The organism is Paenibacillus sp. FSL R5-0928 (assembly GCF_037970385.1).
Taxonomy (GTDB): Bacteria; Bacillota; Bacilli; order Paenibacillales; family Paenibacillaceae; genus Paenibacillus_AQ; species Paenibacillus_AQ odorifer.
In genome coordinates, this window is sequence record NZ_CP150225.1 from 865,069 (window position 1) to 1,095,754 (window position 230,686).

Annotated in this window: 166 protein-coding genes, 15 tRNA genes, 3 rRNA genes and 2 riboswitches (2 of these 186 running past the window's edge); of the genes, 134 read left to right on the forward strand and 50 right to left on the reverse strand. The window is 45.7% G+C overall.

Annotated elements, in window-relative coordinates:
* The 4 genes from MKZ16_RS03775 to MKZ16_RS03790 all read left to right on the forward strand — a co-directional run.
* On the forward strand, nt 1–196 hold the 3' end of the coding sequence (locus MKZ16_RS03775; protein ID WP_076104107.1) for a glycosyltransferase family 39 protein. Its footprint begins 1,361 nt before the window's first position; the window shows 196 of its 1,557 coding nt (coding positions 1,362–1,557); its start codon lies off the left edge, out of view; the stop codon is at nt 194–196.
* Nucleotides 197–227: 31 nt separating this feature from the next.
* Nucleotides 228–476 (forward strand): hypothetical protein, encoded by a 249-nt coding sequence (locus MKZ16_RS03780; protein ID WP_036684840.1) that lies wholly within the window; start codon nt 228–230, stop codon nt 474–476.
* 96 nt (nt 477–572) lie between these two features.
* Nucleotides 573–1,325 carry a peroxide stress protein YaaA gene (yaaA, locus tag MKZ16_RS03785; RefSeq protein ID WP_036684841.1) on the forward strand — a complete coding sequence of 251 codons (753 nt, stop codon included), beginning with the start codon at nt 573–575 and terminating at the stop codon, nt 1,323–1,325.
* 174 nt (nt 1,326–1,499) lie between these two features.
* The gene (locus MKZ16_RS03790) at nt 1,500–4,865 is read left to right on the forward strand and encodes a HEAT repeat domain-containing protein (protein WP_339815364.1); all 3,366 of its coding nucleotides are present in this window, start codon (nt 1,500–1,502) and stop codon (nt 4,863–4,865) included.
* An 82-nt stretch (nt 4,866–4,947) separates the two neighbouring features.
* Here the strand turns inward: MKZ16_RS03790 and MKZ16_RS03795 are convergent, their stop codons facing one another.
* Nucleotides 4,948–6,723: an ABC transporter ATP-binding protein gene (locus MKZ16_RS03795; RefSeq protein ID WP_076104105.1), complete on the reverse strand. Its 1,776-nt coding sequence runs from the start codon at nt 6,721–6,723 to the stop codon at nt 4,948–4,950.
* Complete coding sequence (locus tag MKZ16_RS03800; protein WP_076098706.1) at nt 6,710–8,485, reverse strand: ABC transporter ATP-binding protein; 1,776 nt, start codon at nt 8,483–8,485, stop codon at nt 6,710–6,712. The genes MKZ16_RS03795 and MKZ16_RS03800 overlap by 14 nt, the downstream gene beginning before the upstream one ends.
* A gap of 274 nt (nt 8,486–8,759) precedes the next feature.
* Here MKZ16_RS03800 and MKZ16_RS03805 point away from each other — a divergent pair, with 274 nt between their 5' ends.
* The 3 genes from MKZ16_RS03805 (at nt 8,760) to MKZ16_RS03815 (ending at nt 13,049) form a co-directional block, all read left to right on the forward strand.
* Nucleotides 8,760–9,461, forward strand: a complete 702-nt coding sequence (locus MKZ16_RS03805) for an ABC transporter ATP-binding protein (RefSeq protein ID WP_036684849.1) — start codon at nt 8,760–8,762, stop codon at nt 9,459–9,461.
* A gap of 13 nt (nt 9,462–9,474) precedes the next feature.
* Nucleotides 9,475–12,120 (forward strand): ABC transporter permease, encoded by a 2,646-nt coding sequence (locus MKZ16_RS03810; RefSeq protein WP_076104104.1) that lies wholly within the window; start codon nt 9,475–9,477, stop codon nt 12,118–12,120.
* 701 nt (nt 12,121–12,821) lie between these two features.
* The gene (locus MKZ16_RS03815) at nt 12,822–13,049 is read left to right on the forward strand and encodes a hypothetical protein (RefSeq protein ID WP_339815366.1); all 228 of its coding nucleotides are present in this window, start codon (nt 12,822–12,824) and stop codon (nt 13,047–13,049) included.
* A gap of 182 nt (nt 13,050–13,231) precedes the next feature.
* Here MKZ16_RS03815 and MKZ16_RS03820 read toward each other — a convergent pair whose 3' ends face one another.
* Together MKZ16_RS03820 and MKZ16_RS03825 are read right to left on the reverse strand one after the other, a co-directional pair.
* Nucleotides 13,232–13,678 carry a GNAT family N-acetyltransferase gene (locus MKZ16_RS03820; protein WP_038568741.1) on the reverse strand — a complete coding sequence of 149 codons (447 nt, stop codon included), beginning with the start codon at nt 13,676–13,678 and terminating at the stop codon, nt 13,232–13,234.
* A 21-nt stretch (nt 13,679–13,699) separates the two neighbouring features.
* Nucleotides 13,700–14,689 carry a DUF4003 family protein gene (locus MKZ16_RS03825; RefSeq protein WP_038568743.1) on the reverse strand — a complete coding sequence of 330 codons (990 nt, stop codon included), beginning with the start codon at nt 14,687–14,689 and terminating at the stop codon, nt 13,700–13,702.
* A 223-nt stretch (nt 14,690–14,912) separates the two neighbouring features.
* Between MKZ16_RS03825 and MKZ16_RS03830 the strand changes: the two genes are divergently transcribed.
* On the forward strand, nt 14,913–15,755 hold the full coding sequence (locus MKZ16_RS03830; protein WP_036684855.1) for an aldo/keto reductase: 843 nt from the start codon (nt 14,913–14,915) through the stop codon (nt 15,753–15,755).
* Nucleotides 15,756–15,851: 96 nt separating this feature from the next.
* Here the strand turns inward: MKZ16_RS03830 and MKZ16_RS03835 are convergent, their stop codons facing one another.
* The 3 genes from MKZ16_RS03835 to MKZ16_RS03845 all read right to left on the reverse strand — a co-directional run bounded on the left by MKZ16_RS03835 (nt 15,852) and on the right by MKZ16_RS03845 (nt 18,149).
* Nucleotides 15,852–16,049 (reverse strand): hypothetical protein, encoded by a 198-nt coding sequence (locus MKZ16_RS03835; RefSeq protein WP_179089986.1) that lies wholly within the window; start codon nt 16,047–16,049, stop codon nt 15,852–15,854.
* 47 nt (nt 16,050–16,096) lie between these two features.
* Nucleotides 16,097–17,655, reverse strand: a protein-coding gene (locus MKZ16_RS03840) for an IS3 family transposase (RefSeq protein ID WP_339815369.1) whose coding sequence is annotated in 2 segments (ribosomal slippage) — nt 16,097–17,022 and nt 17,022–17,655 — 1,560 coding nt in all. Because the reading frame shifts where the segments join, the coding sequence is not laid out codon by codon here.
* A 32-nt stretch (nt 17,656–17,687) separates the two neighbouring features.
* Complete coding sequence (locus tag MKZ16_RS03845; RefSeq protein WP_081393413.1) at nt 17,688–18,149, reverse strand: NAD(P)H-dependent oxidoreductase; 462 nt, start codon at nt 18,147–18,149, stop codon at nt 17,688–17,690.
* A gap of 168 nt (nt 18,150–18,317) precedes the next feature.
* On the opposite strand from MKZ16_RS03845, the gene MKZ16_RS03850 reads away from it, so the two are divergent.
* Nucleotides 18,318–18,992, forward strand: coding sequence for a winged helix DNA-binding protein (locus MKZ16_RS03850; RefSeq protein ID WP_254924622.1), 675 nt, complete (start codon nt 18,318–18,320; stop codon nt 18,990–18,992).
* Between the two features lie 2 nt (nt 18,993–18,994).
* On the opposite strand, the gene MKZ16_RS03855 is transcribed toward MKZ16_RS03850, so the two are convergent.
* Nucleotides 18,995–19,933, reverse strand: a complete 939-nt coding sequence (locus tag MKZ16_RS03855; RefSeq protein ID WP_076105332.1) for a YafY family protein — start codon at nt 19,931–19,933, stop codon at nt 18,995–18,997.
* 96 nt (nt 19,934–20,029) lie between these two features.
* Here MKZ16_RS03855 and MKZ16_RS03860 point away from each other — a divergent pair, with 96 nt between their 5' ends.
* The 13 genes from MKZ16_RS03860 to MKZ16_RS03920 all read left to right on the forward strand — a co-directional run bounded on the left by MKZ16_RS03860 (nt 20,030) and on the right by MKZ16_RS03920 (nt 35,682).
* Nucleotides 20,030–20,479 (forward strand): VOC family protein, encoded by a 450-nt coding sequence (locus tag MKZ16_RS03860; RefSeq protein WP_076105333.1) that lies wholly within the window; start codon nt 20,030–20,032, stop codon nt 20,477–20,479.
* Nucleotides 20,480–20,672: 193 nt separating this feature from the next.
* Nucleotides 20,673–21,254 (forward strand): TetR/AcrR family transcriptional regulator, encoded by a 582-nt coding sequence (locus MKZ16_RS03865; RefSeq protein WP_076105334.1) that lies wholly within the window; start codon nt 20,673–20,675, stop codon nt 21,252–21,254.
* 37 nt (nt 21,255–21,291) lie between these two features.
* Nucleotides 21,292–22,602 carry a cytosine permease gene (locus MKZ16_RS03870; RefSeq protein WP_042184919.1) on the forward strand — a complete coding sequence of 437 codons (1,311 nt, stop codon included), beginning with the start codon at nt 21,292–21,294 and terminating at the stop codon, nt 22,600–22,602.
* A gap of 4 nt (nt 22,603–22,606) precedes the next feature.
* Nucleotides 22,607–23,719: a DUF917 domain-containing protein gene (locus tag MKZ16_RS03875; RefSeq protein ID WP_038568756.1), complete on the forward strand. Its 1,113-nt coding sequence runs from the start codon at nt 22,607–22,609 to the stop codon at nt 23,717–23,719.
* Nucleotides 23,719–25,299 carry a hydantoinase/oxoprolinase family protein gene (locus MKZ16_RS03880; RefSeq protein ID WP_076105335.1) on the forward strand — a complete coding sequence of 527 codons (1,581 nt, stop codon included), beginning with the start codon at nt 23,719–23,721 and terminating at the stop codon, nt 25,297–25,299. Before MKZ16_RS03875 ends, MKZ16_RS03880 begins: the two co-directional genes overlap by 1 nt.
* Before the next feature lie 143 nt (nt 25,300–25,442).
* Nucleotides 25,443–26,294 (forward strand): transporter, encoded by an 852-nt coding sequence (locus MKZ16_RS03885; protein ID WP_256715502.1) that lies wholly within the window; start codon nt 25,443–25,445, stop codon nt 26,292–26,294.
* A gap of 54 nt (nt 26,295–26,348) precedes the next feature.
* The gene (locus MKZ16_RS03890) at nt 26,349–28,046 is read left to right on the forward strand and encodes a hypothetical protein (protein ID WP_076105336.1); all 1,698 of its coding nucleotides are present in this window, start codon (nt 26,349–26,351) and stop codon (nt 28,044–28,046) included.
* A 112-nt stretch (nt 28,047–28,158) separates the two neighbouring features.
* Entirely contained in the window at nt 28,159–30,039 is a 1,881-nt protein-coding gene (locus tag MKZ16_RS03895) for a PAS domain S-box protein (RefSeq protein ID WP_339815373.1), read from the forward strand.
* A gap of 234 nt (nt 30,040–30,273) precedes the next feature.
* The gene (locus MKZ16_RS03900) at nt 30,274–30,618 is read left to right on the forward strand and encodes a YojF family protein (protein WP_076105338.1); all 345 of its coding nucleotides are present in this window, start codon (nt 30,274–30,276) and stop codon (nt 30,616–30,618) included.
* Between the two features lie 23 nt (nt 30,619–30,641).
* A complete protein-coding gene (bshB2, locus tag MKZ16_RS03905) occupies nt 30,642–31,295 on the forward strand; it encodes a bacillithiol biosynthesis deacetylase BshB2 (RefSeq protein ID WP_038574105.1) in 654 nt (217 codons plus the stop codon).
* Between the two features lie 203 nt (nt 31,296–31,498).
* A complete protein-coding gene (locus tag MKZ16_RS03910; RefSeq protein WP_076105339.1) occupies nt 31,499–33,406 on the forward strand; it encodes a flagellin in 1,908 nt (635 codons plus the stop codon).
* 165 nt (nt 33,407–33,571) lie between these two features.
* Nucleotides 33,572–34,945 carry a hypothetical protein gene (locus MKZ16_RS03915; protein ID WP_076105340.1) on the forward strand — a complete coding sequence of 458 codons (1,374 nt, stop codon included), beginning with the start codon at nt 33,572–33,574 and terminating at the stop codon, nt 34,943–34,945.
* A gap of 80 nt (nt 34,946–35,025) precedes the next feature.
* Entirely contained in the window at nt 35,026–35,682 is a 657-nt protein-coding gene (locus tag MKZ16_RS03920; RefSeq protein ID WP_076105365.1) for a SprT family zinc-dependent metalloprotease, read from the forward strand.
* Between the two features lie 58 nt (nt 35,683–35,740).
* Here MKZ16_RS03920 and MKZ16_RS03925 read toward each other — a convergent pair whose 3' ends face one another.
* Entirely contained in the window at nt 35,741–37,438 is a 1,698-nt protein-coding gene (locus MKZ16_RS03925; RefSeq protein WP_038568767.1) for a PucR family transcriptional regulator, read from the reverse strand.
* Nucleotides 37,439–37,979: 541 nt separating this feature from the next.
* Here MKZ16_RS03925 and MKZ16_RS03930 point away from each other — a divergent pair.
* The 8 genes from MKZ16_RS03930 to MKZ16_RS03965 all read left to right on the forward strand — a co-directional run bounded on the left by MKZ16_RS03930 (nt 37,980) and on the right by MKZ16_RS03965 (nt 46,675).
* The gene (locus MKZ16_RS03930; protein ID WP_081393414.1) at nt 37,980–38,690 is read left to right on the forward strand and encodes a DUF2877 domain-containing protein; all 711 of its coding nucleotides are present in this window, start codon (nt 37,980–37,982) and stop codon (nt 38,688–38,690) included.
* 3 nt (nt 38,691–38,693) lie between these two features.
* Nucleotides 38,694–40,238, forward strand: coding sequence for an acyl-CoA synthetase FdrA (gene fdrA, locus MKZ16_RS03935; RefSeq protein WP_076105341.1), 1,545 nt, complete (start codon nt 38,694–38,696; stop codon nt 40,236–40,238).
* Nucleotide 40,239: 1 nt separating this feature from the next.
* On the forward strand, nt 40,240–41,670 hold the full coding sequence (locus MKZ16_RS03940) for a DUF1116 domain-containing protein (protein WP_076098692.1): 1,431 nt from the start codon (nt 40,240–40,242) through the stop codon (nt 41,668–41,670).
* Nucleotides 41,671–41,759: 89 nt separating this feature from the next.
* Entirely contained in the window at nt 41,760–43,301 is a 1,542-nt protein-coding gene (locus MKZ16_RS03945; protein ID WP_036684876.1) for a hypothetical protein, read from the forward strand.
* Between the two features lie 33 nt (nt 43,302–43,334).
* Nucleotides 43,335–44,600: a tetratricopeptide repeat protein gene (locus MKZ16_RS03950; RefSeq protein ID WP_076105342.1), complete on the forward strand. Its 1,266-nt coding sequence runs from the start codon at nt 43,335–43,337 to the stop codon at nt 44,598–44,600.
* A gap of 36 nt (nt 44,601–44,636) precedes the next feature.
* Complete coding sequence (gene arcC / locus MKZ16_RS03955; RefSeq protein WP_076105343.1) at nt 44,637–45,587, forward strand: carbamate kinase; 951 nt, start codon at nt 44,637–44,639, stop codon at nt 45,585–45,587.
* Nucleotides 45,588–45,779: 192 nt separating this feature from the next.
* Nucleotides 45,780–46,361, forward strand: a complete 582-nt coding sequence (locus MKZ16_RS03960; protein ID WP_038568773.1) for a hypothetical protein — start codon at nt 45,780–45,782, stop codon at nt 46,359–46,361.
* A gap of 65 nt (nt 46,362–46,426) precedes the next feature.
* The gene (locus tag MKZ16_RS03965; RefSeq protein ID WP_339815378.1) at nt 46,427–46,675 is read left to right on the forward strand and encodes a transposase; all 249 of its coding nucleotides are present in this window, start codon (nt 46,427–46,429) and stop codon (nt 46,673–46,675) included.
* Nucleotides 46,676–46,745: 70 nt separating this feature from the next.
* Here the strand turns inward: MKZ16_RS03965 and MKZ16_RS03970 are convergent, their stop codons facing one another.
* The gene (locus MKZ16_RS03970) at nt 46,746–48,467 is read right to left on the reverse strand and encodes a cellulase family glycosylhydrolase (protein ID WP_038568775.1); all 1,722 of its coding nucleotides are present in this window, start codon (nt 48,465–48,467) and stop codon (nt 46,746–46,748) included.
* Between the two features lie 342 nt (nt 48,468–48,809).
* Nucleotides 48,810–49,011, forward strand: a riboswitch (cobalamin riboswitch).
* Nucleotides 49,012–49,174: 163 nt separating this feature from the next.
* On the opposite strand from MKZ16_RS03970, the gene MKZ16_RS03975 reads away from it, so the two are divergent.
* The 5 genes from MKZ16_RS03975 to MKZ16_RS03995 all read left to right on the forward strand — a co-directional run bounded on the left by MKZ16_RS03975 (nt 49,175) and on the right by MKZ16_RS03995 (nt 58,152).
* Nucleotides 49,175–53,848 carry an S-layer homology domain-containing protein gene (locus MKZ16_RS03975; protein ID WP_076105344.1) on the forward strand — a complete coding sequence of 1,558 codons (4,674 nt, stop codon included), beginning with the start codon at nt 49,175–49,177 and terminating at the stop codon, nt 53,846–53,848.
* Between the two features lie 71 nt (nt 53,849–53,919).
* Nucleotides 53,920–54,909 carry a DUF4430 domain-containing protein gene (locus tag MKZ16_RS03980; protein WP_038568777.1) on the forward strand — a complete coding sequence of 330 codons (990 nt, stop codon included), beginning with the start codon at nt 53,920–53,922 and terminating at the stop codon, nt 54,907–54,909.
* Nucleotides 54,909–55,799, forward strand: a complete 891-nt coding sequence (locus MKZ16_RS03985) for an energy-coupling factor transporter transmembrane component T (RefSeq protein ID WP_081393415.1) — start codon at nt 54,909–54,911, stop codon at nt 55,797–55,799. The genes MKZ16_RS03980 and MKZ16_RS03985 overlap by 1 nt, the downstream gene beginning before the upstream one ends.
* Nucleotides 55,772–57,442, forward strand: a complete 1,671-nt coding sequence (locus tag MKZ16_RS03990) for an ATP-binding cassette domain-containing protein (protein WP_076105346.1) — start codon at nt 55,772–55,774, stop codon at nt 57,440–57,442. The genes MKZ16_RS03985 and MKZ16_RS03990 overlap by 28 nt, the downstream gene beginning before the upstream one ends.
* The gene (locus tag MKZ16_RS03995; RefSeq protein ID WP_076105347.1) at nt 57,424–58,152 is read left to right on the forward strand and encodes an ECF transporter S component; all 729 of its coding nucleotides are present in this window, start codon (nt 57,424–57,426) and stop codon (nt 58,150–58,152) included. Before MKZ16_RS03990 ends, MKZ16_RS03995 begins: the two co-directional genes overlap by 19 nt.
* A 334-nt stretch (nt 58,153–58,486) precedes the next feature.
* Here the strand turns inward: MKZ16_RS03995 and MKZ16_RS04000 are convergent, their stop codons facing one another.
* From MKZ16_RS04000 to MKZ16_RS04010, 3 genes are all read right to left on the reverse strand, one after another.
* Nucleotides 58,487–59,761, reverse strand: coding sequence for an MFS transporter (locus MKZ16_RS04000; protein WP_076105348.1), 1,275 nt, complete (start codon nt 59,759–59,761; stop codon nt 58,487–58,489).
* Nucleotides 59,762–59,836: 75 nt separating this feature from the next.
* Nucleotides 59,837–60,742 (reverse strand): winged helix-turn-helix domain-containing protein, encoded by a 906-nt coding sequence (locus MKZ16_RS04005; protein ID WP_038568783.1) that lies wholly within the window; start codon nt 60,740–60,742, stop codon nt 59,837–59,839.
* Nucleotides 60,743–61,002: 260 nt separating this feature from the next.
* Nucleotides 61,003–61,311, reverse strand: a complete 309-nt coding sequence (locus tag MKZ16_RS04010; protein ID WP_036684896.1) for a hypothetical protein — start codon at nt 61,309–61,311, stop codon at nt 61,003–61,005.
* A 64-nt stretch (nt 61,312–61,375) separates the two neighbouring features.
* Between MKZ16_RS04010 and MKZ16_RS04015 the strand changes: the two genes are divergently transcribed.
* Genes MKZ16_RS04015 through gshAB form a run of 3 tightly spaced genes read left to right on the forward strand, consistent with a single transcriptional unit; the run spans nt 61,376 to nt 65,519 of the window.
* Nucleotides 61,376–61,747, forward strand: a complete 372-nt coding sequence (locus MKZ16_RS04015) for a MerR family transcriptional regulator (protein ID WP_339815380.1) — start codon at nt 61,376–61,378, stop codon at nt 61,745–61,747.
* A 48-nt stretch (nt 61,748–61,795) separates the two neighbouring features.
* Nucleotides 61,796–63,169 carry an MATE family efflux transporter gene (locus tag MKZ16_RS04020; RefSeq protein WP_339815382.1) on the forward strand — a complete coding sequence of 458 codons (1,374 nt, stop codon included), beginning with the start codon at nt 61,796–61,798 and terminating at the stop codon, nt 63,167–63,169.
* Between the two features lie 19 nt (nt 63,170–63,188).
* Complete coding sequence (gshAB, locus tag MKZ16_RS04025; RefSeq protein ID WP_076105350.1) at nt 63,189–65,519, forward strand: bifunctional glutamate--cysteine ligase GshA/glutathione synthetase GshB; 2,331 nt, start codon at nt 63,189–63,191, stop codon at nt 65,517–65,519.
* Nucleotides 65,520–65,598: 79 nt separating this feature from the next.
* On the opposite strand, the gene MKZ16_RS04030 is transcribed toward gshAB, so the two are convergent.
* The gene (locus tag MKZ16_RS04030; protein ID WP_036684901.1) at nt 65,599–66,042 is read right to left on the reverse strand and encodes a hypothetical protein; all 444 of its coding nucleotides are present in this window, start codon (nt 66,040–66,042) and stop codon (nt 65,599–65,601) included.
* Nucleotides 66,043–66,226: 184 nt separating this feature from the next.
* Between MKZ16_RS04030 and MKZ16_RS04035 the strand changes: the two genes are divergently transcribed.
* The 7 genes from MKZ16_RS04035 (at nt 66,227) to MKZ16_RS04065 (ending at nt 73,418) form a co-directional block, all read left to right on the forward strand.
* Complete coding sequence (locus MKZ16_RS04035; RefSeq protein WP_076105351.1) at nt 66,227–66,781, forward strand: hypothetical protein; 555 nt, start codon at nt 66,227–66,229, stop codon at nt 66,779–66,781.
* A gap of 240 nt (nt 66,782–67,021) precedes the next feature.
* Nucleotides 67,022–68,395 (forward strand): Dyp-type peroxidase, encoded by a 1,374-nt coding sequence (locus MKZ16_RS04040; protein ID WP_081386542.1) that lies wholly within the window; start codon nt 67,022–67,024, stop codon nt 68,393–68,395.
* Nucleotides 68,389–68,883, forward strand: coding sequence for a hypothetical protein (locus tag MKZ16_RS04045; RefSeq protein ID WP_052096778.1), 495 nt, complete (start codon nt 68,389–68,391; stop codon nt 68,881–68,883). Before MKZ16_RS04040 ends, MKZ16_RS04045 begins: the two co-directional genes overlap by 7 nt.
* A gap of 64 nt (nt 68,884–68,947) precedes the next feature.
* On the forward strand, nt 68,948–69,883 hold the full coding sequence (locus MKZ16_RS04050) for a catalase family peroxidase (protein WP_076105352.1): 936 nt from the start codon (nt 68,948–68,950) through the stop codon (nt 69,881–69,883).
* A 136-nt stretch (nt 69,884–70,019) separates the two neighbouring features.
* Nucleotides 70,020–71,291: a cellulase family glycosylhydrolase gene (locus MKZ16_RS04055; protein WP_076105353.1), complete on the forward strand. Its 1,272-nt coding sequence runs from the start codon at nt 70,020–70,022 to the stop codon at nt 71,289–71,291.
* 86 nt (nt 71,292–71,377) lie between these two features.
* Nucleotides 71,378–72,025 (forward strand): response regulator transcription factor, encoded by a 648-nt coding sequence (locus MKZ16_RS04060; RefSeq protein WP_036684906.1) that lies wholly within the window; start codon nt 71,378–71,380, stop codon nt 72,023–72,025.
* Complete coding sequence (locus MKZ16_RS04065) at nt 72,009–73,418, forward strand: HAMP domain-containing sensor histidine kinase (RefSeq protein WP_081393417.1); 1,410 nt, start codon at nt 72,009–72,011, stop codon at nt 73,416–73,418. Before MKZ16_RS04060 ends, MKZ16_RS04065 begins: the two co-directional genes overlap by 17 nt.
* A gap of 171 nt (nt 73,419–73,589) precedes the next feature.
* Here MKZ16_RS04065 and MKZ16_RS04070 read toward each other — a convergent pair whose 3' ends face one another.
* Genes MKZ16_RS04070 through MKZ16_RS04080 form a run of 3 tightly spaced genes read right to left on the reverse strand, consistent with a single transcriptional unit; the run spans nt 73,590 to nt 76,642 of the window.
* Nucleotides 73,590–74,729, reverse strand: coding sequence for a DHHW family protein (locus MKZ16_RS04070; protein ID WP_076105354.1), 1,140 nt, complete (start codon nt 74,727–74,729; stop codon nt 73,590–73,592).
* Between the two features lie 20 nt (nt 74,730–74,749).
* The gene (locus tag MKZ16_RS04075; protein ID WP_036684909.1) at nt 74,750–76,135 is read right to left on the reverse strand and encodes an MBOAT family O-acyltransferase; all 1,386 of its coding nucleotides are present in this window, start codon (nt 76,133–76,135) and stop codon (nt 74,750–74,752) included.
* A gap of 6 nt (nt 76,136–76,141) precedes the next feature.
* Nucleotides 76,142–76,642 carry a DUF4358 domain-containing protein gene (locus MKZ16_RS04080; RefSeq protein WP_036684911.1) on the reverse strand — a complete coding sequence of 167 codons (501 nt, stop codon included), beginning with the start codon at nt 76,640–76,642 and terminating at the stop codon, nt 76,142–76,144.
* A 227-nt stretch (nt 76,643–76,869) separates the two neighbouring features.
* On the opposite strand from MKZ16_RS04080, the gene MKZ16_RS04085 reads away from it, so the two are divergent.
* Both MKZ16_RS04085 and MKZ16_RS04090 read left to right on the forward strand, forming a co-directional pair.
* Nucleotides 76,870–77,307 (forward strand): HEAT repeat domain-containing protein, encoded by a 438-nt coding sequence (locus MKZ16_RS04085; RefSeq protein WP_036684913.1) that lies wholly within the window; start codon nt 76,870–76,872, stop codon nt 77,305–77,307.
* A gap of 11 nt (nt 77,308–77,318) precedes the next feature.
* Nucleotides 77,319–77,897 carry an SMI1/KNR4 family protein gene (locus MKZ16_RS04090; protein WP_038568794.1) on the forward strand — a complete coding sequence of 193 codons (579 nt, stop codon included), beginning with the start codon at nt 77,319–77,321 and terminating at the stop codon, nt 77,895–77,897.
* 88 nt (nt 77,898–77,985) lie between these two features.
* On the opposite strand, the gene MKZ16_RS04095 is transcribed toward MKZ16_RS04090, so the two are convergent.
* A complete protein-coding gene (locus MKZ16_RS04095) occupies nt 77,986–79,581 on the reverse strand; it encodes an AMP-binding protein (protein ID WP_036684916.1) in 1,596 nt (531 codons plus the stop codon).
* 169 nt (nt 79,582–79,750) lie between these two features.
* Between MKZ16_RS04095 and MKZ16_RS04100 the strand changes: the two genes are divergently transcribed.
* Both MKZ16_RS04100 and MKZ16_RS04105 read left to right on the forward strand, forming a co-directional pair.
* Nucleotides 79,751–80,272: a GNAT family N-acetyltransferase gene (locus tag MKZ16_RS04100; RefSeq protein ID WP_036684918.1), complete on the forward strand. Its 522-nt coding sequence runs from the start codon at nt 79,751–79,753 to the stop codon at nt 80,270–80,272.
* A gap of 186 nt (nt 80,273–80,458) precedes the next feature.
* Nucleotides 80,459–81,163 carry a hypothetical protein gene (locus tag MKZ16_RS04105; protein WP_076105355.1) on the forward strand — a complete coding sequence of 235 codons (705 nt, stop codon included), beginning with the start codon at nt 80,459–80,461 and terminating at the stop codon, nt 81,161–81,163.
* Nucleotides 81,164–81,261: 98 nt separating this feature from the next.
* Here the strand turns inward: MKZ16_RS04105 and MKZ16_RS04110 are convergent, their stop codons facing one another.
* Nucleotides 81,262–81,387, reverse strand: coding sequence for a DUF4023 domain-containing protein (locus MKZ16_RS04110; protein WP_051491363.1), 126 nt, complete (start codon nt 81,385–81,387; stop codon nt 81,262–81,264).
* A 168-nt stretch (nt 81,388–81,555) separates the two neighbouring features.
* Between MKZ16_RS04110 and MKZ16_RS04115 the strand changes: the two genes are divergently transcribed.
* The 12 genes from MKZ16_RS04115 (at nt 81,556) to MKZ16_RS04170 (ending at nt 111,439) form a co-directional block, all read left to right on the forward strand.
* On the forward strand, nt 81,556–85,902 hold the full coding sequence (locus MKZ16_RS04115) for an S-layer homology domain-containing protein (protein ID WP_076105356.1): 4,347 nt from the start codon (nt 81,556–81,558) through the stop codon (nt 85,900–85,902).
* A gap of 575 nt (nt 85,903–86,477) precedes the next feature.
* Nucleotides 86,478–91,532, forward strand: coding sequence for an S-layer homology domain-containing protein (locus MKZ16_RS04120; RefSeq protein WP_081393418.1), 5,055 nt, complete (start codon nt 86,478–86,480; stop codon nt 91,530–91,532).
* 179 nt (nt 91,533–91,711) lie between these two features.
* A complete protein-coding gene (locus tag MKZ16_RS04125) occupies nt 91,712–93,535 on the forward strand; it encodes a sensor histidine kinase (protein WP_036684922.1) in 1,824 nt (607 codons plus the stop codon).
* On the forward strand, nt 93,528–95,048 hold the full coding sequence (locus tag MKZ16_RS04130) for a response regulator transcription factor (RefSeq protein WP_076105357.1): 1,521 nt from the start codon (nt 93,528–93,530) through the stop codon (nt 95,046–95,048). The genes MKZ16_RS04125 and MKZ16_RS04130 overlap by 8 nt, the downstream gene beginning before the upstream one ends.
* Nucleotides 95,049–95,222: 174 nt before the next feature.
* Nucleotides 95,223–96,725, forward strand: coding sequence for an ABC transporter substrate-binding protein (locus tag MKZ16_RS04135; protein ID WP_076105358.1), 1,503 nt, complete (start codon nt 95,223–95,225; stop codon nt 96,723–96,725).
* Nucleotides 96,726–96,824: 99 nt separating this feature from the next.
* On the forward strand, nt 96,825–97,754 hold the full coding sequence (locus MKZ16_RS04140) for an ABC transporter permease subunit (RefSeq protein WP_036684959.1): 930 nt from the start codon (nt 96,825–96,827) through the stop codon (nt 97,752–97,754).
* Nucleotides 97,755–97,778: 24 nt separating this feature from the next.
* Nucleotides 97,779–98,702, forward strand: coding sequence for a carbohydrate ABC transporter permease (locus tag MKZ16_RS04145; RefSeq protein WP_036684927.1), 924 nt, complete (start codon nt 97,779–97,781; stop codon nt 98,700–98,702).
* On the forward strand, nt 98,699–100,993 hold the full coding sequence (locus MKZ16_RS04150) for a glycoside hydrolase family 3 N-terminal domain-containing protein (protein WP_076105359.1): 2,295 nt from the start codon (nt 98,699–98,701) through the stop codon (nt 100,991–100,993). The genes MKZ16_RS04145 and MKZ16_RS04150 overlap by 4 nt, the downstream gene beginning before the upstream one ends.
* A gap of 4 nt (nt 100,994–100,997) precedes the next feature.
* Nucleotides 100,998–104,156 (forward strand): alpha-mannosidase, encoded by a 3,159-nt coding sequence (locus MKZ16_RS04155; protein WP_339815388.1) that lies wholly within the window; start codon nt 100,998–101,000, stop codon nt 104,154–104,156.
* 36 nt (nt 104,157–104,192) lie between these two features.
* Nucleotides 104,193–105,512 (forward strand): glycoside hydrolase family 125 protein, encoded by a 1,320-nt coding sequence (locus tag MKZ16_RS04160; RefSeq protein ID WP_076105361.1) that lies wholly within the window; start codon nt 104,193–104,195, stop codon nt 105,510–105,512.
* A complete protein-coding gene (locus tag MKZ16_RS04165) occupies nt 105,509–108,670 on the forward strand; it encodes a beta-galactosidase (RefSeq protein ID WP_256715504.1) in 3,162 nt (1,053 codons plus the stop codon). Before MKZ16_RS04160 ends, MKZ16_RS04165 begins: the two co-directional genes overlap by 4 nt.
* A 21-nt stretch (nt 108,671–108,691) precedes the next feature.
* Nucleotides 108,692–111,439 (forward strand): alpha-mannosidase, encoded by a 2,748-nt coding sequence (locus MKZ16_RS04170; RefSeq protein WP_076105363.1) that lies wholly within the window; start codon nt 108,692–108,694, stop codon nt 111,437–111,439.
* Nucleotides 111,440–111,483: 44 nt separating this feature from the next.
* Here MKZ16_RS04170 and MKZ16_RS04175 read toward each other — a convergent pair whose 3' ends face one another.
* Nucleotides 111,484–111,771, reverse strand: coding sequence for a hypothetical protein (locus MKZ16_RS04175; protein WP_036684938.1), 288 nt, complete (start codon nt 111,769–111,771; stop codon nt 111,484–111,486).
* 472 nt (nt 111,772–112,243) lie between these two features.
* Here MKZ16_RS04175 and MKZ16_RS04180 point away from each other — a divergent pair.
* From MKZ16_RS04180 to MKZ16_RS04265, 18 genes are all read left to right on the forward strand, one after another.
* Nucleotides 112,244–113,801: ribosomal RNA gene (locus MKZ16_RS04180) — 16S ribosomal RNA — on the forward strand.
* A gap of 232 nt (nt 113,802–114,033) precedes the next feature.
* Nucleotides 114,034–116,959 (forward strand): 23S ribosomal RNA (locus tag MKZ16_RS04185).
* 74 nt (nt 116,960–117,033) lie between these two features.
* Nucleotides 117,034–117,150, forward strand: a 5S ribosomal RNA gene (rrf, locus tag MKZ16_RS04190).
* Together the 16S, 23S and 5S rRNA genes with 15 tRNA genes alongside form the textbook arrangement of a ribosomal RNA operon.
* 57 nt (nt 117,151–117,207) lie before the next feature.
* A tRNA-Ile gene (locus MKZ16_RS04195) sits at nt 117,208–117,284 on the forward strand.
* A 3-nt stretch (nt 117,285–117,287) separates the two neighbouring features.
* Nucleotides 117,288–117,363, forward strand: a tRNA-Asn gene (locus MKZ16_RS04200).
* A 5-nt stretch (nt 117,364–117,368) separates the two neighbouring features.
* Nucleotides 117,369–117,461: transfer RNA gene (locus tag MKZ16_RS04205), tRNA-Ser, on the forward strand.
* A gap of 16 nt (nt 117,462–117,477) precedes the next feature.
* Nucleotides 117,478–117,549: transfer RNA gene (locus MKZ16_RS04210), tRNA-Glu, on the forward strand.
* Nucleotides 117,550–117,555: 6 nt separating this feature from the next.
* A tRNA-Val gene (locus tag MKZ16_RS04215) sits at nt 117,556–117,631 on the forward strand.
* Nucleotides 117,632–117,646: 15 nt separating this feature from the next.
* Nucleotides 117,647–117,723: transfer RNA gene (locus tag MKZ16_RS04220), tRNA-Met, on the forward strand.
* Between the two features lie 71 nt (nt 117,724–117,794).
* Nucleotides 117,795–117,871 (forward strand) — tRNA-Met (locus tag MKZ16_RS04225).
* A 25-nt stretch (nt 117,872–117,896) separates the two neighbouring features.
* Nucleotides 117,897–117,974: transfer RNA gene (locus MKZ16_RS04230), tRNA-Asp, on the forward strand.
* A gap of 16 nt (nt 117,975–117,990) precedes the next feature.
* Nucleotides 117,991–118,065 (forward strand) — tRNA-Gln (locus tag MKZ16_RS04235).
* 7 nt (nt 118,066–118,072) lie between these two features.
* Nucleotides 118,073–118,148, forward strand: a tRNA-Lys gene (locus tag MKZ16_RS04240).
* A gap of 15 nt (nt 118,149–118,163) precedes the next feature.
* Nucleotides 118,164–118,248, forward strand: a tRNA-Leu gene (locus MKZ16_RS04245).
* 7 nt (nt 118,249–118,255) lie between these two features.
* Nucleotides 118,256–118,330 (forward strand) — tRNA-Gly (locus tag MKZ16_RS04250).
* A 10-nt stretch (nt 118,331–118,340) separates the two neighbouring features.
* Nucleotides 118,341–118,417: transfer RNA gene (locus MKZ16_RS04255), tRNA-Arg, on the forward strand.
* A gap of 32 nt (nt 118,418–118,449) precedes the next feature.
* Nucleotides 118,450–118,523: transfer RNA gene (locus MKZ16_RS04260), tRNA-Pro, on the forward strand.
* Between the two features lie 12 nt (nt 118,524–118,535).
* Nucleotides 118,536–118,606 (forward strand) — tRNA-Gly (locus MKZ16_RS04265).
* 210 nt (nt 118,607–118,816) lie between these two features.
* Here the strand turns inward: MKZ16_RS04265 and MKZ16_RS04270 are convergent.
* Nucleotides 118,817–119,272 (reverse strand): GreA/GreB family elongation factor, encoded by a 456-nt coding sequence (locus MKZ16_RS04270; protein ID WP_036686880.1) that lies wholly within the window; start codon nt 119,270–119,272, stop codon nt 118,817–118,819.
* 396 nt (nt 119,273–119,668) lie between these two features.
* Here MKZ16_RS04270 and MKZ16_RS04275 point away from each other — a divergent pair, with 396 nt between their 5' ends.
* Entirely contained in the window at nt 119,669–119,863 is a 195-nt protein-coding gene (locus MKZ16_RS04275) for a sporulation protein Cse60 (protein WP_036686883.1), read from the forward strand.
* A gap of 151 nt (nt 119,864–120,014) precedes the next feature.
* Here the strand turns inward: MKZ16_RS04275 and katA are convergent, their stop codons facing one another.
* Nucleotides 120,015–121,472 carry a catalase KatA gene (katA, locus tag MKZ16_RS04280; protein ID WP_076105435.1) on the reverse strand — a complete coding sequence of 486 codons (1,458 nt, stop codon included), beginning with the start codon at nt 121,470–121,472 and terminating at the stop codon, nt 120,015–120,017.
* 262 nt (nt 121,473–121,734) lie between these two features.
* Nucleotides 121,735–123,351 (reverse strand): alpha-glucan family phosphorylase, encoded by a 1,617-nt coding sequence (gene glgP, locus MKZ16_RS04285; protein WP_076105434.1) that lies wholly within the window; start codon nt 123,349–123,351, stop codon nt 121,735–121,737.
* Between the two features lie 255 nt (nt 123,352–123,606).
* Between glgP and rbsK the strand changes: the two genes are divergently transcribed.
* On the forward strand, nt 123,607–124,536 hold the full coding sequence (gene rbsK / locus MKZ16_RS04290) for a ribokinase (RefSeq protein ID WP_218641970.1): 930 nt from the start codon (nt 123,607–123,609) through the stop codon (nt 124,534–124,536).
* A gap of 61 nt (nt 124,537–124,597) precedes the next feature.
* Complete coding sequence (gene aroD, locus MKZ16_RS04295) at nt 124,598–125,362, forward strand: type I 3-dehydroquinate dehydratase (RefSeq protein WP_076105432.1); 765 nt, start codon at nt 124,598–124,600, stop codon at nt 125,360–125,362.
* Nucleotides 125,363–125,445: 83 nt separating this feature from the next.
* Here the strand turns inward: aroD and MKZ16_RS04300 are convergent, their stop codons facing one another.
* The 4 genes from MKZ16_RS04300 to bglX form a co-directional block, all read right to left on the reverse strand.
* Complete coding sequence (locus MKZ16_RS04300) at nt 125,446–126,198, reverse strand: MerR family transcriptional regulator (protein ID WP_235219544.1); 753 nt, start codon at nt 126,196–126,198, stop codon at nt 125,446–125,448.
* 176 nt (nt 126,199–126,374) lie between these two features.
* Nucleotides 126,375–127,127, reverse strand: a complete 753-nt coding sequence (locus MKZ16_RS04305; RefSeq protein WP_036686897.1) for a 3'-5' exonuclease — start codon at nt 127,125–127,127, stop codon at nt 126,375–126,377.
* Between the two features lie 186 nt (nt 127,128–127,313).
* Entirely contained in the window at nt 127,314–128,282 is a 969-nt protein-coding gene (locus MKZ16_RS04310) for a metallophosphoesterase family protein (protein ID WP_076105431.1), read from the reverse strand.
* 116 nt (nt 128,283–128,398) lie between these two features.
* On the reverse strand, nt 128,399–130,558 hold the full coding sequence (gene bglX / locus MKZ16_RS04315) for a beta-glucosidase BglX (protein ID WP_076105430.1): 2,160 nt from the start codon (nt 130,556–130,558) through the stop codon (nt 128,399–128,401).
* Between the two features lie 642 nt (nt 130,559–131,200).
* Between bglX and MKZ16_RS04320 the strand changes: the two genes are divergently transcribed.
* From MKZ16_RS04320 to MKZ16_RS04340, 5 genes are all read left to right on the forward strand, one after another.
* Nucleotides 131,201–132,145 carry an ABC transporter permease subunit gene (locus tag MKZ16_RS04320; RefSeq protein ID WP_305953532.1) on the forward strand — a complete coding sequence of 315 codons (945 nt, stop codon included), beginning with the start codon at nt 131,201–131,203 and terminating at the stop codon, nt 132,143–132,145.
* Nucleotides 132,146–132,173: 28 nt separating this feature from the next.
* A complete protein-coding gene (locus MKZ16_RS04325) occupies nt 132,174–133,070 on the forward strand; it encodes a carbohydrate ABC transporter permease (RefSeq protein ID WP_076105429.1) in 897 nt (298 codons plus the stop codon).
* A gap of 80 nt (nt 133,071–133,150) precedes the next feature.
* Nucleotides 133,151–134,728, forward strand: a complete 1,578-nt coding sequence (locus tag MKZ16_RS04330; RefSeq protein WP_076105428.1) for a DUF3502 domain-containing protein — start codon at nt 133,151–133,153, stop codon at nt 134,726–134,728.
* A gap of 68 nt (nt 134,729–134,796) precedes the next feature.
* Nucleotides 134,797–135,819, forward strand: coding sequence for a LacI family DNA-binding transcriptional regulator (locus MKZ16_RS04335; RefSeq protein WP_076105427.1), 1,023 nt, complete (start codon nt 134,797–134,799; stop codon nt 135,817–135,819).
* 36 nt (nt 135,820–135,855) lie between these two features.
* Nucleotides 135,856–136,743, forward strand: coding sequence for a sugar phosphate isomerase/epimerase (locus MKZ16_RS04340; RefSeq protein WP_076105426.1), 888 nt, complete (start codon nt 135,856–135,858; stop codon nt 136,741–136,743).
* A gap of 87 nt (nt 136,744–136,830) precedes the next feature.
* Here MKZ16_RS04340 and MKZ16_RS04345 read toward each other — a convergent pair whose 3' ends face one another.
* The 6 genes from MKZ16_RS04345 to MKZ16_RS04370 all read right to left on the reverse strand — a co-directional run bounded on the left by MKZ16_RS04345 (nt 136,831) and on the right by MKZ16_RS04370 (nt 144,150).
* Nucleotides 136,831–137,610 (reverse strand): fused MFS/spermidine synthase, encoded by a 780-nt coding sequence (locus tag MKZ16_RS04345; protein WP_081386788.1) that lies wholly within the window; start codon nt 137,608–137,610, stop codon nt 136,831–136,833.
* A complete protein-coding gene (locus MKZ16_RS04350) occupies nt 137,582–139,081 on the reverse strand; it encodes a response regulator (protein ID WP_076105425.1) in 1,500 nt (499 codons plus the stop codon). Before MKZ16_RS04350 ends, MKZ16_RS04345 begins: the two co-directional genes overlap by 29 nt.
* Before the next feature lie 17 nt (nt 139,082–139,098).
* Nucleotides 139,099–140,931 carry a sensor histidine kinase gene (locus MKZ16_RS04355; protein WP_076105424.1) on the reverse strand — a complete coding sequence of 611 codons (1,833 nt, stop codon included), beginning with the start codon at nt 140,929–140,931 and terminating at the stop codon, nt 139,099–139,101.
* A 35-nt stretch (nt 140,932–140,966) separates the two neighbouring features.
* Complete coding sequence (locus MKZ16_RS04360; RefSeq protein ID WP_076105423.1) at nt 140,967–141,800, reverse strand: carbohydrate ABC transporter permease; 834 nt, start codon at nt 141,798–141,800, stop codon at nt 140,967–140,969.
* A gap of 2 nt (nt 141,801–141,802) precedes the next feature.
* Complete coding sequence (locus MKZ16_RS04365; protein WP_076105422.1) at nt 141,803–142,696, reverse strand: sugar ABC transporter permease; 894 nt, start codon at nt 142,694–142,696, stop codon at nt 141,803–141,805.
* Between the two features lie 107 nt (nt 142,697–142,803).
* Nucleotides 142,804–144,150, reverse strand: a complete 1,347-nt coding sequence (locus MKZ16_RS04370) for an extracellular solute-binding protein (protein WP_076105421.1) — start codon at nt 144,148–144,150, stop codon at nt 142,804–142,806.
* Between the two features lie 246 nt (nt 144,151–144,396).
* Between MKZ16_RS04370 and MKZ16_RS04375 the strand changes: the two genes are divergently transcribed.
* From MKZ16_RS04375 to thrC, 6 genes are all read left to right on the forward strand, one after another.
* The gene (locus MKZ16_RS04375; RefSeq protein WP_076105420.1) at nt 144,397–146,949 is read left to right on the forward strand and encodes a glycoside hydrolase family 2 protein; all 2,553 of its coding nucleotides are present in this window, start codon (nt 144,397–144,399) and stop codon (nt 146,947–146,949) included.
* A 25-nt stretch (nt 146,950–146,974) separates the two neighbouring features.
* Nucleotides 146,975–149,128 (forward strand): alpha-galactosidase, encoded by a 2,154-nt coding sequence (locus tag MKZ16_RS04380; RefSeq protein WP_076105419.1) that lies wholly within the window; start codon nt 146,975–146,977, stop codon nt 149,126–149,128.
* A 143-nt stretch (nt 149,129–149,271) separates the two neighbouring features.
* Nucleotides 149,272–149,421 (forward strand): hypothetical protein, encoded by a 150-nt coding sequence (locus MKZ16_RS04385; protein ID WP_179089650.1) that lies wholly within the window; start codon nt 149,272–149,274, stop codon nt 149,419–149,421.
* 150 nt (nt 149,422–149,571) lie between these two features.
* Entirely contained in the window at nt 149,572–150,537 is a 966-nt protein-coding gene (locus tag MKZ16_RS04390; RefSeq protein WP_076105437.1) for an alpha/beta hydrolase, read from the forward strand.
* 1,105 nt (nt 150,538–151,642) lie between these two features.
* Entirely contained in the window at nt 151,643–152,146 is a 504-nt protein-coding gene (locus MKZ16_RS04395; protein ID WP_076105418.1) for a CYTH domain-containing protein, read from the forward strand.
* 248 nt (nt 152,147–152,394) lie between these two features.
* A complete protein-coding gene (gene thrC, locus MKZ16_RS04400) occupies nt 152,395–153,786 on the forward strand; it encodes a threonine synthase (RefSeq protein WP_076105417.1) in 1,392 nt (463 codons plus the stop codon).
* A gap of 87 nt (nt 153,787–153,873) precedes the next feature.
* On the opposite strand, the gene MKZ16_RS04405 is transcribed toward thrC, so the two are convergent.
* On the reverse strand, nt 153,874–155,148 hold the full coding sequence (locus MKZ16_RS04405; RefSeq protein WP_076105416.1) for a helix-turn-helix domain-containing protein: 1,275 nt from the start codon (nt 155,146–155,148) through the stop codon (nt 153,874–153,876).
* Between the two features lie 121 nt (nt 155,149–155,269).
* Here MKZ16_RS04405 and MKZ16_RS04410 point away from each other — a divergent pair, with 121 nt between their 5' ends.
* From MKZ16_RS04410 to MKZ16_RS04435, 6 genes are all read left to right on the forward strand, one after another.
* A complete protein-coding gene (locus MKZ16_RS04410; protein ID WP_076105415.1) occupies nt 155,270–157,210 on the forward strand; it encodes an NAD(P)/FAD-dependent oxidoreductase in 1,941 nt (646 codons plus the stop codon).
* 29 nt (nt 157,211–157,239) lie between these two features.
* The gene (locus MKZ16_RS04415) at nt 157,240–158,052 is read left to right on the forward strand and encodes an acetoacetate decarboxylase family protein (RefSeq protein ID WP_081393419.1); all 813 of its coding nucleotides are present in this window, start codon (nt 157,240–157,242) and stop codon (nt 158,050–158,052) included.
* 77 nt (nt 158,053–158,129) lie between these two features.
* Nucleotides 158,130–158,903 carry a glucose 1-dehydrogenase gene (locus MKZ16_RS04420; protein WP_036680744.1) on the forward strand — a complete coding sequence of 258 codons (774 nt, stop codon included), beginning with the start codon at nt 158,130–158,132 and terminating at the stop codon, nt 158,901–158,903.
* A 251-nt stretch (nt 158,904–159,154) separates the two neighbouring features.
* A complete protein-coding gene (locus MKZ16_RS04425; protein WP_038568824.1) occupies nt 159,155–160,141 on the forward strand; it encodes a Gfo/Idh/MocA family oxidoreductase in 987 nt (328 codons plus the stop codon).
* 22 nt (nt 160,142–160,163) lie between these two features.
* The gene (locus MKZ16_RS04430; RefSeq protein ID WP_076105414.1) at nt 160,164–161,039 is read left to right on the forward strand and encodes a radical SAM/SPASM domain-containing protein; all 876 of its coding nucleotides are present in this window, start codon (nt 160,164–160,166) and stop codon (nt 161,037–161,039) included.
* Between the two features lie 129 nt (nt 161,040–161,168).
* On the forward strand, nt 161,169–163,238 hold the full coding sequence (locus tag MKZ16_RS04435; protein WP_076105413.1) for a class I SAM-dependent methyltransferase: 2,070 nt from the start codon (nt 161,169–161,171) through the stop codon (nt 163,236–163,238).
* A gap of 98 nt (nt 163,239–163,336) precedes the next feature.
* Here the strand turns inward: MKZ16_RS04435 and MKZ16_RS04440 are convergent, their stop codons facing one another.
* From MKZ16_RS04440 to MKZ16_RS04450, 3 genes are all read right to left on the reverse strand, one after another.
* Nucleotides 163,337–164,152, reverse strand: a complete 816-nt coding sequence (locus MKZ16_RS04440) for a hypothetical protein (protein WP_076105412.1) — start codon at nt 164,150–164,152, stop codon at nt 163,337–163,339.
* Between the two features lie 199 nt (nt 164,153–164,351).
* Nucleotides 164,352–165,239 carry a helix-turn-helix transcriptional regulator gene (locus MKZ16_RS04445; RefSeq protein ID WP_038568830.1) on the reverse strand — a complete coding sequence of 296 codons (888 nt, stop codon included), beginning with the start codon at nt 165,237–165,239 and terminating at the stop codon, nt 164,352–164,354.
* 73 nt (nt 165,240–165,312) lie between these two features.
* Nucleotides 165,313–166,203, reverse strand: a complete 891-nt coding sequence (locus MKZ16_RS04450) for an AraC family transcriptional regulator (RefSeq protein WP_036680763.1) — start codon at nt 166,201–166,203, stop codon at nt 165,313–165,315.
* 127 nt (nt 166,204–166,330) lie between these two features.
* Here MKZ16_RS04450 and yicI point away from each other — a divergent pair, with 127 nt between their 5' ends.
* Together yicI and MKZ16_RS04460 are read left to right on the forward strand one after the other, a co-directional pair.
* Nucleotides 166,331–168,652, forward strand: a complete 2,322-nt coding sequence (gene yicI, locus MKZ16_RS04455) for an alpha-xylosidase (protein ID WP_076105411.1) — start codon at nt 166,331–166,333, stop codon at nt 168,650–168,652.
* Nucleotides 168,653–168,776: 124 nt separating this feature from the next.
* On the forward strand, nt 168,777–169,946 hold the full coding sequence (locus MKZ16_RS04460) for a GDSL-type esterase/lipase family protein (protein WP_076099536.1): 1,170 nt from the start codon (nt 168,777–168,779) through the stop codon (nt 169,944–169,946).
* Here the strand turns inward: MKZ16_RS04460 and MKZ16_RS04465 are convergent, their stop codons facing one another.
* Both MKZ16_RS04465 and MKZ16_RS04470 read right to left on the reverse strand, forming a co-directional pair.
* The gene (locus MKZ16_RS04465; protein WP_076105410.1) at nt 169,947–171,608 is read right to left on the reverse strand and encodes a helix-turn-helix domain-containing protein; all 1,662 of its coding nucleotides are present in this window, start codon (nt 171,606–171,608) and stop codon (nt 169,947–169,949) included. It abuts the gene before it with no gap.
* Nucleotides 171,605–173,425 carry a sensor histidine kinase gene (locus MKZ16_RS04470; protein ID WP_076105409.1) on the reverse strand — a complete coding sequence of 607 codons (1,821 nt, stop codon included), beginning with the start codon at nt 173,423–173,425 and terminating at the stop codon, nt 171,605–171,607. The genes MKZ16_RS04465 and MKZ16_RS04470 overlap by 4 nt, the downstream gene beginning before the upstream one ends.
* Before the next feature lie 136 nt (nt 173,426–173,561).
* Here MKZ16_RS04470 and MKZ16_RS04475 point away from each other — a divergent pair, with 136 nt between their 5' ends.
* The 4 genes from MKZ16_RS04475 (at nt 173,562) to MKZ16_RS04490 (ending at nt 178,769) form a co-directional block, all read left to right on the forward strand.
* The gene (locus MKZ16_RS04475) at nt 173,562–174,443 is read left to right on the forward strand and encodes a sugar ABC transporter permease (RefSeq protein ID WP_036680772.1); all 882 of its coding nucleotides are present in this window, start codon (nt 173,562–173,564) and stop codon (nt 174,441–174,443) included.
* On the forward strand, nt 174,443–175,276 hold the full coding sequence (locus tag MKZ16_RS04480) for a carbohydrate ABC transporter permease (protein WP_036680774.1): 834 nt from the start codon (nt 174,443–174,445) through the stop codon (nt 175,274–175,276). The genes MKZ16_RS04475 and MKZ16_RS04480 overlap by 1 nt, the downstream gene beginning before the upstream one ends.
* A gap of 61 nt (nt 175,277–175,337) precedes the next feature.
* Nucleotides 175,338–176,639: an extracellular solute-binding protein gene (locus tag MKZ16_RS04485; protein ID WP_094902687.1), complete on the forward strand. Its 1,302-nt coding sequence runs from the start codon at nt 175,338–175,340 to the stop codon at nt 176,637–176,639.
* Nucleotides 176,640–176,777: 138 nt separating this feature from the next.
* The gene (locus tag MKZ16_RS04490; RefSeq protein WP_076105408.1) at nt 176,778–178,769 is read left to right on the forward strand and encodes a beta-galactosidase; all 1,992 of its coding nucleotides are present in this window, start codon (nt 176,778–176,780) and stop codon (nt 178,767–178,769) included.
* 806 nt (nt 178,770–179,575) lie between these two features.
* Here the strand turns inward: MKZ16_RS04490 and MKZ16_RS04495 are convergent.
* Nucleotides 179,576–180,409 (reverse strand): AraC family transcriptional regulator, encoded by an 834-nt coding sequence (locus tag MKZ16_RS04495; RefSeq protein ID WP_244886422.1) that lies wholly within the window; start codon nt 180,407–180,409, stop codon nt 179,576–179,578.
* 119 nt (nt 180,410–180,528) lie between these two features.
* Between MKZ16_RS04495 and MKZ16_RS04500 the strand changes: the two genes are divergently transcribed.
* On the forward strand, nt 180,529–182,559 hold the full coding sequence (locus MKZ16_RS04500) for a beta-galactosidase (protein ID WP_076105407.1): 2,031 nt from the start codon (nt 180,529–180,531) through the stop codon (nt 182,557–182,559).
* Between the two features lie 99 nt (nt 182,560–182,658).
* Here the strand turns inward: MKZ16_RS04500 and MKZ16_RS04505 are convergent, their stop codons facing one another.
* Nucleotides 182,659–183,342 (reverse strand): hypothetical protein, encoded by a 684-nt coding sequence (locus MKZ16_RS04505; RefSeq protein WP_076105406.1) that lies wholly within the window; start codon nt 183,340–183,342, stop codon nt 182,659–182,661.
* 199 nt (nt 183,343–183,541) lie between these two features.
* On the opposite strand from MKZ16_RS04505, the gene MKZ16_RS04510 reads away from it, so the two are divergent.
* Nucleotides 183,542–184,099: a DUF1273 domain-containing protein gene (locus MKZ16_RS04510; protein ID WP_038568847.1), complete on the forward strand. Its 558-nt coding sequence runs from the start codon at nt 183,542–183,544 to the stop codon at nt 184,097–184,099.
* A gap of 102 nt (nt 184,100–184,201) precedes the next feature.
* Entirely contained in the window at nt 184,202–184,525 is a 324-nt protein-coding gene (locus MKZ16_RS04515; protein ID WP_051491142.1) for a YciI family protein, read from the forward strand.
* A gap of 6 nt (nt 184,526–184,531) precedes the next feature.
* Here the strand turns inward: MKZ16_RS04515 and MKZ16_RS04520 are convergent, their stop codons facing one another.
* Nucleotides 184,532–185,989, reverse strand: coding sequence for an amidase family protein (locus MKZ16_RS04520; protein WP_076105405.1), 1,458 nt, complete (start codon nt 185,987–185,989; stop codon nt 184,532–184,534).
* Nucleotides 185,990–186,158: 169 nt separating this feature from the next.
* Between MKZ16_RS04520 and MKZ16_RS04525 the strand changes: the two genes are divergently transcribed.
* Nucleotides 186,159–187,286, forward strand: a complete 1,128-nt coding sequence (locus MKZ16_RS04525) for a copper amine oxidase N-terminal domain-containing protein (protein WP_076105404.1) — start codon at nt 186,159–186,161, stop codon at nt 187,284–187,286.
* A 96-nt stretch (nt 187,287–187,382) separates the two neighbouring features.
* On the opposite strand, the gene MKZ16_RS04530 is transcribed toward MKZ16_RS04525, so the two are convergent.
* The 3 genes from MKZ16_RS04530 to MKZ16_RS04540 form a co-directional block, all read right to left on the reverse strand.
* The gene (locus tag MKZ16_RS04530) at nt 187,383–187,877 is read right to left on the reverse strand and encodes a hypothetical protein (protein ID WP_038568853.1); all 495 of its coding nucleotides are present in this window, start codon (nt 187,875–187,877) and stop codon (nt 187,383–187,385) included.
* A gap of 70 nt (nt 187,878–187,947) precedes the next feature.
* On the reverse strand, nt 187,948–189,363 hold the full coding sequence (locus MKZ16_RS04535) for a HAMP domain-containing sensor histidine kinase (protein ID WP_076105403.1): 1,416 nt from the start codon (nt 189,361–189,363) through the stop codon (nt 187,948–187,950).
* Nucleotides 189,351–190,034 (reverse strand): response regulator transcription factor, encoded by a 684-nt coding sequence (locus MKZ16_RS04540; RefSeq protein WP_232061150.1) that lies wholly within the window; start codon nt 190,032–190,034, stop codon nt 189,351–189,353. The genes MKZ16_RS04535 and MKZ16_RS04540 overlap by 13 nt, the downstream gene beginning before the upstream one ends.
* 147 nt (nt 190,035–190,181) lie before the next feature.
* Between MKZ16_RS04540 and MKZ16_RS04545 the strand changes: the two genes are divergently transcribed.
* The 5 genes from MKZ16_RS04545 to MKZ16_RS04565 all read left to right on the forward strand — a co-directional run bounded on the left by MKZ16_RS04545 (nt 190,182) and on the right by MKZ16_RS04565 (nt 193,256).
* A complete protein-coding gene (locus MKZ16_RS04545; protein ID WP_076105402.1) occupies nt 190,182–190,895 on the forward strand; it encodes a YceI family protein in 714 nt (237 codons plus the stop codon).
* Between the two features lie 167 nt (nt 190,896–191,062).
* The gene (locus MKZ16_RS04550) at nt 191,063–191,458 is read left to right on the forward strand and encodes a (deoxy)nucleoside triphosphate pyrophosphohydrolase (RefSeq protein ID WP_036680800.1); all 396 of its coding nucleotides are present in this window, start codon (nt 191,063–191,065) and stop codon (nt 191,456–191,458) included.
* A 40-nt stretch (nt 191,459–191,498) separates the two neighbouring features.
* Complete coding sequence (locus MKZ16_RS04555) at nt 191,499–191,825, forward strand: nucleoside triphosphate pyrophosphohydrolase (RefSeq protein WP_036680802.1); 327 nt, start codon at nt 191,499–191,501, stop codon at nt 191,823–191,825.
* Between the two features lie 37 nt (nt 191,826–191,862).
* Nucleotides 191,863–192,213 (forward strand): DUF1648 domain-containing protein, encoded by a 351-nt coding sequence (locus MKZ16_RS04560; protein WP_081387265.1) that lies wholly within the window; start codon nt 191,863–191,865, stop codon nt 192,211–192,213.
* 50 nt (nt 192,214–192,263) lie between these two features.
* A complete protein-coding gene (locus tag MKZ16_RS04565) occupies nt 192,264–193,256 on the forward strand; it encodes a Gfo/Idh/MocA family oxidoreductase (protein WP_036680866.1) in 993 nt (330 codons plus the stop codon).
* 80 nt (nt 193,257–193,336) lie between these two features.
* Here the strand turns inward: MKZ16_RS04565 and wrbA are convergent, their stop codons facing one another.
* Nucleotides 193,337–193,972, reverse strand: a complete 636-nt coding sequence (gene wrbA, locus MKZ16_RS04570) for an NAD(P)H:quinone oxidoreductase type IV (RefSeq protein WP_036680804.1) — start codon at nt 193,970–193,972, stop codon at nt 193,337–193,339.
* A 152-nt stretch (nt 193,973–194,124) separates the two neighbouring features.
* On the opposite strand from wrbA, the gene MKZ16_RS04575 reads away from it, so the two are divergent.
* The 4 genes from MKZ16_RS04575 to MKZ16_RS04590 all read left to right on the forward strand — a co-directional run bounded on the left by MKZ16_RS04575 (nt 194,125) and on the right by MKZ16_RS04590 (nt 198,711).
* Nucleotides 194,125–194,760 carry an effector binding domain-containing protein gene (locus MKZ16_RS04575; protein WP_143759071.1) on the forward strand — a complete coding sequence of 212 codons (636 nt, stop codon included), beginning with the start codon at nt 194,125–194,127 and terminating at the stop codon, nt 194,758–194,760.
* Between the two features lie 471 nt (nt 194,761–195,231).
* Entirely contained in the window at nt 195,232–195,369 is a 138-nt protein-coding gene (locus MKZ16_RS04580) for a hypothetical protein (protein WP_162636657.1), read from the forward strand.
* Nucleotides 195,370–196,255: 886 nt separating this feature from the next.
* Nucleotides 196,256–196,810, forward strand: coding sequence for a pyridoxamine 5'-phosphate oxidase family protein (locus MKZ16_RS04585; protein ID WP_076104205.1), 555 nt, complete (start codon nt 196,256–196,258; stop codon nt 196,808–196,810).
* A 500-nt stretch (nt 196,811–197,310) separates the two neighbouring features.
* The gene (locus MKZ16_RS04590) at nt 197,311–198,711 is read left to right on the forward strand and encodes an ADP-ribosylglycohydrolase family protein (protein WP_076104206.1); all 1,401 of its coding nucleotides are present in this window, start codon (nt 197,311–197,313) and stop codon (nt 198,709–198,711) included.
* A 572-nt stretch (nt 198,712–199,283) separates the two neighbouring features.
* On the opposite strand, the gene MKZ16_RS04595 is transcribed toward MKZ16_RS04590, so the two are convergent.
* From MKZ16_RS04595 to MKZ16_RS04605, 3 genes are all read right to left on the reverse strand, one after another.
* Nucleotides 199,284–201,056: a hypothetical protein gene (locus tag MKZ16_RS04595; RefSeq protein WP_076104207.1), complete on the reverse strand. Its 1,773-nt coding sequence runs from the start codon at nt 201,054–201,056 to the stop codon at nt 199,284–199,286.
* 147 nt (nt 201,057–201,203) lie between these two features.
* Nucleotides 201,204–202,130 (reverse strand): hypothetical protein, encoded by a 927-nt coding sequence (locus MKZ16_RS04600; RefSeq protein ID WP_036680808.1) that lies wholly within the window; start codon nt 202,128–202,130, stop codon nt 201,204–201,206.
* Nucleotides 202,123–202,275 carry a hypothetical protein gene (locus tag MKZ16_RS04605; RefSeq protein WP_155986556.1) on the reverse strand — a complete coding sequence of 51 codons (153 nt, stop codon included), beginning with the start codon at nt 202,273–202,275 and terminating at the stop codon, nt 202,123–202,125. The genes MKZ16_RS04600 and MKZ16_RS04605 overlap by 8 nt, the downstream gene beginning before the upstream one ends.
* A 205-nt stretch (nt 202,276–202,480) precedes the next feature.
* Here MKZ16_RS04605 and MKZ16_RS04610 point away from each other — a divergent pair, with 205 nt between their 5' ends.
* From MKZ16_RS04610 to MKZ16_RS04650, 9 genes are all read left to right on the forward strand, one after another.
* Complete coding sequence (locus MKZ16_RS04610) at nt 202,481–204,298, forward strand: vWA domain-containing protein (protein WP_076104208.1); 1,818 nt, start codon at nt 202,481–202,483, stop codon at nt 204,296–204,298.
* Nucleotides 204,299–204,387: 89 nt separating this feature from the next.
* Nucleotides 204,388–207,777, forward strand: a complete 3,390-nt coding sequence (locus tag MKZ16_RS04615; protein WP_076104209.1) for a tubulin-like doman-containing protein — start codon at nt 204,388–204,390, stop codon at nt 207,775–207,777.
* Between the two features lie 4 nt (nt 207,778–207,781).
* A complete protein-coding gene (locus MKZ16_RS04620; protein WP_081393345.1) occupies nt 207,782–210,184 on the forward strand; it encodes a transcription initiation factor TFIID in 2,403 nt (800 codons plus the stop codon).
* Nucleotides 210,185–210,472: 288 nt separating this feature from the next.
* On the forward strand, nt 210,473–211,747 hold the full coding sequence (locus tag MKZ16_RS04625) for a VWA domain-containing protein (protein WP_036680812.1): 1,275 nt from the start codon (nt 210,473–210,475) through the stop codon (nt 211,745–211,747).
* A 24-nt stretch (nt 211,748–211,771) separates the two neighbouring features.
* The gene (locus tag MKZ16_RS04630) at nt 211,772–212,413 is read left to right on the forward strand and encodes a hypothetical protein (RefSeq protein ID WP_036680814.1); all 642 of its coding nucleotides are present in this window, start codon (nt 211,772–211,774) and stop codon (nt 212,411–212,413) included.
* Nucleotides 212,414–212,495: 82 nt separating this feature from the next.
* Nucleotides 212,496–213,758 carry a hypothetical protein gene (locus tag MKZ16_RS04635; protein ID WP_038568871.1) on the forward strand — a complete coding sequence of 421 codons (1,263 nt, stop codon included), beginning with the start codon at nt 212,496–212,498 and terminating at the stop codon, nt 213,756–213,758.
* Complete coding sequence (locus MKZ16_RS04640) at nt 213,755–216,751, forward strand: hypothetical protein (RefSeq protein ID WP_076104210.1); 2,997 nt, start codon at nt 213,755–213,757, stop codon at nt 216,749–216,751. The genes MKZ16_RS04635 and MKZ16_RS04640 overlap by 4 nt, the downstream gene beginning before the upstream one ends.
* Nucleotides 216,752–216,878: 127 nt before the next feature.
* Nucleotides 216,879–217,082, forward strand: a riboswitch (cobalamin riboswitch).
* Between the two features lie 169 nt (nt 217,083–217,251).
* A complete protein-coding gene (locus tag MKZ16_RS04645) occupies nt 217,252–219,816 on the forward strand; it encodes a DUF4430 domain-containing protein (RefSeq protein ID WP_076104211.1) in 2,565 nt (854 codons plus the stop codon).
* A gap of 202 nt (nt 219,817–220,018) precedes the next feature.
* Nucleotides 220,019–221,725 carry a methyl-accepting chemotaxis protein gene (locus MKZ16_RS04650; protein WP_076104212.1) on the forward strand — a complete coding sequence of 569 codons (1,707 nt, stop codon included), beginning with the start codon at nt 220,019–220,021 and terminating at the stop codon, nt 221,723–221,725.
* 1,098 nt (nt 221,726–222,823) lie between these two features.
* On the opposite strand, the gene MKZ16_RS04655 is transcribed toward MKZ16_RS04650, so the two are convergent.
* Complete coding sequence (locus MKZ16_RS04655) at nt 222,824–223,960, reverse strand: polysaccharide deacetylase (protein WP_076104213.1); 1,137 nt, start codon at nt 223,958–223,960, stop codon at nt 222,824–222,826.
* 486 nt (nt 223,961–224,446) lie between these two features.
* On the opposite strand from MKZ16_RS04655, the gene qoxA reads away from it, so the two are divergent.
* The 7 genes from qoxA to MKZ16_RS04690 all read left to right on the forward strand — a co-directional run.
* A complete protein-coding gene (gene qoxA, locus MKZ16_RS04660; RefSeq protein ID WP_036680822.1) occupies nt 224,447–225,466 on the forward strand; it encodes a cytochrome aa3 quinol oxidase subunit II in 1,020 nt (339 codons plus the stop codon).
* A 38-nt stretch (nt 225,467–225,504) separates the two neighbouring features.
* Nucleotides 225,505–227,448 carry a cytochrome aa3 quinol oxidase subunit I gene (gene qoxB / locus MKZ16_RS04665; RefSeq protein ID WP_036680823.1) on the forward strand — a complete coding sequence of 648 codons (1,944 nt, stop codon included), beginning with the start codon at nt 225,505–225,507 and terminating at the stop codon, nt 227,446–227,448.
* On the forward strand, nt 227,445–228,041 hold the full coding sequence (gene qoxC / locus MKZ16_RS04670) for a cytochrome aa3 quinol oxidase subunit III (RefSeq protein WP_036680826.1): 597 nt from the start codon (nt 227,445–227,447) through the stop codon (nt 228,039–228,041). The genes qoxB and qoxC overlap by 4 nt, the downstream gene beginning before the upstream one ends.
* Before the next feature lie 4 nt (nt 228,042–228,045).
* Complete coding sequence (qoxD, locus tag MKZ16_RS04675) at nt 228,046–228,336, forward strand: cytochrome aa3 quinol oxidase subunit IV (protein ID WP_036680878.1); 291 nt, start codon at nt 228,046–228,048, stop codon at nt 228,334–228,336.
* 963 nt (nt 228,337–229,299) lie between these two features.
* Entirely contained in the window at nt 229,300–229,689 is a 390-nt protein-coding gene (locus MKZ16_RS04680) for a GntR family transcriptional regulator (RefSeq protein WP_036680827.1), read from the forward strand.
* Nucleotides 229,682–230,584, forward strand: a complete 903-nt coding sequence (locus tag MKZ16_RS04685; protein WP_076104214.1) for an ABC transporter ATP-binding protein — start codon at nt 229,682–229,684, stop codon at nt 230,582–230,584. Before MKZ16_RS04680 ends, MKZ16_RS04685 begins: the two co-directional genes overlap by 8 nt.
* Nucleotides 230,559–230,686 carry the start of a hypothetical protein gene (locus tag MKZ16_RS04690; RefSeq protein ID WP_076104215.1) on the forward strand. The gene runs 1,894 nt beyond the window's last position, so the window shows 128 of its 2,022 coding nt (coding positions 1–128); its start codon is at nt 230,559–230,561; its stop codon lies beyond the right edge, outside the window. Before MKZ16_RS04685 ends, MKZ16_RS04690 begins: the two co-directional genes overlap by 26 nt.

Here is a 230,686-nt window from a genome sequence, read left to right on the forward strand (position 1 = left end):
AATTGGTGGAATAAGAGCCAAAAGATTTGAAGAGACCTCTTTGATTCTTGTGGTGCTGGGCTTTATCGGATTCTATCTTTTATGGGAGATCAAGTCCCGGTATATTTACCCGGTGTATCCGCTGTTGATCGTATTATCCTACATGGGTTTTAAGGACGTATACGATTATATGTTAAAAAGATATTTTCCACGTTAACTATGTTCGCTCGGAAAGAGGGGATTCAAAGATGCGGATCAAGCGATATTTCGCTTTGCTCATAGCAGTGCTAAGTTGTTCCATGGTGCTCGTCTCCTGCGATGCTATTACCGCACAGAAGATAACGAGTACTGACTCCGGGTCAAGAGCGAACGGGGGACAGGGCTTCACCGGCGGGCGGGGGAAAGATGGGGGCGGATCTCCCGGCATGAATGGTGGGACAAGGAGAAACGGCAACCCAGGTACAGATGGCGGTGGCGCACAAGGTGGCCGGCAGTGAACAAATTTCATGAACTTGCCCCAAGCCTACGAAGATTAAGTGTGATAGGATAAGGTTACATTTAAATTCCCCGCGGGGGTAAGAAAAGGGAGCACCATGAGAATCATTATATCGCCTGCCAAGAAGATGAAGATGGATACAGATTTCTTGGATTGCCGCCAGATGCCGCAATTCATAAGCGAGTCGCAGACTCTTCTGGCCTTATTACAAAAGTTGAATTATGAAGAAGCCAAATCGTTATGGAAATGCAATGATGCCATCGCCACGCTGAATGTGGAACGGATTCGGGATATGGATGTAACACGGAATCTTACACCGGCTATCTTTTCTTATGAGGGAATCCAGTACCAGTACATGGCACCCGGGGTACTTCAAATGGAGGAGCTGGAATATCTTCAGCAGCATTTACGGATATTGTCCGGATTCTATGGAATCGTCCGGCCATTTGACGGCGTTGTTCCCTACAGGCTGGAGATGCAGGCTAAGCTTAGCGGACCTGGTTTCAAGTCTATCTACGAGTTCTGGAACAGGAAGCTGGCAGATCAGCTATTTTCGGAGACTGACATCATTCTGAATCTGGCCTCTAAGGAATACAGCAAGTGCATCTCCCCTTATATTGGCGGGAACGTTCGCATGGTTAGTTGTATATTCGGGCAGGAGATCGGTGGTAAGGTAGTGGAGAGAGCGACCCTGGTCAAGATGGCCAGAGGTGAAATGGTACGCTTCATGGCTGAGCGGCAAATCAGCTGTGTGGAGGATATCAAAGGCTTCGACGGATTTGATTTCAGCTTTGCTGATGAGCTGTCGGATGAGAGTACGTATGTGTTTATTCAGAAAAAGAATGACTAGAGCAAGCAGTACATGAAGGTAATTCTGAAGGAGGTTGAATAACCGGCTTCAGGGTTACCTTTATTTTTTGGTCAACGAAACCAGATGCTGAATTCCAGTTTTTTTAAAGGGGATAGATTAGGGTATAGAGAATAAAGTTCGGGTGGAATAAGAACAGGTTAACGAGGAGGACTTATGATTTTCAAAAGAGATCCATTGGATAAACAGAGCTTACTTAAAGAATTGGATTCGCTAGGCTATTCCGACAGAATCAAAAAAGTAGCAATCTTAGGCCGTGATCATCTCGGATCTGTCCAGTACTCGCAATTACTAGCCTCTTTGCTGGAGGATGGCGTTTATGAAGCGCGACTTGCCTTAATCGGCGCCATTGCAACACAAGATGCTGCTATTATTCTATCAGCACTGCGGCATCCCAAGGCAAGTATCAGAAATACGGCTGCGGGTCTTTTGGCAAAGGTGGCTTCGGATGCTGATATTGAACGTGAGCTCCCCCATTTATCCCATGATTGCCGCCGCAAGCTGCTGCATAGTATTTCACAGATTAACCGTCAGGAATTAGCGGAACGCTTATTGCCTGTAGTGTATGCCCGGTGGGGAGCAGAGGAAGCCGCGATTATATTGCAGGCCTGTTATTCGGCAACGGTAAGTAAATGGCTAGCTGATATCGGGTATGCCATAAAAGACTGGAAGAAATTATCCAGCCGGCATCTTGACGTAGTGGCGGAATACTTTGCAACAACACTGGAAAGCACACCACTCAGGGAAAAAGGCTATGTCTGGTGGAGATTCTCATCAGCTCTGGAGATCCTATGCAATCTGAAGGCAGATTTGGTGCTGGAGTGTGCGCTGAATCATGGACCCATGGACATCATACATCCTGCTTTAAAAGAACAGCTTGGCACGCTTGTACGCCAAAATCCTAATAAGGTATATCAGCTGTTAACACGAACGGAGTCGCGGAGCGATCTGATTTCTTATGGTGTTCCTGAAGCTGTTCTTAAAAGGAAAAAATATTTATCCATTGATCAATGGATTGAGATAGCGAAACTACTCGCAGATCACCCTATGCACATAGCAAAGCTACTTCATAATATTGCACCCTCTAACCGCAAAGTCATTTTCGATGCTGTGTATGAAGAAGATAAACGCAATGAACGCATTTTTCCGGAAAGATTACTGTATGTATTACCACATGCCTTGCGTGACAAGGAAGCCACCCGGATGCTTGGCCTTCGTGAAATCAATGATGACCGGGAGAGAACAGTCAGATTTACTGCTTGCCGTTCTATTCTTCATTCAAGAGCGGGACTTGAACAAGCAACACAGGTATCCAGTGCAGACGAACGTGCCACGGCGCTTATGCAGCTGATCAGAAGTACCGTTCTGTCGAGACAGGGCATGAATGAAACTTTGGTGTACCTGGGCCGGATTAAAAATGATCAGGATCCTGTCCGGGGCGCTGTATTTAAAGAGCTATCGGAAAGTCCTGCGTCTGTGTTCACGGATGCCCATGTACAAGAACTTACTTTGCTTGTTGATAGTGTTATAGAGGCCAGAGATACTTCATATGGTACAAAATTTTCCGTTCAACAACTGGCATTTGCTATTCTCCGGCATAACGCATTACTTCCTCACGGTGAGCTGTTTAAGTTTTCTTTAAAGACGATTCAGAAATTGGCCAAGCAGAATGGGCAGCTTTCCCTTCCATCATTGGAGAAGAATTTACCCCGGGGAGTAGAAGAGATTATCTTCGACGAAATTTATACATTAGCTGTACAGGCCAACAAAAGAGAAGACTACAATCTGGTGTTAAGTCTAGCTAGCTCATTCGGTAAAAGAGGTTACGGCATCATAAAACTTCAAAATCTGTTAAAGGAAGCAACGAGGGCAAAGGCAGATTCTACAGCCATACAAGCGGCCAGATACTGGCTTGCGCCTCATACAACGCGTGATGCCAGAGTTAAGGAATTATTAGCTTTAGATAAATCGTATATTACGATCCATGAAGTATTCCAGCATCTGCATCTGAAGCGTCAAGAATGGCTCGATCCTTTTATTTCAGGGGCTGTCATTAAGGGCAAGTTCCTATCAGGCAAAACTATCTATCTTGTGCCGGCCGCGGATGGATTCCACAGATGGCTGCCACGTCAGCAACAAGCTTTAAGTGCCTTATTAGAAAAAGTTGCATACGATGCCAAACGTAATCTTTGGGAGCGTGCAAGCGTTATTAAGATCATGGCAAGCATGCCTGATCTCGGTTCGGATAGGTTACTGGGGCTTATGCAGGATAAGGAAGTAACTGTAGTAGAAGCTGCACTTCATGCCTTTTCACTTATGGAAGAACCGGAGAAGGCACTTCCCGTTCTGCTGGAGAATCTGGATGGGGACCGGGCCCGTGTAGCCATGTACTCGATACCCAGATGCATCCGCAGGGTGAATCCGGTGTTACTGGTTACCATGCTGAAAGAGCTGCTGAATCGGGATAAGCTGAAGATCACTGTCAGAAAAGAAGCCATCCGCTTACTGGGCGCTTATAGAAGCGATGACAGTCTTCCGCTATTGATGAACGAGTTCGAGAAACCCAATGCACACAAGGATGTAATCATAGCCATAGGGCATGCTGCGAAACAGCTTTTAGATGATGAACGCGCTTGGGACATGTTAAGTACAATGGCTTCTTCATCAGAAAGTGACATCGCAGGAAGTTTATTATCTCAACAGCCTAATGCTCTTCCGCTAGACTTTAGACCACGTTATCTAGGATTAACCCTTGAAATTGCAAGGCACCAGGATGCGTATATTGGCAGATATGCTTTCATTTCTATGATGCGGTGGACAAATGGAAATGAAGGGATTGTTGCAGCTGCCACCGCTCAGTCTATTACGGATTTGGAAGACAGCACTAGATGGGAAACTGCTATGTATACGCTGGTAGAAACCTGTCGCGATGGTAAGATCAATGAGGTAGTAGTTGGTGTATGTCAGAGACTGGTTAGTGCAGCGATAAGTGATGAATGGAACGCTACTGCCAAAAGAGATTTGCCTCATCGGCAACGTCTACTGAAATTAGTCAACCAGCTGATAGCTTTGCCAAAAATCACCCGGATGCACCTTATCCCTTTGTATACGGATCTGATTGACTGTCTGGCATCTGATGAGACCTTACAGCAAGCTGTGATGAAATTGTATATAGCAGCAATAGACTGGAATAACGTGGAGGAATCCGCCAATTATCTGAATCGGATAGTTACCACTATTTCAAATCAGCCCCAGCTATTAAGCGATGTTTATAAGCAGGTCGCGTATAATTTAGAAGAGAGCACGGGATACTGGAGTCCGGAAACTTTATTGGAAATTGTAGATGTTCTAGAGTCTGAGAGCCGTTACGAATCTCAGTATATTGGACTTTCGCTGCTTGAAGTTGCCGGAAGTGCTCTATTGTGGAGTCCAGAGCCTGGAGAGCGTCTGCGGTTGTACAGAAATCACACGAACCTTGCGGTTCGCTCACTTGCGCTAAATATTTGGACGGCGATAGATTAGTTTTTGATATTTTTTTGAAAATATAAAATACCAAAAGAGCTCAGGCTGCAAATCGGCCTGAGCTCTTTTGGTATTTCTTCAATTAAGCTTCCATCTTCTGTGCTGTGTAGAGGCGGTAATAAAGGCCCCGCTGTGCGATAAGCTCATCATGTGAGCCGCTTTCCGCGATGCCTTTGTTAGATACGTACATAATACGATCGCAGTTTTTTACGGTGGAGAGGCGATGCGCGATAATGAACGAGGTGCGTCCCTTAAGCAGTTCATTCAGCCCTTTTTGCAATAAGCGCTCAGTCTTCGCATCAATGGAAGAAGTGGCTTCATCCAAGATGAGAATGCGCGGATCTGCTAAAAGTGTTCTTGCGAACGAAATGAGCTGCCGCTGTCCTTGAGACAGCTTGGAGCCACGTTCATTGACCTCTGTCATGTAGCCTTGATCGAATTCACGGATGAATTCGTCGGCGCAAACGGCCTTTGCAGCGGCGATTACTTCTTCTTCGGTCGCATCCAGTCGGCCGTACCGAATATTGTCCAGAATAGTACCGGAGAAGATGAAGCTATCCTGTAACATAATCCCCATCTGGCTGCGAAGAGATTTTAACGTCACCTGCGAGATATCCTGGCCGTCGATCAGAATCTGACCACTGGAAATGTTATAAAAGCGTGAGATCAGATTGACGACGGTTGTTTTGCCCGCACCTGTGGGTCCTACCAGCGCGATGCTTTCTCCCGCTTTGACCTTGAAGGAGATATTCTCCAGAATATTAAGCCCCGGGTCATAGGCGAAAGTTACATCGTCGAAGGTGACATGGCCCTGTACAGATGGCAGTGTTTTTGCATCCGGAATATCACTGACGGTAACCGGTTCATCCAGCGTTTCGAAGATACGCTCAAGATAGGCAACGGCGTTGATGAAGTTATTGTACAGGTTCGAAAGACTCAGAATCGGCTGCCAGAAGCGGGCAGCGTAGCTGCTCATCGCCAGAATGACACCGAGGGTCATGTCTTGAGGACTCAGAGTTAGTAGGCCTACAAGGAAAATCAATGATGTAACAATCGTAGACAAGTTGTCTACAGAGAACGGAATAAGTAAGTTGTAACGTTGAGCCTTCATCCATTCTTTACGGAAATTACCTGCGAGACGTGTGAAGATTCCTTCGTTACGTTGTTCCCGGGAGAACATTTGCGTCACACCAATACCGCTGATGCTCTCTTGCAGATAGGCATTTAGGTTGGAGCTTTTGTTGGACACTGCTTGCCATGCCCGGCGTTGCCGGGTTTTGATCAGCAGCATGATGCCAAGGAAGACTGGCAGTCCGGCAAGGATGACAAATGAGAGTCGTACATCGACAGCGAACATGAAGGCTGCGATAAAGAGCAAATTCACGATTTCTAGAATAAAGTTGATAATCCCGTTGGACAGCACATCTGAAACGGCGTTGACGTAGTTTACGACCCGGATAAGGATCTTGCCCTGTGGGCGGTCGTCATAATATTTGAAAGGCAATTCTTGCAGATGCTTAAACAAATCCGTTCGGATGTCAAAAATAATATCCTGCCCAACACTCGTCATGATGCGCGAGCGTATCGTAGCCAGATAAACACTGACCACGATGGTCACAAGCATCAGTGCAGCCCAACCCAGCAGTGCAAGCTTCTCTTTTGCCGGAATGGTCACGTCGATGACATGTTGCATGATCAGCGGAGCCGACAGTGAAATGGCTGCTGAAAGTGCACTGAGCACGAACGCAACAATCATTGGCGTTTTCTTTCGTTTGATATATACCATCGCACGCCGGAAGTGTTTTATATTAAACGGCGATTCAAGATTTTCATCGACGTCAAATTTATTCCTTGCCACTTGCGGTCACCTGCCTTCCAATACCCTCGTTCTGCAGTTTAAACACTTCGTAATAGTAACCACGTTTCGCCAGCAGTTCAGTGTGAGTCCCTTCCTCAACTAGCTTCCCGCCATCCAGAATGAGAATACGGTCCGCTTGCGAGGTAGTAGATACACGCTGCGCAATAATAATTTTCGTACAAGGATAGTCCAGTTCACGTAGACTTTTTTGGATATGCTCCTCCGTCTCAAGGTCGACCGCAGAGGTCGTATCATCGAGAATCAGGATAGGACGGTGTACCGCCAAAGCACGCGCTAAGGCAATACGCTGCTTTTGCCCTCCCGACAGTCCGACTCCGCGTTCCCCGACAACGGTATCATAACCTTCAGGCATTTTGGTAATGAAGTCGTGTGCGGCTGCGAGCTCTGCATAACCCATTGCATCTTCTTCCGGAAGATCAGGATCGCCATAGGCGATGTTTCCATCAATGGTATCAGAGAACAAAAGTACATCTTGGGTCGCCATGCCGATATTTCCACGAAGTTCATCAAGCTCCAGCTGCCGAACATCAACACCGTCTACTAGTACGCGCCCTTCAGCTACATCGTAGAAGCGAGGGATGAGGTTGATGATTGTTGTTTTGCCTGATCCTGTCGCGCCCATGATTGCTACAGTTTCACCGGGTTCAACGGTAAAGCTAATATCGTCCAGTACGATAGCGCTATCATATTTAAAGCGGACATGATCGAATTCAATACGGCCTTCATAACGGCGTTTGTCAGTGACAGTATGCTCGTTAACAATATTTGGCCGGGCATAATAGATATCTACGATTTTGGACAAGCTCGCAAAAAAGCGCTGAATGTCGTTGATAATGATACCGATGTTGCGCATAGGGTTCGATATAGCCCAAATAAGCGAAGAGAAGGCCATAAACTCACCGAAGGTGATCCGGCCGTTCATAAGGAACAAACCACCAACCAACATAAGAATTACGTTGAAGCCCTGAGCGAAGGATTCCAGATAAGGAAAATAATCAAGCCATACAAGGGCGGCCTTTTTGTTCGCCGTAGAATAGTTGACATTCTTCTCTGTGAATTTTTCGACCTCGAATTCCTCGCGGGCAAAAGCCTTGACCACACGGTTGCCTGAGATATTCTCCTGTGTAGTCGTGTTAAGCTGGGACAGCCGTTCACGCAGGTCAATATACATAGGACGGACGCGTTTAGCGAATATGTAAGCCACGATAAAAATGGGCGGTGACAGGATAAGCATCCACAGCGTCAGTTCCGCATCTATAGTGAAAAAATAGATAACGGCGGCAAGGAAGATCGTTAGCGATTCAATGATCGTCTTAAAAATCCAGGCCATAGAGTGACGGACCATGTCCAGATCGCCTGTCATCTTGGTCATGAGATCGCCGGTACGATTATGATCGTAGTATTTTCTGTCCTGTCCCTGAATTTTGTTGTACAAATAAATGCGGACATTGTACATCATATTTTGCGAGGATATCTCGTACTGCATGGTCGTGAAATATGCGAGACCTGTGCGCAGTAGAGAAAATCCAATCATGCCCAGACAGAGCATAATTAATAATTGCCGTTCTTGTGTAAGATTCTGCAGGGCGTTGTCACCGGCTATAAACGTATCGACAATGCGCTGACTGATGTACGGATTCACGATTGTAAGACTTGAGCCCACCACCGAAAGGCAGAGTGCCAGAATGTATCGCGTCCGGTTTCCCTCTAGGTTCTGCCATAGCCATTTCAGTTCGAACATCTGATCACCTGTTTCTGATTGTTCTTGTTCTTTCACTCTTGCCTGAAAAGAGTAAATAAAACAAAGTGATTATAACATTATCAAATGACTAAGTATCGTTTACGGTAAAATTTCCTTGTTACATTATTGTTACAAAAAAATGAACTTATTAATGATGTGAATTTCACCTTGTGTAATGAGGGTTTGCCATTCGGGCTTGGGCGTTCTAATTATGATAAACTGAGACAATGTAGAGTAATTAGACTTAGTTCGGATAGGGACAGGAGGAAGAGGAATGAGTTTTGTTGCTGTAAAAGGGGAGTACAAGCGTTACAAGATGGGCGAGAATGTAATTGTCGCGAATGACGGGATTGATTTTGAGATAAAAAAAGGTGAATTTGCCGTGATCGTCGGCCCAAGCGGTGCGGGTAAATCTACAGTGCTTAATATTCTGGGTGGAATGGATTCCGCCGATGAAGGTCAGGTCATTGTGGATGGCATTGATATCGCCAAGTTTAGTGCCAAGGAGCTGACAGGCTACCGCCGAAATGACGTAGGTTTTGTATTTCAGTTCTATAATCTAGTGCCTAATCTGACCACACTGGAAAATGTTGAGCTTGCTTCACAGATTTCTCCGCGTGCATTAGATGCACGTAAGGTGCTGGAGGATGTGGGTCTGGGCGCGCGGTTAGATAATTTCCCCGCTCAGTTGTCCGGTGGTGAGCAACAGCGTGTTGCCATCGCCAGAGCGTTGGCTAAACAGCCGAAGCTGCTGCTCTGCGACGAGCCGACAGGAGCGCTTGATTATAACACCGGCAAGCAGGTGCTGAAGCTGCTGCAGGATACTTGTCGTAACACCGGGACAACGGTCATCGTAATTACACATAATCTGGCGATCGCTCCGATGGCTGACAGGGTTATAGAGATTAACAACGCTAAGGTACGGAAGATGGTGATCAATCCTTCGCCGGTATCCGTTGACGATATTGAATGGTAAGGAGAAGGCATCTATGAAAAAGCGTGCATTGTGGAAAGATATTTTTCGTGAAATTGGGCATACCAAAGCCCGGTTTATTTCGATTTTTGCAATTATTATGTTAGGCGTCAGCTTTTTTGCCGGAATCAAGGCTACAGGGCCAGATATGCTGAATACAGCTGGAATCTTTTACAAAGAGCAGCGCTTGATGGATCTGAAGGTGCAGACTAACTACGGCCTGACCGAAGACAACATCGGGTTACTCAGAAATGTACAGGGGATCGATGAGATTCAGCCGAGCTATAGCGCAGATGTATTCATGGGTGATAATGCCTTAATACTTAAAGTCAATTCTTACAACACGGATAAACCACTTAATCAATACCGTATAATTGAAGGCCATCTACCGGAGCATTCCGGTGAAATCGTGCTGGACGATAAGCTAGCGGAAGAATATGCGTTGGGTGACAAGGTATCTTTCAGTGGAAACGGTACGGATACGGAGCTGTCGAACAGCTTCGAGACACTGGAGTATACCGTAGTTGGCTTTGTTAGAAGTCCACAGTTTATTGAGCAAAGTACCCGGGGCACCAGTGGGATCGGCAAAGGTACGGCGGATGCGTTCGCCGCGATCCCGGAGTCAGATTTCAAGCTTCCGGTGTATACGGAAGCTTATCTGTCCTTTAAGGATACAGCCGGGGTGAAGGCTTATTCGCCGGAGTATGAAGATCTGATCGAACAGCATACCCATGCTGTAGAGCAGGCGATGTCCGGCGTGCCGGAAGCACGGCTTGCTGAGCTGCGGGCGGAAGGCGAGAAAGAGCTTTCTAGCGGCCGCGCAAAGGTGGCTGCCGCCGAGCAGCAGCTTGCGGATTTGCAGCGCCAGCCGGAGGAAGTGCAGCAGGAACAGGCTGCAAGTATGAAGGCAATTGCTGCCGGACTTGCTTCTGCCAAGGAGGAATTGGCGGCAGGGGAGCAAAAGCTTGCAGAGCTGGAGCAGCTTAAGGTCTACGTTACTGACCGAAGCGCTAATCCGGGATATGCCGAATATAAAGATAACGCTGATCGGTTGTCGGCGATTGCCAGTGCGTTTCCTGTGTTCTTTTTCCTGATTGCTGCGCTGGTCAGCTTGACGACCATGACACGGATGGTTGAGGAGCATCGCCTGCAGATTGGGACACTGAAAGCACTCGGTTATGGCAACCGCGACATTATGGCCAAATTCCTGGTCTATGGTACACTTGCCAGTCTGGCGGCTTCAATTGCGGGCCTTGCTGTTGGTTTTACCCTGTTTCCGGGTATTATCTACGATGCGTATAGTGCAATCTATAATTTACCGGATATCACGAAGAATTTCTATCTTTCGTACTCCATCATATCCGTTATCGTAGCGTTAATATGTACTACGTTGACGGCGTGGATTGCCTCACGGGTAGAACTGCGCAGCAATGCTTCCGTATTGATGCGTCCGAAGGCACCAAAGAGTGGCCAGCGTATTTTACTGGAGCGGATCACTTTTATATGGAAGAGATTGAGCTTTGTCCAAAAGGTTACCGCACGGAATCTATTCCGCTATAAGCAGCGGATGTTCATGACTGTATTCGGCGTGGCTGGCTGTACAGCGCTGATCCTGACGGGATTTGGTCTCAAGGATTCAATTGGCAGCATCGCCGGGTCGCAGTTCGGCACGATTATGAAATATGATGCACTTGTGGCACTGCATGAAGATGTGTCTGCCGATGTGCTAAAAGCCTACGAAAAACTAATTGCTGGTGAAACTGCAGTAACTGGCACGCTGAGTGTGGCGCAAGAACGGATGACCGCACATGCTGGTGGTGTAAATGATCAAGAGGTTCATCTGTTCGTTCCTACTTCCGTTGACTCCCTATCCGATTTCGTGGAGTTGCGTGATCGAAAGAGTGGAGAAGGGCGGATGCTTACGGATGATGGGGCTATTATCTCAGAGAAGCTGGCAAAGCTGTATGGGCTGGAGTCTGGCGATAAATTGACCGTGGTGGACAAAGATAATGAGACGTTCGAAATTGAGGTCGCAGCGATTACAGAGAATTATGTAATGCACTATGTTTATATGACACCGGCGTATTATGCTTCTGTGTTCGGAGAAAAACCGCTATTCAACACAGAACTGCTGAACTACACCGCACATGATAAGACATGGGAAGATAAATTTGGTGAAAAGCTTACGGCTAATGAGGGCGTCGCTGCCATCAGCTTTTCCAGCAGTGTAGGCTCCGCCTTCGATGAGACTATGAAGAGTATGGACGTTGTAACCTTGGTGCTCATTGTTTCAGCGGCGGCATTGGCTTTTGTCGTCCTCTACAATTTGACCAATATCAATGTGTCCGAGCGGATCCGGGAGCTGTCAACCATTAAGGTACTGGGCTTCTACGACAAAGAAGTAACCATGTATATTTACCGCGAGAATATGCTGCTTAGCCTACTCGGTATTGTGGCTGGATCGGGTCTCGGCATAGTGCTGCATAGCTTCGTCCTGAAGACGGCTGAGCTGGATGCGACGATGTTCGCTCCGATCATCAAGTGGCCAAGTTATATTTATGCGGCGCTCCTAACACTGTTGTTCTCCGGTATTGTCATGGCGTTCATGCATATTAAGCTCAAACGAATCCATATGATAGAGGCTTTGAAGTCGGTGGAATAGCATCTAAAAACGCCAGAAATGCGGCTCTTTTTATGGAATAGCTTCACTGGAGTCCGAAACTATGGATCAAAGGCGATAAATGAGCAAATAGTGTCCTCTGGGTCCGTAAGGAACAGGGGATGGTTAGGACCCGACGCTATCGTTCGCTATCGGATGCCATCCGACGATTTCTGACGATATAGTTTGCTATCTGAATCTATGCCCGACGCTATCGGACCTAGATGACCTTAAACGCCGGATTATCCGCCATTTGGGATGTTATCGGACTCCATAGCAGCTATTGGCATAAAAAATGTCAGAAATGCGGCTCTTTCTATGTAATAGCGACACTGGAGTCCGAAACTATGCTTCAAAGGCGATAAATGAGCAAATAGTGTCATCTGGGTCCGTAAGTAACTGGGGATGGTTAGGAATCGCCGCTATCGTTCGCTATCGATGCCATCCGATGATTTCTGACGATATTGTTTGCTATCTGAATCTATGCCCGACGCTATCGGACCCTATCGGACCCAGGTGACCTTAAACGACGGATTATCCGTCATTTGGAATGATATCGGACTCCATAGCAGCTATTGGCATAAAAAACGCCAGAAATGATGCTCTTTCTATAGAATAGCGACACTGGAGTCCGAAACTGTGCTTCAAGGGCGATAAATGAGCAAATAGCGTCATCTGAGTCCGCAAGCAACAGAGAGCTTTGATTGGGTGATGTGCATGAGGGGATATGCGTAGATTTAGAAGTAGTTGCAGAAGTAGATGTAAAGGTAGAAGTAGAAGTAGAAGCAGAAGTAGAAGTAGAAGTAGAAGTAGAAGTAGAAGTAGAAGTAGAAGTAGAAGTAGAAGTAGAAGTAGAAGTAGAAGTAGAAGTAGAAGTAGAAGTAGAAGTAGAAGTAGTTGCAGATGCAGATGCAGATATTAGTTATAGGTGAACCGAATACTCGAAGCCGCTTCGCCTAGCTCCTCATATCTACTCCTATCCGCTCCTAGCTTCGCCAACCTAAACTGCAGACAACTAAAACACAGAGCAGCGATTCTCTCGTTTGAGAATCGCTGCTCTGTTGTTTTTTTACGATAATAAAATGCATCGAACTGTCTCCTACATAGGAAAAGGCTACTTACGCGACATGTGCAGGATAGGAAAAGGATTACCTTGTTCGTCGAGTGCTGAACGCTCAAAAACCTGAAATCCCATATGCTCATAGAAACCTAAAGCTTGGGGATTTTGCTCATTCACATCTACGAGGTGTACGTCGAGTTCCTGCATGACATAAGCTACAAGTGCTTTTCCAACCCCTTTTCCCATTACAGCAGGTTCTACGAACAGCATTTCAATCTTATTATTCTGAACCCCTATGAAGCCAATCAACTGTTCCTCATCATCTGTAAAAGCAAACAAATCGCTTATGCCCTCAAGCGCCTGCATAACCAGCGGCCGCAAAGCATCAATATCCTGCTCGGATAGAAAAAGATGAGTATGCCGCACGGATGATTCCCAAATGTTCAGTAGACGGTTTAATAATTCTTCATTTCTAGTTGTGAAGATTTTTATTGAGTCCATATCTTTCCCTCACGATTCAATCTAATTCGAAGAAGAAGCTGCAGCCGCAGCTGACGCAGCCGCTGCCCCGGCAAGAGCAGCCTGCTGAGCAATTATAATATTGGTAATGTTGGTGGAAAGCATCGTAGTTAATACGCCGTTTTGTACATCCTCCACAGATCTGAAGGCTACCAGCGCAGAAGACAAGAGCAGTAATTCCTGCTTGCCAATAGACCAGTTACCGAAGCCCTTTTTTGTACGCAAAAATTCGTAAGTCTCCGAGACATCAGTAACGATGTCCTCCTTGTTGCAAGGGAGCAGGGATAACACGCCCAGCGAGGAGAGGGTATATTCCTTGTCTAGCCGGATACCCTGTGCACGAAATGCATCTCTTAATGCCAATACACGGTCCGCTGCTTGAGGGGCTTCTTCCCCAAGAACCAATACCTGGGTCAGGGCTTGCACACTGTTGCCTGACATAAATTCGGGCTTAAGTGTTACATAGAGCTGCTCCATGCGGTCCACGCCACTCTCAACATCGATATCGGAAAGACCAAGCATAGCGGAGAAGATATAATCGTCTTGTCCGGTAAGGAAACGATGTTTTGCCTTCATACTATCATAAAATAGCTTTGCTCGTTCTACCGTACGCTGATATCGATCCGATGTTGCATTAGCAGCGATTTGATAGGCAGCAACGACGAGATAATCAGAGGCTCTGAATTTGGCTTCCTTCATTAAATCATACACGGCAAATGTGTTTGCAAGCAGAGTTTCCTTTTCGTCAGAAAGTGAAAGCAGGGCGGCAATGCTGATCACCGAAGCCCCTCTAAATTGAGAGAAAATCCCGGTACTCTCCTTAATTAGCTCGTAGCTAGCACGAATGGCTTCGTCATCTGCAACTTTGTCCTCTACAGCATACAATAGTGCCGCTAACCGATTAACCATTGCATTTTGCCATGGAAAAGCTTTTTTGATCCTCTGAGCGTTGTCTGCGAACAATTCAAGCCTAGCTGGATATTGCTCCTTCATTGGGTACACCTCTTATCTCTACTTTTACTTCATAACATTACGAAAATCCAGTGCTGTAGATTCATTTTACTATAAAAAATAAATCGGATGCCCGCGAAAGCGGCTTACCAATAAGCTAGAGGTTGTTCAGGTAACCCAATGATTGAGTTTACTATGAAGATGTTATAATAATTATAAGATGGATCGGCAGGGGCTTAAATGACAACAAAGGAGAAGTGCGACGATGACTGAGAGAATACCTGAAATCATATTGAACGATGGAGTGAAGGTGCCTGCTATTGGTTTTGGTACTTACGCGTTAAATGGTACTGAGGGAGCACAAAACATCACTAAGGCGATTGATGTTGGCTATCGTCTGATCGACACTGCGTTTAATTATGAGAACGAAGGTGCTGTAGGCCAGGCTGTTCGGCAAACTTCTGTGCCTAGGGAAGAACTGCTCATTACTTCCAAGCTGCCAGGTCGCCATCACTCTTATAAAGAAGCATTAGCCACCATACAGGAGTCTTTATTCAGAGCCGGGTTGGATTATTATGATTTCTATCTCATCCACTGGCCTAACCCTAGAGTGAATTTATATGTTGAAGCCTGGCAGGCGATGATCGAGGCACGGAAACAAGGTTTGATCCGCTCCATCGGTGTATGTAACTTTTTGCCGGAGCATATCGAGCGTTTGATACAAGAAACTGGCGTAGCGCCGAGCATGAATCAGATTGAGCTGCATCCTCATTTTAATCAGGAAGAGCAACGTGCATGGAACAAAGAGCATGGGGTAGTGATTGAATCGTGGAGTCCATTGGGACGAGCTAGCAGCGTACTGGAAAATGAGAAAATAGCGGAAATAGGCAAGGTTCATAATAAATCGATATCGCAAGTTATCTTACGTTGGCATATACAGCTTGGGGCTATTCCCATTCCAAAGGCTTCTTCTCTAGAGCATCAGCGCGATAATCTGAATATTTTTGATTTTCAATTATCGGAAGCTGAGATGACCGTTATTTCCGCATTAACCTCGCCAACAGGTCGCATAGCTGATCAAGATCCCGCATCGTATGAAGAATTTTAATGAATTTAACTAAACCACGCCAGTTATTGGCGTGGTTTTTTATATTAGGCTAGCCTCAGAATCAGTCAGCGCTTGAGTAATTTGATCTAGTCTAGTTTAGTCCAGTCGTGCAAACCGTTGTTCAGTTTTATCAAGATGCTTCACCCGCTCTTCTAAGCTGCGATCTGACATCCCGGCATAATTATACCAACGGAGGTTCTTCCGTATTCCCATTTTGCGGAAGGTGCCTCTGAATAGAATTTTGGTGATGGGGTTGCCAAAAATCCAGCGATAAAAGAAGTCGGGTGTGTTCATTATGAACTGCACCCCGTCAAGTAGACAGCACAAAAAATAAAAGTAGTTTAAGCGGCCTTAGTCCTAAATTCAATGGAACTGAGGCCGTTTAGTTTTGCCTGTAACCGTTCGTTATTATAAAAGTGAATGTAGGTATCAATATCTGTTTGGAGTTCTTCAAAGGTCTGGTAGGTATGTAAGTAGTACTTCTCACATTTCAATGTTCCCCAGAAGGATTCCATCGGCGAATTGTCAATGCAGCAGCCTACTCGGGACATGCTTTGCTTCAGTTCTGCATCGTCCAGCATCTTCTTAAAATGCAGAGAGGTATACTGGAAACCACGGTCGCTATGGAGTAAGGTTCGGCTCTCCGGTGCTGCCTGCAAAGCTAATTCCAGTGTGTTAAAAACTAGCGAATTATTATTGGAATGACCCAGAACGTAAGCAACAATGGACTTGTCATACAGATCTTTTATTGCACTTAAATACGCCTTCTTGCCGTTGCCGTATTTGAATTCCGTTACATCCGTTACCCATTTTTGGTTTGGAGCTTCAGCCTCAAAATTACGGTTCAGCACATTCTCTGCAACCTGCTGAGGCGTGGAGCCTACATACTTCTTTCTCTTTCTGCGGATGACTGACTGGATACCTTGGCATCTCATCAGCCGGTACACTCGCTTTGCGTTAATAGATTTATCCATTTGTCTGCGCAAATGCAGGGTCAATTGGCGATACCCAAAGGTTCGTTCCACCTTCTCATACAAGAGGAGCATGGCCTCTGTCAGTTTCTCGTTGTCAGCCTCTCGAAAACTGGGTTTGCGATTCAACCATTTGTAATAACTTGACCGTGAAATCCCTGCGATGTCACACAAAAGCCGAATGGAGCAAGACTGTTCCTGCTGAACAGCCTGAATGGCCAGGTAGATATTCACCTGGCGAATGGTTCTTAACGCCTCCTCTTTTCGAGTTCCTCTAACTTTTTTAGAAAAGCATTCTCCGCACGCAGGCGTGCATTCTCGTATTCCAGCTTTTGCATCGCGAGTTTGTGGCGATCTGCTTCCGTAAGTTCTTCAGGCGCTTTGGTGCGTCCTCTACCGTCTCGTAATGCCTCTTCACCACCTGCTTCGTACTTCTTTACCCAGCTATATACTTGTTGGTAAGACACGTGAAAATGGCTTGCCGCCTTCGCATAGTCTTCTCCGTTCGAAAGGCAGTACAGCACGATATTTATCCGTTCCTGCCAAGTGGTTACGCGTCCTTTGGTCATAGCTTTAGTTCCTCCTGAATGAGCTGTTAAGCTGTTGCTATGACCATTATACTTCCTAATCCAGTTGGCGAGTTGGGTTGCACTTGCAATCTTATACTTGCAGATGATTTGGTTTTGCGACAATCCTCCCTCGAGATAATCCTTAACGGCATAGAGTTTAAGTTCTGCAGAATACGTACGATTGTAGCTTCGGACTTCCAGCCCTTCGTATCCATACAATTGATAACGTTGCCGCCACTTCACTATAGAGTTTTTGGATATTCCATACTTCCGGGCCGCAGCTTTCAAACCAATGTCGCCCCGTTCAATTTCTTGGAGAATCGTTAACTTTTCCAGTGCTGTATACTTCTTTTGTTCCATAAAAATGCTCCCCATACAGCGACAGGTTTTTATTATTTCACCTGTCTACTATATGGGGAGCATATCATTACGGTCAGCAGGGACACTCCTTTAATATTCGGGAGCAAGCATTTGAAGGGCCGCCCAGGTTTAGTTTCTTCGTAGACAATGCCTTTTGCGAATACCTTATCAAGAAAACCTTTGGTAAGAGCGGGCATGGCTTCCCACCATATAGGAAAAATGAAGACGATATGATCCGCTGCTATAAGACGCTGCTGATAATTGGCGACTTGCGGGTCGGTGGTTTTCTTTTGTCGCCAAGCAGTGAGTTCTTCGCGTGACATGACTGGATCAAATCCATCGGCATGCAGGTCGATAAGATCAATCGTATGACCTTTGGTGGTAAGACCTCGCATAACGGAGGCTAATAAGGCTGCGGAATAGCTTCGCTGATGGGGGATATTCTCGGACGCTGATGCGCCGTAGGGATGATCAAAAATAATTAAGACATTCATATAAACACCTTCTTTATGATTTATTGTTTCCTCGAAATTAAATATTAACTATGGAAACAATAATACGTTTTAAGTTTCCTTGTTGTCAATATTATTTCTAGGAAACTTTATTTATGAGCTGTGTCTTGTTAAAATGAGCATAAGATGAATTTACGAGGAGACTTAACAGTGACGCATTCTTTCGAGAACTTACCTAATAAGGATATTTTGATAAAAAAATTAATAGAGATGATTCCCCAATTACAAAAGCAATTTCAATCGGAGGATGACGAAGAGAAGGAATGGTTGATTCAGAACTGCAGTAATCCCCTTATCATTGATTTCCTCCAAGACTCCACAGTCATGATGCTGCATGTAATAGATGCGATTGGACAGCTTGAGCCGGTGAATGGCACTACCATTTCGAAGCAATTCGGAATTCCAAAAGGCAGCGTGTCCAAAATCACTAGAAAATTAGTACAACAGGAAATTATTCGCACGGAGTTTCTCCCCGATAATAAAAAAGAAGTGCTTTTTCTTACAACACCTCTAGGGAAAGAAATATTCGATTTGCATTTAGCCCTACATAAGCAGATGAATAAAGGGATAACCCGGTTTCTACAGAGATATAACACAGATGAATTGTTATTTATAATCCAAGCCTTCGAGGATACTTTGCAAGCGTCATGGGTTCATTCGGAATCTGTTGCTGAAAAAGAACTATTAACTACCGGAGCATCTCTTGAGCCAGTGGAAAACGATGAAATGAGTCAAATCGTAGACATGCTTAACCTACTGGATACGCGCAACCTCAAAAAGGCTAAGGCAGTTCTCCAAGCTATGTTTTTCACCCCTTTTGATTAGTTTTATATTTTTTGATAGTGATTTACGAGTTGCTCTAACTTATCTTTGATTATTTGTTTTAAGGCTTCAGGTTTCACGGATGTAACAGCATGACCATATCGCATAAAATAATTAGCCAAGAAATCCTCTTCACCTGGATTGTAGAATCCCTTAATGACTGTTTTCGGACCAACCTCTATTTCCATAGAAGGATAATGTTCTTTATAAAAAATATCCTTTGCTTGTTCCGCAATCTCAACTTCAAAGTCAATACTTTTCGCAGACTGATAGATTTTTAATGAACGACTAAGAAGTTCTTCTATAGAATAACGAGCTTTGCTTTCCTCTTCTTCAATGAAGGTTATTCGATCACATCTAAAAACTCTATATGTATTCATCGTAAGCTCTATTCCAGTGGCATACCATTGACCAAACTTAGCGGAAATCCTAAAGAATTGAACAGGGTAGCTTTTTGTTTGGTTTTCTTTTGTATATTCAATGTTACAGGCACTCTCATTTAGAATACTTGCTAGGATTTTATCTAAAAAACGGCTGACATGCTTATGCTGATACATTTCGAATTGCAGGACCTTTTTCATTTTGTGAATCTGGTTGATTTGTGTACTCGATAGACAGTGCTCGAACTTTTCGTTTAGCTTGTTAACACTTAGATGAAAGGGTGTAGATTGATAAGATTCTAACGTCAGCATGGCAAAATACAGCGCATAGACTTCATCTATCGTGAAAATAATAGGGGATAACAATCTGTTTTTTAGAATACCATAACGTCCGTGTCTTCCATGTTCCGCGAAAATAGGCATACCCAATTGTTCTAATGAAGTAACATCACGTAGCGCTGTGCTTTTTGAAATATTGTATTTCTCCATAAGGTTACTTAGATTAAAAAACTCTCGCCCGTTTAAGTATCTCATCATGTCATTTAATCGTTCTGATTTCTTCATATAAAAAGCTCCTTATTAAGGTGTCATGTTTTGATACCTTTATATATCATAATAAGTTTAAGATCACATATCAAATATACGAAGGAGACTTACACTATGAGTACAACACTAGAAGTAGCTATTTTCTTATCGATGAAGGGAAGAGCCAAGGAAGCTATAGAATTTTACAAAAAGCATTTTGATGCAGAGGAATTGTTACGTGTTACCTATCAACAACTCGCAGAACGTGACAGCTCCATACAGCTTACGGATGAAAATAAGGATTATATTACTCACTCTGTCCTGTTAATCGGAAAAACAAAAATAATGATAGCAGAAGATACAATGAATACGAATGAGAAATATACAGTGGGCAATAACACTTCATTATGTATTCAAAGTGCTGATTTAGAGGGGATTGAAGGTTTTTATAAAAGCTTAATCACAGACGAGCGCGTGAAAATTATTTCTCCGTTATCCAGCAATGTGTTTAGTAAAGCCTACGGTATCATTGAGGATCCCTTTGGTATTCAAATTCAACTCATGTTTGATGAAAGATTACATTAACAACTTTGCTTCTAAAGTAAACCCAGCTCACCGTTCAGCTGATCATAATTCAGGGATTATCCTGATGTTGGTCGGCTTTTTTTGTATGTATTGAGGGCTATTTTTTTTATGAAAAACATTGAATTATTATGCATAAAGATGTATAGTGTTTTTTAATTAACGTTAATTAAGTAAGTAAGGGATGTGGAATGTCTTGACCAAAAACAAGTTGAAAGAAGTAGCGATGCGACTATTCGGAGAGAAGGGTTACGAGGGTACGGCTCTCTCTGAAATTGCGAAGGAAGTTGGCGTGAAGACTCCGGCGATCTATGCCTTTTTTGAGAATAAAGAAGATTTGTTTATGACGGTCTTTCGTGAGGCTATGCAGTCCTATAACACTTATATTCAAGAGCTATCGGAAGAGCAGAAAGTATGGAGTGCGCAGGAAAGTCTACGAGGCATATTGTCTAGACAGTATGAGTTCTATCAGAAGAGCCCTGAAGCAAGCAAAATTGTACTGAGGTATGTGGTATTCCCACCGGCATTCTTAAAGGAAACGATTGAGGAAGCATTTCTAGAGTCCGACGCGATGCTGACGAAGATCATTGAACAATTCATCTTGAAAGGAATGGAAGAGGGCATAATTCGCGATCAATCCGTGCAGCTTCTCGCAGATGCTTTTCTCAACTTGATGGATGGATTAAGCATGCAGTATTTCTATTACACTTCTAAGGGAATTTATGAGCGTAAGCTAAACCATGCGTTTGAAATGTATTGGAAAGGTGCGTCCTCATAGCGCTACAGAAGAAGATAACAACAAGGGGATGGGGAGAATGGCAGAAGTAAGTGAAGTAAAGGGGAACGAGCTTAGCTCGGGGGATTTTGAGAGAGAGCCGGTTCCAGCGCATTTGCGTAAAAAATGGCTATCTATGTCGCTCGTCTGGATCGCCATCGGAATTGACCTATCAGCGATGTTCTTGGGTGCTCAGCTTGGCAATGGAATGAATCTGACGGATTCACTCACAGCAACAATAATCGGTTCGTTAATCCTAGGGGTGATCGGAGCGTTATGTGCGTATGTAGGGGCTAAAACAGGGTTATCGACATCGATGATCTCTCGGTTTCTATTCGGAAATGTGGGTGCACGTGTCGTAGCAGTTATCCTCGGTATTTTCTCACTCGGTTGGTTTGGGGTGCAGGTCGGCTTCTTCGCTTCGAATATGCAGACTGCTTTTAGTCAATTATGGGATATTCATCTGTCCTTAGGGGTGCTTTCATTCATAGGTGGGCTTTTGATGATGTCGACAGCTATTTGGGGATATCAATCTATTGAACGACTAAGCACCTGGTCCGTACCATTGCTTATTTTGTTTATCGGAGTGGCTATTTATTCCGCGTTCCATACCAAAGGAGCTTCAGCCGTGTGGGAACCGATTAGCGGAGCAGCGATCCCGATGGGGACAGCGATCTCGCTTGTTATTGGTATCTTTATTGTCGGCACGGTGCTTTCACCGGATATCGCTCGTTGGGCGCGCACACCGAAGCACGCTATAACCGCGGCCTTTATCGGCTTTTTTGTGGGTAACAGCTTCATGACGATTGTAGCTATTTTCCTATCTCGAATTATGGACACAGATGATCTGACGAATATTTTCATTGCGCTAGGACTTGGGCTTCCAGCCATTATCGTCTTAACCCTTGCCCAATGGACGACAAACACGAACAATTTATATTCTGCTTCGCTAGGGTTCTCTGTCGTGTTCCAAAAGGTTCCGAAAAAGCTAATTACTATTGTGGCAGGTATCTTTGCTACGTTGCTTGCCGTATTTGGCATCTATGATAAGTTTTTATCTTTCCTAAATATTATTACGGTGTTTGTCTCTCCAATCGGGGGGATCTACACGTCCGAATTTTTGCTTGTAGATCGAAAGAAATTCACTTTTGAAGGTCTGGATCGCAATAAGAACTGGGTGATTCGCTCCTTAGCGGTGTGGGTTGCAGCTACGTTGTTCGCTTTTATGACAACCGCAGCGCCAGATGGATTTGGATGGTTCCAAATCACGAGCGTACCGGCATTAGATGCGTTTATGTTCGCCTTTATCGTGCAGTGGATTGTCGGCAAAATCATGACAAAGAAGGGATAACAACATGAGAAATCACAAACTAACAGAATTAAATGAACAAGCGGTGCAATACATTGCTGTTGGTGCAGCCGTTCTTGGAACAGGCGGGGGCGGTGACCCGCATATTGGTAAATTGATGGCGATGGAAGCCATTCGCAAATATGGTCCTGTTCGTTTAGTAAGTCCTGAGGATCTGGAGGACGATGCATTGGTTGTTCCTATATCCATGATTGGCGCACCTACGGTTATGAATGAGAAGATTCCTTCGATTCAGCAAATGATCAAGCCTTTGGATATGATTGAGAAAGAGCTGGGCCGTAAGGTGAGCGCCATTATGCCGATTGAGGTCGGTGGCGGTAACTCTCTGGTTCCCGTAATTACGGCTGCGGAACGCAATATTCCTATCGTAGATGCGGATGCCATGGGACGGGCTTTTCCAGAATCGCAAATGGTGACATTCTACTTGGACGGTATTGACTGCAGTCCGATTACGATGGCAGATGAACGCGGCAATGGTGTGCTTATGCATGCGATCGACGGTGTTTGGGAAGAGCGGATGGCGCGTGCGGTTACGATTCAAATGGGCGGATCAGCTTCGATTTGTGATTATCCGGTAACTGGAGCGCAGGTAAAGCAAAGTGCAATTCCACATACCTTGACGCTTGCGTATGAAATCGGAAAAACATTGTTTGAGTCCAAGGAATTGAAGCAGAATCCAATTGAAATGCTGCTGAAGCAGCTGAATGGATATGCGTTGTTCCAGGGTAAGGCAGTAGACATTCGCCGTCGTACAGAAGGTGGATTTACACGCGGTGAAGCGATCTTCGAAGGTACAGATGCTAAAAAGGGACGTACGATGACTTTGTTCTTCCAGAATGAGTTCCTTCTTGCCACAGAAGATGGACATTCAATTGCTATTACTCCTGACCTGATCTCTGTGCTTGACCAGGATACCGGTATGCCAATCACGACTGAGAATTTGAAATACGGTGCTCGGGTTAGTGTGGTTGGTTTCCCTTGTGATCCGAAATGGCGTTCACCAAAGGGCCTCGAGACGGTAGGTCCACAATATTTTGGCTATGATGCACCTTATGTTCCAATTGAACAATTGGCAGCAGAGAAAGGGGGAGCAGAGTAATGTCTCATACGAATGTAGACAACATGGAAGAAATATACCGCATTGGGATTGATGTCGGCGGGACAAATACAGATGCAGCCTTGCTCGACTCCAAGCTAAACACCATTCATACGATAAAAGTGCATACCACAAGTGATGTGAATGAAGGCATTACTGAATCCATCCGTCGTTTGTTAGCAGAGAGTAGTGTGAATCCGGTGCAGATTCGTTATGCAATGCTCGGAACTACGCACTGTACGAATGCTATTGTAGAGCGCAAGCACTTGGGGAAAGTCGGCTTGATTCGAATCGGGGCACCGGCAACAACTGCGGTTCCTCCACTTGCGGATTGGGACGATACACTTAAGGCAACGGTTTGCCCACATGCTTATGTTGTTCATGGTGGATATGAATATGATGGCCGCACGATTGTTGAAATGGATGAAGAAGAGATTCTAGACTGCTTTTTGAAAATGAAGGGTGAAGTCGAAGCGGTTGCGATCTGTGGTGTGTTCTCCCCAGTGAATACCTCGCAGGAGAAACGTGTCGAAGAACTAGCGAAGCAAGTACTTGGCGCAGATATGCCTGTGACGTTGTCTCATGAGATTGGAAGTATTGGATTGCTCGAGCGTGAGAACGCGTCGTTGCTGAACGGCGCATTACTTAACGTCATTGCTGGAGTCGTAAAGGGCTTCGAAGAGGCGCTTCACACTTATGGAATTGACGCGAGCCTATACATCTGTCAGAACGATGGAACACTGATGTACAGTGAATATGCGCTTCGTTACCCGATTCTGACGATTGCTTGCGGTCCGACGAATTCCATTCGGGGCGCGGCACACTTGTCAGGTCTGAATGATGCACTTGTTGTTGATATCGGTGGCACCACGACAGATATCGGCGTCCTGATGCAAGGCTTCCCGCGTCAATCCTCCGCTGCGGTTGAGATTGGCGGGATTCGCACGAACTTCCGCATGCCGGATATCTTATCGATCGGGATCGGCGGCGGTACAATCGTTCGCTTGGATGAAACGCAGGATCAGGTAACAGTGGGTCCGGATAGCGTGGGGTACGAGCTATTGAAGCGCGGTCTCATCTTTGGTGGTGATACGCTCACAGCAACCGATGTGGCGGTGAAGCTTAATCGATACGAGTGGAAAGATGCGCAGACTGAGGCACTTGATGAATCGATCTGCAAGAGAGCAGATGAGATCATTACGCGGGATATCGAGGAAGCGATTGATCGGATGAAGACAAGCTCAGATCCTGTTGACGTCATTTTGGTCGGTGGCGGAAGTATTCTTGTGGCAGACAAGCTTGAAGGTGTATCACGGATTGTAAGACCGGATCACTATGATGCTGCAAATGCGATTGGCGCTGCGTTAGGTGAGGTGAGCGGGGAGACAGAGCGGATTTATTCCCTGGACGAAATGTCTTATGATGAAGCTAAGGAAGATGCCCGCAGCCATGCAATAGAGCAAGCTGTTCTAGCCGGTGCAGATCGCGATACCGTTCAGATCGTATTGTCTGAGGATATTCCGATTGCATACTTGCCGGGTAATGCCTTGCTGGTAAAAGTAAAAGCGGCTGGACGTTTATAAGATGATTATGGATCTGCCTTGAGGAGTGAACTCTTCGAGGCGGATCTTTTTGTCTTTATAATTGTATTACCAAGAAAGAAAGGGGATTTAGAATAGCTGTCGAAGTGGGTTATGTACATATTTTAACGATGGGAGAGAGGACAATGAAAGTGATTAGCACATTAGAAATCGTAGATGTACAGACTAGGGAGCGTACTGCCCTCCGCTCATTTGATTATTTAATCGAGGCACCCAATTGGACTAGCGATGGTAAGCGTCTTATTTATAATAGTCGAGGTTGTCTCTATTCGTTCGACATCGCAACCTGTGAGCTTGTTCAAATTGACTCGGGGTTTGCTGCGGAATGTAATAACGATCATGTTCTGTCTTTTGACAACACTAAGATCGCAATTAGTCACCATACGAAAGAAGATGGTAAATCTCGTATATATATTCTTCCCATGGAGGGTGGCGAACCGGTTCTAGTTACACCGAATGCTCCAAGTTATTTACATGGTTGGTCTCCAAACGGTGCTGAGTTAGCTTACTGTGCAGAGCGCAATGGTCAATATGATATTTATACCATTCCAGTAGACGGGGGAGTAGAGGTACAACTGACGGATTCGCCTGGGCTGGATGATGGGCCTGAATATTCACCAGATGGGGGACATATATGGTTCAACTCGGTGCGTACAGGGCTGATGCAGATATGGCGAATGAATGCCGATGGCACTGAGCAAACACAGATGACTTTTGATGAGAGTAATAACTGGTTCCCGCATGTATCGCCAGATGGGCAGACGATTGCCTACTTGAGTTACCGCAAAGGAGATGTAGATCCTGGCGATCACCCTGCGAATAAGGATGTTGAGATTCGATTGATGGCAAGCACGGGAGGAGATTATCGCACACTAGTACAATTGTTTGGAGGACAAGGTACGATTAACGTGAATTCGTGGTCTCCGGATAGTAAGCGCTTGGCGTTTGTAAGTTATGTGGTGGAGGAATACGAATAAAATACCGATAAAAATTATAGTATTGTTATTTATATATAAATGGGGGGAAGTTGGATGAAGAGGATTTTTAGTGTTTTGCTAATTGTATTACTGGTTATACCAGCGCTCGGCACTACAACCTTTGCGGGCAATATGGTGAAGGCTAAGGTAACAGAGAGCAGTACATATTTTGATGGAGAACAGCGGAACCTGAATGGGTTCAACATATCGAATAACAATTATTTCAGACTACGCGATTTGGCAGAGTATTTCTCGGGAACGAGCAGCCAGTTTGATATCACTTGGAATAAAGCGAACAATGCGATTGAGATCATAACTGGACAAGCATATACGCCCGAAAAGAAAACTACGAGTAACTATTATAGCCGCAATAGAAATTATGCAGCTACGCTTTCCAACTCTAAGGTGCTGGTCAATGGACAGTTGCAGTCTATTACGGCGTACAATATTGATGATAACAATTATTTTCAGTTGAGAGATTTGGCGGGCAAAATCCCGTTTGATATCGAATTTGACGTTCAGTCTGATCGCATATCGTTATTCTCCAAAATCCCAGATCATGCTTACCGGGTAAAGACGGCGGCTGTAGTTGAGAGTAACGGGGAATCTTCTTATTTTCCTAGATGGAAAAGTACGGCCTCTTCTTATCTTGTGAATAATAAGGATGGGACTGTAAGTGTCATTGAGGCGAACAAAGAGTTTACGATTGAAACGTACAATGAGAAGTACGAACTAACAGGCAATAAGAGCATTCCTTTTGAGCTTCCGGTGTTTGGTGGTTTCTATAGTGGGGAGAAGTATAACTATATTGCTTTTGGCCAAGAGAACCGCGAAGAGAATGATAGCAAAGAAGTCATTCGTATTGTCCGTTATGATAAAAGCTTCAATAGAGTAGACAGTGTCTCCATAAAGGGTGGGGAGAGCTATACCGTTAGCCCGTTTGATTCAGGCTCCGGTAGTATGGCTGAGGCTGGAGATACGCTTGTATTTCACACCTCACGTACAAGATACACGACAGAAGATAAATTAAATCATCAATCCCAGCTTACCATTATCGTAAATACTAAATCCATGACCGTGACCAATGATCTGGGAAGATTCCAGAAGAATCATGTCAGTCACTCTTTTGACCAATATGTATTGTTTGATGGTGCTACGCATGTTCTAGTCGATCATGGTGACGCTTATCCTCGTTCGATTGTTCTGAATAAAGGAGACGGAGCCAGTTATAACGAAGTAGACTTATTTAATATTCCCGGCAAAATCGGAGCGAACGCGACGGGTGTTTCTATAGGCGGATTTGAGCTGTCCTCGGCGAACTATATAGTCGCTATGAATTCGGTAGATCATTCACTAGTCAAAGAGTATACATCTTATGAGATGGTGGGTTTAGAAACGGACCAAAGGGATGTCATGCTTAGTGTGTTGCCCAAGTCCAACCTGAGCAGTACTTCGGTGAATCACATCACCTTGGCTAAATATGTAGGCACGAACCTGATCGCGTCCATCCCTAAACTAGTAAAAATCACAGACGACAAAATGATGGTGCTGTGGCAGGAGTTTGATAAAGAGAATCATCCGGTTGACCTGAAATATGTTCTTATAGATGGAGCGGGAAAAGCTACTAGCGACATCCAAACGATCAAGTATTTTGCCTTATCAGAGTGCAGTCCTATTATTAGTGGGGACAAAATCATTTGGTATACGAACAATAAGGGGTCCAGAGTGTTCTATTCGATCCCGTTAAATTAACGGATTCAATTAACAACAAAGTGGGTAAATTAGACTATAAGCTATAAATAGGACCTTCTAATTAGAAGGTCTATTTTTTCACGCAAAAATCACATCATCCATGGAGGTCGCTATGCATCGCGTAAATCTAAACCAGGAACAGTTCAACCAACAGGTGATTAATCACGCCTCCTTTGGGATCGCCCTTTTAGCGCCAAATGGTTTGATTCTGACCGTAAACCCAGCCTTTGAACAGACTTTTGGTTATTCCACTGAAGAGTTTGAGGGTATGCGGTTAGAAGACCTTTCTCACCCCGAAGATTTCGGCAACCTTCATGATTTAAAGGCACTCTTGGGTGAGAAAACAAGATTGCAGCTGGAAAAGCAGTTTATCACAAAAAATGGAGATTATATTTGGGGACAGCTTACTCTCCACTTATTCAGCGACGAGTCGAATCAGCCAGCATATTTCATTTGCCAAATCGTTAACATTACAAAGCAAAAGGAATCCGAGCAACGCCTTCAGGAGTCTGTTGAACGGTATACGTCGCTTAAAAAATACAACCATGACGCCGTCATTTCCTTTGACCTTGATGGTCGAATCATTAACACCAATAGTATGGCTGAAAAGATAACGGGCTACGCCATCGAGTCCGAGTTGATCGGGATGAAGCTTGCAAGTCTGATTGGAGAAGAGAATGTCCAGCGCATTCTGGAAAGAGCCCTTTACGATAATACGGTTGAGCAGTATATCAATAAGCTTGTCACTAAGGAAAGCGAAGTAGTTGAAGTGCTCACCAGTATTGCACCCATTTATGTGAACAATCATAATATCGGATTTTACCTTATATGCAAGGACATTTCCGAGCAAAGGCAATTGTCGCTAGCTAAGGAAGCCGCAGAGTCCACGAATAGAGCTAAAAGTGAGTTCCTGGCTATGATGAGTCATGAAATTCGCACTCCCATGAACGGGGTGATCGGCATGACTGATATTCTGCTTGAAACAGAGCTTAATGAAGAACAACGTGAATATGTAGAAATCATTCGCAAAAGCGGAGGAATCCTGCTCAATATAATCAATGATATCCTTGATCTTTCAAAAATTGAGGCAGGCCGTAGCGAGCTGCAAGAGGATACATTCGATCTGCGGACTTGCCTCAAGGACAGCTTTTCTGTTATCGCAATAAAAGCTGAACAAAAAAATCTGGAGCTCACCAGCATCATAAATCATGACGTTCCGGAATTTATTTACGGTGACGAGGAACGCTTGAAGCAGGTGTTCTTGAACCTGCTAGGCAATGCTGTGAAATTCACACCGGCGGGCAGCATATCGGTAAAAGTTAGGCTTGTAAAGGAAGATCCCTCCCTGCTTGCCTTTACGGTAACCGATACTGGCATTGGAATTGATCCTGATCGACTTACTGATATTTTTGAACCGTTTGAGCAGGTGGATAGCTTTATGATGCGGAGACATGAAGGTACGGGGCTTGGCCTTGCCATCAGCCGCAGAATTGTCGAAATGATGGGTGGTGAGATCTATGCGGAGAGTGACGGCAAGAGCGGTACGTCGGTTACCTTCACAATCAAGCCCAAGAAATCAGTGGTAATCCCTCGCCAAGAGGCTAACATTAACAAGCTTCATACCGCACGTGAAGCAAGAATTTTACTTGCTGAAGACAACACTATCAATGCGCTAGTACTGACCAAAATACTCGAAAAAATGGGTCACAGCGTTATCGCCGTAACAAACGGCATAGATGCGGTTGAAGCAGCACGGAAAGAACCCTTTGATCTTATTTTATTGGATCTTCACATGCCCATTATGAACGGCATAGAGGCTATGAAGATGTTAAGAGATGAGCATCAAGAGAAATGTCCGCCCATCATCGCGGTCACGGCTAATGCTTTGAAGGGTGACCGCGAAAATTGTCTAGCTGCCGGGATGGACGAGTATATCAGCAAGCCTGTAAAGCGTGAAGTCATCGTAAAGATGTTAGATCAGTTTGTGATCTAATATAAACAGCATAACCTCTCAGTGATATTATCCCCTTCAGGTGAACAGTAAAAAGCCAGTCCATTAACTGTTACACTTGGAGGGGATCGCTCTATCCATTGAATTACATAGCATTGCACGTTATACTTTGAAAAGAAATACGGACCCGCTTATCATATAACAGATCCGTCCTTCTATAAGGTATGGATCTTATTTTTTGTATGTATATATTCAGTCAGAGATGGAGGCGCAACATTGCAGCTAATCAATCAATCGGAAGTACAAGATAGGATCGACCTGCTTAAAGATCAGGATCTATATATCCATCTTGAGATGACAACGGGAGCCTACGCTGCCCATTTAGATAGTTCGAAGCATCCAGCCGCTACTTTTATTACCAATGCTATTATTCGATATTCCCATGGTTCGATTTCCGGCAACGGTCCTTATCGGGTCGGCTTAAAAATGTCGCAGGGCTGGGTTTACTCAGAAGGGCTAACTCACTATGAAGAGAGTGGGACAGGCAGATTGATTATGGCTGGACATGATGCTCAAGGCAAACTGATCGTATCGTTACAATTAAGCCGAGAGCCGTTCTAATGGAAGAGGAGATGAAGAGTTCTGTGGAAAAACATATTCTTGTTATTTTGCCACATCCGGATGATGAGGCCTTCGGTATATCAGGGACCCTTGCCAAACATATACAAAATGGGACCCAAGTTACCTACGCATGCCTAACGCTTGGAGAAATGGGCCGAAATATGGGCATCCCGCCCTTTGCGAATCGGGTAACCCTCCCAGAAATACGTAAGAAGGAGCTGGAGGAATCCTGCGAGGCTATTGGCATACAGGATTTAAGAATGCTTGGTTTTCACGACAAGACGATAGAATTCGAAGATCAAGTCTTGCTCGATGGGCAGATTGATGCGCTCTTGAAAGAGCTTAAACCTTCGCTAATCATCACTTTCTATCCAGGGTACAGCGTTCATCCTGATCACGATGCTACTGGAGCTGCAGTGATCCGAACCGTTGCAAGATTGCCGAAGGAAGAAAGACCTCCTGTTCACTGTATAGCTTTTGCTAATAATATTGTAGAGATTGGGGAGCCAAAGGTTATCAATGATGTGAGAGATTTCCTCAAGCACAAGATGGCGTCCATTCAGGCGCATCGTTCCCAATTCCAAGCTGCTGAGCTGTTGGGCAGCAAACCTTTAAATGATAAAGAGATCCAAGCTCGTTTTGGAACAGAGCATTTCTGGATTTATCCGTTTGAATGATAATGATCTAGTCAGAATTTTAGCGGTGATCTGTTGTCGGTGCTTAACCGGTGATAGATCGCCGTTTTAGTATGTGAATATTCAACTTTTCAGCGGGGGACGGTGGGAATTTAAGGCGAGGCCTTAAGACACGGGTAATTTGACCTAAAAAATTACTAAGGACTATCCGATATAGAAGATACTAACAATTGAAAGGTGATTAAATGCGAATCGGTCACAACATCACGTCTTTAAATAGTTTGAACAGATTAAATAAAAATAATAAATCTATTACAAGTTCACAAGAGAGGTTATCTTCTGGACTTCGGATAAATATAGCGGCAGATGATGCTGCAGGATTGGCAATTTCTGAGAAAATGAGAGCACAGATTCGTGGATTGTCTCAGGCAGCAAGGAATACACAGGATGGTATTTCACTAATTCAGACTGCTGAGAGTGGACTTGGAACTATACAAGATCCTAATCTGCTAAGACTACGGGAGCTTGCAATACAGGCTTCAAGTGATACCTTAACAAATTTTGATCGAACATTGATTCAAAAAGAAGTTGAGCAGATAAAGCTTGGGATAAATGATATTGCTAATAACACTCAATTTAATGGGATTCATTTATTGAATAATGACCTTGAAGTAAACACGAATATTACGCCAGTACAGGGCAATATAAGTACGAATTGGACAGCTAACATACCTGCCAGAGATTTATCTAAGACTTCGGATGGAGGTTATGTCGGAATAAGAATTCCCGGTAATAATCCTTTCAAATTAGATAGTATGGGTAATCTGGTTTGGTCACAAGCAATTCCTAATATGGATGTGTATAGTATTAAGGAATCTAGTGATGGTGGTTATATTTTATTAGGAAATGATTTCTCAGCAGGGGCAGTTTCCGATCAAAGAATAAATATAATCAAATGGGATGGGAATTTGAATGAGCAGTGGAGTACAGGGGTATCTGGCGTCTACTCCATTATGGGGAATGAAGTAATTGAGACTAGTGACGGTTCCTTTATTGTGGCAGGGACGGGTTCCGGTATTCAAAATTGGGATGGCCTTATGGCTAAATTTAATAGTAGTGGTGTGCAACAATCCACCTCGATAGCGGGTTCTTCACAATCCAATCCTGTTGGCTATGGAAGCGAAGAATTTAATTCTATTATTGAAACTGCTGACGGCGGTTATTTGGCTATTGGTTCATCAAGTCTCAAACTAAACAGTTCTTATACCGATAAGTCAAGCTGGGTTGTGAAATATGATAGTAACTTAAATCCGTTATGGGACACACGAGTCGGTGCTGCTGGGGATGATGAAGGTTACCGCGCCGTCGCAACCAGTGATGGAGGGGCCATAATTGTTGGTTCTTATAACGACTCTACTAAAACTAGTGGATTAATCTATAAACTAGACAGTAGTGGAAACGTATTGTGGGAGAAGAATATATCAAATGAAACTTCCAACTCCAGTCAACTTACTAGCATTACAGAAATGAAAGATGGGAATTACATCGTTGGAGGAATAGTAGATAATAATTATCGTCTTTCCATTTTTGATCCACAGGGAAATGAATTGGCTAATGTTAATCTAAATGGTGGGGGCTCTACGGATAGATTAAATAACATTATTAGTAATGATGACGGAAGTTACACTTTTTCAACTACAACTGGAATAACCAATTTCAATGTATCTTACGGATCAAACCCTGGTACCACATATGATTACAAAACAGTAAATCTTCAGGTGGGAGCAAACTCTGGGGATAACTTCGCTGTTAAATTAACAGATGCTAGAACTACTGCTCTGGGAATTGCGGATATAGATCTTTCAACTAGACAAGGTGCCGAATTAGCGATTTCGAAAATAGACAAAGCTATAAATACCGTTTCATCCAAGCGTTCAATGTACGGCGCGTATCAAAATGCATTAGAACATATCCATAATAACCTAACCAATTACGAAGTGAACTTAACAGCAGCTGAATCACGAATAAGAGATGCGGATATGGCAAAGGAAATGATGAAGCTTACCAAATACAATGTCTTATCTCAAGCATCACAAGCGATGTTGGCTCAAGCTAATCAACAGCCTCAAGGCGTGTTAGAGTTGTTAAAATAGTGCTATACATACAGTCTATGCATTTCAGTGCATAGGCTTTTTTTAGAATCTATGATGATCTAAGAAATGATTTACAAAAAAATTTCCAGAGACTATTATATTTCTATGCGTAATATTTTCCTTTTTTAACTAGATTATTGTAAGAATTTATCTCTGGAGGTTCAAATGAAAAAGCACGACAAAATCATTTCCTTCATCTTCATGTTCATTATGATGGTGACGGCTATTTTCTGGGTAAACTCAACCACTAGTTGGACTATGATGGGTACCCTTGCTTCCGTGGCCTGTTTCGTACTTTTTATATTATTGGGACTCCGCACTATACCTGTTTTGACAGATTTTGTTCTGACAAATCCAGCACCTGAAGTAACTCTGGAAAATAAAACACGGGACAGAAAGCAGGCTTGGCTATATATTATCGGCTGGGTAGTGGCTAGTCGGGTCTTGCTTATGTTTATCGGTTATATATTTTTGATCATACAGAATGGCTATTCCGGTGGTTTGTTTAACAAAATAGCTGAGACCTGGCATATATCGGGGATCGACGCTTCACATTATTTGGGCATCGCGGAGAATTGGTATGTGACGGAGGGAGATCCGAAATACCATATTGTGTTTTTTCCTTTTTTTCCAAATCTAATTAAAGTAGTTCAGGTATTCGTAGGGAATTATCTCGTCGCTGGATTTATCGTTTCTAATATTTGCTCGCTTGTTGCTGCCTTGGTCGCCTATGAGCTTGCCTCACTAGACATGCATCGAAAGAGTGCTATGCGAGTAGTGAAGTATATTTTTATATTTCCGGCTGCGTTCTTTTTCTTCATCCCTATGACCGAATCTCTATTTCTGGCCTTATCGCTGTTGTGTTTATATTTTGTGAGAAAAAAAGAATGGCTCATCGGATGTTTATGCGGTGCACTCGCAGCGTATACGCGTTCTCCAGGGGTGCTGTTGATTGTACCGGTTGCGATTGAATTAGCACGGGATCTTATAGGGAATTATAAATTACTAGATAAAAAAGCGTTTATACATAAGCTGACCACCGCCATTGGTTGTCTTGCTATCATATCGATGGGTTTGCTGGCTTATCTTTACATCAACTACTATGTTACGGGAAATGCTTTTCAGTTCAGTATTTACCAGAGGGAGCATTGGTCACAGAAGTTCTATCTCTTTTTCGATACCGTAAGATATCAGATGGAATATGCGGTGGGCACCTTTAAAAGTGGAGATAGCCGTTCTTTTCTCGGCATGTGGCTGCCCAATTTAATCGCTATATTCTCAGCACTAATTATCATGTTTATGGGAGCGAGAAAACTACGGCCATCCTACACTGCTTATTTTATCGTGTATTTTGCTTTCGTAGTGGGAGCTACCTGGCTGCTGTCAGCCCCGCGTTATTTGCTTGTTGCCTTTCCGCTAGCTTTTGCAGCCGTTGCGCTTACTAATGAAAAGCCGAAGGATGTTGCACTTACTGTTATATCTGTTGTGGGTAGTATACTTTACTTGGCAATGTTTGTAGCGGGATATCCGGTGTATTGAGGAATCGTGTTAAAATAGGAGAACGCCTAGGTGCGTTCTTCTTTTTTATTGCGAATAATCTTATAGAAACGATGGTGGGTATGAAGATTGATTACGACAATCAGGTGATCGAGTTTAATGTTCAATATGGAAACGGGAAAAAAATCTCCATTCATATAGATTCGTCAGGGCGCATAACACTCAAGGTACCTAAGAAAACATCTGAAGAGATGATTAAAAGTGTGGTAGAGCGTAATGGCAAAATGATTGTGGAGAAGCTGCAAAGTCTCGAAGCGGCTCGTGAAACGCCAAAGATGATCAGAGCGTACGAAGATGAAGGAAAGTTCCTGTATCTAGGCAAATATTATTCTCTGCATGAGCTTATAGAGACAGCGGAGCTAAGTGAAGAACAACTTCAGTTAAAGCTGAAAAAGTTCTATTTCTCTAGCTGCAAGAAGCTTATAGGAGAGCGGATCACTAGGTACCAGACGCAGCTTAGAGTAAAACCTAAGAGTATCGAAATTGTAGAGTCCAGGACCAAATGGGGAAGCTGCAGTTCCGATAAAAAGCTAACCTTTAACTATCGTCTGGCCATGGCTCCCGTGGAGGTTATCGATTATGTGATCATCCATGAGTTATGTCATTTGCTGCATATGAACCATGATCGCTCCTTTTGGCGACGGGTTGGAAGCCTAATGCCGGATTATAAGGAGAAGGAAGAATATTTAGCAAGATATGGACGGGCTATGACGTTATGAAAAAAAGGGTATTCCAGTGCAACTAGAGTAATGGTTGCTGGGAATACCCTTCGTTATTTTAACCCCTTTGCAGCAATCGATAGAGGTTAAGTGCCAGTTGAATCTCGAATAACTCATCAGAGTTTTTCAGATCTATATTTAGCAAATCTTTGATTTTATCAATCCGGTAAATAAAGGTGTTGCGGTGAATAAACATCGCTTTGGCGGCTTCGGTTACATTCTGATTGTACATAAAATAATACTCCAAGGTAGACATGAATCTCGTGTTCATCGTCTGGTCATGTTCATGAATGCCTCCCAGAACTTTGTTAAAGAATGTCTCCATTTCCGTAGGCTTAATGTTGGAATCCAGAAAATGATAGACAGAATAATCCTCGAAGTGAGCAATGCTCCGGCTGTCTTTATTAAACCGCTGCATGAGCCGCATAGCTTCCTGGGCCTCGAAGAAGCTTCGATGGAGCGAAGCAAGTGTCTTATACTGACTGCCAATGCCGATGAGAAAATGATTTTTAGTCATTTCCTGAGCCAGCAACTGCAGCACCTCTTGAGCAAAGGCTTTCGTATCGCTTACGGAAATTGGCGGTTTATTTTCATTTTTGCCGATCAAGATGATGATTTGCTGATTGCGATAGTAACAGATTAGCTCTCCACCTGCATTACTGGACAAGCCATAGATCAAATTGACACATTTTTTGACCATATGCTCCATTTCATATTTTCTATAAACCATGTCCGTGTAGTTTTCCAGCTGTGTAGCTTCAACATGGATAACTGTACAGTAATACGCATAGTTAACTTTAAGCCCATGCATAGCAGATAGGGAATGCAGTGTTTCTGTTGAAGTAATATTGCCAGCTAATAAGTCGTCGAAGAAGTCCTGCCTAATTTTATGCTTTACCTCTTCGATTTCCTTGGCTTTGATCCGGTCCAGTGCAAGCATCGTGGATACATGCTCTAACGCGGTGTAGTCAAATTCAACCAGCTTGCGTACCGTTTGCAGAACGACGATATACGCGTAAGCATTACTGGATACAGAAACCGGCATAATGCAGCACTTGTACGGCTGTCCCTGAGAATAGTAGGTGCGTTTGATGGATTTTTTGATTTCAGTAATATACTTTGGGAAAGCTACCGTGAACTCTGTTGGAAAAACAGGCCTGTTCTTCACCAGTGGCAGGAATTCCTGAAGTGGAGATGGGTTATCCTTATGATCTGTATAGCAGAGTAGGTTCCAGTCTCTATCTAATATAAGAACAGGGTTATGGATCGTGTCGGACAATTCCGCCGATATTTGCTCAATACCGCCGCCTTCGAGCGCGATTTTGAACAGCGCATTATGAAGGTCGAGCGAACGTCGGTTCACTGCATCGTAATCCGCGTTGGTCTTTTCGTTAATGATCGCAATGACTCTGGACAAGGTGTATTCAAAAGGGAGCTCCAGTAGCGGAAGTCCATGCTTATCAGCAAGCTCGATCATGTTCTGCGGGATAGCATCGAAATATCGCTTCATTTTGATGCAGAGTCCTGCACAGTTATTCTCCACAAGCTCATGAATGAATTTGTTCTGCAGCTCCGTGCTGTCTTTGAAGATATATCCGGTGGATAAAAGCAGCTCGTTCGAGGTCAGCCAGTCAAATACGTCCGGATTCTCGATGATATTAACTACAGAGATTTGATTGTTTAGGCCAGAATGCCCCGCAACGATCTTTATGCCTTCGATGGATTTGATTTGTAAGATATCTTTTATCGTTAACATCAATTCACACCTCTCATCTTCACCCATTGTGCAATGTGCATAGTGATTACTTGTTGTTTTTAGTGTTCTTGTATGATGACCCCCAGTGTACGGAGGACTACAATAAGGGTGTCAGGTAACGTTTATCCGTTAAACTGTGATATATTTCACAAAAATATCCTTTTTCACACAGAAAGCAGCTCAATCTTCATCATTCTTGGAATTTTATGAACTGAGTGTAACATCTTCTATCATTCATCATCAACCGTTACGGTTTTTTTATGATAACGCTTTCTATATAGGATAACCTGACAATAAGTGACCAAACCATTATCTACTTCCTTCTCAAGGGGGCGATCAAACGGAGTATTCTCAGAGCAAGTGTACCTCTTATTTAAAAGCTGGGATATCCAGTGATAGCGCGTTCTTTCATCGGATTCGAGAATCAAGATTTTCCGGAAATATACACAGCATATTTGAGCGGACGATAAATGTAAGGTGCAAGGCAACTGATGAATTATATACCATTGCGAGCAGTAGGGTAGATAATGCGCCTAATACTTTGATTACAGAGGTTAGTAGTTTTTCGGTTCTTGGACTGGTTGTGGGAGAAGAAGTTTTTGCGGAGAATGATCAATTATATATTGGCACTAAGCTTTCAATATCGATCAAGGAACTGACAGTTTGGCAGAGCTCTCTATCTATTTTTCCAAAAGAAGTAAAGACGCTAAGAGATAATTTGGCTGTGGCAAAAGCTTATATCAATAGCTATGGAAAACCAGGCGGTATGAAGCAGTTTGCGGGTTCTAGCTGCTTTGAGAGAGAAACGATGCGGCTGCTGGAAGAGCGATCTTCAGGTCTTCTGAATGCCTTGGCGAATGACAGCATGGAAGATGCTGCTCATTATGCAATTCGACTAATGGGATTAGGCCCAGGTCTGACTCCGTCGGGAGATGATTTTTTAGTTGGATTGTTTGCTGTGATCCATCTGCCTCAGAGTCCTATTAGTAAATACCAGCCGTGGTGCAGGGAAGTCGTGAACGAAGCAGCTGAATTAACGAATGAAATAAGCTATATGGCTCTGAAAAAAGCGGCTTGGGGTCAGGTGAGAGAGTCAATGGGTCAGATGCTGCATTCGCTCATGTATGAGAGTAAGGAAAATATGCTTCTTGGCTTATCGGCAGTGCTGGATATAGGTTCTTCTTCCGGAACAGATATTGCCTTGGGGATCATTAGCGGTTTGGATCTTAATCTAGAACAACGTTGGAGGTAAGATATGTCGACTAAAATAGTAATTAAAAGAAACACATACTTTGATTCCGTCTCGCTCATGTCGTTGTCGACCAAAGCGAATCAAATAGAGGGTGTCGAACAAGCTTTTATCGCAATGGCTACTCAAATGAATAAAGAGGTATTAGCGAATGTAGGGCTGATAACCCCTGAGCTAGAGGAAGCTAAGAATAGTGACCTGATGATCGTAATCAAAGCAGCATCCCCTGAGCTGGCTGAAGTTGCCTTTGGAGCAATCGAAGAGATGTTTATTAAAAAAGACAGTGCAGTTGGCGGTACAGAGCTTAAATATCCAACAATTGAGTCGGCAGTGAAGAATATGACAGCAGCTAATCTTGCAGTGATTTCAGTCAACGGAGCGTTTGCAGCCAGAGAAGCAAGAAAAGCGCTGGAGAATAATCTCCATGTCATGATGTTCAGTGACAACGTAAGCGTAGAAGACGAAATTGAATTAAAAAAAATAGCACATGAGCGTGGATTGCTGATGATGGGGCCGGATTGCGGAACCGCGATCATTGGAAATATGGCCTTATGTTTTGCCAATAAAGTTCGTAAAGGCAATATCGGCATCGTGGGTGCATCCGGCACAGGAAGTCAGGAAATCAGCGTGCGGATTCACGATTTTGGCGGAGGCATCTCACAGTTGATTGGCACAGGCGGCAGAGACCTAAGTGAACGTGTCGGCGGAGTAATGATGCTTGATGCTATGAAAGCGCTTAACGAAGACGAAGCCACTAAGGTCATTGTGTTGATTTCCAAGCCCCCAGCTAAAAGTGTGGAACAAAAAGTGCTGAATGAAATCAAAAATATGCATAAGCCTGTCGTAGTCTGCTTTATCGGAGGAACGGAGGAAGCTGTTCTGGAGGCAGGTGGGCATTTTGCCAAAACAACCAAAGAGGCCGCGCTGAAGGCGGTAATTCTATCCGGCATCGATGAGAGTCAAATTGACAAGCATCCGCTAAACCTTCCGCTGATTGAGGAGATTAAGGTCAAGCTGAAGCCAGAACAGAAGTATATTCGTGGGTTATTCTGCGGCGGTACTTTATGTGATGAAGCAATGTATCTAGCGATGGAGAAATACGACGATGTCTATAGCAACATTCCAAAAGATCCGGAATATCAGCTGGGTGATATCCATATCAGCCAAGCGCATACGTTTATTGACTTTGGGGATGATGGGTTCACTAACGGCAAACCACATCCGATGATTGATCCTTCTTCACGGATTGCCAGATTCAAGCAGGAAGCGAAGGACCCGGCGGTGGGCGTGATCATTATGGATTTTGTATTAGGCTATGGATCACATGAGGATCCAGTAGGTGTTATGGTGCCTGCAATTATTGAGGCTAAGCAAGCAGCGGAACAAGAAGGCAGACATTTGGAGATCGTCGGCTATGTACTTGGAACCGATCTGGATACACCTTCCGTCCAAGAACAGCTTGATAAGCTGGTATCCGTGGGTGTTACCTATGCAAGCAGTAATACGAATGCAGGACTTCTTGCCAGAGGTTTTGTAGAGAAGGGAGTATAACATGAGCAGAATCAATGAGTTATTTAAGAGTGAACTTCACGTTATCAATGTCGGCCTAGAAATGTTCAAGGATGATATCCTGAAGCAAAAAGGCAACGTAACCCATCTGGAATGGAAGCCACCTGGTGGAGGTAAGCCCGAATTAATTGCTGCACTGGATGCGTTAGAGCAAGAGGGGATTGCTGCAAAAATTGAGGCTGCCAACAAGCTGGCTGTAGAGCGAATCGTGAATTCACAACCGGTATTGGTTGGTTTTGATCAAGCGATCAACGTCGTACCCGGGATGACTAAGACTACGATATTACATGCAGGGCCTCCGATTACTTGGGATAAGATGAGTGGTCCCATGAAAGGTGCAGTTACCGGCGCTTTGGTCTTTGAGGGCTTGGCGAAGGATCTCGATGAAGCTGCCGAACTAGCGGCATCAGGTGAGATTACGTTCTCCCCTTGTCACGAGCATAATTGTGTGGGTTCCATGGCAGGGGTAACCTCAGCCTCTATGTTCATGCACATTGTAGAGAATAAAACGTATGGCAACATCGCTTATACGAACCTTAGTGAGCAACTGTCGAAAATCTTGCGGATGGGTGCAAACGATGAAACGGTCGTTGCCCGTTTGATCTGGATGAGAGATGTGCTTGGACCGATGCTGCGTGAGGCGATGAAGTTCTCTGAGAACGGCATCGATCTGCGGCTCATGTTATCACAGGCGCTCCATATGGGAGATGAATGCCATAACCGCAACAACGCTGGAACTACTCTTTTGATTCAGGCATTAACGCCGCTTATCCTGAGAACGGATTTTACTAATGAGCAGAAAATCGAAGTGTTCGATTTTGTGGCAATGAGTGATTATTTCTCCGGACCAACCTGGATGGCTCTTTGTAAATGTGCACTTGATGCTGCCCATGGCATCGAGCATAGCACCATCGTAACAACAATGGCCCGCAATGGCGTGGAATTCGGTATTCGTGTCAGTGGAATGCCAGGCAATACCTGGTTTACCGGTCCTGCGCAAAAGGTTGTCGGACCGATGTTTGCAGGGTATAAGCCGGAAGACTCGGGACTCGATATCGGAGACAGTGCGATTACCGAAACGTATGGTATAGGTGGCTTCGCCATGGCAACCGCGCCGGCGATTGTAGCATTAGTTGGGGGAACCGTAGATGATGCCATGAACTATTCTGTGAAAATGAAGGAAATCACTACGACGGAGAATCCAAATGTGACGATTCCTTTGTTGAACTTCCGCGGAATTCCTACTGGAATCGATATTCGTAAAGTGGGTCAAACCAGCATTATGCCAGTGATCAACACGGCTATTGCCCATAAGGATCCGGGCATCGGAATGATTGGAGCCGGAATCACTCATCCTCCAATCGAGTGTTTCGAGCAAGCCATTCTCGCTTTTAGCCAGAGCATGCATTCATAGAACCACCCGCCCTTCAGGCCTATTCAAGGGTCTGAGGGCTTCATAAGTCATTGGTATGTAAGCGCTAACGATCTAGGGGGAGATTTATTATGGATCAAGTATTTATGAAGATGTTCTGGAAAAAGGGAGATTGGGCCGCGTTTTTCGGGCTGCTTGCTAACAATTTAACCAATCTGCTTACGATGATTTCATTGTTAATTTTTGTAGTAGGATTTCCGGAAGGTATGGTTTACGGCAGAGTCGTTCCTGCGTTTGGACTCGCGATTTTTATCGCAAGTATTGCTTATGGCTGGTTTGGATATCAGCTAGCCAAAAAAACAGGCCGAACGGATATAACCGCATTACCTTCAGGACCTAGTGCTCCATCGATTTTTACGGTAACTTTTCTAGTGTTAATTCCCGTATTTAGAGAAACCAATGATGCATCATTTGCGCTGCAAATTGGTCTCGTATGGTGTCTGTTCGAAGCCTTGATCCTTATTGTCGGCTCATTTCTGGGAGATGTGCTGCGTAAGGTTATTCCAAGAACCGTACTTTTATCTTGTTTATCTGGACTTGGATTGTTATTGCTGGCCATGAACCCGATGCTGCAATCCTTCGAAACACCAGTGGTTGCTTTTGTTGTACTTGTGATCATCTTTATTAACTGGTTTGGCAAATCGCCGATATTCAAAAAAATTCCTACAGGATTTCTGCTGCTGATTGCTGGAACCGCGCTGGCTTGGATATTCGGCTTGCAGAATCCAGAAGCGATCACAACGGCTCTTTCAACACTTGGGTTTAATCCACCAGAGGTGCATATTACCAGCTTAATTCAAGGGATTCCGCATGCCTTGCCATACCTGGCTTCTGCAATTCCATTGGGACTGGCCAATTATATTTTTGACCTTGAAAATATTGAGAGCGCACATGCTGCCGGAGACCCTTATAACACTCGTAACGTTATGCTAACGAATGGGGTTGCTTCAAGTATTGGTGCTTTCACAGGTAATCCGTTCCCAGTAACTGTGTATATTGGTCATGCAGGCTGGAAATCTATTGGGGCTGGACTTGGTTATACCATAGCTTCTGGTTTCTCCATGTTAATTATTTGTCTCTTTGGCATAGGAGCACTGCTGTTGTCTATCATACCTGTTGTGGCGATTGTTCCGATTCTGGTCTATGTCGGGGTCGTTACGGCGAATCAGGTGGTTCGAGAGACACCTAAAAATGAAGTGCCCGTTATCTTTATCACCTTGTTCCCATGGATCGCCAACTGGGCTTTAACGCTTGCGAACAACATTTTTAATGCGGCTGAAACTTCGGCTTCCAAGGTGGGGATTGATCTCTTATTAAGCAAAGGGGTTTATTACAACGGCCTGATGCATTTAGGAAATGGTGCACCGCTTAGCAGCTTGATTTGGGGCTCCATCACTATTTTCTCTATCCTGAATAAACCACTGCGGGCTGCTGTCTTTGCTGTAATCGCGTCTGGTCTATCTTTATTTGGAATCATTCACGCGCCGACTGTTGGATTTGCTCAAGCTTCACTTATGCCGTTCGTATACGCCTACTTGATGGTGGCAGGATTATTTGTTTATAAGCATTTTTCAGACCTTCGTGACCCAGCGAACAAGCTGCAATCCGAATAAATAATTGATAAAAAGAAATAGGAGAGCTAAGCCATGACTAATCAAACTCTGTCAGAAGATTTAATTCAAGCAGCGGATCGCGGGGATTTAGCTGCCGTAGAACAGCTTTTGGCTCGTGGTGCCGATGTTCATCATAAGGATGCCAGTGGTCGTACTGCGCTGATGGCGGCAACGCAAAAAAATCATATTCCTCTCGCTCAAAAGCTGATTGAAGCAGGCAGTGATGTGAATGCAAGAGATATCACTATGTTATCACCCTACCTGTGTGCCGGTGCCAATGGATTTCATGAGATTCTGTCTTTAACTCTTGCCGCAGGTGCGGATACAACCAGTGTAAATCGTTTTGGGGGAACTACACTGCTTCCCTCCAGCGAGAAGGGGTATCTAAGAACTGTTCAGAAATGCTTGGAAGCAGGTGTTGCAGTTAACCATATGAACAATCTGGGATGGTCTGCCTTGCTGGAGGCAGTAATTCTCGGGAATGGTGGCCGTTTATACTCCGATATTATTCAGTTGTTGGTGGATGCTGGAGCGGATGTTCATTTGCCGGATCGTGACGGGAAATCATCGTTGCAGCATGCAGAAGAGCTGGGTCAGGAGAGGGTCATCCGTATTCTCAATAAAGAAAAGCTAACGATTCATCCAAGTATTCAAAGCGCTCAAGAGCTAGCTCGGGCAGAGGATTTCCGGAAAGCAAGTTTGGTTATGGAACATGCAATGCAAGTGGACAGTAATAATTCAGATTTCTATTACTATAAAGGATACTTCTTAGGGGAACTCGGGAGATATGACGAAGCTCTGGCAGCCTATCAACAGGCACTTACTATTGATCCGGATGACCTTGATTTCTATTTCTATACCGCAAATGCCTACCGAATGATGAAGCGATCCGAGCAAGCATTAGCAGAGTATGACAAAGCGATAGAACGCGATCCTGGCGAAAGCTTCTTCCGCTATCATAAATCCAATTATTTAAGAGAGTTGGGCAGGCATGAGGAAGCGGTCAAAGTTATGGATCAGCTTCTGGAACAGCAGCCTGGACGGTATGATTTCTCGTTCCATAAGGCGAACAGCTTGAGATCACTTGGCCGGCATCAAGAGGCAGTTGAGGCGATTGAGAACGCAATTGCTAACGATCCGAGCAATCCTTTATATCATCATCATAAGGCTCAGTCACTTGGTTTACTTGGTAATCATGAAACGGCCATTCAAGAAATAGATATTGCTATCAGCTATAATCCTGCCAATCCGGATTTTCACTCCGCAAAGGAACAATTTCAGCTGGCCCTTAAACGATAATAAATGAGGATCAACTGATCCGTCAGGAGGAATGGAATGAGTAAATTTATAGTTGTAGCCATTGGCGGTAATTCATTGGTGAAAGACAATGGCCGCGATTCTATAGAGGATCAATCTGAGGCAGTACGTGAAATTGCTGTCAATATCGCTGATCTGGTGCAAGCAGGCAACGATGTGGTGGTTACTCACGGTAACGGTCCACAGGTTGGATTCGAGCTGAGACGAAGCGAGGTGGCTTCGGAAGTCACTGGAATGGATGTTACTCCGCTGGTCAATTGCGTGGCGGGCACGCAAGGGGGCATAGGCTATTTAATTCAGCAGGCCTTAACAAATGAATTCATTCACCGCAGATTAGACAAAAAGGTTGCCACAGTCATTACTCAGGTCGAGGTTAGCAAAAATGATCCGAATTTTCAGTCTCCCTCGAAACCAGTGGGCTCCTTCTTCACGCTTGAGCAAGCAGAGGAGATGAAGCGTGCCAAGCCAGATTGGGTCATCATTGAGGATTCAGGTCGTGGTTACCGCCGTGTTGTTCCATCGCCTAAGCCGATTGATATCGTTGAAAAGGACGTCATTAAATCACTCATTGAGACGGGTTATGTGGTGATCGCTGTTGGCGGAGGCGGGATTCCTGTGATCAAAACCGAAAATAATACCTACGAAGGTATCGATGCGGTCATTGACAAAGACTTTGCTACAAGTCTGCTGGCCGAACAGATCGACGCAGAATCGCTGATCATTACAACAGGAGTTCCTCAGGTATGTGTGAATTTCGGTACGCCTGAGCAGAAGGCTCTTGAAGAAGTTACAGCGGCAGAAATGTTGGTATATGCGGAGCAGGGTCATTTTCCTGCTGGCAGTATGCAGCCTAAAATTGAAGCAAGTCTTAGCTTTTTGAAAAAAGAGGGACGTAGAGTTATCATTACTAATCCGGAAAATATGAAAGCTGCGATGAGCCAACAGGCTGGCACACATATTGTAAATTAATAAGATCTAATTTATCTCATCATTTCATGGAGACCGCCACTGATCTAAATCAGGGCGGTTTTTTGACATATTCATGAATTGTTATCTAACTGTTGCTTTCAGATGGCCATATTCTGGTGAATAAAAGGAAGATAAGAGGTAAAACTATGTCCACTATAGAGAAAAAAATACATTAAAATGCGGGGGTAAAAGATGAGATCGAATAAAGGAACAACACAACGTTTTACCAGGGCTACAATTCTTTGTTGTATTTGTGCATGTACGGTATTGTTAAGTGGATGCACTAAAGCAGCGGATGAGACTCAAGTGGCTACTCCAACGGCTCAAGTAGAAACCACAGCACCTTCTGCAGAAGCTACTACACCTGCGCCTACGAATAACGCAACAGAACAACCCATGACATCTGCGTCACCCGGTTCAAATACTGGGGAACTTCCAGAGGGAGTGAGCATTCAGAGAGTTATCAAGGATGTTTCGTTAAAAGATAGCTATCATAAAAAGGTTGAACTGTTAAGCGACGGTGGCAAGCGGGTTACCATTACAGATCAGAATCAAAAGATTGTTTTGCAGCAGATTGAATATGACGGAAGGATCACTGCGGTTAAGGATAAACAGATTACCGTTCAAGTGGAGGGCGGTAAAGAGCAAACCTTAACGATTCCTGATCATATAGTCATTGAAGATGAAGACAAGCTCGGATTAAATAATGGCGTTGAAATCGAGTGGACGGTAAATGCAGACGGACAAATCGAAAGCGTGGAACTGGACGATTAAAAATTTACCGAGGTGACTGGATGAAATTTCTAATCGTACTTGGTAGTATTATTGTTCCCATTGTCATGCTGATGTTACAAGGTAAATCGATAAAGTGGCGTATGGTATTCAATGTTGCTTCGGTCTTAAGTGCGATTATCTTTGGAAATATTTCCGCTTTGGCGATTTACGAAATATTAAGGGATCATGCTGTATTTATGACCTCGATCCATGCGATATTTTTAAATCCAATGTTTCTTATTACCGGAGCCTATCTTGGCGTTTATTTAATTTATCGGTTGATGATAATTTCGTATGACGAGGTTAATATGTGATGGGTACAATACAAATAGGGGTGTTCCCGCGTAGGGACACCCCTATTTGTGTTGTTAACAGGACGGATGCTTAAGAGGACTTTCCTACAACGTTTGCTCCGCTCTTCGTGATCTTGTAGGTGATGATATCCCCATTCCAGAAGTGGAATTTTAGGATAACCTCGCCGTCTTTAACATCTTTAAAGAACGCGGGAAGCAGCTTGATTTCTTTAGTGTTATAAGAAGGTGAGAAGGTATTGCCGAATTCCTTAAATGGAGTCCAGTCCTGCGGACCTGCATTGCCACCAGCGGTATATACAGCTTCCATTGTGGCAAGCTGGTTACCATTAAAGGTGGTCGGAATGGCAAAGGATTCAGTCGTGCCTTTTGCATCGCTTAATTTAGCTGTGTCATACACAATCACCTTAAGTCTCCACGCAACACCCTTGTTGAATTTCAGAGTCAGCACGGCATTTTCACCGTATTTTTGGGAAGCTGTGAGCTTTTTGAGTTGGCTGGCTTTGAGGATGAGCTCCTCACCATTTAATGTGTAATCTTTACCTTTGGTCAGATATTTTCCGTTGGCACTAATGGTGGTTAGCTTATTGCCGTTCAGGTTTAGCTTAACCTTGGTATCTTTGATTTGTGCACCTTTTTTTAGGTAGACCAAATCGCTTTCGGTGCTGGAGGAACGCTCCTTCAGACCAGACATTAATACATTGTGGAGTTCAGGATCAGACCACTTATAAGTTTTACGATTGAAATGCTGCCCGTTATCCCAGAGCATGGAAGTCATTTTCTTTTCTTTCAAATAATAAGTCAGATACTCGAAGAATTTAAGCTTCTCGCCCTGTTCAATCACACCCGTGTCTTTATCGAAACCTAATAAACCAAATTCGCCGACGATGACAGGGATGCCTTTAGCTACAAATGTATTGTAAACGTTATCAAAAGTTTGAGTGATATCGTTTTTTGTATCTTTTTCAAATGTGGTGTAGCCGGCAATGTTCACACTAAAAGGCCAGAAGCCATAGAAGTGAACGGTCGCAATAATATTCGGATCGTTTAGAGCCGTAATCGTCTTATAGAGATGATCCATTCTTGTTTGTGTAGGTGAAGACTCTAATGAAGGCAATACAAGTGGGCGGAGGTCGTTTTTCCCACCGGATTTCCGCACGATCTGATAGAAGGAGTTATTGAGTTCAGTAAGCATTTGCTCCATTTTTGCTTCGTCTGTGCTTCCACCATCGGTGAACCGAGGCTCATTTATGCTCTCGAACATCAGCTTATCGGATTTGTCCTTAAAGCGATCGGCAATTTGAGTCCAGGCTGCATTATAACGCGCCAGCGTTTCATCGTGTTTTTCTTCCATATGGCTTACCCATAGCCAGGAATCATGATGGACATTAATCATGACATAAAGCTTGGCGTCCAGTGCCCAGCCGACAACTTCTTCCACACGGTCGAGGTAGGCTTTTTCTAGGGTATAGTCTGGTGCCGCACCCATGTGAGTATCCCAGGTCACAGGAATCCGAATACTTTTATAGCCTTGAGCGGCGATCTTTTTAATAAGTTCTTGGGTCACACGAGGATTGCCCCAGGAGGTTTCGTCCTCACCTGTAGCATCTAAAGTATTACCGAGGTTCCATCCGGGCTGCATTTCGTCTACATAGGATTGGATCTTACTCTTTGGCGCTGCCTTAGCTTGTTGCTCATCCTTAGTTGCAGCTGCAGCCATGGATGAGAACAGAGAGAGCAGAAGAGCGGTGACAAGTGTCAATGATAAGAAGGATTTCTGGATTCGCGTAGTCATTGAATTCTCCTTTGTGAGATAAATTTAGGATGCTTGGACCTGGCTTTGACGCTGTACTTGGTGGTTAGATGAACACGAACACCTCCAATGTTATTTTTGTAAACGCTTTCTGAATATACCCTAACATAGAATTCACTCAGCGAGTACCTTACTAATTTGTGGCAAATTCATATAAGAATTAGTGATTTAAATTAATTTTCCCCACAGTTGGATAAAGAAATCATTTAAATATCCCTACTCGTAGAAATTGGTTATTCAATAGGATTATCTCTAGCTGCCCGTTATACAAAAAAGAAATATAACATGACAAAAGCATATATATTAGATATGATGAAGCATGAAAATTTAAAATTAGAAATAGGTGCCAACTATGAATGTTGCGGAAGTACAATCATAGATTGGTTAAATGGAAAGCGGGTGTGAATCCCGCGCGGTCCCGCCGCTGTAAAAGAGGAGTCCTTGCAAAATGCCACTGGGAAACTGGGAAGGCAGCAAGGGTGATGATACTTGAGCCAGAATATCTGCCTTTTTCTGTTACACCATCAAACTCTACGATCGATAGAGAGGTGCTTGAATAGTGTTTGCCAGCTAGTATTGTGGTTCACTATCTTAACCTCTTGACGTTTATGTTGAGTGGTTTTTTTTGTGGTTATAAGAAAGTTTATTCTGTTTTTTATCATAGGTATGAAGGGAAGGGTTATGGAAAAATGAAGAAAAATAAGTTTTTAGCGTGGTTACTCATTGTAGCTGTATTTATCACGACATTCTCTACAAGTGTTATCCCGGCTCAAGCAAATGGAGCAAGCTCTACCCTTAAAGGGTATGTATCTGTATCCGTAGAGAAATTCACCTTAGGCCAAGGGTATATTAAGGAACCTATTAAAGTTCCGATTTATGAAGGCGATAATGGCGCATCTTTAATAACACGTGCGCTAGGAGATGGGAATTATAGACATTTAGGAAATATAGATAGTGGTTTTTATTTATCAGAAGTTAAAGATAGTGGCAGAAGCGAAGTCAATATTCCACAATATATTTTAGATATGATTTCAGCCGATGGGAATACAGTCGGCACTAAAGCAGACCCAGAGTGGTTAAGTCAGTTTGACTACACCTCCATGTCGGGTTGGATGTATGCAGTAAATAATGTGTTTCCTCCGTTTGGGATGACCGATTATAAGCCTCAAGACGGTGACATCATTCGAACTCAGTTCACCACTTATGGCTATGGTTCTGATCTTGGTGGCTGGGGAGAAATCCCAGTTCAACTTGCCAATAAGGATGCTTTAACTGCGGAAATCGCCGAGATTAACAGTGACCCTAATAAAGAAACTATTTTGGACAGACCAGTAGTACAATCAGCAGTTTATCAAGCCTATTCCGTGCTCGAAAATATGGCAAGCTCTCAAATAAGTGTAGATCATGCGCTTGTAGGGCTTAACCATGCATTAGATATAGAACCCCCTGTTATTACTGTAAGTGGCATACAAGATAAACAGGAAGTATCTAATAAAGATATAAGCTTCAAAGTAGCTGTCACAGACAATGTATATAGTGACATCATTCCAGAAGTGAAGCTGAATGGTGTTACTTTATCACCTGCGAATGGGGAGTACAAAGCTTCTCTGAATTCAGGCAGTAATGCAATTACTGTAACGGCTCTTGACGGAGCTGGAAACAAAACAAATGTAACTTATCAAGTTACTTACAAACTGGAAACTACAGTTGCCGTCAAACAACAGTTAGATAAAAGCCTTGCCTATATTCTAAACACTGTAAAGAATCCGTCGTTTGGTACAGGTAGTGGAGAATGGTCGATCCTTTCTCTGGCTCGGGCGAACTATACAGTACCTAACGGCTATTATGATCTCTATTACAATAATGTAGCTACGAAAATAGCATCGATCATTAAAGAGGATGGAAAACTCGACGCCAATAAAAGCACAGAGAATTCCAGAGCAATTCTAGGGCTTACCTCTATCGGAAAAGATATCACGAATGTTGCGGGATATGATCTGAGAAAAGCACTGGCTGATTATCAATATATCCAAAAGCAAGGCAATAATGGTCCGATTTTTGCTCTGATTGCGCTAGATAGCCATAACTATGAGATTCCTGTAGTTGAAGGAATTACAGAACAGACCACAAGAGAAAAACTAGTTCAGTATATTTTAGATAAAGAGGTTAAAAAAGGTACAGCAGAAGCTGGTGGCTGGGCATTAGGCGTAACCAAAGCAGATGTCGATATGACTGCGATGGCGATGCAAGCTCTTGCACCTTATTATGCAACCCGTGATGATGTAAAAGCCGCCGTGGATCGGGCCATCCAATGGCTGTCCGATAACCAAAACAATCAAGGCGGATTTACAAGCTGGGGAAGCACTAGCAGCGAAAGTATCTCACAGGTAATTGTAGCCTTAACTGGTGTAGGTGTAGATCCGCACACGGACGCTAGATTTGTTAAAAGTGGAAATTCGCTTATTGGTGCACTGCTTAGCTTTGCTGCACCTGAGGGTGGATTTAAGCATATCCTCACAGGCAAAGTGGACAATATGGCAACGGACCAAGGTACGTATGCACTTGTGTCTTATGATCGTCTGATCAATCATAGCAGCCGTCTCTTTGATATGAATGATGTGAAAGTGGAACAACCAGAAGAACCGGGGCCTGGGCAACCAGAGGGTCCGAAAGAATTTCCGTTACCTTCTGGGGAGAACCCGAAAGTTGAAATCCCAAATGACGCTAATGATTATATCGTTCCGATCAGCACTGGAGATAGCAACAAAGAAATCACAGTAGCTATTCCGGAGGGAAATCAATCGAAGGTTAGTGTCAATTTACCAAGTAACAGCGACCTTCCTCAGATAGAGGCCATAAAAGGTAACGTATCTGTAGTCATTCCTAAGGGTGCAAAAGTTACAAGTGGGGATGCCTCTGCAATTGAACTGATTTCAGCTTTAACCGGTGCAGAATCTGCACTAAAAGATAGTGTGAATCAGATTATTCCGGGGGACAAGAAGCTTGATAACATTCTTCAAACATTTTCCATGGGTGGTAGTGCAAGAGTAGAATTCAGTCAATTTATTACGTTAACCTTTAAGGACCTTAAAGGAAAAGAAGCTGCTTATATTCAAAATGGCACCCCTCATGCCATTCAAAAATTTGCAAGTGATGACTTAGGTTTTGCAAGCGGTAAGTCTGAGTATGCCTATGATAGTGGAAATGATTTAATCGTAAAAACCAATCACTTCACTGACTACATTGCTTATGCTTCCAGTGCAGTACAAACACCTGGCGGCGACGGTGGTAACGGTAATGGCGAAGGTAATGGTAGTGGAAATGGTGAAGGAAATGGCAGCAACAATGGTGGCGGAACCACTCCATCGAAACCATATGTAATCCTGTCCGTGGATAAGCTTACGATTAATAAGGGATATGTTGTTCCATCTGTACAGGTAGAGCTACAATCTGGTGACACAGTGTGGTCTGTACTAAAAAGAGTGCTGGATAGCCGCGGTATCGACTATAGAGATTCCTGGAACAGTGACTTTGGAAGTGTATATGTTGAATCCATAGCTGGTGATGGGGAATTTGACCATGGCAGCGGCAGTGGATGGATGTATAATGTGAATGGGAAATATCCTAATTATGGTGCATCTTCATATGACCTAAGTGCCGGGGACAGAATTCAGTGGCGTTATACTACGAATTTGGGTGTGGATCTAAATGCACCGATACCAACGATGAGCCCAACCCCAACGCCTAAGCCTGGTGCTACTCCGGCTCCTGGTGGGGGAGCTAATCCGGAAGGCAGTGGTGATCCAAATGTGAGTCCATCTCCAACAGTGACTCCTAAGGATCCTACCCAGAATACGAATGATATTAAACAACTGTATACAGATGCTGATAAGATCTCTTCCTGGGCCTATTCAGCGATTGAAACAGCTACAGTAAAAGGATATATCCAAGGTAACAATGGTCAGGTGAATCCGAAGGCTTATATCACAAGAGCGGAGTTCACTAAGATTCTCGTTTCTGCATTAGAACTTGATATTAAGAGTGATAAAGGCATTACCTATAAGGATGTCGCTCTAGGCGATTGGTTCTATCCATATGTGAATGCTGCGCATAAGGCAGGTCTAATCACAGGCTTTAATAATGAATTTAAGCCAAATGACAAGATTACTCGTGAGCAGATGGCCGCAATTATCGTCAGAGCATTGGCCATCCCGGCGACGAAGCCAGGAACAGCGATTAAAGATATCAACACAGTATCGGCATGGGCCAAAGCAGATGTAGAGACCGTTGTTGCGACTGGTTTGATGTTAGGCGATGATAATCAATTTAAGCCTAAAGAGCTTGTAACCAGAGAAATGGCGGCTGTTGTAGCTACTAGAACCCATGATTATAAGAGTGGGAACAAAGTGGTTAGTCCAACTATTCAGAATTCAGCAGTTAGTTCTTATATTCAGAACACAGCTGCCTTTTTGCAAAAAACAGTAACAAACCCGGTCATCTCCTCGGTTGGCGGGGACTGGACAGTCTTCGGGCTGGCACGTTCAGGTGTGAAGGTTCCAGATAGTTATTACACTAAGTACTATGCAAATGTAGAAGCGACTCTTAAAGAAAAATCAGGGAAGCTGCATAGCGTAAAATATACGGAATATGATAGAGTTATTTTGGCATTAACTTCAATCAACAAAAATATTGATAAAGTGGCGGGTTATAACCTACTGGAACCACTCGCGGATTTTGATACTGTAATTAAGCAAGGTATTAATGGACCTGTGTTTGCTCTCATTGCACTGGACAGTAATCATTACGAAATTCCAGTGGTTAAGGATGTAAAGACGCAGACGACTAGAGAGATGCTCATTAATTATATTTTGGGCAGAGAGATCAGCGGCGGTGGATGGGCACTCGGCAGTAATGCTACAGCGGCTGATCCAGATATCACGGGGATGGTCATTCAAGGCTTAACACCTTATTACAAATCCAACGCCAAAGTAACAGCTGCTGTGGACCGGGGGATTGCTTGGTTATCCAAAACACAGACTGCAGACGGTGGTTTTGCAAGCTGGGAATCTACAAATTCCGAAAGCATCGCTCAGGTGATTGTAGCTTTAACTGGCCTTGGTATTGACCCGCATAAGGATTCCAGATTTATTAAAAATGGACATTCCGCAGTAGACGCATTGATTAGTTTTGCTGCACCTGAAGGTGGCTTTTATCACGTGAAGCAGGGTGGAGTAGGCAATGGAGGCGCGCAACCAGGAGAAGTAGATCTTATGGCTACTGATCAGGCGATGTATGCACTGGTTTCCTATGATCGGCTCGTTAATGGCCAGACACGTCTTTATGATATGACAGACGTCAAATAGAATTTTATTTAGAGAGATAAGCAAGGGTAGCGTGTATACCCTTGCTTATTATTTAAGGTGGGACTAGAGAAATGAACAAGAAGAAATGGTTAACAGCGATACTAATCATAGGTGTATTGGCTATCGCCTTCTTTTGGGGCGGGGATTACCAGAAGAGCCCAAACAAGGTCGCTAATAGTAGCGTTGAGACACAGGTTATAGAGCCAGAGAACACTGCTTCCGCAACAAATGTTGATGTTGAACCCACTGAGGCAATCGCTACTGAGACAACAGAGATAACACCGTCAGCTACGCCAAGTGAAACAGCTAAGCCCATTGAAACCCTAAAACCAAATGAATCGGCAACACCAACGGAAGCTGTAACACCAACAGGAACTGCAGCACCAACAGAAGTTGTAACACCGGTCGTAACAACAAAACCTGCTGCAACGAAGCAACCTACCGCAACGCCGAAAGCGGCTAAAACGCCCGTGCCGGAAACGAAAGCGACGGCAAAACCCGTAACAAAACCTGATTCAAAAGTAGCGACAACAGAAACCAAGCAGGAACCGAAAAAGGATAAATTTCTTACCGATCCAGTGCCGAGCGGGAAACCTAAACCAGTGGAATGGCAAGATGCAACAGTAGATAAGAAGAAGCAATTAACGGCTACCTTGTCCGTCTCAGCGGCAACAATTTTAGATAACATGGATATTTTTAATGAGGATAAGCTTGAAGTATTGCCGGCAGATGGTATCATTTATAAAGCGCAGAAGGTAACCTTTTATGAAGGTGAGTCTGTGTTTGATGTTCTACTAAGAGAAATGAAAAAGAATAAAATCCATATGGAATTTAGCATGACGCCGATCTATAACAGTAATTATATTGAAGGCATAAATAATCTGTATGAATTCGATGCTGGAGAGCTCAGTGGATGGATGTACAAAGTAAATGGCTGGTTCCCTAACTACGGCAGTAGCCGTTATGTTCTCAAAGATGGCGATGTCATTGATTGGGTATACACTTGTGATCTAGGTCGAGATGTAGGTGGGTATGTAGCCACAGGAGGAGCTCAGAAATAATGAAGGATAGCTTTTCTACCTTTCATCCGTTTGTGAATTTTCTATATTTTGTTGTTGTATTGCTGTTTAGTATGGTGTTTATGCATCCTATATTTCAGGTGATCGCCCTTAGTAGTGCTGTAGCCTACTCAATTATGTTAAAAGGAAAAAAGGGCATCCGAATTAATCTGCTTTACATGATTCCTTTTCTGCTATTTATGGCAGTGATGAATCCTGTTTTTAATCATCAAGGGGTAACGATCTTGTTCTATTTAAACAACGGGAACCCCATCACGAAGGAATCGATTCTTTATGGCGTGGCAGCGGCGTGTATGTTTGTGACGGTAATTATTTGGTTCTCCTGTTATAACGTCGTGATGACCTCGGATAAGTTTATTTATATATTCGGAAAAATACTGCCGGCACTGTCGTTGATTTTTTCGATGGTGCTTCGTTTTGTTCCTAGATATTTAGCGCAAATCAAGGTGATTTCTAATGCTCAAAAATGTATAGGCCGGGATGTCTCACAGGGAAATCTCCTCGCGCGTGCGCGGAATGGGATTACGATTCTCTCCATTATGACCACCTGGGCTTTGGAAAATGCGATTGAGACAGCGGATTCCATGAGATCGAGAGGGTATGGATTGCCGGGCCGTACAAGCTTTTCTATCTTTCGGTTAGATGCCCGAGACAAAGTAGTTCTCTTGATCATGACAGGCTTAATTGCGCTGGTAGCCGTAGGGGCAGTGTTGGGTGAGAACACCATGAGATTCTATCCGTCGATTAAAGCGAGCACAATTACACCTTTTAGTATTCTTATATATATCGCTTATTTTGCGTTATGTATGATCCCAGTGCTCATCAATATGGTGGAGGAAATGAAATGGAAATCTATCGAATCGAAGAACTAAGCTTTACTTTTCCTGAACAAGAGCAAGCGGCTCTTTCGAATATTAATCTTACGATTGAAAGTGGAGACTTCATTACCATTTGTGGAAAGTCAGGCTGTGGCAAAAGCACTCTGCTTAGACAACTGAAAACAATCCTAACCCCACATGGCAATCGCCAAGGGGCAATTTATTATAAGGGTCAACCTGTAGAGGAGATCGATCAACGCACACAGGCAGCGGAAATTGGTTATGTACTCCAAAGTCCGGACAATCAAATTGTGACAGATAAAGTATGGCATGAGCTTGCTTTTGGGCTTGAGAGCTTAGGGTACGATAATTCTACGATTCGCCTGCGTGTGGCGGAAATGGCTAGTTTTTTTGGGATCCAGACCTGGTTTCATAAAAGTGTGACCGAGCTATCAGGCGGCCAGAAGCAGCTGCTTAACTTAGCATCCATAATGGCTATGCATCCCTCGGTTCTAATCCTCGATGAGCCTACCTCCCAGCTAGATCCTATTGCGGCTTCCGATTTTCTGGAGACGGTCAAAAAAATAAATCGTGAGCTGGGAACAACCGTGATCATGACCGAGCATCGTCTAGAGGATGTTCTTCCGCTTACAGATCGGTTGATTGTGCTGAATGAGGGAGCTGTGATTGCTGATGATCCCCCGCAAAAGGTGGGCGAGGTTTTATGTAAGCTGAACCATCCGATGTTTCTGTCCATGCCCTCACCGATGCAGATTGTTGCAGGAGTAGATCATGACTTAGTGTGGCCTGTTACTGTAAAGGAAGGACGCCAATGGTTGGATGCTTTTCTAAAGGGTAAGACTCCTGCAACGATGGCAGAAACTCAGCCTAGCACGAAAGAGGCCGGCCCTGTAGTCATAAAGTTTAAGGACGTATGGTTTAAATATGATAAAAATGGGCCGGATGTCATTAAAGATTTGTCGTTTGAAGTGAAGCAAGGGCAATTTTATTGTATTGTTGGCGGGAATGGAACAGGGAAGACATCGACGCTGTCGCTGATGAGCGGGATCCTTCAGCCTTATAGAGGGAAAGTTCTTATCGGCGGGAGCAACCCTGCGAAGATGAATGCCAAAGCGTTGTTTACTAACAATCTGGGCATCCTCCCGCAAAATCCGCAAACCTTATTTGTGAAAAAAACAGTCGAGCTAGATTTATATGAAATGTTATCCCAGCTCTCTTTGACGAAGGAAGAAAAAAACGCCAGAGTTGAAGCTGTGGTTAAGTTCGCAGAACTGGAACATCTCCTCTCCATGCATCCGTATGATCTCAGCGGGGGAGAACAACAGCGTGCAGCGTTGGCGAAGGTCCTTTTGTTAGAACCAAAGATTCTGCTGTTGGATGAACCGACCAAAGGACTGGATGGGCCCTTCAAAGAGAAGCTAGCCGTATTCCTGCAAAAGCTCAATGCCGAAGGCGTTACTATTGTAATGGTCTCGCATGATGTTGAATTTTGTGCCAAGTATGCTGAGGTCTGCGCCATGTTTTTTGATGGAAGTATCATCACTACGAATGAAGCACAGAAGTTTTTTGCGGGAAACAGCTTCTATACAACGGCCGCCAACCGTATGGCGCGTCATGTATGGAATGAGGGAGTAACGATAGAGGGTGTGATTGATTTATGTCAAAGAAGCAGATAACGGATCGTCGTTTGAGTCGTCGAACTTTATTAGCGGCACTACTAATCCTCATAGTCATTCCAGCTACGATTTTATTAGGCATCTTTGTGCTAAATGATCGGAAGTATTATTTTATCAGTCTATTAATTGTTATCTATACGATGGTTCCTTTTGCGATGGTGTTCGAGAACCGGAAGCCGCAGGCGAGGGAGCTGATCGTTATAGCGGTGTTAGCAGCCATTGCCGTGGCGGGACGCGCAGCCTTTTTTATGTTGCCGCAGTTTAAGCCAGTGGTTGCTATTGTCATCATCGCAGGGGTAAGCTTGGGAGCGGAGGCAGGATTTTTGGTTGGCGCTGTTGCAGGCTTTGTCTCGAATTTCTTCTTTGGGCAGGGACCTTGGACGCCTTGGCAAATGTTTTGTTTTGGCATCATTGGCTTCCTGGCGGGCATTTTCTTCAAGAAGGGTCTGCTTAAAAAGAATAAGCTTTCGCTATGTATATTCGGAGGCTTAGCGACGTTTTTCGTATACGGAGGCATTATCAATATAGGCTCGTTGATGATGTTCACTTCAGAGTTCTCCTGGCCGGCTTTAATGACCACTTATATTTCAGGTTTTTGGTTTGATATGGTGCATGCGATCTCGACGGTGGTATTTTTGTTTTTTATTGCTAATCCTATGATTGAGAAGTTGGATCGGATAAAAACGAAATATGGGTTGATTGAGCCTTAGGTTCTTGGTGTTAGCTTTTGGACGCTGTGCGCTTTTTACGCTGGCGAACGCTCCGCTTTTCCACAATCAGTCCGTTCTCTCCGCTGCTATCAGCGCGAATTCCAAAACACCAACACACAAACACAAACACAAACACAAACACAAACACAAACTAAAGGCTCAACGCCTCCCGCTTCGGTTTTTACCGGAAGGGGGAGGGGAACTAGTGGCTACGAATCAAACCACTGTGACAAACCACTGAAAAGAGAATATACCTAGTAGCGATGCTCCTAGGTGAAAACTTATAAACAGGCGATGTTCCGGTATACCGGTATCGCCTGTTTTTTTGATTCACTTAACGTTCAGCAACAACTTTGTGCGGGGGAACCCCAGCATCGGGCTGCTTATGAGTGGCTTCAAGTGTGGAGAGGTCGCCGTCCAGTGTTTTGAGTCCGGGGAGCAGCAAGGCAGCGCTGGCACAGAGCAGTGGAAGCAATCCGGCGATGACAAAAAGCGCAGGCACGCCATAGAGTTCAGCAATCGCGGCGCCGGCAAAAGCACCAAAAGGCTGCAAGCCGCCACCGATTAAAAAACGGATGGAGTTGACTCTTCCTTGCAGATTACCCGGAACCAGCCGTCCATGGAGTGAAGAGCTTAAGGAGCCGAAGAAGGGAGCTATCGTTCCGGTGGCGAATACGGCGGCAAGGGCAAAAGAAAAACTAGGAAATAACCCCCATAATGTTGTTACTAAACCGATGGTCCCCAGACTGCTGAGCATGACAAGCCGCCTCTTTTTAATTTCCCCTATCATGGAAATGATGCTTAGCCCGACTAAGGTTCCAAGTGCGAAAACTGTACTAAGTGTGCCCATCGTCGCCGCATCACGGTGGAGCACTTCGCGTACAAAAGGAACCATCATGGTCCAGACGGCAATGGAGCTTAGATTACTAATAGAGGCCATCATCATTATCGTAAGCATGGCGGGGAATTGTTTATAGAAGGTAAAACCCTCAGCTATTTCGCGAACATAGACGGTAATGGAGAAACGGCCTGGAGCTGGAGAGGGCTTGGGTAGCTTCTGCAGGCACAGCAAGGTAGTGATGGCCGCAACGTAACATAACATGTTGATGCTAAGGGCTGGCAGTGCTCCACTGGCAGCGGTCAACGCCCCAGCCAGGGCGGGGCCTAGCAAGACTGCTGCACTTTTGCTGCCATCGATGATAGCAAAAGCCCGCACCAGCTTCCGGCTATCGGCAACGCCGGGAATAACAGCCATGGCTGTTGGCATGAACAGAGCGGCGCAGGCCCCGCTGAGACCAGCAGCGACAAACAGATGCCACAGCTGCAGTTGGCCAGCCAGACCCATGCCTAGCGGCAGTGCTATAGCTAACAGGCGAATGGCTGCCAAGCAGGCCATAAAGCGTACCCGGTGGAGTCGGTCGGACAGCGGCGAGCCCAGCAAGCGCAGCAGCAGCTCAGGTATGCCGGAGCTGAGCGCGAGTGCTCCCATCGCTAGTTTGGAACCCGTCAGCTCATAGACGAGCCATTCCATAGCCAACAAGCCAAAAGCATCCCCAAAAGCACTTAAAGTTATGGTTGAGAGTAAACCATAATAGCTGCGTTTTATCATAGCCTGTTCACTCCTTTCTTATATTTCTCGCATATACGCTTACCGTCCTTATAAGGACGCTTAAGGCGTTTATGCTTAATTCTCCAAATACGACCCAATCTGCTGCGGTAGCCCATTTAAGGCTTCCAATCGCAGGCTGTACGATGTGCTTTTAACGTTGGTATGGACAATGACCAGCCCTGCTGCGCGCAACGCGATCAGATGGTAGTGGATTGTACTTTTAGAAAGTCCGACTTCCCGCACGATTTCCGTGAAATTCAACTGCTTGCCTGTAAGCAGACGAAGGATATACAGCCGCGTCTCATCCGAGAGTGCCCGGGTAAGTCGAAGTAGTGCTGGAGCAGGCCGGCCAGCTTCGGGAGGGAGAACATCACAAGAGTAGCTAGTGAACACGAATTCATCAAACATAGAGGTGGTGACCAGTGGGCGGGCATGATATTGCGGAATGATAATGACCTTCTTCAGACGTTCGGTTGGATAGAGGCGCATTCCGTCGGTTGCTGCTTCAAAGACTTCCATATCATTGTTCCCATTCAGTGTCGTTCGTCTTGACTCGGCTTCCTGTTCAAGCCCTTTGAGGATATTAGGGTCGATTCCATTGAAGTAACCCGCGTTCCATTCGCGCAGGATGTCAGAGGCAGTGTCTCTTAGCTCGGAAAGATTAGAGGGGACCGATTGGCCGAAACGTCCAGATATTTCATACAGTTCACCCGAAGTTAACCCATCAAACCAATCCAGAAAGCTGCTAACCGAACGTTCTACTGGACAGCACCAAATATAGGGAGCCAAACTGAAATCATCAAGTTTCTTAACGACCTCTTGCATTTTACGAAGCAACATCGGGGCAAATCTTGCTTGGACTTCACGTACCCAGAGCTTACCGGAATCCATAGCAGTATGGTTCTGCTTGCTTAGAAAAGCAGTCATACTGTTCACACATTCATACATGGGGGCAAAATCGACTTCTACTTTATATTCCATGAGCTTCTCCATTCTTTGAGTAAGTTACTGAAACAATTATTTGTTCTATAATTATAGAACTTATTATTAGTTTTATTGTAAACGAACTAAAATTCGTTTTCAATAGCCATTCGACTGAAAAACAAAAGAAATTTTAATTACGAAAAAAAGACAGTTCCGGTAGGCACATTTTGTGCACTAGGAACTGGCTTTTGATGTCTACACAATTTATATACTTTTTAGGAGTTCCACTTTCTGTCTTCAGGCTCATAATGAAGAGACTAGGTTAAGAAGTAGCCCACAGCAAAGATCAGCGCAACAATAAAGTAATGAAGCCAGTTATTCCTACCGAAGACAAACTTACCGTTGAGCCATCGGGAGATAAGACAGGTGAGAAAACCGATAATAAACCAAATGAAGTTAAGCGGTTTACATAAGGCATAAAGGGTGATGACGACTAACGTAATATGAGAAAGCAAAAACAAATAAATATAACCCACAGCAGATTTAGCGGAGCCCTTAATTAGAATCCCCACTGCCCCAAGCACACTAACCATTCCATACAAGATTATAAGGCTTGAACCTATCATTTGATGCACCCCCATTAATAAAATTAAACGTTGCGGGGTTAACCCCGTGTCAATTTATATTTGTATGGAGGAGGTTGTACTTTTGCGAATCGGTGAATTTATAGCCCTAACAGGAACTACGAAAGACACCATCAGACATTATGAGGATCTGGACTTGATTATGTCCAAGGGACCAGATGGTAAACGGATGTATACAGAGCAGCATCTGGCAGATTATTTTGTCATTCAAGAGTTGAAAAGTTATGGAGTTATACTAAGGGATATCCAGTCTATTTTTAAATTGAAAAGGAGTTATGGGTGTGGCCATGCCGAGTTGATTAAGGAAGTAGGTGAATCTCTGAATCTTCAGCTGGACGGATTGAGACAAGAAGAATTGGAACTCCGTAATCGGATACGGATGCTTGAAAGGCTGGTCCAACAGATTGCTGAAATATAATCAATTGATTATATAAGCGTTTGGTTATATAATAAATCTGAAAATCAGATGAAGAAGGTGTTATTAGATTTGAAGGAATTGAAGGGCATGAATGATTTGACTCAGGGTCCTATTATGCCTACCTTAATGAAATTAACGCTTCCCATTATTGCGACGAATTTCATTTCCACAACTTATGGCCTCGTCGATATGATTTGGGTTGGAAGATTAGGAAGTGGTCCTGTTGCCGCGATTGGCACGGCGAGTTTTTTCATTAATCTAGCGATTGCATTGTCGACTATGATTACGATCGGTACAGGGATTAAGGTTGCGTTTTGTATGGGATCTGGCCAGATAGAGAAGGCTAAATCTTATATGAAAAACGGGTTTATGATGTCTATTTTATTAGGACTTCTCTATATGAGTTTAGTTCTGTTGACCAACAATCGGTTGATTGGTTTTTTTGATCTTGGAAGTGATGAAGTTGAACGGATGGCACAGCAATTTTTAATGATTTCGATCTTCGGGACGGTATTTTCCATCGTAAATACTTTGTTTGCCACACTCTTAAACTCGATGGGAAATAGTAAACAACCGTTTCAGATCTTCTCCATTGGTCTTATGGTTAATATTGTTCTTGATCCATTTTTAATTTTTGGCTGGGGCAGTTTTGAAGGTTGGGGAGTAGCGGGGGCAGCCACGGCAACATTGACAGCGAACATCTTAGTTACGGCTCTTTTTATCATAAAGACAAGAAAGTCAGAAATCATTTCGAACACATCAGCATGGGACAGTCGTCAAATGAAAGAAGTAATCCGTATGGGACTTCCGATCACAATCCAACGGGTCACCTTTACGCTCATATCGATCGTCATTGCTAAGATCATTGTACGTTTTGGGGCGGATGCGATTGCGGTGCAAAAAGTAGGGATTCAAATTGAATCTATTTCTTATATGACAATTGGAGGACTACAGGGAGCTATTGCTGCCTTTTTTGGTCAAAATTATGGAGCACGCCGATTGGACCGTATTGGGCAGGGCTATCGTAAGGCTTTGATCTTAACCACCATCTTTGGCGTGATCATATCGCTTATATTTATTGCGTTCCCGCAGCAGCTATTTTCCTTATTTTTATCAGATCAGACAAGCCTGGAATTAGGCACTGATTATATGCGCATCATTGGTTACTCACAATTATTCATGTGTATGGAATTGATGACAGTAGGTGCTTTTAACGGTATTGGCCAAACCCATATCCCGCCGATCTTTAGTATTACATTTACAGCACTGCGAATTCCACTAGCCTTGATCTTATCCGGACCTTTTGGCTTGAGTGGGGTGTGGATGTCGATTGCTCTAAGCAGTGTGTTTAAAGGAGTTATTCTTGTGTTCTGGTTTAGAAGATCTTTATTCAAAATGAACAAACAGCAGGTAAACTACTAAGCAAAGGATGATCGTTGAAATGGCTTTATTAAATCGTAAACTCATACAGCTTCTGAGGGATAACCATTTGAATAAGGAGCTTTTTCACGGCGAATTTGGACTGGAAAAAGAAAATGTCAGAGTGGATCCAGAGGGAAGACTTGCGCTGACACCACATCCTAAAGCTTTTGGCAACAAAATGGAGAACCCGTATATTCAAACCGACTTCTCAGAGAGTCAAATTGAAATGGTCACCCCTTCTTTTGATTCTATTGATGAAACTTATAACTTTCTGGAGGCGTTGCAGGATATTGTGTCGCTTGAGCTCAAGGAAGAATATCTGTGGCCAAGTAGTAATCCTCCGAGGTTACCGAATGATCAGGACATCCCCATTGCCAAGATGGGTAATCCGATTGAGGATGAATACAGACATCAGCTAGCAGACAAATACGGTCGCAAAAGACAATTGCTGAGCGGAATCCATTACAATTTCTCTTTTGATGAACAATTTCTGAGACAGCTTCATGACATAGCAGATCCGCAGGTGAGCTTTAAAGAATTCAAAGACGCTACCTACTTAAAAATAGCCCGCAACCTATTGCGGTACCGTTGGCTTCTTATCTATTTAACAGGCGCCAGCCCTGTTTTTGATAAGACTTATATGGAACAATGTGTAGCTCGCGGGGAATCAGATGACGACAAAAGCTTTTATTATCAGAATATGAATTCACTGCGAAATAGCGAATGTGGGTATCGAAATGAAAAACCTCTTTATGTATCTTTTGCTTCGTTAAAGGATTATGTTCATGATTTACAAGCTTTGATCGAATCGGAAGAATTATTAAGTGTAAAAGAGTTTTATAGTCCGGTTAGAGTGAAGACAGCAAGAGGCAAACATCCTTTAGAGGAACTGATGCAAGATGGGATAGCTTATTTGGAGCTTCGGTTTATTGATCTGAATCCACTCTACAAAATAGGAATCGGCAAAGAAACGATGATTTTCATTCATCTATTTATCTTGTATATGCTGCTGAAGGAGGACGAACCGTTCGGAGTAGAGGATCAGAAGATGGCGAATCTTAATCATGATCAATTGATCATGGAGGGGATAAAGGGATGTTTGCATGATTACGGGGATTCATGTACAACGATGGAGCAACAGGCATTAACTTGTATTCATGAGATGCAGGATCTGATCCAACTGTTGAACCCGGAGAATGAAGTGTTTTTGAACGTATTGCATGGAGCTAAGAATAAAATTGTAGAGCCAGACCGGAGTTTTGCAGCTATTGTGAAGTCGGAAGTTCAACAATCCTCTTTTGTACAATACCATCTGAATAAAGCTAAACAATATGCTAAGGAAAGTCTTGCGAATGGATACCGTTTTGTGGGATATGAGGATCTGGAGCTATCTACACAGCTTCTTTTGAAGGCAGCGGTTAAACGTGGCATTAAGTTTCAATTGATCGATCGGGAAGAGAACTTTGTAGTGCTTACGCAAGGTGATCATAAAGAATATGTTAAGCAAGCAACGAAGACCTCCCTTGATTCTTACAGTACGGTATTAATCATGGAAAATAAGATCGTTACGAAAGAAGTTCTTAAACAGCAAGGCATTCGGGTTCCCGCAGGAGAAGCTTTTCGAAATCTGGAAGAGGCAATGAATGCGCATGGCACTTACCGTAACAAGGCTATTGTGATTAAGCCCAAATCAACCAATTTTGGACTCGGCATTACTATTTTTACAGACGACTTCTCTAAAGAAGATTATCAAAAAGCTTTCGAAATCGCCTTCGAATTTGATCGAACTGTGCTACTAGAGGAGTTCATGACGGGAAAAGAATATCGTTTTCTTGTCATGGGTGATGAAGTAGTCGGAGTATTGCACCGGGTTCCTGCGAATGTGATTGGAGATGGTGTACATACGATTGAACAACTGGTGCACGAGAAGAATAAGGATCCATTAAGAGGCCGCGGGTACAAGACACCACTTGAGAAAATTCAGATCGGTGAAGCAGAAGCGATGTTCTTGAACAACCACGCTCAGGCTTGGAGTGATATTCCTCCATTAAACGAAGTCATCTATCTTCGGGAGAACTCTAATATTAGCACGGGTGGTGACAGCCTGGATTTTACGGATGAGATCCCAGATAGTTATAAGGATCTGGCGATTCAAGCGGCTAAAGCTGCGGGCGCCACTTTTTGTGGAGTGGATATGATGATTGATGACATCAAGGAAGAAGCCAATGATACCAACTATAGCGTTATTGAGATTAACTTTAATCCAGCGATTCATATTCATTGTTATCCTTATAAAGGGAAGAACCGAAAGGCGGATGAACGGATTCTGGATCTATTATTTGGGGAATAAACAGAAGCTCAACCAGTACCTTTGGTTGAGCTTCTGTTTTTAAAGGGGAAATTCGCTTCCCACCCACTACATGTTCATGTTAGGAGTTGCCCGCAGCTGCAACACCACTAAAGTTTCTGGCTTGGACATTATTAAAGGGATCTGTTGCAGCTGCATTTGTGAAGATCTCTGCTGTGTACTGAATTTGACCTGTTGCGACAGCCGCTGGTGGTGGAATATCTACTGCTGTAAAACCGAAAGCTTCATTTTCTCTGCTGATCGCAACCCCAAATGTCGTGGTGAAAATGATCGTTCCGTTTCTGCGAACATTAACGGTATTGGTATTGAAAAGAGGATTGTTTTCTACTTTTAGAAATCCGGTCAAAAGTACGCGGACATTGCCTTGATTCTCAGCCGACACGCCTGCGGTCTGAATACCAATATCCCCAAAAACAAGGGGGGTCGCTGCTAGTGGAATAACTGCTGGTGTAGCATCCGAAGCAGCTTGGTTGGATAGTCTTAAATCTACAAACTGAATGGTCATATTATATTCACCTCCTAGAAATAGAATATGATAGAAGGAGAGTTAACTCTTGGATTTGCTATGTAATTCATCAGCTACCTACTTGCATGGCTTGATGATCAAGTGTTAAATGAAAGAAGGGTTAGAAGTTTAAGGAAAGGCGGGAGCTATTATCAAACATAGGAATAAGTCTAAAAGGATATTATTGATTTCATTAATGCTGTTGGCAGTGGTTATCATTGGTGCGGTGGTGCTTGGGGAACGCGGAGGAATAATGAGTAAATCCGAGAGCTCTTTCAAAAGTCCTGCTGAACCGTCGCCCCTTATCATTACACATGAGAATAGTACAGATGCTATAGAGAACTATGTCATTCTAAAGACGAGCTGGAATGGAGCGGACTATGATCGGGCCTCCTTTTACTATACGGCTTGGCATAGTGAACCTACGCTTCTAACGGGTCTGCGTCGCTTGAAACCAGGGGAGAAAATGCAGGTCGACTTTGGAGATTACGCACCGAGTGAAGTCACAGTAAAGATGGCCTATCTAACTGAGAGCTTTGATGAATCGCAGCTTCCAATTGTAGAAGTTCCTGTAACACTCGTGGAAGGGAAATATGAATTTGTGAACCCTCCAGCATCCACCAGTGATATTCCCACTTCGGGTCGCGTCTTTAGTGTTATAGCTAGATGGGGTGAGAACATCTGCGAATATGTCTTCGCATCAGATGGCAAGTTTGATAACTATGAATATGATTTATGAGGTTAGTCGAAGATAAGAGATGTTCTAGAGCCGGTCCGGTTTTGGAATATCTCTTTTTTTGTCTCGATTTTAGACAAATCTAACGATGTGTCTATTTTTTAGACAATGCACCGTTATTGTCTAGTTGGGGAGGACTGTTAACCTGATTAACCATTTAGAGCTAAGTTTAATTAGATCGAGAGATGGATGAGAGAATACCCGTTTTTAATATTATGAAGACAACTTTAAGACGAGGGAGGAGTGAACGTCATAGGTACAGAAACGGAAGAACTGAATTATGATGACATTCAAGGAATCGTCTTACAAGAACGCCCTACCCCTTACGTTGGGACCTATATATTGCTGTCCATCGATCATCAACAGGACGGGAAAGTGATGCTGAAGCGGCTTCTCGACGAAGTGACGTCGGCCGGACAGTGGAGTAATCCTCACGAAGGTGCTTGGGTCAACGTTGGTTTTACTTATCAAGGACTCCAGAAGCTGGGGATTCCTCAGGAGTCGCTCAACAGCTTCGACCTGGAGTTCCGGGAGGGTATGGCTGCCCGGGCAGCTAAGCTAGGGGATGTAAACGAAAGCAGCCCGGAGCACTGGGAAGACCCGCTGGGTACTGACAAAGTCGATGTGGCGCTTGCTCTGTTCGCGCCCACCAAAGAAGCGCTGCTTCAAGCAGAAGAAGCAGCCCGTCGAATCCACTGTGAACTGAATGGTGTATCCGTCGTTTACCAGCTGGATGTCGGAATGAATCCTGACGGACGTACTCATCTGGGCTTCATGGATGGAATCAGCAATCCGAGAATCGAAGGAAACCATGTACTCAACGCGGTGGGGCAGGAAGCGGAGATTAAAGCCGGTGAATTCCTGTTCGGGCATTTAAATGAATCTGGCACCATAACACAGGGACCACAGCCGGCAGAACTTGGCCACAATGGAAGTTACCTCAGTTTCCGCAAATTGCATATGAGGGTCGCGGCTTTCCGTCGTTATTTGCGGGAGCATGCGGATAATCGGGAAGAGGAAGAACTTTTGGCCGCTAAAATGGTAGGAAGATGGCCGAGCGGAGCCCCTTTAAGTCTGGCTCCTGAAGCAGATGACCCGGCACTGGGCGAAGATGTCAGCCGACGGAACGCATTTACGTACGGGGATGATCATAAAGGGTTGAAATGTCCGGTAAGCTCGCATATCCGTCGTGCATTTCCCCGTGACAGCTTGCAGGGTTCGGTTGTTAATGTGAACATCCACCGGTTGCTCCGGCGGTCAACGATGTATGGCCCTATACTGCCAAAAGGTGTAATGGAGGATGATGGTCAGGATAGAGGCCTTATTTTTGCAGGTATATGCAGCTCATTGTCCCGCCAATTCGAGTTTATCAAGACCGATTGGTTAAATGGAGGCAATTTCGCGGGTATGTCAACCGAGAAAGACCCTATTACCGGTAAGAATGAGGGGGAAGGGATGTTTACCATTCCGGACAAACCTATTCGCCACCGGATGAAAGAAATTCCAAGTTTTTCAATCACCAAAGGCGGGGAGTATTTCTTTGTTCCCAGCATGACTGCATTACGGTGGATGGCAGAGTTGGATCAACATATATCTAAGGAGGAATTAACATGTTAGAAGGACAAGATCAGACTAATCCGATTACAAGCGCTGGACGTGCCGGCCTGCGGGAAGGTGAAATATCTGAGCTTACCATCATTGCGCCGCTTAAAGATGGTGGGGCGGATCGTCTCCGTGAGAAGCTGAAAAAAAGCGCATCGAGACAAGCCGAAACGATGGCGAAGATCGCGACCGTTCACGACATGCGCTTCGTAATCTTTGATAACGACACGCGGCTGTTGTTCGCGACGGCTTATGATGGCGACTGGGATAGTTATATTGATGATTTTGGAACTGAAATTCCAGAGTTGTTGAATAACATGTTTAATGAAGTGAAGGATTTTCCGGGAATTGAATCTTCGGAAGCGAAAGATTTCATCGCCAACCATCAGATCACTGCATCTGGCTGGTACAGTGCTTATCCCGATGCCACGGTCAGAGATATTTGGCGCGGACAGCGAATTACGAAGGCCTGGAACGACCTACTTGACGCATCACAAAGCTAAAAAACTAGAAAAGGGGGCCTTGTCCCCTTTTCCTTCCTGATAAATTACAAAGAGGTGAACGAAAATGAACAATAATAAATCAGTGTCGTCTGAACTCGCAGAAGAAGCAGTAAACTCCATTGAGGAGGTAGCAGGCAAATATCCGGGTTATCGACGCGCGCACGCCAAAGGTGTTGTCTACCAGGCGGTGTTCACCCCTAACGGCCAAGCGGGTCCTTTGACAACAGCGGCACATTTGCAAAATCATGAGGTGCAAGCTCTCGTACGCTTCTCCAATAGCTCGACTAATCCGTCCATCCCTGATGTTTTTTCGCCTGCAAAAGGAATGGCGGTTCAGTTTGTATTGCCTGATGGGGGCGTGACAAGTTTGGTGACAATTACATTACCGATCTTTTTTGCCAAAACACCGCAATCCTTTATTAATATCTTACGTACAATTAAAGAAAATTCGTTTGAGGGAGCGACCATTGCAGACAAATTCAAAGCGGTCATGGAGAAGTATTCGGAAAGCCGGGCTGGGCTTCAAGCCGTGAAAATGCTGCAACCGCCACTCAGTTTTGCAACCAATCGTTATCATTCCATTCATGCCTATTACTTCATCAATGCTGCTGGCGAGCGGCGGGCTATTAAATATGAGTGGGAACCGGAAGCGGGTCTGCACTTTCTGGTCAAGGAAGAGGTGGAGAATCGATCTCCCGATTATTTGGAGGATGAACTAATCGAGAGACTGTCCAAAGGTCCTGTGACGTTTCAATTGACAGTAAATCTCGGACAGGAGGGAGATCCTACGGATGACCCGACGTCTGCTTGGCCCGAAGACCGGGAACGGATTGTCGTCGGCCATTTGTCGATCATCGGCGTGGCAGACGAGAAGGCTCAAGAGTACGTCTTTGATCCGACGGTTGTACCTGCCGGCATTGAATGCTCAGAAGATCCTATTCTGAACTTCCGTCATGATGCCTATGCGGAGTCACATTCCCGTCGAAGTACTAATCAGTAAGCATTTATTTTATATTCTATTAATATGATCGGGCTGTCCTAAAATGTCTGCCGACATCCTTAGGGCAGTCTTTTTAGGTATGCCTTGTGACACTCTTGTAACAGAGATTGGCTACGATAGGTTATGAGGTGAGGGAATGAAGAAGTTTAAAGGATTTATCGTATTGATTTTGTTGGCAGTCGTAGGATGCAGTGCAGCAACACCACAAGCAAATCATGAACCGGAGAAGGAGGTAAAGAAAGAGGTCAATGAGAAGATCGCTTTCTGGGATCAACAGCGAAAAGGAACAAATTTCATGAATTCCAAATCTATACCCGAAAATTATGATGCGGCGAAAGAAAATAATATAGAGTTCATTCGACTTGCGCCAGATAAATGGGCAAAAGATAGTGATTTCCTGTTTAACGATCAACCGGATGCTAATCCAGATAAAGACTTTTTAATAGGGAAAGCAGATAAATACGAGGGGCTTGTTGAGGACGATTTCACAGCGTTAAAAGCAGACTTGGATGCAGCTGAGGCGCGGGGTTCAAAAGTAGTGCTGACAGTCCTTAGTCTGCCCGGCGATCGGTGGCGGCAGTTTAATGATTATACAAATGATGATCGAATCTGGAAGGATTTCAGTTATCATGAACAAGCGGCAACGTTTTGGAAGGATCTTGCGGAAAGATTAAAAGATCATCCTTCAGTGGTCGGCTATAATCTTATTAATGAGCCACATCCTGAACAAGCTACTGGATTTAATGATTTCTGGACAGAGGATTACAACGAGTGGTATAGCTCAGTGGAGAATACTCCGGCGGATTTGAATCTTTTATATGAGACTATTGTGACAGCGATTCGAACCGTAGATACGGAAACCCCTATTATCGTCAATTCTGGTCTGTATGCTACACCATGGGCCTTTAAATATTTGAAACCAATCGATGATGCAAATGTATTATATGCTTTTCATATGTATGAACCTTACGAACTCACCAGCCAAAATAAGAAAAAAGGCTTAACCTATGAATATCCTGGAACGGTTAAAGTGGGTGAGGAGAAGACGGAAAAAGCATTTAATAAGAAAGCTTTAAAGGATTTTCTAGAACCTATCGCACAGTGGGCAGAAAAGAATAACATCCCTGCTAATCGTATTGTCGCTGAAGAATTTGGCACGAACCGGCTTGTAAAAGGTGCAGATCAATACTTGGCTGATTTAATCTCGATTTTTGATGATTACGGCTGGCACTGGGCGTTTTATGCGTTCCGGGAGGATACTTGGGATGGCATGGATTATGAACTTGGCATTGAGCCTCCAACCTGGGAGTATTGGGAAGCGATAGAGAAGGGTGAACAGCCTGATCGAAAGACAGTCGATAACCCGATATGGAACGTACTGACGAAGGGACTAGAGAAGTTGCAATAGCGTAGCATGAAAATATATGAAAAGGTGAAACCTGTAAAGGATTTCGCCTTTTTCTTCTGATAACTACAGCAAGGAGAATCTAAACTTTGAATATCTTAATTGCGGATGATGAGAAACATATGACCACTATATTGAAGACTTATTTTGAAAAAGAAGGCTATAACGTTTGGACAGCTGCGGATGGTGAGGAGGCGCTTGAGCTCTTTTTTTCGAATAGGATCGATCTTGTGGTGCTGGATTGGATGATGCCTAAGCGAAGCGGTCTTGAGGTCTGTAATGAAATCAAGAAGGTTAGTTTGGCTAAAGTTGTAATGCTGACCGCAAGGTCTTCCCATGATGATGAATTCAGTGCCTTGGATATAGGGGCAGATGAATATATAAGAAAACCATTCGACCCACGGATTTTGATGCTTAGAATTAAAAAAATGCTAGGCACTGAAAAAGTGGCTGCGATTAGGGATTTAGAAATCGATTTTGAGCGGAAGAAAGTGTACAAGAATGGGGCCGAACTGGCGTTATATAAAAAAGAATTTGAATTGCTAACCTTCCTGTACGAGCATAAAGGGCGTATTTTATCCAGAGATGCCTTATTGTCTGCGGTTTGGGGAATGGATTATCTGGGCGAAGAAAGAACGGTAGATACGCATATTAAGAGGCTGCGCGATAAGATTGGGGCCGACCACGTGATCACGCATAGGGGAATGGGGTACAGCTTCCATGATAAAAATTCATAAAATAAGTACGAAGTTATTGATCATGGTGAGCATTATTTTGCTGATTGTTTTTGGTACGTCTTATTTCTTGCACAACTATTTCTCAGCAGATTATTACCTATACAAAATGAAAACCAAGATCAACACCATTTATGACGAAGTAAAGGATCTCCGTTTGGATCAACTCATGGAAAATGAAAGCAGGATCGAGAACAATAATAACGTAACGATTGTTAGGGTTGAAAACAGTGGAAGTACAGCAGAAATTAATGAAAATATTCAATTTGCGTTGTTTAAAGATAAGGTGGCACTTAATAAATTTTGGATCACAGATGAGGTATTACAAAAAGTAAGACAAGGCAACACGGTTAATCTTTTATTTAATCAGGGCAAATTGAAATCGAGTCTGTTAACGAAAATATACGAGCAGGATAGCAGTCTAATCCTCATAGGAGCTGTGGTTGTGCACAATACAGATGCCTTGACCCTCGTAAATCAATTCAGCTTTTACTCCATTCTATTGGGGATTATTATCAGTTTGCTGTTAGTGGCTTATTTTTCAAAAAAGATCATTACACCGTTAGAACAATTGCAGGATGTCGCAAAGGATATATCCAATCTCGATTTTAAACAAGTGACGATTCAAACGGGGGATGAAATCGAAGAGCTCTCGAAAAGCATCAATCAGATGAGTCAGCGTCTAAAGAGCACCCATGCCAAATTGGAGGAGAAAAATCAAAGTTTAAATACCCTTATCTCAAGCATTTCGCATGAAGTGAAAACACCATTATCCTTAATCCAAGCATATACGATTGGCATTCAGGACGGTCTGGATGATGGCACGTATACGGATATCATTTTGGAGCAAGTGATGTATACGTCGGATATGGTGGATTATTTAATTAAATTGTCCAAGATCCAGAAGTCAGAAGTGCATAAAGAGCCTTTTGATCTTAAAGAGCTTCTGCTAAAAGTGATCTCACAATATAATATTACGTTAAAAAATAAAAACATAACCTTAATGAGCGACTTTCATTCGCTTGAATCCTCTATCGTTGAAGAAGATATCAGCCAAATCGAGATAGTATTCAACAACTTAATTAGTAATGCCATTAAGTATGGTGAAGAGGATTTTTTTGAAATAAAACTACGGAGTGACACTACGCGTACATTAAAATTTACGATCTCCAATAAAACCACTCGCCTAAAAACGGAGCATTTAGCGTATATCTGGGACCCATTCTATGTAATTGAAGAGTCTCGAAATAAAGAAATCTCCGGTACTGGACTTGGCCTGTCCATCGTCGCGGAGATTCTTGGCAAAAATGATCTGAAATACGAGTCCAGATTAGAGGACTCATATATTAGTTTTAGTATTTGGTTTGAAGTTAAGGAGGGAATTTTGGAACTGTAGGAGCGTTAGCGTTCGCCTGAAAGCTTTCCGAAGGAAAGCTCGCATCGGAAGCATAAGCTGTCTCCGGATGTTATCCGCTGATAGCGGTAAAATCAAAAACATCTGGAGACAACAGCGACCGAAAGTCCAACATTCCCGCAGTTACGCCCATCACCTTTTCCCTGAGTGCCTTTAATTTAACTTCAATAGCGCCGCATTATCAATAAAAGTAGCCGTATTAAAAAGCAGCAAGACATCCTTGATATCATTTTGAGCCATATAGTCACTGATGTTTCCATTATAATAACGGATATCGATCACATGGATTTCAGGCACATGCTGAGTCAGGAAAGGAATAACGCTATGTGCATAAGAGTCCTTGATGACGAGCAGCTTTTCCTGTTTGACCGTTGTTGGATCAAGCTGGCTGGTAATTTTCATGAGCGCATGTACGCCCCCTAGGAAATAAGAGTACTTATCTTTTTTCGCCAGAAAACTTGGGTCATACATACTTGTTAAAGTCTCACCGGTATCTTCAATGTACATTTGGGTGGATACCTCATGATTAGGTTTGTACATTTGAATGGAGTCAGGTGTGACCCCGATAAATTGCCCCCGGGTATGATAGCTTCCGAGAAATGAATTACTCACAGTCTGAATCTGGTATTCGCTCCGGGACAGAGGCTGCCAGCCCATGCTTTGAGCATAGGCTACATAAGCTAAGTAGGCACCGTAGGTTGTCCAGTGATGGTCGGTCCGATAGTAAATGGGTTCTGCGGCATGTGGGCTAAGAACATCAAATCCATTTATAAAAGTAAGGCTATCTCCTACATCCTTAGCTATTGTTTGATTCACCTCAGCTTGCGAGTAGACAGGAGCTAACCAGGGTAGACGTTCCTTGTACAAGCCAACCGATGTAGGTGCGAGTAAGAAAGTGGTGTTTGCATCAGGATTGTTATCGGCAAAGCGTTTCACAGCTGCTGCATATTGCTGAACTTTAGTGTAATCAGGTGCTGCAAATTTTTCGAAAAGATAGCCGTCTTTTCCTTTATAGATTCCGTTATTCTCTTGCTGCAGCCTCATCTGTTCCACCGCCGATTTCACCCATACCCATTTGGCCCGAAATGGAAAATGATCGGTTACAAAGCTTTCGGCCTCTTCCGCATAGGTGTGGGATAATAAATTGTCCCATGTCAGATGGGGTGCCTTTTGCAAATACCGGTTCTCAAGCTCAGAGAAACGCTGAACAGGCAGTAAGAAAAAAAGGATAGCGACCAGAAATAACGTTGCAGCAAATCCCCCAACCAGGATTCGATCCGTCTTCAGCTTCATAAACAATCACCCCCCAATGGTTAGAATCGGAAATATAAAAATGGATTAAAGGTTGCATCTACTAAGTAGGCTACAGATAGGAAAAATAACACGCCATACCAAACAAGAGCAGGAACCGATCTAGAATCCATCCGCTTGGAGAGCTTCACAGGTGTAGAGGCAAAGGTTAACACCACGAGTAGAATCGCGTTCGTGTAAGTGAAGTATAAAGTGGTATTATTCCATAACGGCTGTCCATTAAAGCCAAGCATCGCTTGTAAGTAGCCAATGACCAGAGGAAGTTCTTCAAAAGCGAATAAGACCCATCCGATGAGTATAAGTACTACAGCATATAAATGTCTTGTCCAACGGGGGAGGTGGCTTAATAGCTTTAATCCCCACCATTTTTCAAAGATAAGAATGACCCCGAAGTATAATCCCCAGAGCAGAAAATTCCAGCTTGCCCCGTGCCAGATACCCGTGAGCAGCCATACGATGAGGATGTTGCGCACTTGAACGCCTAACCCCCGGCGGTTGCCTCCAAGCGGGATGTAGACATAGTCACGAAACCAACTGCTAAGGGAAATATGCCATCTCCGCCAGAAGTCAGTAATACTCTGAGAGATATAAGGTTTGTTGAAGTTCTCGTTAAAGCGGAAGCCGAACATGAGACCGAGACCAATAGCCATATCCGAATACCCGCTGAAGTCAAAATAGATCTGAAAAGCAAACGCAATAATCCCAAGCCAAGCGGTTAAAGCAGGCAGGGAATCTAGGTTGGAGCTGGATATGGTGTGCCAGAGCAGACCGATGTTGTTGGCGAGCAGTACTTTTTTGGCTAATCCGATTATGAATCTCCGTACACCTTCTGCGAACATGGGGATATCGACCGAACGTTCACGTAGTTGCCCGGCAATGGTGTTATATTGAACAATCGGACCTGCTACTAACTGTGGAAACAGCGCTACGAATGTACCGAAATCAATCCAATTGCGTTGTGCTTTCGAAGTTCCTCTATAGACGTCAATAATATAGGACATGGATTGAAAAGTATAAAATGAAATCCCAATAGGTAAAGGTAAATCCGTTAAAGGAATATGTGTACCGAGGAGTCCATTTATATTTTGGATGAGAAAATCTGCGTATTTAAAATACGACAATAAGCCTAGATTAATAATGACGGAACTAACCACAATCCACTTGCGCTGCACCGCAGTCAGCTTTGGTCTGCTGAGCAGTAGACCAAAGCTGTAATCTGTAATGGTGGACAGCAACATGATTACAATGTAGACAGGTTCGCCCCAAGCATAAAAAACCAGGCTGCTTAAAAACAATATGAGGTTTTTGATTCGCCAGGGCGAAACATAATAGAGCGCTAGGACAGCCGGCAGGAATAGGAATAGGAAAAGTAGGCTGCTGAATACCATGGTTATTTATTTTTCTGTGAAGTAAGTATCGAAGTCTGCTACGAGTTTATCTTGATCCGCAGGATCAGCAATAACGAACAGGAAATAGTTACCCTTTTTAATAAGTTTATAGTTTTTAGCATTTTCGTATTGATCAGGCAGATAGGTTTCGAATTGTTTTTGAACATCTGTTGCACGCGCTTTGATGGCATCCTCAACAGTAGTCATATCTTTTACATCTTTAACTTTCAGAACGGCAATTTCGTTAGTCTTCACATTCATCATAGGCATTCTAATGCTATAATCTTCAAGCAATTCTGGGTTGAGATGATATAGCTGTTCGACTGTAGCCGCATCAAGCTCCATTAATGATGGCTGCTCTACTTTGCTCAGCATTTGATCGACCATTTCTTTTGCAGTTAGATTCGTTTCAATGGCAGCTCCATTGTTACTGTTGTTGCTGGAACAGGCGCCAAGCACCACACTTAGTACAATGGTTAACGCTAGCATGAAGGTATGCTTTTTCAACTTAGGTCACTCTCCTTGATGTATTGTCTGAATTTCTCTAGTTACTAACGTATATAGTCGATAGAATGTTGCGCTGGATACTTACTTCGGATACTTTACCCATATTTTTGCGGAAATATGATATTCACATTAATTCATGCAAAGATCTTCCTCTCTTAGCTTGCGCAATGGTTGGTTATACTGTTACTGTAAGATAGATAGTTTTTAATAGAAGGGGATTGAACGGAATGATCGAAGAACTGAACAATGAACTACCGGAGAATTATGAGGAATTAAAGAAAGCTGCCAACCGCTCTGCGGATTGGAGAGCACGTCTAGAAGCAGTTGAAGAGCTGGGACAGACCAACCACAAACAAATTATCGATATCCTGACGCGTTTAATGGAGAGCGATCCTGTATATACAGTTCAAGAAGCTGCTTACCTTAAGCTGAAGGCTTTTGGTGAAGACGTTAAGGTGCCCTCGAAGAACAAGCCTGAACTAGTTAAAGGCGTATCCAAGATCCTGCTGAGAATTAAAAAGAGCCTGCCAAGAGATCATTCTTACGAGGACTTCAAAGAGAAGCTGAAGAAGATGAGAGTTGACGTGTACGACGCTTATGAAGGTGAAAAAGGCGCTGACTTCGATACGTGGCTGATGAAGATGTGGACTTCTGCGAATAAGTAAAGGATGACAATATGCACACCAATAAATTGACAGAACAATTTCAAGAATACCTTAAGCTGTCCGCAGAATTACGCCCTGATTATATTGCCAGCTTGGGCAAGGGCGGTAACGAAGCAAAGATTACGTCAGTTTTGCCGGAGACTCCTGAACTGCTGAAAGCTATTTATAGCACTGTCTCAGGGACAAGCAGTGAGGAAGAGGAACCAAGCCTTATCGAATTTATTCCAGGGTACCGCCTGATTCATATGGATGAATATGAAGAGGAGATGAAGGTATTAGCTGGGATATTGGAGGAAAAAGGTCAACATCCTGATGGAGTTATCTTGCCTATCTTAACGAACTATGGCAGTGATTTCATTTGTTATTATAAGTCTGCCGATGGTGTGGAACAGGTATGTGACCTGCTCCATGATTTCGGCGATTTAATCGTGATGTATGATTCGCCCGATAAATTCTTGGAGACCTTATGCGAGTTCTACAAGCAGGAGGTTTATTTCCTGGATGAAGAGGGCTACCTCGATTGCGATTTAGTATTAGAAGGCGAAGTTGGCGCGGCGCTGAACCCGGATGCGAAATATTGGTCCGAGTAACGACCTGATGCCAAATAAACAAGAGCAGCAGTCCATTTATGGACTAGCTGCTCTTTATTTTTTAATAAGGTGAATTCCATGGCTATGTTTATTCCTGCGCAGCTTGGTTCTCTTGCTCACGAAGCTCTACTCGCCGTATTTTACCGGAGGTCGTCTTCGGAAGATCCTGAATAAACTCGATTTTGCGCGGATATTTATAAGGGGCTGTCCACTCTTTAACATGGGATTGCAGCTCTTTTACAAGCTCTGGTGAACCAACAATTTCATCCTTGAGCACGATAAATGCTTTAACAATGTGCCCACGGATCTCGTCTGGACTGGCTACGACCGCACATTCCTTAACGGAGGCATGCTTCATCAATGCTTCTTCTACCTCGAAAGGACCGATAGTGTAACCTGAGCTAATGATAATGTCATCCCCACGGCCCTCGAACCAGAAATAACCATCTTCATCTTTTTTTGCCCGGTCGCCGGTTATGAAGAATTCGCCGTGTGTGGAGCTTTCTTTTCTACCGGGATCTTTGTAATAAGTGTGGAACAGGGCTGGCATACTCAAATGTACGGCAATATCACCAACCACTCCAGCAGGTAGTGGCTTGCCGTCTTCGTCCACAACCTCGACTAAGCCGGGTGCGATTGATTTACCCATAGAACCAATGCGTATTGGAGTATCTTTGAGTGTTCCGATAATTAGGGTGCTTTCCGTCTGGCCGTACCCATCACGGATTGTGATATCGAATTCACGCTGAAAGGTGTTAATGACCTCTTGATTTAATGGCTCTCCGGCAGATACTGCACAACGCAGGGTAGACAAGTCGTAACGACCTAAGTCTTCTGTTTTAGCCATTAGACGATATTCCGTTGGGGTGCAGCATAATACTTGAATTTTGTGATCCTGCAATAGCTGCAAATATTTTTTGGGATGAAAGGATCCACTATATACAAAACCTGTAGCTCCGTTGCCAAGAACGGTTAAGAAGGGACTCCAGATCCACTTTTGCCAGCCGGGAGCTGCTGTTGCCCAGACGGTGTCAGATCCTTGAATATCCAGCCATTGAGGTGAGGTGATCCGCAAGTGAGCATAACCCCAGCCATGACTATGAACGACCGCTTTAGGGTTGCCGGTAGTACCTGAGGTGTAGGCGAGAATAGCCATATCATCCCGGCGGCTTGCGACTGCTGTGAAGGTATCTGGTTGTCCGACCATCAGACTTTCTAGATCCAGCCAGCCTTCACCGAGTTCGTCTGAGCTGCCAGATACGGAAAGACGGTAATCGAGAGCAGGAAGATCCTCTGAGATTTTATTAACTTCCCCGGTTACTTCGGACCAAGCAATAACCGCTCTGGCTTCAGAATGGCGCAGGCGGTAGGATAAATCTTTGGCACGCAGCATTTCTGAGGATGGAATGATGGCAAGTCCTTGTTTCAGACAAGCTAAATAGATGACATAAGCGATGATGCGGCGTGGAACCATAACAAGAACACGATCCCCTTGTTGCAGCCCAAGCTTCGCAAGTCCTCCGGCCAGCCGGTTAGCTTGTTTGCGTAATTCACCGTAAGTAATTTCCTCATAATCTCCTTGCTCATTTAACCACTTAAGCGCAATCTTCTCAGGAGCATGGCTTTCCATTTCCGAAGTGAGATTGTAGAACTCAGGTGCGATCCATTGCTGATTATCCAATATGAACCTCTCCTATATCAAACAAGATGTGTATAACTGTTCTATTTAGTATATCACGTTATCCTAGTACCAGGTACTAGTACCTTGAGTTCTTAATGAATTTCGGGTTAAGATAATATGTGTAAGGTATACTTATAATAGACCACAAATCCAGAAAGTGAGAACTTATGTTATGAATCACACAACTTTTGATGAAATATTCGCTATTATGGAAGCCTCATTTCCTACTTCTGAGATCAGAACCTTTGAGGGACAACAGGAGTTATTGGACGTTCCAGATTATCGTCTCATTACCGAGATGAACTCTGAGGGTAAAATTGTTGCTTTTATGGCCTGCTGGGAGTTTCCCGGCTTTCGTTTTGTAGAACATATAGCAGTCGACCCAAGCATTAGAGGCGGAGGAATTGGCAAAAAGCTGATGACTGAATACATCAGTCTATCTAACAAGCCTGTCCTTTTGGAAGTTGAGCGGCCACTGGGTGAAATGGAGCAGCGGAGAATTGGCTTTTATGAGCGGCTGGGCTTTCATTTGAATCCTTACGATTATGTGCAGCCTCCTTTGCGTGAAGGAAATGAAGACTTACCACTCTTAATTATGACTTACCCTAACCCTGTTGATGAAGAAGAATTCCAACTTTATAGAGAAATTTTATATTCAGAAGTGTATAAGGTTACAACTCCGTATCAAGGTTAAAGCTCTCAGCAATCCGTTAAATCCTTATGGGATAAGCGGGTTGCTGTTTTTTTTATACAAACCAGAGCTCCAGATGAATAGTTTCTTTACAAATTGGGTACAAGTTAAATACAACTTAGAGACATATTCTTTTAAAACTTGAGCTAAAGTAAAAACCGAGATTGATCTTCTAAGGAGGCATAACATATGAAAAGTAAAAAGTTCATTATAGCAACGATGGTATTTGGGATGGCAATCACAGGTTCAGCTGGTGTGTACGCGGGAACTAAGCTGCAAAAAATCACCGCATATCTTAATCACAGCATTGGATTTAAAGTGAATGGTGCAGCTTATACGCCTGTTGATAATAAAGGTAACACATTAGCTCCGATTACTTATAACAATACAACCTATCTTCCTGTACGTGCCTTGGCTGATGTGTTGAAGGTGCCAGTGATTTTTGATGCGGCAGCGAATCAGGTCATTCTGGGTACTGGAACTGTGGTGCCGGATAAAGATACATTAACACCAGTACAGTACAGCAACGCTCAAAAAGAACAAATTTCTAAAGCTTTTGCAAATTTCGATGGGTTTAAAACGGTTTATGCACCAGCACAAATGGTGAGTGGAGATGCTTTTCAAAAAGCAGCTAGCTCTGAAGATGGAGTGTATTTTTTGTTCAACCATATGAGAGTGAACGTTTCTCCACGTGACTACTCCTATGATTACAAAGGCGATACCGTAAAGCTCTCCAATGGTACAGAAGCTAAGTGGTACAGCCCTACCAGCGATTCGTTGTTTTTGACCTATAAACTGGATGATCGTTTTGTGACGATTAGTTCTCCAGACAAGGCTTTGAGCAAGGCGCAATTAGAGAAGGTAGCCGTGAATGTGGTGAAATGGAGTAAATAACTCCTTTAAAAGCAAAGCTCAATTTACAAAAAGTAAAGCAGCAAGTCACTCCGATCCGGGAGGGCTTGCTGCTTTTTTTGTTTTCGTGGAGGCGTGTTCTATTTACTGTGCTGTTTATTAGGCAGCTTTTGGCTTGGTGTTCCTTTACCGTGATTCTGTTTGTTCTTTTCTGCTTTCTTCTGGGTGTCGTGTACTTTGTCTACAAAAGCTTGAGTATCGTCCATGTTTGTCCTCCTTGATCATAACCTTGCCGTTACTGTAACCACTTTTGCCTGATTAAATACACAAGCCGTTTTTACAAACTAGTGGATCAATCCGTACATTGTGAAAATATTTAGTAGTTACTATGAATGGATGCAAGCATTTCATAATAACAGTAAGGGAGACTGATTATGAACAGGTTATTTAAACAAGCAGTATCCATGACACTAGCCTTCGTTATGGTACTGGGACTTACATTTACAGGAATGCCAGCTTTTGCAGAAGACAGCAATGAGGATGCTGGATTACTGCAATTACAAACGCTAGAGCCAATTACACTACTGGCGGGCAATTCTACATGGAAATATCTAGATAACGGAACGGATCAAGGTTCGGTATGGCGGTCTGTTTACGATGATTCTACATGGGCATCAGGCCAAGCGCCGCTTGGTTATAAAGATTCTGGGGCCGGAGTCAGCAGCAAGCAATTTGGTGCTCTGAATACAAATATAAGCTACGGCTCGGATAAAAAGAAGAAATATCGTACTTCCTATTTCCGGACAAATGTAACTGTGAATAAGGAAGAAATTACAAAATCGGATAAAGTATTGGGTAATTTTGCATTTGATGACGGAGTTGTGCTGTATCTGAACGGTGCAGAAATCTACCGCGAGGCTATGCCAGCTGGTGAAATCGACTATCAGACACTTAGTACAACTAATGGCAGTGATCCAAATGAGTATACAAAGGTTGACCTAACGGAAATCGTAAAAGCCAATCTGAAGGATGGAAGTAATGAGCTTTCAGCTGAAGTTCACCAGACAGGCGACACTAGCTCTGACCTTTATTGGGATATGAGCCTGATTGCTTATCCTGTAGTGGAGACAGTAGAACCTGGAGTTGGGAAGCCAGATTCTATCGCAATTACTTTTAATGGCAACCCGCAGACTAGTATGGGATTTAACTGGTATGCACCTGAAAGTGTGACTGGCACCAAACTGGAAGTGGTAGAAGCTTCTAAATTGGAGAATGGCCAGTTTCCAGCGGCAGGAGCTCAATTGTATGAAGGAACATCCGTTACAACTAGTGTGTATATGACAAAAGCGGATAAATCAGCTAAAAAACCACTTGTGCTAACCAGCCATAAGGTAATAGCGGATCATCTGCAGCCGGGCACGGAATATGCTTACCGTGCTGGAGATGGACAAGCTGATAATTGGAGCGACGTAGGAACTTTTAAGACAGAACGTTCCAGCAACCAAGCTTTTAAATTCCTATATACAACGGATTCCCAAGGGACAACTGAAGAAGATTTTGATATCTGGAATCATACCCTTCAAGAAGGATTGACTAAATTCCCGGAAAGTGAGTTTATTCTGAATTCTGGTGATTTGGTGGATAACGGTGATATTGAGGAGCAATGGGGATGGTTTTTCAATAAGCCTAAGGATATTTTAGCGAATATTCCGTTGGTGCCTTTGGTAGGCAACCATGAAAGCAAAAATTATAGCAATTATAGCTCTCATTTTAATTTGCCGAATGTTTCGAATACAGGTGCGAAACCTGATGGTTCTGTATATTCTTTTGACTACGGTTCAGCGCACTTTATGGTAATTAATACAGAATATTATGGTGCAAGCTCGAATCTTGAGAATAACGAAATTTACAATAAACAAGTGGAATGGCTTCGTAGCGAAGCAGCAAAAAGCAATCAGAAATGGAAGGTTGTGCTTCTGCATAAATCTCCTTATTCCGTTGCCAATCACACCAATGATACAGATGTACTCTTTTACAGAGCGCAATTAACGAAGGTGTTTGATGAGCTTGGTATCGACATGGTAATTGGCGGGCATGACCACACCTTTGCTAGAAGCTATCAGATGTACAACAACAAACCATTGACGGATATTGTTCCGGACTCAAACGGAGTAGTAACTGATCCTAAGGGTACTTTATACCTGATTACAAATGCAGCGGGCAATAAAAAATACAACGTAGCTTCAGGAACATTCCCGTTTGCAGCTAAATACGGACAGCCTGGCAAGGAAATGTTCACGGGGATGACGGTAACGAATGATGAGCTATCTTACGAAGCCTACACCACAACAACTGGTGGTTCTACAGACTTGTATGATAACTACAGCATTCATAAATCGGAAGTAGCAGTTAAACCTGTGCAAAATGCAAAGGCTACTGCAGCAGATGGTGGTAAAATAACGTTGACTTGGGATGCGCCTGCTTCCGGTGCACCAGTGTCTGGATATCGTATTTATGAGCAAAATGAACTGGTATCCGCAAATTGGACGGCCAGTGTTCCTAATGAAGAAGGTAAAACTTCTTATACTTACACTGTAGAAAATACTAATTCAAACCAAACCTATCAATTTGTTATCAAAGCTGTAAGTGAAAGAACAAATTCAGAAGCTGCTATCGCTTCAACGGATTCGATTAAAAAGGTTACAGTTACCTTTAATGGCGACCCAGTGAGTGCAAAAGGCTTCACTTGGTACACAGCGTTGAAGTCTACTGGAAACGATCTGCAGGTTGTAGAAAATACGGGCGTTACTCCAGACTTTGCTAAGGCTGCTGAGTTTACAGGACGTTCGGCGGTTTCCAGAAATTCAAAAGATGAATTAGTTCATAAAGCGGAAGCTTCTGGCCTGAAAGCTGATACAAAATACTACTTCCGTGTAGGTGATAAAGCACTAGGCCTGTGGAGTGCAGTGGGAACTTTTGAAACTGCCGCTAAGACAGGAGCATTTACTTTCATCGATTTGGCTGATACACAGGCTAAGACCGAAGATGAAGCGATTCTTTCCGGTGAAACGATGGCAAAAGCCCTTACGACGTTCCCGAATGCTGAGTTTGTGGCGATTAACGGAGATATCGTAGATACCGGAACTAATGAATCACAATGGAATTGGTTGCTTGGTCATTCGCAGGATACCCTGCTTAACACGACCATCGTGCCTGTTGCGGGGAATCATGAGGATAAGGCAAATGCCTTCTATGAGCACTACAATATTAAGGAAGCACCGGGCTCTGCAACAGAAACTGGAGCATATTATTCCTATGACTACAGCAATGCTCACTTTGTAGTCCTGAATACAAATGAGAATTCAGATGAATTTGCTAACTTCAGCCAAGCGCAGTTGGATTGGATGAAGGCTGACGTAAAAGCAGCGAAGGCTGCTGGTGCGAAGTGGATTATCGTAGCTATGCATAAAGGTCCTTACACAACCTCTAACCATGCTACTGACAAAGACATTATGGGTACAAATGGAGAAAGAGCGAAGGTTGCTCCAATGATGGCTGAACTGGGCATTGACTTGGTTCTTCAAGGACACGACCATATTTATGCCCGGACCAAGCCAATTAAAGCTGATGGAACTGCGGCAGACACAGTGAAGATCAAGGAAAGCTTCAATGGTCAAACTGTAGAGTACACAGTAAATCCAGATGGAACGATTTATCTGATCCCAGCTACAGCGGGAGCGAAGGTTTACTACAAGAACATGAAACCAGAATTGGGAGATGCGTATTATAATCTCTTCGAAGTAGCAAATGAGAATACAGCAGCAAAATACGGACCGGACCCAAGTGATGCTACGCGTCCAAAACGCGGTCAAGTTCAGACCTTTGTAGGTATTACTGTAGATGCTGGCAAATTAACAGCTGTATCTTATGAGATCGATCAGAATATTAATGATGCTAAACCGTACGTTCTGGAAGAGTTCGGTATTATTAAAGAAGCAGATCCGGAAGTAAATCCAACACCAGAACCGACAACAACGCCGACAACGGAACCGACAACAACACCAACAACGGAACCGACAACGGCGCCAACGACAGCGCCAACGACAGCACCAACAACAGGATCATCAACAGGTCCAGTGGCAACAACAAAACCGACAGCAACACCAACGCCAACAGTAGCACCAACAGCTACACCAGCACCAACAACGGTGCCTACACCATCTGCAACGCCAGTAGTCAAACCATCATTGACGGATACTGGCAGCCATTGGGCAGCAGCGGCTATTGAGAAGGCAGTAGCAGGAGGCTTCGTTAGCGGTTATCCGGATAATACTTTCCGTCCTAATCAGAAAGTAAATCGGGTTGAATTTATCACTATGCTGGCTCGTGCCCTGCAATTGCCGGACAGTGGTAGCACTTCAAGCTTTAAAGATTCAGCGAAGATTCCGGCATGGGCTAAGTCCTTTGTAGCTCAGGCAGTAGCTTTGCAAATTATCAGCGGCTATGACGACGGTACCTTCCGTCCTACGCAGGAGCTTACTCGCACTGAATTGGCAGTTATGGTTGTTAGGGCTCTGGGTATTACAGTAGATCCAAAAGCGACCTTAACCTTCAATGATGCTAAGGATGTACCCGCATGGGCAGTGCCATATATTGCGGCAGCAGTAGAAGCGGGCATTGTGAATGGCATAGGACAAAATCGTTTCGCACCTAACCAGGTAGCCTCCCGGGCCGAAGCAGTAACAATTATTCTGAACTTGCTGGAGAAGCAAGGAAAGTAACTAAATCGGATGGTTTGAAAAAAGATTGCCTCAAGGTCATCGTTGATGACGGAGAGACAATCTTTTTTTCGTAGCTGGGTAGTCTGAGGGAGGGCGGCGATACGGCGGAGTGGCGTGAAAGAGGGGCAAAAGTGCCTCTGATTTGAGCGAATACGGCGGAGTGGCGGAGATAAGAGGCAAAAGAGGCCACGCTTCTTTATCCTCTTTATATTTTCAACCAACATATGTTTAACAACCCACTCATTGCCAGGATATCGATCCCTGCTGGCGCGATAATCTTTAATTTATCCAGCATATCTTTAATTTTGCGGCTATTTGTAAGGAAAGATCTGGGTTAGATTAGGGTGGACTAATCAAAGTAAGACAGGGGGGTTGCCGACAAATATGAATGCGCTTGCACATATGCGCTTGCACATATGTGGTTGGATACAGAATGTGCAGGCAGAAGAGGGTAGGAGCGGCAGAGGGACGGGATAACAGAAGTAATCTACTTGCTGTTCGGCGATATACTGAGCACACATTACGCTTCATGGATGAGAGCAACCGAAACAACTACAGGACGAGGAGAGTGGAAAATGAACCTTCACACCGGTAAAAAGGCGCGTCGTAAGCTGACATCAGCTGTTCTGGCGGCAGCTTTGCTAGTTTCAGGACTTCCCCTAACGGCTTACGCCGGCGATACGTGGCCTTTTACAGGAGACAGTGCGCCGGGTGCCAATCAGCCTAATGTACATGGATATACGAGCAGCCATATTGCGAACTGGAGTCCGGCAACTGATCCGGATGCAGAGCTGTTGAGATCGCGGGTGCCGCTGCAGAAGCGGAATGCCCCATTTGCTGCAACCCAAGCTAACCCAGCGCTTAGCGCAGACACACAGATGATCAACGTTGCTGGCGACTACGGGAATGCTTTTATTGAGAACGCGCCGTATACGAACAAGTTTGCGCAGTATCATTTTAACTTTTGGCAATATATCGATTACTACTCCTATTGGCACGGTACAGCAACTGCGTACACCCCGCCGGAATATTATGATGAATTGGCCCAGAAGGACTGGCAGCAAAAATGGTTCGAATTCGGCATGCTGAACATCCCGAACCCTACCTACACCGATGCAGCGCATAAGAACGGCGTGCTGTCATTGGCGGGAATCTTTTTTTCCAATAATGACCGTGGACAGCAGACGTACAAACAAATGATAGTTAAAGACGAGAATGGTAATTTTCCGGTGGCGGATAAACTGATCGAGATGGCCGGATATTTCGGGTTTGACGGTTATTTTGTAAATCAGGAAGAGATGAATCCGAATGTCGCGACCCAGGATATCCCCGATTACATCGGTTTTATGAAGGTGCTGCAAGAGGGCGGCCTATATGTACAGTGGTATGACTCTCTGAACACCAATACCGGTGCTAATACGTTCGCCCGGACGATTAATGATACCAATATCTCCTTTTTAGTGGATAAAAGCACCAAGGAACCCGTCTCCAATTCGTTTTTCTTCGACTACGGGGCTGGCAATACACAGATTACCAACGCGGCTAATTACTTAAGCAATCTGAATGCCAGTCTGGGAACAAGCTACAACTTGTTTGACGTTGGTTTTGCAGGGCTGGAAGCAGGCCGCGACCGGTTCAAGTCCGTTAACGGAACAGCGTTGATGAACAAGCTGGACAGCAATGGCTTGCCACGGCTCAGCTTGGCTACACTCGGTGCGGACTTTGTTCATGCCGGTCTGGATGAGGATATGAACTTGTCCTACCCGGTCTCGCACAGATCCGAAAATGACTACCAATGGATGACAAAACTGCGTGAGCAGCTATGGTGGTCAGGCCCGAACGTGGACCCTAAGAATACGGTCAAATCTGCAACCAATACCGTTTCCGATGTTTATGCCGACAACCGTTACTGGCCGGGAATCTCCTCCGTCATTGCGGAGCGTTCGGTAATTAAGGACAAGAACTTTTACACCAATTTTAACACTGGACAGGGCTTGTCCTATTCCGTGAACGGTGAAGTATCGAACCCGGATGAGTGGTCTAATATGAGCCTGCAGGATATCCCAGTGACTTGGCAGTGGTGGCAGGATACTGCTGGCAATAAGCTTACTGTAGATTTTGATTATGGACCGGAGTACAACCTTGCGGGCACAAACCGGTACAACTATGAGCAGATCGGTGCGTATAACGGTGGCAGTTCACTGGTGGTGAACGGCAATCTGAATGCGAAGAACTTCTTGCGTCTGTACAAAACAGAGCTGGAGGTCAATGGCAACTCCAAGCTGTCGATCAGCTTCAATAAGCCATCTGCCACGGATGCTTCGGCGATGGCGGTAGGACTCATCCTGGCTGATGATCCGAATACCGTAGTAGAGGTCGCTATTCCAAACAGTGGTCAGCACTCGGAAGGTTGGGTGACAAAGGAGTTGGACCTGAGTGCATACGCGGGTCATAATATTGCAGCCCTTGGAATGGTCTTCGATCCCGGGCAAGGAACAGCGTCCACCTACCAGATGAACGTCGGACAGCTGCGCGTTTATGACGGGTCTGCCGTAAAGCCCGCAGCTCCTGCGGAATTAGCAGTTGCGGAAGCTTTTACAGATACAGGTGAAATGGTTGTGAAGTGGAAGCTAGATCCCGATTACACTAAGATCAAGCAATATAATGTGTACGTGAATGATGTATTTATGGGCGGCAAATACGATGAGGTGTTCTATCTGAAGCATCTCCCGGTGAAATCCGGAACCCTTAAAGTGGTTGCAGTGGGTGCGGATGGAGTGGAGGGCGAAGCGGCATCGTTGGCTTTTGATCTGGATGCGGCGGTTTCCGGAGTGAAGGTGGATTCAAGCGCGGACGGGGAGTTGACTGTGAACTGGACGAACTCCGCCCAAGCTTCCGGTGACATTACCGTTCGAGTGCAGTCCTTGAATTGGATTACGACATCCGAACCGGTGTCACAGCAAGTGGTTGTCCCGGCAGGTGCAAGCACTGCGCTGTTCACGGGGATGCCGGTAAACGGCGATGATTACATTGTCACCGTTACCGCAGGCAACACCGATCCAGTCTCGGTCAGCGGCCGGTTCATCGACACGGTCGCGGAACCTTACGCGGAAGAATGGTCCTGGACGGACGGCAAGCTGAATCTGCCGATGCCGAATACCAGAGACTGGCGGTATATGTATGTGTATGAAGATGGGAATCCGAAATCTTTTGCCACAACGTATAGCTCTGGCAATAAGCCGATGATTATCCGTGGACGGACAACTAAGGCGAGCTTAAGCTTTACCTCGACGGCAAAAGTTGTGCATGTGGTGATGGAGGATTATGCAGGCAACCGCTCCAAACCGGTCTATCTGAAAGGCAGCTATCCCGTTCTCTTTGATGCTAATGGGGGTGAACCAGCAAATACTGTGGCCGAGGCTGTGTATGGCACTTTGCTCTTGGAGCCTACGGGCATTGCTAGAGAGGGCTATGACCTGGAAGGCTGGTACGTTGGAGAAGGAGAAGGTGCGCGAAGATGGAATTTTGCCGAAGATCTAATAACCGGTGAACTGAACTTGCAGGCGAAGTGGGCCTTGCAAGCTCCAAAGGTGCAGATCGTAGGGAAAGGATCCTTCCGTGAAAATACGTCCGCGACACTAACGGCAGTTGCCACTGGCGCAGGGCAGCTGACTTATGCCTGGTATGCGGACACAGGCAGCGGTTATGGAGATGCGTTGGGAATGTCCGCCTTCTATAATATCCCTGCTTTGACTACCGGGATGAATGGCAATAAGTACAAGGTCATCGTCACCAATGAATCTGGTGACAGCAGTGAAGCAGAGTACACACTTAACGTAACTCTGGCTGAAGCACCATGGGAAGCGCCTGATTTCATAACCGATCTTCCATCTGCACTTGATGTCATTGCTGGTGAAGAAGTGAAGCTGTTCGTACAGATCCGCGGGGATGTGGAATCGGTTCGCTGGGAGACGAAGGCAGCAACCGCAGAGGAATGGACTGTAGCGGAGAGCGTGACTTCGGCGGTATACGCATTTACTGCTTCTGAAGCAGACAGCGGTACGCAGTTCCGTGTGGTTCTGACTGGAAAAGAGGGAACGGAGCCTTCAACAAGAACCGGTAATGAACTTACGGTGACAGTACATCCGGCACCCGATGCGCCAATTATCACCGCTTATAGCGTAGATAAGAATCCGGCAGCTGTAGGTGATAAGGTGTCTTTTGCAGTAGTGGCTTCTATAGTTTATGGCGAGTTAAGCTACCAATGGTTGAAAGACGGGCAGGCCATTGAAGGCGCTGTGGAGCGTAACTATACAATTGCTTCTGCAAAAGAAACAGACAGCGGCGAATACACGGCCGTAGTCACCAACACCAAAATACTGAATGGCCGCCCTTATACGGCTGTTCAAAAGAGCGGGATTATTGATTTGGAGGTCCACAATACTCCTGTATCTACACCGCAGCCGACATCCGCTCCAGGGACAGGTACGGGAACTGGCGGAACGACTCCGGCAGCGACAGCAACGCCGCTTCCAAGTCCGACTAGTGCAACATTGACTGTTCCAGCAAGTGTACTCAGTACATCTACTGAGAACGGCAAAGTGACGGTAAATGTGCCGGCAGGCGTTACAGCTATCGAGCTGCCTGTGAATGCAGGTGAATTGCTAGGGATCCGTCAACTTGAATTGGCCGCCTCGGGAACCACACTTGGTATTGCGCCGGAATTGCTGGTGCAATTGAAGGCTCTGCTTAATGAAGCTCAAGCTTCAGGCAGCAAGATTCAGGTGAAGCTCAGCCCGGAAACTTTGAACATGAGCACACTGAAAGCAGAGCGTGGGGTGGTCTTGCGGGGTACGGGGATGACGTTTGATCTGAGCATCATCGCGGGGAATGGTACATCTAACCGTCTTCCAAGCTTCAGCAAACCAGTAACCATACAATGGAGTGCAGCAAATACGGATTATAATACTAATTTGCTTGGTTTATATGCTATTGCTGAAGGGGGTTCGCTTACCTATCTCGGCGGAGTATACGCGAATGGCTTCCTGCTAGGAGAGTTTAGCGGAACAGGCAGGCTGGCTGTGCTGGAGTACAATAAATCCTTCGCTGACGTTCCGTCTACCCATTGGGCTGCGGACACTATCCGCCAGCTGGCGGCTAAACATCTGATACAAGGCACTTCCGAAAATGGATTTGAGCCCGCCCGCAGTATTACAAGAGCGGAATTTGTGAAGCTGCTGGCTGGCGTGCTGGGACTGCAAGCTCAGGCGGAATTGAAATTTAGTGATGTGCCATCTGGTGTATGGTATGAGCAGGACCTGGCGCGTCTGGTCCGGGCAGGTATTGTAGGCGGACGCACTGCTGAACACTTCGATCCGAGTGCGAACATCAGCCGCCAGGAGATTGTGACTATGCTAATGCGTGCCTATGTACTGGAGCATGGAGCGCTTCAGTCATCAGCCCCGGCAACATTCACCGATTCCGGTGAGGTAGCAGCCTGGGCGGCAGACAGCGTGAATGCTGCGTCATCACTGGGTCTGGTGAATGGCCGCACGGACGGAAATTTTGTGCCCGGTGGCTTGGCGACCCGTGCCGAGGCTGCGCAGTTCATCTTGAATTACATCCGGTAGATTATATAGTCCCACCCCGGTCTGCCCAAGGAGCCCTTTGCTCCATGGGCAGACTGTCTTTGCTTAGCGGAGGAATGCAAGCTTTTACCAGCCACAGGCAGGAAGCACCTCATGCTATACTTTATTCATAATGACAAGCAGCGAGGCTTAGGCTTCCCCCCTGCTGTAGGAGGTTGCTGATGTTTCCGGGGAAATTGTACAGAAAGTATCTGAAGAATAATCTGTTTATGAAAATCATCCTGCTCTTCTCAGTCATTGCCGTGGTCACCATTATCACCTTCTCTTACCTGATGTTCTTGCTCATGTCTCAGGCCGTAGTGCAGCGGCAGATGGAGATTCAGAAACGTACCGTGGAGAGCATCAACAGCTATATTGAGCAAAAATATGACTCTGTACAGTCTATGATGCGGGACGTGTACCGGGACACGGAGCTGACTGCTAATACGTCGTATTTGCTGGAGCACCCGTATGAAGATTACGTGAGGTACCGGCTGGACCGGTATTTCAACGAAAGTAATGCTACGACGGATACCGTGCAGTTTTTTCGCAATCAAGTTGAAGATGATCCTGATATCCGCAGTTTAATGCTCTACAGTGCAGCTGAGCAGCAGTTGTATGTCTATAACGACCAAGGCAAATTTCAGATTATTTCCACTAATGCAGCCCATTCTTTTGTACCGGATGCGCTGTATCTGGAGGAGGAAGGCAGTGTCACCGCTCCAAACACTTGGGTCAGTCAGGCAATCTCATCTCCGGAGGGGCCGATGTTTACGGTTCGTACCCCGGTCAATAACAAGATATCACTGCGCAACATTGGTCAGCTTCTAGTCTATTTTGATGCCAGCGAGGTCTGGGGGAGTATGGGCAATTATAAGGATGACTTCAAGGGAAAGATTCTGGTGCTGGCAGCGGATGGGGATGTGTTATTTGATACCTCGGGCACTTATTATGGAAAGCGCTATCCTTATCCCGAGCAGATGAATTCCGCCTATACAGATGGTGAAGAAGTTGGCGGGATGATCATTACTAAGCAGACTCATACCCAAGGCGGATTTACTGTGTTGAGTGCTGTGCCTAAGCAGGAATTAGCCGCCACCTATAGGGGATTGCGGAACATGATCTTCATTATCTGCTTGATCTGCCTGTTGTTTGCGATTATTACGCCCACTTTATTTATCAATAATTTTGCCAGACGGACTCATAAAATTATCAAGTTCACCCGCAAAGTGAAAAACGGTGACCTGGATGCCCGGATTACCGATGTCAGAGAAGACGAGCTGGGGCAGATCTCCAAGAGCTTCAACGACATGCTGGATGAGCTGAATCTTCATATAGACCGTGTGTTCAAGGCTGAAATCAAGCAAAAACATACCGAAATTGCCGCGCTTGAAGCCAGGGTAAACCCACATTTTCTCTACAATACCTTAGAGGTGATCCGGATGAGGGCCATCTCTCAAGGAGCTTCAGATGTCGGGGAGATGATCTACAGCTTGTCGGTGTTGTTCAAAAGCTATGTTCACCAGAAACCCAAGCATACGATGAAGGATGAACTAGAGGCCTGCCGTTTATATCTGGAGCTGTTCCGCATCCGTTATAAGGATAAATTCTCTTATACAATGGAATGCGGGAAAGAGCTTACCGGAAGAGTTGTACTCAAAATGTCGCTGCAGCCCATCATTGAAAACTACATTCTGCATGGGATGCGCGTGGACAAGAATGATAATCACATCAGTGTGGCTGTGGCCAAGGATGGCAAATATTTGCGTGCGGTAGTTACAGACAATGGGCGGGGGATTGCCCCGGACAGATTGGTCCAGCTCAAAGAAGGTCTTTTGCAGCCAGATGAACAATCGGAATCATTCGGCCTGCGCAGTATTCATGAACGTTTGAAGCTGCTTTATGGCAGTGAGTATGGCATTGAATTACAAAGCGAAGCGGGTACCGGCACAACCGTGACTGTGTATTTTCCCGATCTGGGAGAGGATGATCCAAACCATGTATAAAATATTCATTGTGGACGACGAGCCTTTTATTATCGAAGGATTATATGACATTGTGGATTGGGCAGCACTGGGGATGGAGATTGTCGGCCACGCCGAGAACGGCCAGGAAGCGCTGGAGTCGTTGCGGTTTGTCCCAGCGGATATTCTGATTACGGATATTTCCATGCCGCTGATGAACGGACTGGATCTGATCCGGGCTGTGCGGGAGATTCAACCGGAGATCAAAGTTGTTATCCTCAGTGGTTATGATGAATTTGGATATCTTAAGGAGGGAATGGCGCTCGGCATTGAAAATTATCTGCTCAAGCCTATTAATTTGCAAGAGTTCCGGGCAACATTAGTAACTGCCGCCGAGAAGCTGGGTGTCTCCCGCCAAGAGAGTCAATTCAATGCGCATAGTATTTCCATTCTGCGCGATAATGTGATGTACCGTTGGCTGCGGTGCCAGATTGGGCCGAAGGAATTCAGCGAACGGACTGATTTTCTGGGACTTAGACTAGATAAGCCGCTGGTGCAGGTAGCTCTGCTTCGCCCTGAACAGGACGCTGCCGAGCTATTCCAAGCGGTGGAAGAGGTTGTAGGCGGTAACCCGTCTTTGATTGCATTCCGGGATATGGATGGAGATACCGTGCTGCTGCATCTGCTTAGTGAGTATCAGCAGGGCAAAGAAGCGGTGGAGAGGCTTCATGCGCAGCTGCTGTTATCCCTAACTGGCGGTCCGCCAATGCGTCTCTCCGTAGGAACGGTGGAGGAGATGGAGGAGGCTGCGGCTCAGAGTTATGCCCATGCAAAGATGACTCAGGAATATTTCATGCTGTTTCCAGAGCGGAATCTGCTGCATTATGAGGAAGTTCAGGACAGGCATGAGGTTGCTGTCCAAGGTATGCCGCTGAATTGGGAAGATGATCTCAAGCTGATTATGGCGAAGGATAAGGAAGCGCTGCTGGTGCGGATCCAGGATCATTTTGAGCAGCTGCGGCGGATGGAGGGGATTACACCTGTGCTGCTGCAAGGCATTGCTATGGAATGGTTGATCCGCTTCAAGATGCAGCTGCAGGAGATCCGCCATGTGGAAGAACCGGAGCTTTTTGCAGACGGTTTTGGCCTCATTCGCTCCACAGTTTCCATAAATGAACTGACTCAGATTATTCAGGAAGCCGCTACCATTACGGTAGACGCCTTAGTTCGGGACGTAAAGAGTCCAGTCGTGCAGCAGGTGCTGAATTATATCCATGAGTCCTACAATGAAGATGTGTCACTGAAGACCCTCGGTGCCCAATACCATATTCACCCGGTGTATTTGGGACAGCTGTTCCATAAAGAGGTGAATGAGTCATTCACCGAATATATCAATAAATACCGGATTGAGAAGGCGAAGGAGCTGTTGCGGAATACCTCACTTAAAGTTCATGAAATCGCTCTCAAAGTAGGTTATTGGGAGACTGGATATTTTTACAAACAATTTAAGAAGCATGTCGGGATATCTCCTACGGAGTACAAAGGGCTTGTCTAGCGGACCCCCGCTGCAAGCTTTTCTTTATTTTCTACATGATTTATTTAGTTTATCTTCTGTTTGAAAATGCTTTCATAAATTACAGTAAAGATAGTCCTTGAAGGAGAAAGCTGCTGGTTTAATTACGGATTAGGCCAGCGATCTTGAGGTAAACAAAGGGGAGGTTATACAGGAATGGGCAACAACAAAAGAAAAAGGTTTTCCCTGTTACTGACATCACTTATGGCATTCTCGCTTGCGCTCAGCGCATGTGGCGGCGATTCAAACAACGCGGCAACTAACAGTTCAGGAGCTGGCAGCGACGGTGCATCATCCGAGAAACCGGTCGAACTGATCTGGTACACGATCGGCGGACCGCAGAAGGATCTGGACCGTGTCGTGGAAGAAGTCAATAAGTACACTAAAGAGAAGATAAATGTCACCCTGAAGATGAATATGATTGATTTTGGTGATTATACACAAAAAATGCAGGTCAAAGTAGCCGCTGGTGAACCCATGGACATTCTCTTTACGTGCTCTTGGGCGTTCGATTATGTGCAAAATGCCCGCAAAGGCGCTTTTATGGAATTGGACAGCCTGCTTAATGAATATGGAAAAGGCATCGTAGACACGATTGATCCGGCGTTCCTGGAAGGTTCCAAGGTAGATGGACATAATTATGCCGTTCCTGCCAACAAAGAGCTTCCGGCGCAAGAAGTTTGGCGCTTCAATAAAGAGCTGCTCGACAAATATAACCTCGACATTTCCGGGGTGAACACAATGGAAAGCATTGAACCACTGCTGAAGACGATCAAAGAGAATGAACCGGGCATCACGCCTTACGCTATGGTGAAGGATTTCATGCCAGTGCTGCCGTTCGACTACATCATTGAAAAGATGCCAATGGCTGTTTATATGGACACGAAGGATTACAAGATCGTGAACATTCTGGAATCCCCAGAACTCAAAAGCACTCTTGAAACCGTTCGCAAATATTACAAGGCAGGTTATATCTCGCCGGAAGTAGCAACTACAACTTCGGTGGATGATCTATATAAATCTTCGAACTGGTTCATGGATCGCGCGGCTACCCAGCCGATGGCGGACAATCTGTGGTCGGCAAGCTACGGCTATCCTGTAGTTTCCACGCCAGCTGGCAAACCTTACATCTACAACTGGTCCGTTATGGGTTCGATGCAAGCCATCTCGGCTAACTCCGCATATCCGGAGAAAGCGATGGAGTTCCTGAACCTGCTTAACACCGATCCGGTGCTGCGCAACATGATTGACTCCGGAATCGAAGGCGTGCACTACGAGAAGACCGGTGAGAATTCCATGAAGAACCTGGATGAATCCAAGAACTATGACATGCCAACCTTCTCGCTGGGCAATATCATGATCAACTATTTGAACGAGGGTGACCCTGAGAACAAATGGGAAGAGTTCAAAAAGTTTAATGAATCCGGTGTAAATGCACCGCTGCTTGGTTTTAACTTCGACACTTCTAAGGTGACCACTGAAATCGCTGCGGTTCAGAACGTAAAAGAAGAATACTGGTCACCACTGATGACTGGAACCGTTGATCCTGACGAGTATCTACCGAAAGCTATTGAGAAATTCAAGGCAGCTGGTTTGGACAAAATTATCGCTGAAGCGCAATCGCAAATTGATGCCTGGAAAGCGTCCAACAACAAGTAAAACATCAACGTAAGAGAAGATCGGGGCAGGGGCGTGGCCTCTGACCCGGTCTTTTTTTGAAATATAAGGACATATAGGAGGGATCTAAGTGTGAAGACAATCAGCGGATTTATAAAAAATATTATGAATAACAAGATTATGCTGCTCATGGTTTTACCAGGTGCGCTTTGGTTTCTCTTTTTCTCTTACCTGCCGATGATAGGAACGATTATTGCTTTCAAGGAATACCGCTTTAGCCGCGACGGCTTCTGGGCGAGTATTATCAACAGCAAATGGGTGGGGCTAGACAACTTCAAGTTTTTGTTTACCACCAATGACGCGTACATCATTACCCGCAACACCTTGCTCTACAATGGAGCGTTTATCCTGCTTGGCTTGATCTTGTCGGTTCTGATGGCGATTGTGCTGTCCGAGATTGTGAACAAGAAGCTGGCCAAAGTGTATCAGACCGGCATGTTCCTGCCCTACTTCCTGTCATGGGTCGTGGTCGGCTATTTTGCATTTAGTTTCCTGAGCTCCGAACGTGGGATGCTGAACCAGATCATGGGCTTTTTTGGCGCAGAGTCAATTCAGTGGTATTCGGAAAAAGCCTATTGGCCGTTCATCCTGATCTTAGTCTATCTGTGGAAAGCGGTTGGTTACAACAGCGTAGTTTATCTCGCAGCTATTATGGGGATCGACAAGTCGCTGTATGAAGCGGCGATGATCGACGGAGCTAGTAAGTTCCAACAGATTCGCAATATTACACTGCCGTTGCTGAGTCCAATTATTACGATCATGACCCTGCTGGCCATCGGTAAAATCTTCTACGCCGACTTCGGTCTCTTTTATCAGGTGCCTCGTAATTCCGGTACGCTCTACAGTGTCACGAATGTTATTGATACCTATGTCTATCAAGGCCTCAAAACAACAGGTGAGATTGGTATGAGCACTGCCGCAGGTCTGTATCAATCGGTTGTCGGCTTTACGCTAGTGATGACCTCTAACTATATTGTCCGCAAATACAACAAGGATAGCGCTTTGTTCTAGAACCTCATGAAAGGAGTGGGCCATATGTCTTCCATTACTAAGACTAAAAAAGAACGTGATTTCCACCATCTCTCAACGCCCTGGAATATCACTTTTAATCTGATAGCCGGCATCTTTGCGTTTCTGTGCGTGTTTCCGTTTCTGTTCGTCGTGATCATCTCCTTCACCGATGAGGTGGCACTGGCGCGGGATGGCTATAAGCTGATTCCGGCAAAATGGAGTCTCGGCGCATACCGCTATGTGTTTGAATCCGGAGATATGCTGCTGCGTTCCTATGGTGTGACGATTTTTGTTACGGTGATCGGGACGATCATCAGCCTTTTGTTTATCGCATTTTATGCGTATGCCATTTCCCGGAAAAGCTTCCGTTACCGCAATTTCTTCTCTTTCTTCGCGTTTTTTACCATGCTGTTCAACGGTGGACTTGTGCCGACTTATATTATCGTTACGCAGTTTCTAAGCCTGAAGGATACGATCTGGGCGCTGATTTTGCCGCTGGCGGTGAATGCTTTTTACATTATGATTCTGCGCACCTTCTACAGCACGAGTGTGCCTGATGCCATAATCGAATCCGGCAAAATCGACGGGGCGGGCGAGTTCCGTATCTTCCTGAAATTGGTGTTGCCTTTATCACTGCCCGGTCTGGCTACGATTGCCTTGTTCAGCACCCTCGGCTATTGGAATGACTGGTTCAATGCGCTGCTGTACATCGACAACCCGAATTTAGTCCCGCTGCAATCGATGCTGATGCGGATCGAGACCAGTATGCAGTTTATTTTGCAGAACTCCCAGAACAGTTCGCTCAGTCTGGAAGCTCTTCGCTCCATGCCGCAGGATACATCGCGGATGGCAATGGTGGTGCTGGCGACAGGGCCGATTATTTTTGCTTATCCGTTCTTCCAGCGTTATTTCATTCAAGGTCTTACTGTAGGGGCTGTTAAAGAATGAGTTATACAAACCCGAATTTACCTGCTGAAGAACGGGCGGAGCATCTGCTCGGACTGATGACTTTGGAAGAGAAGGCCGGCCAGCTGATTCAGCCTTTTGGCTGGCAGGCCTATGAACATAGAGACGGTAAGATGACCTTGACAGAAAGCTTCAAGGAGAAGGTTGCGGGGGGCGGCGTGGGCTCGCTTTACGGGATGTTGCGCGCTGACCCGTGGACCGGTGTGACGCTGGCCACTGGCCTGTCTCCGCGTGAAGGTGCGGAAGCGGTGAATACGCTCCAGCGGTATGTGCTGGAGCATTCGCGGCTGGGCATTCCGGTATTGATCGGCGAGGAATGCTCGCATGGCCACATGGCGATCGGGGCCACCGTATTCCCGGTGCCCCTGTCGCTCGGCAGCTCCTGGAATGTGGAGCTGTATCGTGAGGTCTGCCGCGCCGTAGCGCTGGAGACACGCAGTCAGGGCGGCGCGGTTACGTACTCGCCCGTGCTGGATGTGGTGCGTGATCCCCGCTGGGGCCGCACCGAGGAGTGCTTCGGCGAGGACGCTTACCTGATCAGCGAGATGGCGGTTGCGGCCGTTGAAGGTCTGCAGGGGGAATCCTTGCAGAGCGGCGGCAGCGTGGGGGCTACGCTGAAGCATTTTGTGGGATACGGCAGCTCAGAAGGCGGCCGGAATGCCGGGCCTGTGCACATGGGCTGGCGTGAACTGCTGGAAGTGGATCTGCTGCCCTTCAAAAAAGCGGTCGAAGCGGGTGCAGTCTCCATTATGCCTGCTTATAACGAAATAGACGGCGTGCCTTGCACGACAAATACAGAACTACTAGAGGATATACTCCGCGAAGCATGGGGGTTTGAGGGTCTAATCATTACCGATTGCGGAGCTATAGAGATGCTGGCCTCTGGCCATGATGTAGCTGAAGATGGCATGGATGCAGCAGTGCAGTCAATGGAAGCCGGCATCGACATGGAGATGTCCGGGGAAATGTATGGCAAATACCTGGTGGCTGCCGTCCGTGATGGCAAGCTGGACCCGGCACTGCTGGATCGTGCGGTCCGCCGTGTGCTGACGCTCAAATTCAGGCTGGGCCTGTTCGAGCAGCCATATGCTGATCCTGATGCGGCTGAACGCGTCATCGGCAGCAAGGCGCATCAAGAGCTGGCCCGGCAAGTGGCGGGCGAGAGCATCATCCTGCTGAAAAATGAAGCAGGTGTGCTGCCATTATCCAAGACGGCCGGCACGATCGCCGTCATTGGCCCTAACGCCGATGCCGGGTACAACCAGCTCGGCGACTACACCTCGCCACAGCCTCCGGCTAAGGTAGCGACCGTGCTCAGCGGCATCCGCAGCAAGCTGGCTGCAGAGCCGGAGCGGGTGCTCTATGCACCGGGATGCCGGATCAAAGGCGATTCGCGCGAAGGTTTTGAAGCCGCGCTCGCTTGTGCAGAGCAGGCCGATACCGTTGTTATGGTCGTCGGCGGCTCCAGTGCACGCGATTTCGGGGAAGGCAGTATCGATCTCAAGACAGGCGCGTCCAAGGTGACGGAGAATGCCTGGAATGATATGGACTGCGGCGAAGGCATTGACCGGGTGTCGTTGACCCTGTCGGGAGTGCAGCTGGAACTGATCCAGCAGGTTCATCAGCTCGGCAAACCTGTGATCGTCGTTTATATTAACGGCCGTCCGGTGAGCGAGCCTTGGATTGACGAGCATGCACATGCCATTCTGGAAGCCTGGTATCCAGGCCAAGAAGGCGGACGCGCTATTGCGGATATCCTGTTCGGCGATGTGAACCCTTCCGGGAAGTTGACTGTATCTGTGCCGAAGCATGTGGGCCAGCTCCCGGTCTATTACAACGGCAAACGTTCCCGTGGCAAAAGATATCTGGAGGCCGATTCCCAGCCTCAGTATCCGTTCGGCTTCGGGCTTAGCTACACCGAATTTACGTACTCCGGCTTGAAGGTAGAACCAGAAGTAATTACGGCTGGGGAGACGGCTACAGTTTCCATGGACGTTCAGAATACAGGAGACCGTGAGGGCGCAGAGGTGGTGCAACTGTACATTTCCGATGTCGCCAGTAAGGTCACGCGTCCCGCCAGGGAATTGAAGGCTTTTGACAAAATCAAGTTGGCTCCGGGTGAGAAACAAACCGTGTTGTTCACGGTAGGACCGGAGCAATTGCAATATATCGGACCGGATTTAAGACCTGTTGTAGAGCCAGGAGCCTTTAAAGTGCTGGTGGGTAAGCATGTGAATGATACACTGAGCACCGATTTGACGGTGAGGGGGTAAAGACATGGAACGCATTAAACGCTTCATCCGCGAGCTCTCCGAGCAGCAATGGTTAGAGGTGGAGGAATTGCGCGATTGGGAGATTATGTCCTCGGTGTATCAATTGCCGGGACAGTATGACAAGCTGCAGCCTTACAAGGACGGCAGCAATTATGATCTGTTCCCGAGTGTGCAAGGAACGACCTATTTCTTCCGCCGTACTTTGGAGATTCCGGCTAACTGGCTGCCGGGCCACATCGGACTGATTTTTGCTTCAGGTGGGGAAGGGCTGCTGCGGGTGAACGGTGAATCGCGGCAAGGACTCGACCGCAATCATACCTTTGTGACCCTGACAGGCGATCCTTCTGGCCGTCCGTTGGAACTGGAAATCGAACTCTTCGATCCGGTCCCCGAGCCGGTGGACCCATTAAATCAACAGGCGGTGATCCAGCCGCCGATTCGGCTGATCCACAGCCAGCTGGTGCTGGTGAACAGACCTGTGCAGAGTCTAATGTACACGGCAGTAGTGATTCGCGATTCGGCAATTCTGCTGCCTGAGCAGGACCAGCGCCGTAACCGGATGCTGGAAGCTTTGTATGTGGCGATGGATGAATTCGTCGGTCTTACCACGCAGGAGATCCGCGATGGTGGTGAGATTACGCGAATCGAGCAGAAGCTGCGGGGCAGAGTCGGGGAGATCGGCGGTCATGCCGAAGGAACAATCCACATGGTGGGCCAGTCCCATATCGATATTGCTTGGCTGTGGCCTGCGCGCGAGACCGTGCGCAAGACTAGCCGGACGTTCTCGACGGTGAATGCCCTGATGGACGAATATCCTGACTATCAATATGCGCAGAGCCAGCCGCTGCTGTTCGAATATTTGAAAGACAATGACCCGGTACTCTATGAGAAGGTCAAGACGCGCATCCGTGAAGGACGCTGGGAACTGGTCGGTGGAATGTGGATCGAACCGGATCTGAACATTCCGAGCGGAGAATCGCTGATGCGGCAAATGCTGTATGGCCAACGCTTTTATCTGAAAGAGTTCGGGCGCACCTCGCAGATTGAGTGGCTGCCGGATACCTTCGGCTACTGCGCCTCTCTGCCGCAGATTCTGCAGCATGGTGGAATCAAATATTTTATGACCACCAAGCTGGGCTGGAATGACACTAATGTCTTCCCTTACGATCTGTTCTATTGGGTCGGCATTGACGGCACACCAATGTTGTCTTATCTGAATCACGGGGTTAATGAGAATACGCTGCCCAAAGATGTGCATGAACACTATCAGTCCTTCCGCGAAAAAGATAAACATAACGAGCAGATGCTGCTCTATGGGCATGGTGACGGCGGCGGCGGGGTCACGCGCGAGATGCTGGAATATATCCAGCGTGCCGAGCTAATGGTCGGCCAGCCGGAAAGCAAATACAGTAATGCCGCGGATTTTTTCGCGGGCATTACGCACAGTCAGCCGCAGCTGCCGCAGTGGCGGGGCGATCTGTATCTGGAGCTGCACCGCGGCACCTACACTACGCACGGCCGCAACAAGTGGAACAACCGCAAGGCGGAAGTGTTGTACCGTGAAGCGGAGCTGTGGCAGACACTAGCTTCGCCGCAGCTGGACACAGAGCAACGTGCCGTAGTTGCCGGGCAGTTGCATCAGGGCTGGAAGCTGATTTTGTTGAACCAGTTCCATGATATTATTCCGGGCTCGGCGATTACCGAAGCTTACGAGATCTCAGAGAAGGAATACGCAGAGGTGTTTGAGCTTGGCCGTGTTGCCCTTCAGCCGGGGCTTGCGGCATTGGTGGGGAACATTAACACATCAGGCGAGGGCACACCTTACATTGTTTTTAATAGTTTGGGTTGGACGCGTGATGCCGTAGTCGAACTTGCTCTCAGCGAAGAAGGAGCCGACTGCGGAAACTTTGCGGTGTATGGCGAGGATAACGTACTGCTGGAAGCAGATGTCCTGACGGAGGAGGCAGCAGTTTCTGGTGTCTCGGTTCTCGTTCCGGAGATTCCAGCCTTTGGCTACAAAACGATCTGGATTCGTGATCTGTCTCAGAACACATCCGATGAAAGTCATGCAGAATCTGCCGCTGCTGAACATAATCAAACAGCTGTAGGAGCTGTTCCCTTCGGCGACCGTTGGGAGACGGACTATTATCGTATTACCTTTAACGAGCGGGGAGAAATCACCAGCCTTTTTGATAAAAAAGGAAACCGGGAGATCGTAAAATCCGGTGAGCCGGCGAATCGCTTCCACTTTTTCCACGACCGTCCCACGCTTTGGGATGCCTGGGACATTGACAACCGTTATGAAGCCCAACCCGCCGGGGAGGCTGAACTTATAGAAAAGGCAGTGATCCGCACTGGTGCGTTGCAGGATATTTTGCGCTTCCGCTGGAAGCTGGGCCAATCCGAGATTACTCAGGATATGATTCTACATCACCATAATCCCCGGATTGATTTCCAGACGCATGTAAGCTGGAACGAAGCCCATAAGCTGCTTAAGGTAGGGTTTCCAATTGATGTTGTGGCGGATAAAGCGACTTACGAGATACCTTTTGGTGCGCTGGAACGTCCGACCCACCGCAACACCAGCTGGGAGCAGGCGCAGTATGAGGTTTGCGGGCACCGTTTTGCCGATGTATCCGAACGTGGATATGGTGTCAGTCTGCTGAATGATTGCAAATACGGCTATGACATCCAAGGCAGCACCATTCGTTTGTCGCTCCTGCGCGCGCCGAAATGGCCGGATGCTACTGCGGATCTCGGCGAGCATGACTTCACCTATTCGCTATATCCGCACCGTGGGGATTGGCAGGAGGCTCATACTGTTCGCCGTGCAGCAGAGCTAAATCATGAGCTGTATACTTTTGCCGCTTCATCAACACAGGGGCAGCTGCCGCCAACGGGCTCATTTATCGGATTCTCCGGTGAGCATGTGGTGCTGGATACGATCAAGCCATCCGAGGATGGGCAGGGGACTGTTCTGCGTTTCTACGAATCCTCGGGAGGCCGCGAGCGGGTTCAGCTCAAATGGCAGCAGCCGGTTCAGAGCGTCTACCTGTCCAATGCTCTGGAAGAGCAGCTGGAACTGATCGAACACACGGCTGGCGGTGAACTGGAACTTCACTTTGCCCCTTACGAGATCAAAACAATCTACATCAGAAGTTAAATAATCACATCACAGATGCAAAGGAGCATAACTCACTTGGAACAATTCCGATTACCCAAAATAGCAATGCCCCAGCTACCGCTGCCGCAGGCTGTACAAGAAGTGCTTGCCGAAGCAGAGGAGAAGCTGGCACATCGCCCGAAGCTGTTGCAACTGTTCAAGAACTGTTTTCCGAATACGCTGGAGACGACGACTAAACTGCTGGATGACGGAACCACCTTTGTGATTACCGGCGATATTCCGGCCTCCTGGCTGCGTGATTCAGTGGAGCAGGTAATTCAATACGTGCCTCTGGCCAAAAACGATCCCGATCTCCAGCGCATTATCGGAGGTCTTATCAAACGCCATATTCAGTATATTCATATCGATCCTTACGCCAATGCATTTAATGAGTTGGCCAATGACTGGCACTGGAACACTACGGATGTGACCGAGATGTCGCCATGGGTGTGGGAGCGTAAATTTGAGATTGATTCGTTATGTTTTGTCGTACGCCTCGCTTATACCTATTGGAAAGAGACGGGTCTGACTGATTTCTTCGACGCGGGGTTCAAGTCGGCCATGCGCCAGATCTTCGATTTGTTCAAAAGAGAGCAGCGGCATTTCGAGCAGTCTCCGTACCGGTTCAGCCGCAATAACGGCATTCCGGAAGATTCTCTGCGCAATAGCGGTCTCGGCATGCCGGTGAACTATACCGGAATGATCTGGTCGGGCTTCCGGTCCAGCGATGATGCCTGTGATTTCCACTACAACATTCCTGGCAATATGTTCGCTGTTGTCGCGCTGCGCCAGATGCAGGAATTCGCGGAGTGGGTCTTCCGCGACCTAGACTTCCTGGCTGAACTTAAAGAACTGGAATTTGAAGTGGATCATGGCATCAAACTCTACGGCATTTATCGCCATCCGGAGTTTGGTCCGATTTATGCTTATGAGACCGATGGCTTCGGCAATTACTGCCTGATGGATGATGCGGGAACGCCCGGACTGATCTCCATTCCGTATCTGGGTTACGCTTCGGCGGATGATCCCATCTACCAGAACACCAGAAGTTTCGCATTGAGCAAAGAAAATCCGTTCTATTACGAAGGCACAGCTGCCAAAGGGATCGGCAGTCCGCACACTCCGGAGAACTATATCTGGCACATGGCGTTGTCCATGCAGGGCATTACGGCTCAGACTGCCGAAGAGAAGCTGGAACTGATTGCGATGCTGGAAAGTACGGATGCCGGAACCGGATATATGCATGAAGGTTTCCATGTAGATGATCCTAGTGTATTTACCCGCAGCTGGTTTGCATGGTCTAACAGCTTATTTTCGCAGCTTGTCTATCGGGCGATGAAGGAAGGTATTCTGTGAGCGGGGGCCGTATCATCCTGTTCGCGGACCCGTCTTTTCCCGGGTATACCGCAGCGGGCGGACTGACCACAGAACAGGCACAGTCCATAGGATTACATCATACTGACTCTCCTGTTCATGCAGAACAGCTGGCCGAAACGCTGGACAGCGCCAAGGCCGGGGACTGCTTCGTTAGCTTCCATGCTCCATACTTCCCGAAGGAGGCTTGGCCTTCCATCGTCGCTTATTTGAGCAGAGGCGGCAGCTTGATCAGCATTGGGGGTGCCCCGTTTAAGCATCCAGTCCGCCTAGTCGCTGAAGAGTGGCGGATCGAAGCTGAGCAGACTGCCTATCACCGCCAGCTGCATATCCATGAAGCGCTGCGTGTGAGCAGCACAGATCGCATACAGCAGCATGTTGCGCTTAGAGACATTCCGCTCTTCGTAGGTGATGAGCAGCAGCTGGCTCTGACGGATACCTGGAACCTGGTGCCGCATGTCACTAAAAGCAGTGACCTGCCGGAGCAGATGGGTTCCAGTGGACCTATGGACACGCGGATTTATCCGCTGCTTAAGGGCATTACCGCCGCCGGGCGGGAAGTTTCAGCTCCAGCTGTGCTGTGGGAGCATATCGGCGGGCCTTTTGCCGGTGGCCGCTGGATCTTCATCGGCCAACCGCTTACGCCTGATTTCTGGAATCAAGGCGGCACGGAAGCATTAACCCGCTGGGCAACTTTTGCCGCTCGGGGTGTAACAGAGCTGTGGCTGAAGCCTAACTATGCTTCTTATGAAGAAGGCGAGCGGCCGCTGCTGTTTATGCAGGGCCAGCGGCTAAGCCGCAGCCAATCGTCACCGACATCAGCGCAGTGGACCCTGAACATCACTCTGAGCAAAGACGGGGAGTCTATCCCATGTTTCACTCACGAGTGCAAGCTTGAGGTCAGTCGCGAGCTGAACTTCCTGCGTGTACCGCTTGCTGTAGAAATTCAACCTGGCCTGTATCATCTTTCTTGCCATGCTGTATCTGAAGAAGGCGAAGTGCGGATGTTGCGTCAAGGCTTCTGGGGATATGACGTGGGCTTGTTATCGCAGGGGGAAGCGATTAAGGCTGGAAGAGATTATTTTATCAAAGACGGTCAGCCTTTACCTGTTGTCGGCATGACTTATATGACCTCTGACGTAGCGCGGAAGTTTCTATTCCTGCCAAATGCTGATGTCTGGGATCGGGATATGGCACAGATGCGGAAGGCAGGCATCAACTGGATTCGTACCGGCATCTGGACAGCCTACCGCAATATTATGCAGGTAGACGGCCATGCCTCGGAAGAAGTGCTGCGGGCGATTGATGCTTTTCTACTGACTGCGAAGCGGCATGAGCTGCAGGTTACCTTTACGTTCTTCTCCTTTACGCCGGAGACTTGGGAAGGGACGAATCCTTATCTCGATCCGCGCAGTGTAGAAGCGCAAAAACGGTTCATCCGCTCCATCGTCGCCCGGCATCGCACGACAACCCATGTCGATTGGGATTTGATCAATGAACCGTCAATGTTTGATCCGCCGCGGATTTTCTCGGACGGACCGAGCTCGGCGCGAGATAAATATGAACGCGCTGCTTTCTCTGCTTGGCTGGAAGAACGCCATGGTGATATAACTTCGCTGCAAGAGCGCTGGAATATGACGCCGCTGGAATTGCCGGATTTTGCGGCTGCACAACCTCCTGAGCAAGAAGAGATTAACTTCAGTGTGCAGGATATTCATTCTGGGAAGCGCGGCACGCGTTGGCTCGACTACTGCCTGTTCTCCATGGACATGCACAACGTATGGGCAAGGGAGCTTAGCGGCACTATCAAGGAACTCTGCCCAGATCATTTAGTGACTGTAGGGCAGGATGAGGCTTTGGGTGCCCAGCGGCCATCGCCGTTCTTTTATGAGCGCGATGTCGATTACACCACTGTTCACAGCTGGTGGTTGAATGACAATCTGCTTTGGGATGGGATTTTTGCCAAAACCCATCACAAACCGAACCTCATCCAGGAGACCGGCATCATGTATGTGGAGACGCCAGACGGACGGGCTAAACGCAGTGAGGAAGAATTGCGGGCCATGCTGGAGCGCAAATATGCCTATGCGTTTGCTTCTGGAGGTGCCGGGGCTGTGCAATGGATCTGGAACACGAACTTTTATATGGATAATGCCAATGAATCGCAGATCGGTGCGCTGCGGGCCGATGGGACTGAGAAGCCGGAAGCGGATGTGTCTTATGATTTTGGGCGGTTCATCGGCGAAGCCGGGGGGTTATTTGACGGGCGGAAGCTGGAAGAGATTTCCGTGGTTTTCCCTTACTCTAATGACTTCTCGAACCGGAAGCTTGCCTATGATGCGACTACCCGCCTGACACGGATCTTATCTTATCAGCTTCATTTGCCTTTCCGCGCCGTATCGGAATACGATCTGGCTCCGCTGGAGGCAGAGCCGGCTAAGTTGATTCTCCTGCCGAGTATGCACAATCTGGATAATGACGCCCTTCAGCACTTGCTGGACATAGTGGAGCGTACAGGTGCCGTTCTGCTCATTACTGGAGCATTGGGTGTAGATGCATACTGGCAGCCTTCGGATCGTATGGACGCAATAGTAGGAGTCCGTAAACTTGGCAACATGCGCCGTGAGGAGCAGCTTCTATTGAACGGACGCAAGTTTGCCGTATCCTACGGACAGAAGCGAATCGCGGAGCTAGTCAAAGAAACGCCAGCAAATGCAGATGTTGATTCGTCTAGCTCAGGAGGTGTAGGTGATCACCTCATCGAACGCCAGATTGGCACAGGTCGCCTGATCTGGTGCCCGCTACCTTTAGAACTGAATGACCGCGACGAGCCAATCGCCGCGCTCTACCAATATGCTGCACAAGCCGCAGGTATCGAAACCGAGCTGGAATGGATCAGCGGTGGAGATCTGCCAGGTGTGTACGGGCGAAAGCTTGCTTTTGCAGAAGGTTCATTGTATATCTTCGTATCTGAATACGCCTGGGATGCCGAACTTGAAGTAAAAGATCCTGCAACTGGAGCTCATTACTCATTTTTACTGGAGAAGGAACGTTCGGTGTTGTTTGCAGCTGATTCAACGGGCAAGCTGGTAGCTGTCTATAGACCTGAAGAGGTTAACATTACGCTTAATAAATGCTGAAGAACTGAGGTGTACACACAGATGACCCACACAACAACCAAAACAGCCCATATCGTGTCCCATACTCACTGGGACCGTGAATGGTATTTGCCCTATGAGAAACACCACGTCCGTCTGGTTCAGCTGGTGGATGCACTGCTTGCCAAGCTGGACGGAGATTCCGCCTTCCGCAGTTTCTACCTCGATGGGCAAACCATTATTCTGGAGGATTATCTTCAGGTTCGGCCAGAGAACAAAGAGAAGCTGGAGCAGTATATCCGGGATGGGCGAATCTTGATTGGACCTTGGTACATTTTGCAGGATGCGTTCCTGACGAGCGGTGAGGCAAATGTGCGGAATATGCAGATCGGCCATCAGGATGCCGAGAAATACGGCGAGCCTTCCAAAATCGGTTATTTTCCCGATACCTTTGGATTGGTCGGACAGACTCCGCAGCTGATGTTGCAGTCAGGGATTACGAATGCTTTTTTTGGACGCGGGGTGAAGCCTACGGGATTTAACAACACTGTATCGGATGCGGGTTATGAGTCCTCTTTCTCCGAGCTGATCTGGGAAGGACCGGATGGATCCAAAATTCTCGGTATCCTATTTGCCAACTGGTATTCTAACGGCAATGAAGTTCCTGTAGAGGAAGGTGCGGCCCGGGAATTCTGGGACCGTAAGCTTGCGGATGCAGAGAAGTTTGCTTCAACGGGGGAGTTATTGTTCATGAACGGGTGCGACCACCAGCCTCTGCAATTGGATTTGCCGGAAGCTATCCGCACCGCCGAAAAGCTATACCCTGAAGTGAAGTTCGTGCATTCGAATTTCCCGGACTATCTGCAAGACTTGGATCAGCAATTATCTTCGGGTCAGCGGGAGCTCTCCACCGTTACCGGGGAACTGCGCAGCCAGCGTACAGACGGATGGGGCACCTTGGTGAACACAGCCTCAGCCCGGGTTTATTTGAAGCAGATGAACCAGCTGGGCCAGACTCTTTTGGAAAAAGTAGCCGAGCCGCTGGCCTCCATCGCCCGCCTGTCCGGACAGGACTACCCACATCATCTATTCACCTATGCCTGGAAGACGCTGATGCAGAACCATCCGCATGACAGTATCTGTGGTTGTAGTGTGGATGAAGTGCATCGTGAGATGGTAACGCGTTTTGATAAAAGTCGGCATGTTGCTGAGAGCATCATAGATGACAGCGTTAAGTTTATCGCAGATCAAGTGGATACTTCGGGCTTTTCTGCCTACGGGGAAGATGCAGTTCCTTTTATAGTGATGAATACCACGGGGTGGAAGCGTACGGGAACGGTGACTATAGAGCTGGATGCTGAACGGTTATATCTGCGCGAGGGTTATCCGTTGGATGAGACCGCCCGCAGAATGCTGGCTGTTGATTTGTCCGGCCGGATTCTCGTCGATCACACAGGGGAGGAATTAGCGTCTACAGTGGAAGACCTGGGTTTAAACTTTGGTTATGATCTGCCTGATGACCAATTCCGCCAGCCGTATATGTGCCGCAAGGTGAGACTTACTTTTGAAGCCCGCAATGTGCCTGCACTTGGGCTTTGTACTTACGCTTGGGTACAATCAGCTGCGGAATCCGCTCAGGGAAGCTCTTTAATAGAAGGAGAGCACAGCTTGGAGAATGCATCTCTCAAGGTAGTTGTTGCTGAGGATGGTTCATTTACATTATTGGATAAGCGCAGCGGTACCACTTATCGTGAGTTGGGGATTTACGAGAATACCGGAGACGTAGGCAATGAATACATGTACAAGCAGCCAGAAGGTGAACAAGCGCTGACGACCAAAGGCCAGCCTGCAGTCATTAAGGTGATTGAAGACTCTCCCTTCCGTGCGGCCATTGAGATCCAAATAGATTGGGAGATTCCGGCTTCGGCGGATGACACCTTGGAGGCGGAACAGCGTGCACTTGTGTATTATCCTGAGCGTAAAGCGCAGCGGAGCGTAAATACGGTGGTTTTGAAGCTTCGTACCGTCGTATCGCTGGAGCGGGAAGGCAAAGGCGTGCATATTGAATCCACAATTAATAACAAAGCCAAGGATCACCGGGTGCGAATGCTGTTCCCGACCGATTTGTCTACCGATGTGCATCGTGTGGATTCTATGTTCGAAGTGGCTATGCGGGACAATAATCCGGCACCGGAATGGGCAAATCCGAGCAATACTCAACATCAGCAATCCTTTGTAGATGTCAGCAATGGCGATGTAGGACTTACGGTAGCCAACCAGGGATTGAACGAATATGAGGTTCTGCGGGATGGACGCAATACTATTGCCGTCACCCTGCTACGCAGCGTAGGGGAATTGGGGGATTGGGGTTGGTTCCCAACTCCGGAAGCTCAGTGCCTGGGTGAATATACAGCACAACTGGAGCTGATTCCTCATTCTGGTGAGGGAAGTGAACAGCGGGCATTTACAGAGGCCTATCAATTCCAGATCCCTTGGACGGTATGTCAGACCGGTCTGCATAGCGGGAAGTTGAACTCTGGATATACCCCATTGGTTTGGGAAGGAGACAACATGGCCTTCTCATCCATGAAAATGAACGGAACTTCAGGCGACTTGTTTTTGCGTTGGTACAATATGTCCGCTCAGCAGACACAACTGCAACTGAAAGTGAACAGTCCTCAAGAGTATTTATTTAAAAGCAATATCTTAGAGCAGCTTAACCCTGCTTTACAAGGAGCAACGTCTTCGGTTCACCACTTAGAGATAGGTCCATCTGAGATTGTAACTGTAGGTGCGAAATTAAGCTTCTAGGTAAAAAGATGCCCCGGCGCTTCCCTGCCGGGGCATCTTTTGATTTACTTTCTTCTATAAGACTTGTGCCAATCTTGAATGGCCTCTTGGCGGGAGGGGAATCTCATCTGGATCCAGTTGTTTGTCTCCCATTCATGAATCGCCTGCTGTTTAGTTTGGTAAAAGCTGTAGTCGCAAATGTTCCAGCTGTTATACAGTTTCTGATACCATTTCCCTTTAGGGATGTCGCCAGGGGAGCGGCGGACGGCTTTATTGGCTTGTTTTTTAGCCCATGAGGAACCGTGTTTCTGTTGGTCGCTGCACACGGGTTGCTTTTTCACACTTCTGCTCATTGATTCTCCAACCTCCTTTTAGAGGGAAGCTAGAGATCATGCAAGGTCTTTATATGAATCACCTCTTTGCCAAAAATAATGGAGTTGATACCTATGTATGAAGGGGACTTTGATGTTGAATAGATAGACGCGGAAAAGGGGAATGCGGTTGCGATACAATTGCGGAAAAGTATGTGTTTAGTTTTTTTAAAATAAAGCTTGCAATGAATCTCTATACATGATATATTCTAAGTCCGGCCAAGAAATACACATGCCGAGCTCGAAAAAGAAGTTAAAAAAGAGCTTGACATTAAATAGCCGAACATGATATAGTATAAGAGTTGCTGCTGAGACATTAAACAGCGCCAACGAGAACTTGATCTTTGAAAACTGAACAACGAGTGAGTAGGAAATCACGTAAGTGAAATCCAAAATTAGAGAATTAATTTTCTCGTCAGATGTTTCAAAATGAGCATATCGCTCTTTTCAATACTAATTGGAGAGTTTGATCCTGGCTCAGGACGAACGCTGGCGGCGTGCCTAATACATGCAAGTCGAGCGGAGTTACTTTGAAAGCTTGCTTTCAAAGTAACTTAGCGGCGGACGGGTGAGTAACACGTAGGCAACCTGCCCTTCAGACTGGGATAACTACCGGAAACGGTAGCTAATACCGGATAATTTCTTTTTTCTCCTGAGAGAAGAATGAAAGACGGAGCAATCTGTCACTGAGGGATGGGCCTGCGGCGCATTAGCTAGTTGGTGGGGTAACGGCCCACCAAGGCGACGATGCGTAGCCGACCTGAGAGGGTGAACGGCCACACTGGGACTGAGACACGGCCCAGACTCCTACGGGAGGCAGCAGTAGGGAATCTTCCGCAATGGGCGAAAGCCTGACGGAGCAACGCCGCGTGAGTGATGAAGGTTTTCGGATCGTAAAGCTCTGTTGCCAGGGAAGAACGTCCGGTAGAGTAACTGCTACCGGAGTGACGGTACCTGAGAAGAAAGCCCCGGCTAACTACGTGCCAGCAGCCGCGGTAATACGTAGGGGGCAAGCGTTGTCCGGAATTATTGGGCGTAAAGCGCGCGCAGGCGGCTATTTAAGTCTGGTGTTTAAACCTTGGGCTCAACCTGAGGTCGCACTGGAAACTGGGTGGCTTGAGTACAGAAGAGGAAAGTGGAATTCCACGTGTAGCGGTGAAATGCGTAGATATGTGGAGGAACACCAGTGGCGAAGGCGACTTTCTGGGCTGTAACTGACGCTGAGGCGCGAAAGCGTGGGGAGCAAACAGGATTAGATACCCTGGTAGTCCACGCCGTAAACGATGAGTGCTAGGTGTTAGGGGTTTCGATACCCTTGGTGCCGAAGTTAACACAGTAAGCACTCCGCCTGGGGAGTACGGTCGCAAGACTGAAACTCAAAGGAATTGACGGGGACCCGCACAAGCAGTGGAGTATGTGGTTTAATTCGAAGCAACGCGAAGAACCTTACCAGGTCTTGACATCCCTCTGAATCTGCTAGAGATAGCAGCGGCCTTCGGGACAGAGGAGACAGGTGGTGCATGGTTGTCGTCAGCTCGTGTCGTGAGATGTTGGGTTAAGTCCCGCAACGAGCGCAACCCTTAACTTTAGTTGCCAGCAGGTAATGCTGGGCACTCTAGAGTGACTGCCGGTGACAAACCGGAGGAAGGTGGGGATGACGTCAAATCATCATGCCCCTTATGACCTGGGCTACACACGTACTACAATGGCCGGTACAACGGGAAGCGAAGCCGCGAGGTGGAGCCAATCCCATCAAAGCCGGTCTCAGTTCGGATTGCAGGCTGCAACTCGCCTGCATGAAGTCGGAATTGCTAGTAATCGCGGATCAGCATGCCGCGGTGAATACGTTCCCGGGTCTTGTACACACCGCCCGTCACACCACGAGAGTTTACAACACCCGAAGTCGGTGGGGTAACCCGCAAGGGAGCCAGCCGCCGAAGGTGGGGTAGATGATTGGGGTGAAGTCGTAACAAGGTAGCCGTATCGGAAGGTGCGGCTGGATCACCTCCTTTCTATGGAGAATCGTTCTCTGCAATGAGGACATTCAAATCGGAAGCTCAGCTTCCAAAACTCAGGTTTAGGCCTGTTACTCACTCGTTGCTCAGTTTTGAGAGTTTAAGCTCTCAAGTAAGACTTGATCCTTGAAAACTGGATACCGAAACGAATTTGCGTTTTAGAACATCTTTTAGCAACTTGTGAAAACAAGTAAATGTTATTAGTGAGATTTTTCTTCGGAAGAATCAAGGTTAAGCTAATAAGAGCACACGGAGGATGCCTAGGCGCCAGGAGCCGACGAAGGACGTGGCGAACAACGAAACTGCCTCGGGGAGCTGTAAGCAAGCTTTGATCCGGGGGTGTCCGAATGGGGAAACCCAGCTGTGGTAATTCGCAGTTACTCATACCTGAATACATAGGGTGTGTAGAGGCAGACCAGGGGAACTGAAACATCTAAGTACCCTGAGGAAGAGAAAACAATAGTGATTCCGTCAGTAGCGGCGAGCGAACGCGGAACAGCCTAAACCTAAGAGCTTGCTCTTAGGGGTTGTGGGACGTCTCACATGGAGTTACAAAGGAATATGGTAGGTGAAGAGGTCTGGAAAGGCCCGCGATAGAGGTAAAAGCCCTGTAACCTAAACTGTATTCTCTCCGAGACGGATCCCGAGTAGTGCGGGGCACGTGAAACCCCGTATGAATCCAGCAGGACCATCTGCTAAGGCTAAATACTACCTGGCGACCGATAGTGAAACAGTACCGTGAGGGAAAGGTGAAAAGCACCCCGGAAGGGGAGTGAAATAGAACCTGAAACCGTGTGCTTACAAAAAGTCAGAGCCCGATCTATGGGTGATGGCGTGCCTTTTGTAGAATGAACCGGCGAGTTACGTTTAACATGCAAGGTTAAGCCGAGAAGGTGGAGCCGCAGCGAAAGCGAGTCTGAATAGGGCGATTTAGTATGTGGACGTAGACCCGAAACCGTGTGATCTACCCCTGTCCAGGGTGAAGGTGCGGTAACACGCACTGGAGGCCCGAACCCACGTACGTTGAAAAGTGCGGGGATGAGGTGGGGGTAGCGGAGAAATTCCAATCGAACTCGGAGATAGCTGGTTCTCCCCGAAATAGCTTTAGGGCTAGCCTCGGTATAAGAGTAGTGGAGGTAGAGCACTGATTGGGTGCGGGGTCCGCAAGGATTACCAAGCTCAGTCAAACTCCGAATGCCATATACTTATTGCCGGGAGTCAGACAGTGAGTGCTAAGATCCATTGTCAAAAGGGAAACAGCCCAGACCATCAGCTAAGGTCCCCAAGTGTGTGTTAAGTGGGAAAGGATGTGGAGTTGCACAGACAACCAGGATGTTGGCTTAGAAGCAGCCACCATTGAAAGAGTGCGTAATAGCTCACTGGTCGAGTGACTCTGCGCCGAAAATGTAACGGGGCTAAACACACCACCGAAGCTATGGCTAGATACTATGTATCTGGGGTAGGGGAGCGTTGTGTAGGGGTTGAAGGTGTACTGAAAAGAGCGCTGGACACTACACAAGTGAGAATGCCGGTATGAGTAACGAAAAGATCAGTGAGAATCTGATCCGCCGAAAGCCCAAGGTTTCCTGAGGAAGGCTCGTCCGCTCAGGGTAAGTCGGGACCTAAGGCGAGGCCGAAAGGCGTAGTCGAAGGACAACAGTTTGAAATTACTGTACCACCGTAATCCGCTATGAGCGATGGGGTGACGCAGGAGGGTAGTGACGCGGACTGATGGATGTCCGTCTAAGCAGTGAGGCTGATGTGTAGGCAAATCCGCACATCGATAAGGCTGGGCTGTGATGGGGAGCGAAAATTATAGTAGCGAAGGTCATGATCTCACACTGCCAAGAAAAGCCTCTAGCCAGGAGAAGGTGCCCGTACCGCAAACCGACACAGGTAGGCGAGAAGAGAATTCTAAGGCGCGCGGAAGAACTCTCGTTAAGGAACTCGGCAAAATGACCCCGTAACTTCGGGAGAAGGGGTGCCCCGGTAGTGTGAATAGCACGAGGGGGCCGCAGTGAAAAGGCCCAAGCGACTGTTTAGCAAAAACACAGGTCTGTGCGAAGCCGCAAGGCGAAGTATACGGGCTGACGCCTGCCCGGTGCTGGAAGGTTAAGGGGAGTGGTTAGGGGTAACCCGAAGCTATGAACCGAAGCCCCAGTAAACGGCGGCCGTAACTATAACGGTCCTAAGGTAGCGAAATTCCTTGTCAGGTAAATTCTGACCCGCACGAATGGCGTAACGACTTGGGCGCTGTCTCAACGAGAGATCCGGTGAAATTTTAATACCTGTGAAGATGCAGGTTACCCGCGACAAGACGGAAAGACCCCATGGAGCTTTACTGCAGCTTGATATTGAATTTGGGTACGATCTGTACAGGATAGGTGGGAGCCGTAGAAATCGGAGCGCAAGCTTCGGTGGAGGCGCCGTTGGGATACCACCCTGATCGTATCTAGGTTCTAACCTAGTACCCTTACCGGGTACGGGGACCGTGTCAGGCGGGCAGTTTGACTGGGGCGGTCGCCTCCTAAAGAGTAACGGAGGCGTTCCAAGGTTCCCTCAGAATGGTTGGAAATCATTCGCAGAGTGCAAAGGCATAAGGGAGCTTGACTGCGAGACCTACAAGTCGAGCAGGGACGAAAGTCGGACTTAGTGATCCGGTGGTACCGCATGGAAGGGCCATCGCTCAACGGATAAAAGCTACCCTGGGGATAACAGGCTTATCTCCCCCAAGAGTCCACATCGACGGGGAGGTTTGGCACCTCGATGTCGGCTCATCGCATCCTGGGGCTGAAGTAGGTCCCAAGGGTTGGGCTGTTCGCCCATTAAAGCGGTACGCGAGCTGGGTTCAGAACGTCGTGAGACAGTTCGGTCCCTATCTGTCGTGGGCGCAGGAAATTTGAGAGGAGCTGTCCTTAGTACGAGAGGACCGGGATGGACGTACCGCTGGTGCACCAGTTGTTCCGCCAGGAGCATGGCTGGGTAGCTACGTACGGACGGGATAAGCGCTGAAAGCATCTAAGCGTGAAGCCCCCCTCAAGATGAGATTTCCCAATTAGTAAGACCCCTTGAAGACGACGAGGTAGATAGGTTGGAGGTGGAAGTGCAGCAATGCATGGAGCTGACCAATACTAATCGGTCGAGGGCTTATCCTATACTTAGAATGCAGATTCGTTTCGGATTCAGTTTTCAGGCGATTAAGCCTGAGCATTTACGCTGTAAATGCCCGTTTGGTGGCGATAGCGGAGGGGTTCCACACGTACCCATCCCGAACACGACCGTTAAGCCCTCCAGCGCCGATGGTACTTGGACCGAAGGGTCCTGGGAGAGTAGGACGCCGCCAAGCGGACAACCACATTACCCGTGGTATTTTTTTTGCCCTTAATATTAATATGTCTTAGAAGGGCCTTTAGCTCAGCTGGTTAGAGCGCACCCCTGATAAGGGTGAGGTCGGTGGTTCGAGTCCACTAAGGCCCACCATATTCCCTGATAGCTCAGTTGGTAGAGCACTCGACTGTTAATCGAGTTGTCACAGGTTCGAGTCCTGTTCGGGGAGCCATTTATGGAGAGGTGTCCGAGTTTGGCCGAAGGAGCACGATTGGAAATCGTGTAGGCGCCACAAGCGTCTCGAGGGTTCGAATCCCTCTCTCTCCGCCATAAAAATTATTAGCATGGCCCGTTGGTCAAGGGGTTAAGACACCTCCCTTTCACGGAGGTAACATGGGTTCGAATCCCATACGGGTCATATCATGGAGGCTTAGCTCAGCTGGGAGAGCATCTGCCTTACAAGCAGAGGGTCGGGGGTTCGATCCCCTCAGCCTCCACCATAATATTCTCACTGACGCGGGGTGGAGCAGCCCGGTAGCTCGTCGGGCTCATAACCCGAAGGTCGCAGGTTCAAGTCCTGCCCCCGCAACCAATTTACTCTTATACATTATGTTTAGGGATAAGCTGGTATGGTGAAAATGAATAGTATATACTTATTAATGACGCGGGGTGGAGCAGCCCGGTAGCTCGTCGGGCTCATAACCCGAAGGCCGCAGGTTCAAATCCTGCCCCCGCAACCAATTTACACTTATGCATTATGTCTATGGAACCGTGGTGTAGTTGGCCTAACATGCCTGCCTGTCACGCAGGAGATCGCGGGTTCGAATCCCGTCGGTTCCGCCATTTAGTTAATTATTATTGGGGATTAGCCAAGCGGTAAGGCAACGGACTTTGACTCCGTCATGCATAGGTTCAAATCCTATATCCCCAGCCATTTATGAGAGCCATTAGCTCAGTTGGTAGAGCACCTGACTTTTAATCAGGGTGTCGAAGGTTCGAGTCCTTCATGGCTCACCATTTTCTTTAAAGTGTGCGCGTGTGGCGGAATTGGCAGACGCACCAGACTTAGGATCTGGCGTTTCACGACGTGGGGGTTCGAGTCCCTTCACGCGCACCATGTTTTTGCGGACGTGGCTCAGCGGTAGAGCATCGCCTTGCCAAGGCGAGGGTCGCGGGTTCGATTCCCGTCGTCCGCTCCATATAGATTTTGCGCCCTTAGCTCAGCTGGATAGAGCGTTTGACTACGAATCAAAAGGCCGGGAGTTCGAATCTCTCAGGGCGCGCCATTTTTATTACTAAGCAGTTATAGTATTGTTAACGGGATGTAGCTCAGCTTGGTAGAGCACCTGGTTTGGGACCAGGGGGTCGCATGTTCAAATCGTGTCATCCCGATTTTATACCTTTGCGGGTGTAGTTCAATGGTAGAACTTCAGCCTTCCAAGCTGATAGCGTGGGTTCGATTCCCATCACCCGCTTATAATGAGAAACACCTGCCGGTATTAGGCGGGTGTTTTTTTGTGTAACTAAGCATGTATGGATACAATAGAGACTAGAGATTTTTATTTAGGGAGGGACCTGTGTTAAAGGGAATTGGACATATCTTACGGAGACTTAAATAATAGAAACGCCCCCCTCCTTAATATAGGAAAGGGACGCTGCTGTAGTGGGTTTATAAGGGATCGTCCTTATATAAGAACGCCTACCTCACCATTATTCACGAACTTAATACTTTCGATCTTCACCTCTAGTTGACCTGAAGGAATCGCTAGCTGACAAGTACTGCCGAGCTCAGCCAGCAGCAACTGCATGCCTATAGGTGACAACATAGAAATCTTGTTATCATTAGGTTCTGCTTGGTTAGGAAATACGATGGTATAGATATCTGTAGTATTATCGTCCAAGTAACGAAGCTGCAACTGGCTTCCGATAAAGACCTGAGAATTTAAATCTTCACCATTAAACTCAGTTAGTAATTGTTCCAGCTCAGAGCAATAACGGGACAACAGCGTTTCAGCATTGCTTCTATCCTTGCTTCGTACCGGAAAGTATTGATTTAGAAATGCGATTTTTTCTTCATCAAAATAGATAAGCTGCTGAAGCAGCTGTGTCCGTGAGCCTTCATAGATAAGACTATGGTTCATAGTAGATTTCACCCCCTCTAAGTAGCACATTCCTTGTAAACTTGTTATGGTGTGTTGCCATCTTAAAATCCCTCCTATACAAATAGAGGTCCCCCAATGGAGACCTTCTGATCAGTATACCAGCTTCTATTTGTAAATCCAATCCATTTTAAAAGGGGAATTAAAACCTTCTAAATATTGTAATGAAAACCTTTGACTATTACATACTTGGGTGCTATGATAGGCTGATGCATAGGCATTTCGTAGAAAACTGCGAAATGCCTATACTGTATTTTGAAGATATTTTTACATTAATTGTTACCTGGGGAGTGATACGCCATGTACATTTCGTTGAGTTCACATATAGATTCCAGAACTATAAAATAACTACTTAATTTATTAAAGGAGGAGATCAGGATGATTCAAGTTAAAGAGTTTGTAGATGCTGATAATTCTTATGCAGAGAATAAAGCTAATGAGTTCCTGGCAGGACTACGGGAGGAACAGATTGTGAATATCTGTTACGGTTCGGTAGTTAAATCATCACGTGATGGGGCAGAGCACCAAAGAACCACTATACTGGTCGTGTATAAGACAAATGAAAGGCAATAACTGGAACACGTTTTTTTCATGTCTATCCATTGTCTCTACGCTGTGCGTTGTGATTGTCATCATTTATTATGTTTTCAGCTAATTAGTAAAAAGAGGACCTTTCCCATCTACGGGCAAAGGTCCTCTTTAGTTTATAAGTGCATTTACAGTCTTACATTCCGTCTGGTACGGATAGACCCAAACCGGATGCGATACGCTGTCCCAAGTCTGGATCAGCCTTAAAGAAATGTTCAATCTGGCGACGTTTGATATCGTTACTTTCAACAGGAGTCATAGCGCCAACGATGTTTTGAACTAGACGGGTACGTTCTTCTTCAGACATTAGACGGTACAAGTCACCTGGTTGTGTATAGTGATCGTCACTATTGTAGGCGACACTATCCGCATATCCGGAGACTTCGAACGGCGATGTCTTATGCTGCGGTGATTCTTTTGGTCCCCCTAAGCTGTTAGGCTCGTAATAGGCTCCGGAACCGCCATTGTTGCCCAAGGCCATGCCACCATCACGTTGATAGTTCTTCACTTCTACTTTTGGACGGTTGATAGGCAGGCTGTTGTGGTTAGGGCCAACCCGGTGGCGGTGTGCATCACCATACGCGAACAGACGGCCTTGTAGCAATTTATCCGGCGAAGCTTCAATACCAGGAACGAAAGAGCCGGGAGAGAATGTGACTTGTTCTACTTCAGCGAAGTAGTTCTCCGGATTGCGATCCAATACCATACGGCCAACCTCGATTAACGGATAATCTTTTTGTGACCAGACCTTTGTTACATCAAATGGATCAAAACGGTAAGTCTTCGCATCCTCGATCGGCATAATTTGCACGTAGAGCTTCCAAGCAGGGAAATCTCCTTTATCAATAGCATTGAACAAGTCTTCTGTATGATAATCCGGGTTTTCCCCAGCGATTTTGGAAGCAAGGTCTGCATCTAGATTCTTAATGCCTTGTTCTGTTTTGAAATGGTATTTCACCCAGACTGTATTACCCTCGGCATTTACCCACTTGAAGGTATGGCTACCAAACCCATGCATATGTCTCAGCGTAGCTGGAATTCCGCGATCCGACATCAAAATCGTTACCTGATGCAGAGATTCAGGCGATAAAGACCAGAAGTCCCATACAGCATTCGGGTTCTTCAGATGTGTCTGTGGATCACGTTTCTGTGTATGAATAAAGTCCGGGAATTTAATCGCATCACGAACGAAGAATACAGGCGTATTGTTACCTACGAGATCATAGTTTCCTTCTTCAGTATAGAACTTCACGGCAAAACCACGAGGGTCGCGTACGGTATCAGCAGAACCTAATTCACCAGCTACAGTAGAAAAACGAATGAACAACGGTGTACGTTTGCCTACTTCAGACAAAAAGTTAGCTTTTGTGTATTGGGTCAGATCTTTTGTAACTTCAAAATACCCGTGAGCGCCAGCACCTTTAGCATGAACGACACGTTCAGGAACACGTTCTCTGTTAAAGTGGGCTAATTTCTCAAGCAGATGGACATCTTGCAGCAAAGTGGGACCGCGGTCACCGGCTGTCATTGAATTCTGATTGTCGCCAACTGGAGCACCCCAGCTGGTTCTAAGATTATTATTATTGGAGCTCATTAATAGAATCACCTCATGAGATTTGATTTTAGATTTAGTATAAGTTCTATATTAATGTTTTTTAAAGAAATTGCAACACTTTTTAAATAATTGACACATTACAATATGTGGGAATCGTCATAACATCTTTGGCACATTCAGATATATATGATAGACAAAGTGATTAATTGCTTAGCAGAATTAAAAAAGAAACAGCGCATCCCTACCATCACTGGAGGGGTGCGCTGCATTTTTTGATATAGAAGATATTCGGTTCTTGTACTTAGGCTTTAATGTACATTCTGTTGTAATATTCATCTAGCATTCTTTTGGTGGCAAACTCCGTACGGGTGGTTTCGATACTCTTTTTCATCATTTGCACCCATTGTTTACGATTCTCGTAAAAGGTTGGGAGCACACGTTTCAATAAGGTGTCGTACAGTGCATCACTATCATGCTTATCCAGCACCTCAAAGTCTGTAGTTTCGAAGCCGTCTCCAATCTGCCAGCCATTCTCACCATCGATGCAGGCTTCCGGCCACCAGCCATCCAGAATAGAACAGTTCAATACACCGTTCATAGCTGCTTTCATCCCGGAGGTGCCGCTGGCTTCCAATGGTCTACGTGGATTGTTGAGCCAAATATCGGCACCGCGCGTCAGCTGGGCGCCAATCGTCATATCGTAATTCTCGAGGAACACCACACTCTTTGGATACTTTTTCATCATCGCTACTAGGTTGCTGACGATTTTTTTACCGTTATCATCGAGTGGGTGCGCTTTGCCGGAGAATACAATTTGTATCTTTCCAGACTCCAGATAAGGTTCGATAATTTCTGGCTGCGAGAAGATCAGGTCGCTTCGTTTATATGGAGCTGCTCTGCGTGAGAAGCCAATGAGTAGATTGTCAGCATTTAAGCTAATGCCGGAACGTTCTTTGATGAACTGGATCAGTTCTCCCTTGATTTCTTTATGCACTGCCCATAAGTCGCCATCTTGTTCGTAGGCTTGCGTCATTCTTTCATCTACCCAGGTAGGAGTATGGATGGCATTAGTAATGCCTATAATTTCTGATCTTCCGGCTACTTCCTTCCACATTTTATTAGCCGTATCGGCGTGTAGCTGGGCAACTGCGTTGGAGATACGTGACAGCCTTAGACCTGCAACCGTCATATTAAATGGCTCGCCGCCGATCCGCTCTATCTGGTCACGGGTTAAGCCGTTGAACGCACTCATATACTCAAGTCGGTCGAGAGGATGGGTTTCGTTGCCTTCTTTGATTGGTGTGTGGGTAGTGAATACTACTTCTTCGCGAGTCGCTTTCCAAGCTTCTTCGAAGGTATGGCCTCCGGACATTTTTTCACGGATTAGCTCGATAGCCGCTAGAGCCGCATGACCCTCATTGAAGTGATAGACATCAATAGGGATTTGCAGCGCACGCATAGCCTTGACTCCACCAATCCCAAGCACGATCTCTTGTGCGATCCGTTCTTCGCCGAACCAACCATACAATTGGCCTGTGATCCAGGCATCATTATTCTCGGGTATATCTGTATCCAGTAAATACAATGTGCTGTTGCCAAAATAATCAGTTTTCCATACTTTGCATACCACATCGGTTTTTCGGACTTTAACAGTTACCTTAACCCCTGTATCTTCAAGAAACTCATAAACATAATTGTGATAGGAGTCGTACGGATTGCCGTTTGCATCAATCTTTTGGTCCGTGTAACCTTGTTTCCACTTCAGCCCAATAGGGATGATAGGGGCGTTGATATCTTTTGCACCCTTAATGTAGTCTCCGGCAAGAATGCCCAGACCTCCGGCATACATTTTGAAATCGGAATGCAGCCCGTACTCCATACTAAAATAAGCGACTGACGGTAATTTTTGTTCGTTCACTTGATAAGCCTCCTAATCACGGATTAGATTGAATTGCAGTGAAGCTGCGGGCATTATCTCAGGTGCAAACGTTTGCTCAAAATAGTGCAGCAATCATTGTGGAAGCGATTGCACCACTATTCTAGCACACTCGATGAATAAAAGCATAACGTCAATTTGGTGAAAACCACCATTTTGAATCCAATTGAGCGGAATTGATTGATAAAGTGGACAGAAGCCCCTAAGATAAAGAGATTGAAGAAATAATTAATGGTGGTGTCTAAGTTGGATATAGTTGTGATTGGAAGCTTGAATATGGACATGGTAGTACGTACAAACCGGTCACCGGATGCTGGAGAAACCCTAATTGGACAAGCCTTTGCTCTATCTCCTGGCGGAAAAGGGGCAAATCAGGCCGTTGCCGCAGCACGTCTGGGTGCAGAGGTTAGTATGATCGGAAGAGTTGGAAAAGATACCTTTGGTAGCGAAATGCTGGAGATTATCAGGAATGAAGGCATTCATATAGAGCATATTTCTGTAAGTGAACATCAGGCAACAGGAGTCGCTTCGATCGTTATTGAAGAAGATGGAGAAAATCGGATTATCGTGGTACCTGGAGCGAATATTGAGCTTACGGTAGAGGATATTCAGGCATTGGAGGCTGTGATTAGCCAGGCTAAGATCATTGTGCTGCAGCTTGAAATGGATCTGGCGATGAGTGAGCAGGCGATTGCGATTGCCCATCGTAAGAGGATTCCGGTCATCCTTAATCCTGCACCAGCTAGAGTGCTAAAGGATGAGATGCTGGCTCAGGTATCTTACCTGACACCTAATGAGACAGAAGCCGGGATTTTGTCCGGAATGACTGTGGATAGCGCAGAGACTGCTGAGCAGGCAGCCCGTATTTTGCTGCAAAAAGGAGTACAGAACGTTATCGTAACCTTGGGTTCAAAAGGTGCCCTGATTGTGAATGCTGAAGGTGCCAAGGCTGTTCCAGGCTTCCCGGTAAAGGCGGTAGATACAGTTGCTGCCGGTGACTCATTTAATGGCGCATTAGCCCAGCAGCTGGTCTTAGGAAAGACTTTGGAGGAAGCTGTGAGCTTCGCTAATGCTGTAGGTGCATTGGCTGTAGGGAAAGAAGGGGCGATCCCTTCATTGCCGCAGTTGTCCGAGGTAGAGCAGTTTCTAAAACGTAATTCGCTGTAGAATAGACAGTACAGGATACTCAAGATCTATACTAGATAAGATAGGATAAGGAGCTTAAATAATGAGCAGAACAGTAACCGTTAAAAATGTGATCATCGGCGAAGGAATCCCTAAGATATGTGTTCCGCTAATTGGAGCGACCTTGTCTGAGCTGAAGCAGGAAGCGGAAGCGCTGAAAGTACTGCAACCTGATTTGGTGGAGTGGCGGACGGATTTTTTTGCTGAAGTGGAAGACGTTGCAGCTGTTAAGAACGCACTAAGCGAAATCTGTTCTGTGATTCCAGATTTACCGCTGATTTTCACTTTTCGGAGTGCAAAAGAAGGCGGAGAGAAGCAAGTCAGCACGGAATATTACACAGCACTGAATAAAGCTGCTGCCGAGAGCGGTCTAGTAGATATAATAGATGTTGAATTATTTAATGATGAGCAGGATGTAAAGCTATTGGTCGAAGCTGCTCATACTCATAATGTATCTGTCATTATTTCAAATCATGATTTTCATGGAACACCTCCTAAAGAGGAGATCATCTCGCGGTTATGCAAGGCGCAGGAGCTTGGCGGGGATTTGCCCAAAATTGCAGTTATGCCCCAAGATGCAGGCGATGTGCTAACTTTGCTGGAAGCTACACACATCATGAAGGAAAAATATGCAGACCGTCCGATTATAACGATGTCTATGGCGGGAGCCGGGGTGATCAGCCGTTTAGCTGGTGAAATTTTCGGTTCAGCGCTTACCTTCGGAGCTGCACATAAACCTTCTGCACCTGGACAGGTAGCTGTGGTTGAGCTTCGAAATACATTGTCGCTGTTGCACCGCAGTCTGTGATTTCTGCTGATTGATATTGCCGCAAAAAAAGGCGTCCGGATTATCCGGATGCCTTTTTCTATTTTAAAGTATTGTTCGTGCGCTTACGCATTTTTTCCCGTATATACATGTACGGCATCTCTTAGAAACGCAGCGAGTCCAGGGTGGCGCTTGTCATAGTATTCGGTAAAACGTTCATCATCAACATACAATTGTGCAACACCAGCATGAGCTTCTTTGGAATAGGAATTCCAGTAGAAGGAGAGCCACTCACGGTGTAGGTCAGCACTTTTTTGCGCCAATATACTGGCAGGATCTCCATGCTCCATCGCTTGCAAGAGCGTTTCGAACATCTCTTCCTCAAGCTGTTGTATAGCTGCATATTGTTCTTCTGTCATCCCTTTAAGCTTTTGGTTGGATTGATTAATGGTGTCATCTCCGTATTTCTCCCTTATTTCTTGGCCATATTTCTTTTCGTTATCATCTACCAGCTTTTGCTTAAAGCCTTCGAATTTTTCAGTATCACTCATGGTAATTCTCCCTTCTTTTTGAGCCAGCGTCTTTTCGACGTTAGCGATTAATAGATCTAATTGCTGTCTTTTTTCCAGTAGCTTGTCATGATGCTCCCGCAGCGCTTTGGCTCCGTCGAATGAGGGCTCTGTCATAATAGCCTTGATACGTTCCAGACTTAAGCCAAGCTCCCGATAAAACAAAATTTGCTGTAGTAGATCTACTTCGGTACGGCCATAGATACGATACCCTGAAGAGTTGATTCTCGCCGGCTTAAGAATGCCAAACTCATCGTAGTAGCGCAGGGTCCGTGTGCTGATTCCAGCTAACTCTGCGAGCTTCTGCACTGTGTATTCCGTAGTATCACCTCCTACAATTCAAATGTACACCTTTACGTAACGTGAAGGTCAAATGGTTTTTTTAGCATATCCAAAACAGCGGCAGCTACCCTCTGAATGATCATGGGGAAGTCTGCCGCTACTATGAATAAGTCTATAATGTTGAGCTTTGCTGCTGCCTGAATTTATTTATGGCCCATTTGTGCTGTGAAATAATTGTGCAATTCCTCCAGCTTGCGAGGGTCCGCAAGGGTTGCTTTGTCTGAGAAGTAGTGTTCCACGACAAGGTCCCAGGTAGGTACAATTTTTTGTGAGGTCATAGCCTTAATGGCTACCTTAACTGTTTTGCGTTCTTTGGCATTGGAGAAGGTATCTACGTAATGCTGTGAACGCTCAAAATCCAGATCCTTAAATACGGCGCGGAAGATCTCTGACGTCATCCGTGCATCATCCAGCGCCCGGTGTGCGGATCCAGTAGGCTCAAGCTCAAACAATGCCATCGCGCTTTCCACGCTGACATCATTGCTAAGGCCACGCGCACGCAGAACTCCTTTGAGCAAATCGAAATACGTGGCGGACATCCAGTAGGATTCGTCCATCTTGTGCATGCGCACATCCTGAATGATTCGCTTCATGTCTTCGCCACCCCAGGTAAGCAGCAGAACTCCGTCTGTACTTAGATCAAGCCACTCTCTAAAAGCAGTGATGACTTTGGGGAAGCGGGCGGCAATGTCAATTTCCTCTTGAGGGATACCCGTTTTTTTCTTAATAAAGGAATTCAGGGTGGAGAAATATATAGGTTTGATCAAGGAAGAAAATTCATCCTTATACTGCAATGAAGAGTCTAACCGGACGGCTCCAATCTCAATGACCTCCATAGGGTGCTCGCTGGCAAACTTACGGCCGTTGAATTCGATGTCCAGAATAATATAATCCACAGGTACTTGCCTCCGTTTCCATGACTGACGCTGTAGTGCTTAATACGTCGACTTCTCTATTTTAACAAAAAAAGTGATGTAATGGGGAATATGGAGACAAGCTAATATTTGCACAAAAAAATGAACCAGCACAACATTTGTGCACTGGTTCATTTAATCAGTATTTAAATTTAATCCTATAAAAGATTAATGTCCTGAATCGGCAGCAGGTTCAGGCATATGAATCGGCTGTTCATTTATAACAGATCCGTCATCAAGACGAAGCCAGGTATTGAAGTCTTGGGTGCCTTTGACCAGTTCTATGACGCGTGCTCCCCGCATAAAGCCTTCTTTTCCATAAGTATTGTAGCCGGTAGCACGGCCATAAGAAAGACGTATGCCATACAGGTTGCCGCTAAAATCGTTGATATGGTCATGTCCGCAGAAGGTGCCAAGCACATCACCCATTTCCAGCAAAGCCGAGAATAAGCCCGAGTTCACCTCAGGTGAGCATACACGCTCAAACTTATGCCCATGACAGACTTGTGTAGACCAGACATCCCGATATTCAGGAATTGGGATATGGAAGAAAGCCAAGGCAGGCAGCCTGTTCTCAGCACTCTTCGGATTCAACCGCGCAGATTCAGCCGTCAGCCAGTTGATCTGATTCCGCCCAATCCAATTGTAGCCCGGGATATCCTCATACTCGGAGTAGCCGCCAGAATCCAGAAAATACAAAATAGCGGCCGAGTGGTCTTCCTGATCTTTAATTTCAAGAGTGTAATTGCCCGAGCCTTCCAGCTCTTCTGGGCCGGCTTCGGTCAGGCAGTGGGGATGTTCCAGAGCAATTTGCATCAGTTCACTCTTTGAAATCAGAGTTTCTGTGTCATGGTTGCCAAATACAAAGGTCCAAGGGATGCCGGATCTCTCCACGGCAGCGACAGCCTCACGAAAAGCTTGTGCGGGGTGCTCGCATGCTTTGTTTCCCGGCGATACAGGACCCGTGTAAATAAGATCTCCCGTGAAAACTACAAGATCAGGTTGTTCCGCATCCAGAATGCGTTCCATCAGTGCCTCGGTAAGCTGATCCTCAGCTCTTCCATCCATCCAGTGCAGATCGGTAAATTGTACGATTTTAAAAGTGCCATCTTGCTGAAATGATAAACTGTGTCTCATTAGAATAATCTCCCTTACTATCGAATATTGAATAGCAAGCTGTGGAGGCGCCAACCACTCATTGCGCTAAGAGGGCGTTGAGGGATGACGTCGTTAGAAGCATAGCTATACGCAGGTCAGCCGATCCAGATCCGCTGAGTGCAATGATCTCCAGAGTTTCTACCGATCATAATATCATATTCTCCAGGCTCGAAGACCAACTGATCGTCTTTCCCGTAGAACATTAACATTTCTCTGGTGATTTCGAAAGAAACCACCTGTTTCTCATGCGGTGCGAGTGTTATCTGCTGGAAACCTTTCAGTTCCTTGACCGGGCGCACGACACTTGCGCTGACGTCGTGGATGTAGAGCTGAACGGTTTCCTTGCCGGCGATGTCCGAAGTATTCTCTACTTCAATGGAGGCAACCACCCGATCCGCAGCTTCAACATTGAAGCTGTTGTAAGCAAACTTGGAATAGCTCAGGCCATAACCAAAACAGAACAGCGGGTCATTCGGGCAGTCCAGATAACGGGTCACGTAACGCACATTAGGATACTTAGAATCATAAGGTCGTCCCGTTTGATACGCATTGTAATAGACCGGAATTTGCCCAACCGAGTAGGGGAAGCTCATCGATAAACGTCCGGAAGGATTATAATCTCCGAACAGCACATCGGCCAGTGAATTTCCTGACTCTGTACCCAGAAACCAAGCCTGCAGCAGAGCGTCGCTGGCATCAAGAACGGGTTTCAGCTCCAGTGGTCTGCCGCTGAATACAATGGTGATGATCTTTTTTCCGGTATCCTTCAGACGCCAGATCAGCTTCTCCTGATTGGCCGATAGGCGGAGATTGGATTTGCTTCCGCCTTCCCCGGTATCCTGCTGATTCTCACCGACAGCGGCGAGAATTACATCACAATCCTTCAGCGCTTGGTAGGCATCCTCAATTTCATCCTCCACATCAAAAACACCCTCAAGCATGCTTCCCAGCTCACCAGTCATGGCCGTGAAAATATTTTCGGCAGATGTTTTTTGCGAAATGCCGGTGTAGAGTGATACAGCCGGATCTTTTTCTGTCCCGGCCCAACCGCCCAGTACATGAATGGAGGTGGCGAAAGGACCAGCCAGACCAATCTTCATGCCACGTTTAAGGGGCAAAGCATCATTGTCGTTTTTGAGCAGTACAACTGAGCTAGCTCCAAGCTCCCGTGCAGCCTGCAGATGCTCCGCGCTAGGTTTCGGAGCCTCATCCACCAGCGGATCTGCATCCTTAAATGGATTATCGAACAAGCCAAGCGCGTCCTTGAGCTCAAGCACCCGGATAACGGCTTCATCGATCAAGGCGATATCAAGCTTTCCTTCCTCGACCAGAGCAGCGCCGTGGTTTAGATAGTGAGTGGACATCATTTCAATATCCAGCCCAGCAGCCAGACTTTTCTCCGCTGCCTCACGGCCATCTATCGCGGCGCCATGGGGAATCAGCTCATTAACGGAATTGAAATCGGCGATGGTAACGCCGTTGAAGCCCCATTCTTCCCGTAAAATCCCGCGAAGAAGCTCGGAATTACCACTTGCCGGGATACGGTCAATGGTATTAAATGCGGCCATCACCATGGCCACACCAGCATCTACGGCAGCCTTATAGGCTGGCAGGTAGAACTCACGCAATACGCCAGAGGACATATCCACCGTGTTGTATTCCCGTCCGCCTTCGGGAGCACCGTAACCAGCGAAATGCTTCACACAGGCAGCGATGCGTCCTTTTTCTTTTAGGTCTTTGCCCTGATAACCCCGCACCATACTTTCGGTGACACGGGCATTCAGATAGGGATCCTCACCAGATGTCTCCATGACGCGTCCCCAGCGCGGGTCGCGTACGAGATCAGTCATGGGCGAGAAGGTGACGTGAATGCCGGCAGCCGCACTCTCCTTGGCGGCGATTTCAGCAAACCTTTCACAGGCTTCAAGGTCAAAGCTGCTGCCCATGGCCAGCGGAATCGGGAGGATGGTCCGGTAGCCGTGAATGACATCCGCCATGAAGAGCAGAGGAATCTTTTGTCTGCTGGTTTGCAAATGCCGGGTCTGCTGCTCGATTACATTCCGGGCTCCAATACCGTTAAGAACACTTCCGATACTCTCCATTACCTGCGGCTTAATGTTCAGTTCCTTAAATGGTCCGGTTAAATCCACGGTATCGTCCAAACCCCAATAGTGAGGACCTAGCTGGGTTAATTGGGCCAGCTTTTCGTCCAGGGTCATATCGTTCACAAGATCTTGGATAAACGTTTTAGTCATGGTTAACTCCTTCCTCGTGAGCGCATTGAAAGTTAGTTTGTTAAATAGATGTGTACTTCCCCGCCGGGCAGCGCAAGCTTGATTTTATTGGCAAAACTTACGTTATAAAGGCGATAAGGATGGGAGTGAACCGTTAACTCTCCTGGCACGCAGCTCCGAGATGCGGAATGGGCCTGAGCTATATTCAGGTTCATTTGTTGTGAAAATCATAGCAGTTCTCTCTTCGGATACAGGATGAGGCATGAATTAAATCAGAAGAGGATTGCATCATTAAGATGTTACATATGGAGACTGACATGTCTATGAAAGAAAAGTATAAAAACGTTTCCACAAACGATACACCTCGATATTAGTCTGAACACCAAAAAAAGTCAATCGCCTTTGGAAAAACAGCTAATTTATATTTTTTTACGTGAAATGTGTAACTTTAGTACTTGTAATTCGAAAATAAAATAAATTGACAGCGCATACATTTTGGGAGTATGCTTCTCACACAGAGAGTTTTACAGAAACACTGGAAACGTTTCTACAACACTCGATACACTTTTTTTTGAAGGTTGGGCAAACTGTTTTTATTCTGGCTGCTGGACAAGAAAGGAAGGTAATTTATGCATGTGACTGAATGCATCTTTCAAATTGGAGGTGGGCACTTTGGCGAGACTGAAGCTTGTGGGTGGAAACATTGTTCGGGAAGTCATTAAGAACAAAGTTCTTTTTCTAATGTTGCTGCCTGTAATCGTATATTTCGTTATCTTTCACTATGCTGTAATGCCTGGAGCTTACGTCGCATTTGTAGATTACAAGCTCAATAAGGGGATTTTTGGAAGTAACTTTATCGGACTTAAGAACTTTGAGTTTCTGGTTCAAAATGGGGATCTATGGAATATTACCAAGAATACGCTGCTCTATAATATCGTCTTTCTAGCATTAGGTAATATCATTCAAATAGTATTTGCCATTATGTTGTCTGAGATCTCAGGCAAGTGGTTCAAAAAAATATCACAATCCGTTATCCTGTTACCGAATTTCATCTCCATGGTTATCGTCGGTGTGTTTGCCTACAATATATTCAATTTCAATTCCGGGTTTATCAATACGATGTTAACTGGAATGGGGCTAGACCGTTACGAGTTCTATTCCGATCCGGGCATCTGGAAATATATTATTGTGGCTTTCAAGATCTGGGCGGGTACCGGATATGGAATGATTGTTTATCTGGCAACGATCACAGGGATTAATCATGATCTGTACGAGGCTGCTTATATGGATGGAGCGACTACCTGGCAGCGAATCCGTTATATGACCTTGCCGATTCTGAAGCCAACCTTTATTCTGCTTCTACTGTTCGGTATGGGTGGAATTCTCAAGGGATCCTTTGACCTTTTCTATAATCTGATCGGTACGAACTCTGTACTGTATCCGCAGACAGATATCATCGATACCTATGTCTTCCGTTCACTGGTGGGACAATTCAACTTCTCTATGGGTGCCGCAGTGGGCTTCTACCAATCCTTATTCGGTCTGATCCTGGTGCTTGTAGTTAACTTTATTGTACGCAAGGTAGAACCGGACAGCGCTTTGTTCTAAGACTAGACACGAAACAGGGGTGATAAATATGGAAAAGAGTACAATCAAACAGGATTCCGGAAGCATTCTCATAAAAGCAGTCAGTTATATCTGTATCGCTATCTTTGCGCTATTCTGTTTATTTCCCTTCGCGTTGATGATCTCCTCATCGTTCATGAACGAGCAGGAAATTGTTCGTGAAGGTTACAAGCTGCTGCCGAAGGCATTTTCCTTTAAGGCTTACGAGATGCTATTCAACAACTCTACTCAGCTGGTGAATGCTTATCAGGTAACTATCTTCATTACCGTAGTGGGTACGGTACTCGGACTGTTTATGATGTCGATGGCCGGATTCGTGCTCAACCGTAAGGATTTCAAGTACCGCAACTTCTTTTCCTTCTTGATTTACTTTACAACACTATTCAGTGGCGGCTTGATTCCGACATACATCCTGATGGTTAAGCACCTGCATATGAAGGACAGCTTATTCGCCATGATTCTTCCGGGTGTAGTTGGTGCATGGTCCATCTTCCTGATGCGTAATTTCATGAAGGCGATTCCGGATTCCTTATATGAATCCGCTACCATTGACGGTGCTGGCGACTTTCGCATCTATTGGCGGATATTTATTCCGCTGGCGGTTCCATCCTTGGCTACTATTGGGCTTTTCTCAGCACTAGGCTTTTGGAATGAGTGGTATAACGGGATGTTGTATATTGACAGTCCGACGAAATATCCGCTCCAATACTTTTTGCAGCGAATGGTCAATCAGACGAACTTAGGAGCGCTAATCAACTCGGGAGCGGTCATCAATACTGCTGATCTTCCGACGCAATCCATCAAGATGGCTACAGCTGTGCTGGCCACTGGACCGATTATTCTCCTGTATCCATTTGTACAGCGTTATTTCGTAACAGGCCTCACCATCGGGGCAGTAAAGGGTTAATGGACGCAATCTTCTTTTCGAAGAGCGTTTATTATAAATGAAAGTTTCATAAATAGAAGAGAAAAGGGAGGCTTACCTAAATGAAAGGTAAAAAGATCGCGTCTTCTTTAATTGCTGTCCTCATGCTTACTGGAGCACTGACAGCCTGCACATCCAAGAACAACAATGAGCCGAGTAATGATCCGGCAGCCACGAAAGCTCCAGAGGCTTCAGCCAATGCAGGCGGAGTGGATACTTCCAAGGAAGCTAAGCTGGTGTACTACCTGTGGGGCAGCGAAGGAGTTAAAAATAAAGAAATCCTCGCTGAGATTAACAAGAAGCTCAAGGCTGACCTAAACGCTACGATTGAAGTGAAGTATATTGACTGGCCGGATATCGCTACTAAGTACCCGCTGCTTTTTGCTTCAGGCGAAGAATTTGATATGTCGCATGCATCTCCCGGAGCTCCGGTATCTTATTTCACATTGGCTAGTGAAGGCGCTCTAGTGGACCTTACAGATATGCTGGATAAAGTTGCTCCTAAGCTGAAAGCGGAAATCCCGGAAAGTGTGTGGGAAAATACAAAATACAAAGGCAAAATTTATGGTGTACCAAGTCTTTATAGCGAATACACACCTGCCGGTTATGCCTATCGTTCTGACTTGCTGAAAAAATATGGAATGGACAAAATCACTTCCATTGATGATATGGTTAAATACATGGATAATGTGGTTGCTAATGAGTCCTTCCCGCCAATTAACGGCAAGGCAGAAGATGCAGCCAATATGTTCAGAATGCTCGTAGATACTACAGGGATGTGGCTTAACGCTCCTGGTATATCTTTGAATGAGCTGAATCTTGTGACTAAAAGTCCAGAGGACTACAAGACTGTCTTCCATCCAGCCTTCACTCAGGAATTTGAAGATTGGGCTGTGAAGATGCGTGAATGGGCGGATAAGGGCTACTGGAGTAAAGATGTGCTGTCTGCAACCCTAGGCAGCAAGGATAACTTCAGAGCAGCTAACTCCGCAGGTTATTTGACTCATGCTCAGGACTGGATCGGCCAATACGGTGCGGATTTGAAGGCACAACCGGAATCAGATCCTTACTTCTTTACTTTTGCGGAAGCCAATAAGAAGATCAAACGTAAAATGGGCGTTGACAACTCGACTGTAATCAGCACGAACTCAGCTAATCCAGAGCGCGCTCTGATGGTGATTGAGAAGTTCATGACCGATGAAAGCTACTACAACCTCATCCAAAACGGTATTGAAGGCAAACAATATGTGATGGAAAATGGTGTTAAAAAGCAGCCTGCAGGCTTCAACGATAAAACGGACGGCGGAGGTTTCGCTGCTTGGTCACTTCGTAATGACAAATTCGTAGTTCCTACGGATACAGAAAACCCAATCCGTAACTCCTTATTCGCAGAATGGGATAAAGTGGCTATCGATGATCCTTACAATGGCTTCAGCTTTGATCCAACCAATGTTACAACTGAAATTGCTTCGATTTCCAACGTGAATTCACAGCTCGGTATTCAATTGATGCTTGGTAAAACAAGCAAAGATCCAAAAGCAGCTGTTGCGGAGTACCGCGATCAGCTGAAAAAAGCAGGAGTTGACAAGGTCATTGCCGAAGTAGAGAAGCAATTGGCTGCGTTTGTTCCTGTCAACTAAAGAAAGTTAAGGGGTGTAAGGGAGCTATAATTCGATATAGCTCCTTTACCCATAAATGGGGGAGTAAAGTGGATGTAAATATCAAGGATATCGCGCGGATTTCCGGTGTGGGCATCTCGACAGTCTCCAGGGTAATCAACAACAAGGGACCGGTGAGCAAGTCTACACGTGAGAAAGTAATGAGTGTGGTTAAGGAATACAATTATATTCCTAATTCCAACGCGCGGAATTTGAAAACTACACAATCTAAGAACATTGCACTTATGGTCAAGGGGATTACCAATCCTTTTTTCTCTAATATGATCAGAGAAATTGAACGGCAGGTCAATCTGCGGGGCTACCCGTTTCTTATCCAGCAAGTAGAGGATGGGACCGATGAAATCAATGCTGCAATTCAACTGGTGAAGGAGAAAAATCTGTGCGGGATTATCTTCATGGGTGGAACCTATGATCATTCTGAAGAGAAGTTCAAACAGCTGACGGTTCCGTTTGTGCTGACAACGATCACCTCAACGCAGCAGGTGAACCCGCTTATTTTTTCCAGCGTTATTATCAATGAAACGAAGGAAGCCTATAAGGCTACCAATTATTTGATCTCATTAGGTCATACGAATATCGGCTTTTTAGCCAAGTCTCCTTTATTGGATGAAACCACGGGCAACCGGCGGTATTTAGGCTACAAAAAAGCACTCGAAGAGCAGGGTCTGCCCTATGATTCGGGGCTGGTCGAGGATTGTGAATACAGTCCCAGCTCGGGATTTAATGCTGCGCGAAGATTGCTCAACAAGAACAAGGGAATTACAGCTATATTTGCCGCTTCCGACACGATTGCCATCGGTGCTGCCAAAGCGGTGCTTACCGCGGGGTTATCTATCCCTGATGACATTTCGATCATTGGCTTTGACGGGATCGAGATGGCTGAATATTATCATCCTTCTCTTGATACAATCAGCCAGCCGGGTACGGAAATGGCCTTATCCAGTGTAGGTGTTCTGTTTGATCTCATTTCCGGACGGTCAAATCATCAGCATATTGTCTATGATGCGGTATTGCTCAAACGTGGTTCCTGCAAGATGATTAAACCTCGTTAAGATCACACTATAAACTTTTATTGGAGTGGAACCGAAATGCAAGATACACTGAGAATAGGTACGATTGTTCGTGGTGGAGAAGCCGTTAAGGTCATTCCACAAATCGTGGGGCATGGATTTGAATCATTTAATCTGAACTTTTGGCAGACCACCGGCGAAACTGATTTGATCGAAACGGCTGCACGACTGAGGGAGTTAGCTGCTGAACATGATTTTGTCATCTCCTCTGTGGGCATCTATGGAAATCCGCTGAATGGCAGCGGCGACAATGCCGACACATTGGCCAGCTGGGAGCGGCTGATTGATCATGCACATTTATTTGGCACAGATATTATAGGCGGGTTCACCGGCCGATTGCCAGGTTTGTCCATTGATGAGTCGATCCCGAAGTTTACAGAGGTGTTCGGAGAACTGGCGAAGAGAGCGGCAGATCGTGGCCTGCGGATTGCTTTTGAGAATTGCGCTATGGGCGGAAACTGGCAGAGCGGAGAGTGGAACATCGCTCACAATCCTTCGGCCTGGGAGAAGATGTTCAATGCTGTTCCGGCAGATAATCTGGGATTGGAATGGGAGCCTTGCCACCAGCTGATCGCATTGATTGATCCGCTTCCGCAGCTGCGCAAATGGATGGATAAAGTATTCCATGTGCATGGCAAGGATGCGACCATCGCTTGGGACATCGTCAAGGAATACGGTATTCATGGCCCCAAACCTTATGTATGGGACCGGACCCCTGGCTTCGGGGATACCAATTGGGTAGATGTAATCACCGTCCTGCGCCAAGCGGGTTATAAAGGTACGATTGATATCGAAGGCTGGCATGATCCAGTGTATCGTGATGAGCTGGAAATGACCGGCCAGGTGCATGCACTGAATTACTTGAAATATTGCCGTGGTGGCAGCTTTGTGCCTAATCCGGTTTAAATGGTGCCGTATGAAAACAACCCAAAAATGACCTCGAAATCCACAGTGAAGTGGAGGATGAGGTCATTTTTTATAGTTAATCCTGAATTAATCCTGAATCAGATATCCTTGTCCCAGCTGTATTTCTTTGAAGCCAGCCAAATGGCGGGCTTGAAAGCGGATAGGGGTGCTGCCGCCAACCATAATGATATTTTGGATATCGGCGGCCCCTTCTGAAGGCAGGGAAAAGGCTTTGATATAGGCGTACTCTTCGGCAAGTGTCGTATAAATCGCGTTGATAAGCGGGTCGTTTTCACCTTTTCCCATTAGATTCATGAGAATATATCCGCTTGTGTTCAGCTTCGAACGGGTAATACTGAAAAATTCACGGGAGATCAAATGCCTTGGTGTACCAGCGGCAGTAAAGGCATCCAAAATGATGTAATCATATATCAGCGGGTCTTCGTCTTCAAGGATCTGACGTCCATCTCCGATCACTACGTTATCTTGACTGTATCCGAAGCAGCGGCGGCTTAATTCGACTACTTCGCTGTCTAGCTCGGCCACTTTAAATCTTTTCTCCGGAAAATGCCCGGCAATTGTTCCAATCCCATGCCCAATAAGAAAAACATCCTCAAAAGAGGGGAGGTTGAACTCCATGAAGTGAATGATGGCCCGCGGATATTCAAAGAGAATTCGTTGCGGGTCATTAAGATCCATCGCACCTTGAGTGGCATGATTCGAGAACTGCATAACGCGGAAGGAGCCTTTTTCACCATATAGTTCTGTTGTGTCGTAGACGGTTATTTCATGATTTTTGCTATTTCTTTGAAGCTCTGAATGCAAGTGATCAATCTCCTTATACAATACTAATTCGTTTATATTCATTGGGTGTAACCCCGACAACACGTTTAAAAAGCTTGTTGAAGTAGGCAGGATCGCCATATCCAACCTCTGCCCCAATCTCGTGAACCTTCAGGTCCGGAGCATTCTTGAGCAGATGTTTGGCTTTGCGCAGCCGAATTTCCGTGATATAGTCCGTTAGTGTAAGTCCAGTCTCTTGCTTGAACAGCTTGCTTAAATAGCTTGGGGTCAAAAAAACCATATTTGCCAAAGTGTTCAGATCCGCATGCTGATTATAGTTAGAGGATATCCAGCGTTTTATGGTTTCTATGGCTGTGCCGGACATCTCCAGACGATGGGTTCTGATTTCGTTCAGAATGCTTGTGAAGTGGGCGGTAAACATCTCCTCAATGTCGCAAAAGCTCATGCTGGACGCGATTCTGTCATCCAACCTGAGGTCGGGAGCACTTTTATTGCGGGCCTCGAATTCTTGCAGTTCCTTTTGTGCAGTTTCTTCAACCCATCGACAGATTCGGAGAATTTGGTCAGGAGCGGCTTGTTGTGCTTTCAGGACTGAGAATAGGTCATGAACCCATTCTAAGACGCCTGTCACATTCAGAATCTGCAGGTTATGGATCAGCGGTTCTCTAATTGTATTAAAGTGATCCAGGAGGTTTATCTCCGGCTGTTGAATATTCTGAATATTCGCGTAATGCACAGGCTCCGGATTATATATGCCCATGTTGCAGGCTTGTTTAGCATCTAGGTATGCCAGTCTAAGCTTGGATACCTCATTATAACAACCGCTGGTACCTACATGTAGGATCTTTCCGTGTGCAGATATCCGCATAATGTCACCGATATCTTTTAAATCGTTGTCTGACAGCGGCTCAGCAGAATATACAATCCAGACGTAGAGTCCTTTTTGAATCTCCAAGCTGTCGAAGCTCAACGCCTTCTCTTGCCGCAGACTGTCTGCGCAGGAGCAGACGGTTTCTCTGGCGCTCCCTTTGAGGACAAAGACCGAGAAATAAGGCTGGGGCAAGGTAAGGCTGGATAAAAGCAGAGGGGAAGAGGGCTCTTCGATATGCAAGAATGTCAATAAAAGCCCGGAACGGTGGCGTTCTTCCTTGTCGCGCGCGAGCTGCCGTTCTTTGTCTAGCCGATAAAGCAGCTCGAACAGCTGCTCTTTATTAATTGGTTTTAATAAATAGTCTACAGCTGAGCTGCGGATGGCTTCTCGGGCATAATTAAATTCAACAAATCCACTCATTAGAATAGAGTAGATCTGCGGGTGGGTCGCTTTTAACTGTTTAATCAGCTCCAAGCCATTGATTTGCGGCATACGAATATCTGTAATCACAACATCAAGTTGAAGTGTGCTTAACTTATCTAATAGATGTTTTCCGTCGGAGTAGGTGCCGATGACCAGAAATTCGGCGCTTTCTTTACTGATCATTCGGGCCAGTCCTTCGCGGATTAAGATCTCATCATCAACAATCGCAATACGCAGCAATCTGAGCAGCCCCTCTCCTAAATAAATTCATCTTCACTGTATTTAGCGTTAATATCCGCAATGCGCAGGGTAACACGAGTGCCGATTCCAAGCTCACTCTCAACAAGCAGACCAAACGAGCTACCGTAATGCAGGCGAATTCTTTCATTTACATTTCGTAGTCCAATCCCGAACCTTTCATTGTCCGTTCCAGTCTGCAGACTATTGTTTAAGGAACGAAGTGTGGCTTCATCCATACCGATCCCGTCATCTTCTACACAGAATACGGCATCTCCATGCTCGCTCCATGCGGTGATGCTCAAGGTGCCCAGTCCTACCTTTTGATCCAAACCGTGAAAGACAGCATTTTCTACGATCGGTTGAAAGACAAGCTTAATAACAGGAAGATGAAGGAATTCGTCCGGCACTTCGATGTTAAGTCTGAACTTGTCTGGGAATCGGATTTCCAGCAGCTGATAATAATTTCTCACATGATCCAGCTCTTGTCTAATTGTAACAGCCTCTTCGTTTCGGACAATGCTGTAACGCATTTGAAGCCCAAGTAAATAGGTTAGCTTCGCCACACGTGGATCATCATTGCTCTCTGCAAGCATGCGAATGGATTCCAGCGTATTATAAATAAAATGGGGATTGATCTGGTTCTGAAGCGCCCGCATATCAGCCTTTTGCTTCCGTTTCTCCGTGATAGACACTTCTTGTAACAGATCCTTGACCCTTATGATCATCCGATTAAAATGACTGCCCAGCATCCCAATCTCATCATTATATTTGGAATGCTGCCAGACATCCAGATTACCATGCTGCACCCGTTTCATTAAGCGGACCAAGGATTTAAGGGGTTTAGTAAGGGCATGAGAAATTATAGTCGCAACAAAAAGTGCAAAAGCAATAATAATCAGTGTGGTCAAGATAAGCGTATTCCGATTCTTTTGTACAGGGGACAGGATACGTGTTAAAGGTATCGTAACCATAGTGGTCCACCCGGTCTGTTTTGAGACGGTGTACACTACAAGATAAGACTGGCCATTCAAGTCTATTTGAAAATGATCCTGCTGCTGATTTACTTGCTGCAGCAACAGCTTTGTATTCAGAGTTTGTGTTTCGGCAGCCAGATTCGGAACCGCGGAATCTTCACTGGCATAGATCAGATCTCCATTGTTATCTACAATGAACGTGTTTCCTTGCGTAACTGCATTTACGGGATCGATAATGCCCTTAAACAGATTGATGTCTACATCGAAAACGAGAATTCCTATATTCTGCAAAGTGCTTACAGAGTTAATTGTACGCAGAACACTAAAGACCTCTTTATGGACATTCGAGTTGGTGCGGATCGTATGTCTGCCCTGAATGACAGGCGCTGCTCCGGCATCTTCACTCATGGTTCTCCATTTGGCTAATCGTTCCTCTGGATACAGTTCATTTATTCCAGCGTCTTTATCATAAAAGACAGAGCCGTACTGATCCACCAAATACACGGCAATGATCTCTTCCTTAGTATGATTCAAATAGCTAAGGAACATCGCCATGCCCGTATTTTTTTCCCAGTCGGTATTTTGCTGTGTCAGGTAGACTTGCACATCGGTGTTATACAGCGGCAGGGCCGTATACCTTTTGAGGTCGGCAATATATCGGTCAATGGTATCTGAAGCATTCGATGTCATTTGACCCGCACCGTCAGTCGCATTCACAAGAACCGAGTTGAACATGGAGCGGGACGATAGATAACTTACATAAGTGATCGGCATAGAGATCAGAAAGACAAAGATAACGATCAGCTTGCGCTCCATCGGTAGATTGGCAAGGAACAACCACATTTTGCGTAAAGTTAACCGGATGTATGATAGCATTTGCGTTGTTCCTTTCCTGTAATAAGCTACCTACCTTATTTGACCGCTCCACTGGTTACGCCTTCAAAGATGTAACGCTGCAGGAAGAAATATAGAATTACTGTTGGCAGCAGGATAAGCAGAATAGCCGCACAGATTAAATTCCATTCCCCCGAATTGACCCCTTGAAAACGCATTAGGATCGTCGTAACTACACCAAGGCTTTGTTTCGGCATGTAGAGATAAGGGATGTACATGTCATTGTAAATACTAATGGTTTTCAAAATAATCAAAGTAGCCGTAGCTGGTGTAAGTAAAGGGAAAATAATCGACCGATAGATTCTGAAAAGAGAGGCACCTTCTACCATCGCACTTTCATCGAGATCCACGGGAATATTACGGATAAATTGCAGATATAAAATAATTTGAATTACATCCGCTCCAATATAAAGCACGATCGGGGCGCCGAGTGTATTGTAAAGCCCCATACTTTTGATGATACCAAAAGTCGCCACTTGTGTCGTGATACTAGGAATAATGGTGGCTACTAGATATGCACCGAAGACAACGGGTTTCAATTTGAAAGAGAAGCGTCCCAATACAAATGCTACCATAGTGCCGAACAGAATGTTCAGAATTAAAGTAATAGCTATAATGATTAACACATTACCAAATCCGTTAAGTAGACCCCCACGCTGGAAGACGGCAGTGAAATTATCGAAATTCAAAAAGCTTTTTGGCAGTGCCATGGAGCTGCTGCTGTTAAATTCGTCAGTGGATTTAAAGGCATTGACGATGACCACATACGGAGGAAATAGTACAACAAATACGCCGATAAGCAGCGAGAAGTATTTAATAACATCTGTGAAGCGAAATTTGGTGTATGTCATATCTATTTGTCCCCTCCCCGGCTAAGAACTAGTTGCTGTACTAACAGTACGATGACGACAAAGAAGAGCAAGATAATACTCATGGCAGAAGCGAGGCCATAATTATTGTAAGCAAATGCTGTATCTACAACTTTTTGTACGTATGTTTCGCTGGCGCCTGCAGGGCCGCCCTTGGTCAACACGAAGGGGAGATCGAATACTTCCAGTGCCCCTGTGACGGTAAGAAATAAGTTAAGCTGGATGACTGGCTTCATATTCGGTAAAGTAATTCTCCAAAGTGTTTGAAAAGGTCCGGCACCATCGATCTTTGAGGCCTCATAAATATCGTTTGGAATGGCCTGCAAGGAGGCGATGTAGATTACCATGTTATAACCCATGAAACGCCAAAATCCTGTAGATGCCAGTGAATAGTTAACCAGTCCTTCTGTTCCAAGCCAACTGGTCTGTCCTAGTCCGGTAAGACCAATGCTATTCAGAAACATATTCAGAGAGCCGTTGGTGGTGTCAAAGACATAACCAAACATAAAGGCGACGGCGACACCGTTCATAATGTAAGGGAGGAAGAGTAAGATTCGAAATGCATTTTTTCCTTTCAGCTTACTATTGAGCACAATCGCAAAATAAATAGCGACGATATTCTGGAGAATTCCCATCGCGAAATAAGCAAAGTTATGGGTAAATACCTTGAAAATATCGGGGTTGGAGAAGACTTCGCGGTAATTATCGAGACCGACCCAAGGCTTCTCAGGGCTATAGCCATCCCAGTTCGTAAAGCTGTAATAAATCAGCTTGAGTGCCGGATAATACGTGAATGTTGCGAGCAGCAACAAAGGAATCGTGAGGAAGGATACAATGATAATCGTCTTCTGTTTGTTATAGGAAAGTGTTCCGAACATCGCTAGCCCTTCTTTCATAAAAACGTGGTATGGAAAGGCAAAATGGATTATCCGTAAAAGCAATAATCCATTTTGCTCCGTAGTGTACTTCGAATCAAAAGCTCAAATTAATAACCGAGGTCCTTCTTGGCTTTAGCCCAAGCTTTATTCCACTTGTCTAATACGGTTTGTGGATCTTTGGCAAGTACAAATTCCTGTACAACAGCAGGGAGATCCAGCTGTGCCTTGTTGCCGATCTCTGTAACCTTTGCATCGTCAACAGTTCCTTCTACCAGTTCTACTCCGGTAGCTTGGAATTCTTTCAGCTGAGTCAGATTGGATTCCTTGCCTTTTAATGGAGAGATAAAGCCGGCGAAATCCTCATAACCTGAATCCTCAATCATCCATTTTACGAAGGCTTTAGCTGCCTCTAAATTTTTGCTGTTTTTAGCAACGGCATAGAAGAAGTCAGGGCTAAGGGTAGCAGATGGTTTACCTGAATTGTCATAAGGGAATGGGAAGAAGCCAACATTGTCTGAAGAAGCGCCTGCTCCGATGACTTGGTTAATAACCCAGTTGCCAAGATAGTACATGGCGAATTTGCCGGAAGCGATGTCCTTTTTCGATTGCTCCCAGTTGGTGGAGTTGATGTCTTTTTCCAGATAGCCTTTTTCATTCAGTTCTCTAAGTAGGCTGAAGGCTTTGCCATAACCGTTGTCCATAGTGAACGGTGTTTCAGAGTTTAGCTTAGCATTTGGAAAATCAGGATTGCCTTCAATTAAGCGTGGTGTGTCATAAGCCCAAGTACCAAGTGGCCATTTGTCTTTGAAGTTAGAGGACATTGGAATAACACCTTTTGCTTTCAGCTTCTCGCAGGCAGCCAGGAATTCATCCCAAGTCTTAGGTGTTTCGGTGATGCCGGCATCGGTGAATGCTGTTTTGTTATAAACAATACCGGAAGTAGAGTTCCCTGTAGTAATTCCGTAAAGCTTACCATCAAAGGATTTGAAGTCTTTAAAGGTGATCTGATCGTTCAAGCCGAGATCATCCAGTGAAGCAAAATATTTCGGCAGGTCGGAGTTAGGGATGGAAGGAATAAACATAACGTCTGGAAGCTCGCCGCTGGCCATTCTGACTTTAGCCTGTTGGTTATAGTCGGTTTGGGAAGCTTCGAATTCGACTTTAATGTTCGGGTATTTTTCATTAAAGCGCTTTACATATTCGTCATATTCTTTGCCGATCATGTCTGTTCTGTTAGTTAGGAAGGTGATTTTGCCGCTGATATCAGCTCCTGCTGCAGGTTCGGCAGTTGCATTCGTGTCACCGCCGGTATTCTCTGCGTTAGTTGCTGCGGGCTTTTCAGTTGCGGCAGCGCCGTTATTCGTGTTGTTGTCATTATTAGAACCACAGCCAGCAAGCGTTGAAGATAAGACCATAATCATAACAAAGGATAACGAAAATAACTTATTTCTCATAGCTTAATCCCCTTTTCGTTTTTATTGTTAGCGTTTACATGAACATTATAGCTTTATCGAAGCCGTTAATAAATGTATTGTATTATTATTTATTGTCTTTATTTGTTTTGTTTCTGCGTTTATAATTAGCGTGTACCTAACAATCAGATAACAAAATACAAAGAATATCAAAAGGGTTCAATGAATTAATTGAAGTCTTATGCTATTTTTGAGAAGTCTATGCTTACAAAACTTTTAGGAGGTATTATGAAACATTTGCATATGAATCTTGCGAAGTGGGAATTTAGAGGCTGTGGTGATGAGGAGTGGCTTCCGGCGACTGTACCAGGTACAGTCCATACGGATTTACTAAAGAACGGAAAAATTTCAGACCCCTTTTATGGCACAAATGAACATGATCTACAGTGGATCGATAAGAAGGACTGGGAATATCAAACCTCGTTGCAGTTGGGGGAAGAGTGGCAGAAGTTTGCTTGCACGGAGCTAGTTTTTGAGGGACTGGATACTTATGCAGATGTGTACGTGAATAATGTACATGTGCTTGCTGCTGATAATATGTTTCTGGCATGGAAAGTGGATGTCAAAGATCAGTTGAAGACTGGAGAAAATAATATTCGGGTGAAGTTCCGCTCTGTGGTTAAGGAAGATTTACCGAAATTAGCGAGGCTGGGTTACGCGCTGCCTGCCTCAAATGATCAATCCGAGCTTGGGGGATTAGATGAACAACGAATTAGTATTTTTGCGCGCAAAGCACCTTATCATTACGGCTGGGATTGGGGCCCGCGTTTCTTGACCAGTGGAATATGGCGTGCGGCAGCTCTGGTGGGACGTGACACTGTTCAAATTACAGACCTCTATATCCGTCAAAATGTGATTGCTAAGGAAGAAGCTCGCCTGACCGCAATTGTAGAAGTGGATGCTCCTGCTGCTTGGCGGGGAATGCTGCGAATAAGTGCCGATGGTTTGGAGTGGATGCAAGCGGTTACTTTAGAAGAAGGCAAGCAGCAATTAGAGATGAATATGGTTATATCCGAGCCACAGCTCTGGTGGTGCAGAGGGCTGGGAGAGCCACATTTATATACATTCCAGGCAGAATTGGTACAAGGTGCGGAAGTAGAGGGTAGCAAAAGTGTGCGGACTGGGCTCCGCAGTATTGAATTGATTCGGGAGCGTGATGCCAAAGGAGCTTCGTTTTCTTTTGCGCTGAATGGAGTTTCCGTCTTCGCCAAAGGTGCCAATCATATTCCAAATGACAGCTTCACCACAGAAGTAACCGAGGAGCGGTATCGGCATGAAATTGCCACGGCAGTAGAATCGAATATGAATATGCTGCGCGTTTGGGGCGGCGGTATATATGAAGAAGATATTTTTTATCAGCTCTGTGATGAATACGGATTGCTGGTCTGGCAGGACTTTATGTTCGCTTGCAGTATGTATCCCGGGGACGAGGCGTTCCTAGAAAATGTGAAAAAAGAAGCTGAATATAACGTCAAAAGATTGCGCAATCATCCCTGCATCGCCTTATGGTGTGGCAACAACGAGATTGATTCGGCCTGGTCACAGTTCGAGGAAAATATGGGCTGGGGCTGGAAAGAAAAACTCGGCGCTGAGCAAAGAGCGACAATGTGGGCCGATTATATTAAAATCTTCCACCAAATTCTGCCGGAGGCTGTAGCCGCATTCCATCCGGGAGTGGACTACTGGCCGTCTTCACCGTTGCGGGAGCTGACTGGCGATATTAATCAGCATGCGACGCGAATTGTGGGCGAAGGGGATGTGCATTACTGGGGCGTCTGGCACGGAATCGAGCCTTTTGAGAACTATAATACAAAGGTTGGCCGCTTCATGAGTGAATATGGCTTCCAGTCGTTCCCGGAACTAAAAACGGTAATGAGCTATGCGGAAGAGCAGGATTTGGAGCTTACCTCAGAGGTGATGCTGGCGCATCAGAAGAATGGTCGCGGTAATCTGCTGATCAAAGAATATATGGATATGTATCTGCCGCAGCCAAAGGACTTCAAAGCCTTTTTATATATGAGTCAAATCCTGCAGGCCGAAGCGATCCGAATCGCGATTGAAAGCCACAGAAGAAATAAACCTTATTGTATGGGCACTTTATACTGGCAGATGAACGATTGCTGGCCGGTGGCTTCTTGGGCGGGCATGGATTATAACGGGCGCTGGAAAGCCCTGCAATATACCGTGCGTTCAAGCTTCCAAGATGTTCTGTTGTCTATCGACGGTACAGACCGTGAGAAGGTAGACATTCATGTCGTATCTGATTTAAGAACAGCAGTGAGCGCTGAGTTGGTGCTTACTTTGTATCAGTTTAACGGTTCGGTGCTGCGAGAGTGGGCACATCCCGTTGAGCTGGGAGCTGATTCTGCAGCTATCGTATTCTCGTCTCCTGTGGCAGACCTGCTAGAAGGTCAAGGGGTGGGTGATGTCTTGCTTGGAATTTGCTTGCAGGCGGATGGCCAGGTGATAGATCACAAGTTGCATTATTTTACTCCGGAAAAAGAAATTCCATTGCAGCGCTCAGTAATTACCGTGCTGGAAACTCCAGAGAGCGGTGGATTAAGCTTCACCGTGACCAGTGATGTATTGGCTAGAGGTGTATATCTGACTTCGGAAGATGAAGGAATATTCTCTGACAATTATTTTGACCTTCTCCCAGGTCAGACCAAGACGATAGAGTTCTCACAACGCGGGAACGATGGAAGAGACTGGATTCCTGCCGCACCTAAGGGGCTAAAGGTTCAATCGATGGTTGATTTTGTGAGCGAAGATTTGCTGTAAATCCTAAGGAGAGAAGGACTGGCACATGGGGATTTTAGTTCAGGAAGATAAGGGATTATTCCATTTACAGAGCGCAGGGATGAGTTATATTCTTCAGCTTGTTAATGATTATCCGGCACATGTGTATTGGGGCAAGAAGCTGCGGAGTGACAGCAATTTGGAAGGGTTGTTGAATCTGGGAGGAAATACGGGTCTCGACCGGCTCCCGCAGGAATATCCCCAATACGGCACAGGAGATTTCAGAACACCTGCTTATCAAGTTCGGCTCGAAGACGGCACTCGTATTACAGAGCTGAAATACAGCGGGTACCGGGTATTTGAGGGTAAACCCTCACTGCCGGGTCTGCCATCTGTATATGTTGAGTCTGCGCAAGAAGCACAGACGTTGGAGCTTACACTTAAGGATGATTACGCCAAGCTGAGTGTTATTTTGCGCTATACGGTTTTTGAACATACCAACGTAATCACCCGCTCTGTGGAGTTTACCAACGCAGGGGAAACGCAGCTGCAATTGCAGCGTGCACTGAGTGCTAGTGTCGATTTCCCGTCTGGCGATATGGATATGATCTATTTGGCAGGAGCTTGGTCAAGGGAAGGTAATCTGACCCGTAGACGTCTGGTGCAAGGTGGTACGACCATTGGGAGCCGCAGAGGGATGAGCAGCCACCAGTTAAATCCATTTGCTGCGCTGGTGAAACCTGAAACGGATGAAAATCATGGAGAGGCCTACGGCTTCAGTCTTGTATATAGTGGAGGCTTTGAAGCTGAGGCAGAGGTCGATTCCTTCGGGATGACCCGGTTTACGATGGGGCTGAATTCTTTTGATTTCTCCTGGCTGCTGGAGCCGGGTGAACAATTCCAGACCCCAGAGGTAGTGATGGTTTATTCCTCCGAGGGGATCGGAGAAATGTCGAGGACCTATCATCGCCTGTACCGGACCCGTTTATGCAGAGGGTTATATAGAGATAAGGAACGGCCCATTCTGGTCAACAATTGGGAAGCCACCTATTTCAACTTCGATGCGGATAAATTGGAGTCGATTGCAGCGGAAGGAGCGAAACTCGGGATAGAGCTATTCGTACTGGACGACGGCTGGTTTGGCAAAAGAGATGCAGATAACTCCTCTCTCGGAGACTGGGTAGAGGATCTGCGCAAGCTTCCAGGCGGATTATCTGATGTCGCACAGCGCGTGAATAATCTAGGCTTGCAGTTTGGCCTCTGGTTCGAGCCGGAGATGATCTCGCCAGACAGCGAGCTCTATCGTAAGCATCCCGACTGGTGTCTGCATGTGCCGGGACGCCGCCGCAGCGAAGCCCGCTGGCAATTGGTGCTGGACTATACACGGGAGGATGTTCGGCAGTACATTTATGAGTCACTGTCCCGGATTTTCTCGACCGTGCCCATTAGTTATGTGAAATGGGATATGAACCGCTGTTTAACGGAGATTGGCTCTGCAGAGTTACCTTCTGAACGCCAAGGGGAAACCGCACATCGTTATGTGCTTGGGCTGTATGAGCTATTGGAGCAAATAACTTCAGAGTTTCCGCATATCCTGTTCGAGAGCTGCTGTAGCGGTGGCGGCCGCTTCGACCCAGGCATGCTGCATTACATGCCGCAGACCTGGACCAGTGACGATACCGATGCTGTGGAACGACTGAAGATTCAGTATGGAACAAGTCTGGTGTATCCGGTTAGTTCGATAGGCGCGCATGTGTCTGCCGTGCCGAATCATCAGGTAGGACGGATCACTCCGCTGTCTTTTCGTGGAGATGTAGCTATGTCCGGTAATTTCGGTTATGAGCTGGATCTTACGAAGTTTACAGACGAAGAGAAGGAACTTGTGAAGGAACAGGTTGCGAACTATAAACAAATCCGCAGTCTTGTGCAGCAAGGGAATCTGTACCGGCTGCAAAGCCCGTTTGAGGGCAATGAGACAGCATGGATGTTCGTGTCCGATGATCAGCGAGAGGCATTAGTTTATTACTTCCGGGTAATGGCTGTGCCGCATCCGCCCCGCCGCAGCCTGAAGCTGAATGGTTTAAATCCGGAGCTGGATTACATTCTGGAGGCAAGTGGTGAGGTTTACGGTGGTGATCGGCTAATGCAAGCTGGACTGGCTCTGCCGGATATCCAGCAGGATTTTGTTAGCGGATGTTATAAATTGAAGGTGCAGGAATAGAGTTTATTGATAAACAGGAAGCAAACCACGGGCACGAGCAAGCTATGAGCAAGCCATGAGCAAGCTATGAGCAAGCCATGAGCAAGCAATGGGCAAGCCATGAGCAAACCATGAGCAAGCCATGAGCAAACCACGAGCATACTATGAGCCTAGCTCGTGGTTTGCTTTTTTTTGTTGGCAAAGATGAATTTGAATCAGTTGAAGCTGCGGTTGGCAAAGCAGCCTTGATCGTATCCACCTTCACACATATATTCCTCCTGTTATGGCATCCTGTGAAGCTACCTTTTGTATGATGCTATAGCTTTTTTGCATGTTCATATTCCGTTCATATTGAGGTCATAGGGAGTACATCTTCATTGGTTAATCTTAGCTTAGCAGTTAGTTATGGTAGTCCAATACACAGCTGATGACAGGAGAAGATACGAGTGGAAATAAAAGAAGTAATGAAAATGAAGGCGGGCACGAGAACAAGTAAAATACTAAACATACTACTTAAAGTAGTAGGAGCAATAATCATCGCCATCGTGCTTTTTCTCGCTATTGTCTATACAGTTAATTTGATCAGCAATAAATCGGAACAAGGTAAAATAGAACCCTATGGTCAGTTAGTACCCGTAGATGGGAAAAATATGAATGTTTATATTCAAGGAAAAGGTGAAGAAACAGTCGTGCTACTACCGGGTTATGGCACAGCAGCGCCAGCTCTTGATTTTAAAGCATTAATAGATGAACTGTCGCCGTTTTACAAAGTTGTCATGATTGAGCCTTTTGGGTATGGATTAAGTGATCTGACCAAAAAGGAGCGCAGCAAAGAGAATATTGTAAGTGAAATTCATGAAGCTTTACAGGCTCTTAATATTGACCGTTATATTCTAATGGGTCACTCTATTTCAGGTATATACGGATTAGATTATGTTAACAAGTATGAAAATGAAGTTAGTGCATTTGTTGGGCTTGATAGTAGTGTTCCATCGATAAGTGAGAGGAAGATCGAAGCTTCTGAATTAAGATCTATAAATCTGCTCAAAAAATCAGGTCTAATCAGATTGCAAATGAAACTTAGTGCTGACCCAATTGCGGAACTACCATTTGATGAAAAAACAAAAGAACAAATGAGATTGATCAATCGCAAAAATATATTTAATCCCACCCAATTAAATGAAGCTGGAATGATGTATTCTAATTTTAAATCAGCTGAAAGTTTAACATTTCCTAAAAATCTTCCTCTTATTTTCTTTATACAAGCGAATCAACCAGCAACGGATAGATGGATACCAGAGCATGAAAAGCAAATCAAGGACTCTGTGCATGGAAAAATTGTGAAGTTTGAAGAGGGACATTATTTATATCGCACTAAAGCAAAAGAAATCGTAGAAGACTTTCAGGCATTTATGAAAGAAATAAAATAAGTTTTGCTGTCGAGCCGACCGGATTTCAGGATTTCCTCTGATTTTCGTTCGGTTTTTTATTAGTCCGTAAGATATGGGGGAGTGCCACCAGTTAACGATGCTCCATCATTATGGTTTGATCTGGGATAAGAACGAGAAGGCGCCGATTACATTTGATGGAGAATTTCCTTGGCTGCTGCTAGATACCTAGGTACCCTGCTTCGGATCGGACTCAGGAGTCCTTATTTGCTAGAAAAGAGGTAATTGAGGCTACTTTCGGACCCCAGCGACGCTATTGGCTAATTATCGCGAGCGTATGGGGTGTTTTGGAGTAAATAGCTGCACCTGAGTCCGATAGCATCTCAAATGTGCGTTTTTATCGCGAATAGAGGCTATACGGTCCGTAAGTAAATAGGGAGTGGGGAAGTATGAGCAAGTATGAGGAAGTATGAGCAAGTATGAGGAGGCACCACCAGTTAACGATGCTCCATCATTATGGTTTGATCTGGGATAAGAACGAGAAGGCGCCGATTACATTTGATGGAGAATTTCCTTGGCTGCTGCTAGATACCTAGGTACCCTGCTTCCGATCGGACTCAGGAGTCCTTATTTGCTAAAAAAGAGGCTATTGAGTCTACTTTCGGACCCCAGCGACGCTATTGGCTAAATATCGCGATCGTATGGGGTGTTTTGGAGTAAATAGCTGCACCTGAGTCCGATAGCATCTCAAATATGTGCTTTTTTCGCAAATAGTGGCTATACGGTCCGTAGGTATATAGGTGAGTACGACCAGTATCGCGTGACCAACTAATCGAATGGGTGAGCACGACCAGTGGAGCGTGACCAACTATTCGAATGAGTGAGTACGACCAGTATCGCGTGACCAACTAATCAAATGGCGCTTCCCAATGATCGCCGGCTGACTAGCTAATTATCCGTAGTTTCCAGTAATCTATGGTGAGCCCCATCTTCCACAACCTCCATAAATCCCACAATAAGCGCCACGGTAGCCTTTTTAAGCTAGAGCATGTCCTATTTCCCTATAATCCACATTGACTTGGGTTTGTCACACCCCTATGATGATTATTAATATAAAAATATATGACACAAAGAGGAGCGAAACATCATGGCTTTGGAGATCGAACGCAAGTTTCTGCTGCCGGAATTTCCGGAGCAGCTGATTCAAAAGGGAGAATTGAAGATTGTTACCCGTCATAGTATCGATCAGACATATCTGGCGATAGATGGAGGGCAAGAGCTTCGTGTGCGTAAAATTACGGATCTGGACTCAGGTGAGGTAACCTACACGCATACGTTTAAGGATGGCAAAGGGATCAAACGCGAAGAGATCGAATATTTTATCTCAGAGGGTTTATATAATCAGATGATTGAAGCTGTAAATGCGGTAGCTTTGGTCAAAGAGCGAATTACAGCGGTGTGGAATGGCACAACGGTTGAGATCGACGTATATTCCCAGCTGAAATTGTCCGTATTGGAGGTTGAATTTGAATCTCTGGAGGAAGCGGAAAGCTTTAAAGAGCCGGAATGGTTCGGCAAGGATGTTAGTACAGAACGGCAATACAGCAACAAAACAGTCTGGAGAGAGCTGCAAAATAAGACAAAGAATTAACGGACTTTAGCGCGTAAACGTGGTAGTATATAGGGAAAACAAGCAGAAATAGCTTTATCATCCCTAACTAGCTTAAGGATAACGTTTAGGGTGAAACTTATAGTTAATTATAAGAACTTATAAGTGGTGCAACTATAATAGCCTTATATTTCTGCGAGAAACAGTTGTCTTCTATATAGAACGACAACGTTGTTTCTTCTTATCATATATTCTTGTCATATATTAACGAGGGGTTCAGGAGGATGAGCATGAAGTTTATAAGCACAAGAGGTAATGTGGAACCTAAAGGTTTTATTGATACGGTGTTGATGGGACTTGCGGACGACGGTGGGCTGATGGTTCCATCCGAGATTCCAGTGGTTTCAGCAGCAACGTTGGAAGAGTGGAGAAGTCTTAGCTATCAGGAGTTGTTCCTGAAGGTTGTTGCCTATTACACCAATGATGAGATTCCTTACGAGGATTTACAGGAAATGGTCAACACCAGTTATGCCAATTTCCGCACACCTGAAGTAACGCCTATACACCAAGTAAATGATTCTTTATATGTCCTTGAATTGTTCCATGGGCCTACTTTTGCTTTCAAGGATGTAGCGCTGCAGTTTATGGGTGAGCTGTATTCATATATTTCCAAAAAACAAAACAAAATCATCCACATTCTCGGTGCAACCTCTGGGGACACTGGAGCGGCGGCCATTCAAGGTGTACGCGGCAAAGAAGGCATCAAGATCTGTATTCTCCATCCACATGGCAGGGTAAGTAAAGTGCAGGAGCTGCAGATGACTACGGTGGACGACAGCAATGTCCTGAATTTGTCTGTTCATGGTAACTTTGATGATTGCCAGAAGGTGATTAAGGATCTGTTCGCAGATCTGGACTTTAAAGGTCGGTATCATCTGCGTGCAATCAATTCCATTAACTTTGTGCGGATTCTGGCGCAGACTGTTTATTATTTCTATGCATTCCTGCATGTCGATGGCAGCAACGAGAAGAAGATTAATATCAGCGTGCCTTCCGGCAACTTCGGTAATATTTTCTCGGGCTATTTGGCTAAGCAAATGGGACTTCCTATTAACAAGCTAATCATTGCTACAAATGAAAATAATATTTTGGAGCGTTTTGTGAATACTGGCGAATACAAACCAGGTAATTTCACAAGCACTTACAGCCCTTCGATGGATATCCAAGTGGCCAGTAATTTCGAACGGTATCTGTATTATCTGGTAGGCGAGGATTCTGAGAAGTTATCCGCGTATATGTCCAAGCTGCAAACCGAAGGCAAGATTACGGTTGAAGGCGAGGCGCTTCAGCAGGTGCAGAAGGATTTTGCAGCGCTGGGTGTGAAGAATGATCAATGCTTGAATACGATCGCTAAGTATCAAAAAGAATACGGCTACCTGCTTGATCCGCATACAGCATGTGGAATCGCGGCTTACGAAGCGTTTAATGGCCCGGATGAGATTGGCATTACCTTTGCGACTGCACATCCAGCTAAGTTCGATGAGGCAATTACTTTGATCGATATTAAGCAGGAATTCCCGGCACAGATTAAAGCATTGTTCGAGATGCCACAACATCAAACCGTAGTGGATCATGACAAGGATGAAATCGTACGTCAGCTGCAAGCTTTTTACGGATTGTAATATCATATACAGTTCTACTTCACAGCACAGCCCCCGTTCTTGGGATAAGAACGGGGGCTGTTTGTGCGTTTATAGTAGCTTCTAACATTAACGTTGCGGCGTACGGGTCTGCTCCCTAGCTTTTTCACAAAAAGCAGCGACCTTGTAAGAGACATAGTACGCCAACATTTTTTCAGAACCGGTAAAGTCGGTGTCCAGCAGTCTGCTAATAAGATCGAGCTTATATCTGAGTGTATTCCGGTGAATGTACAGCTCGTCTGAGGTAATCTGCATGTTCCGGTTATTTTTGAGATAAACGTAAAAAGTATGATACAGATTGGACTGGTGCACAGTATCGTATTCTTGAAGCTTGAGCAGCTCTGGATGGTAGTAGTTATTATCCTCGTTAAACACAACATCAGCAGAGAGCATCTCATAGAGCTGGATATCTGAATAGTAAGTCAGCTGCTGCTGCGGGCTGAGAATGGAACCGATCCGAATAGCGTTTCGGGAGTGAAGATAGTGTCTCCTACATTGCATAAGATTAGTGAACATATTGCTGATGCCAAGCGAGATGCCGGTTTGGGCTAGAAATTCCTGCAGCTGCTTATTTACAAGCTCTTTGGAGAGATTTCCATCATGGATCATTACAATCTGCCCGTCATAATAAGTGGAGGGACTGCCCGGAAAAAGCTGTTGCAAACGTTCTCTTAAATAATCATCATAACGGCCTGAACCCTCATACCAGGTAAGATCGAACAGCAGCACAAGCAGCTGATTCCCGAACTTTAGTCCTGCACTCCGCATTCTATCTTGAATAATCCGGTTGTCCTGAAGCTGTTCCTCTAGCAGAGCGCAGATAAAATCTTCAACTTTTATATTTTTGGCGTTGCGATAGTAGCTGTTTTTGCCCATCTCTTCGGCAAGTATGGTAGCGGTGATGGACAGCAGCTCGTTATCTCTGGCGCGAAAAGGATTTTTGCATCCAAGAAGCAATACATTGCCGATTTGTTTGCCGGCTACTTTTATTTTGGAGATCAGTTTGGAGTTTGACGTTTCCTCGCAGGTTACCTCATAAGATTCATCGCTTTGTTTCCCACGCTGGACACTGTTCATTTTGCTCACGGCCGCAATGAAGTCGTAAGAGCAATAACCTTTGCGGATATTATCACTCCATATGTAATCGTCGATATCGGAAAGGTCAGAGTGAGCTACAATTTTGAAGCTGCAATCAAATACAATGACGGGATTCTGCAGTAGCTCGGCAGCTGTCTGTACGATAGCTGAAAGGCCTGCACCTGAAATGTATGCAGTAAACAAAGATGCGGTATAATGCTCCATTTCGATTTTACCTGATACTTGCTCATTTAAGGAAACATCCATTCATATCGCCCCCTGTTTCAATAATAGTGCAATATGCACTATAAAGAAGTGATTTTTGGTGCTTGTAAATATATTCACAAAGTATTGGACGCCTTAAACTAAAGGTGGAGGTGCTAAGCAGATGAAATATGAAAAACTGTTTGCAGCAGGTAAAATTGGACGCCTTGAACTTAAGAATAGAATTGTATTGCCGGCTATGGGAACGTCACTGGCCGCGGCCAGTGGTGAAGCGTCGGATGAAATGATTGCTTTTTATGAGGAGCGTGCCGCGGGTGGCTGTGGTCTAATCATTACGGAAATTACGCGTGTGGATAATGAGACCGGAGTAGGTACACCGAACCAGCTGAATGCAAGTGACTTGCTGTTTGTGCCGCGTCTGGAGAAACTGGCAAGAGCTGTGCATCGTCATGACAGCAAAATATTCCTTCAGCTCCAGCATCCGGGCCGGCAAAATCACGGACGGCTTATTGGAGGCAAACAAATTGTTGCTCCTAGCGCAGTGATGTCTTCAGCGATTGGGGAAATGCCCCGGGAGCTGTCTACTGAAGAGGTAGAAGAGTTAGTTCGTAAATTTGTGTTCGGAGCTTATATAGCTAAAACAGCAGGTATTGATGGCGTGGAGATCCATGGTGCCCACGGCTATCTCGTAGGACAGTTTCTGAGCCCGCTTACCAATCTGAGAACTGATAAATATGGCGGTTCACTGGAAGGTAGAATGTCATTCCTGAACGAAATTGTGCTTGGCATCAAAAAGACCTGTGGCGCAGGATTCCCAGTATCGGTGCGAATCGACGGCGATGAATTTGTCTCAGGCGGGATTACACTGGATGAGGCTATCCAGACTGCGAAACATCTGGAAAGCATCGGAGTGGATTGCATAAATGTAAGCTCCGGCACTTATGAATCATCCAATACGATCATTGAGCCGATATCCTACCCGCAAGGCTGGAAAAAACATCTCTCCGCAGCCATTAAGCAAGCGGTGCAAATTCCAGTGATTGCTTGTGATGTGATCCGTAAGCCTGAATTTGCTGAGAGTCTGCTACAGGAAGGAAACACGGATTTTGTAGCCCTTGGAAGAGCCCAACTGGCCGATCCGGAGTGGGGGAACAAAGCCGCAGCAGGTAAAGAAGCAGAGATCAGAACCTGTATCTCTTGCCTCTACTGTATTCAGGAAGTGATGGAGTGCAAGGTAATCAAGTGTGCTGTCAATGCCAGAGTGGGCCGGGAGCTTGAATTTGCAGAACCAGCAAAAGATGGCAATGGCAAAGTAGTAGCTGTGATCGGCGGAGGTCCAGCAGGTATGGAAGCAGCACGGATTCTGGCACTCAGAGATTTTAAGCCTGTATTGTTCGAAGCCAGAGATGTGCTAGGCGGCAGCGTAGAGCTGGGAAGCCGGCCACCATTGAAGGAGAAGCTGAACTGGTTTATTGATAATATGCAGCATCAGTTAGAGGACCTGGATGTTGATGTGCGTCTCTCTAAGAAACCTACGCTGGAACAACTGAAGCAACTGAACCCTTATGCGGTATTTGTTGCTGCTGGGGCACAGCCTATAGTGCCTGCTATTCCGGGAGTGAAGAAGGCAGCGGTCTGCACCGTTGTTGATGTACTTAGTGGGTCAGTTGTGATTAAGAACAAGCAGGCTGTGGTCATCGGCTCCGGCATGACAGGGCTGGAAACGGCTGAATATTTAGCTGATATGGGAAATCAGGTCACGGTGGTGGAAATGCAGCCGCGGGTTGGCCCAGACGCCTATCTGCCAAATCTGATCGACATTGTGACTAGGCTGAAAAAGAACGGCGTGGAGCTCTTAGCATCAACCAAGCTGGTAGAAGTGCAGGACGGCGCGGTTGTGCTTGAGAATACGTCCACTGGGGAAACTTCGCTGAAAAAGACGGATGCTGTTGTATTATCCATTGGTGTTACACCCGATCGCTCATTCGTTGATGAGCTGAAGCAGGTACTGCCCAATGTGAAGGTAATCGGCGATGCAGGCAAGCCAGGACGAATCGGACAGGCCATTCAATCTGGATTCGAGACGGCATTTGTGCTGAACTAAAGGGTTACTAATCTAAGGAGGGTTCATTCATGGTGAGTTTTGTGAAAAGTTTCGCAGATTTGCAGAAATACGGAGGCAAGCCAACCACTTTTTATGATGCTGAGATGCTGACGGTGTATTGGGAGACCAAACCAGAGATTATCGAGCGTTTGTTGCCGAAGCCACTGAAGCCAACAAGCCGGCCGCTGGTAAATGCTTTTATCGCCAATTACCCAGCTACGAACTTTTGTCCACCTTATCGTGAAGCTGGATTGTTCGTTCTAGCAGACTATAACGGACAATTAGGCAACTACTGTCTGTCGATGCCTATTACAAGCGATATCGGGATGGCTATGGGCCGGGAAGTATGTGGGCTGCCTAAGAAAATGGCCGATGTGCGTATGAACACCTCAGAAGATGGCATTGATGGGGCAATCGGCCGGCATGGCATTGACTTTTTCAACGTAAAAGCCACTATGGATGGACACTTCAATGACAATGGAGCCGAGAAGATTCTGGAGGAATATTACGGCAAAGATATCCCTTTGTATAACATTAAATATGCCAATGCAATTGACGGAAACGGCTTCGATCTGATGCCAACCTTGGTCACACAGCGTTTAGTAAGTGAGGTTAAAGTCTATAAAGCGGCTGAAGCCTCTATCACCTTCCAAGACTCTCCGCATGATCCTTGGAGTGAGCTTGAAGTTGTGAATATGCTGGGCGCGGTTTACACCGTCAGTACAAATGTGCTTGAAAAAGGTAAAATTCTGGAGCCTCTGAATCCAATGGAGTATCTTCCATACTGCTATCTCCGCTGGGACTGGTGGGAGAACAATTTGCAACCTGTTTCCTCAGTATAAGCCTACACGTTTGAAGTGAGTTTGTACGAAATGAAACCGAAGAAGGAACGGCTAACCAAACATTAGGAGGAATTAGAATGACTAACCTTTTTGATTTGACGGGTAAGACAGCTATTATCGCAGGAGCATCCAGTGGGATCGGGGTACAATTCGCAGAGATGCTTGCTGAGCAAGGAGCAGACATTGCTATTTTGGCTAGAAGATATGACAAGCTTGTAGCAGTAGCCGAGGATATCCGTGCTAAATACCCTGAACGCAGAATAATTCCTATTGAGTGTGATGTAAGAAAAGAGGACCAGATTATTGTGGCTGTTCAAAAGGTTATGGAAGCCTTTGGCAAAATTGATATTCTGCTGAACAATGCTGGTGTGGTGGATGCGGTTCCGATTGAGGCACTGGAAGAAGAAGCTTGGGATCGGGTACTGGATACTGATTTAAAGGGCGTTTTCCTGATGTCGAAACATGTGATCCGGCATATGAAGGAACGGAATTACGGTAAAATCGTCAATACAGCCTCAATGCTAGGCCTTACAGCTTCTGCTTCGGTTCCTACACATTCTTACAATGCTGCTAAAGGTGGAGTGATCCATCTGACAAGAGGGGTGGCGGCAACTTATGCTAAGCATGGGATTACTGTTAATGCGATTGGACCAAGCTTGTTCAAAACTGAAATGACTGAGAATACGTTATTTGCAGAAAAAGCGCTAAAAATGTACAACGCAGTGTGTCCGATGGGTCGCCCTGGTAATCCGGGGGAATTAAACGGCGCTGTGCTCTACTTTGCTTCAGATGCTTCCAGCTACACTACAGGTCAGACTTTGTTTGTAGATGGCGGCTGGACGATTATATAGAGCTCATCTGGGTCCGTAAGCTCAGGGAATCATTTTAATTCCAAAAAAAGGGTATCTCAAAAGCCATGAAAGGGTGGCTGGGATACGCCTTTTTTTGCGTTGTACGATGAGAGGTGCTCCGCCAGTAACAAGAGAATTGCTGAATTTATCAGAAATTGTCGTTAATTTGCCTTAAAAAGTAGACATGACTACCTATGAGTGAGAAAATAGCATGTAGAGTTAGTAATAACTAAAAAGGACGGGATAACATCATGACAATTCGTTTCGGGGTCATTGGAACAAACTTTATTACAGACCGCTTCGTGCAAGCCGGCTTGGAGAATGAGGAGTTTATCCTGACAGCCGTGTACTCTCGCACAATGGAGAAAGGTCAGGCCTTTGCTGCTAAATATGCGGGAGCTACAATTTATACGAATCTGGAAGATATGGTGAAAAGCAAAGATGTAGATGCTATATATATTGCCAGTCCAAATTCTATGCATGCAGAACAAGCGATTATGTGCTTAAATCACGGCAAGCATGTGCTCTGCGAGAAACCGGCTGCATCCAACAGTACGGAGCTTAAAGCTATGATTGAAGCTGCGCGTACAAATGATGTGCTGCTGGTAGAGGCGATGAAATCGACTTTTATGCCGAACTTTGGAGTGATTCGGGATAATTTGTATAAACTCGGCCAAGTTCGCCGTTATTTTGCAAGTTACTGTAAGTACTCCTCCAGATATGATGCTTATCGGCAGGGGACTGTGCTAAATGCGTTTAATCCCGCTTTTTCCAATGGCTCATTAATGGATCTTGGTGTGTACTGTTTGTATCCAATGGTAGTGCTCTTTGGCAAGCCTCAATCAGTACAGGCAGTGGGTGTCATGCTCTCCTCAGGTGTGGATGGTGAAGGAAGTCTCATTATGAAATATGACGATATGGATGCGGTAGTTATGCACTCCAAGATTTCCGACTCCTATCTGCCAGCTGAGATTCATGGAGAGAACGGTACGATGGTGATCGACAAGATCAATGAGCCTTATCAGGTGAAAATTTACTATCGTGATGGTACAGTTGAGGAGCTTACGTTGCCTCAGGTGTTTGAACCTATGTATTATGAGGTTGAGGAATTCATCAACTTGATTAAGAATGGTGAACGGGAGAGCAGAATTAATACTCATGAGAACTCCATGGCCGCAGCAGAGATTATGGAGGAAGCCAGAGCACAGATCGGTCTCCGCTATGCCTCAGATTTATAATAAATAGAATGGGGAGCAGGACTTGAAGACTTTTAAAAAGGTTTATATTGAGATAACAAGCGTCTGCAACCTCGCCTGCAGCTTTTGTCCACAAACCGCCCGGACGAAAAATTTCATGAAGCTTGATACGTTTAATACGATATTGGATGAAATTAAACCACACAGCAATCATATTTATCTTCACGTCAAAGGGGAGCCGTTGCTGCATCCCAAGATAGGTGAACTGCTGGATGCTGCTCATGCCAAAGGGTTCAAAGTTAATATTACAACTAATGGCACGTTAATTCATAAAGCCGGACCTAAAATTCTTGGTAAGCCCGCACTGCGTCAGATGAACTTTTCTCTGCACAGCTTTGATGGGCATGAAGGGTCAGAGAACCGTGAAGGCTATCTTTCAGAGATAATTTCTTTTGTACGGGAAGCCTCGGCGCAAGGGGTCATTATTTCTTTCCGCTTGTGGAATTTGACGGAGGATAATCTGACGAATCTGGAGAGAAACCGTAACCGTGAAACCCTCGCCCTGCTGGAGGAAGCCTTCAACTTGGATTTCAAGATCGAAGAAAAGGTTATGCCTGGCAGTGGTGTCAAGATTGCCCCACGCGTCTACCTTAATCAGGACCATGAGTTCCGTTGGCCAGCGCTAAATGAGCCGGAAGATGACGGAAAAGGGTTCTGTCATGCCCTGCGGAGCCAAGCGGCGATCCTTGTGGATGGCACTGTTGTGCCATGCTGTCTGGATGGTGAAGGAGTAATTAACCTAGGCAACATCCATGAAACTCCGTTCTCAGAGATTGTGGAAGGGGAGCGGGCGAACAACTTATTCTATGGCTTTTCACGTAGAGAAGCGGTGGAGGAGCTGTGCCGCAAATGTGGGTATCGGCAGCGGTTCGGAACCTAATGATTGGAATGCAAACAGAACCGGGACATGGCTATTTCATGAGTCCTGGTTCTGTTTTTTAATTAACGGGATTGTATATATATAATAATAGGTCTTTATAGTCTCCACTTTGGAGCGAAGGAGGAGCATATGCTGAAATCACTGAAAGCCATCGCCTTATACCGTGAAGGTGTGCAAGATCATTTGGAGGATCACCTCTGGCTGAAGCTTATTGTCCAAGCGGAGGAGCAGATTGTAAATTTGGAACGTGTGGAATCTCTGGAGGAGCTGGATCGCAGGAATCCCGTACTGGATTATGTGGAACGTAGCTTGCAGATTCTGGACCAACTCCCCCGTTCTATTTGGATAAAAGAGCTGGTGGAGGAAACGTTAATTTGGTCAGAAACGGCTAAGGGAGGTACAGCAAAGGAGCGGCTGGTTTGGCAGGAGGAAGGGATCAATTGTTTTGTACATAATTTAGGTTCCGCACAGTTATATGAGAGATATTTAGGGAGGGCTGTCTCCGAGAAAGGTGCGATGATTCAGCGGCTAATTGAGACTCATGGACTCATAGGACAGCAAATTCGCGGAGAAGTGCCGCCGGAAGTCAATAAGCCACTCCATGATATAGTGGAAGATCAGCTGCTAACCGCGGAGGAACTGGAACGCCTGCTGACCGTGCTCAATCAATGCATCATCGGAGCTGTGTCTCCCGAGTTATGGCAGAATGTGCAGCATGAAGTGAAGCAGCTTATTGAGCTGATTTCTTCAGGCAATCTTGCTAGTCCTATGCCGATGAAGGAACGACTGCGCAGAATGCGGCTGGGTCCGATCTCTAGAGGAGAGGATTTCACTACGGAATGGGCTAAGCTGACGCAGGAAGGTTTCCATGCCGAACGGTTGGAGTCATTAAGTAAGATTACCTTCTGGTATGTGGAATCTGCACTACAGACCTTTTCGCTGGAGCAATTTTTGAAGGTGATGGTGCTTGCTGCCCAGAGGGCGCAGAATGAATTCTTAAGCCATATCAGCTTCGAACACGTCATGAACAGCATTTACTACGATTACAAGGGTGTTAAGAAGACCAATGTTTATAAGAAGCGGATTATCGAAAAATATTTAGCGGAGCTTACATGGAAGGATATCGAGCAAGGGACTTTGCCTGCTGAGAACCCTCACCTACTCTTGCAGCAATATTCTAAGGAACATCTGCCAGGCACGGTGTTTTTTCAATTCCAATTCTCGGCAGCGGCTGAGAAGCTGATTGAATTCTGTATGGAAGCTGAAAAATCACCCTTGTATGAACGTGCTGTATTGCTGTTATTCGACCTATTCGAGTTGCGCAGGGATGCTTTCGACCGTTTTCATAATGAAGAAACCTACCTAAGCCAAATGAATAATACAGCAGATTATAAAGCCGTAATTCTGGATCATGTCACTGGACAAAAAGTGCTGGATATCGGTCCGGGCGGCGGTGTGCTGCTGGATTTACTGGAAGAGCGTATGCCCGAGGTTACCCCTATCGGCATTGATATATCAAGCAATGTAGTGGAAGCCTTGCGGCAACGCAAGCAGCGGGAAGGTCGCCACTGGGAGGTGCTGCAGGGAGATGCGTTGAACCTTAAAGATTTCGTGGAGGCCGGAACGGTGGACACGGTAATTTTCTCTTCGATTTTGCATGAGCTATATTCTTATGTGCCGCTAAATGGTAATAAATTCAATCACGACACCGTCTCCGCAGCTCTGCGAAGTGCCTTTGCGGTATTGTCAGCTGGCGGGGTTATCATTATCCGCGATGGGATCATGACCGAACCTGCATCATTGCTACGGAGAGTTCGCTTTTTGGAAGAGGACGGTCTGATGTGGCTGGAGCGTTATGCGAAGGATTTTGCTGGACGTCAGATTCAGTTTCAGAGATTAGGGGAACAAGAAGTGCTCATGCCCGTTAATGATGCCATGGAATTTTTATATACGTATACTTGGGGGGAAGAGGCTTATATTCACGAAGTCCAAGAACAATTTGGTTATTTCACCCCTACGGAGTTTGCCTCATTTATTGAACAGAATTTAGGAGAGCAGGCGAAGATTGAGGTCTTCCGGCATTACCTGCAAGAAGGTTATACCGAAGCTCTGCGTGATAGAGTAAGGTTCATGGATGAGAGCGGACAGGAAGTGGCGCTGCCGGACAGCACCTGCTTTATTGTGATTCGGAAGGAATAGCCGAAAAATAACATCAGCTGCATCTAAAAAAGCAATCGGCAGACCCTCTGATGCGAAGGAGATCCGATTGCTTTTTTATATAGAGAATCTTGCCCTTGTTAGATTAGTATTTCTAGCTGCGACTTATCAGATTCTTCGGCTAAACGTTGAATTTCTTGATAGGTAGCTAATTGTTCTGTCCGCTCATTGGTATTCTCTTCAGAAGGTTTAATTTCTGTTGCACCTGCTTTATCGATCTGATCTTTAATTTTATCTCCCGTGTCTTTCATGGCATCGCCTAACGTTTCGTTCATTTCCGATAGTTTAGTTTCGATTTTGGATAACTGCTCCCGTTTGGCTGTTGCAGAATGCGTAGAACGAGTCTCATCCAGCTCTATTTCCTTGGTCAGAACTTTAGCCTCGCCACGCATCTTAGTGTGGGTAGAAGAAACTACCTCCATTTGGCTAACATCTTGGCTTACAGAAACAATCGTATTCAATCTTTCATTTTGTATCTCTTGCTCGGTTTTAGGTTCATCCGTTGGATTAGCTTTTTGTGCATCTTCTAAGTTCTTTTGTTGCTCTTCGAAGCTGTATTTTGCAATTTGTTGGTCAATCGTTTGAAGCTGCTTGTCGAACTCCTTAAGTTGATCTTGAATAGATTCGAGATTATGTGAACTTTTGGTAGTTCTTTCAATTAGACTGTTCTTACTGTCGATGATATTTTGTTTTTGTTTAAGCAGGGAGTTAACCATTCCGTCCATTTTGGATTGACTTTGAAAAGCGGCCTTTGCAGATTTACTTATTGATAATTTGTCTCCATTACCATTACCACTAATATTGCTGTTTGATTTCATAGTTTTATCATTAGTTTGGTGACTAACAGATACATTAAACCTCGTTCCCATAGATGAGGTCATATTCGTTATATGCATGGTTCATTATCCTCCTACGACGATAAGATCTATCTATAATATATCGGCAAATCAGCAGTAATATTTAATAAAGAGAGCTGTTAGCGGCAGCGCTTTTTGATGGACGCTTAACAACTTCTTTATCCGAATTATATTTGATTAGCCTATCTGAACAAAGCCCGGAAGAGGAAGCTGTTTTCGATTCCAGGCTTTTTCATGTCTATTTTCCAGTGAATTTTTGTCGGAAGTGAGAGGGAGAGATGCCTTCTTTTTTGGAGAAGCAGGAAGAGTAGTAAGTAATATGATGGAAGCCAACCTCTTCAGCAATGCGGGCGATGGACCAGGAAGTCTGAATTAACAGCCGCTTGGATTGTTCTAGACGATAGGACAGGAGATAGGCCATAGGGGTCACACCATATATTTTCAGCATGTTTTTGGCGAGATAGTTGGGATGATAGTTAAGTTCTTTTTGAAGTAAGGAGTTAGTTACATCACGAGTATAATTTTGCCGAATGAACAATTCAATCTTCTCGGCGAGATGAATGGCGGTTGCATCTGATGCCTCGGCGAGATCGCGGTCCAAGAATTGCAGAAACTGTTGAAAGGAGGCTTGGCGCTTCCAGTTGCGCATCGATTGGGGTTCTTGTTCCAGATGGAAAAAGAACTCTAATACCTCCATTGCCTTCTCTGAAATTTTCATATACTTCGGAATAAAAATCGAGCATATATCGCAGTGATTTAAATAAGCTTTTTGTTTATGGCTCTCGATGAGCTCGCTCTGATTTTCCAGACATTCGTTCATATCCTGACACTCGATCCAGCTGCCGAAAGTCTGAAAATGAATCCAGATGATTTCTGTTTCGATAGGACAGGGGGCAAAGCCATAGTGATGGGCATCTGGTCGAAGGATGAGGAATTCTCCTTCCTTTAGCTCCCAGTGCACCTCGTTCTCGGCGATAGGCAACGTACCCTTTTTAACAATGATTAGATCAAATACGCCGATGCAATTACGACTGATATGATAGTCTCCAGCATTGTAGTGAGCACGGCCACAGTCTATGAAATAAGGAATAGGCGGTGTGATAAAGCTAAGAATCGGTGAGTTCATCGCGAGCCTCCAAAAGGTTGTAATTCCTAAAAATCAGGTTGGAATCCATCGTTTTTGCATGAAGTAGATGAGACTAGCCCGCACCTTTCCTAAACTCCGAAGGCGAGCATTTCATCGCTTTGCGGAAAACCTTTATAAAATAGCTTACATTATCAAATCCGACCTCGAATGCGATGTCGGATATTTTTCTTTCACTTTGCTGCAGCAGATCGGCAGCCTGGCGAATCCGGTAAGAGTTGATGTAATCGACTGGCGTTTTACGAGTCATCATTTTGAAGAAGCGGCAGAATTGCCCCTCGCTCATGGGAATAAGCTCTGATAGATCACGGGTACGGATCGGTTCCTGATAGTTATCTTGGATATAAAGGATCACCTTTTTAAGGCGGTTAATCTTGGTAGTATCTGCATCATCCGATTGGCTGCGGTTCTCAAATCGGCCCTCTGCGGTAATCTTGGAAAGCATGATTAGCAAAGTTCCTTTCATAAAGGTCTCAAATCCGGGCATTTTATTAGCGTATGCCTCCATCATTTGCTTCAGATGATGAAGCAGTTCCTGCTGCCAAGGGATAGCGGGTGTAATATGTCTCGGAAAGCTTTGGCGTTTCTCTTGCAGTGGCAAAATCGCGTTTTGCTGGATCGTATCGTACTGGGCGCTAGCCAAAAGATCAGGCAGAAATACAAGCGCACAGAATTTGCAGGGGGTGTCTTCGTTCAGCACATAGGCGGCGTGTATATCGCCAGATTCGATAAATACCGCTTCTCCAGCTCGGAGAGGAAAATATTCTGTGTCTACTTGGAACAGAATTTCTCCTTCTAGCAGCATAAAGAACTCCGCTTCTTCATGCCAATGTGTATCAAGTACATGCGTTCCGGATGGAAGCTCGATCCAATAAGCTGCGAGTGGAAACATACTATCTCCATGAACTCTGTTTTCTTTTAGCAAACTCTGAGTTGTACGGTCCATATAAACGCCTCTTTTCTTAAAAAACATCAAAATAGTGTTATAAATGAGCTATATAGTATTAGTTTTGTTCATTTTTTATCGGTATAATGCAACTATAAACACCAAATTGAAAGGTGGCAAGTACACAATGAAATTTACTGATGGTCTCTGGCTGGTTCGTGAAGGTATCACGATTAACGGCGCAGTTCAAAATTATGTTGTAGAAAAGACTCCCGAAGGATTAACAGCAATTACACAAACGACTCCAATCACAGGGCGCGCAGCAACGCTGAATTCAACCCTGCTTACTGTAAAATTCCATTCCCCGCTTCCAGGCGTGGTAGGCATTAAAATTATTCATCATGATGGTGTACAGGAACGTGGTCCGGTTTTCGAACTGACTAAAGGAACTGGCGATCATGTGAAGATTGAAGAAACGGATCTCGAAACCGTGCTGATCAGCGGCGGACTTCGTGTAGTGATTCGCAAAGGCGAACAATGGGCGGTGGATTTCTATCGCGGCGAAGAACGTATTACAGGCAGTGGCTTTAAATCCATGGCTTACATCACCGACCAAGACGGCAACACGTACATGCGTGATGAGCTGGATCTCGGCGTAGGCGAATTCGTATATGGTCTGGGCGAACGTTTTACAGCTTTCGTGAAAAATGGACAAACCGTAGATATCTGGAACAAAGACGGCGGTACTAGCTCCGAGCAAGCTTACAAAAACATTCCTTTCTATGTATCAAGCAAAGGTTATGGAGTATTCGTTAATCATCCGGAATTGGTTTCCTATGAAATCGCTTCAGAAAAAGTGAAAAAGGCCCAATTCAGCGTAGCTGGAGAAAGCTTGGAATATTTCGTGATCGATGGACCTACCATTAAAGACGTTATTAGCAACTATACTGCTCTTACAGGTAAACCAGCGCTTCCACCAGCATGGACTTTTGGATTGTGGCTGACAACTTCGTTTACTACCAACTATGATGAAGAAACTGTAAATTCCTTCGTAGAAGGTATGGCAGAACGTGATCTGCCGCTGCATGTATTCCACTTTGACTGCTTCTGGATGCGTGAGTATCAATGGACTGATTTTGAATGGGATAAACGTGTATTCCCAGATCCAGAGGGCATGCTGAAACGCCTGAAGGAAAAAGGCCTGAAGATCTGCGTATGGATCAACTCCTATATTGGCCAACGTTCACGCTTGTTTGAAGAAGGCAAGAAAAACGGATACTTGATCAAAAAGTCTAACGGCGACGTTTATCAATGTGACCTGTGGCAAGCGGGTATGGGACTGGTGGATTTCACTAACCCTGCGGCTTGTGAATGGTATGCCGGCTACCTGCGTGATTTGGTAGATATGGGCGTAGACAGCTTTAAGACAGACTTCGGTGAGCGGATTCCTACAGATGTAGTTTATTTCGACGGATCTGATCCGATGAAAATGCACAATTACTACACTCAACTGTACAACAAAGTTGTATTTGAAGTATTGGAAGAGAAGCTTGGCAAGAATGAGGCAGCATTGTTCGCACGTTCTGCAACTGCTGGCGGCCAACAGTTCCCAGTTCACTGGGGCGGAGATTGCTACGCAGATTATGAATCCATGGCAGAAAGCCTTCGTGGCGGTTTGTCCCTAGGTTTGTCCGGTTTCGGTTTCTGGAGTCACGATATCGGTGGTTTCGAGAACACTGCTCCGGCACATGTATTCAAACGCTGGTTAGCTTTTGGACTGTTGTCCAGCCACAGCCGTCTGCACGGCAGCACTTCGTATCGTGTACCTTGGGCGTACGATGATGAAGCTTGTGATGTTACCCGCTTCTTCACGAAGCTTAAATGCAGCTTGATGCCTTACCTCTATGATGTGGCTGGCCAGGCTGCAGAGCATGGCTGGGCTTCTATGCGGGCGATGGTTATGGAATTCCCGGAAGATCCAACATGCGAAGTGCTTGATCGCCAATACATGCTGGGTGATTCCTTGCTCGTAGCGCCTATTTTCCAAGAAAACGGCGAAGTGAAATACTATCTGCCAGCGGGTCGCTGGACACACCTGCTATCTGGTGAAACTGTACAAGGCGGATCATGGCGCAAAGAGAAATATGATTTCTTCAGCTTGCCACTGTTCGTTCGTCAGAACTCCTTGCTGGCAATCGGCAGCATCGACAACAAACCCGATTATGACTTTGCGGATGGCGTGAAATTTGGCCTGTATTCACTTGAAGAAGGTACTACTACTTCTGCAACCGTACGTGATCTTAAAGGTGCTCCTGAATTGACTGTGAAGGCTGCCCGCAAAGGCAACAGCGTAACAGTTACTGCAGAAGGCAGCGGTAAAGAATTCTCGCTTTCCCTTAAAGATCTGGGAGCTATCGCTTCCGTAGAAGGTGCAGAGCAAGTAGATGAGACTACAGTGAAAGTAAACGCAGGTGCAAAATCCGTATCGTTTACCATTACACTGAAATAAGATGATTTCTTAAAGCATATTGATATAGCCATAACCTCTCTTGTAGACTGGGTGAACGATCTATTCCCTGGTCTATAGGAGAGGTTTTAGTGTTACAATCTTAACTAATAACGGGGGAAACGTTATGAATACTAATTTAATTAAGGGAAGTGGAGTTTTGAATCAGACGGACTATACCTCTGCTACGGTTCTTTCAACCGCCGCTAATTTTATTATGAATAGGCAAGAACCTTTTACACATACCTTCCGGACTTATATTCGGTTACGGGAAAACGGCCCGTTGCAGCTAAAATTTTGGCATAGCAATGCAGTGGATTCCACCTGGGACCAAGGGCTTGAAGCTTCGGGTAGTGAACCTGGGGGCAGTTGGGTGATCGAATCGGCTTTTATCGCTGATGGAGGAACTGAGCCAAACGGAGCTATTATTGAACATACCCAACATGCTGTCACCTTTGAAGGCAATGTCTCCAAACCAGTAGCGGCCGGTGAATGCTTCTGGAGTGATGAGACAAGCATTAATCTACCCGATGGCCATTACTTAGCTTTTACATGGACGATTAAGACAACCGCTGCGGGCAAATCCATTCCTTTCAATGTAGAAGGCATGCTGGCAACCGCTTATGATGCGCCCGGAAATCTGGCTGCACAGGAATCAGCCGATGGATTTACAGAATCCGACAAGCTTCTGGTACTGCCAAGCTATATCGGGTATAAGAAAGCTGTGAATAAGAAGCTAGTATTTTTGGGAGATTCGATTACTCAAGGTGTGCGGACATTAAAGGACGGATACGAATATTGGGCAGCGAGAATTGCGGATGGTCTTGGTGCAGAGATTGGCGTATGGAATCTCGGCTCAGGCTGGGCTAGAGCGTATGATGTGGCTGCGGATGGCCCTTGGCTTCACAAAGCTAAACAGAGTGATGAACTGATGATTGTCCTCGGCGTAAATGATATTGATATTGGCTGCCGCTCTGCAGATGAGTTACTTGGTGATCTGACAACTATTATTGCTAAGATCAAAACAGCAAATGCTGATGCTAGTATTATTCTAAGTACGGTGCCGCCGTTTAATTTTCAGGAGGCAAGAGAAGAAACTTGGCGTAGAGTGAATCATGAAATCCTGACTAACCCACCTGCTGGAGTAGACCGTGTGTTTGATATAGCAAGCCTATTATCGTTGCCTGCACCAGACGATCACCGGATCAGACCGGAATATATGAGTGGACAAGACGACCCGCATCCGAACGGCATAGCCGGTAAGACGGTTGCGGACGCCTTTTTAAACTGGTATTGATCAACTCTTAAATGTGTCCCGGTAGTCCTTAGGTGAAGATCCGACCTGCTTCTTAAACACTTTGCTGAAATATTTAACATCATGAAAACCGACCATTTCGGAGATTTGGGTCAGCTTCAGACGAGGATTCTGCAATAGCAGCTTAGCTTTATCTATTCGGATATTAACAATAAAGTCGGAAAAGTTAATACCGTATTCCTGTTTGAATCGGCGGGAAATATATTCACGGCTAACAAAAAACTTTCCGGCCACTTCCTGTAAGGACAGGTCGGAAGCATAATTAAGCTCGATATATTTGACGATATCATGCATCGGATTACGTTCTTTAGCTTGTTTCAGGGCGATTACTTCGGCCAGCTCCTGCATTAGGGTATACGACCAGTCACGCCAAGCGAATAAGGAGAACGAGTAACCGTTCGTATAAGGAGCTGGGTGAAGCTGGTCGGCCTGTTCAAGCTCGGCCAGTGCACCTTCAGCTTCAGGGCCTAACATTTCCCGTACCAGCTGGGAACGAAATAGTAGAGCATCATTTTTCCATGAGTTTAGGATTTCTGGTGTCACAACTCCGCCTCGGCTAAGCTCATCTACCCAGTGCTGCGCAGCTGTTGATAATATCTCTGGACTTCCGCTGATGACTGCCATTTTCCAATCTTCCTTGACGTCAGCAAAGTTCGTTGTTGATACATTACCGCGAACCTCTGCTTTGGCGATCTCTTTACGATCTCTGAATTCTTCGGAGGAAGAGGAGAAATGGCAGTAATCCTCATGAATTAATAAGTTTCGGCGCTGTAATGCCTCTGCCACCTCTGCACGCTGATAAGGTAACTGCTTAGGTAAGTTGCCGATGCTGCTGATTCCAAAATGCATTCGGACCTGCAAGGTAGAGTAGATGCCATGATTGATTCTGCCTATTAGCTCGACCACAGAGGTCTGAATATCCCACAGAATAATTGCAATCTCCGGAGGACCTCCCCAATAACGAAAAGCAACACCCTTATGCGGACTGTGCAAAAATTCATTACAAATGTTGACGATAGCGTAGTTCATTAACTCGGTGTCTCCGCCAAAACGTTTAATCAACGGATTGTTACCCGCATCTGTCTGCACCAATATTAACCGAGCGGAATGGATGTTTTCCGGAATGATACCATCACTGCATAACCTCCGCAAAGATAAATCAGAATTGATCGGATCATCAATTAGTGCGGATAATAGCTTTTCCCCATAAATGGGCTTGAACTCATTAAGCTGAATACTCTGTTTCTGCCGCTCGCTTCGGTCATCTTCTTCTGAGCGCCAGGCTGCAACTGCTTTAGCTACCGCTACATTGATTGCCTCGGCTTCGATGGGCTTCAGGATATAATCAATCCCGCCATGCCGCACAGTCTGACGTACGAACTCAAAATCATTATGTCCGCTGACTACAATAAACTTAGTGTTGCCGGCGAATTCGTTCACCCAGGTCATTAACTCTATCCCATTACCTGATTCCATCATCATATCCATAATGACTAATGCTGGTTTAGCCTGCCGGATGATCTCGATGGCTTCATTTCCATTTCCGGCTTCCAGAATTTCATCGATTTGATGGGCGTCCCAGTCGACAAGCAGTCTGACTGCCTTTCTAACTCTTGCCTCGTCATCAACAATCAACGCCTTCATATCTTTTCACGCTCCGCTATAATTTCAATTTCCAATTTCACTAATACTCCACCCGCTCTAAGGTTATCAACAGTTAAAGTGGCACTATCTCCGCACACAAACTTGAGTCGAGCCAGAACGTTCGGCAGACCAATACCTGATCCTGTAGCTTCCTTGGTTTGCTCTGTATTTCTTAATAAATCTATATCTGTTCTAGTAGGATGCTGTAGCTTCTGCTTTAAAAGATCTAACTTCGCTGAAGGGATCGCATTTCCGTTATTTTGGATACAGATTTCCATCCGGTTGTCATCCACTCTTGCTGCGGTGATTTCAATGAATCCGTCACTGCGGGAAAGATTAAAGCCGTGTTTGAAATAATCTTCTACAATAGGCTGTAAAATCATTTTCGGCATAAACGTCTCTAAAAGTGATTCCTCCATATCGTAGCGGAAACTGAACTTATTTTCAAAACGTTCCTTTTGCAGTTCAATGTAGGCTTTGACATGATCCAGCTCATCCCTAACAGTTACGATCTTCTCCTCATTGTACATGCTGTAGCGCATCATTTTGGCTAGAGCTGAAAGAAGTGAGTAAATTTGGGGCACTTTAAGCTCTAAGGCCAGCGTGCCAATGATTTGCAACGTGTTATTCAGAAAATGCGGGTTGATTTGTGCTTGCAGTGCCCGCAGTTCATTGGTTTTATTGGACAATTCCAGCTTGTACTCCCTTAGGATCAGGTTGTTGATCGTGTCCATCATACTGCGGAATCGCTCGGTAACCACGCCAATCTCATCTTTGCCCATAGGTTGAATTTCAACATCAAGATTACCGGTCTGCACCTGATTCATGTAACGAGTCAACTGCTTGATAGGAGCCGTGATTCGAAAAGAGATCAGGGTCGTTAACGTGGCAATTGTAATCAAAAGTAGAACAAGGAGGATTATATTGATCGCTGCCGCCTCATTGGCTTCCCGGAAGAGATAGGACGTAGGAATCTGCTTCACGAGGGTCCAATTTAAACCTTGGGTTTCGATTCTCTGGTAAATAAACACAGCATCTTCCTCTTCAAAATACCCTTGGGAGCTTTGATTGGTAGCGATTTGCTTGTTGTACCAGGAGGCATGTAGACGCTTGCCGTATTCCTCACTGTTGCTTCCGTATACAATCTTGCCATCGCCATCCAGCAGCCAAATGTTTTCCTGTTTCTGATCATATAACTGACTGACGATGTCGGTAAGAGCCGTTAGCTTAACATCGATCGACAGGAAGCCGATTGGAGTGGTAGTTGGAATCCTTTCAATTCGTCTATGCAATGTGAACACAGGTTCCGGTATGAGTTGCGGGATAGGTGAAGTTAGGCCGTAGCTGTGACTTATATGTGTACTTTGTATAACCACAGGAGAACTGCTAGTGATGTCTGAGTCGGCATAGGGAGGAATACCCTGCCAACGTTTGGGTGTATTCTGGGTGAGCAAAGTGGCTTTTCTATCCTTGGCACCGTACAGATACACCTGGGATATATCTGGCATGGATGAAGAAATGTAATTTAGAGAAGAATAAATTCGTGTATTTGCTGCCATATCCTCATATCCCGCTTCGAGCAGTCTGTAGAAATCTGAATCTGAATAAACGATAAGGGAGAGACGATTGATCTCCTGAATCAGACTTTCGATGTTTCTATTGCCTTGAAAGAGGAGGTTCGTATTCTCGTCTACTGCCCTTGTTCTTAGGGATTGAGTGCTATAGTGATAGCTAATAAACATGGTGGCCATAATACAAATTAACGTTGGCAGTAGGATAAAAACGATCAATTTTGTGCGAATCGTGTTCCATTTCATCGAAATTTGTCACATCCGATCAATATTTTACACCTGAAAGATCACTTTAGTAGGTGTGAGGTACCCTGAAAAAAACAGATAATATGTGTATAAAGCATAAACAAGTAAGTGAGCAAAAGAAAGGGGGGGGCAATAAATGCGCGGCACTAAGTTGTCCCAGTTAGGTCAACAGCTTTTTTTCGTTGGTCCGGCAGTTTTGTTTTTTACCTTAATAACGATTATCCCATTTTTGATGGGGATGTATTACTCTTTCACAGATTGGAACGGTGTATCCGGTAATGTAAGTTGGGTCGGATTTCAAAACTTTTCCACTATTTTCTCAAATGACCCTGACTTCTGGTCTTCCTTTTGGTTTACGGTAAGATTTACGGTGTTAGGTGTGATTTTGACTAACGTGGTAGGCTTCTTCTTGGCTTATCTGTTAACTAAACCTTTAAAGACACGTAACATGCTTCGGACCATTTTCTTTATGCCGAACGTGATCGGGGGATTGTTGCTTGGTTTCATCTGGCAATTTATCTTCATCAAAGGGTTCGCCACTATGGGCGACCTTACAGGATGGTCCTTCTTTAATCTTCCTTGGCTCGGTGATGCCACAACAGGATTCTGGGCGATTGTAATGGTCTTTGTTTGGCAGTCTTCCGGTTATCTAATGGTTATCTACATTGCCTCGTTGAGTAACGTATCTAAAGAAGTACTAGAAGCGGCTGATATTGATGGGGCTTCCCGTTGGCAGGTGCTACGCAATATCGTAGTTCCACTAATTATGCCTGCTGTAACTATCGGATTATTCTTGGCCATTTCCTGGTCATTCAAAATGTTTGACCTTAACTTGTCCTTGACGAAGGGCGGACCGTTCAAATCGACGGAATCCGTTGCTATGAATATTTACAATGAAGCCTTCCTGAACAATCGTTACGGGCTGGGTACTGCAAAAGCGCTGCTGTTCTTTGTAATTGTAGCCATCATTACTCTGATTCAGGTCCGTATCACGAAGAGCAAGGAGGTTGAAGCGTAATGAAACCTACAGAAAAAAAGAGATGGAATATTGGCACGGAAGTGATAATGATCCTTCTGGCCCTGCTCTTTCTCTCTCCATTCTATTTCTTGCTCGCAAACTCGGTGAAATCCTTCGGTGAAATTCTGAGTGATGCGGCAAGCTGGCCAAAAGTATTTATGTGGTCGAACTATTCAACCGCCTGGAAATTAGCCCGTTTCGGTGAAGCTTTCCGAAACTCGGTTATTATCACAGTGATCAGTGTTATTCTAATCTCTCTGTTCAGTGCGATGGCATCCTATCGTATGGTTCGGGCGAATACGAAATTCAATCAGTTCTTGCTGCTTATATTTGTAGCGGCAATGGTAGTTCCGTTTCAAACGATCATGATTCCAATTCTGAAGGTCGTAAATGTTATTGGAGTAAACAACTCTTTCCTTGGTTTGATTATCACGAATCTAGGGATCAGTGTTCCGATGGCGATCTTCCTGTTCCACGGCTTTATCAAGTCCGTTCCTCTTGAAATTGAAGAGGCGGCTACAGTAGATGGATGTAATCCTATTACCGTGTTCTTCCGTATTGTGCTTCCTTTGCTGAAGCCAATGGTGATGACAACGATCGTGCTAAACGCACTTGGAATATGGAATGACTATCTGTTGCCATCCTTGATTCTTCAGGCACCAGAGCTTCGGACCATTCCACTGGCGACTTTCTCCTTCTTTGGTCAATACACCAAACAATGGGATATGGCACTTCCGGCTCTCGTAATCGGGGTCGCACCAATTATCATTTTCTACCTGTTTATGCAACGTTACATTGTTGAGGGAATAGCGGCTGGCTCGGTGAAAGGTTAACACCGAGCCCTTCGTTCCAAATATTTTTTAAGCAGTCCACTATTTTAAGGGGGAATATATAATGAAGAAGAAACACTCCGCAGTTGCTCTATCAGCAGTAATGGCAATGAGTTTAGCTCTAACAGCATGTGGTGGTAATAATAACGCTTCTAGTAACTCACAAAATGGAAGCGCTGGCACAAATTCAGGTGAAGTGAAGACCGTAAAGATCTTCCAATTCAAAACTGAAATCGTAGAAGGCCTCAATGAGCTTAAGGTTGAATTCGAAAAAGAATACCCTAACATCAAGCTGGATATCCAAACAGTTGGTGGTGGTGCGGACTACGCAGCAGCATTGAAAACTAAATTCGCTTCCGGCGATGCGCCTGATATTTTTTCCAATGGTGGATATGCAGAAATGGAACTTTGGGGAGACAAGATGGAAGATCTGTCCGACCAACCTTGGGTAAAAGATCTGATTCCTATGGCTGCAGAGCCTATGACTAAAGATGGCAAAGTATACGGTATGGCAATGAACCTAGAGGGTATCGGTATTGTGTATAACAAGGACTTGTTCGCTAAAGCGGGAATCACTGAAACTCCAAAAACATTGTCACAGCTTGAAGAAGCAGCTAAAAAGCTGCAAGCTATCGACGTAACTCCTTTTGGTAATGCATATCAGGAATGGTGGCTGCTAGGTAACCAAGGGATCAGCGTAGCCTTTGCACAACAAGATAATGTAGATGAATTCATCAAAGGTTTGAATGAAGGAACTGGTACAATTGTAGGAAATAAAACGTTTGAAGAGTGGAGCAAGTATCTCAAACTGACTTTACAATACGGACAAAAGAATCCTTTGACCACAGATGCTAACACTCACCTGGCAATGTTCGCAAAAGGCGAAACTGCAATGATGCAAGAAGGTAACTGGGCACAAACTCTTGTTGATAACATCACTCCTGATATGAACATTGGTATGTTCCCTATGCCAATCAATGAAGATGCTGAGAAGAATGACAAAATGACTGTTGGTATCCCTGCGAACCTTGTAGTCAACAAAGAATCCGGTTCTAAAGAAGAAGCAAAAACTTTCTTGAACTGGTTGGTAACTTCCGATATGGGTAAAGAGTATATCGTTAAAAAATGGAAATTCATCCCTGCTTTGTCCACAATCGAAGCAACACCTGAAGACATCGGTATGCTTGGAGCAGACGTATGGAACTATGTAAAAGAAAACAAAGTTTATGGCCTGCAATCCTCCAAATTCCCTGATGGTGTAACGCAAGAATTTGCCAGCGTGATCCAACAGTTCATCGCTGACAAGGTTGACGTTAACGGCTGGATGACTGGTATGCAAGCTGCATGGGACAAGCTTAAAAAATAAGTAAAGCACATTTATAGAGAAGATTTAATGGATATTAGTGGTTAACAGAAGCGCTCTCCGTATACCTCATCAATTTGAGACGGGGAGCGCTTTTTTTGGGAAACAGGGCTGAATATCAAGGGATGGGGAGAAGCGCCAATGAAACGATATGATCATGTTCAGATGGGTGTGGACTATTACCCGGAGCATTGGGATGAATCCATGTGGGAACCAGATATCAAGTTGATGAAAGAAACAGGTGTTAAAGTAGTCCGGGTTGCTGAGTTCGCATGGAGTCGACTGGAGCCAACTGAGGGGAATTACCAGTTCGAGTGGCTGGACCGCGCGCTGAACCTTTTTCATCAATATGATCTGCAGGTTGTGATGGGTACGCCAACAGCTACACCGCCAAGATGGTTAACGACGAAATTTCCAGATGTGCTTCCGGTGTTTGCTAATGGAGAGACCTTTCACCCGGGGGTACGTGGACACCGCTGCTATAACAGCACATCACTGCGTGAGTATGGCAGCCGTATTATTCTGCGTCTTGCCGAGCGTTACAGTGAACACCCGGCCGTCATAGGCTGGCAGACTGATAATGAATTTGGCATGTTGGATTGTCATTGTGACGCTTGTAATACTGCTTTTCGAGCATGGGTACAAGCTAAATACGGAACACTGGATGAGGTCAATGCAGAATGGGGAACCGTAGTTTGGAGCGGGGAGTACAGCGATTGGAATGAGCTTACCGTGCCGCTGGGCGGATCACCTCATCAGAATCCCTCTTTTCTACTGGACTTTCAGCGGTTTCAGTGGGATTCGGTGGTAGCGTTTCAGACGGCGCAGATCAATATTTTGCGTATGATTTGTCCAGAGCATTTCATAACCCATAACTTTCACAGCTATCCGCAGCGTCTCGATATGTACGCAGTGGGTGCAGATCTGGATGTGGCTGCGTTTGATTATTATCCGAATACTTCGCCAACCAAACAAGATACGACGCCTTATAGCGGAGCGCTTTCATTGGACGTAACCCGTGGCATCAAACGTCAAAACTTCTGGATTATGGAGCAGCTGAGTGGATCGCCGGGTTGTTGGATGCCGATGTGGCGAACCCCTTATCCAGGACTGATTCGTGCCTATGCATGGCAGGCGATTGCTAGAGGTGCGGATACGGTTGTTCATTTTCGCTGGAGAAGTGCAACTTCAGGAGCAGAACAATTCTGGCACGGGCTGATTGACCACAGCAATGTTCCGGGACGCAGATTAGCGGAGTTCACGCAGCTATGTCATGAGGTTAATAGGCTGAGCGACAAGCTCCAAGGAACGATGCTGAAAAACGAAGTGGCTATCCTCCATTCCCATGAAGAGAAGGCCGCACTGGATATTCAGCCGCAGGCAGAGGGCTTTGATTATTATGAGAACATTAAGCAGATTCACCGGGCGGTAACCAGGCTTGGCATCGGCTGCGATGTTATCGACCTCAGACAACCGCTTGATGGATATAAAGTAGTGATCGCTCCGAATTTATATTTGCTGGATGAGGAGATCGTACGTAATCTGGAGGATTTTGCCCTCGCTGGCGGGACCTTGCTGATCACCAACCGTAGTGGTGTCAAAAATATAAACAACATCGCAGTCATGCAACCGCTGCCCGGGCAGCTGAGCTACTGTACCGGCGTTGAAGTGCTGGAGTATGATCCGATTGGCGCTGAAACACATGCCATCATGGATGCGGAGGGTAACCAATACGAATGTACGCAGTGGTGCGACATTCTCCGGCCGGTAGTGGCCCAGCCGATTGCTTGGTATGGTGATGATTTCTATCGCGGCACACCCGCTGTAACTGTTAATTCCTTCGGTAAAGGTCAGGTTTATTACTTCGGAACTCATGCGGACGAGCAATACTGGACAGTTCTATTGGAGAACCTGGCTAAGGAAAAAGGGTTGTTACGCTTTGAAGGATTGCCAAACGGAGTACAAGCCTCTGTGCGGACTGGAGATCAGGGAAGCTTCTTGTTCCTGCTTAACCTGAGCCGCGAGTCGGTGATCGTTCCGTTGCCACGAGAATACAGCAGCCTGCTGGATAATAAGATTCGATCGGGAAAGCTCCAGCTCGAGCCGTATGGCGTAGAGGTGCTGGAGATTTGAGTGGTTTTGAGTAAAAAGTTATTGGAGTGGGTTTGGGAGTGTGGCAGGAGAGAGCCAAGTGGAGTGAGGAATGTTTGGAGTAGGGTGAAGTGAAGGTTGGTGAAGATGGAGCGAGGGATGTGTGGAGTAAGGGAAGAGCGGTGTAGGGGAATGTGTGGAGTAGGAATAGTGAAGTAAGTGGAAGTGTGGAGTAAAAAATGAGTGGAGTAGGGCATGCAGAAACTTTAACAGAAGCACAACAGAAAATAGTTGCACTTCGTACACTTATTTGAAGTGTTGGAGTGTTTAATTGGTTTTAGTTGCACTTTGTGCAGCTAAAAATTGGCTAATCCCGCTGCAAGGCCATATTCCGAGAATATAGTTGCACAGAATACACTTATATGGATAATCTCTGCCGTGCAGGCTATTTTAAGTGTACAAAGTGCAATTATTTCGTCTGACTTACTCATACTGAACTGAAGAGAGCTGCACAATGGACTCCATCATGATCAGATTTCCACATGAAGTCCAACATGATCAGATTTCCACATGAAGTCCATAACATGATCAGATTTCCAAATGAAGTCCATAACATGATCAGATTTCCGCATGGACTCCAACATGATCAGATTTCCACATAGACTCCCATCATGTACAGATCTACACGATCCAGCTCAGAGGTGCCGCACACTCGCAGCCAAATGCACCCAGCCAACGTACCGTACCGCACCGCCCATTTCTACACAATAGTAGCGCATACCATACTCTTACTACGTTCTAGCCGCATATTCCCAGCGAGCAATTTTTCCACAGTGGGCGGGACATTTTTAATGCAGGCGTCTAAATTGCTCCGGCGTAGTCCCGGATTGCTTGCGAAATGTGGCTACATAGTGACTGACATCGCGGAAGCCGACTAGCTGGGAGATAGCTTTTACCGTAAGATCGGGTTGGCTTACGAGCATTTCTTTGCTTTTGCGGATGCGTAAACGTACGAAATAGGCATAAGGCGAGAGGCCGAAAGTTTGGACGAATAGGTTGTTAAGATAGCGCCCAGATACCCCTAGTTCATCGGCTAGATCGTTCAGTCCGAGATCAGGATCGCCATAATGGCTGTCCATCCATTTTAGCAGTGGCTGCAGCTTATCTACATTGCGGGAAATCGCCGTATTATTATGAAGCTGGCCATATTTACTCAAAGTAAGCAAAAAACGATAAGCATCTGTGGAGGCGCCGAGACCAAACATATCCTGATAGGCATCATGACGATCCAGCATTTCCTTCAGCAGATTGGGGAGAGGCGCTTCATTTTCCCAACGGTAAAAAGAATTACTATTCATCCCAAGCGTCTCCAAAATAGATTGTGCCGAATCGCCACCGAATGTTAGATAATAGGTGCCCCAGTTTTTGGTGGAAGCCTCATAACGATGGGGTGTATAAGGAAGTAGTAATACGCCGCTGCCTTCGGGCAGGGAAAAGGTTTTATTATCAAAATGGATGATCCCTTCACCTTCTGAGGTCTGAAGCCAATGATACGTGTCATAGCCATCGGGGCGGGATACTTTTTCCTGATCATGATTGTGCCCCATACTGTCTAAAGTGATTGGCAAGTGCTGTCCACCTTCATGGACGAATACGATCCTGCGATGCATGATTTCGGACAATGTTATCCTCTCCTGTTAGTTCTATATTCTTATATATATGAGATATTATTTTATATTTAAAGGGCAACCTTAACCATTTACAATAGATATATAATTATACTATAAAGGGTGTGCGAAGTGTGATTAACGATAAATTACCTAAAATTTGGTACGGTGGAGATTACAATCCGGAGCAATGGGATGCGCCTGTATGGGCTGAGGATGAACGGATGTTCAAGCTGGCGGGAATTGATGTTGCCACAATTAATGTGTTTTCCTGGGCTTTAATCCAACCTTCCGAAGATACTTATGACTTCTCCTCATTGGATGAATTAATGGATAGACTATATAAAAATGGAACTTATGTATGTCTAGCTACAGGAACAGGAGCACATCCAGCTTGGATGGCTCATCGTTATCCTGAAGTGACCCGTGTCGATGTGCAGGGCAGAAAACGTAAGTTCGGCGGACGACATAACTCCAATCCGAACAGTTCAGTTTACCGCAAGTATGCAGCGAAGCTGGCTGGTAAGCTTGCAGAACGCTACAAGGATCATCCGGCACTGGTAGCTTGGCATATTTCTAATGAATATGGTGGCTATGACTATTCCGAACAGTCCGCTGCTGCCTTCCGTGTCTGGTTGAAGGAGCGTTATGGTTCGTTGGATGCTTTGAACAAGGCTTGGAATACACGCTTTTGGGGACATACGTTTTATGATTGGGAAGAAATTGTGGTACCAAATGAGCTGAGTGAAGAATGGAACGGTAACCGTACTAACTTCCAAGGAATCTCGTTGGACTATCGCCGTTTTATGTCTTATAGCTTGCTCGAATGTTACAAAATCGAATACGAAGCGATCAAAGAACACAGCACTAACGTACCTGTTACAACGAACCTGATGGGCTTTTATCCGGAGCTGGATTATTTTGAGTGGGCCAAGCATATGGATGTAATTTCTTGGGACAACTATCCTTCACTGGACACACCGGTCAGCTTTACAGCAATGACACATGATCTTATGCGTGGATTAAAAAATGGCCAACCGTTCATGCTGATGGAGCAAACACCGAGCCAGCAGAACTGGCAACCGTACAACTCTTTGAAACGTCCAGGCGTTATGCGTCTATGGAGTTACCAGGCTGTAGCACGTGGTGCAGATACTGTGTTGTTCTTCCAGCTGCGTCGTTCGATAGGGGCATGTGAAAAGTATCATGGAGCGGTAATTGAGCATGTGGGCCATGAACACACACGGGTATTCCGTGAATGTGCTGAGCTGGGCAAAGAGCTGGAGCAGCTTGGAGATCAACTACTGGATGCGCGCAGTGCGGCTAAAGTAGGGATCATCTACGATTGGGAAAATCGTTGGGCACTTGATCTATCAAGCGGTCCGTCGGTTGCCTTGGATTACGTGAATGAAGTTCACAAATATTATGATGCGCTTTATCAGCAAAATATCGAAGCCGACATGATCGGGGTCGAAGAGAACCTGTCCAAGTATGAAATTGTTATCGCACCTGTAATGTACATGGTCAAGCCAGGTTTTGCAGAGAAGGTTGAAGCCTTTGTAAAAGCGGGCGGCACATTCATTACGACTTATTTCAGCGGTATTGTTAATGAGAACGACCTCGTGACGGTTGGAGGTTATCCAGGTGAACTGCGTAAGGTGCTTGGAATTTGGGCAGAGGAAATTGATGCATTACTGCCAGGTATGAGCAATGAGCTCGTGCTGGATAAAACTTGGGGTAGCTTGAGTGGTTCTTATAAATGTGATCTGCTCTGCGATCTGATCCATGCCGAAGGGGCAGAAGTTTTGGCGGAGTACGGTTCTGATTTCTATAAAGGAATGCCTGCACTGACTGTGAATAAATTTGGCGAAGGTAAAGCTTATTATGTGGCGACTAGCCCAGAAGCTGGATTCCTGCAAGGTTTCCTAGCGAATCTGTGTGCCGAAAAGAACATTCAGCCGCTGGTAACTGCACCGGAAGGTATCGAATCTGTTCAACGTGTGAAGGATGGCGTAGCTTACTTGTTCTTACTGAACCACACTGCCGGGGATTTAAGCGCGGATATTGGGCCAGCTGAGCGTACTGATCTACTGACTGGTAATGTAATCAGTGGTTCAGCAATTGTGCCGGGTCGCGGAGTATTGATTTTGTCGGATAAAAAATAGTTGAGTCTCGTCTAACCTATATAAATTTGAAATCCCCACTACAAAACGCTTTTATGAAGCTGATCGTAGGTGGGGATTTTTCTGTTATCTTTTGGTGTTTCAGTCGCTGCTCATTTTGCCTTCAGCCGTACCCATTGGGTTTCCACTGCTTAAAGTAATGCTCTCCGCCAAAGTGGAATCGGATTTCAGCGTATATTGGATAATGTCATCAGCTTTCAGGTCAGCTAAGCTGATCGTGTTCTCCTGACGTGTGCCATTGTCGGAGGTCACCGTTACAATTTTGGTATCAGCATCAATTGTAATATCTGTGGTTTGCTCGGAGAAGGTTTGCTGCATCCCACCGCCCTGTGGTCCACCACCTTGTCCACCGCCGTCAGGGCCACCTCCTTCCGGCATTCCCCCCTCTGGAGGTGTACCGTTTTCTGAGCCTTGATCACCTTCGGATCTTTCCGGTGGAGTACCGGCCTGACCATTTTGCATATCGGCTCCAGCCGTACCTCCAGTGCCTTGTGCAGGCGGGGAAGGCATTTCTGACGTATAGATTGTAATCGTGTTGTCGCTAATACTCTTAATCTTGCCGAAATTCATGGACATGTCGGGTCTGCCGTTTTGTTGATTGTCGTTTCCTTGAGATTGCTGTGCATCAGTGTTATCTGCGGGTGCCGTCTTCGCTTGGTTATTGGCAACTGCTGTTCCTTCGGCCTCCGAATTCGTGCTGCAGCCAGCCAATAGTAGAGAAGCGAGTAGACTTCCTGAGATCATAATCGGTATTAATTTCTTCATTTATTTTCTCTCCTTAATAGTTTTAGATTGATTAGGAGAAATATATCAGACGGTTCTGAAAGGTTGCTTAAGATCAGCTGAAAGTTTGCCTAAAGAAATAGATCAAGGAAATGCTATATAATAATCATATAAGTGGGATAAAACTCTACAAAGGTAAGTCATGGTAAGACATAACCAACGTTCAGGAAAGAGGCAGTACATGAAGAATTTACTCGTAACAGGCTACCGTGCGCATGAGCTCGGTATTTTTGACAATAAACATCCGGGAATTCCTTATATCAAAAAGGCGCTGTCTAACAGATTAAAGCCGCTAATTGAAGAAGGCGTCGAATGGATTATTACCCCTGGCCAGTATGGTGTCGATCTTTGGGCTTGTGAGGTGGTAAGTGAACTCAAGACTCAATATCCTGAATTGAAATTAGGGATCATTACGGCGCATACTGGACAGGAAGAGAAGTGGAAGGAAGAGAAGCAGGAGGAATACCGACGTATTATTGCGGGTGCGGACTTTTGCAGGGCGGTCAGTAATGCCCCTTATGACGGCAGCTGGCAGTTCCGGGCCAGAGATGACTTGTTGTTCCGCAAAAGTGACGGGATATTGCTCTTTTATGATGAGGATGCGGCGGAAGGCAGCCCGAAGTTTTTTAAAGAACGAGCGCTGAAGCTGCATGCAGAGGGGGACTACGAGCTGTTTCTTATTCATTCTGATGAGATTCAAAATATTGCCGATGAAGAAAATCAGCGAGATTATGAATAAAGCTACGAACGAAGACATCGCGAAATAAAAAAGCCCGAATCGGCATTGGGAAATCACCGTTACGGGCTTTAGTTTCTATTTGAACGAGAGGTGGAGAATAGGATGAGTGAGGTCAATCAAGCAGATATTTGTTATGTTATTTTGCTTAGCCCGACGAATCAAGACCGTAGAGACATGGAGATTATTCGTGGTCATGTTAAACATTTACAAGAGCTGGACCGCAAAGGACAATTAGTGCTGTGTGGTCCCTTTAGTGATTGTCCTGGCGGCATGGTTATTGTAAGAGCGAACTCACGCGAAGAAGCCGTTCTCCTTGCCGAAAAAGATCCTTACGTGCTGTCTGGCATTCGTAGCTATGAAGTGCGTACATGGAGTCTGTCCCATGAGGGAAACAGGCATTTAGGTATTGTTCCACTCCAGGAATAGGTTTAATCAAATGAAGCTTTTTAGCGAAGGTGCTTTTCGCACCTTGTAATGCTGCTCATAAGCATAGGCTAGCTTGATAAGCGTGGGCTCCTGATAAGCTTTTGCTGAGAAGGTTACACCAAAGGGAGCACCGGCCGACGTGTACCCAGAAGGAACGACGAGGGACGGATATCCTGCTCTGGAAGTAATTCTGGCGCCAAAATCGGCAGGGAACAGCAGGGCATCCAGATTGTATTCTTTCATAGTGGCATCAATCCCTTCTTCCTTGCACAGCTTCAGGTCAGTCGCACGATGGCGTAAATATTGAGCTTCGCTTTGTGTGCCGGAGGAGGTATATTCCGCATCTATTAACGTAGCTTGACCAAATCTCAAAGTCTCCACAGGGTGTGCATGATTAAAATCAATAATATCCTTCAAGGTTCGCATAGGTGCTCCGGGGCCCAAATGAGATAAATAAGCATTCAGTGCTGTTTTGAATTCGTTTAATACCACCGAAGAGTAACTAATTTCGCGGGCGGTTTTAATATCCGCGGGATCAATGATGGTTGCTCCAAGCTCTCTCATCCTGTTGACGGAAGCGTTGAACAAGGCAAGCTGCTCATCTGTTAGCTCCTCAAAATAATAATCACGTGGTATCCCAATTCTAGCTCCCTGCAAACCATTCGGATCAAGGAATACAGTATAATCCCCGTGGACTTTACCTGTATTTGTTCCCATCGCTGCATCGTGCTGATCATTGCCCAGCATGGCGTTTAGTAGCAACACGGCATCTTGAACGGTTCTAGCCATAGGCCCTGCGGTGTCTTGTGTATTGGAGAGCGGCAGGATTCCTGAACGGCTGAGCAGCCCCACGGTTGGCTTAATGCCGATGATGGAGCCCAAATTACCGGGATTAAGAATCGATCCTGAAGTTTCTGTGCCAACAGAGACCGTACAGAAATTACAAGCGACAGCTACTGCTGAACCAGCACTAGAGCCGCCGGTTGGCGTAGAAATATTGTAGGGGTTAAGGACTTGCCCGCCGCGGGAGCTGTAACCGGAGGGCATGCCGTTCGTCATAAAATTGGCGAATTCGGTCATATTGGCTTTACCCATAATAATGGCTCCGGCTTCACGCAGCTTGGTAACTATAAACGCATCTTCCCCGGCAAAAGAATTCGCCAAAGCCAGCGAACCCGCACTTGTATGCATTTTGTCCCCAGTATTGATGTTATCTTTCAACAACACAGGTATCCCGTGCAGCGGGCCGCGAGGGCCATTAATTGCCCGTTCCACATCCAGAGATTCTGCGATAAACAACGCATCAGGATTAATCTCCAGTACAGAGTTAATCGTCAGGCCGTTTTTGTCGTGATCAGCAATACGTTCATAATACATGAGAACTAGTTGTTTTGACGTAATTTCTCCGGCTTCTAATGCAGCTTGGATGTCCGGTATGGTGGCCTCTACGATTTCAAAACTCATATGCGTTCACGCTTCTTTCCCTCTAGGATATGGCTTCTCCTTCATCTAACCATAATTTGGGTGTGGTTGGTAGTTTTCTTTTTAGACTTACATTTTGATTGGCCATTTGATATATTCAGGTGTGCAATGTAATACTTTATTTTTCTAGATTAGGAGCTAAATTAAGAACATGAAAAACCACAACTTTGCTTCAAAAATTATCACTTTTTTTGTGGTGATGATAAGTTTTGCTATTTTATCTTCAAGTCAAGCCTTTGCGGACGACAGTGATCTCAAATGTTATTTGGACGGTAAGCAATTACATTTTAATGTAAGTCCTATCCTGAAAGATGGAGTTACATATGTACCCATGCGGTCGATATTTGAAGCTTTAGGTGCAACTATTAAATGGGATAATCATGCGAAGTCGGTCTCAGCGGTTAAAGGGGATATTAACATTTTTTATCTGGTCAAGGAAGGAAGAGTAATTGTAAACGCCAAAGAGCATGAGCAAGTCTTAAAGGGAATCAATTTTCAAAATAATACACTCGTCCCTCTAAGATTTATTAGCGAAGTGTTGGGTAGTAGTGTCACTTGGGATGAAGGTGCAAAATCTATTTACATAACCTCACCAGTTGCCGAGGAGAAGCTTATTGCTCCGGTTAACAGAACAATTTCAGTAGGAAGTCAAGAGCAATCAAAATCGTTATCAGATGAGAGAAACAGGTTTGTTATAAACGTAAAGCACTACGGTATTAAAAATAATCAGTTGTATAGCTTGCTCGAATTTTCTAACATGGATAATAAAGACATCTCAATAAATTTTAAGCCCGGTGATCAAAAAATCATAAAGACGTTCTCAAAGGAAAAGGATCCCATGCCGACTCTGAAAATTGAAAATTGTACGGAAGTAACCCATAAAGTAGTTATCGATAATATTGGCGGGAATATATATAAAATCCCGGAATTTTCAGTTAATCAGGCGTGTGTCAGTTCCAACCAATCCCAACAAGATGCGCTTGATGTATGGCGGAACAACAATTCCGGCCTCTCGGAATTAGGCAGTAACCTCGTGTCTGTCCGTAAATATATTCAAGATCAGACGGGTGGGCTGCAAAACTTTGTGATCCCAGCCAATAAAGCTGAACAGCTGATCTTGGTCGCCCCAGTTGGAGGGAAGGATAGGTTGGTTGTGGAGGGCAGTTATTTTGTAGGAGGTCTATCAAATAAGACTATAGAATTCCAACTAGATTATGAAGTGGTTTCCGAGCTCGATTTGGGTATTTATAGTTACATATATACGGAACCTGTATATTAAGGATCGTTTTATTAGAAAAGAGGTGTCCGAACGGCCAAAATAAATGGCTGCTCAGACACCTCTTTTATTGTTAGTGTGTAGATTAAAGTCTGACAATTACTCCTGTGCTGCTGTAAACCCCTCTTCCGCTAAATATTCTTTAGCTTCCTCAAGCGTTTCAAACGCCATCTCCAGATTGAGGTCGGCATAGACATACCATAAATCATCCTCAAGCTTTAGGGTTAGGGTATGGCCCTCATCATTAGTCCAGAGTGTATCGGCAGTTGCCGCAGCCTTTTTCTTTCTTTTGCTGGCTACAGGAGCATCAGGAATGTAAATAGACAGTGAGGTGATGGAGGCATCCAGCAAACTCCGCAGCTCGGATTCCGAGTAGTCGCGAATATTCACGAAGCCCTTATCGTCTGTCTCGTAGCCCCGCAGTAAGCCTGCGAACACATAGCCATTACCATTTGGATGCAGGTGAAAAGCAACGGTTTTCTTATCATGCTGGCTTTCCTCGTAGTGATAGTTCACGCGCCCAAGGGATACATTTTTGCGTTCCAGCTGGGGGTAAGAGTCGAGAATCGCTAATTTTTGTTCAAAAGTAAGCATATACAGCCTCCGGTTTTCGGTGTGATTGTGCACATGATTATACCATGTCGATGGATCGTAGACTATTTTTTTAGTCATCAAGCGGCAGAGACAGCACGAAGGTGCAGCCTTTGTCTGAGTGCTCCTCAAGCACGAGGCTTCCGTTCATAGATTCGGCCAACAGACGGCTGAAGGTTAGGCCGAGTCCTAGACCACGCAGTGTGCTCTGCTTGTCGCTGCCCCGGAAGAAGGCTTCGAAGACATGCTCACTATGATTGGATGAGATGCCAAGCCCATTATCTTGAACACGGATTTCGGCAAAGCCATGACCTTGCTGCTCCAGCAGTTCTATCGTAAGCTGCACCCTTCGATCAGGAGCTTTGGCTTGTACGCTGTTATTAAGTAGATTGACGATAATCTGCTGGATACGAAGGGAGTCCCCACGCAAAAACAAGGGATTGATCGGCATATGGAGCACGGGTTCAGCAACTTCTTCCGCCTGTGTCAGCTTCCATTGATATACGATTTCGGATATCAGGGGTACGGCATCCAGTCGGTCGTGACGAACGGAAACTATTCCTGCAGTCAGGGCATTGTAATCCAGAAGGTCGGCTACCATTCGCTGCAACCTCCCAGCCTCCAGCAGGGCAATATCCAGAAATTCCACAGCTTCATCACCTTCAACGACCCCTTCGCGGACGGCATGCACCAGGCCTTTAATAGAAGTTACGGGTGTTTTCAACTCATGGGAGACTCCTGCCAGCATTACGGCTCGAGACTGCTCAAATTGCTGTAACTTGCCTGCCATCTCTTCAAAAGATATCATCAGCTCATGAATTTCCCGCTCTTTAGCATCCTTATCTAGAACGATATCATAACGGCCATGGCTGATTTGAGCCGCTGCCTCGACTACCTTCTGAATGGGTTTTGCCAGTTTACGAGATAAAAGGTAAATGGTTAGCCAACTTAAGATGATTAGAAACAGCAGCAGTATGGAGAAAAATATGATCTCCTCCTGTGGAATATGCCGCAGTGATTTTTTGGATTGCAGGACAATAACCTGTCCCAGTGTTTTGTCATTCGAATTTATGGGAGCCACAGCAGCTTTAAACTCCGGACTGCGGGAGTCGTTCAGGCTATCATTAAGCTTATATCTCATTTCCTTGTCAGTTAGAGGTGGCAGGGAGAATAGCATTTGACCTTGTTGATCGGTAATGATCACGCACATCTCTATGGTTAACTTGAAAAACCGTTTCCGGTCTTCGATCAGCTTTTCGAGATTTTGGCTGATTTCAATGGAGCCTTCCATATTTAAGCTGCGATCTGCAATTTCCTGTGCCAAAAGCCCCGCAGTCTGCAGACGATTGCTCATAGCCTCCTGACGGATCCACCATAATGTAGCTAAAGCTGTGAGGAGCAGGCCTACACTAATAATGAGCAGATAACGTATCGTCCAGTAAGAAAGGATAGAGGTGCGTTTGGCGTTGTTTCTCTTTAAGTTGTCCATAATTGATATCCCGTCCCCCTTAGGGTACGGATTTCCCCCTCACTAGTAGGCCAGTGCGACAACGCTTGGCGTAGTCTTTTGATCGACAAATCTACCGCCCGGTCGCTTCCTTCATAATCCATTTCCCATACAAATTCTATTAATTGCTCACGCGTACAAATCTGATTAGGCCTTTCAGCGAGAAATAACAGCACTGACATATCCCGAGGACTAAGACTCAGCTCAGCCCCATTCAAAAAGACAGCACGTGCTGTGAAGTCGATAAACAAACTGCCATAATGCCGTTTACGGCTGCCATCTGACCACTGCGAGGGACGGCGTAAGACAGCGTTCACACGTGCCACCACTTCCTCGGGAATAAAAGGTTTAGACATATAATCATCCGCACCACCGTCGAGGCCGGCTAGCCGGTCATTGATCCCATCTCTTGCCGTCAGCATGATCACAGGGCAGCTGCTTTTTTCACGGATGAGCTTAAGCAGTTCAAATCCGTCCATGTTTGGCAGCATGATGTCTAGTAATACTAATGAAGGAGGGGATATAGCAAAAGACTCCAGCGCAGCGCGTCCATCGGCTACACGGGTGACTTGAAAGCCTGCTTTTTTCAGATAAGCACTGAGGACCCTAGAGATGGCTTCTTCATCTTCTACAACAAGAATGGATTTCGTCAAATTGGAGTACCTCCAGTCCATAAAATTTACGACAAGTTTAACACATCATAGCCCGTTCTGCTCTGACTTCTTCCCGACATATTGCTTTGTTAGAATGAGGGACGAGCTTGAAAGCATACAGAAATTATGAATATTGGAGGGAACAGGATGAAGAGAAAAAGAATAGCCTTGATCGCTGCAGGAGTTATTATCGTAGGAGTAGTCACAGGTTATACATTACTGGATAAATCGCTGGGCAATAATGTAGAGATCGAGTCCGTGATTCCAAATCAAGCAACAACAGCAGGTGCTGGAGAGACAACAAATAACACTGGAGCATCAGCAGGGGTGGCGGTCACAGCCGAACAATTAAACGGGGATTGGACCCTTGCGGAGACCTCTAAAGTCTATTGGTCAGTGACGACCTCTAAAGAAACAGTAAACTTCGTAGACAACAAAGTTCAGGGCACCTGGAAGGTAAATATAGAGGATTCTACTTCGATGGCCGGGGAAGGGACAGTGGATATGAGCGCTCTGGATTCTGGCAATAGCCAACGGGACGAGCATGTAAAAGGAGAGGATTTTCTATCCGTTACGGAATTTCCACAATCCACGTTTGTAGTGAAGTCATTTTCGGAGCTGCCGGCAAAATGGACTGAAGGAGCAACTGTGCCTGTTGAAATGCAGGGGACGCTTACCGTAAAAGGAGTAGAAAAGGACGTCACCTTTCAGTCGCAAGCGGCGTATAGCGGGGGACAGTTGATGTTGTCGGGAACGACAACAGTAGCCTTTTCTGACTTTGGTCTAAGCAATCCCCACACCGTTGTGCTGGATACAGAAAATAATCTTGAGGTTCGCTTGGAGCTTGTGCTGACAAAATAGTAGCTCTTCCGTAAGGATAACGCTGCTGTGAAATGTATAGAGAGACTGTACTGAAGAGATTTTCCCAGGCCGTGTTGGCTTTTGGGAGAGTCTCTTTGGTTTGGAATGAATTGTATGTTTTAATAGTAGTATCTGTCGAATAACTAGCAATAGTGGAGGTGTTCTTTGTGATCAAGGTGGCGGCAGCAATTATACATAATGTAGAAGGGCAGATTCTTATTGCCCGGCGGCGGCAAGGTAAATCGCAGGCAGGTCTGTGGGAATTTCCTGGTGGCAAAATAGAGCAGGATGAGAGCATCGCAGAGTGTCTGCAAAGAGAGCTTCAGGAAGAGATGGGCATCACAATCCTTCCCTATGAGAGCTTTGGCATAAACGAGCATAACTATGGAGAGATAAAGATCCAATTGATTGCTTGGAAAGCGCGGTATCAGGGAGGTGTAATTGATCTGGTGGATCACGACGAACATAGGTGGGTGCTTCCGGCTGAGCTGGGTCAGTTCATGTTTGCTCCGGCAGATCTTCCTTTTGTAGAACGTCTACTGATGGAATCAAAGCCGGATTGAAGGGAGATAGAATATAATATAGAAGAAAGGAAGAGCTTAAATGCCTGTATATGAAAAGCTAGTGCGTGACGGCATCCCCGATTTGATAGCTTCTCAAGGGAAAGATTTTAACACAAGGATATTAGAGTCCAAAGAATACATAACTGAACTACGTAAAAAATTGCAAGAAGAGTCGGAGGAATATTTTCAGGCAGCAAGTGATGAAGAAGCTTTGGAGGAGCTTGCCGATATGCTGGAAGTGATTCAGGCTCTGGCGGAGACACATGGGAGCAATAGCATGGAGCTAGAGAAGCAACGTGCAGAGAAAGCTAAACGTCGCGGTGGATTTAAGAAGGGGATATATCTGATTGAAGTGGAAGGAGAATAACGGGGAGATTATTTTTCCGCACAAGGAGGGTAAAACGTTGTTCAAAACCAAACTGACGATGATTTTAAGCAGTGTGGTGGCCTTGATTCCTGTAGCTATTTATTTATTCCTTTATTCCAAAATGCCGGATACCGTCCCGATTCATTATGATGGGAACATGGCTGATCGATTTGTAAGTAAAGCTAGTCTGGAGGTTATTTTGCAAAGCGGGCTGGGTTGTTTGGGATTCATAATCATGAAGCTTTTACAGTTCCTTTTGCAAAAAGCGTTTATTCAAAGCTCTAACGAGCACTCAGCGGCCTTGAGCAAGATCTGGAATATTGCTATTTTGGTGGTGACGGTGGTGTTTGCTGGCATCAGTTCCTATACATTCATTAGAATGGTCTGATAGAATTAAAGAGACTTAGCAGAAGGATTAGGAGGAACATGCAAATGAAAATGGACAACGCTTACAAGGTGAGATGGGGAATTATTAGCACAGGCTGGATTGCTCATCAATTTGTTACTGATTTGGCGCATGCCAGTAATGGTGTGGCTTATGCCGTTGGGTCAAGATCTCAGGAAAGTGCCGATGAATTTGCTAAAAATCATGGGATTCCGCATGCCTATGCAACCTATGAGGAATTGCTGAATGACCCAAATGTAGACGCGGTATATATTGGAACGCCGCATCCTTTTCACAAAGAAAATGCTTTAATGGCGCTGCGTGCAGGCAAAGCTGTCCTGTGTGAGAAACCTTTTACCGTAAACAGCGGTGAATTGGAAGAAGTTGTGGCCTATGCTAGAGCGCATAAGCTATTCCTGATGGAGGCGATGTGGAGTCGCTACATCCCGGCGATTGTAAAGGTTAGAGAATGGATTGCTGAGGGCAAGATCGGTGATGTTCGTTTGGTGAAGGCAGACCTAGGGTTTCGTACCGACTGGAACCCGGAAGGCAGATTGCTGAATCCGAAGCTGGGCGGGGGTGCGCTGCTGGATGTGGGGATTTATCCGGTTTCTTTTGCCTCCATGGTGTTTGGACCTCATCCTGAGTCTATTTCCAGCACAGTGCACATAGGTGAGACTGGAGTGGACGAGCATTTCTCGATGCTGTTGTCATATGGTAACGGGAAAACCGCTTCGTTGAACGGTGGTATTCGTCTTAACATGTTGGAGGAAGCGCATGTGTTTGGCACAGAAGGCCGTATTATTGTAGAGGGTACATTAGTGAACCCGAAATCGGCTGCGCTTTATATAGGAGATGAGAAGGTAGAGAGCTTTGTGGATGACCGTGCTTCTATTGGATATTGTTTTGAAGCGGAGGAAGTAGGACGGTGTCTTCAGGCAGGGCTTACAGAGAGTCCGGTGATGACATTGGATGAATCGTTAGCGATTCTGAAACTGCTGGATCAAGTGCGTGCACAGTGGGGGCTTAAATACCCTGGAGAGTAATTAAAAAATAAATTAAACACCCCTCGGTGTAGTGCTGCACAAGTAGCTCCGAGGGGTGTTGTTATATTAACTAAGCTGCGCTAGTTCTGATTATTGGCGTTTTTGCCTGCCTGAACCCAGCCGGCCACTTCAACGGTACGCTTCGCTTGATGAAAAACAGCGTCACGGATCCGATCCTGATCTTCGATCATTTTACCGTCTCCATCTACGCTGACACTTGTTCCGTAAGGGTTGCCTCCCGCACCGAATGTGACTGGATCAGTATAACCGGGTGCTGCAACAATTGCTCCCCAGTGATACATCGACGTGTAGAGTGCCAAAATCGTAGCTTCTTGTCCACCATGCGGGTTCTGTGCTGAGCTCATGGCGCTGACGACTTTGTTTACTGTTAGTCCTTTGCCCCAAATGCCACCGGTTGTATCAATGAACTGCTTCATCTGGGAAGCAATGTTACCGTAACGGGTTGGGGAACTGAAAATAATCGCATCTGCTTCGACTATATCGTCGGGTGTGGCGACTGGGATATCTTTTGTTTCTTCAGCTAGGGCCTTCATGGCTGGATTTGCGGCGATTTTATCCTCGGGGACCAGTTCCTGCACCTTCAGCAGTTTTACCTCAGCTCCTGCTTTTTCTGCGCTTTCCGCGGCCCATTGTGCTAGCTGGTAGTTAGTTCCTGTGGCACTGTAGTAGATGACAGCTAATTTGATTTTTGACATGCTGTAGTCATTCCCTTCGAGTGTAGTTCCATACTATTAATTACCCTAATGGTGTCTTTATAACCCAGACTGAAATCAATCTATTCGAACTGGACAGACAGATGTCCACTTTGCCTGTGTATACTAAGTTCAATCACAGGAAATGAGGGAGAATGATGAATACTTATTTTGTAGAGAAAGCGAAAATGACCTTGGCTGGGGTTAGCATACGCACAACTAATGAAGTGGAAATGGGACCTGATGGAGGTTTGCCGCAGCTGTGGGAAACTTATTTTCAGAGTAATATTGCGGGGCAGGTAGCTACGGTAAATTCTGAGTATATCTATGCGTTGTATACGGATTATAAGAGTGATGCGAGCGGAGCGTATACCGTTGTGATCGGGCATGAAGTAGCTGAGGAGAGACATTTAGAGGGAAACCAGCTAGAGGAAAACGGGCTAGAGGAAAGCGAGCTAGAGGAAAGCGAACTAGAGGAAAACGAGCTAGAGAAAAGCGAGCTAGAGGAAAGCGAACTAGAGGAAAACGAGCTAGAGGAAAACGAGCTAGAGAAAAACCAACTAGAGGAAAGCCAGTTCACCTATGCGGTTGTACCGGAGAGCAAATACATGGTTTTTACGACGAAAAAAGGTCCGGTATTTGAAGTGGTCGCTCAAGCGTGGGGGGAGATTTGGGCGTACTTTAAGCAGTCTAGGGAGGCAAGAACTTACACGGGGGATTTTGAGATTTATGATTCGCGAAATTTTGATCCTGCTGACACGCAGGTTGAGATTTATATTGCGATTGAATAGATTAGGGGAAAGATGGTTTTTATGTGCTTAGTGGGTTAAGTGCTTAAGCGGGAGGTTTTATAGGGAAAAGTTTTATTTTATAGGAAATTGTTTAAAGGGAAGTATTTTAGAGGGAAAAAGGGGTTTAAGGGACTTGCTTCTGACAGTAGTATCAAGCAACTTGCGAGAGAAGGGGGGCTGCCGAGAGGTAGTCCCTATTTTTGCTGACGTGCCTCGTACCGGGGGGAAGGGTTACTTGACGGTGGAAGAGAATAAACAGCTTTAAAGAATATATACATCAGTAAAAAATAATTGATAACGACTCTTGTCTCATCTGGGGATATGTTGTTAATCCTTGCTGAGGCGCTTGCATTTAGGCAGACGGGGGAGACATAAGAGAAGCCCTAGAGTATATATACTTAACTAATGTGTCTGCGGAAAATATACGGTAAAAATCCCGTGGATTTGCTGGATTAGGCAGAAGTGTCAGGAATGAACGGTAAAAATCCCGCAGAATCGCTAGATTGGGCAGAAGTGGTGAGAATGAACGGTAAAAATCCCGTAGATTTGCTGGATTGGGCAGAAGTGGCGAGAATGAACGGTAAAAATCCCGTAGATTTGCTGGGTTGAGCCAAAGTGGCGGAAATGTACGGTAAAAATACTCTACATCAGCTGCATAGCGTCGAATTAGTCAGAAATAAGAGCAAAAGTGCTCTACATTAGCCGCCCCAAGCTAAAATAGCAAAAAAGAGAGACAAAAATGCTCTACATTAACCGCCCCGAGCCAAAGTAGCAGGAAAGAGAGGCAAAAATGCCCTACATTAGCCGCCCTGAGCTAAAGTAGCAGGAAAGAGAGACAAAAATGCTCTACATTAACCGCCCCGAGCTAAAATAGCAAGAAAGAGAGACAAAAATGCCCTACATTAGCCGCCCCGAGCTAAAGTAGCAGGAAAGAGAGTCCAAAATGCCCTACATTAGCCGCCCTGAGCTAAAGTAGCAGGAAAGAGAGGCAAAAATGCCCTACATTAGCGGCCCGAAGCTAAAGTAGCAGAAAAGAGAGACAAAAATGCTCTACATTAACCGCCCCGAGCCAAAGTAGCAGGAAAGAGAGGCAAAAATGCCCTACATTAGCGGCCCGAAGCTAAAGTAGCAGGAAAGAGAGGCAAAAATGCCCTACATTAGCCGCCCCAACCCAAAGTTAGTTTGGTGGAGGAGCTAGTGGAGCTGGTATAGTTAATGGAGTTAATGCACTTATGGAACTGATCCAGTTGGTGAAACTAACGGAGTTGATAGAGCTAAAATAACTGGTGGAGTTGAAGTAGTTGGTAAAGCTATTTAGTTAAGCAAATGTGGTTGATGGAACTGAGGTGATTGGTGAAGCTGCTGTAGTTCATTTAGTTCATGTGTTCATGTAGTTCATGTAGTTCATGGAACTTGTTAAGTCGGTGGATCCGATGGAGTTGAGTAGAGATGACCAATTAGCCAACACACAAATATACAGAAATGGAGAATGCAAATGGGAAAACAATTTACCGCTATACTACCTGTACATGAAGAGTTTATTCTTCGGCAGCACCTTTTTTTCGTAGGGTCAGCGCCGCTTTCAGGAGATGGGCATGTTAACCTTTCGCCGAAGGGACATGATTGTTTTCGGATTTTGTCTCCTAATCAGGTGGCCTATCTAGATATGACTGGTAGCGGTAATGAGACGAGCGCGCATCTGCTGGAAAATGGAAGAGTGACGGTTATGTTTTGTGCGTTTGAGGGACCGCCTAATATTTTAAGGCTGTATGGAACAGGGGCTGTGGTTTTGCCTGAATCAGCAGAATGGGAAACACTGTCCCCTTTGTTTACATCTCTGCCTGGAGCTAGACAGATCATTTTGATAGATGTTCATAAAGTACAGACTTCCTGCGGGTTTTCGGTCCCATTCATGAGTTATGCAGGTGAGCGGGATACGTTGCAGCGTTGGTCTATCCAAAAGGGCGAGACAGGCCTGAGAGAATATAGACAAGAAAAAAACAGAAAGAGTATAGACGGGCTACCCACACCTCTTGGACAAAAAAACTGACCAGACAGGAGTTCCCATTCCCATGGTCGGCAGAAGGAGCCTACTACCCATAGGGAGTGCTTATCCAATCGTTCAAAGTTGTCTGCTTCGTATATGTACACCCAAGTCGCTATAGTTACTTGACTACTCATTATAAATGTTCACTAGTTGGTAAAGTGTATGCTATAAACCATTACATTCGATCTCATTAGGTAAAGTAATAAGCTAATTGAACGCAACAAGTAATCCCGTAATCCCGTAATCCCGTAATCAAAAAAATGAAGGCCATAAGGGTGGCGACTCATTTGGCACCCCGTTGGAGGGATTTTTTAGAGTGTCTTTCACTATTTAATAGTCTATTAAACTTATTGCTTTTACTGTTATTTCTATCATCGTGTGTTCGTTTATTTAAACTTATAATGAAGGCTATGGGATGACTGCTTTTCCATCTAGCATCATTTACATTCTCATGTAGAAATCATTTAAAACGTAGATTAATAAACGGACAAAGGAGATACAGCATGCTGCCATCACTCGCATTTCTTAAAGGTCAATTAGAAGGGATTTTACGCAATAAATTTGCACAGGGGCATCAAACCTCGGGTTATTTAGCCAAGCTGGAACAGCTTCCCGCAAGCTATGATGCCTATCTGGAATTCGCTCATAGCTTGGCTGCCATTCCAATGAGGGACAATTGGCCTTACTATGAACCAAACGATTTAGAAGAGATATGGCAGGAATGCGATCCGGCACGACCTTTAGGCCAGGTAGGCATCTTGAATCTGAAGGATAGCTCCAAGCGTGTGGAGGCGGGATTCCTCGCTTCAGTCTGTGGTTCAATGCTAGGCAAACCGATTGAGGTAAACCCCAGTTTGTTGGAATTGCGTAAAGCGTTAACTTCTGTAGGGGAATGGCCACTGAATGATTACATTTCCGATGAAGTTCTCCATGCTTTAGATCGTCGACATTGGTCTTGGTTTGAGACGACGCGGGGGCGAATTCGTTATGTGGCACCTGATGATGATATCAATTACACATTAATGGGAATGATGGCGTTAGAACAATTTGGTGATGGTTTTACGAAAAGAAATTTAAGAGATTTATGGATAAATCATCTTCCGATAAGTACTACTTGGGGGCCGGAGAGAGCCATTTTGCTTCGATCGGGAATTAGCTATCTGGAGCATGATAGAGAACTGTTCAATCATTCTGAAATAGAGGCTTGGCCCGACTTCATGGTACAAGATACAGAACTATGCGGAGCAGCAATTCGCGCAGATGCTTACGGTTATGCTTGTCCTGGTCAGCCCGCGCTTGCCGCTGAGCTAGCTTGGCGTGATGCGAGTTTTACACATCGCCGGACGGGTATCTACGCCACGATGTTCATCGCCGCTGCGATTGCAGCTGCGCAAGTGCTGCGCGATCCTATTAAAATAATAAGTACTGCACTGCAATTCGTACCTAGAAGGAGCCGATTCTATGAGATTACTCAGGATTGCCTGCAGATGGTAGCAAATGCAGATAACTGGCTGGAAGCTTATCAGAGCATTAACCATAAGTATGCAAATTATAGTCACTGTCAGGTTTACCAGGAAATAGGTACCTTAATTAATACATTTCGATTTGCAGACAATGTCGGTGACGGGATATGCAAGCAGGTGATGCAAGGCAACGATACGGACAGCTTTGGAGCAACAGCAGGCTCTCTGCTCGGGGTTTATTTCGGTTCTGACAACCTGGAAACAAGATGGCTTGAGCCTTTCCAAGACCGGATTCATACAGGATTATCTAATTTTCATGAGCAAAAGCTATCCCGTTTGGCTGAGCGGATGGGGCGTTTGCCAGAGCTGTTGCATACTCGCCAACATCGAATTGAACCCAGCGAGCTCTATGTAAACGAGAACACCGATTTAAACCTTTGAATTTGATTTCATCAAAAAATGGTTAAGTGGGACCTATAAAGAAGTGCTTCAGAAATTAAAAGTGCCAATTAAGTAGCTGAGTAAAAGTCACCGTGCTTAATGCAATATGTACATTATCCCGTAACGGGTTACTATTTGATTTTTTTCATCTATCCATAGACTGCTAGTACATGGACAAAAAGACACCAACCCCCGGTTAGTGTCTTTTTGTCCAGCGACAGGTATTGCTAACAATGGCAAATTTGCTTAAAGAAGTTACATCAAACGGAGATCACATAAGGGATGATGCGTAACCAATGGTGTGATAGCGTCTGGAGTAGATTACTTGAAAGTTCAATGAATTGGTAAAAATATCCGAAATAGGTGACTTAACGAGACTTAGACTACAGGATAATTACGAAGTGACTAACGAGCTGTGTGATCTTCATGCCATTAGGTACCTATTAACCATCGCAGCGCTGTCCAACGCCAGTTGCTATAAGTGGTGGAGCTTACAGGATCGTGGAGCCGAGCCAAAGACAAGGTTATCCCGTATCCCGTATCCCGCATCTCGTATCCCAAATCCCAAATTCCTACCTCCCAAAGCTCATGCTACCTACGGATTCCACTATAAACACAGGTACATATTGCTCGCCCATGTCTGTTCCAACGAGTTCATATCCATTCTGATATTGGCCACTAACTAACGCGTTACCTGTAACGGAACCCACTTCTCCTTGGAGCAAAAAATAATTCCCATCCGAGTAAGCAAGACTATTGCCGAAGTTATCTACGACGATCTCACAATGAAAAGAGACCTTTTCAAAAGGATGAGTGGTTAGATCGGAAGCTGAAATTACTGCATACTCCTGAACGATCTCCGCAAATTGATAGATGCCGTCTACTTTACGGTAAAGTGCCGTTTGCCCGTCAACACCGTCTCCAAGATCCGCATTAGGCACGAGAATAGAGTCATCGGGCTGCAATTCATAACTATCGCCAGCTAAAGAAAATAACTGCGAAATACCATTCGATTTCATCTCATACGCTGTGAAAAGGGTGCGTCCACCTTCGACCTCAGATTGGGCTAAAACCACAGGTACACCTGAGGAGGTTGCCAACTGTTCATTAAAAGTAAGACTGCGCAGACTCTCGAAGCGTGGCAAGCTGTTTCCGGTTAATGTGACCACATTGTCGTCGTTATTCATCGCGGCATAATAGAGCACGCCACTGTTATCCGTCCCGGCGACGATCACTTTTGTGCCCGATAGTCCTTTGCGGGAGATGACGTTGTCGTATTTGCCTTGCTCTTCACCGCCAGGAAGGAGGCGAACAGGCTCTGCGATATTCCAGGCCAGCCTAGCAGCGGCAATGTTTGTCGAAGTATCTTCTAGCGGAGCAAGCGCTCCGTATAATTGTATCGCTTCAGCATATTGACCTTTAGTAGTCAGACGTTTGGCATTTTTCAGTACCTTAGCCTTACTAGTATCGATCAAAGTCAGCACCTTGGATGACGTGATGCCTGCCGATCCTGCAAAATTACGATAAGCTACAGCATGCCCAGCAAAAGCTGTGATATTGTCACCTTCAAGATCTTTGTTCAGGATGATCTTCCCGCTGCTTTCTGCTTGTTGAAGTACCCAAGGAGCTTCGTAATTATGCTGGCTATAAGCACTCATCAGGGACAGGGTGCTTTCCAGCATGCCGGTAAAGTTTCCTGCTCCTGCTAAGGATTTTAATATAGCTGTATCATGGCTTTTAAACTTTGAGGTTAGTAAATCCTCTTTGGAAGCTGCACTTCCATAATAAGCATCAGGAATCTGCAAAAGATTCCATTTAAAGTTCTCTTCATTACTCACCCCTCCGCTCTGGTTCTGGGCAAGCTCGGCAAGGAACTGCTCCTTAAACTGACGGAAATAAGAGGTGAACTGGTCTGAAATGCCTGAGGCCGACGATAACTGGCGATAATAGGATTCATAGGGGCCGTCTGGCTTCATATATGTAGCTTTTAAACTAAGCAGAGCTTGATAGCTCTTCATAAATCCGGCAAAATCCTTAGTCGCTGCTTCCTCCTTAGTAGAGGCTACCAAAACATTCAGAACTTTGCGGATGTCCGTGATTGGAGCTAATTCATCCAGACGTATTGCGACTCTTTCTTCCTGGTAATCAATGGAATGGTTGGCCGCTGCTTGGCGGTACTGATTCTCTGCATTAATCAGATCCCCAGCAGCGTAGAGACGGTCGGCTTCTTTGGTAATTTGTATTTTATCTGCGATGAGAAAAACCTTCTGTCCAAGCAGCACAAGCATGCATATACACAAAATGATCATAAAGTTTCGCAGGGTTATTAATTGTTTGAACGTCATATAGAGTAGCCTCTTTTTTCAAAATATAAGAAAGCCTAAGAAAGTATAAGTTTCACGGTATACATCATCCTTATATTTCTTTGAGAAACGGTTGGTTGTCATCAATAAGGATGTTTGTTTTATATTGGCTCATCTTAGCTTTCAGATCTATTGGACCTCCGGGTCCCAGCGATATTTGGCTTCACGAATGTCAGCTACCCTGAGGTCTAAGCCGTTCCAAGGTTCATGGGGATTCGCAGCAATGAGTTTGGACAACCGCATAAAACGGTCTTTAGGCAGATCTTGCACGTATCGGCCAATCATATTGGAGTAGAGCAGGGCATAACGCTTCATTCTTACCGCCGCTCCCGCAACGCTCGTAAGGATGGTTAAGCCGTTAGCCATCTGGCGAATCTCCACTTCATAGTTCTTCACGTAGCGTAGTGTACGATCCTTAATGAGATCGGGACGGACTTTAGCGATCTCGCCGATATATTCGGCTAGCAGTGGTTCGAAGTCTTTTAGTAGAAGCTGCTCCAGTTCTAGATCCATATCCTTGCGGAGTAAAAATCCATGCAGCAAAGCCACTCGCTGCCGCGCGATCCGGTCGCCGCGAAGCAGGATGGAGAGCTCGCGCAGCTTCTCATAGGCAAGAACATCATCCTCACGGAGTACGGAGACAGCTTCCTGACGGTTGACCTCCAGCCCTTCCTTGATGATGCCGATCCCACGACCAAGCAGCTCATTGAGAGAACGAAGATTCTCGTTCTGCCTTACTTTTCGCTGCGTATAGTACAATAGTCCAGCAAGCACAAGACCCCCGGCGCCACACAATATCATTTGTTGGATGCTATTTCCAAAATAGACAGAGGCTAGTGTGAGCAGTAAGATGAATAGTAGACGGGTATGCATCTTCCGTCTGGCTAGTGATGCTGCGTGCTGCTCTACAGCAATAAGTGAGGCTCTGCCACATTTGCTACAGCGGTCTTCGCCAAGAGCGGTATACCGCCCGCAGTGGCGACAGATGCGCAGCTTGTCATAAGCGTAACGAGGGGCCTTGAAAGGCCGGAAGGTAACAGGTCTTTTCTTATTCACGGCCTTTATCGCCTCCGTTCAAAGCGGCTAGCAGTCGATCGTTAATATCATCACGTGTCAGTGGTTTGCGCTGATGTGCGGCATAAATGGAAATCTGAATTACGGCAATTAGGAACGTAATCCCAAGAATGACGTATGAAATCATGGAACAATCCTTTCTCATGGACGCTCTGCAGTCCAGATGGCTTTTAGAATGATAATCTTCTATGCATCAATGCACTGGGTCCGGCGGTCCTAAAGTTGAAGTTTACAAGGTTTAATTATATCATAATGGCATGCTATTTACAGATTTTAGCGATAGTGCTGAACCTGTCATATGTGCCTAATATAACACAAGAGGAGCCCTATTTATGCTTCGTAAATATCAAAGTATTAGAACAACCAAGACTCTCTTTCTACGTATCTTTCCGGCATTGCTCCTGGCTCTTTGTCTAGCTGCCTCGCCTTTTGCAGCTGTTAAGGCCTATGCGGCAACGTCGGCGCAATCTCACATTGACGCTGTGCTTCTTATTGATGTCAGCAACTCCATGAAGACTAGTGACAAGAACAAAATCGCCAACGAAGCGATGAAAATGTTCATAGATATGTTATCCACCCAAGGTGATAAAGTAGGTATTGTTGCCTATACCGACAAGGTGCAACGGGAAAAGGCCCTGCTGCAAATTAGCTCGGAGAGCGATAAGCAGGATTTGAAGGATTTTATTGATGGTTTGGACCGAGGAGCTTATACCGATATCGCTATTGGCGTAGAGGAAGCTGTGAAGGTTCTGCAGAATGGAAGCGACCCTTCCCATGAGCCTATCATTGTAATGCTCGCTGACGGCAATAACGATTTCAACAAAGCGACAGGCCGGACGCAAAGTGAATCAGATAAAGAGCTAAAGGCGGCCGTAGAGGTTGCCAAAAAGAATGGCTATCCCATCTATACCATTGGACTTAATGCAGATGGCAAGCTGAATAAACAAAGCCTCGCCGACCTGTCCAATGAGACGGGGGGTAAAGCATTTTCGACGGACTCAGCAGATGATCTGCCGCAAATCCTGAGTGAGATTTTTGCCAGCCATTTGAAGCTGAAGGTAGTGCCTGTGCAGTCGATTACTGCAAATGGCGATTATCAGGATGTGACCGTCAACGTACCTAACGGCAGTGTTTTGGAAGCCAATATCTCAATTATGTCTTCACAGCCTGTGACAGCGAAGTTAACGGACCCGTCAGGGAAAGAAGTTGCGATCCCCTCAAACAATGTCCTGCTGTCCAAGTCTTCTACTTATAGCTTGATTAAGCTACTGTCACCGCAGGAAGGAGATTGGAAACTTCAGGTTAAAGGTGTGCCAAAGGATAAGATTGATATTAATCTAGTCTTTAACTATGACCTGGAGCTTAAGATCGATGCGTTGCCATCAGCAACCTATAAAAAGGGTGATAAAATCGACATCACCTCGCATCTGTTCAGCAACGGTACTCAGGTAACACTCAGTAATTTGTATCAAGATATGAAGGCGGTACTGCTTGCTACAGATATCGATACAGGAGATGTGCAAGAAATCGAACTGGATAACTCCGGTGCTGTCTTCAAGGGTACCTTTGAGGTAAAAGAAAGCCATAACTACGAGCTGAAGGTACGAGCAGAGGAAAGCAGCTTCTATCGGGAAAGTGCACCTGTCCAAATCAGCGCGAAGACAGGCGGAGCAGCAACAACAGCACCTTCTACAGGGACTGGCAAGGAAGAACCCCTGAAGGAAGCTTCGTCCAAAACCCTGTATTACATTATAGGGGGTATTCTTCTAGTGCTGGCAGCTGGTGCAGCATGGTATGTGCTGAATAAGAAATCGGCGCGTGGTTTTGTTGGACAGCTGGTAGTAGAGGTTAAAGACAGCAATACGGGTGAGAAGACCTACCCACAATATAAGAAGCTTGCAGGCTTCAAGGGCAAGTTCACCCTTCATCAGCTGCTGCAATTGGCGCCTGAACTGAAGGAGAGCGAAGGTGTTGTTTTCACCCCGGCTAAGAATGACCGGTTGCTGTTACGCAGCGGAGAAGGTGTTACTGTGGAGAGGTCCGGACGTGCTGCGGATGCTTCGCGTGGTCTTGAACTGAAGAGTGGGGACCGCGTTTCAGTATCTCTACAGACGGTAGATAAGACGATTTATCTGGAATATTTAGTATAGTAGGCAATGGGCAATGTATGCCGCAGAAACAGTTTTGCTGCAAGATATCTGAAGTACAGCTTCCGCAAAATTTTTAGGAGGATAAGCATATGAAACCAGTAGTAAGAGAGCATATACAGCAGTTGGATGTATCACTAGGCGGCGGGATTGTCAGCGATAAAATCAGGGTGGATACGATTGATAATCCGATCCTGATCATTGGACTAGGGGGCACGGGCATTGATGCCCTGCTGCGTCTTAAATATCAGATTAACCGCCGCTTTAAGCTGCCGGAGGATCCGATATCCAAGAAGAAACGGGACAAGCCGGATAATGTAGAATTTCTAGCTTTTGAGACGAATGAACAGGATCGCGGAAAAAAATACAAAGGTATTGGGCTGGACCCGCAAAATGAATTTGTACTGTTGGCGAATGCTGAAATCGGCGGACTGCTACAGAACCGTAGTATTCTCGATTCTTATATTACAGATTGGCTGTCACCTGAGTTAAGTATTACAGATGGTATGAATGGTGCCGCTGGTGTGCGGCAGGCTGGACGTCTGCTTTTATTCACCAAGATTAATCAGGTTGTAGGCGCGATTGATAAGAAGATCAAGACGTTATCCGTAGGCACTAACAAAAAGCTGATGGTCTTTCTGCTGACAGGTCTGTCGGGCGGTACAGGCAGTGGGGCTTTCTTGGATATTGCCTATATCGTACGCGGTATTATTGAACGTGACTACGGATCAGCCGGTATTGACCGTGTGAACACACTGGGTTATCTCTTTACACCTGACGTGAATCTGTCTAATAAAAGTCTAAGTGAGCACACGCGTGAATATATTCGCAAGAACGGTTATGCAGCGCTAAAAGAGCTGGATTACTGGATGAATGTGGACAGTCGTGGTGAGCGATTCCAGCAGCAATACGGTAATATTTTGACGGTAAATTCACCGCTGCCTCCATTTAATCTATGTCATTTAATCTCTGCAACGAATACCGAGGGTAAGCTGCTGGAGAATGCGTACGATTACTGTATGAACGTAACGGCGGAGAACATCACGAACTTTATGGCGAGTGAAGAAAAACAGTCTGGTGAAGAATTCGCCATCCATGACTATATCAGTAATATCCGCACCAACATTGCGCAGATGAACAAGACCTACCCAGCTAACTATGAATACAACATTATCGGTGCCTCGTCTGCTGTGCTTCCGATTGAGGAAATGACGACTTACCTGGCTTTCCGCTTGTTTGATAAAATGGAAAAAATGTTCCAGCAGGCCCCTGGTCAAGAGGATGTAGAGAAATTCGCACGTAAGCTGGGGATTGATCTCGACAGTATGATCAAGACGTTTGAATCCCGTGTGCCTGAGCCGTTGCCAGGCTACGAGAACAGCGAACGCTTGAGCCATGCCAATGTTGTTAAGAATCAAGTGGTAAGCATGGATACAGAGCTGGAGCAGAACTTCCTGGCTCGTGCCCGTGAAGAATATATCAAATCGAAAAAGCAGTTGCCTGGCGAAATTGTGGGACGTTTCAGTGAAGAGCTGGAGCGCATCTTCCTGCACCCAGAGCAAGGGCCATTCTACGTTTCCCGCCTGCTGTATACCGAGAAGGGCTTCTGTATTTTGAAGCTGATTCAGTCTTATATTGAGGCTTTACGTGAAAGCTTGTTGCGTTTGCCACGTGATATTGAGACGGCTCAGGACAGTGCGGATGAGAAGCTGAGCGATGCCCGCAGTGCTTTTGTCTCCAAAGAGAAGAAGAAAAATGCCTATATTGAGGCTAAAATCAATGAATATTGGCTGCACGCCGATGTAGAACGCACTGAGCAAATGATTCAATTTTACGAGGACTTATATGAGCTCTTAAACGATGAGAACAGCCGGATTTACGGTGTGTTTACAGAGATTCTTAGTGCGCTTAGCTCGATTTTTGCCAAAAACGGGGACATCCTTATCAATGGCGAAGAGCAGGCAGACTATAAAGGAAACAAAACTTATTATTGGAACATTGTGAACGTGCCGGATATTTCGGCGACCATCTCCAAGATCATGGATCAGAAGGACGGCGACGACCTGATTCGCGACTTCACCCGTGAAATGCTGAAGCATTCCGGACGTTGGGTCAAAGAGCAGGAGATTGATATCGTCCGCTCGATTTCGGAATTCCTTAGCGATAAGTTTGGGGATCTGATTACCCGTTCGATGGAGGATTTCCTTGTGATGAAATTCGGCCATGAAGAGCCGCTGGATAAATTCGTTGAGCGGATTATTGCCGGTAAATTGGACGAAGAGGCTGTGCCTACCTTCCACCTTAGCAATAGCTCGGGCAGCTTACATTTCCCATCATGGGGTTTCGTTTCCGTGCCTGTTAAAGCGCCGGGTATCCTAAAAGGGATTCGTAATTATCAGAATAATGCGCTTGGCAAATCGCAATTTACGATCAAGGAAAGTCAAGTGAAAAACCGTATTTTCTGGCTTAACACACGTAACGGTGTGCCACTTTTCGTATACACGCCGCTGCGGGTGTTTGAAGAGAACTATGAGCGGACCATTCTCGACAAGGAAGGGATTGGCCGCCATCTCGTGATGACGGATAAGAACAACTGGACGTATCTGCCTTCTCCGATTCCGGAAAAATCATGGGGCGACACTTACGTCAATTCTCGTGTACGTGATTATAACGCTAGAGTGCGTGCAGACTTTGCAAAAGCGCTGGCAAGTGGAGTCATTATTGAAAAAGGTGTAGATGAGAACACAAGTAACAGATATTCTGTTGTGTTCACCAAACCTTTTGATCTGGACGCCATTTTGAGTGGTTTCGATATGCAACTGCAATCCACACGCCCGAATCTCGGTGAAGTGAAGAAGGCGGTTGATGAGCTGAAGAGTCTGCGTGAGAAGGGCTTGGAGCGCGAAGGCATTAAAGATATCTTTGGCAGCATCAACAAGGACATGGCGCAGGAGAATCTCATTCGTTCACCGCAGCTGATTTCACGTGTTCGTGTGGAGTTGGCCAAATATGCTGAACTGACTGCCAAAGCCGCTGAGCTTGAAGGTGTGCTTCATCAATATCTGGACGAAGATAAGTGGATGGATCAGTTCATTGAAGCTTTGTATACGGACAGCATTATCAAAAAAGGCGCACTCTACGTTTATGACCGTGATGAAGAAGAGGACGCTTGGGAGCCGTTTGCTAATTTGATGAAAGAGCGCAGCTACGTAGAGTATGCCGTGTATCGGCACTTCCGGGAGCTGGATGAGAAGAGCCGCAGCGTACTGCTGCGTAAGGCAGCACGTCGTGCAGGTGAAATGACTGCCGCTGAAGACGTTACCCCGCTGCTCTATAAGCTGGAAGGACTGTATGTATCATTCCTGGAAGCACGCGACAGCTTGGAGTACGAACGGGTAGAGTATGAGAGCGGCGATGAGATGTACGGATTCTACAAGAGCATGACTAGCAAGCTCGGCAGTATCCGCAGAAAGTTGAAATAGGCCTATGATCAAAACACAGGCATTATCTTATGGTGAACAATATGCGGTACAGGAAGAGGCACAGCGCAGCAAAGGGGATGGACGCAGCAGCATCCATTACCCTGCCCTGTTTCTGTTCGTAGGCGACAAGGTTGCTCCGGCCATCGGTCCGGTGCTGGATAGCTGCGAACGAAAATGGGATAACGCCGGCGGGGTTATGGCATTACATGCTGTGTCAGGTGCGGAAAAAGAGGGAACAGACGGAAGCAAAAGTAGATCTGATGCGGGAGGAAAAGACCGGGTGCTGGCCATGGCTTTGCCGGAAACGGCAGGGTCAGATCCACGCACTGTGCGTCATGAACTTTACCGCAAGTTTCATGAGGATACACGTTATCTTGCTGAAATGAATAAAGTTATCCGGCGGCTGAGCAACAGTATAGCGGATTATGGACGTCTATATTCATCTTTTGACGTCATCCATCTCTCTATCATTACGCGGGTTGATGATCCGCTTAATGTATTGCTGCCGGAAATTACACTGCTGGCTCGTGCTGTACTCGGCCAGTCCTTCAAGTCCGTACAGACAGATCTCTACGCTCTGATCAATGAGCGGGAGCAAGGGGATAATTTTGGATATTCCAGCTCAGTAGGGCTGGCTTTTCTGCGTGAATTGGACAGAATGCAGGCTACGGACTATAAGTTTAATGCGCCGTTACTTGTGACGGAAGACGGTCTGTCGATTCCAGTTGGCCATGGTCCTTCCGCATTATTTGACCTTGTGTATCTGCTCTCCGATAAGAATGAGCGCGGTATGATGTCTGCACACGGTATGGATGACAACTACGAGATTATTTCTCATATTAGTCTGCTCAAAAATCGGGTCCGCCCGGCTTCTGATCAGGCTACTGGTCATGGCGGATATAACAATATGACCTTCAAAAGCGGCATCAGAGGCAGCACTGGAAGACAAGGCTACGCCTCTGCTGGCTTTTCCGGGGTAAGAAGACCTAATGTTCAAATTGCTTTGGCAGTGCTGTATCATGCGTTCCGGCGGCTTGTCTCCGATATGCGTGAGGGCAGTTCGTGGACTATACGTGAACGGCAGGCGTTGTTAGGGCTGGACCCTGACAGCTTGCGGGAACACGCGGTACAGCTACTTCCGGAGAAAGACGGCCTGAATGAAATGACGGGTTTAATGAGTCACGGACGCCCTTCCTATAATGAACTGAAGCAGCTGTCACTTCGTGAAGCTGAACGGCAGTTGTTCGGTGAAGGGGGCGAAGCTTATTTCCGCAATAACTTTGTGGCAGAGTCAAACCGGAGAGTAGAGGGAATGAATCCATTACGCCAGTGGCGCACTATGCTGGCGGCACAGGAAACATCTACGCCTGCGGTAACCTTTTATCAGCTTGCGGAGTGGACGGCAGATCGTGATGAAGCCGGAAGTGTGCTCCATCTTTTACGTCAGCATATGGCAGGCTTGCGTTCCGCGATTCTCTCCATGCAGGAGGAGCTTGAGGATCTTTATGCAGAAAGCGTGGAGCGCCAGCCGTTCCAGCGTGTGCCGCTTTTTGACAAAAGAACAGTACGTAACTTCATTCATTACTTATTCTCAGCCGTATATGGCAAAAAATATGAACTATTGGGCCTAGAAAGTGAGCTTGCCCTATGCAGTCGTTTGGAATCTGCACTTGAGCAGCTTCATATGGAAAGTATGGCTCGTGTGAAAGCTATGGAGACTTTGGAGGAAGAATTGCGTATTACTGTTATGGACAGCATTGGGCGAACAAACGAAACAACGGGCCAGAACGTAATGGAATACTACCGCGTAGTCACAGAAGAAGTGATGAAGGATATCGAAACCCGGCGTGGACCTGGAATATTCTTCAGTGAGAAGTACATGGGCAGTATCTCCAAGCTCTTAGAACAAGGGAAAGAAGCTGTGATTGAGCGTTTGATTGATATTTGCCGCCGGGAGCTGCTGACAGCAGAACCTTTCAATTTATCTTTTGAGGAAGAGCTTTTGCGGCGTGCAAATGTTGCGGCAGCCTATGAGAATCGTCAGGTTCTATCGAGGGAAGAGCTGTTCAAGCGCTTGTATCATAATTTGGAAGAGGGCGCGGCCATTAATGTTCGGCTATTCGAATATACTCAAGAGCATCGTCATGAGGAGAAATATTTCTTCGGAGACAGTTCATCAGAATTCCTACGCTACGCATTTGGAGTGGATGAGACAACACGGATTTACCGGTTAGGATTCGTGCATGAGCAGCGGAGGAGCGGAGTGGAGAAGCTCAACCTGATGGGCGGCTTTCATTTAGAAGACCTGCTCTATTATCGCAACGGTAAGGTCTATTATGAGACTTATGCTCAGAATGGCTATCAGCTCCATGGGCTGAGTGAAGATCAGCTTCCTGAGATGCGCTGATGGCGTAATAGATGGGTACCCTCACTTTGAGTCCCTTTATTGCCTTTGTGCAGTATTTGATACAGTAGATTTAAGTAGATTTCTGGGATAGGGACATTTCTCCTTATTTCCAATGCACACTGTGCAATAGAATAGAAATAGTTGTTCCTCCTACTCCATTCTATTGCACAAAGTGCAATCTGGGGGATGATAACACATCCGGGTAGCCCGTTTATCAGGCAGCATAACCCCCGGAATGTTTAAAGGATAATAGTACAATTCAGGTTTTCCCGGAAAGGAAGTATAACGATGCAGAGAAAAATCAATCTGCTGCTGCTCTTCTTCAGTCTGATCGGCGGCGGGGTCGCCTTTCTTTTTGGCGAATGGCTGCTAAGCTGGTATAACGATCTGCCTTCCATCCTGCTTGTGGGTATTTATTTTGCCATTGTGGCGCTGGGTGTCGGTGTAGGCTGCCTGCTTGCAGAGATGATCTCGCCACGACTGAACGGAGCTTCATGGAAACAACGCTACCTGGGGTTATCGTGGAAACTGCTGCCTCTGATGATTGTCCTTGCACTTGGAGTTGGAGCCTTAACGGAGTTCGTTTATGAACTGAATTTTGGCGGTGCCAGACCGGTTAAGAATGTGGTGATGGCTATCGATGACTCAGGCAGTATGACGCAGAGTGATCCCGATAATAGCCGGTATTCAGCAGCAAAAGCGTTAATTACAAAAATGGACACTGACAATAAGGTGGCCGTGGTGACCTTTAACAACGAAGCTGTAGTTGTCCAGCCTTTAACGCCACTTTCAAATTCGGAGAATCGTGAGAAGGTGCTGACTGCAATCGATAATCTGCAGCCAACCGAAGGCGGCACGAATATTAGCGGTGCGGTCTCGGAGGCACTCAAGGAAATTGATAGTGACGGCAAAAAAGACCAAGGAGCTATGGTCATCTTGTTGTCTGACGGAGTGAGTAATTTCGATACCACAAGAGAGTTGCAGGCTTATGTAGAGCGCGGTATTGCCGTGAATACCATTGGTCTGGGCTTGAATGATCCAGCAGGCAATCAGCTGTTGCAGGATATTGCGAGAGTGACAGGCGGACACTATTATGATGTCAAGGATTCAGCCCTTCTGGGCGATGTGTTCCAGCAGATCTATGACCGTCTGGGAGATCGGACGCTGCTCACTGAGCGCAGTGATTCAACGGCAGACAGTCCTTATTATGCTGCGGTTCGTATATTATCATTGATGTTGATGGGGGCTGCGCTTGGATTAGGTCTGGGAATTATGTTTGATAACCGTCATTTGGCTAAAAGCTTTGGGATTGGCGGCGTAATATCTGGCTTGTTCGCAGGACTGATTCTGGAATTTGGACTTAGCGGTGACTCCTTTACAGATAGTCTTATTCGTCTTCTGGCTGTTCTAATATTAGCTGCTATTATTGCATTATTTACAGGCGTCATTCCGGTAGGTGAAGGACGTATTTATCGAAATAGAAGAAACAATAACGCAGCGCCTGCACCAGCATCGGATAACTTTCCGGGTCGGCGCAGAAACCGGAACAGCAAAGGATTCTAGTGTAGCGGAAAGGGGTTTACATTAATGAGGTACGCCGAGGTTAATGCTTCCGCTCCGGGAATAACGGATGTGACATCCCAAGTGGATGACCGATTCTGTACGCTGAGATGGCGCTGGCCGGACGGCGTGCAGGCGGTGTACATCCACAAAACCTCCGCAGAAGCGGCTGACATGGGAACCGGAGATGATCCGCCAGTAGGGATGAAGCTCTACACTCGTGAGGAATACAAATCTAACAATGGTTATCGTGATCGATTGGATGATATCGGCCTGATATCCTATACCATATTTGCTCGTCTTGCTGAGAACGGTGAGACTGTACTGGTGAGGCAAAGTGATGGTGTGAACCGGGTGATGGTCAGTGCAGGCAAAGCCCGAATCTATTATTCCATTCAACAAAAAAAAGCCTTATTCGGAAAACAAAAGACCGTACATATGGCGATTACGGCAGAAGTGCCCGTGGCACGGGATGTCCTCTGTTATGTCAAGAAACGTGGAGGGCATCCGGCAGGGAAAGAGGATGGTATTCTCTTTCCCTTCGTACAGGATTTCGCTCCTGGACGCAATGTACTTCCGCCGATTGAAATCGGTAAGGATGATTTTGTACGCATCTTTTTCACCGATGGCAAGAAATATGGGCTTTATTACGAATTGGTACCGGAGTGAGACTCGGTCTACGTGTACAAGCGGGTAATGAGCAGTGCGTTCATAGCAAGTACGTAGATACAACTTTTGGGAGGATGAGTAGATGTCTTTTTTTAGCCGTTTTATGAAAAAGAATCAGCCGGAGCCGCGGCCGCTTTTTTACGATATAGTGTGTCCGTATTGCTTCACCAAATTCTCTCCGGAGGATGTCGTCTTTCGGGCTATGCACAGCCGGGAGGACGATGAAAATTACGCATTGGGTGAGGATGACGCCTTGAACAAATACCGTGAGCGCTTCGGGCTCGATACGGTAGATGACATAGAAGCGATTATCAACCCGGCGGATATTCCGGAAGAATATCATCATTACACGGATCATGTGTTAACTGGGCTTACGGATCGTTACGGTGTGCTTACGCGCAGACGGCTTTGCCCGGCCTGCCATAATGAGCTGCCGGTGACTGCCGGGAAGGTGCCAAGTAACATCATCTCGATTATAGGGGCATCCCAAGTCGGGAAATCAGTGTATATGACCTCGCTGATCCACACATTGCAGCATACTACAGCAGGTCATTTTGATGCCGCTTGTATGCCGCTTAATGCAGAGATTAGCCGTAAGTTCCGTACATTGTATGAAGAACCGCTTTTTGAGCGCGGGGATCTGCTGGCTTCTACACAGAAGGAAAAAATGCAGGAGCCTTTTATCTTTCAGTTTGTCTTTAAGGATGAAAATAAACCGCCACTGACACTTGTATTCTTTGATGTAGCAGGTGAGGGTATGGTGGATCAGGATTATCTTGGACTTCATGGTCAGCATATCAAGAACTCTGCGGGTATTCTGTTTATGGTCGATCCGCTGCAAATCCGTTCTATCCGTGAAAAGATTCATATTAACATCGGTGACCGTCCCGGAGAATGGGTCTCACAATATGACGAGCCGCGCGATGTGGTGCTGACGATGTTCGGTGATTTTATTGCCTATCAGGAAAAGAGTAAGACAGACATTCCAACAGCGGTTGTACTTGCAAAAAGTGATATGCTGCATTCGCTGAAGGATGAGGATGGCGATTATATCAAGTCCAACAGCAATGTGTTCAATAACTATGTTCATCGCAAAACATTAAACATGGACGAGTTCCATAACATCGACGGGGAAATTCGCAGATTTATTGGTAAGGTGGACAGACCCTTTAAAGATACGATGGATGTTTATTTCGCGAATACGGGTTATTTTGCAGTATCTGCGTTGGGCAGCAATCCTGTGAATCAAAAGATTGAGGGTGTAGTAAGCCCGATTCGTGTAGACGAGCCTTTTATTTGGCTGCTGCATAAGCTGAAGTATATTGAGGGGAGCGACGGCCCGTGAATGGTTTCTCAGGGTCAACAATCGCCCAACAGATGTATACCCGCGAACGTCGCGGAGTGTTTCGTTCCACAGAAGGCTTCGATACGGTAGCGAAATCAGATAGTCTAGACAATAATTTTGTGAAAAAAATCCTTCATCCCTTCTGCCTCTACGATGCTCCTGCGGAGTTGACCGCGCGTGGGGAGAAGGATGAGGCTGCATATCCTGGAGCGCTGCACCTATTTCATGCCGAGAACGGGGATACAGTTATTGGGCTTAGTCGTTATCAAGCGGCCGATTTCACAGGCCAACGAAGCGCCTTTTTTGCACATAACTATGTAGTTCCTGCTTCACGTTCCGAAGAAATAGTCCAGAGCTATGGGGACTGGCTGCATGCTGATTTTGCAGAGCGTTATACTGGAGAGCTTGGTGGAACTTTGCCGGAGCTGCCCTCTATTCCAGTTGTTCGCACAGACCGCAGCCCTGACCCAATCGCAGGCTTACGCTTGTTAGGGATTGATGAAGGGATATTCAAGGCGTTATTGCAAGCTGTGATGCTCTCTGTAGCAGGTAAGAAAAAAATCTACGTGGCTCTAAACGTACCTATCACGGAGTTGTCCGCGCGGGCGGTGGAGCTTACAGAAATTCTGTATAGCGTGCTGCCGTATGAATTCCGTCGTAGATTAGGCGTGATTACGTATGCGAATGAACCGCAAAGCCGTAAATATATACATCTTAGCTTTGTGGAAAAAGGTTCGCTGCGTCCCGGTGATCGCAGTATTGAGAAGGATTATACCTTCGATTTGGCTTCCGGACGGATGGGAAATGTCGATTTTGGTGAGTCCCACCAGCCTTATGCTGATTTGGTGTGGAAGCTGTTACTGCTGAATCCAGGAGATATTAACGACTTTGTAAGCTTCGCCGATCAGATTCTGCGTGGAGAGAGTCCTGAGCATAAGCTATCCCTTGCTTTCTATAATGAGCTGGCTATATTTTATGAGATTGAGCAAGGGAACGAGCATTTATATACGGAGAATAAGAGTGCGGTGCTAAGTGGTTTGCTCTCTTACCTTAAACCAGACGGTGCAATTCATTCTAGAATCCGCTTGAACGATATTTTCTTAGAACGGTTCGACCGGGAATTTGATCTGATTCGGCAAAGGAATGTGCCAGATCCGGCGATTATGGAATGCTTTAAGGAGTATTTTGTACTTAAGGATCACAATTACAGGGTCAGAATCGTGGATTATTTCATCAATGGGATGCTTCATAGTGTGGAAGCGGGCCGCAAGGATATCTTGAGTGCCGCTTACGGGATCATTGAGAGTAATGATGAGTTAAGTGCAGCCTACTTCCAGCGCGTGATGTCTGAAACATATTTCCGTAAGCAGCTACTTGAGCCTTATATGGAATCAAGACTAGCTGCGGCGTCCAGATCTGCGGATATACTGAGCTTTGTACTCCATTGGGGGCGGTTCCTGCCAGTGGCGTTAGAGCAGTCTTTTGCTCAAAATGCTGTGAAGGATTATTTGCTTGAAAAGCTCCAGCTGGAACATGATCCGGTGGCTTCTGTAGCGGAAATTCATGAAATTGTAGATAAGGCAGAAAAAGATCGCCGCAAAGGAACAGGAGTTGCTCCTAAGGCACTCTCCCTAATGCAGGATCTTGCTGCTTCAGCAGATAGATTCTTACTGAACCGCTTATCGCTTTCCGATATGACGCAGGAGGAGCTTCTGGAGGTAGTTTTTTTACGGTATGGTAATGTTGTCGATTGGCAGCCGCCACTGGATAGGATTAGCAAGCAGAAAGAGAATGCGCTGCGTGCAGCTTACCGCTGGTTTGGTGAAGAGAAGCCGAATGAGGAGATTTTTGCAGGATTGTCTCCGCAGGAACTAGACGATGTGCAGCTACTGGGTCGTCGTTTGCTAAAAGAGGCGCGTGTTCTGGAACCCTTTGAACGGCTTCCGCTAGCCTTCTACTATACAACTCAGCGTGAAGGGGGTCCGCTGGATTACGATGCGCTTCTGGAGCTGTTAAAGCGTAAAGCCGGTTCCGACAAAGAAATCATCTATCGGTTTTTTGCTTGGTCGCAAGGCAATCCTTTATTTACGGTTTCGAATAAAAAGCTGCAACCGGGTTACCGTAAGGCGATTCTGAAGTATTTCCTGAGCAGTGATCGTGAAGCGTTCAAGAATCGGGAATTCCGAAAGAACTATGTCGCGGCAGCTCGGCCTGCTCTGCAAAATGTGTACAATGAAGCCCGCTCCCAACTGGCTTCCCCGCTGGCGCGCTGGATCAGCCGCAGCCGATTTCGACTCTTAATCTCCGGCTCCATTACGGGTATTCTGGTGATTATTGCAATTATCGTATTCAGTATGTTGCGTCCGGATGATACGAAGACGGCTCTGCCGGGGACAAGCCCTGAGCCGACCCCTGTTCAGAGTGCAGGCAATGTGCTGCCTCCGGCTTCAGTATACTTGAAGGATCAGAGCGTCGAAGGAGATAAGGGGAGCAGCATATTGGTGTTCACCTTCGCAAGTGCAGATGACTGTGTGCAGTTTCAACCGACTGAGATTAGTTTAATGTCTTCGTCTACAGAGATAGATAAAAGCTTTAAGGTCGCTGCTACGAATGGGACTTGTCCAGTGCCGTCAACGGATGGGACGGATGAGGGAAACGCCGCTGACGAGTCAGATGCCGCTGGCACTACTGGAGGAATAGCAGAAGGTGCAGACGCTACTAACGCTGTAGCTGATGCTTCTCCGTCTCCTACGCCTTCCTCTGATACTGAGGACAGCACTGGGTTGCCTTCCGCAACAGCTGTGACTGAAGGGGAACAACCTTCCTATCAGGTTGAGGTTACATTGGAGCCTGGAGCGACAATTCTAGAGAAAAGTATGATTAAAGCCGGAAGATTTACATTGATCGTAGATCCCGACCCTAATATTCCACCAGCTTCTGATTCAAGTGCTGAACCTTCCCCAACTGCAAGTCCGGAAGGAACAGCCGAATAACAAGCTTTCTGAACAGCAACACCTACCGGCAGGTGGTGTATTGCTGTTCATTTTTTTGCTGCCCATACTAAGCTTTTCTATAGACATGCTATGTATTAATAGATATGATTATGGATGTCAAAATAAGATACTACATACTGGAAAAGGTGCAGACTCTATCAATCTAGTCGTCTGCTTAAAAGGGAAGTCCGGTGCATGAGTCCGGCGCGGTCCCGCCACTGTATGTGCGGAGTTTTTCTTCTATAAGCCACTGCCCTGAAGGTAGGGTGGGAAGGTGAAGAACAGCGATGAAGCATTAGCCAGGAGACCTGCCTTTTTTGTGAGCGTTTCTATTCTTCGTGGGGTAAGAATGTGGAACATATACAGATGGACTATCGGCAGGAAGCAAGCGCCGCAGCCTCGATTTGTAATCTTCCCTGACCGCCCTCCAAAGGGGCGGTCTTTATGTTATGCGTCTTATTCCCAGCAGTACCCATTCTTATACAGAAAGAGGTTAAACAATGAAGAAAATCATGTCTTCCAAGTTTGTAGCACTTGGGCTGGCCTTATTCATGGTCATTTCAATTCTAGGAACATCTCTTGCTCCGGCAGGACAAATATTTGCAGAAGCGAGCGCTGGCGCCGGTCTGGAGGCAACTGCTGCGGAGCGGATTAATGTTGCGGATGCGACTTATGCGGCTGCAGAATATCTCTTGAAAGGTGGCGTACAATCAGATTGGCAAGCCATTGGCTTAGCGCAAGCAGGGTACAAGCTGCCAGCTAGTTACCATTCAGAGCTTGAGAAAAAAGTAAAAGAGGCAGCTGGGAATTTTGCCAATGTCACCGATTATGCTCGAATCGTGCTCGCAGTGAGAGCGATTGGTGCAGATCCTACTAGCTTTGCTGGTAATGGATCAACTCCTGGCTATAATCTGATTGAGAAAATTTATAATAACAGCAAGCTCAGTGAACAGACGCTTAATAATCCGGTATATGCTTTACTTGCGCTGGATTCTGGTAAATATAATATCCCAAGTGACGCGAAATGGACGGCGGATAAGCTCCTTACGGAGATTCTCTCCAAACAAAATCCAGATGGGGGCTTTGCACTAACCTCAGGCACAAGTGAGCCTGATATGACAGCGATAACCTTGACGGCTCTGGCGGCACATAAAAATAATCCCGAAGCCTACTTAGCAGGGCTACAAGCCGTAGCCTGGTTATCCGCAGCTCAAGATAGCCATGGGGGTTACGGTGACAGTGCTGAAAGTAGTGCACAAGCAATCCTTGGACTCACATCCTTTGGAGTTGATCCTAGTGGATTAGAATACACCAAAAACAAAGTGGATCTAATGGAGAACCTGCTCAGCTATCGTCTAGCTGATGGTAGCTTCACCCATAGCCGTGGTGGAAGCAGTAATGTTCTGGCGACAGAGCAAGGACTTCAGGCGCTGGTTGCGTATAATTTGCTGTATAAAGGAAGCAACAGTAAGCTATACGATTTTTCCAAATCCTCCGTTCAGAGCTCACTCATCTACGCTCCTGTAACGATTGAGGGACCACGGGCCACGTTGGCACAAGGGTACGCCTATGCTGGCAACGCACTTGGAGCGTTAGAGAAGCTGGCGCTTCAAACGAACTTGCCGATCACGAATCCTTCGGGCAGTTATGTGACTGGCATCGGAAGTATTGCTGCTGGAAGCTTTGGTGGTTATGACGGATGGATGTATGTTGTATCACGTGACGGAAAATGGATTAATCCCGATGTAGGCATGAGTGATTTTGTACTTAAAGATTCAGATCAGGTACTGGTTTATTATGCCGGAGATGACACTAAGCTTGTGGATTCCGTTACCCTTTCCAAAGCAAATCTTAAAGAGGGCGATTCTTTTAACGTCATTGTAACTAGTAAGACGTGGAAATGGGACGCTGCTACGAACACTTCCTCTCCTGTAACTGCAAAAGCTGCGGGTGTTCAGGTCCAAATTGGAGCTCAGACGGTAACGACGAATGCTAAAGGTGAGGCCGTATTCTCAGGAAATGTGCCCGCAGGTGACTATACACTGACTGTAACTGGCTACCGCGAAGGTAAAGCGCCAACGGTTGCTAAATATACAAAAGCTATAAAGGTAATTTCTAAGAATGTAACAGCTTCACTTACCGTTGAAGGCCCGGAAGGATTGATTAGTGAAGGGACTTTAAAAGCCTCCAATGCTCTTGAAGCGTTGCAGCAACTAGGGTCTACCGATGATTTTAAAGTAGATATCACCAAATCGTCTTATGGCAACTTTGTATCAGGTATCCATGGAGTTTCGCAAGGTACTTACGACGGATGGTGGAGCTTCGTAGTATCACGCGGCGGGGAGTGGATATATCCAAGTGTGGGTATGGATGCGTTCGAACTACAGGAATCCGATCGTGTGCTTGTCTATTATGCAGGTGAAAATACACAGGTTATAGATTCTGTGGCGCTTTCCCCAACGCAGCCAAAAGCTAATGAAGCTTTTACCGTAAAGGTTTCTCAGAAAAAGTGGGTGTGGAATCAGGACAGTTTCACTTCTGATCCGGTTACCTCACCAGCAGCAGGTGTGCAGGTTTCGATTGGTGATAAGAAGGTAATCACGAATGAACAAGGTGTAGCTGTTGTTGATGGGGGTCTCCCGGCAAATAGCTATACAATGACTGTTACCGGCTATGCTAAAGACAGCGTACCGAGCGTAGCGCGTTATACTCAGTCTCTGACTGTTGGATCGTCTGTTATTGCTCCAGTTAAAGCTACCGCTACCCTTTCAGTGATTGGAGATAGCCGGAAGGGAACCATCCTAGCCAGTACAACAGTAGCTCTAAAAGAGGGCGAAACGGCTTATAGCTTACTAGTCAGTCAATTAGGCACCAAGGTAGTATCATCCGGCAACGTTGGAAGCATCTACGTGAAATCTATTGACGGATTGGCTGAATTTGACGGAGGCCCAAGCAGCGGATGGAAGTATAAAACGAACCGGGATGCTGATCCAAGCATCAGTGCAGACAGTTATATTTTGCAGAACGGTGATACTTTGTACTGGTACTATACCTCTGGAGAATAAGGAAGAGGAATGATTAATTAGGCGGGCACAGGGATTCGGAGTAATAGCGGATCGGGTGCCCGCCCTTTTATTTTTTTGGAAAAGTCGTTTTATGACAATATATACTTTTATTCGACACAATATTTAAAAAATCATCAAACTCTTAGCCCTTCCGACCGATAAAAATAGATAGATCATAAGATAATGTGAAGGCGGAGTGTAGATGAAAAATTTGAAAGTGAAATACAAAATAGGGTTGCTTTTGGTATTCGCTGTAATCATGGTGAATGTTGTAGGTGGCATAGGCATCATCACGATGACCCGAATGGCCGAAAAAACAAATGAGACATATAATGAAAATTTATTGCCTGTTTCTTACGTAGGGCAGATGCGTACGAATAATCGGGCTATTGAATCCTATCTTTTGGAGCGTTTGATTAGCGTAAATGCCAGCAAAAACAAAGAACTTTCTGAGAGTATTCAAGTGAAGGTTCAGGATAATAATGAACTTATGAACAAGGTGAAAGCGATTCAGTATAATGATCCTGCTATTGTAAGTAAAATCAAAGAGTATGAGTCCTTTTTGCCAGATTATCGTGCACAGCGGGATAACATTATAAAGATTGCTGATAGTAATCATAATCAAGAGGCCTATAAAGTATTTTCAGGCGAATTTAACGAATCCCGTGAAAAAATGATCAACCTACTTAAAGGAATTAGTGATTCTTTGCTTAAAGATGCTGATGAACACAATTCAGATTCCATGGCAACCGCTAAAAGCATGCGGGTAAACAATACCATAATGATTACGTTCGCCTGGGTGATTTGTTTCGTAATTAGTATTGCAATTATTCGACTGATAACAAAACCCCTTAAAGAACTGCAAGGACTAATGAAGCGGGCAGAAGATGGAGATTTGACCGTGGTAGCAACGTACACCGCCAAGGATGAGATCGGCCAAATTAACAGTTCATTTAACAATATGCTGCAGGGCTTGCGGAAGATGATGCAAGGGATTGCAGAGAGTGCAGAACTGCTGTCAGCTTCATCGGAAGAGATGAGCGCTAGTGCTGAGCAGACCTCATTGGCTTCACAAATGATCGCTGTATCTTCTGGAGAGATTGCCGCGGGTTTTGATGAACAGACAGAGAGCATTAACAATACAACACGTTCCATAAAAGCAATGACCAATGATATTGCAGCCGTAGAGGGCAGCAGCTATGAAATGTCGGATCTAATGGGCGTAGTTTCCGGTTCATCGGATCGTGGAGTAGAGGCTGTAGACCAAATCATTGTGCAGATGAAGGAAATTGACCTCAGTGTAACTCAGAGTCAGGAGATTGTTTCTAATCTGGGGACATTGTCACAAGAGATTAATACAATTATTACAACGATTAACGGTATTGCTACACAGACGAATCTGCTTGCGCTCAACGCTTCTATAGAAGCAGCACGGGCCGGTGAGCATGGACGGGGATTTGCTGTAGTTGCTGGAGAAATTCGTAATCTGGCGGAAGCAACTAGAAATAGTTCTTTGCGGGTTACAGATATTATTACACATATCCAAAAGCAAACCGAAAGCGCAGTAGAATCCATGGCTTTGGGTACTGAGCTAGTCACCAATGGCGTAGTTCAAAGTCATCTGGTATCTCAAGCGTTTCATGAGATTCAGACTTCCATTAAAGAAGCTACCCTGCAGACAGCGGAGATCAGAGAAGCGGTTGCTCATGTCGCCTTAGAATCACAAGGTGTGGCAGCAGCTATGGAACAGGTCAACGTTATATCAAGTAAAGGGGCGGAGGGTGTTCAGGACACAAGTGCAGCGAGTCAGGAGCAACTATCCGCAATGGAGGAAATGTCGGCTTCAGCTCAGTATTTAGCGGTACTGGCAGAAGATCTGCAAAAAACATTGTCCAGCTTCAAACTATAGGCTTCTTAATATTGTTAAAACCAGCAGAGCAGCGGTTCTCCAGTAACGGAGATCGCTGCTCTGCTGTTTGTGGTTATAGCAGATTGGGAGCAAGCGCGAGCCAGTTGGTCTCAGTTGGTCAAGGGGGATAGATGTAAGCGGACTCAGCAGCTCAGGAGCGGATAGATGTAAGCTGGTCTCCGTAGGTCAGGAGCGGATAGACGTAAGCTGGACTCAGTAGGTTGCGGGCAAACATATGCTATGTGGGCTCCAGCGACACTATTGGCAGGCAAGACAGAGGGATGGAAACAATAAAAACTTCGGCGATGATCGGTATGCTCGTACCCCGTAACCTGTAAACCGTACCCCGTACCCCGTACCCCGTACCCCGTACCCCGTACCCCGTACCCCGTACCCCGTACCCCGTACCCCGTACCCCGTACCCCGTACCCCGTACCCCGTACCCCTAGTTTCACCGGCTGATCTCTAGTTTTTTAAACACACTATCTACTTGATATTCCCTAGTCTAAGGTCATTTGTGTCCGATGTGTGGGCTTATACTCATCCGCACAGGCTATCGGACACAGCAGCCGCTATTTGCACATTTATCGCCATTGGGGCGAAGTTTCGGACACCAGCGCAGCTATTGGTGTGGAAAACGCTGAAAACTGGTTTATTTCGCATCAATAGCGGCTATGAGGTCCGATAGCGTCCGAAATATAGCTAAATCCAGCAATTAAGGTCATGTGGGTCCGATAGCGTGGGCTCATACTCATCCCCACTGGTTTGCGGCTTGGAAGCGGAGTATCGGACACAGCAGCCGCTATTTGCCCATTTATCGCCCTTGGAGCGAAGTTTCGGACACCAGCGCAGCTATTGGTGTGGAAAACGCTGGAAACTAGTGTTTTTTGCACCAATAGCGGCTATGGGGTCCGATAGCACCCGAAACAGTGGCAAATCCAGCAATTAAGGTCATCTGGGTCCGATAGAAAAACTCGGGAGCGCGAATGTGATCGGATTAAATAAAAATTAGTTTTTAGATCAAGACCTGAAAAAAAGAGGGCATCCCCACAGCTAGTTCACAGCTGTGGGGATGCCCTCTTGATTTTTAATAAAAACTCAGCGTGTATCCTTCCAGAAATTCAGAGGTTTCAGATCTGAGCTAATGACGTGGAAGGTATATCCTTCTTTTTTCAATGACTCTAAAATACGAGGAAGCACTTTAAGTGTAGCCTTTTGATCATGCATCAGAATAACTGGATTGGTCTGCGATTTCTGCAGCTTATGAACCTGATTCATAACCGAATTATAGATCGTCGTACTAGCATCCTTGTATTTCCAATCCTCAGAGTCCACGTTCCAATCCCACAGATGATAACCTTGAGCCAACACTTTATCTCTAAAGGTCTTTGTGAAATAAGGTTTGCTTCCATAAGGAGGACGAATTAGTGTGGTGCTTTGACCTGTAATCTTTTTCAAAATGGCGTTATCGTTATCCATCTCACCCAGTGCAGCGGCAGGTGAAGCATAAAACTTCTCTTTCCGGTGCGTCATTCCATGCAATGCGAGACCATGTCCTTCATTCGCAATCCGTTTCACTTGCGTAGTATGCTGGTTCATATTCGGTCCGATCATGAAAAAAGTTGCCTTCGCATCATATTTTGCCAAAATATCAAGCAATGTAGAAGTAGTGGCCGTTGGTCCATCATCAAAGGTGAGGTATACGGTCTTACCTTGCTTCCCAACAGTTGGCGTAGAAGTTCCAGGAGTTGCGGTTGGCTTCATTTCCTTTTTAAATTTACTCACAAATGTTGCATCATCTAATGTAGCTGAGCCATCTTTTACACGCAATAAATTTTGATCTGCTTTAAAGGAAATTCCGAAACCAAGATAAGAAGTCAATTTCAGTGGAACCATGGTTTTTCCGTTTTTCAAAAATGTATTCATGGATATGGTCTTTCCATCGCTTAGAGTAGCTGTTGCATGATCATTCAGCAGTTTGATTGATCTGTTCTGACCTGTAACTTTTATCCCATCACTCACTCCAGTTAGCGTTAACTTAAGTTCCTGTGACAGATCACGTAGAGGAACGTAATAGGTATCTTTTACCGAAACTGCTTCAATAGTTGTTAACTTATCGTTCACACCTAACCTAAGGGAGCCTGCACCTGCTGCATTCACTGAATCTATCGCTCGTATTGATCCAGAACCTATGAATAATACGATTAATAATAGCCATACTTTCTTTAAAGACATCGTCAAAAATCTCCTATCTATGTATATTTGTCTATTACCTTATCATACATTGATAGAATGAAATTTGAGAGATTGTAACCCCCAGCAGAATAATTTGTTACCTTTTAGTAGTTAACTGTGATTTCAACCACAATCATAAAAAGCACGTAACTCCGGCTAAATACTGACGCATCAACAAAATTGGTTAAAATAACCCCGTTTTGCGCAAAATAGATGTGTCCAAATTAGCAACTTTAGTAAACTATTGAACAAAGTTTGAACGGAATTTTTCAACCCATAAACAGCGCCGTTACAGTGATCTTTATCATACTATTAGAAACTTGTAACAAATTGATCACACATATTTAACTTGTTCGCCATTATTAAGGTCTTTTTTAGGCTAAATGGAAAAATAAGTCTTTTGCTTTCTTCCCCATAAATTCTTACTATATATAAAGGTTAATGTTGAGGGTTAATAAAAGAAGTATTGAAGGAAGGAGCTTAAGCATGAACAAAAAGGGACCGTTATACGCTTTATTTCTCAGCCTAATTTTACTCTTGCCAGGATGCAGTTCAATCGCTGTTCTGAATCCGAAGGGGCCGGCTGCAAGAACTTTATCTGACACGATCATTCTCTCCATTGTTATGATGCTCGGTGTTCTGGCAGTTGTCTACATCTTATATGTCTTCGTTCTTTTGAAATACCGTGCTAAAAAAAGCAACGAAGATTATATTCCTCCTCACGAGGAAGGAAACAAATGGCTGGAGGCTATCTGGATTACCATTCCGATTATTATCGTGGCATTCCTCTCCGTAGTCACCGTCAAAACAACAGTAGATGTAGAAAATGTTGCAGCGGATTATAAAGATCAGAAACCGCTTGTAATCTATGCTTCCTCCTCTAACTGGAAATGGCATTTCAGCTATCCAGAGGAAGGGATCGAAACAGTAAACTACGTTAATATTCCAGTTCACCGCGCTGTAGAGTTCAGATTGTATTCTTTCGGTACAATCTCAAGTCTTTGGATCCCACAATTGGGAGGACAAAAATACGCGATGAGCGACATGATCACAACCTTGCATCTTTCAGCTGATACTGTAGGTTCTTATGTCGGAAGAAATGCGAACTTTAATGGTAAGGGCTTTGCCCACATGGAGTTTGAAACACTTGCGATGACAGATAAGGATTATCAGGAATGGGTGAAAGACGTTAAAGAAACGGCGGGTCCACTGACGGAAGATGAATTTAAAGGTCTTTTGGAAATGGAACATGTCGGACGTAAAACGTATACGAATACTCACTTATCCTTTAGCCCGCCTCCGGGAAGCCATGGTGACCATATGAGTAATGGTGGCACTGAAATGGATACGGATAACGGAAGCATGGAGCATCAGGATAATAAAGAAATTCACCCGACTCCAGCACCATCCAGTGAGACGGAATTCAACACCGAGCCTAATCCAGAACTGGATGAGCCGACACCTAGTTCTCCATTAGAAGAGAGCACAACACATGACGGACACTAGTCAATGTTAATTGAACAACTTGAAAGGAGCGATTCCTAATGGATTGGGATAAATTTAAGGTCCACGGCGAACCCTTGATATACGGAGCTATGGCAAGTATTGTTCTGGCTACGATCGGGATTATTGTCGGCCTGACCTATTTTAAAAAATGGGGATATTTATGGCGCGAATGGTTGACTACTGTTGACCACAAACGTATTGGGATTATGTATATCCTCGCAGCATTGCTTATGCTTTTCCGCGGCGGCGTTGACGCTATTATGATGAAGCTGCAAACAGCAGCCCCGGACATGAAATTTCTTGACGCACAGCATTATAACGAGGTATTTACAACACACGGCTTGATTATGATCCTTTTTATGGCCATGCCGTTTATTATCGGTCTGATGAATGTTATCGTTCCGCTGCAAATCGGCGCTAGAGACGTTGCCTTCCCGCGTCTGAACGCTGTCAGCTTCTGGCTCTTCTTCTTTGGAGCTATGCTGCTTAACATTTCGTTTGTTATCGGGGGATCGCCAGATGCTGGTTGGTCCGCATATTTCCCGCTAGCAAGTCTAGAGTTCAGTCCAACGGTGGGTAATAACTATTACTCGCTCGCATTACAAATTTCAGGTATTGGTACGCTCATCACAGGCGTTAACTTTATTGTAACGATTCTGAAAATGCGTGCACCAGGCATGAAGTTGATGAAAATGCCGATGTTTACTTGGTCCGTATTGATCACCAACGTAATTATCGTATTCGCATTCCCTGTGCTTACGGTAGCACTTGCGTTGATGATGTTCGACCGGCTGTTCGGCTCTCAATTCTTTACGATGGCCAATGGCGGTATGGATATGTTATGGGCCAACCTGTTCTGGGTATGGGGTCACCCTGAAGTATATATCGTTGTCTTACCGGCATTCGGTATTTATAGTGAAATTATCGCCACCTTCTCTAAAAAGAACCTGTATGGATATACATCCATGGTATTCAGTATGTTGATCATTTCCCTCTTGTCCTTCTTAGTATGGGCTCACCATTTCTATACAATGGGTCAAGGTGCTATGGTTAACAGCTTCTTCTCGATTACAACCATGGCCATTGCCGTACCAACAGGTGTGAAAATATTTAACTGGCTATTCACCTTACGAAAAGGGCGAATAACCTTTACGACACCTATGCTATACACCCTGGCCTTTATTCCGATCTTTACGATTGGTGGGGTAACAGGTGTCATGCTGGCTATGGCCAGTGCCGATTACCAGTACCATAATACGATGTTCCTGGTTGCCCATTTCCACTACGTTCTTATTCCAGGTGCGGTCTTTGCCGTTATCGCAGGTTTCCATTACTGGTTCCCTAAAGTATTCGGTTTCCGTCTGAATGAACGTCTTGGCAAGCATGCCTTCTGGTGGATTATTATTTCCTTTAACGTATCGTTCTTCCCGCTGTTTATTCTCGGACTTAAGGGTATGACCCGTCGACAATACACATATTCTGCGGACACTGGATTTGGCCCGCTGAGTATGGTTTCATTTGTAGGTGCGATCGGTCTCGCGATTGGATTTGTAATCCTGGTTTATAACATTTACTGGAGTACTCGTTACGAACCAAGAGATACTGATGGCGACCCATGGGATGCACGTACTTTGGAGTGGGCAACGAAAAGCCCGATTCCAGCTTACAACTTCGCAGTGGTTCCAAATGTAAAAACACGCGATGCATACTGGTCTGCTAAACAAGATAAAGTACCACTTTTTGAAGATAAGATTACTAAGATTCATATGCCTAGCAACACAGGAAAACCATTTATTCTGGGTGTTATCTTCTTCATCGCAGGGTTCTCTCTGGTCTTCAGTCTTTGGATTCCAGCGATCCTCTCTGGAGTAGGTATCCTCATTGTTCTAGCTGCTATGTCCTTTGATCGGGATCACGGATTCTACATCCCAGCAGAAGAAGTTATTGCTACTGAAAAGAAATTGCGGGGTGAGACAGTATGAAAATAGATGCGTCTAAGCCGCTTGAATACTCAACAGAAGAGAATAGTAATAAAATCTTTGGCTTCTGGGTTTTTCTAGGAGCGGAGATTGCACTGTTCGCTACGTTGTTCACTGTTTACTTTGTAATGGTAGACCGTTTTGCCAGCGGCCCTAGCGGGCCGGAGCTTTTCGAAATTGGTCCGGTGATGATCGAAACATTGCTGCTGCTGACAAGTTCGTTTACGATTGGTCTTGCGGTTCATGCCATGCGGCATGGTTACCAAAAAGCCATGATGGTCTTTTTCGGACTAACCCTTCTAATGGGTCTCGGCTTCCTTGGTATCGAAATCATGGAGTTTGTCACTTATGTTCACGAAGGGGCTACACTTCAAACCAGTGGTTTCCTATCCAGTCTCTTTGTACTGCTGGGAACACACGGAGCTCACGTATCGTTCGGGTTCCTGTGGGGTGCGGCTATTCTAATCCAGTTGAAGCGTCAAGGTATTAATCCGGCTACGGCCAATAAATCCTTTATCTTCTCGCTGTACTGGCATTTCTTGGACGTTGTCTGGATCTTTATTTTCAGCTTCGTCTATCTGAAAGGACTGATGTAGCATGATGAAGCAATTGTTTCCAATTCGCCATGTGATGGGTTTCTTAGCCTCTCTTGTCCTTTCTGTGGCTGCACTTGCTGTAATCTACCTTGATCTATCCAACACTGCGAACATGGCAATACTGCTTGTTACAGCCCTCATTCAGGCTTCCTTGCAGCTCTTCCTGTTCATGCATATTGGTGAATCAGCAGATACCAAGAAAGAACTTTACATCAATATCGCCTATGCCTTATTCGTTGGTTTAGTTACGATATTCGGTACGCTCTTCATCTTCGTATGGGGCTGGTATGCTTAATTACAGTAACTAATACTCAAAGGGACGTCTTCTAAGCCTAAATGGCTTAGGGACGTCTCTTTTTTTCGTTTACTTAGGAGGTTTGTTGTAGCGGATGCCCGGAAATAGGCGTCTTCCCAGGCAATAGCTGCATAGGAGTCAGAAACTTCGCTCAAAAGGCGGAAAATGTGCGAATAGGGTCATCTAGGTCGAAAACCACGGGGGTTAAGATGGCTCGGCGCGATCGGACTCAGATGACCTTAAAAGCGGAAATCAGCGGCTTTTGAGTCCGAGAGCCCCGTGAGACAAGGGTGGCTCGGCGCGATCGGACTCAGATGAGCTTAAAAGCAGGAATCAGCGGCTTTTGGAGTTGTAACAGACCCCAAAGCCGCTATTGGTGTGAAAAATGCGCAAAATGAGCGCCTTTCTAGGCAATAGCTGCACAGGAGTCCGAAACTTCGCTCAAAAGACGAAAAATGTGCGAATAGGGTCATCTGGGTCCGAAAGCTAGCGGGGATAAGGAGGCTCGGCGCGATCGGACTCAGATGACCTTAAAAGTGGGAATCAGCGGCTTTTGGAGTTATAACGGACCCCAAAGTCGCTATTGCCTAGAAAAACGCGCAAAATGAGCGCTTTTCTAGGCAATAGCTGCACAGGAGTCCGAAACTTTGCTCAAAAGACGAAAAATGTGCGAATAGCGTCATCTGGGTCCGAAAGCCACGGGAGATAGGGGGGCTTGGCGCTGTCAACCTCAGGTGAACTTAAAAGCAGGAATCAGCGTCATTTGTGTCCGAAAGCCACGGGGATGAGGTTGGCTCGGCGCGATCGGAAGTAATTTTGATTAATAACAAGGGATAGATAGATCCCCAAAGGATAATCTTGGGGATTTTTTGTTGACATATAAATCAAACTGTATTAATAATAGTAGTACAGTTAATACACACCAAAATGGATTTAATGCAAGATAGTGGAAGGAGGAAGGTTATGTTCGAACTGGACGTTCGTAGTCGGAAGCCGATTTATGAGCAGCTGACCGATAAGGTCAAGGAGATGATTCTGCATGGTATTTTGCAGACGGATGAACAGCTACCTTCTGTAAGGACTTTATCCCAGCAGCTAACCGTGAATCCCAATACGATTCAGAAGGCTTACCGTGAATTGGAACGTGAGGGGTATATCTATTCATTACAGGGGAAAGGAAGTTTTGTAGCCCCGATGAAAAAAGAACAAAATGCGATCAAAAAAGCGGAAGTCCGGAATGAGTTGCTGAGGCTGATGGCGGAGGCGGTATACCTTGGGTTCACCGCAGCTGAGATTAGTTCTTTGTACCAACAAGTGGAGAAGCAAAGAGAAGGAGGGAAGAGTGATGATTGAGATTCGAGGAGTCAGCAAGTTATTTCAAGGCGAGAAGGCAGTCGACGATATCTCTTTAACGGTACATAAAGGAAAAATTTATGGGCTGCTCGGCTCTAATGGCGCGGGCAAAACTACGCTGCTCAAAACATTGGCGGGCATCTACTCTCCAGATAAGGGGACCGTGCGGGTGGATGGTGAAGCAGTATTCGAACACCCGACGACTAAGCAACGGGTTATTTTTATGCCGGATGCTCCTTATTTTTTCCCACAATCGACCATGCTGCAAATGGCGGCCTTCTATCGCTCGATTTATCCGAGCTGGAATCAGAAGCGTTTTGAAGATTTGGGAACCGTATTTCAGCTCGATAAAAAGCGCAAACTCAGTCGTTTCTCCAAAGGGATGCAGCGGCAAGCGTCATTCTGGTTGTGTTTAAGCTGTATGCCGGATGTGCTGATTATGGATGAACCGATTGACGGATTAGATCCGGTGATGCGGCGTCAGATCAAAAACCTGCTATTTCAGGAGGTTGCTGAACGCGAGCTGACGGTAATCATATCTTCGCATAACCTTCGTGAGATTGAAGATCTGTGCGATCATGTCGGGATTATGCATGGTGGGAAGATGTTGATTGAGAAGGATCTGGATGATCTTAAGGCGGATACACATAAGATTCAAGTGGCGTTTCGGGATGAACGGCATGAGATTCCGTTAGCTGCCAAGTTACAAGTTCTGCATCAAGAGCGCCGGGGAAGTGTGAACCTATATATTGTAAAAGGGGATCGTGAACGGATCAAAGCGGCTTTTCAGGTGTACGAGCCATACGTATTCGATTTGCTTCCATTAACGTTAGAAGAGATCTTTATTTATGAAATGGGGGATGTCGGATATGACGCGCAGCCATTACTACTTTAATAGCAGTGTTTTTCGCCAGAACTTCCGCCAGCATGGCTGGATAGGGATTATATATGCACTCGGCTTATTATTCGCTCTTCCATTACAGCTCTTCATGAGCAA

Excerpts from the sequence above, each read along its gene's own strand:
- MKZ16_RS04485 (WP_094902687.1), top strand. The coding sequence starts at position 175,338 with ATGAAGAAGAAACACTCCGCAGTTGCTCTATCAGCAGTAATGGCAATG.
- MKZ16_RS03825 (WP_038568743.1), bottom strand. The coding sequence starts at position 14,689 with ATGAAGGAGCAATATCCAGCTAGGCTTGAATTGTTCGCAGACAACGCT.
- MKZ16_RS04620 (WP_081393345.1), top strand. The coding sequence starts at position 207,782 with ATGATCAAAACACAGGCATTATCTTATGGTGAACAATATGCGGTACAG.
- MKZ16_RS04015 (WP_339815380.1), top strand. The coding sequence starts at position 61,376 with ATGGAGGAGGTTGTACTTTTGCGAATCGGTGAATTTATAGCCCTAACA.
- MKZ16_RS03940 (WP_076098692.1), top strand. The coding sequence starts at position 40,240 with ATGAGCAGAATCAATGAGTTATTTAAGAGTGAACTTCACGTTATCAAT.
- MKZ16_RS04145 (WP_036684927.1), top strand. The coding sequence starts at position 97,779 with ATGTCTTCCATTACTAAGACTAAAAAAGAACGTGATTTCCACCATCTC.
- gshAB (WP_076105350.1), top strand. The coding sequence starts at position 63,189 with ATGGCTTTATTAAATCGTAAACTCATACAGCTTCTGAGGGATAACCAT.
- MKZ16_RS04020 (WP_339815382.1), top strand. The coding sequence starts at position 61,796 with ATGAAGAAGGTGTTATTAGATTTGAAGGAATTGAAGGGCATGAATGAT.
- MKZ16_RS03970 (WP_038568775.1), bottom strand. The coding sequence starts at position 48,467 with ATGACTACGCGAATCCAGAAATCCTTCTTATCATTGACACTTGTCACC.
- MKZ16_RS03915 (WP_076105340.1), top strand. The coding sequence starts at position 33,572 with ATGAAAAAGCACGACAAAATCATTTCCTTCATCTTCATGTTCATTATG.
- MKZ16_RS04360 (WP_076105423.1), bottom strand. The coding sequence starts at position 141,800 with ATGACATACACCAAATTTCGCTTCACAGATGTTATTAAATACTTCTCG.
- MKZ16_RS04410 (WP_076105415.1), top strand. The coding sequence starts at position 155,270 with ATGAAATATGAAAAACTGTTTGCAGCAGGTAAAATTGGACGCCTTGAA.
- MKZ16_RS04595 (WP_076104207.1), bottom strand. The coding sequence starts at position 201,056 with ATGACGTTCAAACAATTAATAACCCTGCGAAACTTTATGATCATTTTG.
- MKZ16_RS04505 (WP_076105406.1), bottom strand. The coding sequence starts at position 183,342 with ATGAAGAAATTAATACCGATTATGATCTCAGGAAGTCTACTCGCTTCT.
- MKZ16_RS04310 (WP_076105431.1), bottom strand. The coding sequence starts at position 128,282 with ATGAGACACAGTTTATCATTTCAGCAAGATGGCACTTTTAAAATCGTA.
- MKZ16_RS03870 (WP_042184919.1), top strand. The coding sequence starts at position 21,292 with ATGGCAGAAGTAAGTGAAGTAAAGGGGAACGAGCTTAGCTCGGGGGAT.
- MKZ16_RS04605 (WP_155986556.1), bottom strand. The coding sequence starts at position 202,275 with ATGATTTCATACGTCATTCTTGGGATTACGTTCCTAATTGCCGTAATT.
- MKZ16_RS04150 (WP_076105359.1), top strand. The coding sequence starts at position 98,699 with ATGAGTTATACAAACCCGAATTTACCTGCTGAAGAACGGGCGGAGCAT.
- MKZ16_RS04055 (WP_076105353.1), top strand. The coding sequence starts at position 70,020 with ATGAAGAAGTTTAAAGGATTTATCGTATTGATTTTGTTGGCAGTCGTA.
- MKZ16_RS04000 (WP_076105348.1), bottom strand. The coding sequence starts at position 59,761 with ATGATAAAACGCAGCTATTATGGTTTACTCTCAACCATAACTTTAAGT.
- MKZ16_RS04490 (WP_076105408.1), top strand. The coding sequence starts at position 176,778 with ATGAAACGATATGATCATGTTCAGATGGGTGTGGACTATTACCCGGAG.
- MKZ16_RS04420 (WP_036680744.1), top strand. The coding sequence starts at position 158,130 with ATGACTAACCTTTTTGATTTGACGGGTAAGACAGCTATTATCGCAGGA.
- MKZ16_RS03880 (WP_076105335.1), top strand. The coding sequence starts at position 23,719 with ATGTCTCATACGAATGTAGACAACATGGAAGAAATATACCGCATTGGG.
- MKZ16_RS04005 (WP_038568783.1), bottom strand. The coding sequence starts at position 60,742 with ATGGAATATAAAGTAGAAGTCGATTTTGCCCCCATGTATGAATGTGTG.
- MKZ16_RS04685 (WP_076104214.1), top strand. The coding sequence starts at position 229,682 with ATGATTGAGATTCGAGGAGTCAGCAAGTTATTTCAAGGCGAGAAGGCA.
- MKZ16_RS04395 (WP_076105418.1), top strand. The coding sequence starts at position 151,643 with ATGGCTTTGGAGATCGAACGCAAGTTTCTGCTGCCGGAATTTCCGGAG.
- MKZ16_RS04070 (WP_076105354.1), bottom strand. The coding sequence starts at position 74,729 with ATGAAGCTGAAGACGGATCGAATCCTGGTTGGGGGATTTGCTGCAACG.
- MKZ16_RS04030 (WP_036684901.1), bottom strand. The coding sequence starts at position 66,042 with ATGACCATTCAGTTTGTAGATTTAAGACTATCCAACCAAGCTGCTTCG.
- MKZ16_RS03995 (WP_076105347.1), top strand. The coding sequence starts at position 57,424 with ATGTCAAAGAAGCAGATAACGGATCGTCGTTTGAGTCGTCGAACTTTA.
- MKZ16_RS04435 (WP_076105413.1), top strand. The coding sequence starts at position 161,169 with ATGCTGAAATCACTGAAAGCCATCGCCTTATACCGTGAAGGTGTGCAA.
- MKZ16_RS04470 (WP_076105409.1), bottom strand. The coding sequence starts at position 173,425 with ATGAAATGGAACACGATTCGCACAAAATTGATCGTTTTTATCCTACTG.
- MKZ16_RS03985 (WP_081393415.1), top strand. The coding sequence starts at position 54,909 with ATGAAGGATAGCTTTTCTACCTTTCATCCGTTTGTGAATTTTCTATAT.
- wrbA (WP_036680804.1), bottom strand. The coding sequence starts at position 193,972 with ATGTCAAAAATCAAATTAGCTGTCATCTACTACAGTGCCACAGGAACT.
- MKZ16_RS04530 (WP_038568853.1), bottom strand. The coding sequence starts at position 187,877 with ATGCTTACTTTTGAACAAAAATTAGCGATTCTCGACTCTTACCCCCAG.
- MKZ16_RS04415 (WP_081393419.1), top strand. The coding sequence starts at position 157,240 with ATGGTGAGTTTTGTGAAAAGTTTCGCAGATTTGCAGAAATACGGAGGC.
- MKZ16_RS03960 (WP_038568773.1), top strand. The coding sequence starts at position 45,780 with ATGAGATCGAATAAAGGAACAACACAACGTTTTACCAGGGCTACAATT.
- MKZ16_RS03800 (WP_076098706.1), bottom strand. The coding sequence starts at position 8,485 with ATGTTCGAACTGAAATGGCTATGGCAGAACCTAGAGGGAAACCGGACG.
- arcC (WP_076105343.1), top strand. The coding sequence starts at position 44,637 with ATGAGTAAATTTATAGTTGTAGCCATTGGCGGTAATTCATTGGTGAAA.
- MKZ16_RS04425 (WP_038568824.1), top strand. The coding sequence starts at position 159,155 with ATGACAATTCGTTTCGGGGTCATTGGAACAAACTTTATTACAGACCGC.
- MKZ16_RS04135 (WP_076105358.1), top strand. The coding sequence starts at position 95,223 with ATGGGCAACAACAAAAGAAAAAGGTTTTCCCTGTTACTGACATCACTT.
- MKZ16_RS03920 (WP_076105365.1), top strand. The coding sequence starts at position 35,026 with ATGAAGATTGATTACGACAATCAGGTGATCGAGTTTAATGTTCAATAT.
- katA (WP_076105435.1), bottom strand. The coding sequence starts at position 121,472 with ATGAGCTCCAATAATAATAATCTTAGAACCAGCTGGGGTGCTCCAGTT.
- MKZ16_RS04580 (WP_162636657.1), top strand. The coding sequence starts at position 195,232 with ATGAACGGTAAAAATCCCGCAGAATCGCTAGATTGGGCAGAAGTGGTG.
- MKZ16_RS04010 (WP_036684896.1), bottom strand. The coding sequence starts at position 61,311 with ATGATAGGTTCAAGCCTTATAATCTTGTATGGAATGGTTAGTGTGCTT.
- MKZ16_RS04650 (WP_076104212.1), top strand. The coding sequence starts at position 220,019 with ATGAAAAATTTGAAAGTGAAATACAAAATAGGGTTGCTTTTGGTATTC.
- MKZ16_RS04585 (WP_076104205.1), top strand. The coding sequence starts at position 196,256 with ATGGGAAAACAATTTACCGCTATACTACCTGTACATGAAGAGTTTATT.
- qoxC (WP_036680826.1), top strand. The coding sequence starts at position 227,445 with ATGAAAATAGATGCGTCTAAGCCGCTTGAATACTCAACAGAAGAGAAT.
- MKZ16_RS04380 (WP_076105419.1), top strand. The coding sequence starts at position 146,975 with ATGGGGATTTTAGTTCAGGAAGATAAGGGATTATTCCATTTACAGAGC.
- fdrA (WP_076105341.1), top strand. The coding sequence starts at position 38,694 with ATGTCGACTAAAATAGTAATTAAAAGAAACACATACTTTGATTCCGTC.
- thrC (WP_076105417.1), top strand. The coding sequence starts at position 152,395 with ATGAAGTTTATAAGCACAAGAGGTAATGTGGAACCTAAAGGTTTTATT.
- MKZ16_RS03950 (WP_076105342.1), top strand. The coding sequence starts at position 43,335 with ATGACTAATCAAACTCTGTCAGAAGATTTAATTCAAGCAGCGGATCGC.
- MKZ16_RS04450 (WP_036680763.1), bottom strand. The coding sequence starts at position 166,203 with ATGGACCGTACAACTCAGAGTTTGCTAAAAGAAAACAGAGTTCATGGA.
- MKZ16_RS03805 (WP_036684849.1), top strand. The coding sequence starts at position 8,760 with ATGAGTTTTGTTGCTGTAAAAGGGGAGTACAAGCGTTACAAGATGGGC.
- MKZ16_RS04625 (WP_036680812.1), top strand. The coding sequence starts at position 210,473 with ATGCAGAGAAAAATCAATCTGCTGCTGCTCTTCTTCAGTCTGATCGGC.
- MKZ16_RS03990 (WP_076105346.1), top strand. The coding sequence starts at position 55,772 with ATGGAAATCTATCGAATCGAAGAACTAAGCTTTACTTTTCCTGAACAA.
- aroD (WP_076105432.1), top strand. The coding sequence starts at position 124,598 with ATGAGCAGAACAGTAACCGTTAAAAATGTGATCATCGGCGAAGGAATC.
- MKZ16_RS03790 (WP_339815364.1), top strand. The coding sequence starts at position 1,500 with ATGATTTTCAAAAGAGATCCATTGGATAAACAGAGCTTACTTAAAGAA.
- MKZ16_RS04565 (WP_036680866.1), top strand. The coding sequence starts at position 192,264 with ATGGACAACGCTTACAAGGTGAGATGGGGAATTATTAGCACAGGCTGG.
- MKZ16_RS04270 (WP_036686880.1), bottom strand. The coding sequence starts at position 119,272 with ATGAACCATAGTCTTATCTATGAAGGCTCACGGACACAGCTGCTTCAG.
- MKZ16_RS04460 (WP_076099536.1), top strand. The coding sequence starts at position 168,777 with ATGAATACTAATTTAATTAAGGGAAGTGGAGTTTTGAATCAGACGGAC.
- MKZ16_RS03945 (WP_036684876.1), top strand. The coding sequence starts at position 41,760 with ATGGATCAAGTATTTATGAAGATGTTCTGGAAAAAGGGAGATTGGGCC.
- MKZ16_RS04535 (WP_076105403.1), bottom strand. The coding sequence starts at position 189,363 with ATGGACAACTTAAAGAGAAACAACGCCAAACGCACCTCTATCCTTTCT.
- MKZ16_RS03925 (WP_038568767.1), bottom strand. The coding sequence starts at position 37,438 with ATGTTAACGATAAAAGATATCTTACAAATCAAATCCATCGAAGGCATA.
- MKZ16_RS04170 (WP_076105363.1), top strand. The coding sequence starts at position 108,692 with ATGACCCACACAACAACCAAAACAGCCCATATCGTGTCCCATACTCAC.
- MKZ16_RS04050 (WP_076105352.1), top strand. The coding sequence starts at position 68,948 with ATGAACAATAATAAATCAGTGTCGTCTGAACTCGCAGAAGAAGCAGTA.
- MKZ16_RS04120 (WP_081393418.1), top strand. The coding sequence starts at position 86,478 with ATGAACCTTCACACCGGTAAAAAGGCGCGTCGTAAGCTGACATCAGCT.
- MKZ16_RS04655 (WP_076104213.1), bottom strand. The coding sequence starts at position 223,960 with ATGTCTTTAAAGAAAGTATGGCTATTATTAATCGTATTATTCATAGGT.
- MKZ16_RS03975 (WP_076105344.1), top strand. The coding sequence starts at position 49,175 with ATGAAGAAAAATAAGTTTTTAGCGTGGTTACTCATTGTAGCTGTATTT.
- MKZ16_RS03910 (WP_076105339.1), top strand. The coding sequence starts at position 31,499 with ATGCGAATCGGTCACAACATCACGTCTTTAAATAGTTTGAACAGATTA.
- MKZ16_RS04525 (WP_076105404.1), top strand. The coding sequence starts at position 186,159 with ATGAAAAACCACAACTTTGCTTCAAAAATTATCACTTTTTTTGTGGTG.
- MKZ16_RS04065 (WP_081393417.1), top strand. The coding sequence starts at position 72,009 with ATGATAAAAATTCATAAAATAAGTACGAAGTTATTGATCATGGTGAGC.
- MKZ16_RS04510 (WP_038568847.1), top strand. The coding sequence starts at position 183,542 with ATGAAGAATTTACTCGTAACAGGCTACCGTGCGCATGAGCTCGGTATT.
- MKZ16_RS04680 (WP_036680827.1), top strand. The coding sequence starts at position 229,300 with ATGTTCGAACTGGACGTTCGTAGTCGGAAGCCGATTTATGAGCAGCTG.
- MKZ16_RS04590 (WP_076104206.1), top strand. The coding sequence starts at position 197,311 with ATGCTGCCATCACTCGCATTTCTTAAAGGTCAATTAGAAGGGATTTTA.
- MKZ16_RS04110 (WP_051491363.1), bottom strand. The coding sequence starts at position 81,387 with ATGGACGATACTCAAGCTTTTGTAGACAAAGTACACGACACCCAGAAG.
- MKZ16_RS03830 (WP_036684855.1), top strand. The coding sequence starts at position 14,913 with ATGACTGAGAGAATACCTGAAATCATATTGAACGATGGAGTGAAGGTG.
- MKZ16_RS04520 (WP_076105405.1), bottom strand. The coding sequence starts at position 185,989 with ATGAGTTTTGAAATCGTAGAGGCCACCATACCGGACATCCAAGCTGCA.
- MKZ16_RS04615 (WP_076104209.1), top strand. The coding sequence starts at position 204,388 with ATGAAACCAGTAGTAAGAGAGCATATACAGCAGTTGGATGTATCACTA.
- MKZ16_RS03810 (WP_076104104.1), top strand. The coding sequence starts at position 9,475 with ATGAAAAAGCGTGCATTGTGGAAAGATATTTTTCGTGAAATTGGGCAT.
- MKZ16_RS04365 (WP_076105422.1), bottom strand. The coding sequence starts at position 142,696 with ATGTTCGGAACACTTTCCTATAACAAACAGAAGACGATTATCATTGTA.
- qoxA (WP_036680822.1), top strand. The coding sequence starts at position 224,447 with ATGAACAAAAAGGGACCGTTATACGCTTTATTTCTCAGCCTAATTTTA.
- MKZ16_RS04465 (WP_076105410.1), bottom strand. The coding sequence starts at position 171,608 with ATGAAGGCGTTGATTGTTGATGACGAGGCAAGAGTTAGAAAGGCAGTC.
- MKZ16_RS03895 (WP_339815373.1), top strand. The coding sequence starts at position 28,159 with ATGCATCGCGTAAATCTAAACCAGGAACAGTTCAACCAACAGGTGATT.
- MKZ16_RS04370 (WP_076105421.1), bottom strand. The coding sequence starts at position 144,150 with ATGAGAAATAAGTTATTTTCGTTATCCTTTGTTATGATTATGGTCTTA.
- MKZ16_RS04480 (WP_036680774.1), top strand. The coding sequence starts at position 174,443 with ATGAAACCTACAGAAAAAAAGAGATGGAATATTGGCACGGAAGTGATA.
- MKZ16_RS04175 (WP_036684938.1), bottom strand. The coding sequence starts at position 111,771 with ATGAGCAGAAGTGTGAAAAAGCAACCCGTGTGCAGCGACCAACAGAAA.
- MKZ16_RS04515 (WP_051491142.1), top strand. The coding sequence starts at position 184,202 with ATGAGTGAGGTCAATCAAGCAGATATTTGTTATGTTATTTTGCTTAGC.
- qoxB (WP_036680823.1), top strand. The coding sequence starts at position 225,505 with ATGGATTGGGATAAATTTAAGGTCCACGGCGAACCCTTGATATACGGA.
- MKZ16_RS03965 (WP_339815378.1), top strand. The coding sequence starts at position 46,427 with ATGCTGATGTTACAAGGTAAATCGATAAAGTGGCGTATGGTATTCAAT.
- MKZ16_RS03875 (WP_038568756.1), top strand. The coding sequence starts at position 22,607 with ATGAGAAATCACAAACTAACAGAATTAAATGAACAAGCGGTGCAATAC.
- MKZ16_RS04645 (WP_076104211.1), top strand. The coding sequence starts at position 217,252 with ATGAAGAAAATCATGTCTTCCAAGTTTGTAGCACTTGGGCTGGCCTTA.
- MKZ16_RS03845 (WP_081393413.1), bottom strand. The coding sequence starts at position 18,149 with ATGAATGTCTTAATTATTTTTGATCATCCCTACGGCGCATCAGCGTCC.
- MKZ16_RS04630 (WP_036680814.1), top strand. The coding sequence starts at position 211,772 with ATGAGGTACGCCGAGGTTAATGCTTCCGCTCCGGGAATAACGGATGTG.
- MKZ16_RS04545 (WP_076105402.1), top strand. The coding sequence starts at position 190,182 with ATGAAGAGAAAAAGAATAGCCTTGATCGCTGCAGGAGTTATTATCGTA.
- MKZ16_RS04345 (WP_081386788.1), bottom strand. The coding sequence starts at position 137,610 with ATGAATATAAACGAATTAGTATTGTATAAGGAGATTGATCACTTGCAT.
- bglX (WP_076105430.1), bottom strand. The coding sequence starts at position 130,558 with ATGACTAAAACGTTTATCCAAGATCTTGTGAACGATATGACCCTGGAC.
- yaaA (WP_036684841.1), top strand. The coding sequence starts at position 573 with ATGAGAATCATTATATCGCCTGCCAAGAAGATGAAGATGGATACAGAT.
- MKZ16_RS04330 (WP_076105428.1), top strand. The coding sequence starts at position 133,151 with ATGAAAGGTAAAAAGATCGCGTCTTCTTTAATTGCTGTCCTCATGCTT.
- MKZ16_RS04155 (WP_339815388.1), top strand. The coding sequence starts at position 100,998 with ATGGAACGCATTAAACGCTTCATCCGCGAGCTCTCCGAGCAGCAATGG.
- MKZ16_RS04115 (WP_076105356.1), top strand. The coding sequence starts at position 81,556 with ATGAACAGGTTATTTAAACAAGCAGTATCCATGACACTAGCCTTCGTT.
- MKZ16_RS04075 (WP_036684909.1), bottom strand. The coding sequence starts at position 76,135 with ATGGTATTCAGCAGCCTACTTTTCCTATTCCTATTCCTGCCGGCTGTC.
- MKZ16_RS04610 (WP_076104208.1), top strand. The coding sequence starts at position 202,481 with ATGCTTCGTAAATATCAAAGTATTAGAACAACCAAGACTCTCTTTCTA.
- MKZ16_RS04375 (WP_076105420.1), top strand. The coding sequence starts at position 144,397 with ATGAAACATTTGCATATGAATCTTGCGAAGTGGGAATTTAGAGGCTGT.
- MKZ16_RS04405 (WP_076105416.1), bottom strand. The coding sequence starts at position 155,148 with ATGGATGTTTCCTTAAATGAGCAAGTATCAGGTAAAATCGAAATGGAG.
- MKZ16_RS04385 (WP_179089650.1), top strand. The coding sequence starts at position 149,272 with ATGAGCCTAGCTCGTGGTTTGCTTTTTTTTGTTGGCAAAGATGAATTT.
- MKZ16_RS04390 (WP_076105437.1), top strand. The coding sequence starts at position 149,572 with ATGAAAATGAAGGCGGGCACGAGAACAAGTAAAATACTAAACATACTA.
- MKZ16_RS04045 (WP_052096778.1), top strand. The coding sequence starts at position 68,389 with ATGTTAGAAGGACAAGATCAGACTAATCCGATTACAAGCGCTGGACGT.
- MKZ16_RS03860 (WP_076105333.1), top strand. The coding sequence starts at position 20,030 with ATGAGTACAACACTAGAAGTAGCTATTTTCTTATCGATGAAGGGAAGA.
- MKZ16_RS04325 (WP_076105429.1), top strand. The coding sequence starts at position 132,174 with ATGGAAAAGAGTACAATCAAACAGGATTCCGGAAGCATTCTCATAAAA.
- MKZ16_RS04090 (WP_038568794.1), top strand. The coding sequence starts at position 77,319 with ATGCACACCAATAAATTGACAGAACAATTTCAAGAATACCTTAAGCTG.
- MKZ16_RS03820 (WP_038568741.1), bottom strand. The coding sequence starts at position 13,678 with ATGGACTCAATAAAAATCTTCACAACTAGAAATGAAGAATTATTAAAC.
- qoxD (WP_036680878.1), top strand. The coding sequence starts at position 228,046 with ATGAAGCAATTGTTTCCAATTCGCCATGTGATGGGTTTCTTAGCCTCT.
- MKZ16_RS03885 (WP_256715502.1), top strand. The coding sequence starts at position 25,443 with ATGAAAGTGATTAGCACATTAGAAATCGTAGATGTACAGACTAGGGAG.
- MKZ16_RS04125 (WP_036684922.1), top strand. The coding sequence starts at position 91,712 with ATGTTTCCGGGGAAATTGTACAGAAAGTATCTGAAGAATAATCTGTTT.
- MKZ16_RS04130 (WP_076105357.1), top strand. The coding sequence starts at position 93,528 with ATGTATAAAATATTCATTGTGGACGACGAGCCTTTTATTATCGAAGGA.
- MKZ16_RS04445 (WP_038568830.1), bottom strand. The coding sequence starts at position 165,239 with ATGAACTCACCGATTCTTAGCTTTATCACACCGCCTATTCCTTATTTC.
- MKZ16_RS03780 (WP_036684840.1), top strand. The coding sequence starts at position 228 with ATGCGGATCAAGCGATATTTCGCTTTGCTCATAGCAGTGCTAAGTTGT.
- MKZ16_RS04340 (WP_076105426.1), top strand. The coding sequence starts at position 135,856 with ATGCAAGATACACTGAGAATAGGTACGATTGTTCGTGGTGGAGAAGCC.
- MKZ16_RS04085 (WP_036684913.1), top strand. The coding sequence starts at position 76,870 with ATGATCGAAGAACTGAACAATGAACTACCGGAGAATTATGAGGAATTA.
- MKZ16_RS04555 (WP_036680802.1), top strand. The coding sequence starts at position 191,499 with ATGCCTGTATATGAAAAGCTAGTGCGTGACGGCATCCCCGATTTGATA.
- MKZ16_RS04575 (WP_143759071.1), top strand. The coding sequence starts at position 194,125 with ATGATGAATACTTATTTTGTAGAGAAAGCGAAAATGACCTTGGCTGGG.
- MKZ16_RS03890 (WP_076105336.1), top strand. The coding sequence starts at position 26,349 with ATGAAGAGGATTTTTAGTGTTTTGCTAATTGTATTACTGGTTATACCA.
- MKZ16_RS04100 (WP_036684918.1), top strand. The coding sequence starts at position 79,751 with ATGAATCACACAACTTTTGATGAAATATTCGCTATTATGGAAGCCTCA.
- MKZ16_RS04635 (WP_038568871.1), top strand. The coding sequence starts at position 212,496 with ATGTCTTTTTTTAGCCGTTTTATGAAAAAGAATCAGCCGGAGCCGCGG.
- MKZ16_RS04475 (WP_036680772.1), top strand. The coding sequence starts at position 173,562 with ATGCGCGGCACTAAGTTGTCCCAGTTAGGTCAACAGCTTTTTTTCGTT.
- MKZ16_RS03835 (WP_179089986.1), bottom strand. The coding sequence starts at position 16,049 with ATGAACACACCCGACTTCTTTTATCGCTGGATTTTTGGCAACCCCATC.
- MKZ16_RS04105 (WP_076105355.1), top strand. The coding sequence starts at position 80,459 with ATGAAAAGTAAAAAGTTCATTATAGCAACGATGGTATTTGGGATGGCA.
- MKZ16_RS04275 (WP_036686883.1), top strand. The coding sequence starts at position 119,669 with ATGATTCAAGTTAAAGAGTTTGTAGATGCTGATAATTCTTATGCAGAG.
- MKZ16_RS04440 (WP_076105412.1), bottom strand. The coding sequence starts at position 164,152 with ATGCATATAACGAATATGACCTCATCTATGGGAACGAGGTTTAATGTA.
- MKZ16_RS04355 (WP_076105424.1), bottom strand. The coding sequence starts at position 140,931 with ATGCTATCATACATCCGGTTAACTTTACGCAAAATGTGGTTGTTCCTT.
- MKZ16_RS03980 (WP_038568777.1), top strand. The coding sequence starts at position 53,920 with ATGAACAAGAAGAAATGGTTAACAGCGATACTAATCATAGGTGTATTG.
- yicI (WP_076105411.1), top strand. The coding sequence starts at position 166,331 with ATGAAATTTACTGATGGTCTCTGGCTGGTTCGTGAAGGTATCACGATT.
- MKZ16_RS03855 (WP_076105332.1), bottom strand. The coding sequence starts at position 19,933 with ATGAAGAAATCAGAACGATTAAATGACATGATGAGATACTTAAACGGG.